We start from the raw sequence: 164,919 nt of genomic DNA, 5'->3' as shown, positions 1-164,919 counted from the left end.
CACCCACCCGACCGAATCACCCAACTCCTCACCACCGCCCACGCCATCGCGGTGATCGCCGACACCCCGCCCGCCACATTCACCGGCGCCTGGCTCCCCCGAACCCTCCTCCACGACGACCCCATCCCCTCCTGCCGCGAAGAACCCCCCATCCCACCCGACCACGGAGATCTCGCCTACGTCGTCTTCACCTCCGGCTCAACCGGCCACCCCAAGGGCGTGATGGTCGGCCACGAAACCCTCTCCCACCTGACGAGATCCTTCCGCGAAGCCCACGGATTCGGCCCCGGCCACCGCATCCTCATGCTCCCGCCCCTGACCTTCGACGCCTCCGCCGGCGACCTCTTCCCCGCCCTCACCTCTGGCGCGGCCCTGGTCCTCCACCCCGAACCCGCCCGAATCGACGCCCACGAACTCATCACCTTCTGCACCCGCCACAACGTCACCGCCGTCGACACCGCCGCCTCCCTCTGGCGCCAATGGACCAACGACCTAACCCACGTCCCCCCAACCTGGCCGGTCAAAATCATGATGATCGGCGGCGAATCCACCCCCACCCAAACCGCCCACAACTGGCACCAAACCACCAATGCCCAAACCACCCTCTACAACCACTACGGCCCCACCGAAGCCACCGTCTGCGCCACCGTCCACACCATCCCCGCGCACCCGTCCGCTTCGGACAGTTCAAACACCGATTCGAAGGGTTCGGACGGCGGAGAAAATGCGGACGTTACGGGCAACTTGGGTGTATCCGGCGGCGTTGGTGGGTTGGTGAATCTTCCGATTGGTCGGGAGTTGCCGCATGTTCGTGCTTATATTCTCGATCGTCATGGCGGGCCTGCTCCCATTGGGGTCTATGGTGAACTTCATTTGGCGGGTAACTGTCTTGCGTTTGGATATATCGGCCAAGCCGGGCAAACTGCTGATCGGTTTGTTCCTGACCCTTATACCGGCACTCCTGGTGCGCGGATGTATCGCACCGGCGATCTGGCGCGCCGTCATGCCGATGGGACCATCGAATTCGCTGGTCGGTATGACCGGCAGTTGAAGATTCGTGGGCACCGCATAGAGCCTGCCGAAATCGAAGCCGTTCTAAGCGCTCACGTCAGCATCACCGATGTTGCGGTTGTGGCCGTTGACAATCGGCTTGTTGCCTACGTGACGGTCAAGCCTGAAGATGGGGAGTTGGCGGGGAATCCTGGGGTTGTGCTGCGGCGGGTTCTGCGGGAGCGGTTGCCGGATTATCTGGTGCCCGATGCGTTTGTGGTTGTGGCGGAGATCCCTCGGAGTAGTCACGGGAAGGTGGAGTTGGGGGCGCTTCCTGAGGTGGGCGGTTTGTATGAGGAGCCGCAAGGGGTTGTCGAAGAAGTGCTGGCGGATATTTGGCTGAAGGTTATCGGGGCAGGGGAGGCGGTGGGGCGGCGCTCTAATTTTTTTGAGGTTGGGGGGAGTTCGTTGTCGGCGGGGCGGGTTCTGGCGGAAGTGGAGGGGCGGCTTGGGGTTCGGGTTCCACTTTCTGTGTTGTTTGAGAGTGGAGATCTGGCGGAGCTTGCTGCTTTTGTGGGGGAGCCGGTGGTGGATGCGGTCGACCTTGCGGGGGAGGCGGTTCTACCGGCGGATATTCGGGTGGTGGAGAAGCCTTGGACGGTTTTGCTTACGGGCGCGACCGGGTTTCTCGGGGCGCAGGTTTTGCGTCGGCTGGTCGCGGGTGGGGCCCGGGTCGTCTGTCTGGTACGGGAGGGGTCGGCCACGCCTGAGGGCGGGGACGTGCTCGTGGGGGATCTTGGGTTGCCGATGTTCGGGCTGGGGGCTGAGCGGTTCGCGGAACTGGCGGCTGAGGTCGATGTTATTTGTCACAACGGCGGGATCATTAATTTTGCCGAAAGCTATGCGGCGCTCAAGGCGGTCAATGTTGGGGGGACCGTTGAGGTGCTTCGGCTGGCCGCTCTCGGTGGCGGTATCCCGGTTCATTATGTTTCGACACTGGGCGTGCATTTGGGGGATGCATATCGTGGGATTCGGGTTACCGAGCTGGACGCGCCCGCTGATCCTTCGGGGTTGGACGGGGGCTATAACCAGAGTAAGTGGGTCGCGGATCGGCTGGTGACGGCGGCGCGAGAGCGCGGGATTCCCGTCTCGGTGCATCGGCCGGCGCGGATCGGGGGCGACAGCCGTACCGGAAAGGGGAATGATGGGGATTTCTTCAGTCGGCTGATCAGCACCTGTGCTCGGGTGAAGATGGTGCCCGATCTTCCGTATTCTGAGGATGTCGCGCCGGTGGATTATGTCGCGGACGGGATCGCTTACCTGCTGGCCCAGCCCGCTGGCGAGGATTATCACTATTTTAATTCCGCGACCATTGGCTATGGGGAGATGGCCGAAGCCATGGGAGCGCGATTGGTGTCGTGGCGAGAGTGGCGGGACGTCGTTGTCGGGCGGTTGGCGGACCTGCCCATCGCGCCGTTCGCGACCGTGCTTTCGGAGGAGACGCCGACGTTTTCGCGGCCGGTGTTCGACTGCTCGCGAACCGAGCGGGTCCTGGCCGAGGCGGGAATTGTCTGCCCACCCGCCGACCGGGGGCTCATTCGTGCCTACCTGGAGGCGATGTGTCTGATCTGATTAGGTTCGCGATCGTCTGGTTCTCATCGCTTTTATCGGGTGTCGGATCGAGCCTCACCGGATTCGTCCTGGGCGTGTGGGTCTACCAGACGACGAATTCGACCACACTCTTCGCGCTCGTGATGCTGTCGGGGTTGATCCCGGCGATCCTGGTCGGCCCGTTCGCGGGCGTGATCGTCGATCGATTCGATCGCCGCCGGGTGCTCATCGTGAGCGACTGCTGCACGGCGGTCAGCACCGGAATCCAAGCCCTACTGCTCTACACCGGCAACCTTCAGGTCTGGCATATCTGCGTCGGATCCATCGTCGGCGCGATCTGCGGAACCGTACACATGACGACTTATCAGGCCATGACGCCGCTGCTCATTCCGGAGCGGCACCTGGCCAGGGCCAACGGATTCATGCAGATCACCGTGGCCGCGCAGATCGCGGCGCCGCTGGCGGCGGGTGCGTTGCTGGGGGCGATCGGGATGGCGGGCGTCCTCGTCCTCGATCTGGTCACGTTCGCGATTGCTGTCGGCACGCTCCTGGTGCTGCGCCTGCCCGCCGCCGTCCTGCGCCCCCCTGGCGGCGGATCCGCCAACGCACCCCTCTCCGATCTCCTGTACGGCTGGCGCTACCTCACCCAACGACGCGACCTGCTGGCCATCGTGCTGGCGTTCACCGGATTCAACTTCACGTTCGCGATCGCGGGCGTGCTGATCCAGCCGCTCATCCTGTCGTTCGGATCCCCGGCCGTCCTCGGCGCGCTCATGTTCGCGGGCGGAGCGGGGGTCTTCATCGGCGGCCTGGTCATGGGTGTGTGGGGCGGCCCGAAACGGCGGATCCGGGGCATGGGCCTGTTCATGCTGCTCGGCAGCGGGTTCCTCGTGCTGCACACGATCCGGCCGTCGCCGCTGCTGGTCGGCGTCGCGGCGGCGTGTTTCCTGTTCACGCTGCCGGTCGTGCACGGGACGGGCAACGCCGTGTTGCAGAGCAAGGTCGAACCCGACGCACTCGGCCGGGTCATGGGCACCGCGCACACCATCGGCGGCGCCGCGACACCGTTCGCGTACCTGCTCGCGGGACCTCTCGCCGAATACGTCATGGAACCCCTGCTCAGCCCCGGAGGGGGATTGTCCGGAAATATCGGGACGTTGATCGGCACGGGTCCCGGCCGGGGGATCGCCTTCCTGATCCTTCTCGACGCCGTCATCCTGGCCGCCGTCGCGATGGCCGTGCTCACCGTGCCACGCCTTCGCCGGGTGGAGACGTTGGCTCCGGCGGTCGCCTGATGCCACTCGATCTTCCTCCGGACGAGGCCGCACGATTTCACACCTCCGGCGAAGCGCCCGCCGCCATGCTCGATCTGATGGGCACGATGGCGACCCAGGCGGTGGTGGCCGGACTTAGGCTCGGCGCTTTTGAGCTTCTGGCCACGAAGCCGCACAAAGCGGAGGAGATAGCCGTTTCCCTCAGCGCCGACCAAGACGGCCTGGAGTTGCTCCTGGCCTTCCTGACCTCATCGGGATACCTGACATGCGACGCCGAAGACCGATATTTCGTCCTTCCAACGACGAAGGCCTGGCTTGGGAATGGATACGGCACCGCGCTCCGGCTCTGGTCCGCGATGGTCGCGGAATTCTGGACGGACCTGGCGAAACCGATCAGCGGTGGGCCGCGGCCGGACTTCTACACGTGGCTCGGCAGCCGTCCGATCGAATTGGGTTTATTCCAGTCGCTCCAGCGCGGCCTGGCCGAGTGGCTGGCCCCGGAAGTCCTCGATCGTGCTGTCCTGCCCGAGGGCGCGCGCATGCTTCTCGACATCGGCGGCGGCCACGGCTGGTACGCCACCGCCTTCTGCGACCGTTATCCCGGCCTGAAGGCAACCGTCGCCGATCTTCCATCGGCCCTCGATGGGATCACGAACACTGACCAAGATCGGCCCGCGGGAATCGCCACGCACCCGATTGACCTGAGGAAACCTGATTTCTCCGGTCTGGACCCCGACGTGATTCTGCTGTTCAACGTGCTCCACGGTTTCCCCCGCGACCAAGCCGAAGCAATCGTGCACGCGGCCGTGCGACGACTTCAGTCCGGCGGAGTCGTACATATCCTGGAAACCACCAGTCAGCCACGCGGCGGAGTCGCGGAAGCGGCGTTCACGGACGGGTTCGCGCTCAATCTGTGGCTCACGCAGGGCGGACGGCTCTACTCGGCGGAAGAATTGTCCGGCTGGTTGGTGAAGGCCGGATGCGCGGAGGTTCGCGGCAGCGAACTGGAACGGTCGGCAAGCCATACTTTGCTCAGCGCGGGCCCTGTTCCGCCTGTTCTGCGGTAGATACCGTGTGATCGTGACCGACTGGCGCGCGATCGCTCATGAACATTATCCGGATTGGGGCGAAGACGACGCCGCCATCGCCGCCGATGAGATCGCCCGGCTGGACGCCCTCGGAGTCCGCCACAGCCCGGCCGCCGACTGGGACCGTGGACCTTACCAGCCCCTTGAGGCCTATGGCATCGAGCTACCCGTGCTCGTACTGGTCGCATCCGACCCGCAGGAACTGCCTCCGGACCGGGAGTGGCTGGCCGCGCAGACCTTTTCCGACGGGATCTCCTGCTTCCACAACACCGACATTCTCACCGTCCTGCGACCTCGGTCGCCGGACGGGCTGGCCCGCTTGGCGGCGGCGTATTACGGGTCCAACATCGCGTACGCGGATCTGGATCAGACGGTCGGCTACCGGGATCGGCTTCGCGAGTTTCTCGGGGCCGAATGCGCGCTCAGCTACCGCTGGTGGAGCGAGGCGCGCTTCTCGGTCGACCTCGACAGCCTCGCCGCGCTCACCGACGAGCAGGTCACCCTCCCCGAGGCCGACCACGTGCAACTGGTCGTCATCGCCGCCAACTCCGAGATCCACGAACCGGACGAGCCCGGCGAAGTCGCCCCCGTGAGCTTCGAATTCGGGCCGTTCGTCACCGTCGCCGAATACCAGCGGCAGGCGGCCGAACGGGAAGAGCCGGAGTTCCGGCCGGCGGCCGAGCTCGGGCTGACCCTCCCCGCGCTGGTCCTCGGGACGTACGGCGACCTCGACGATTCGGTCAGCCCCGACTACACCTGGCACGCCCTCGACCATGATCGCGAGCGTTTCGTCACGGTTCTGGAGCCGTTGCCCGCCGTGGCCGACGGAGTGGCCACGCTCGCGGCCGAGTTCACCGGCCGCGTGCCGGACGCCGACGTGATCCCGTTCGACGTCGTCCTCGCCTATCGTGCCCGCCTGAAGGACCTGCTCGGCGCCGACTGCGTGCAGAGCTTCCGCGAGCTCTCGCCGGGTGTGTGCCCGATCGACATCGATTTCCTGGAGACGCTCACGGGCAAGCCGCTCACCGCGTACACGGATGATCCCGGCTCTTGGGAGATCATGCTCCTGGTCTGATCACGTCCGATGCCAGCGCGCCTCCGCGAAGCAGTACACGGCGAACAGCACGACGCCGCTCGCGACGACGGCGAGCAGCCACGGACCCACCGGGGTCTCGGCCAGCGCCTTGAGCGCGCCGTCGATACCCACCGCTTTTCCGGGATCGTACGTGAGAGCGGCCTGGCAGATGAGGCCTCCGGCCGCCACAGCGATCGCCCCACGGGCGACATATCCGGCCTTGCCGAGCTTCACCACGGTCGCCCGGGCTCGGGGCGCGGTGACGGTCATGTGCCGCATGAATCGTTCGGTCAAACCCTCGCGGATCGAGTACACACCGAGCGCCACCACCCCCAGGCCGAGCAGCACGACGAGCAGCTGACCGGCGGGCAGCTCGAACAGCAGTCGTGTCACGTCCTGGGACTGCTCGTCGGTCGAGCTCGCGTCCTTCCCGGACAGGAGCAGACCCAGCAGCGAGACCACGAGGGCGACGTAGACGACCACCCGACCGGCTGCCTCGACGCGGTCCAGCGACTCGTGTGACCCGAAGATCATTTCGCCGATCTGCCAGAGGGCCAGGCCTGCCAGCCCGAACGCCATGATCCACAGAAGTAACCCGCCCAGCGGTCGGCTCGCCACGAGGTGGATGGCGCCGCTTTTGTCGGCTTCCGCGCTGACCCCGTTGCCGAGGCCGATCTGTAGCGCGACCAGGCCGATAAGCCCGTAGAGCACGCCTCTGGCGGCGAAACCGATCTTCGCCGCCCGCTCGAGGACCGGGTGTTCCGCCACCCTTCTGGCGATCCGCGTGGGGCTCGTGCTGACCATGGCTCCTCCTCGGGCCGAGGCTGTCCCTCCCCACTGCTCCCCCCGATCCATTCCAAACCAAAGGTAAAGTTTGTCAGGTTTTCCTGTGGTTTGAGCATTGATGGGATTAATGTCCGGTTACTCATCCGTGACCAAACCCCCAGGAGATCCCCCATTTCCAGCATCGCGGACAAGCTGCTTGACGCGGCCCGGCAGGAGTTGGGTTACCGCGTTGAGCACGGTCAGAAGAGCAAGTACGGCGCCTGGTACGCGGAAGGCACCTCGGCCGGGTTCGCCAACGCCCCCTGGTGTGACTCCTTCGTCTCGTGGGCGGCCGGCACGGCGGGCGTGAGCAAGTCCGTCGGCAAGTTCGCCCACACCCCCGACCACCAGGCCTGGTTCAAGACCCAGAACGCCTGGGCCACCCAGCCGCAACCCGGCGCCGTCGCCTTCCTCAAGAAGCACGCCCAGGTCGGCATCGTGGAAAAGGCCGCCAGCGGCAAGGTCACCACCATCGAAGCCCTGCACGGCAAGGTCCAGCGCGTCACCCGCCCCGAATCCGAATTCTCCGGGTACGGCGTGCCCAAGCAGGTCCAGACTCCGCTCTTCAAGGGCAGCACCACCGCGTCGTACTTCTGGGACGACGGGTCCGGTATCAACGGCGACACGGGGTCGCCCGCCTCGGGCAAACCCATGCAGAAAGGCCTGGCCGCCAGCCCCAGCTGGCCGATGGGGACCGAAGGCTACGTCATCCACAACGGCCGGAAAGCCGACTTCTTCGTCGGCGATCGAGGGCCCGGCGTTCCATCGGGCAGCGGCGTCATGCTCGACCTGGACGGCAAGACCTTCGCCGAGCTCACCGGAAGCAGTTGGAACAGCTCCAGCCTGACCGTGAGCGGCGGCGAGGGCCACATCAAAATCGACTACGTGATCACCAAATGGGGTTCAGGCCTGGGCAAGAAGGGCGCCCCCGCCCCGTTCTCCAGCGGCGCCTACAACATGCGAGACAGCTCACCCCCCAAACCACCCACCCCCAAGTTCCCAACTCCCAAAGTCTCCGAAGTCACCAAAATCTGCGCATCCACGCCCGCTAAGAGCCCGACTACCACCAAGAAGATCGCTAACACCGAGACAAGCGCCGACACCGGGACAAGCTCCAACGCCATGACAACGGTGGGAATCGCGACCCCCGCGATCCAGAACGCGGCGAACGAATTTCCGACCCACGAACTCCCCATCCCCGGAATCGCCGCCGCACTCATCATCCTCGCTGCCGCGACCGCGGGATTCCGCCACTACACCCGCCCCCGGGGACGACACCGCGGCTGATCAGCCGGGAGCTCCGGCGTCGGCGGTGCCCGCGCGCTTTCACGCCCGTCAGTGACGTCAGTCGATGGCAGGGCGCTGATAGCGAAGCAGGACCACGCCGTTGCGGAAGGCCCGGGTGTCTGTCAGGCGGAGGTTCAGCCGCGCCTCAGGCACCTGGAACAAGGGGGTGCCCTGGCCGAGCACGATCGGGTGGACGTAGAGCCAGTACTCATCGATCAGGTCATGCCGCATGAACTCCGCGGCGAGTTTGGCTCCGCCGATGGCCAGGTCGCCGCCTGGCTGCGCCTTCAGTTCCAGGACCTCCTGGGGAACCACCTCGCGCACTATGGTCGAGTTCCAGTCGGCCCGCTCCAGCGTCCGCGAATACACGATCTTGGGCATCTCCCGCCAGATTCGCGAGAACTCCACCATGGGCGCGCTGGCGGCAGGGTCCTGATCGGCGGTTGGCCAGAACTCGGCCATCAACTCATACGTGACCCGGCCATCGAGAAAGGCGCCCATCGCCCCCAGTTGCTCGTTGAAGAAGCGGTGCAGCTCATCATCGACCAGATGCCAGTCGATCTCATGATTCGGCCCCTCGAAGAACCCATCGAGCGACACCGACATCATAAGAATGATCTTCCTCATCCTGCCTCCCATCACCGCCGTAACGGAGCCTCTTCCCAGCGAAGGCCGGATCAAAGGCCAAGAAAGCCCCCGCACCTGAAGCCCGCCCTTGATCGCACACCCGTGCGAGGATCGAGCGTCAGCTTGCCAGGAGCCACCGACAATTCTGAGACGGCCTTCGGCGGGCCGGCGGGTTTCGGTGCTGTGGTCACACTGTGGGTTCGTTGGGATACCATCCGCAGGTATCGGAGGTCGAGTGATGATTCCGGCTGGGACAGGTCCCCGCACGCCGAGCGCCACCCGTGTACATGACGCCCTGCTCGGGGGCAAGGAGAACTTCGAGGTCGATCGTGCGGTCGCCGAGCGGCTCGCGCAGATCCTGCCGGATATCGGCAGGGTGGCACAAAGCAACCAGGAGTTCGTCGGGCGAGCCCTTCGCCACGTTCATGGCGCGGGGATCCGGCAGTTCCTAGACGTCTCGTCGGGGGCAGGGCTGGCGGCGGTGCGTGCCACCCACGACACGCTTCGCGCGATCGACCCCGGGATCCGGGTGGCATATGTGGACACCGACCCCATGGTTCTCGCCCACGCCCGGCTTCTGGTGGACGAGGCCGGCACCCCGCAACGCGAGACCACCGCCCTGATTCATGCGGACATGCGCCACCCCGAACTCGTGCTGGGCCACCCGGAGGTCCGCACCCTGCTCAACCTCACCCGCCCCGTGGGCCTCCTAGCCGTCGGAATCCTGCACCTATATCCGGACAGCGACGACCCCCACGGCATCGTTCGCGGCTACATGGACAAACTCGCCACCGGCAGCCACCTGGTCGCCACCAACATGCACGCCTCCGGCGAAGCGACCTCGATCGCCCTCCAGCAAGCCTTCCAACTCGCCGTCGGCACAGGCTGGTTCCGCACCCGAAAAGCGATTGAACAATTCTTCGACGGCCTGGACCTGGTCGAACCCGGCGTCGTGCACCTCCCCGGCTGGCGCCCCGACAACCCACACGACCTGGAACCCTGGGAACGCATCGTCCTCGGCGGCGTCGCCCGCAAACGCTGAAGCTCACGAACGATGAACGGAAGCTCCGGCGTCGGCGGGCCATCCGCCCCGATTGCACGCCTGTGTGGCGTCACCGGACGGCGCCGCCAACGCTGCACTCGATGTAGTCCGAGTCTCCTGCGAGGTATTCCGAGACGCACTTCTCGTTGATGACGTTGGACACGCCGGGAAGGGCCATGGCGGCTTCCAAGATAGGGGTCCAGTCGGTGTCCTCTTTCATCTTCAAACGGAACGACTCGGGCATGTCAGCGGGTTCCACGACCTGGGCCGGCGTTCTGTTGGCTTCCTGCTCGACGAATAGCTCATAAGCGGTCTGCTGGTCCCGGAAGGTGATCGACTCGACCTGCGGCATCGCGCGAAGCGCCTGCTCGATGGCATCGATCTGCTGCGGCGTGGCCCCATGGCTACCCGAGCACGAACCACGTCCTCGGCCGTGGCTCGGTCGCCGACCATCATCAGCGCCAGCCGTACCAGCCCGAGCTGGTGCGCGGCGAAGATCGCGGCCACATCCACCGACGCCCGGACGCCAGGCTCCCCGATGGAGAGCAGTTCGACTTCCATATCTCAGAGACGCGCCTGGGCCGCGAATGCTGCTCGCGCCGCTGATTCAGCTCTTGCGGCGGCGGTTGCTCTTCAGGGCGCCGGAGACGCGTTTGAGGATTCTGTCCCAGTCGGAGCCGAAGGGGTTGTCGGAGACCAGGTACGTCCATGTCGCTGTCGGGCGTTTCAGGCCTTGTTCGGACAGGGGCTGGTCGGGGGCGTACGTGTCGAAGCTGCTGGTTGAGCGGCGTTCGATTTCCTGGAGGAGTTTGCGGTAGGCGGGGATGGCTTCGCGGTTGAACTCGTCGATCGGGTTGAGGCGGCCGAGGGCCCGCAGGTGGATGCCCTCGCGGAGGTCGGCGAGGAAGCCGAGATGTTCGGTCCAGCACTGGTCGAGGTGGAACAGGACGATCTGGCGGGCGGCCTCGGCGATCTCGGCTTCCGAGCTGAGGGCGACCAACTCGGCGTACCGGTCGGGGCGGGCTTCGGCCAGGGCCTCCGCGCCCGCCTCACCGTAGAGGATCTTGTCGCGGTGTTCCAGGATCTGGCGGCGTTGCTGTTCGAGGACGCGGGTGTAGCGCCAGGTGTTGCGGTGGATCTCGACGTTCACGCCTTCGGCGACGCGCTGCGCGTGACCGATCAGGTAGGTGGCGTGGGCGTCGCGGATCCGGCGATCCTTGCCGGGGGCGGGCAACGCCTCGTCGGGGGCGTACGCGGTGAGGAGCTGGTCCTCGCCGCTGACGAAGAAGACCGAGGCGCCGGGGTCGCCCTGGCGGCCGGAGCGGCCGCGGAGCTGGTCGTCGAGGCGGCTGCTGGTGTGGCGGCCGGTGCCGATCACGAGCAGGCCGCCGAGGTCGGCGACGCCGTCGGAGCCGAGGCGGATGTCGGTGCCGCGGCCGGCCATCTGGGTGGAGACGGTGATCGCGCCGCGTTCGCCGGCGCGGGCGATGATGGCGGCTTCCTCTGCGTCGTTCTTCGCGTTCAGGACGACGGGGGAGAGGCCGCCCTCGCGGAGGTGCGCGTCGAGTTCCTCGGATTCGGCCACGTCCAGGGTGCCGATCAGGATCGGGCGGCCGGTGGCGTGCTGGGCGACGATCTCCTCGACGAGCGCGATGTCCTTGTCGATCGCGGTCGCGTAGACGCGGTCGGGTTCGTCGACGCGGATACACGGCTTGTTGGGGGGGACGACGGCCACTTTGAGGTCGTAGAACTCGCGGAGGTTGTCGCCGACCGCGACGGCGGTGCCGGTCATTCCGCAAATAGTGGGATAGCGGGTGAGCAGGCCCTGGATGGTGATCGAGTCGAGGATTTCCCCGGTTTCTGAGGGGGAGAGCTTCTCCTTCGCCTCGACGGCGGCCTGCAGTCCGTCGGGCCAGCGCTGGAGTTGCGCGACGCGGCCGCGGGAGGCGTTGATCAGGTGGACCCGGCCGTCCCTGACGATGTAGTCGACGTCGCGGGTGAGCAGGGCGTGGGCGTGCAGGGCCAGATTGACTTCGGTGACCGTGGTCGCGTGGTCGTACAGCGAGATGCCCAGGGCTTTTTCTACCGTGTCGGTGCCTTTGGCGGTGAGGTGGACGGCGCGGCCCTCGTCGTCGATCTCGTAGTGGTAGCCGCGGGACAGTCGCCGTACCAGCGCGGCCATCTCGGGGACGGCGGCGCCGGGGTCGGCGGCGCCGGCCAGCACCAGCGGGACCCGGGCCTCGTCGACGAGGACCGAGTCGGCTTCGTCGACCAGGGCGACTTGCGGCACTGGTTGCACGAGTTCGGCGGGATCTGTACGCATCCGGTCGCGCAGCAGGTCGAAGCCGATCTCGCTGACCGCCGCATACGTGATGTCCTTCGCGTAGGCGGCGCGGCGTTCCTCCGGCGTGGACGTTTCGGAGATCCAGCCGACGGTCAGGCCGAGCGCGGTGTAGAACGGTTCCATCCACTCGGCGTCGCGGCGGGCCAGGTAGTCGTTGACGGAGATCGTGTGCACGCCCTGCCCGCGCAGCGCGTAACCGGCGGCGGCCAGCGCGCCCGCCAGGGTCTTGCCCTCGCCGGTGCCCATCTCCACGACATGCCCGGCGAGCAGGCCGAGCGTGCCGATGAGCTGCACGTCATAGGGGCGCTCGCCGATCGTGCGGTGGGCGACCTCGCGGACGGCAGCACAGAACGTGGCCTCGTCGAGCGCGGCTTCGCGGAGCTCGTCGAAGGACAATTCGCGCATCCGGGGCTCGTGCTCCGCGGCCCCGACGGCGACGCGATGGAAGCGCGCGAGATCAACGCTTCCCGGTTTCTCCAGGAAACGCCTGATCAACTGAGGTAGAGAGGCCACGCCCGCTCCAACGAGCCGCACGAGTAGTCGGTTCCAGTCGTAAAGCCCTGGAAGATCCGATGCTAGCCGCAAGGTGACTCTTGCGCTTTGACTGGTTATCCAGTCAGTCTATTGAGCATGAACGAGATTGCCGCACAGCTGGGCCGGGTGGGCCTGCCGGAGCCGGTGTCCGCGCTGGCGGCGCGGCGCTGGGACACGATCGTGGTCGGGGGCGGACATAACGGGCTGACCTGCGCGGCGTACCTGGCTCGGGCGGGGCAGTCGGTGCTGGTGCTGGAGGCGAGGGAACGCTTGGGCGGGGCCGCCACGCTGGAGCGTCCGTTCCCGGATCAGCGGTTTGTGATCAGTCCGTGCGCCTATGTGATCGGGCTGCTGGATGAGACGGTCATCCGGGAGCTGGATCTGCATCGGCGTGGGCTGGAGGTCTATCTCGCGGATCCGCAGTTGTGGATTCCGTTCGATGACGGCACCGCGTTCGCGCAGTGGATGGATCATGAGCGGACCGAGGCGGGGCTGCGGTCCTTGGGCGTGTCGCCTAAGGACATCGCTGGGTATTTCGCTTATGAAGAGATGTTCGATCAGATGCGGATCAAGCTCAGGAAGGGGCGGCGGGACTCCTGGGCGGGGGAGTCGCCGTCCCGGGACGAGCTGGAGGAGATGCTGGGCGGGGACGCGTACATGATCGATGTGCTGTTCCGGGCCTCCATAGAGGAGGTGCTCAGCGAGTACGTGTCCGACACTCGGCTCAGGGATGCGCTTTACGGGCAGGGCATCATCGGGACGTGGGCGGGGCCGAAGGATCCTGGCACGGCTGCCGTCAAGCTCATGCACTTCATCGGTGAGGTTGAGGGGCATGGTGCGGCCTGGGGATATGTCAAGGGTGGGATGGGGATGGTTAGTTTCGCCATCGCCGATGCCGCTCGGGAGGCGGGGGCTGTGCTCGCGGCTGGGGTGCCGGTGGGGGAGGTGCTGCCGGGCGAAGGGGTACGGCTCGACGATGGGACCTTCATCGCGGCGCGGACGGTGGTCAGCAATGCTGATCCGAAGCGGCTGATGACCATGGTGGGGGATGTTCCCGAGGATTATCGGCGTCGGATTGATGAGTGGGATATCCGTAGCCCTGTCGTGAAATTCAACGCCGCTCTGGATCGGCTGCCGTCGTGGAACGCGGCGCCGGGGGAGACGTTCATGGCGCGGGGGGTGGTTGATGTGATCTCCACGCTGGATGAGGCGCAGGTCGCTTTTGAGCGGTGTGCGGCGGGGGAGCCGGCGGTTGGGTTCGGGGAGATCTACTTCCAGACGTCACATGATCCTTCGCCGGCGCCTGAAGGGAAGCATCTGGTGAGTGTCTTCGGGCAGTACGCGCCGTATGGGATGGACTGGGGGGTGCGTCGGGGGGAGGTGGCGCGGCAGTTCATCGAGTTGATCGGGCGGTATGCCCCTGATTTTGAGGATTGTTTGATCAGTTATGAGGTGTTGGGGGCGCCTGATATCGAGGAGCGGGTGGGGTTGACCGGAGGGCACATCTTCCAGGGGGAGGTGCGGCCGGATCAGATGTGGGAGAACCGGCTTACGCCGCGTACGCCGATTCCGGGGGTTTATCTGTGTGGGGCGGCTACGCATCCTGGGGGGAGTGTGATCGCGTTGAATGGAAAGAACGCGGCGATGGCTGTGATAGCTGACATGAGCTGACAGGTATCTGCGGGATGCTCGGTTCATGACAACGATCGCGTCGCTGATAGCGGTGACCATCGACTGCGCTGAGCCGAAGAGGCTGGCGGAGTTTTACTCGAAGGTCACGGGGTTCGAGGTGCAGTATGCCGAGGAGGCGTATGCGGGGATAGGGGATGGGACGATGAACATCTTCTTCCAGCGTGTACCTGAGCGGAAGGCTCCTAGCTGGCCGGGGCCGGATAAGCAGTTCCATCTGGACTTTCGGGTTCCGGATGTGGATAAGGCTGTGGAGGAGTATCTGGCGTTGGGGGCGACCAAGCCGGAGTTCCAGGCGGGGGCGGGGTGGGTGACGCTCGCGGATCCGGAGGGGCATTTGTTTGATGTGTGCCCGCCGAGGGAGTGATGGGGGTTTCTGGTGGCTTAGGGCCGTAGCGGGTGGGCAGGGCGGACACTCCGGCCGACCGTGATAGCGGGCCTCTCGTTAGCCGCTGACCAGCGGCCATCGCGGGCGCGGTGGTCTCTGGCACGGTCTTACGTCGGCCTACGTGTCCGCCCTGCCCACCCGCGGGGTGCCCCGCCGTACTTCGCAGCGGTCCTTAGGGGCAGAACGTTCGTGGCGTCCACGGGGGTGTTGTACGGGTTGGGTGGGCCGAAGCCGGAGTGAGCGGGCGGAGCCCTGGAGTGGGTAATCGCCTGGGAGGGCGGGCAGTCTTCTCGGAGGCTGGGGGTGAGACACCCTTTGTTCTGTGCGGTGGGCGCTGGCTGGTGATGTGGTCGTGGGTGCGCTGTGTTAGTTACGGCGGACGCGTCGGGTGTCGGCGGATGTCAGGGTGTTGGCGGTTTTGATTCCCCAGTACGTCGGCAGGGGTGATGATGGGGGTTATGGCGTTGCCCACGGCGTTTACGAAGTTGGTCGGGGTGGAGCATCCGATTGCGCTGGCGCCCATGGGTGGGTCGGCGGGTGGTGCGCTGACGGCGGCGGTCTCTCGCGGTGGGGGGCTCGGGTTGCTGGGTGGCGGTAATGGGGATCGAGAGTGGCTGGCCCGCGAGTTGCCCATCGTCGCGGAGGGTACCGCGAAGCCGTGGGGTGTCGGTTTCCTGACCTGGGCGATTGATGTCGGTGCGGTGGAGCGGGTGTTGGAGCACAACCCGCGGGCGGTGATGTTGTCCTTCGGTGACCCGCGCCCGTTCGCTGGGTTTATCCGCGACGCGGGGGTGGCGCTGGTCATCCAGGTCACCGATCTGGAGGAGGCCCGGCAGGCGGTGGATGTGGGCGCCGATGTCATCGTGGCGCAGGGGACGGAAAGTGGTGGGCATGGTGCCCGGCGTGGGCGGTCCACACTGCCGTTCGTGCCGGTCGTGGTGGATCTGGTGGCACCGATTCCGGTGTTGGCGGCCGGTGGGATCGCCGACGGGCGCGGTGTCGCCGCGGCGCTGGCACTTGGCGCGGCCGGGGCACTGGTCGGCACCCGCTTCCAGGCCACGGCCGAGTCTCTCGTCGACCCCTCGACCATCAAGGCGATCATCGAGGGACGTGGGGTGGACACCGAGCGCAATAGCGTGCTGGATATCGCCCGGGGCTCGCGATGGCCGTCGAAATACACCGCCCGCACGCTCGGCCATCCTTACCTTGACCAATGGCGCGGCCGGGAAGCGGAACTGGCCGCTGATCCTCAGGCTAAACGGGCCTATCAGGATGCCGTGGCACGGGGCGATCTGCCGCCGCTGCCGGTCTGGGCCGGCGAAGCCGTTGATCTCATCACCGACCTGCCATCCGCAACCGATCTGGTCGCCACCCTGGCCGCGCAGGCCGAGGACGCCCTGGCGCGAGCAGGAAGGCACTGACCGGAACCATCCGCCAGGAGCGGCCACGGCTGGGACTGAAGGGTGTCATGTGGTGATTTGGGGGTTTTTGGGCAAGGATGGGGTTAGATCGGGTCAGGGGATGGATGTCTGGGGCACCGTACTTTGTCCCTAAGCTAAACGGGTGACCCTCGACTCTTTAAGCTTTGGCCGGTGCCCGTGACCTGGGTGGGGATAACGATCGCGTTGGCCGGGGCGCTTGGATACGCGCTTGGTGCTGCTTTGCAGCAGTATGAGGCGGTTGCCCTGGGGGCCACCTTGCGGCTGATGGGCCGGACGCGGTGGTGGATCGGTGGAGTTATCGGCTTCACGGGGGCGTGTCTGCACGCGGTGGCATTGAGTTTCGCGCCGCTCATCGTGATTCAGCCGATCAGTGTGGCCACCTTGGTGTTCGCGGTGCCGTTGGCCGCTTGGCTGCATGGTCGTCGGCCGCATCGGGCAGAGATCACCGGGTCGGTGGCGGTGGCGGTGGGGTTGCTGGGGTTGATGCTGCTGATTCCTTCACATGATGTGAAGCCGTCGCTGTCCAATGGGGCGGCTATTGGGCTGATCGTGGTGGTCGGGGTGTTCACCGGGGTTTGTTTCACGGTCGCGCGGTTCTTGAGCGGGGCCGGGAAGGCGCTGGCCATGGCGGTTGGGGCGGGGTCGGTTACGGCTACCGTGTCGACGTTCGTGCGGGTTGTGGGGGGTGGGCTGAGTGGGGATATGGCTCGCCTGCTGCACTGGTTCACGGTGGTCATTCCGGTACTGCTGATTTGTGCGGTGGTTTTGCTGCAGAAGTCTTACGCGGTGGGATATTTCGGGATCGCGTACGCGGGAGTGCAGATCGTAGACCCGATCACGTCGATCATGGCTGGGGCGCTTCTGCTGGGAGAGCCGGTTCCCACCGGTGTGGGGCAAGTGATTCCGGCGATTATCGCGAGCGTGTTGCTGGTCGGGGGGACGATCACTCTCAGCCGTCTGACACCTGATCATTCCCATCCGACGCCCGCTCCGGAGCCCGCGCCTGTCGGGTGACGGTAGTTCGATTCACTTTGATCAAGTCCCGCCCGGCCTCGTTTCTCCGCTGTCAATGGGAGAGGATTCCGTTGAGGAATTCTGCGAAAGCGGCCTTCAAATCGCTTAGCGACGGAGTCGTACCCGCTCCTACTACCGCGTCGAAGAGCATGCCTTCCCCGAAGGCGACGACCTGGCGCCCGTGGCGTACGGGATCGGAGGAGCCCGCGGCGGTCAGGAGGGCGATCGCGGGGTCGCGGAAGCGGCGGCCGATTTCGTCGTAGACCTTGCGGAGTTCGGGGCGGCGGGTGGCTTCCAGGGCGAGTTCGTAGCGGGCGATGGCGTGGTTTCTGTCGACGGTGATGGCCTGGTGCACGGATTCGGCCATCACGTCGGCCAGGCCGGCGAGCAGGTCGGGGCCGGGTGGGGCGGCTCGGTGGATCTGGGCGGCGAGTTGGGCTTCCTCCAGTTCGGCGAGGCGGGCCAGGGCCAGCTCCAGGAGTGCCGCGCGCGTGCGGGCCAGGTTGGACGTCGAGCCAGAGGGGAGATCGGCTGATTCGTCGACCGCTCGATGGGTGAGGCCGCGCATGCCGCGTTCGGCCAGGATCGTGATGGCCGTATCCCCGATGAGTGCCGCGCGTGCTGTCGTCATTCCGCTGATACTACATCTGTAGTACGGTGGCACTACAGATGTAGTGGAGGATGCGATGGGGCACGTGGTAGTGGTCGGGGCGGGAATCGGCGGGCTGACGGCGGCGGCCGCCTTTCAGCGGAGGGGTTGGGAGGTGACGGTGCTGGAGCGGGCACCGTCGATCGAGCCGGTGGGGTCCGGGCTCGCGATGGCTCCTAACGCATTGCGCGCGCTGGACACGATCGAAGTCGGCGATCAGGTACGGAAACTCGCCGCGATGCAGGGGCAAGCCGGGATCAGGCGGGCGGACGGCCGCTGGCTCTCCCGAACCAGCGCGGAAGCCGCCAACGCGAGGTACGGCGATCCGACCGTTCTCCTGCTTCGCTCCTCACTGGTCGAGCGCCTGGCGGGACGCCTCACCGAGGGGACGATTCGCCTGAACACCGCGGCCTCCACGATTTCCGGAACTCCCGACCGGCCGGTTGTGGTGACCTCCGGTGGAGAAGAACTGCCGGCCGATCTGGTGGTGGCGGCTGACGGGATTCACTCGGCGACGCGCGCGCAGCTGTTTCCCGAGCATCCCGGGCCGGTCTACGCCGGAGTCACCAGTTGGCGGCTGCTCGCTTCCGGCAGCGGTCTGAGCACGTCCGAATCCTGGGGCGGTCCCGGGCTCGTCTTCGGCGTCATGCCGCTGGTCGACGATCAGGTCTACTGCTACGCCACCGCAGCCGTCCCCGCAGGTCAGAAGGCCGAAGGCGGTGAGCTGGGCGAGCTGACCCGGCTGTTCCAGAGCTGGCACGATCCGATCCCGAAGCTCCTGTCCGAAGCCGATCCCGGCAAGGTGTTAAGGCACGATATTTACTCATTGGAGCAGCCGCTCCCGGCTTTCCACCGAGGCCGGATCGCCCTGCTTGGCGACGCGGCCCACGCGATGACACCCAACCTCGGCCAGGGCGCCTGCCAGGCCATCGAGGACGCGATCGTCCTCGCCCACCTGGCCGACCCGAAGCACCCAGAAAGCCTGGACGCCTATTCGGCTGCCCGGCTCCCTCGTACGACGTCCATCGTCACCCGATCCAGAACAATTTGCCGAATCACCTCATGGCGCAATCCGGTGGCCGTAGCCGCCAGAAACACCATGATCTCCCTACTCGGAAAGCTCGGCCCCACCGCAGCCCTCCGCCAGATGGACCCCATTTTCGGCTGGCAACCACCACGAGATTAGGGCTCGGTGCGCAGGAGCCACTGCGCAGGGGTTGTCTTGTATGTGTCGATGACGGGGTCGGGCGGAGCCCGAAGGAAACAAAGGGGTGGGGGGCGAACTCCGGATTGGTTGCCGCCTCGTTTGGCGGCGACCACGGTGCCGGGCGGAGCCCGAGAGAAATCAAAGGGAGGGTGGGTGGGAGAACCACGGTGATGGCCGGTGCGGAGTCCCGAGGTAGGTCAGAGTGGGAGAACCACGGGGATCAAGCTGCCGCTTCGTTCGAGTGACCGCGGTGTTGGCGGGGGCGGGCGGAGCCCGAGGGAAAACAAAGGGATGGGTGGGTGGGAGAACCCGGTAACGACAGGATCGAGGAGAGGACGGTGAAGAGTTACTGCGACGCTGAGGGGGTTGGGAGGTCCAGGCGGGCTTGGAGGCGGGCTCGGTTGGGGGGCCATTCGTCGTCGAGGATGCTGAAGTAGACCGTGTCTCGCCAGGTTCCGTCGGGGCGCGGGCGGTGGCGGCGGAGCGTGCCCTCATGGGTGCCGCCGATGCGCCGGATCGCGGCCTGCGACCGGACGTTCATATTGTCGGTCTTGAGTTGCACGCGGTTGAAGCCCAGCTTGTCGATCGCATGGTCGATCAGCAGAATCTTGCATTCGGTATTGACGGCGGATCGCCAGTAGGCCTGCCCATACCACGTCCAGCCGATCTCGATACTCCGGTCGAAGCCTGGGCAGTCCAGATACGTGCTCCACCCGATCGCCCGCCCATCGTGGATCACCGCCAACGGCACCGCATGGGGATCATCGATCAAGCTCCCCGCCACAGCCCCCATCTCCGCCTCAGTCCGCGGGGTCGCCGCCGGCATCCAGCGCCACACCTCATCGTCCCCACCCCCCGCCGCGAACAACTCCGGAACGTGATCGAGGGTAAGCGGCTCAAGCCGTACAGAACGGCCTTCGAGAACAACGGGAGAGGGCATCGTGGCAGTCATGCACGCCAGCCTGAACGAGGGAGCGGTCGCCTCCGGATGCCACTATCGGCAGGAAAAGGAGAGACCACTTCATTTCTTCCCCGGTGGCCTGAGCGGGGCGATCCGCTGCCCTTCCGCGGAGTCCGCGATCAGCTGCGCCAGCCGCTTGAGCCGCGTCTCTTCCCTCTTCGCACTGATCACCCAGTGCGCGGCCGACCGCCGATAGTACGGCGCCTGCCCCTGGAACCACTCCCACGCGACCGCTTCCGCCCGAAACGTCTCCTCATACTCGGCGGGCAACTCAGACGCCTGCCCTTGCTCGTACGAGTAAACAACCGACTTTTCCACCGTGCGCTGATCGAACGCCGCCTGCCCTTTAGGGTGGACCAACCCCAGATCCACTAACTCCTGGAACCTCGCGATATTGACCGCGCTCCAGATGCTGCGCGCCTTCCGCGGCGAGAACCTGATCTTGTACGACTGATCGTCCACGCTCTTCCGCACGCCGTCGATCCACCCGAAGCAGAGGGCCTGGTCGACCGACTCCGGCCACGTGATGCTGGGCTTCCCAGTGGACACCTTGTAGTAGCCCACCCACAGCTCGCTGCGCTCCTCATGGTTGGCGACCAACCAATCACGCCAATTCTCGGGGGTCGAAAAGAACATAGGTTCCATACCGCAAGGGTAACGTTCGACAGGCATACCGTCTGGTCGGTATGCTGCCCGAGTGAACGTTCCCGGACTCGATCTCCCGCGTCTCGCCCGTCATCTGGAGCGGATCGGCCTGACCCAAGGGCCGCTCACCGCCGACGTGATCCAGGGCGGCAAGTCCAATCTCACCTATATAGTCCGGGACGATTCCCACACCCTCGTGGTCCGGCGCCCACCGTTGGGGCACGTGCTCGCCACCGCACACGACATGAGCCGGGAATATCGCGTGATGTCCGCCCTCCAGGACACCGCGGTCCCCGTCCCGCGCACCTACCACCTCTGCCAGGATCCGGACGTCATCGGCGCGGATTTCTACGTAATGGAATTCGTGCCAGGCGGCCAGCCACCCCTCACCCCGAAATTGGCCCGCGACCTGACCGACGTCCTCGCCGCGTTGCACTCCATCGACCCGGAAACGGTCGGTCTCGGCGACTTCGGCCGCCCCGAGGGTTTCCTGAACCGGCAGGTCACCCGCTGGAAACGGCAACTCGACGCCTCGCGGAGCAGAGACGTCGCCGGAATCGACGAACTGCACACCCGGCTGACACAAGCCGTGCCGGACTCAGGCCCGCCCGCGATCGTGCACGGCGACTTCAAACTCGGCAACACCCTCATCGAGAACGGTCAGCTCAAAGCCGTGCTCGACTGGGAGATGTCCACGCTCGGAGACCCACTCACCGATCTCGCACTGTTCCTGCTCTACGGTGACTTCGCCATGCTCGACACCGTCCCCCGCACGGATAGCGGCTTCCCTGCGGATACCGGCTTGTCCTCGGATACCGGCTTGGGCGCGGGCACGGGGTTTCCCGCCGACGCTGGTTCCGCCGCCGATGCCGGTTTCTCCATCGACAGCGGCGATCTCGCCGCCCACTACGCCAAAGCATCCGGCCGTGATCTGTCCAGACTCGGGTGGTATATCGGCTTGGCCTGTTTCAAGCTCGCGGTGATCGCCGAGGGCATCCATTTCCGCTTCACCCAGGGTCTCACCGTCGGAGATGGCTTCGCCGAGGTCGGCGCCACGGTCGAACCGCTGGTCGAGCGTGGTCTGAGAGAGGTGAAGTGATGGAATTCGGCTACGACGAGACGACAACGGAACTGGCAGGACGCCTGTCGGCCTTCATGGACGAATGTGTCTACCCAGCCGAAGCCGCGTTCGAGCACCAGGCGGCCGAGAGCGGCTGGAGCGCTCCGCCGCTGCTGGACGACCTCAAGGACGAGGCGCGCCGGCGCGGCCTGTGGAACCTGTTCCTCCCGGGCGACCACGGCGGCGCGGGCCTGAGTAACCTGCAGTATGCGCCACTCGCCGAGATCATGGGCCGATCCCCGGCCATCGCCCCGGCCGCCACCAATTGCGCCGCCCCCGACACCGGCAACATGGAAGTGCTCGCCCAGTTCGGCACGGAATGGCAGCGCAAGGAATACCTGGAACCACTGCTCCGCGGCGAGATCCGCTCCGCCTTCGCGATGACCGAGCCTGACGTCGCATCCTCCGACGCCACCAGCATCGCCACCTCCATCGCCCGCGACGGCGATGAGTATGTGATCAATGGCCGCAAATGGTTCATCACCGGCGCGATGAACCCCAACTGCAAGATCTTCATCGTGATGGGCGTCACCGATCCGGACGCGGCCTCCCACCGTCGGCAGAGCCAGATCCTCGTGCCCAGGGACACCCCCGGCCTGACGGTCAAGCGCGGCATGACCGTCTTCGGCTACAACGACAGCGATCACGGAGGCCACGCCGAGGTGATCTTCGAAGACGTCCGGGTTCCGGCCGACCACCTGATCGGCGAGCAGGGCGGCGGCTTCGCCATCGCTCAGGCGCGCCTCGGGCCTGGCCGGATCCACCACTGCATGCGCCTGATCGGCATGGCCGAACGCGCCGTCGAAATGATGTGCAAGCGTGCCCTGGGCCGCACCACGTTCGGAAAGCCCATCGCCCAGCAGGGCGTGGTCCAGGACTGGATCGCCGAATCCCGGGTGAAGATCGAACAGCTCCGCCTTCTGGTCCTGAAGACCGCCTGGCTGATGGACACCGTCGGCAATCAGGGCGCTCACGCTGAAATCCAGTCCATCAAGATCGCCACACCGATCGCCGTGGAGTGGATCCTCGACAAGGCCATCCAGGTGCACGGCGCGGGTGGCGTCAGCCAGGACTTCCCGCTGGCGGCCCTCTGGGCGGGCGCACGCAGCCTGCGCTTCGCCGACGGACCAGACGAGGTGCACAAACGTTCACTGGCCTACCGCGAACTGAAGAAGCACATGAGCCAGTAATCGCACCGATGCCCGCCCGGTTGATTGCACTGCGAAGGGGAGAACAGGTGGATGCGACAGCGGTACGGGAACGGGTGGCCGCTTTCCTGGCCGAGCACGACCCAGCCACAACCGACTCGACGGAGTTCCTTCGCGCGCGCTTCGACGCCGGTCTGGCCTGGGTGTACTTCCCGGTCGGCCTCGGCGGCCTCGGCGCGCCCCGCGACCTGCAATCGCTGGTGGAACAGCTCCTGCGCGGCACCCCCGACAACCACCCCGGCCGGATCGCGATCGGCCTCGGCATGGCCGCGCCAACCATCCTGACGTACGGCACTGAGCACCAGAAACAACGCTTCCTGCGCCCGCTCTACACGGGGGAGGAAGTCTGGTGCCAGCTGTTCAGCGAACCCGGCGCGGGTTCCGACCTCGCCTCGCTGGCCACTCGCGCGGTCCGGGACGGCGCCGAATGGGTCGTGGACGGCCAGAAGGTCTGGACGTCGGGCGCGCATCTGTCCCGATGGGGCATCCTGGTCGCCCGCACCGACGCCGACGTGCCCAAACATCGCGGCATCACCTATTTCATCTGCGACATGCACGCCCCCGGCGTCGAGGTCCGCCCGCTCCGCCAGATCACCGGCGAAGCCGAATTCAACGAAGTCTTCCTCACCGGTGTGCGGCTCAGCGACGACCTGCGTCTTGGCCCGGTCGGCGACGGCTGGCGTGTCGCCCAGACGACGCTGATGAACGAGCGGGTGGCCATCGGCGGCGGCAACCCGAACAGCCGCCGGACCATGGTCGGCATCCTCGCCGACACCTGGCGAGACCGCCCCGAGTTGCGCACCCACGATCTGCATCAGCGACTGCTCAAACTCTGGGTCGAGGGCGAGATCACGCGCCTGACCGGTGCCCGGCTGAGGGAACAACTAGCGGCGGGGCAGCCCGGACCGGAGGGTTCCGGGATGAAGCTCCTGTTCGCCAAGCTGCACCAGGAAGCTTCCGGTTTCGAGGTGGAACTGCTTCGCGACGAGGGCCTCGAATACGACGACTGGAGCTTCCGCCGCTCTGACGGCGTCGACTTCCTCGGCCGTGGCGCCGGATACCGCTACCTGCGCGCGAAGGGCAACTCGATCGAGGGCGGCACCTCGGAGATCCTCCGCAACATCGTCGCCGAGCGAGTCCTCGGCCTCCCCTCCGAGCCCCGCGTCGACAAGGACGTGCCGTGGAAGGACCTCCCGCGATGACCTTGCTCTACACCGAGATCGAGGAACAGCTGCGGGCCGCGGTCCGAGAGTTGCTCACCGACAAGGCGACCCCGGGCGCGGCCGACGGCGGGGAGCTGTGGAAGGTGCTGGCGAGAGACATCGGCGTGGCCGGGCTGCTGATTCCGGAGGAGTTCGGTGGCGCCGGGGCTTCGGCGCGGGAAGCGGCCGTGGTCCTGGAAGAACTCGGGCGCACCGTGGCTCCGGTTCCCTATCTGACCAGCGCCGTCCTGGCGACCCGCGCACTGCTCGCCGCCGCCGACGCGACCGACACCGCTGACCTGCTGGAACGACTCGCGGCGGGGGAGACCACGGCAACTCTCGCGGTGCCCTTCGCGTCCTCGCCTTATCGACCGCCCCTCGCCGCGCGTGTGGGCAGTACAGAACTCGGGGCCGCTCCAGAGGTGGCCGTCGTGGGTTCCACGATCAGTGGGCGGATTGCCGCTGTCGCGGGTGCGGATATGGCGGACACGCTCCTCGTTCCCGTGGGAGCCGGGCTCGCCGTAGTATCCGCCGACGATCCGGGCGTGACCGTGACGCCGGTGACCTCGCTCGACACCACCCGTCCGATCGCGACCGTGGACCTCTCTTCGGCTTCCGCGCGGTTCATCGCAATCGATCCGAGCGCGCTCCAGGACACGCTCGCCTTCGGCGCTGGATTGCTGGCCTCCGAACAGCTCGGCGTCGCCGAATGGTGCCTGACCAGCACAGTCGGCTACCTGCGGGAACGCACCCAGTTCGCGCGCCCGGTCGGATCTTTCCAGGCACTGAAGCACCGCCTGGCCGACCTCTGGCTGGAGATCGTCGGTGCCCGCGCCGCCGCACGCAACGCCGCCGACCAACTCGCGTCCGGGTGGTCTCACGCCGCCCGGGTGGCGGTGGCCGTGGCACAGGCGCACTGTGGGGCGGTAGCCGTACACGCGGCTGAGGAATGTGTGCAGTTGCACGGCGGAATTGGGATGACATGGGAGCATCCCGCCCATCTCTATCTAAAGCGCGCTAAGACCAGCGAGATTGCTTTAGGCACACCCGGTGACCACCGAGAGGCACTGGCGGACCTGGTTGATTTGCCTGGGCCCGCCTGAGGGGGAGATCCGCACTGCGACCGGCCAGTCGTGAATACGTCCTTGTCACTCGGATTTGGAGTCTGGCCGCAATGACGCGAGCAGGAGGTCGGCGAAGTAGCGGCCGACGTCCTGGCCGGAGAGGGTTCCCTCGGGGTGATACCAGGTGCCCAGATGGTGGACCGAGCCGAAGAAGAAGTCGACCGCCATCTCGGCCGGGATGTCCGCACGGAACGTCCCGTTACTCTGCCCTTCGACGACCAGGTCGCGGAAACGTTCGTGATAGCGGCGGCGTTCGGCTCGGACGAGCTTGCTGGTCGCCGGGGCCAGTTGATGGTTCGACTGGAAGAAGATCTTCGAGTCGTCCAGGTTCTCGACCGTGGTGACCACCACGTCCTGCGCCGCGGCGTGCAGTCGCTCCTCGATCGGGCTGTCACCGTCCGCGAACATGTTCAGGCGCTCCATCTGCATCCGCAGCACCTTGCCGTAGATCTCGTGGAGCAGATCATCCTTGGAGTCGAAATAGTGATACATGGCGCCTTTGGTGACCCCGGCCGCCGCGACGATCTCCTGAACCGACGTGCCCTCGAAACCCCGCTCGGCGAACAGCCGGGTCGCCACGGAGAGCAGTCGCTGCCTGACCGGTTCCTCGGCAGCCGACACCGTACGCGCCATCTGTGACCTCCTTAGCCGTACACCAGCATACCGACTGGTCGGTCAAGAAGGACGGACTTGACGCCGGTAGATCCCCATGTTGGCGCTAAAACCGATCCGAGATAGCGGGAGTGTGTTAATTACATCACCTTGCGAGACTTGGAGCTCCCAATTGGGTACAACTTAGGTAAAGCAGACCTAATTTTCGGGGAGCACAGGGTGGCAAGTGGGTCCATTTATGTCCCGCGCGATGAGAAGTTCACCGGCTCTTCCCCCCAGAACCTCTATCTGACGTTCTGGATGGCCGGCCGCAAGAACCGGCTCCGCGTCCGAGCGGCCATCGCGGCCGCAGGCATCCTGGCCGGCAACCTCATGGCCGTCCGCTTCGGCTGGTCCAACCCCCTCTTCGTCGGCTTGCTCACCGGCGTCGCAGCCGGCGGCACCGACCTCCTGATCGCCTGGCGCGCCCACGAGCGCACCGCCGTCTGGCGCGGCAAACGCCGCGGCGAAGTCCGCACGGGCCGCCTCCTCCGCTTCAGCCTCAGCCGGTACGGCTACCGCGTCATGGACGGCCGCGCCGTCCCCGGCCAGGCCTCCATCGACCACCTGGTCATCGGCCCCGGCGGCCTCTGGCTCATCGACAACGAAGCCTGGGGCCCCGACACGGTCGTGGCCCGCTACGGCGGCCGCCTCTTCTTCGACGAGAAGTACGGAACGACCGTCGCGAAGGGCCTGATCTCCGCCGGAACCGCCCTAGCCCAGCTCCTGACCAAGGAAACCGGCATCGAGCTGTCCATCACCCCGGTGCTGGCCCTCCACGGCGGGCGGATCGAAGGCCGGGGCGGGATCGTCCAAGGCGAGGGACTGACGGTCGCCTACCCACGCAAGATCGCGGGCCTGATCCGTTCCGAGGTCGTCATGGAACTCACCGCGGAACAGGTCGAACTTCTTGCCCGTACGGCGGCCAGGGTGGTGCCCAGAATGCCGGTCACCCGGGTGACCTGACGCGGGCGGGCAGTATCGGTCGGATCGTGCCGTCGCGCGGAGCCGCGCTTGGGGAGGCGGCTCCGAGGATGATGTGTCCTCGCCAAGCGCCCGGACGTGGGAACACGCTCCAGCTCCCGTTCCGCCCGCAGGCCGGGCTGGTCACACCGATGGTGCAGGGGAGCGTGCTCCAGTGGGCCGACCCGCCGGTGCTGCTCTACTCCGGCCCGGCCGCCCCGGACGCCCGCGCGCTGATGACCGTGCGGGCGAGCCACGACGACGGCACCACCTGGCGGGTGGCGCACCCGGTTTCCGGCCTCCCCGCCGCCTACTCCGACCTGGTGCCGGTCGACGAGCGGACGGCGGGGGCTGCTGTTCGAGACGGGGGACTTTCGCCCCTACGAGACCATCACCTTCCGCCACGTTCCCGTGCCCCAGCCGGGCCGGGAGGCGTGATCAGAGGCTGCCGGTCCAGGTTTCGGCGGTGAGGATCTCGACGCCGCGCGCGGGGAAGACCCGGTCCACGAGGAAGTCCACCAGGACGCCCGCGTCCCTGGCGGCCGGGATCACCGACTCCAGCACCGGCAGGACGGCGTCGGCGAAGGCGTAGGCGCCGACGATTCCCGCCTGCATGTCACCGACGATGAGAGCGGTGGCGCTGGGTGCGTTCATACGTTCTCCTCGCTGCGCGTCATCTCACCGTCGCGGGCGGTGGTGCGTTCGATCCGGCGGCCCAGGGTGAGCAGGATGCCCAGCCCGGCGATCATGACGAGGGCGATGGTGAGCAGGGCGTAGGTGAAGTCGCCGGTCGCCGTCTTGATGGCGCCGGTCAGGTAGGGGCCGATGAAGCCGCTCATATTGCTCACCGAGTTGATCAGCGCGATGCCGGAGGCCGCCGCCGCGCCGGTGAGGCTCAGCGCGGGGATCCGCCAGAACTGCGGCATGGCGGTGTAGATGCCGGAGACGCTGACGCACACGGCCACGATGAACAGCAACCCGTCGTGGGTGAACGTGGCGAGCAGCAGGCCCGCCCCGCCGACGGCCATGGGCACGGTGGTGGCGGTCACCGCCGAGGTGCGCGCCGCGACGCGCGACCACGCCAGCATGGCGAGGATCGCGACGGCCGAGGGAATGCCGGCCAGCAGCACGCTGTCGACGGCGGCGTTCTCGCCGAGGCTCTCGGTCAGGCTGGAGATCATGGTGGGCAGGAAGAACGCGATCGGGTAGAGGCCGAACACGATCGCGAAGAAGGAGAACGCCAGGGCCCACACGCGCCCGCTGGTCAGCGCCTCGCGCATGTCCTTCAGCGCGCCGCGCGCCCGCCGCGCCGCGCTCTCCCGGGCGAGGATGCCCTCGATGAGATCCTTCTGCCCGCTCGTCAGCCAGCGCGCGTCGCGGGGCCGGTCGGGCAGCAGCGTGTACACGAGGATCCCGACCAGCACGGTGAGGACGCCCTCGACCAGGAACAGCGAGCGCCACCCGGTGATGCCGAGGATCTGCTGCCCCCAGGAGAGCAGTGCCGCGGCCAGCGGCGCGCCGATGATCGCCGACAGCGGGATCATCAGGAAGAAGGACGACATGGCCCACGCGCGCTGCCGCTGCGGGAACCAGTACGTCAGGTACAGCAGAATGCCCGCGGCCAGCCCCGCCTCGGCGAAGCCGAGCAGGATCCGCGCCGCGTACAACTGCCCGGCGCTCTGCACCGCCGCCGTCGCCGCGGTGATGAGACCCCAGGTGATGAGGATCCGCGTGATCCACTTACGGGCGCCGAACCGGTGCAGCATCATGTTGCTGGGCACCTCCACCAGGATGTACCCGATGAAGAACAGACCGGCCGCCAGCCCGATCTGGGCACTGTCGATGCCCAGATCCTGCGACAGCGGCTCGGCGACGTAGCCGAGGTTGGCCCGGTCGACATAGCTCATCACGTAGGCGATGCCGACCAGCGGGATGATCCGCAGTCCGACTCCGCGCCACATCCGGCGGGTCTCCTCGTCGGAGACGGCGTTGGCCTTGTTCATGGTCATGACCCTTCTCTGGGGGGTGCCGTCGGGGCGGCGCGCAGGGTGGCGGTGGCATCGGCGTCGACGGCGTCGCCGACGATGACCACGCCGTACTCGCATGCGGCGTGGGCGGGGGTCACTTTCTCGTCGAGCACGTCCGCGAGGACGCGGCCCGGATCGCGGGTGAGGGGGTCGCCGTGCCCGCCGCCGCCGGCGGTGACATGCCGGTGGCGGGTGCCCGCAGGCACGGTCAGCACCGTCTTGGCGGGCAGGATCCGCTCGCCGGGGCCGCCGGGATCGAGGATGTTGTACGACGGCGTGCCCCGCCCGCCGTCCGCGAGGCCGTACGGCAGGTGATCGCGCCGGTCGGAGCGGATCTGGATGGTCGTCCCCGAGGTCAGGACGGTCATGTCGCGGAAGGTGGACAGGCCGCCGCGCCATCTCCCCGCCCCTCCGGTATCGGGCAGATAGCCGTAGCCGTCGATGCGCACGTGGCCGGAGCGTTCCAGTTCCTCGATGGGGGTGTTGGCGAGGTTGGCGCCGAGCGGGCTGATGCCGTCCACGCCGTCGCGGTCGGGCCGCGCGCCCCAGGCGCCGCACAGGATGTCCCAGAAGACCTTGGACGTGCCGTCCGGCTCGACGACGCCGATGGCCACCGAGTCGGGCCCGCCGTCGCCCGCCGCTGGGACGCGGCCGGGGAAGACGGGGGCGAGCGCGCCGAGCACCGTGTCGATGATGCGGTAGGCGACCAGCCCTCGCGCGCCCCGGGCGGCGGGACGGCGGGCACTGAGGATCGAGCCCTCCGGGATGATGAAGGAGAAGGGCCGGTAGAAGCCGCTGTTGGCGGGGATCTCCGAGCCCAGCGCGCCCTGGAGGGAGGCGTAGGCCGCCGACCGGGTGAACGACGCGGTGGCGTTGAGCGCCGAGGCGACCTGGGGAGATGATCCGGTGAAGTCCAGCAGCACCTCGTCGCCGGAGACGACGACCCTGACGCGGAACGGTATGCGGGCCGACCCCAGCCCGTCGTCGTCGATGTGGTCCTCGAACGTGTAGGCGCCGTCGGGCGCCTCGGCCAGCGCGGCCCGCAGCAGCGCCTCGGAGTGGTCCAGCAGCTCGCCGCCGGACGCGGCCAGGCCTTCGACGCCGTAACGCCCCGCCAGCGCGCGCAGCCCCGCCGCCCCGGCGTGGCAGGCGGCCATCTGCGCCTCCAGGTCTCCCCGGAACAGTTCCGGCTCCCTGACATTGCGCAGGATGAGCGCGAGGAATGTCTCGTTCATCGTGCCCGCCGCCAGTAGCCGTGACGGCGGGATCTGCACGCCCTCGGCGAAGATGCTGGTGGACTGCACGGCCATGGAACCCGCCGCCCAGCCGCCCACGTCCGCGTGGTTGACGACGGTGACGGAGTAGCCGATGAGGCGCTCGCCGGCGAAGACCGGCGCGACGGCGAACACGTCGGGCAGGTGCATGCCGCCCAGGTCGGGGTCGTTGAGGATGTAGAGGTCGCCGGGCCGTTCGGAGCCGCCGAAGGCGTCCAGGATCGCGGCCATCGCGTCCGGGATGGAGCCGAGGTGCACCGGGCAGGTGTTCGCCTGCGCGACGACCCGGCCGTCCGCGTCGCACAGCGCGGCGGAGAAGTCCATGCTGGAGGCGACGATCTGGGAGTGCGCGGTGCGCAGAATCGTGATCGCCATCTCGTCGGCCAGGCCGGTGATGGCGTTCCTGAACACCTCGAAGGCGGCGGGGTCGCGCACGGTCATCGGGCCTCCTCGGGGATCCAGCGGATGACGATGTTGTTGAGCGCGTCGAGGTGCGCCGTGGCACCCGGCGGGACGAGCGTGGTGGCGTCCATGTCCTCGATCACCAGCGGGCCGGGGCGGGCCCGGGAAGAGAGGTCCGTGCGCCCGATGACGGGGGTGTCCACGGTCTCGGTGAACCGGCAGGCCCGGGTCGCGGGCAGCCGGGGGGCGGTGGCGGGCAGCCTCAGCGCACGCTCGATCGCGACGCCGTCGCGGATGTGCCCGCGCACCCTGACATTGACGATCTCCACCAGGTCGTCGCCGCCCGCGCGGCCGTAGGTCCTGCGGTGCTCCTCGTGGAAGCGGGCTCGAGCCACGGCGCGCGACTCCGTGGTCAGCTCGCCGCCGGGCACTTCCACCCGCAGTTCGAAGCGCTGTCCCCGGTAGCGCATGTCGAGCAGCCGTTCCACGACGACGTCGCCCCGCGGGGCGGCCGTCCGCAGTTCGGCGGTGACGGCGACGGTCAGCCGGTCGAACTCGGCGGTGAGCGCCTCGTCGCCGGCCAGATCCTCGCGGTAGGGCGTGGCCAGCTCGCGGTCGGTGTCGGCCACCAGGAGGCCGAGACTGCTGAACAGGCCGGTGTGCACGGGGACGATGACCGTGCCGATGCCCAGCTCCCTGGCCAGGGTCGCGCCGTACAGCGGGCCGGCGCCACCGAAGGCGACCATGACGGCCTCGCGTGGGTCGCGGCCGCGCTCGCTGGTGACGGCCTTGACGGCCTTGGCCATGCTGGAGACCGCCACCTCGTAGGCGCCCCGCGCCGCCTCCGGCACCTCGACTCCGAGCCGCTCGGCGACGTGGCCGATGACCTTCTCCGCCAGCTCAGGCCGGATGGTGACCCTGCCCCCCGCCAGCGACCGCGGGCTGAGGTAGCCCAGCACCACGTTGGCGTCGGTGAGCGTCGCCCGGTCACCGCCCCTGCCGTAGCAGGCGGGGCCGGGGGAGGAGCCCGCGCTGCGCGGACCGGCGCGCAGCGCGCCCGCGGCGTCGGTGGAGATGATGCTGCCGCCGCCCGCGCCGACCTCGGCGATGTCGATGGAGGGCACCCGGACCGTGTGGCCCGCGCCCTTGCCCAAGCCGCGGGCGATGTTCATGCCGCCGCCCACCTCGTGGTCGGCGGCCACGAACGGCCTGCCGTGCTCGATCAGTGACGCCTTGGCGGTGGTGCCGCCCATGTCGAAGGCGACCACCTTGCCCAGGCCCATGAGTTCGGCGAGTTTCCGCACGGCGATGACGCCGGCGGCCGGACCGGACTCGATGATCCGCACGGGCTGTCCGGCCGCCGAGGCGGCGTCCAGCAGGCCGCCGGAGGACTGCATGATCATCAAGGGGGCGCGGATGCCTCGCTCACGCAGGCCACCGCCCAGGCGGGTGACGTAGTCGCGGACGACGGGGCCCACGTAGGCGTTGACCACGGCGGTGCTGGTGCGCTCGAACTCCCCCATCTCGGGGGAGACGTCGACCGAGGCCGTCACGTAGACGCCCGGCAGCAACTCGCCGAGACGGGCCGCGACCCGGCGCTCCTCGTCGGGGCGCAGGTAGGAGTTGATCAGGCACACCGCGACGGCTTCGATACCGGCCGCGCGCATCTCCCCGGCCAGCGCGGTCATCTCGGCGTCGTCCGCCGGAGGGTCGAGGTGGCCGTCCGCCGTGATGCGCTGGGTGAGCTCGTAGCGGTGGCGGCGCGTGGCCAGCGGCACCGGCTTCTCCCAGGACAGGTCGTACAGCGCCGGGCGGCGCAGCCGTCCCAGCTCCAGGACGTCGCGGAAGCCGCGCGTGGTGACGAGAGCGGTGCGGGCGCCGCGCGCCTCCAGGACCGCGTTGGTGGCCACGGTGGTGGCGTGCCGCATCGCGCGCACCCGCTCCGAGGGGACGGCGGCCTCGGTGAGGGCGGCGGTGGTGCCGTCGACGACGCCGGTGTGGACGCCGGGCGGTGTGGTGAGCAGCTTCACGGGCACGAGTCGGCCGTCGGGGCCCAGTGCGATGACGTCGGTGAACGTGCCGCCGATGTCGGCGCCGACGCGCCAGTCTCCGCTGAGGGGATCGTCCACGGTTCTCCTTGTACGGCAAGGCGGTATCTAATCAATGGAAGGTTGAGATGACGATAGAGACTTATTGAGATATCAGCAATGCTTCATCGGTATCTTTAGAGAGGTCGCAGGAGAGGATCATCGCGGGTAGATTGGTATCTCCAACGGTGAGCAGCGGCTACGGCCGCCCCGAACCCTGACCCCGCGGGGGCCCATGCGACACGAACCCGATCTTCTTCGTCGGCCCGTTGAAGGGGCGAATCTCACCGAGAACGCCTACCTGCGCCTCAAGCGAGAGATTATCGAGCTGGAGCGGCCACCCGGCAGCGCCTTCAGTGAGCAGGAGGTCGCCAAGGCGTGGGGGCTCAGCAAGACCCCCGTGCGCGAGGCCCTGGCCCGCCTGCACCGCGACGGCCTGGTGCGCCCCATGCCGCGCGCCGGCTACGTTGTCTCACCCGTAACGCTCAAAGACGTCGCCGATCTGTGTGACATGCGCTCGCTGCTCCAGTCGGAGGCTGCCGCCCTCACCGCCCGGCGAGGGCTACCCGCCCCGCTGCGGCACAGGCTGGCCGAGCTGTGCGTCGACGACGACCACGGTCAGCTCGGCGGCCCGCACCTGGAAGAGCGGCTGCGGGCCAACTACGAGTTCGAGGCGATCATCGCCGAGGGAAGCGGCAACGACCGCCTGGCCGCCGCCATCGTCGGCGTGCTCGATGAGATCGAGCGTGTCGTGCGGCTGATGCTGCGCCTCGACCCTTCGATGCCGCCGCAGCGCATCGAGGAGCGCAAGGCCGTGGTCGACGCGATCCAGGCGGGTGAACCCGACGCGGCAAGGCGGGCGATGCGCCGCAGAACCGAGTCGGCGCGCAGCGAGATCCTCAATGCCCTCACCTCAAGCCCGGCGGTCACCTCCGCGTCGATCCCGGTGCCCTAGCGGGGAGGCCCGCCACGGAGGTGAGCGCCGCCAGGCGGTTGGCCACCTCTGTCAGGCTTTCGTGGGTGCCGCCGTAGAGCAGGCGGGCGTGCGTCGCCGGGCCGTGGAAGGCGTCTCCGGCTATCGCGGTGAGTCCCCGCTCCAGCAGCAGATCCTCCAGGTCGCGCCCGGCCACGCCGAGCGGGGAGAAGTCGGCCAGCGCGAAGATCCCGGCGTCGGGGCGCACCGCTCGCAACCCCGCGGCATGCACGCCGGACAGCAGGAGGTCGCGCCGCTCCCGCATGGTCGCGAAGGCGGGCTCGATCCAGTCCTGCGGACCGGTGATCACGGCGTGTGCCGCCGCCTGCGGCACGTCGCCGACGTTGATCGCGTCCCACTCCAGCGCGCGGTGCACCCGCTCCAGCAGGTGGGCCGGCGCGTGCGCGTAGCCCACCCGCCAGCTCGTGAAGGCATAGTTCTTGCTCAGGCTGGTGACGGTCACCATGTCCGGGTGACGCTCGCGCAGCAGCATCTGCGGCACGTAGCCGGGGCCGTCGTGCACATAACGCGCATACGACTCGTCGGACAGGGCCAGCAGGCCATGCCTCGCGGCGACGTCGAGAAGCTGCTCGAGGCGGGCACGGGCCGGCACGTACCCCGTCGGGTTGTTGGGGTTGCAGATGAGCAGCGCCCGGGTGGCCGGGGTGACCGCCGCCTCCACCTCGTCAGGATCATGGTCCCAGTCGGCGCTCTCGCGCGACCCCACATACACCGGTCTGGCTCCGGCCATGCGGACCATGCCGTCGAAGAAGTATGTCGGCGCCGGAATCACCACCTCGTCCCCGGGGGAGAGCAGGGCCCGCAGGACCACGCTCATGCCGTGCTGGGCGCCATGGGTGATCAGCAGTTCGGTCTCCGGGTCGGCGCTCAGCCGGTGCTCGGCCGCCAGACGCCCGGCGATGGCCATCCGCAACTCGGCCGAGCCCCTGGTACGCCTGGGGAACACCTGCCCGGCGGCCCTCCGCGCCGCTTCGACCACATGGTCCGGCATGGGCAGCACCGGCACCCCGGCCATCGGCACGGACCCCGCGCCATGGGCGTGCGCGCGGTCCAGCAGGGCGAACGCGGGCAGTCGTTCCAGCACGATGGACTTCCTCTCGGCGGATCGGCGAAGCGTCCCGCCCCCCATCAATCCAGACCTGACATGGTCTGGGCAACCAAAATCTCCTGGAGGACGCAATCTGATTACCCTGAAGGCTATGCGGCACCCAGAAGGTTCCAACCTGACGTTTCTCGACCCGGTCGACGCCCGCATCCTTCTCGCACTCGACTCGGAGCCCCGCCTTCCCGTCGTCGTCCTCGCCGAACGCCTCGGGCTGGCCCGGAAGACCGTCCAGACCCGCCTGTCTCGCATGGAGGAGCGCGCTCTGCTGCGCCCGCACAGTGATCGCGTGGATCCCCGCACCCTCGGGTACCTGATGGAGGCGGCCGTCACCGCGGAGGTGGAGCAGCCGCGTCTGGGCGCGGCCGTGGCCGCGCTGGCGGAGATCCCCGAGGTGGTGGCGGCCGCCGCCATCTCGGGTGAGGGCGATCTGCTGTGCCGGGTCGTCGCCCGCGACCCGGACGATCTCTACCGGGTCACCCAGGAGATCCTCTCCTGCCCCGGCATCCGCAGAACGAGGACCTCACTGTTGATGCGGGACCTGCTGCCCTACCGCGCGCTCGGCCTCCTGCGCCGCCTGGCCGGTGAGACCCCGTCCAGATGACCACGGGACGCCTGGTGAGCGTGGTGATTCATGGGGCAGAAGAGGGCCGCCACGCACGACCCTGCCACCTCGGGATCGAAGACTCTGGCGGCGAGCGTCGCCCCCTCGGCGTCCCGGGGCATCACACTGTCCGCGAAGTCGATGGCGTCCACGGTTCTCCCTTCCGTCATGTGCAGATCAGCGCGGGCGTGAGGTGAGGGTCTCGCGGGTCCAGGAGCCGAGGACCATCAGGGTCTTGGTGCCGGTGACGTTGCCGGTGCGGCGGAGGCTGTCGATGACCTGCTGGAGGTGGCCGATGTCGCGGACGCGGATCTGCATCAGCGCGTCGGGGTCGCCGGCGATGGTGAACACCGCCTGGACCTCGGCGATGTCGGTGGCCGTGCGGACGATCTCGGCCACCGGTGTGGTGCCCGCGTAGCGGAGCTCGACGAACGCCTCGATGCCCCAGCCGAGCCGGGCGTGATCGACCTGGGCGGTGAAGCCGGTGATCACGCCGATGTCGCGGAGCCGGTCTACACGCCGCTTGACGGCGGCCACGGACAGGCCGATGGTGACCGCCATCTCGGAGAAGGTGCGGCGCCCGTCCTCGCGCAGCAGGCGCAGCACGTGGTGGTCGATGTCGTCGAGTTCCGGCACGGTCCCCTCCCCTGATCGCTGCAATAAACACTAGCCATCTCGGCTCCTGGCGCAAACTCCTTGCGTCTCTTCGGCTACTTTTCGGCCGATACTTGTGCACAGTCCCGCGATGTTGCTGTGCTTGAGCTCTCCTGAACGAAGGCTGAGGAGGATCGCGTGGACAACAGCCCCGCTCCGGTCACGCTCGACGACAAGTACACGGCCACCGATGGACGGGTGCTGATCTCCGGGATCCAGGCCCTGGTCCGGCTGACCCTGGAGCAGCGCCGTCTCGACGAGTCGCGCGGCCTCGACACGCGGGTGTTCGTCTCCGGCTACCAGGGATCCCCGCTGGGCGGAGTGGACATGGAGATGGGGCGGGCGGCGAGGTTCCTCGACGAGGCCGGCGTCGTCTTCCGCCCGGGGCTCAACGAGGAGCTGGCGGCCACGGCGGTGGCCGGAACCCAGCTCGTCGGCCAGCTGCCGGGGCGCCGCCACGACGGTGTGACCGGCTTCTGGTACGGCAAGAATCCCGGCTTCGACCGCGCGGCCGACGCCATCCGGCACGGTACGGTGGCCGGGACGGCCGCGCTCGGCGGCGCCGTCGCCTGGATCGGCGACGACCCGGGCAGCAAGTCCTCGACGGTGCCCAGCTCGTGCGAGCCGATGTGCCAGAGCCTGTCCATGCCGCTGCTGGCGCCGGGATCGGTCGCGGAGATCATCGAGTTCGGGCTGCACGCGGTCGCCCTGTCCCGCGAGACCGGCCTGTGGACCGGCCTGAAGATCATCGCCGACATCGCCGACTCCTCGGCCACCGTCGATCTCGGCCCGCTGCGCACCGGGATCCCCGCGCCCCGGCACGCCGCACGCGGTGCCTCACCCATCCTGGTCGGCCCCGCCTCCCTCGACGCCGAGCACGACATGCTGACCCGCAGGCTCGACCTCGCCCGCGCCTACGCCCACGCGCACGGCCTCAACCGGGTCATGATCGACTCGCGCCGCGCCACCCTGGGCATCCTCGCCTCCGGCACCGCCTACGCGGTGGTGCGGCGGGCGCTGGCGGACCTCGGCCTGCACGACGCGGCGATGGACGACCTCGGGTTGCGGCTGATCCGCCTCGCGATGCCGTTCCCGCTGGCGTACGGCGAGCTGGCCGCGATGACCGAGGGCCTGGACAAGGTGCTGGTGGTGGAGGACAAGGTGCCGTTCCTGGAGGGGCACCTGAAGCAGGCGCTCTACGGCGCAGAGCACCGCCCGGCGGTGGTGGGGCGCGAGCTGCTGACCGCGCGCGGCACCCTCGGCGCCGAGGACGTCACCGAGGCGATCGTCACCTGGGCGGGAAGCGACAGGCTGCCCGTGGTCCAGGTCCGCCTGAGCGGCCCGACCCCCGCCCGGCCCCGGCGCCGCGCGCTGCCGATGGTCGCCGCGCGCACGCCGTTCTTCTGCTCGGGGTGCCCGCACAACGCCTCCACCCGCGCCTCGGACGACACGCTGGTCGGGGTCGGCATCGGCTGCCACGCGATGATCGCCCTGGACGGCCACGGCCGTGGCGCCCAGGTCGGCATCACCCAGATGGGCGGCGAGGGCGCCCAGTGGATCGGGTTGTCGCCGTTCACCGACGACCGGCACTTCGTGCAGAACCTCGGCGACGGCACGTTCCACCACTCCGGATCGCTCGCCATCCGCGCCGCCGTCGCCGCCGGTGTGACCATGACCTACAAGCTGCTCTACAACGACGCCGTGGCCATGACCGGCGGCCAGCGCGCCGAAGGCCGTCTCGACGTGCCCGATCTCACGCGAGCCCTCGCCGTCGAGGGCGTGCGTCGCATAGTGATCACCACGCCGGAGCCCGAGGCGTACCACGGGGTACGGCTGGCGCCGATCGCCGGCGTGCGGCATCGCGACGAGCTGCAAGCGGCCGAGCGGGACCTGGCGGCCCTCGACGGGGTCACCGTGCTCATCCATGACGACCGGTGCGCCGCCGAGGAGCGGCGGTTGCGCAAGCGCGGCAAGCTGGCGATCCCGGTCGAGAAGGTCGTGATCAACGAGCGGGTGTGCGAGGGCTGCGGCGACTGCGGGGAGGTCTCGACCTGCCTGTCGGTCCAGCCGGTGGAGACCGAGTTCGGCCGCAAGACCCGCATCCACCAGCCGTCCTGCAACTCCGACCTGAGCTGCCTCAAGGGTGACTGTCCAAGCTTCCTGCTTGTCGAGCCGGGTAAGCGGCATAGGCGGGCCGTTTCGCCGCTGCCGGTCGAGCCTCCCGAGCCGGTCCGCCGCTTCGACGGCGCCGTGCTGATCCGGATGCCCGGCATCGGCGGCACCGGCGTCGTCACGGTCTCCCAGATCGTCCAGATGGCGGCCCATCTGGACGGCCTGCACGCGGCGGGGCTGGAGCAGACCGGGCTGGCGCAGAAGGGCGGCCCCGTCGTCAGCGACGTCCGGATCTCGGCGGAGCCGATCACCGGCTCGGTGCGGGCGTCGGCGGGCGGTGCCGACGTCGTGCTCGGCTTCGACCTGCTCGGCGCCGCCGCCGACGGTAACCTGGCCGTGGCGGCGTCCGAGCGCACGATCGCCGTGATCAACACCGCCATCGTGCCCACGGCCGCCATGGTGACGGGACGCGTCGCCGTACCCGGCTCGCCCGACGACGCGATCACCCGCGTCGAGTCGGTGACCCGCCGGGCCGACAACCTCTACCTCGACGCCCACGGACTCGCCGAGGCGCTGTTCGACGATCACATGCCAGCGAACATGCTGCTCGTCGGCGCGGCGTTCCAGCACGGGTGCGTGCCGGTCTCCGCCGAGTCGATCGAGCGGGCCATCCGCCTCAACGGGGCGGCGGTCGAGAAGACCCTCGCGGCCTTCCGCTGGGGCCGCGCCGCCGTGGCCGACCGCGCCGCCGTCCTCGCCGCCGCCTTTCCCCCGCCCGCCGTCCCGGACGGCGTCGCCCTCGACCGTCTGGACGCCGGCGTGACCGGCCACCTCGAACGGCCGGACGGCGGCGGCGCGACCGGCGACCTTGAGCGGGCGCTGGCCATCCGGATCGCGGATCTCACCGGCTACCAGAACGCGGCCTACGCCCGCCGCTACGCCGAGGACGTGCGGCGGGTGACCGCGCTGGCCACCGAGCGCGCCGGGCGCGAGGCGGGGGAGCGGATCGGGCTCGCCTACGCCAGGGGACTGCACAAGCTCATGGCCTACAAGGACGAGTACGAGGTCGCCCGCCTGCACCTGGACCCCGCCGAGAAGGCCAGGCGGGATCGGGAGTTCGGCGAGGGCGCCGTCGTCTCGGTGATGTTGCACCCGCCGATCCTGCGGGCGATGGGCATGAAGCGCAAGATCAGGCTACGCCGTTCGGCGGGAGTGCTGTTCCGCGGGCTGCGTGCCGCCCGCGTCCTGCGGGGCACGGCCCTGGACGTGTTCGGTCTCGCCGGGGTGCGCCGCGTCGAGCGCGCGCTCATCACCGAGTACCGCGACCTGACGAGCGCGGCCCTGGCCCGGCTCACCCCCGCCACCGCCGACGCGGTCGCCGAGATCGCGGCGCTGCCGGACATGATCCGGGGTTATGAGGACATAAAGCTCGCCCGGGTCGCGGAGTACCGCGACCGCGCCGGCACCGCCCTGCGGAAGCTGGCGGAGCCCGCCGCGCACATCGCCTGACACGGCACGCCAGCCGCGTCGACCGGTGTATCCACCTCGGCAACTGGTGCGACCAGTCCGGTGCCGGTCTCGGCGAGCGTCCGACCGCGGCCCCGGCCTCCGGTATCGACGCCTACGTCCGGATCAAGCCTCCGGGTGAGTCGGACGGCTCCAGCGAGTTCATCGAGAACGACGAGGGCAAGGGCTTCGACCGGATGTGCGACCCCACCTAAACCCGGGTGACCTGACGCAGGCGGGCACCGACTTCATCAGCTCAAACGTTGTTCAGTGGGCGCCTACATCCGTGTCTTCGATGAAGGCCGCCAGTTGGGTGATATTTCGGCATTCGTGCATGGGGATGATGGTGCTGTAGCTGGTGGCGATCGAGTCGCCGGTGTCCCATTGGGGGCGGGGTTCGGGGTTGAGCCAGTAGGCGTGTCTGGCCTGGGAGACCAGGTGCTTGAGGGTGTCCAGGGCGGGGGGTTGGTAGTTGGAGCGGGCGTCGCCAAGGATGAGGAGGGAGGTTTTGGGGCCGATCGCGTCGCCGTACCGGTCGGCGAAGCGGGTGAAGACGTTGCCGTAGTTGGTGCGGCCGAAGCGGGATATGTCGGCTTCCTTGGTCATACGGGTGATCGCATTGAGGACGTCCGCGCCGGGGGCGAAATATTTGGTGATCTCGTCGACGGTGTCCACGAAGGCGAACGCCCGTACCTTCGTGAACTGCTCGCGGAGGGCGAAGGTCAGCAACAGGGTGAACTGGGAGAAGCTGGACACCGAGTCGCTCGCGTCGCAGAGGATGACGAGTTCCGGCTTGTGCGGGCGCTTTGGGCGTAGATGTGTCGTCAGGGGGACGCCACCGGTCGACAGCGAGGCCCGTACGGTACGGCGGAAGTCCAGACGCCCTCGATGGCCTTGTTTGTTCTTGATGGTCAGCCTGCTGGCCAGCCGCCGGGCGAGCGGGTACACCTCGCGACGCAGCTGAGCGAGTTCCGCTTTCGTGACCCGAAGAAAGTCAAGCCGATCGATAGCCGGTTTAACGGCAGATCGAGCGATCCGTTCGATCCCCGAGTCCTCCGCGATCCGCCGCCGCACCTCGGAAGCCACCGCTTCCTCAAATTTCCGAATATTTGACGATATTTCCTGACGTGCCAGCTTCTCCGGGAGCCCGCCACGCTCACTCAGCATCTGATTCAGCATCCGGGCAACCAACGTATCCGGCGAAAGCGCCCGCAACACCGAATACGAGAACCACGACTGCCGCCCCGGCCCAGCCGCAACCCGCCCAAACCGGCCAACCATCTCCCGTACGAACTCCCGAAACGCCGGATCGTCCGGATTCCCCATCAACAACCTCTGCAGAATCCCCCGCAACTCCTCAACCGGCGTATTATCCTCGTATTCCGCACGCTCCGGAGCACTTCCACCAGACATAACCGGCGGAAACCACAGATCAAACAACACATCAAACCCCGGCCGATGCACCGGCCGCTTAATCAACGTCGCCGCGTACGCCTCCCGCAGGCTCTCCCGATCCATCAGATCGATGACCATGAGGGCATTCGCCGCATCCAGCCCTTCAGCCAGCGAAACCGGAACCCCCGCCTCCCGCAACGCCCCGACGAACCCCACATGGCGATCGAGCATCACGACAACCCCAGCTCCTTGACCGCCCGCCCATGATCCGAGTGATGCTTCAACACGACACCGAGCGTCTCCCCGATCGTGTCCTCATCCAGCTCTTCCCGCCCCAACGCCAGTAACGTCTGCCCCCAGTCAATCGTCTCCGCGATGCTCGGCGATTTCTTGAGCTCCAAACTCCGAAGAGTCGCCACAGTTCTGGCGAGCTGTTCCGCGAGATTCCCAGAAAGCCCCGGCACCCGGGTCAGCACGATGTCCCGCTCCCGCTCCGGCGTCGGATACCCCAGATGCAGATACAGGCACCGCCGCTTCAACGCCTCACTCAATTCTCGCGTCGCATTCGACGTGAGCACCACATACGGCTTCCGCACCGCCGCGATCGTCCCAAGCTCCGGAATGGTCACCTGATAATCCGAAAGAATCTCCAGCAGCAGCCCTTCGACCTCGACATCCGCCTTGTCGATCTCATCGATGAGCAACACCGTCAGCGCGTCACTCCGAATCGCCTTCAACAGCGGCCGCTCCAGCAGAAACTCCTCCGAGAAAATGTCCCCCCAAGCGTCATCGTCCGCCTGAATCCGCAACAACTGCTTCTTGTAATTCCACTCATAAAGCGCCCGCGCCTCATCCAGCCCCTCATAACACTGAAGCCGCACCAGCTCCGCCCCCGAAGCCCCCGCCACCGCCTTGGCCAGCTGCGTCTTCCCCACCCCCGCCGGCCCCTCCACCAGCAGCGGCTTCCCCAGCGCCCCCGCCAGGAACACCGACGTCGCGATCCCGTCATCCGCCAGGTAGTCCACCCCCCGCAGCCGCTCCCCAACCTCCGGAACCCCCGCGAACCACGACATCCCAGCTCCCTCACCCGGACCGAATGTTGTTCTACTTTAACCCGTTTCGACCGCCCCACGCAGTGCGGTAATCTTGAAGAGCTCTAGCGCCGCTAGCTCAGTTGGTTAGAGCAGCTGACTCTTAATCAGCGGGTCCGGGGTTCGAGTCCCTGGCGGCGCACCCAGAAGAACCCCAGCTCGCGTGCTGTGAGCTGGGGCTTCTTTGCTTCATGATCGAATTTTCCTAGCCGAATCGTGTTCTTGCGGGCGTTTTGGATCTTCGGTGTGCTCCATGTGTGCTCGGCCGTATCGATGCCGTATCCACAGAGATCGTTGATCTTCACCAATCTGATTACGCTGCGTAATAGTTGGGGCTTCACAGGATGTAGGTGCGTCTCTCAGCCGGAATGTCGACGCCTTCGAATCGCCGTGATAAGCCTGGTCGTCCTGAAGTCGCGGGCGGTCCCACACGAACGCACCGGGTGCCGCGAGGGCTGCCCCGTTCGGTAAAGATTTCGTAACCCGCTCGGCGGGTCTTCAGCCCCGCGACATCTGGGTGTAGCGTCTCCGCCCAATAGGTTAAACGCTTAAACGGCGAGAGCGAGGACGCTTCGTGGCAGGTCAGAACATCTTCTTTCGCCCCCCGCGGGGCTGGGTGGGCGACGTGATCCCGTATTTCCACGAGGGGGCGTTCTGGCTGTTCTACCTGCACGATCGGCGCGACCAGGAGCAACCGGGCACCTCGTGGCACCTGGTGCGAACCACCGACTTCGTCGGCTACGACTACCTCGGCGAGGTGCTCCCCCACGGCGACGCGGAGAGCCAGGACCTGCACGCCTATACCGGCAGCGTGCTCGCTGCCGAAGGCGCCTTCCACCTGTTCTACACCGGCTACAACCCCGCTGTCGTGGACGAGGAAACCGGGCGCCCCCTCCAGGCGGTCATGCACGCCGTCAGCGACGACCTGCTGAATTGGAAGAAGGTTCCCGAGCACACCTTCCACGCCCCCCGGGGCCACTACGAGCGGGAGGACTGGCGAGATCCATTCGTCTACCAGGATGAGGACGGCCGCTACTCGATGCTCCTGGCCGCACGCACGGTGGAGGGCCCGAGCCGCCGGCGCGGAGTGACCGCTCGCTGCGTCTCCGACGATCTTGCCAGCTGGACGTTCACCGAGCCGTTGTGGGCTCCGTCGCGCTACATCACCCATGAGTGCCCGGATCTGCTCCAGATCGGCGAGTGGTGGTACCTCGTGTACTCGGAATTCTCCGAGCGTTACACCACGCGTTATCGCATGAGCCGCGACCCTGGCGGGCCCTGGCTGGTCCCCGAATACGACACCCTCGACGGCCGGGCACTGTATGCGGCCAAGACCGCGAGCGACGGCACGCGCAGGTACGCCTTCGGGTGGATCCCCACCCGTGCCGGCGAATCCGACGCGGGCGCGTGGGAGTGGGGCGGCGACCTTGCCGTGCATGAGCTCGTGCAGCGACCGGACGGGACGCTGGATGTGCGAATGCCCGAGACGATCCGGTCCACCTTCGCCACGCCGGTCCAGACCCACTTCACACCCGTGACCGGGACCTGGGAGCCGGTGGGTGGGCTGCGGACGTCGGCCGCCGGTTCCTACGCGAGCGTGGTCGCCCCGGGCCTGCCCAGCCGCTACCTGGCCAGTGCCACCATCACGTTCGAGCCGGGCACCCGGGAGTGCGGGCTCATTCTGCGCGCGAGCGCCGACGCCGAGGACGGCTACATCATCCGCCTGGAACCGCAGCGGGACCGCCTGGTCTTCGATCGCTGGCCACGCCGTGACCCGGGACCGCTGCAGTGGCAGATCGATGGGGACGTGCCCCATGCCGTCGAGCTCGAACGCCCCTGCGACCTGGCCCCCGAGGTCCCGCACCGGCTTGACGTGATCGTCGACGGGTCCGCCTGCATCGCCTACCTCGACGGCCGCGTCGCGATGAGCGCCCGCATGTACGACCGGACCACCGGCGGCATCGGCCTGTTCGTCGGCGAGGGCGCGGCCGCTTTTACCGACGTCCAGGTCACCACATCCCCCACAGAAAGGAATGCCCCGTGAGATCAGCTCGTACGATGACCGCCGCGATCGCCGCGATCATATTGCTGGCCGCATGCGGCGGCACGCAATCCGGCACCACCGACCCCGGCGCCGTAACCGGCGACATCCGCCCACGCGCGATCACGTGGCTGTTCGCCCGGCCCTCCGACGGCGGGGTCATCACGACCGTCAAGGAGATCGCCGCGGAGTACGCCGCCAAGCACCCAGGCTTCGAGCTCAAGCTCGTCACCACGCCAGACCGGCCGTCCTACCTCCAGCGGCTGGAGACTCTTGCCGCGGCGAAGAAACTGCCAGAGCTCTTCGACACCGACGCCACCCCATTCGCCCAGAAGCTGCGTGAGCAGAACCAGATGGTCGACATCGGCAAACTGCTCAACACTCTCGGCAAGACGAACCTCTACCGGCCACTCGCGCTGGACTACCAGCGCTTCGACGACGGTGGGCTCTACCTGCTGCCTTTCGAGTTCGAGATGGAGTTCTTCTGGTACAACAAGGCGCTGTTCGACAAGGCGGGGGTGAAGCCGCCGGCGAGTCTGGAAGACATGGTCGCGCTCTGCGCGCCACTGCGGGCCAAGGGCATCATCCCCATCGCGGTGGACGGGCAGGACCAGTGGCCGCTGGAACGTTACCTGGCCTATCACCCGTTCCGGCTCGCCGGACCTGACTACATCAAGCAGGTCAAGCGAGGCAAGCAGCCGCTGACCGGTGGACCCGGCCAGAAGGCCGCCCAATGGATCCACGACCTGGGTGCGGCCAAGTGCTTCCCCGACGGCTTCTCCGCGCAGGGCTACACCGACGCCCGCGACCTGTTCACTACCGGCAAGGCGGCGATCTACAACATCGGCACCTGGGAACTGGGCGCCCTCACCGACTCCACCCTCGCTCCCGAGGTTCGCGACAACATCGACTACTTCACGTTGCCGACCACGCAAGGCGCCGTCACCTCCGACAACGAGTACGTGGTCGTCTCCGGCATCGGCATGGCCGTCAACGCCAAGACGTTCGATCCGCTGGTCAAGGACTTCCTGACCTACCTGATCGACGCCTATCCCGCCCGATACGCCGCCAAGCACCGTTTCGCGCCGATGAAGGTGCCTGTCATCCCGCCTCCGGATGCCTCGCCGCTGTTCACCAAGGCCGCGGCGGAGATCGATGCGCTCGGCACGCGCACCGCGATGCCCTGGGACACCCAGCTCGACCCCACCTCCAACACGCGCCTGCAGCAGGAGCTGACGCTGCTCGCCCAGGGCGGGATCACCCCTGACCAATTCATCGCGACCGTGGACGAGGCGATCCGGCGGAACGCCCCGCGCTTCTTCGGCTGATCCGACCCTCCGGGTGGCCCCGGCCGCCCGGAGACAGGAGAGGACAATGTTGCACACGCGCACCCGCACCGCGGTCCTGGTGTTCCTTCTGCCACCGCTGATGCTGTATCTGGTGGCGGTCGTCGCGCCGATCGTGGCGTCCCTGGTGCTCAGCGCCTTCGACTGGGACGGCATCACCTCCATGCGCTTCGCCGGGCTCGGCAACTACGCGCACCTGCTCGCCGGTGATGACATCTTCTGGCGCGCGATGGTGAACTCGCTGGTCTACCTGGCGATCAACCTTCTTTTCCAGCTCGGGTTGGCGCTCTTGCTGGCCAACCTGCTCACCTACCTGCGCCGGGGGCGCGAGCTGGTCAAGACGCTTTACCTGTTGCCGGCCGTGGTGTCCACTGTGGCCATCGCCTTCCTGTTCCAGCGCATCTACTCCGTCGAACCCCGAGGACTGATCAACCAAATGCTGGTATCGGCCGGCCTCGACGGTCTGGCCACCGCCTGGCTGTCGGACGTCGGCACCGCGCTGGCCGCGGTATCGGTTCCCGAGGCGTGGCGGTTCACCGGCCTCTACATGATCATTCTGTACGCCGCGATGCTCGCCATACCACGCGAGATCGAGGAGGCCGCGCGCATGGACGGCGCCTCGGAGTGGCAGATTTTCCGCCGCATCCGCTTTCCCTACATCCGCCCCGTGTGGATCACCACGACGATCATGGCGGCCACCTACAGCCTGCGCGGGTTCGACATTCCCCATCTGCTCACCAACGGAGGGCCTGGACAGGCCACGGAGCTGCTCACCACGTACATGTACAAGACCGCTTTCACCAGCACCAACTTCGGCTATGCCAGCGCGATCGCGGTGTTCATCGTCATCGAGTGCGTCGTAGCCGTGGGGCTGATTCTGCTGTCGCTGCGCCGCCGTGCCGGAGTCGCAGTATGACCGCCCACGCTGCGCCGCTGCACAGGTCGTCCCACCGGCGGAGTCGCCGGACGGCCTTGACCCGCCGCCTGTCCGCGGTTCTGGTCACGCTGATCCTCATCGTCCAGGTCTATCCGCTGCTGTGGATCTTCCTGACCAGCCTTCGTCCGGCGCAGGAGTTCGCCTCCGGCAACCCCTTCGCCCTGCCCGGCGCGATCACCGTGGACAACTACGTCCGGGCGTTCGTCCAGGGCGACCTGGGGCGCAACATCGTCAACAGCCTCGTCGTGACGGTGTCGGCCAACGTCCTGATCGTGCTGCTGGGCATGATGGCCGCCTACGCCATCCAGGTGCTCGGCTTCCGGTTCAGCCGCCTGGTGCTCGCCAGTTTCCTGATCGGCATCATCGTCCCGGTCCAGGTCGCGCTGGTCCCGCTGTTCATCGGCTACTCCACCGCCGGGCTGCTGGACACCTATCCCGCGATCGTGCTGCCTTTGGTCGGGTTCGCGCTGCCCATCTCGGTCTACATGTTCACCAGCTTCTTCTCCTACATCCCGCGGGAGATCTATGAGGCGGCCGGGCTGGATGGATGCGGCCCGTACCGCGCATTCGTGCGCGTCACCATGCCGTTGTCGGTCAACACCATCGTCACCGTGTTCTTCATCAACAGCATCTTCATCTGGAACGACTTCATCTTCGCCAATACCTTCGTCCTGGACGAGAACCTCAAGACCATCCCTCTGGGACTGCAGAACTACATCGGTGCGATGGGGGCGACCGACTGGACGGCGACCTTCGCGGCCGTCTGCGTGACGGTCACCCCGCTGCTGCTGGTCTTCCTGGCGCTGAACAAAGCGATCATCTACGGCCTGGAAAGCGGCGCCACCAAGGGGTGAGCCGCGTTGCGATCACGAGAAAGGGACTGACGATGTTCGACGTGCCTGGTGCCGCCTTCTGCGGCCCGCCGCGCATCGGCCGACTGCGGAGCCGGTCGATCAGCGCGGAGAACCCGGAGGGGGCGCCCGGAGCCGGCGGGCGCGCCGCCTCCCGCCTCGGCCCGGGGCGCAAGGGCCGGGCCTTCATCCCGCTGCGTTCCGGCGAGACTACAGACCTGGCGCGGATAGACGGCCCCGGGGTGATCCGGCACATCTGGCTGACCGTCACCGACCGCACGGAGGCCGGTCCGTTCGTCCTGCGCGACCTGGTCCTGCGCGCGTACTGGGATGGACAGGACACCCCGTCGGTCGAGACGCCGCTCGGGGACTTCTTCTGCAACGGCTTCGCCACCAGGTGCCAGGTGACCTCCCTCCCCATCGTGGTCGCTCCCACCGGGGGAATGAACTGCTACTTCCCCATGCCGTTCCGCTCCTCCGCGCGGATCACGCTGACCAGCGAACATCCGGGGGACATCGAGGCGTTGTTCTACCAGATCGACTACACCACGGGCGATGAGGTGCACGAGGACACCGGCCGCTTCCACGCCCAGTGGCGGCGCTCGCGGGTCACCCAGCCGGGGGTCGACCACGTCATCCTCGACGGCGTCCAGGGGCCCGGGGCCTATGTGGGCACGTACCTGGGGATCGCGGCGCTGGAGCGATACTGGTGGGGCGAGGGCGAGGTCAAGTTCTACCTTGACGGCGACGTCGAGCATCCGACGATCTGCGGCACGGGCACCGAGGACTACGCCGGCGGCGCCTGGGCATTCCAGGATCGGCTGGCCACCGACGGCGACGTTCGTGTGCTGACCTACAGCGCCCCGTTCTTCGGATATCCGCATTACTCCACCGCCGACACCTCCGGGCGCTCACCGTACGCCACGGGCATGACGCCAACCCATGGCCTGTACCGGTGGCACTTGCCGGATCCGGTGTATTTTCAAGATGATCTGCGCGCCACGGTGCAGCAGATCGGGCACGATGGCACCGCGCTGTTCGAGCGCGCCGACGACGTGTCGTCGGTCGCCTACTGGTACCAGACCGGGCCGACCGCGCCGTTTCCGCCTATGCCCGACGGAACCGGGCGACGGCCGCGGTGACGGGCGGCGTCGGGCCCGCGGTGGATCTTGGCGGAGACGAGGACGCCGGTCGGCACGGCGCCCGGACGAGCAGGGGAGGAAGACAGCGATATGCCCCGGCACCCCAGCAACCGGCCGCGGCGGACCACCATGCAGGACGTCGCCGACCTGGCGGGGGTCTCGCTGGCCACGGTGTCGTTCGTGATCAACGCCAAGACCAGCGCGAAGGTCTCTGAGGCCACCCGCGCCCGGGTGTGGTCCGCCGCCCAGGAACTGGGCTACCGCACCAACCGGGCGGCCAAGAACCTGGTGCAGGGGGCCTCCACGTTCATCGGACTGGTCGCCGACGCCATCGCATCCACACCGTTCGCCGGTCAGATCATCCGTGGAGCTCAGGACGCGGCATGGCAGAACCGGCACATCCTGCTGGTCGCCAACACCGAGGCCAACACCGAGGCCGAGCGGGACGCGATCACGATGATGCTCGAACACCAGGTCACGGGCATCATCTACTCCACGTGGTACCACCGGGAGGTGACGCCCCCGGCGGCGCTGCGCGAGGTGCCCTGCGTGCTGGTCAACTGCTACGCCGCGGACGACTCGCTACCGGCGGTCGTGCCCGACGAGGTGCAGGGCGGTCGCACCGCGACCCAGGTGCTGCTCGATCGCGGTCACCGCAGGATCGCCTTCGTCAACAGCACCGAGTCCGCCCCCGCGACTACCGGACGGCTGCGGGGGTACCGGGCGGCGCTGGCGGCCGCGGGGGTGGCCGAGGATCCCGATCTCGTGCTCACCGTACGCCCGGAGCAGGAGGGCGGATACGAGGCCGGTCTGCTCCTGCTCAGTCTGCCAACGCCACCGACCGCGGTGTTCTGCTACAACGACCGGGTCGCGATGGGCATGTACGATGCCCTGCACGAGCGCGGGATGCGCATCCCCGGCGACATCGCGATCGTCGGGTTCGACAATCAGGAGGTCATCGCGGGGCACCTGCGACCTCCGCTGTCGACCATCGCACTGCCGCACTACGAGCTGGGCGCACGCGGCGTGCGCATGCTCCTCGGCGGCGACGGCTCCGCCCCCGCGCCCGGTCGGACAATCCTGGACTGCCCCTACATCCCCCGCCATTCCCTCTGACCTGGAGAGGCAGTACGGCCGCGACGGGGTACGCAAGCAGGCACGTCGTGGATCAGAGCTCATCCTGGCGGGGCGGGTCTGCTCCTGGGCGGGTGCAGGTGATGCCGGCCACGTGGCTTGCCTGTTCCACGATCGCGGCCAAGCGGTCGCGGCCGAGGCTCGGGAGAGCGGCCGGTGTGGCGTGGTCGCCGCTGCGCAGGGCCCACAGGAGGCCTGCGGTGAACGCGTCGCCGGCGCCGACGGTGTCGACGACGGTGATCGGCGGCGCCGGCACCCGCAGTTCATGGTTCGCGCTGACGGCGTACGCGCCGCCAGCGCCGAGTGTGATCACGACCAGGCTGGGTCCGAGCGTGGCCCACTCGCGGGCGATGTGCGCGACCGCTCGGCCGGGATACAGCGTCTGGAGGTCCTCGCTGCTGGCCTTGACGAGGTGCGCGGTGGACAGGAGCCGGGTGGTCTGCTCCCTGGCCTCGTCGAGATCGGTGATGACGCTGGAACGGATGTTGGGATCGAAGCTGACAAGGCTGTCTCCATCGTGGTGGAGGCGGGTCAGGAAGTCGGCCACCGCGGCCGCGCCGGGCGGCCGGTAGCAGGTCAGGGAGCCGGCGTGGACGGCGGTGGTGTCGGGTGGGAGAGTCAGTTCGGGGGCGCTCCACTGCCAGTCCGCGGTGCCGTCCAGGTAGAAGTCGTACGTGGCGACGCCGTCGCCGTCGAGGGACGTCACCGCCAAGGAGGCCGGTTCCGGCTGGTCGAGCGGGCCGGCGAGCGTGACGCCGTTGGTCTCGGCGTGCGCGCGAAGGAGCTGGCCGAATCGTGAGCGGGACATGCGGGCGAGCAACGTGGTGGGCTCGCCCAGGCGGGCGAGTGCGACCGCGACGTTGAGGGGGCTGCCACCGGCGTAGGCGTGGAAGCCGCCGCGATCGTTGGCGGGCAGCAGGTCGACGACCGCCTCGCCCAGCACCGTGACGACGCTTCGGCGGTCGGTGGATGCGTTACCCACGGATGGTTACCGGGAGCGGGGCGTTGACGGTGTCGGCGCCCAGCGTTCCGTGCAGGACCTCGATGACAGCGTGCAGGGCGCCGTCTGCCGCGCGTTCGTGCCGGTAGGTGCCCCAGCCCTGGCCATGCGACCAGAAACAGCAGAACTCCTGTTCGGCGAACTTAGGGTCGAATGTGACGGTGCCTCGACCGAGGTCGGCATTGAACCCCAGCATGCCGGTGATCAGCGCCCAGCTGGCCAGGGAGCGGGTGTAGTGGTGACCGGCCTCGTTCTCGCTCCACGGGTTACGGCGAAAGCCGTCCTGGCGGGAGCGGACGGCGTCGACGAGGGTGACCGCGTCATCGATCATGCCCTCATAAACGAGGCTGGCGGCGACCTGGTATTCCACACCGGTCCAGACTTCGTCGCTGTAGCCGAAAGGAAATCGGGGCCGGCCACCGTCCGGCCAGGAGCAGAGGACGAGGCCGGGTTCGTCGTTGAGGGCATACACGCGCTGGACGGTGCCGACGTCGGCCATGCGGGGTTTGAAGTTGTGGTGGCGGATCGCGGCCAGGGCTTGGCGGACGTGGTCGGCGGGCAGCACGTGGCCCAGTCCGGTGACGTAGGCGAGGAACTGGCCGAGCAGTTGGTCGGAGTGGATGCCGGGGCCGATCTGGTAGCGGTACTGATCGGGGTCGATGAGCTGCTGCTGGTAGAAGGTGCCGTTGAAGCACAGCCGGTCGAGGTTGGCTGAAGAGGCCTCGGCGAGGGTGCCGAACTCCTCGGCCGTCGCGGTGCGGCCGAGCCCCTCGGCCATGTCCTGGCAGGCGCGCAGGGCGGCGACCATGAGGCTGCCCATCATGCCGTTGGGTCCGTAGAACTCGATGTCGTAGGTGTTGTTCTGCTGGCTGTCCGGCACGATGTCGCCGTCGGTGTCCCAGTAGGACAGCGCGTACCGCATCGCCCGCTCAACCGCGGGCCACAGCCGGGTGAGGAACTCGCGGTCGCCGGTGAGCCGCCATTCGCGGCAGACCCGGACGATGGCACCGAGCTGACCGTCGGCAGCGGGCACCATCTCCCAGCGGGGCTCGTCCAGGGTTTGCCGGGATCGGAACGGCAGGGCGCCGTCGTCACCGATCTCCAGGCCGAACTCGATGTCGCGCATGGTCTTTTCGAGCTCGGGGAACAGGAACGCCACGGTCTGGGCGTAGTTCCAGACGTGGTTGACGTTGCCCAGCCCGCAGCCGACGTCATCGCGGATGCCTTCCCAGCCGTAGAAGTTCCCGTCTTCCAGCCAGAAGCAGGTCAGGCTGCGCAGTACGGTGATGTTGGCCGCGGCTGCTTCCAGGAAGGACGCGGGCAGCGACGAGCCGTACAGGGCGCGGGTGAACGCGCGGCTGTCGCGTTCGAGCTCAGGCAGGTTGGCGAGCAGGTCTTCCAGGACGGCCCAGGCGTCGTCGTAGCGGGTGGCATAGTAGTTGCGCACCAGCGGGTACCCTCCGGCGGCGTGCCGGTCGAGGTCCTCGTCCACCTCGACCCAGCCCTTGGCCCGGTTGGGGAAGTGCCAGGTGAGCACGAATTCGAAGGTGGCGGTGGTGCCGGCCGGGATGGTCTTGGCCGCGTCGATGGAGCCGACCTTCTCGCGCAGTTGCAGGTAGCTGAAGTCGAGGTAGTCGTTGAGCGCCGAGCCGGTCGCGGCGACCTCGATCTCCTCGATGGGGTCGATGCGTTTGCCGCTGCTCAGGTCGTTCCAGAAGTCCTGGGCGCTGTCGGTCCATTCCCCCTTGACCCAGGCCGGGCGGAATGTGACGTCGGCCTCGGTGGTGGCCAGTCCCATGGTGCCGAATCGTTCGTGGCCGGCGGGCAGGTCCGTGGTGTAGTAGAGGCCGCGGGCGTGGTCGCCGTCGCGTTGGGTGTTGGTCACCTCTCCGGCCAGTTTGAGGTTGCCGAACACGTCGTGGCCGACGAAGCCGGCGGCGTTGGCGAGCGAGCCGACGACCGAGACGCTCATGTCGGTGGCGGCGAGGTTGGTGACGTGGTAGCGCAGCACGGCGGCGGGGATGCCGGACGCCTCGGCGTCGCCGGGTACGAACGGGGTGAACGCCTCCAGCCGCACGTGCAGCGGGACACCGGGCTCGGTGAGGTCGACGTGCACGAACGGGTATTCCGCCCGCAGGGTGGAGTGGGTGAACCGGGGCAGCCCGGCCAGGTCGCCGTTGAAGTAGCCATGCGACAGGGCGTGCGGGCCGTTGAGCTGGGACTCCAGCACCCGCACGATCCGGGTACCGTCGGTGGTCTCAGCGCGCAGGGCGAAGAACGAGAACGGCAGCCGGTTACCCTTGCCGGGCCAGTTGAAGATCTCCCAGTCGCGCAGTTCACCGCGGGAGCCGACCGACACGTTGCCGGTGCCGATGCCGCCGAGCAGGAACGCCGCCTGCGCGGCCTCGCGCGGGTACGATCGCACGGTTGCGGCCGGTATCTGCCGAGCGGTGGCCCGGGCGGCCGCCTGCGAGGTGTCGATGCCGTGGGGCGTCGTGGTCATGCGGTACGTCTCCTTAATTCTGCTTACCTGTGGTTATGGGCTCAGCGCAGTGGACATACGGCTGCGTCGCCGCTGATCAACACGGTGGTGGCCGACGGGTCGCCGGCCGCGGCTATGCGGTAGGCGCCGTAGCTGTCCGCAGCGAAGATTTCGACGATGTCGGCGTCGAGCAGCACCCGGAGCCCGGCCCGCGCGTCGCCGACGGGCAGCACGTCGGTGGGGAATCCGGGCCGGTCGATGCGCAGCAGGCCGGCATCCCGGTCGCCGTCGGGCTCGAAGGACAGCCGCGCCCGAGTGCGGTCCTCCTCGGCGATCCGGCACCACTCGCCGACGGTCGGTGTGCCCGTCACCTCAGCGGGATGGGCGCCCACCCGGTACTGCCCTTCGCTGCCAGTCAGGAACGGCCCGCGCAGGGCGTCCACGTTAGGGTGCGGCTCCAGGACCAGGGTGCCGTCGGCGCGCAGACGCAGGGTGCTGACCACCGAGTGCGCGCCGGCGCGTACGGTCAGCGCCGCGTTGTCACGGGGTTCCTCCCGCAGCCACGACAGCACGCAGCGGCGACCTTCGTGGTCCAGGAACGCCGTCGTCGCGTAGGCCGACGCACCATGGGTGAGCCGTTGCCAGGTGGCGGGGGCGAACCGGCGGCCGTCGTAGTCGCCGGTCGCGGCCGCGACGTACAGCAGGTCGCCGTGATCCCAGACGGAGACCAGCAGGACCCACCGGTCGCCGAGCGGGAACAGTTGCGGGCATTCCCACAACGCCCCGGTGGGCACCTCGTCGGCCGGGTCGTTGGGCCGGGAGCACAGCACCCCGTCGAAGGCCCACTGGTGCAGGTCCCGCGACCGGTACTGCAGCACGGCAGCCGACCCGTCCGCCAGCGCGGCGGCCATGAGCATGCTCCAGCCGTCGCCGTGGCGGAACACGTTGGGGTCGCGGAAACCGCGTACACCCAGGTCGGCCGGGGGTGCGTCGATGACGGCGGCGGGGTTGGTGGCCCAGGTACCGGTGCGCCGGTCGAAGACCGCGGTGGCGACCTGGCCGATCTCCCAGTTCTCGCCGGCGACCCGGGTGTAGAACAGCAGCGGCGGTTCGGCGTCGTGCACGACGCTGCCGGACCAGCAGCCCACCTCGAAGTCCTGCGGGATCAGGGCCAGGGGCTGATGGGTCCAGCGCAGCAGGTCGGGGGAGGTCGCGTGGCCCCAGTGGCAGTTGGGTCCCCACGTAACACGTCCGGGGATGGCCTGGTAGTAGAGGTGGTACTCGCCGTCGACCCAGGTGACGCCGTACGGATCGTTGATCCAGCCGTCGTCGGCGGTGAAATGGATGGCCGGGCGCGGCCTTGTTCCCGCCGCCGGCCGCGACGATGTCGCCTCGGCGGTCACCTGAACCGCCGCCGGATGTTCGCGGCGTGCGCAGCGTTGGCCGCCGATTCTGCGCGGGAGCGCTCGGCGCGGCGGAGGGTGCGCTGGTCGAGCTTGTCGGCGTACGCCTGAAACCGTGCCGCGTACTCCGCACGCATCCGCGTCACTTCAGCGGCCAGATCTGGTGGTGGCGGGGCCGCCGGTGGTTGTTCGGCGGCGGGAGGCCGAGCCGGCAGCCGGCGTTCCACCGGCAGGATGGTGGCTGGCGGTGAGGGCAGCGTCTGGTACCAGTAGGCGGTGGCCGCCCAGTCGTCGGACAGGTGGTTGGCGTGGCCGTGCTCGATGGACACCTTGATGCGGGAGGTGAATCGCACCGGATCGACGACGTGCTGGCGGTAGGTGACCGAGTATCCGGGGACGTCGGACTCGTGCACGATCGTGCCGTGGTACGGGAAGGCGTTCTTCTGCATCCCCCAGGCGTGGTTGAAATAGTCCTCGGTGCCGGTGCCGTGCATGCTGGGCGGCCAGGTGTCGTCGTCGATGAGGATCATGTCGTCGCCTTCACCCCACCAGGTGCCCTGGCGGTGGTGTACCGACAGGTTGCAGCCGACGTAGTGGCCGGTGCCGGCGGTCTCAAGGATCACGAAGTTGCCGTCGTCGCTCAGGTGCGCCACGTTCGTCTGCGGGCTGTTGGTCTGCAGGTCCGGTCCCCAGCCGGAACACGGGCTGCTGCGCGTCCATCGCGCGTGGAAGTAGACGGTGTCCTCAGGCAGCGGCCGGCGGAACAGCTCGTAGTCGATGTAGAAGTACATGACCAGCGGCAGGTCGTTCTCGTTGACGATCTCAATGAGGGCGCGGGAGTTGAATGGCATCGGCGCCCAGCTGTTCAGGGCCGCGCTGCCGCCGAAGATCAGCGATTCCTCGGGTTTCGCCGAAACGGTGAACAGGGCCGAGGCATAGCTGTTGGGCATGCTGTGGCCGACGCCGAAGAAGTCGCCAAGCGGCACCAGCACCGCCGGGCCGGGCTGGTCGTCCCAGGTGATCTTCAGCAGGACCTTGCGGTAGTAGTCGGGGTCCGGCTGTTCCCAATTGAGCCCGAGCGCGTTGTGGATCTCCAGGACGGGGGCGGTGGTGTCGGTGTCGTACGGGTCGAGCAGGCCTGGCCCGAACTGACGGCGGCAGAACTGGGTGGTCCAGATGTGGGCGATCTGCCCCGGCCCTTCGAGGTCGGCCAGCACGCGGGTTTCGCCAGGACCGATCGTCCAGTTGTCCTGGTTGCGACCGCGTTGATCCCAGCTGGAGACGCGGGCGCTGCGGGCGTCGCGCAGGCTGGTCAGCGATGACAGTGGACCGTTCATGGTCGAGTAGACCTCCGTGAAGGTGAAGATGGGCGTGCCAAGGCGGGCGTGCGGGCACAGTTGTCGGGGTTTGCGGTGGGGTGGAGTCAGCCCTTGACGGCAGAGGAAGTCAGACCGGCGATGATCCAGCGCTGGGCGAACAGGTAGGCGACAAGCGCGGGGATGACGGCCAGCGCGGTGGCGGCCATCATGACATTGAGCTGTCCGGTGCTGAATGGTCCGCGCATGAGCACCAGGGCCAGCGGCAGCGTCGCCGAATCTTGGCTGTTGAGGAACACCGACGGGGCGAAGTACGCGTTCCAGCTGGCCAGGAACGTGACGATGCCCAGAGCGCTCAGGCCGTTACGGACCAGCGGCAGCGCCACCAGCCGGTAGGTGGTCCAGGCGTTGGCACCGTCGACGGTCGCCGCCTCGAACAGCTCTTTGGGGATGACGAGGAAGAACTGGCGCATCATGAACACGCCGAGCGCGCCCGTGATGCCGGGCAGGATGAGACTCCACGGCGTGTCGATCAGGTGCAGGTTACGCATGATGAGAAACAGCGGGATCACCGTCACCTGCACCGGCACCATGAGCGAGGCCAGCAGCAGCACGAACAGGCTGTTGCGACCCGGGAACCTCAGATGGGCGAACGCGTAGCCGGCCATCGGTGCGGTGATGAGCATCCCGAGCGTGGTCAGCGCGGCGATGAGGAAGCTGTTGAACATGTTGCGGAGCAGCGGCAACGGCCCGTTGACCGCCGCGGCGAAGTTCTCCCACCGAAACTCCTGGGGAATCCAGTTCGGCGGCAGGTCGTAGGCGTGCTGAGCGCTCTTGAGCGCTGTCACGATCATGAATAGGAACGGCGCCAGCATGCCGAACGCGCCGACGGTCAGGACGATGACCGAAACCACGACGCTTGGGCGGATCCGTGTCCGGGACGCGCGGGGGCGCGCGATGGTTGTGTTACTCATAGTGGACCCACGAACGGCGGATGCGGAACTGGATGAGCGTGGCGGCGAGGATGATGAGGAACAACGTGATCGCGATGGCCGACGCGTAACCGACCTGGAAGCTGGAGAACGCCTGCTCGGCGAGGTACATGACGACGCTGCGGGTGGAGTCGCCCGGGCCGCCACTGGTCAGGACGATCACCGACTCATAGATCTGGAACGCGCCGATCACCGTGATGGTGACGTTGAAGAAGATCGCCTGAGAGATCATCGGGACAATGATGCGCCGAAACAGCGTGATCACGCCGGCGCCGTCGAGCCGCGCGGCCTCCGTGAGTGCCTTGGGCACGTCTTGCAGGGCCGCCACGTAGATCAGCATGGCGAAGCCGACGTTGCGCCATGTGTCGACGATGACGACGGTCCAGCGGGATGTCGACGTGCTGTTGAGCCAGTTGACCGGGTCACCGCCCACCGTGTCCAGGTAGTAGTTGACCAGACCGGTGTCACGCTGGAACAGGGCCTGCCAGATCAACGAGACGTAGACCAGCGAGACCAGCGACGGGAAGAAGTAGACCGAACGGAAAATCAAGGTCAGCGGCTTGGGCAGGCGTTGGTTGATCAACACTGCCAGCAGCAGCGCGATACCGTTGATCAAGATCACTGCGGCGGCGACATAGATCAGTGTGTTGAGGTACGCCTCCCTCAGCCGGTCGTCGGTGAACAGGCGCTCGAAGTTGGCCAGCCCTCGCCACTGCGGGGGCGAGATCGCGTCGTAGCGAGTGAAGCTGAAGTAGATCACCGCCAGCAGCGGGCCCAGGATGAACACCAGGAACCCGATGACCGACGGGCCGACGAACAGATACCCGTTCAACGCCTCGCGGCGGCGCCGGGACTTGCCCGGATCGCCGGCGGATGCCGCAGAAGCATCCGCCGGCGGCCGAGCGACGGCCGTGTCAGCCATTTTGCGCCACGGTCGACTTGACCTCGTCGTTGGCCTGCTTCAGCGCCGAGCGGACGTCCCCGCCGGCGTACACCGACGTCATGGCCTTCTGGAAGGCGGCATCCATGGCGCCGAAGAACGGCGGCGCCGCCACCGGCTTGGCATGGTCGATCTGGTTGTAGAACAGTTCCGGGTGCGGCTTGTTCTTGGTGAACTCCTCCGACTGCTGCGCGGTCTTGGTCGTCGGGTTCGATGTTCCCCCGACGGCCCATTGCGTCTGCATCTGCTGGCTGGCCAGCTCCTTGAGCAACTCCCAGGACAGATCCTTGTTCTTCGAGCCCGAGTACATGGCGAACCCGGCGGCGCCGAACACGGTCGTGTTCGACTTGTTCGTCGGCATCGGCAGCACGTCGTATTCGAAGCCCTTGTTGGCCGCCAATGTCGCGGCCAGGTTCGCCGGGGCCGCGGTCATGGCCACCTTGCCCGCCTGGAACAGCGACGTCGGGTCACCGCCGGTCGGGTTCGGTGCGACCTTCTCTTTGAACACCAGATCGGCGAGGAACTGGATCGCCTCGACCGTGCCCGGCGCATCCAGCGTCGGGGTCTTGAGATCCGCCGAAGCGGTCGAGGCGTTGTTGGAGTAGATCCACGGCAGGTAGGCGAATGTGTAGGTCGGGATGCTGAAGCCGTACACCTGGTTACCGCCGCTGCCGCTGGTCAGCTTCTTCGCGATGGCCAGGAAGTCCTGCCACGTCCACGTGTCGCTCGGCCGCGCGATCCCCGCCTTCTTGAACAGCGCCGCGTTGTAGTACACCAGCATGGTGTTCCAGTTGTTCGGCAGCAGATAGGTCTGCCCATCCTTGCTGAAGCCATTCAGCAGGGCCGGGCTGACATCGCTCACCAATTCCTGCACTGGGCTGTCCTGCTTGATGAAGTTGTTCAACGACTGGAACAGCGTCTTGTCCAGGCCGTACTCCACCCCCTCGGTCGCCATGTTGATGACGTCCGGGGCGTCACCGGACGCGATCGACGCCTGGATCTTGTTGATGTAGTCGCCCCAGTTGACCACCTGGGTGAAGTTGTTCTTGACCTGGACATTCGGGTACCGCTGGTTGAAACGGGCGATCGCGGCGTCGTAGTACTTCTCGTCGCCCGGATTGCCCCAGTTCGAGATCGTCAAGGTCGCTCGCGTGTTCGAGGCGGGCGCCTTGTAGGTTCCGCTCACCCCCGTTGCCCCCGTGCTGCTGTCACTGCCACAACCGGCGAGCAGCAGGCTGACCGCTACGGCCGCACTCACCGCAGTGAATCTCTTATCGACGAATCTCTTACCGACGTACATCACACACCGCGCTCCTTACACGAAGACGCCAGGGGACCAGCAGCACTCCAGGACGGGAGGGTGCCGCGCAACAGTCACGCCGAGTCAGTGGCCAGTCGCCATTCCCTCGACCGAACGTTGCCAAATGGTTTTGTCTCCGGAAGTAGAACAGGCCCCGAACCAGCGGTCAAGACTTCGCCCGCAATCTCCGATTAACCGGGACGTCATGCGGCGACACCCCTTGACGCCGTACTGGCCAAGGCGGCAAACTTTTTGCCAAAGCGATTTGGCAAACGGCTGTGTCGACCATGCGAAGGAGTTGGGCCGTAGCGTGGCCACACCGAGACCGACCATCCAAGATGTCGCCTTACAGGCCGGCGTGTCCCCTACCACCGTGTCGCACGTGCTCAACCGAGTCTCGAGCGCCCGCGTCAACGAGGCAACCCGCCGTCGTGTCGAAGAGGCCGCCGCCCTGCTCGGCTACACGCCCAACGGGCTGGCCCGAGGCCTGCGTCGCCAGCGTTCGCAGACCCTGGCACTGCTGAGCGACCGCATTGCCACCACTCCGTTCGCCGGCGGCATCATCCTCGGCGCCCAGGAGAAGGCCGCCGAGCTCGGCTTCGTCCTCATGCTGTACAGCACCGGCGAAGACCCCGACGTCGAGGAACGCGAGATCCGCACCCTGCTGCAGCACCAAGTCGACGGCGTGATCTACGCCACGTGGTACCACCGCCGCGTCAGCACGCCTGCCTCCCTGGCCCGCACACCGCTTGTCCTGCTGGACTGCACATCCGACGACGCCGCACTGCCCTCGGTCGTCCCCGACGAGTACAACGCCGGACGCGTGGCCACCCAGGAACTCATCCGGCACGGCCACCGACGCATCGGCTTCGTTACCAACATCGACCAGGTACCGGCAACCCTCGGTCGCCTCCACGGACACCGCGACGCCCTGAACGCCGCGGACATCCCCTTCACCGGCGACTTGGTCGCCGCGGACATCTCCGAAACCAGCGGCGGCTACCGAACCGCCCTGCAACTGCTGACCGGCTCCAACCCGCCCACCGCCATCTTCGCCTACAACGACCGCATGGCCATGGGCGTCTACCGCGCCGCCCGCGAACTGAACCTCGACATCCCCAAAGACCTGTCCGTCATCAGCATCGACAACCAGGAAATCATCGCCGAGGGACTGCATCCCGGCCTCACCACACTCCAGCTCCCGCATTACCAAATGGGTGCCTGGGCAGTGCGGCACCTGGTCGAACGCCTCGAACACCATGACCTGCCCATCCAGCACCTGGAACTGTCATGCCCGATCGTCCACCGGGCCTCAGTAGCAACACCAGCGCGCCAATGACTTGATCGCCCCGTTTCGTAATGGCTTGCTGCGCGAGTAGCGCGCGAAGGCGCTGTTTGGCTGCCGGGCGTCGGCACCCTGACCATGCCCGGCGGCCACCAGGTGCGCACCGTACTCGGCCTCGAAGACCCGGCCGCGCCCGCTACGGCGCGGCCCGGCTTCGACCTGGGCGAGCTGCTCGGCCTGTTCGACGGCATGTTCAACTCCGGGCAGCCCTCACCCGAGCGGATGGCCGAGGAGGTCGCGAACCTGCAGACCCACGTCCTGCCCGTGCTCAGGGAGATCCGGCCCACCTGGTACGAGGAAGCGCAGTGCGACATCCTGGAGTACCCGCGCGGCACGTTCAGCGACGACGGGAAATGCGGGGGGCGCCCGGCCGAGCAGCCGTTCGACGACGTCGCCCGCGCCGACCTCGACCGGATCCTCGACGCCGTCGAGCGGAGCGGAGTCCCCACCAACGAACTGACGGGCGCGAGGTACGCCCCGGACGGCACGGTCGAGTCTGTCGGCTTCCTACGCTCCGGCGGCGGGATCGAGTGGAACTTCGCGTACCTGTACTCCCCCGACGAACGGCCACGCGAGTGGGAGAGCGCCCTGGGTCCCGTCACCATCACCCCGATCGGGGCCACCGGCTGGTGGTTCGAGAAGTCGCCGAACGACTGAACCGCGGCCGAAGGCAACCGGCACCGCCAGCGCGATTGGGATGCACCTGGCGGCGGATCGTCACCCGGTCACCGTGGCGGTGAACGTGGTCGACAGGTAGTTGGGGGCAGTGGCGAGGAACCGGGCGGAGTCGCCGATCGTGGCGCTGGGTCCGGCGGCCACGGTCACGTTCTGGGGGATGTTCCAGTTTGCCGGGGTGAAGGTCAGGGTCGCGCCGGACTGGATGGTCAGGTCGGGGTCGCCGCTGACTCGGCTGGTCGTCACGGTGGTGGCGCTCGTGGGAGCCCCTGACAGGCGGACGGAGACGATGGCGGGGCCGCCGATGGCGACGTTCACCGACGTCGGGGTGACCACGACGAAGGGGTCGGCCGCGATCCCGGTCACGGTGATGTTGACGAGGTTGGACACGTAGGTCATGCCGCTGTTGTCGGTGGCTCTGGCCGACAGGGTGTATCTGCCCGCCGGGACGGCGGACCAGGTGAGGGTGTAGGGCGCGGTGGTGTCGCTGCCGAGCAGCGTCGTGCCCGAGTAGAAGTCGACCCTGGCCGCCCAGCCGGTGGGGGTCGTGCTCGCGGCCAGGCCGATGTTCGCGGGCGCGATGAAGTTCTGGCCGTTGACGGGGGAGGTCAGCCTGACCGAGCGCGGCGCGCTCCCCGTGCAGGGCACGTTGTTGAGCGTGAAGATCGTGGGGGGTGTGTTCGCGCCGGTGTAGGTCCCGTAGAAGCCGATGGTGACGCTCGCCCCGGTGGCCAGGGCCGGTGCGTACGACGGGGCGTTCACGGTCACGTCCGGCCCCGACTGCGTCCAGGTGCCGCCCCAGCCCTGGGTGACCTGCTGGGCGCCGGGCCAGGTGTAGCGCAGGGTCCACGGGTTCACCGGGTCACCCAGGTTGGTGATCGTGATGTTGGCGCCGAAGCCGCCGCCGTTGTCCCACACCGGTGCGTACGACACCGAGCAGACGATGTCCGCATGCGCGGCGATTGGCGTGGCGACCACCCCAATCGCCGCCAGCAGCACGGTGACGGCGGACAGCGCCCATGCGCGTAGGGTCCTCATGACCAAACCTCCGAGCCCAGAGGGGCTCCCAGATTCGGCTTGTTTCACGCGGATGTACAGAACGACCCGTCCGGCCGTGTCGCTGACCTGCCACGAGTTTCCCCTGGCAGGTGAAAGATTCAGCCTTCGACAAGGACGGAGAGCCGATCGACTCCTGACCCGTGCACCGCGCGCTCTTCCGCCGCCATCCGTGCTGTCGCGGCGGCAGAGCGCGGGCTGCCACTCGTTCTCGGTCCGCTTCTACGTCGCCTCGGTCAGGCGGACGAGGGTTTCGGTCCCGTCGTCCCAGCGCCATTGCACGTGACGCCCGCGCAGATGCACACCGCCGATCCACCGGTCGATGCCGTTGAGCGTGACCTGGTCCGCACCGCCGGCCAGAACCCGTGCTCCGGTGTCGGTCAGGCGCAGGCCGCTCCCGCGGTCAACCGGACGGCCCGCCGGGTCCACCTGCAGCAGCGGCACCGGTGCATTCGCCATCCTGTCCATCATCGCGAAGCACCAGTCGTCTCCCAGGTACGGACGCATCTCCCGCGCTCCCGCGCGAACGAACGCCGCCCCGGCATCGGGCGCGCCGTCGGCGACTGCGGCGAGCACCCGCCGTTCGGTCAGCGACAGCCCGTCGCGGGTCGACGGGTACTCGCGGCTGAGACGGTCGAACGCCTCGCCCAGGAACCGCAGCTCACCCGAGCGGGTGGCGGCGATGGCGCCGAGACCGTCCGGCGCCGGCGCGCGGAACGCCGCCCACGCACGGGCGGCGAGCTGGAGCGCGGCGGGGGTCAGCCGCGCGCACGCCTTGGTCGCGGGCAGCTCGCGCAACTGCTCGGCCGTCAGCTCACCAAGCCCGCCGAAGCGGGCGATGCCCGGGTGCTCGCCGATGCAGATCAGGGTGATCCGCGCCGCGGGCACGCCGAGTTCGGCGAGCCGGTCAAGGATCTGGATGATCTGCAACTGGTCGTACAGGTCGGCCTCGAACCAGAGCACGTACTGGCCGTCACGGTTGGCCGCGAGGGTTTGGTCCCGGTCGAGGAACATGCGCGCGCCCTCCGCCCGGTCGTCGACGCCTTCTTGGGCGAGGAAGGTGGCTCTGATCTGGCGGAGTGCCTCCGGTCCCACCGCGGGCACCGGCCCTTCGTGCAGGACGTCCCGCCAGTACAGCACCTGCCGCGCGAGCCCGGTCCCGGGCAGGTCGGTGCAGTCGCCGTTGCTCACGTGCAACGCCGCCGCCATCCACTCTTCGGCGGCCTGGGCAGCCGTGTCCGGCTGTTCGGCGAGCAGCTTGCTGCGGGCGGTCGCATACGACTCGCCGGTCTTGGACATGCGGGCGCGCACGCGTCGCTTGAAGTCGGCTTGCTTGGTCATCGTGATCTCCCGCGGCCCGCACGCGGATCCCCCAGCGATCGATACGGCGGCCGCACGATCGAAGACCAAACCCCGGCCGAGAGGTGAACCTCCCTTTGCCTCCGTGGGAACCCGGCTGGGGCAGGTTGCCGGAGGTTGAGCGTGGACGGGCGCCAACCGACATGTTACCGGCACGCCAATGACGGGACCAGCCCGGACTTGAACCCGGGTCGCTATCGGCTACCTTCGGGCCCATGACCCCCTACACGGTCACCGTGTTCGGTGCGACCGGTAAGACCGGCCGCCATGTCACCCGGCAGGCGGCCGCCGCGGGATGGCGGGTGAGAACAGCCGGAAGAAGCCCTTCCGGACATGGCGAATGGGTTCGCTTCGAGTGGGACGACGAAGACACCTGGACGCCCGCGTCCTCCGGCAGCGACGCCGCTTACTTCGTGATTCCCTACAGTCATCCCGGCGCGCCGGAGAAAGCTCCCCGGCTGCTGGAGACCATCGCCGCAGCGGGAGTCGACACGATCGTCCTGCTTTCCACCCTCGATGCCGAGAACGCTCCCGACACCGACCCGTCGCGCGCGACGGAGCTGGCCCTGGAGAGCCTTCCCGTCACCTCGGCGATCCTGCGCCCCACCTGGTTCATGGACAACTTCACCGCCGGATCCTTCGCCGCGATGACCGACGCGGGCGAGATCAGACTCCCGGCCGGCGACGGGCGTATCCCCTTCGTGGACGCACGCGACGTCGCCGCGGTCGCCGTGGCGGCCCTGCGGCGCGGCGGCCCGTCGGGCGTACTTCCCATCACCGGGCCCGAACAGCTTTCCCATCACGATGTCGCCCGCGTCCTCACCCAGGGCCTGGGCAGACCGGTCCGCTACACCCCCATCGAGCCACATGAGTTCATCGACCTGATGATCTCGAAGGGTTTCTCCCGGGATTACGGCCTCTTCCTGGCCGAGGCGCTGTCCGACGTGGCCAGCGGACGGCTCCGCATCCCCGTCACTGACACGGTCGCCCGGACGACCGGGCGCGCCCCTTACACCATCGAGGAATTCGCCTGCACGCGGTCAACGATGGGGTGACCGAACCCCTTCGCGATGAGCAGGCCGGCGAGGGCGATCTCGAATAGTCCGCCTGGAACGGATAGGGCCAGGCCAACGCCGTACCCGAGGACCTCAAGCGCCGCCCCCGCCGCGAAGATGGCATAACCGGCCATTCCCCACACCGCCATAAATCTGGGGACGAGCCTCGTTCGGAACAGGGCGCGGCAGAACAGTATGCTGCCGAGCCCGAGCCCGAGCATGGCGATCTGATACGAATAAAATTGTGTTTCCTGTGCGACGCGGGCGAGGGATGGGAGATTACCGGCACCTGCATCGACGTACTGCTGTCCGAGCGGTATCAGCAGCAGAAGGCAGAGTATTCCGACGGCCAGCATCACCGCCTCGAATACTCTGGTGATCAGATACGCATAGGCGGAGACCTCGTGGTGGGGTCTTAATACGGGAAGTACCAGCACTCCGATGCTGACGACGGCAGCGGAGTTGATCAGCATCAGCAGTGCTCCTGCCGATATCTGCAGCTGATTGGCGACGAGGTCGGACGGCACGGCCGTACCTACGCCGGAGTCGAGCAGGCCGCTGCCTGCGATGTACGCGACATACCCGAGCAGGATGAGCGCACCTACGATTCGTCCGCTTGTTCGCTGCTGCCCTTGGCGTCCCATGGTCGTCCCCTCCAACCGGCGGGGCGCTCCCGCCGTACTTAGTACGAAACGCTACAGTACTAAGTACGAACGAGCCATCGTCCGGGAGTGGGATGTTGAAACCAGTCAGCGAAGGGCAACGCGTTCCGCTCAGCCGGGAGCGGGTGTTGCGCGGCGCCGTCGCGGTCGCCGACGCGGTGGGGATCGGATCGCTGACGATCCGCTCGCTCGCCCAGGAACTCGGCGTCAAGCCGATGTCGGTCTACCACTACGTCGCCAACAAGGACGAGATCCTCGACGGCATCGTCGATCTCGTCTTCGGCGAGATCGAACCACCGTCGGCCGGCGGTGACTGGCGATCGGAACTGCGTCGCAGCGCGACCTCGGCTCGCCAGGTGTTCAGGCGCCACCCCTGGGCGATCGCGCTCTCGCAGTCGCGAACCAACCCAGGCCCCGCGACGCTGCGACACCACAACGCGGTCATCGGCACCCTGCGCGGGGCGGGCTTCTCGGTGGAGATGACCGCCCACGCCTACGCCCTGCTCGACAGCTACGTGTACGGATTCGCGCTATCGGAGGCTTCGCTGCCCATCAACGGCCCGCAGCCTGTCGCCGAAGTCGCCGAATCGATGAGCCGGCAGGTCTCCGCCGAGGAGTACCCCCACCTCGCCGAGTTCGCGATCGAGCACATCCTCAAGCCCGGTTACGACTTCGGCGACGAGTTCGAGTTCGGGCTCGGCGTGATCCTCGACGCCCTGACAAGATCGATCAGTTGAGGATCGGATGGGTGACCGACTCGGGGTCTGCGGCGATAACCCCGGCGAAGCGTTCGGGAGTCAGGAATTCCTCGGCCGCTGCCACCACCGCCTCCGGGGTCACCGCCGCCAGTTTGCGGGAGAAGTCCAGCAGGAAGAGCGGATCGATCGCCTTGGCCGTCAGGTCCGCGAGCGCTGTGGCGAACGCGGCGCGCGGAGCCAGGCGGGTCGCTGTGGACCCCATCGCGAAGGCCCGGGCGGCTTGGATCTCATCCCCGGTGGGGGGATGCGTGCGCATTCGGCGGAGCTCGTCGGCCACTGCCGCTAAGGCGGGATTGGTGGTCGCGACCGCGGTGTCGGCCTCGATGGCCAGGAATCCGCTGCCGGGGTGGAGGTCGAACATGGAGGTAATACCGTATACGTACCCTTTGTCTTCGCGCAGGTTTCGCGACAGCCGGGAGGAGACGTAACCGCCGAGCACGTTGCAGGCGAGGAAGAGCGCCGGGTAACGATCGTCATCCGGCGTCAGGGCCTGCGCGCGCAAGCGGATACGGGACTGCGGTGCGCCCGGACGTGGCAGCAGCGCGAGCCGTCCGCCCTCGATCGCGGGGAGCGGCGGCAGCGGGGGCACGCTTCGCGCGGCCGGGCGCCATCCGCCCAGCGCCTTCTCCGCGGCGTCCGCCATCTGCTCAGGGTCCGCCGAGGTGAGAAGCACCAGGACGGCTCCGCGAGGATCGAACGTCCGCCTCAGTTCCGTGACGCTCGCCAGTTCGGCTTCCGCCGGCAGCAAGAAGGTCGCCGGATGGTCGCCGAACAGGTGCTGGGCCAGCTCGACCCTGACCGCGATGTCGGGATGAGCCCTGACCATCCTGAACTGGGCGATCAGCTGCCCGCGCGCCACCTCCAGGTCGATGGGCGCGCCTTCCACCACCTGCGCCAGCGCCGCCATGAGCGATTCCAGGTCGGCCATCGAACTGGAGGCGCTGACGGAGATCCTGTGGATGTCGGCCATCGCGCTCAACTCCACGCCGTCGTACGCGTCCTGCAGCTGGGCCAGGGACGCCGCCAGCAGCGTGGACTCGGCGAGATCGAGTCGGGTCGGGCAGGGTGCGGGCAGGTGCAGGCGCACTTCGGCCAAGGGGGTGATGCCATGCCGCAGAGCGAGCAGGCGCAGCCCGTTCGGCAAGGTGCGGTCGGCGATCGGGTTGCTCATGGTTTCTCCTGGGGGACGACTCTGAGAAGCGCGCCCGACTGCGCGCGCAGACTGCGGGCCGCCGCGGTCACATCGGCCGCGGTCACCTCCGCGCATAGGCCGGGCAGCCGCCCGGCCAGGCCCGGATCGCCGAACAGCAGCTCGAAGCGCCCCAGCATGCGCACCCGGTTGGCGGGCTCGTCCATCGACCGGTGATGGGCGTTGATCCAGGTGGTACGGCGCCGCCGCAACTCCTCCTCGGTCGGCTCGAGCGACTCCAGTTCAGCGTCCACGGCGGCCAGCACCTGCTCGGTCGACAGCGCCTTCGGGTGAACCGCGGTGAGGATCCACATGTCGGGATCACGAGCGTCAAGGAAGTCGAACAGCCCGACGCGTGTCGAGAACGTGATGATCTGCCCCGTCTCCCGCCGCAGCCGTTCCCGCAGCCGGGGCCGGTTGCCCCCGGTCAGCACGCCCGCGAGCGCGGACAGCGCGAAGTGGGCACCTGGATCCTCTGCCGCGTTCGGCACCCGGTGGCCGAGGGCGAACCCGGGCAGCGGCGCCATCGGGTCCGTGTATTCGGCCTCCACCTGTTCCGCCGGCTCGGGCTCCCACCAGGAGCCGAGTACGGGGACGGGCCGTGCCGGAATCTTTCCGAATGTGCGCTCGACGACCTCCAGCACCGCGCCGGTGTCGACGTCGCCCGTGATCGTCACCACGGCGTTGGCCGGGCTGTAGTGGCGGTCGAAGAAGTCCAGGCAGTCGTCCAGGGTGACATGCTGAAGGGAGGCGTAGTCGCCGTACCCGTCGTGCGCGTTGGCGAAGTCGCGGAAGAGCACGGGCGACAGCCGGGGCCAGGGGAAGCCGCCATAGGGCTTGCGGATCTTGCCCAGAATCTCTTCCTTGACGACCGAGGTCTGGGCCTTGATGGCCCGTTCGGTGATCTTCGGAGCGCGCATGCGACCGGCCTCCAGCTCGATCACCCGCGCCACGGCCTCGGCGGGCACGACGGTGTAGAAGTCGGTGTAGTCCTGCCGGGTGGAGGCGTTGCAGAAGCCCCCGATGCTCTCCACCTGCTGGAAGTGGTCCTGTTCTTCGCCCTGGAACATCAGGTGCTCGAACAGATGGGCCAGCCCCGACCTGTCCTCGGCCTCCGCGCGAAAGCCGATGCCGTAGTGGACGGCGACACCCGCCACCGGCGCGGAGTGGTCCTCCTCAATGACCACGCGCAGCCCGTTGTTCAAGCTCACCCGCATGATTTCGGCGGTTTTCACCGATAACTCACCTTGCCCAAAGAAGAGGTCGTTAACTGTCCGCTGTCCGCCGCGTCGATCACGTCGGCGAGAACGTTCAGGTAACCCACCAAGATCTCGTGCCACTGCATGTAAGCGGCGAAGTCATGCGTGTGGGTCAGGAATCGTACGGCGGCCACCCTCCCCACCTCAGCCAGGTCGAGCGGGGCAGCGTAACCGTCCAGCAGGCAGCCGATGAGCGCGTCGTAGTCCACGTGACGGAGCGGACCGTGCCCCAGTTTCCGGCCGGCGTCGCGGAACTCCACCAGCTCGCCGACGAGCCAACCCACATCGAACTCTGGCGCGCCCGCGCTGATGTCCTCCCCGATCAGCAGGGCTCCGTCCCGGCCGGGGGTCGCGGGCAGGAGAATGCCGTGGCCGGGAGCGCCGTGCAGCAACACGTGCCGGCTCTGCGGCAGCGGCGCGCACCACGCCTCAGCGGCGGTCATCCGGGCCTGGCCCAGGATTTCGACCGCGCGACGGTGCAGGTCCGCCGCCGCCCCGGGCCCCTGCCCGCCGCGCAGCCAGGCGAGCAACCGCTGCGGGCCCTCCGGGGCAGGCAGGTCGGCCAACGGCAACGGCTTGGCGTGCAGCAGGGCCAGCGTCAGGCCGGTCGCCGTCAGCGTGTCCGCGGCGTCCCGCTCCAGGTCGAACCCGCTCTCCCCGAGGCCGAGGAACGCGGACGCGATCGGGCGCGCCTGCCCGGTCCGGTACGTCACGCCGCCGCCCTCTCGCCGCGATGGCACGGTCAACCCGACCCGGCCCTTCGGCACCTCCAGAACGGTGGCGAGCACGGCGGGATCCGGTGTGCGCATCCGGGTGGTACGGGCGGGCCCGGGACGCCGGGTCCACAAATAGTCCCCGTCGCCGGACTCGACGATCGCGGTGAGCATGTATCCCGTCGCGTAGGACGCTACGACCTTGCTCATCTGACCTCCTTCTCGCGGATATCGCGCAGCTCCTCCAGCCGCTCGACCAGGATCGGGAGCGGAGGAGCCACCGACGCGTTCTGCTCTCGGGTATGGATGCTCAGGCCGGGGATGGGATCGACGAGCACCACGTTGGGCCGGGCCTTGATCGCCGCCCGGCTCTGCTGGTAAGCGTGAGATTGATCGGCCCCCGGCGGCAGGTTCGGCGCGATGCCGATCAGCGCCGTGGTGCACTGGAGCGCCAGCAGCATGGGCGTGTCGGCGAGACCTCCCGCGAACCGGCTCAGGAAGTTGTAGGTAGCCGGGTAGACCAGCACGGTGTCCGGCCAGGAGGCGTAGTCCACGTGCGGGGAGCCCGGCTCCGGGCTGTCCGGCCAGTCGTCGAGCTGCACATCCCTGTTGAGTAGGGCGGTGAGCGAATGCCGGGTCACGAACCGTTCCGCGCTTCTGGTCACCACGACCCGGATGTCCAGGTGCGGGTAGCAGAGCCGCAGCCAGTTCAGCCAGTACGGCATGAAGGTGGCGCCAAGAGACCCGGTGATCAGGATAAGCAGCCGCTCGGCGCGGAACGCCGGGGCGATGAGGTTCTCATTCATCGGCGTCCGCCATCGCGGTGAGGATCTGCTCGGCGTCCGCCGCCGCGGCTTTGAGCCCTTCGGTCAGGCCGACTCCGACGGTGTTGAGAATGATCTCGTCCACGCCCGCATCGCGGTAGTCGCGCAGCCGTCGCACGACCTCCTCCGGTGTGCCGTACACATACACCCCGGCCTCTACCAGGGCTTTGGCGCCGGCGCGCGGGTCGGCCGGGTCGGCGGGCACGCCGGCGCGGCGGAGCATGTCGGTGTAGTGGGGTGTGGTGAGATGCCGTCCAGCCCCGTTGTGCGCGAGTTTGACCGGGTCACGGCTGGGGTGGGCCAGCGCCACGTGCACGACGGTCGCGACGCGGGGCACCGACGCACGGCCCGTCGCGCCTTCGGCCAGGGCGGGAATCAGCGTGTCCCTGACGTAGCCGGGCGGCGTCATCCAGGTGACGGCCACATCCGCGACGCGGCCCGCCGCCCGCGCCATGCGGGGGCGCAGCACGCCCAGGCCCACCTCGACGGGCGCGTGCTTCATCTTGGGCAGCCCGCCGCGGGCCTCGCCGTCATGACCGGAGATCACTCCGTTGAGCATGTCGCGCACCGTCTGGGCGTACCCGGCCGCGGCCGTCGCCGGTTTCCGGTACGGCGTGCCGCGCAGCGACTGCACCAATTCCGGCGTGGCGGCGCCGTACCCGGCGACCACCGGCCGGCCGGTGAGCAGGGCCAGGCTGCGCGCTTGGGCAGCGGCTTCCATCGGATGGCGCAGCGGCATCAGGGTCACGCTCAGCCCGGTCGGCACTTTGATGCCGCGGCCCACCAGGTAGGCGATCATCTGGTGGGACTCGACCGCGAAGGACTGTCCCAGCCAGAGCCGGCCGGCCAGCCCGTTCATGACCAGCTCGCCGAACGGAATCACCTGATCGGGATATGTGGGTTGGATGGGGAACAGCAGTGCGGGTGGCATCGGATTCTCCAAGATCTGACATCGGTGCGATGCCACGGGCCGCCCGAGCCGGCCCGTGGCACCGCGGCACATCAGGACATCAGCAGCCGAGGACGACGGTGAAGCTGATGAAGCTGATGGTGGTAACGGTGGTGAGAGGAGTCGCCTCCGGGGACTCGATCTCGTTGGCCGTCGCGACCTCGGCGAGCGAGGTGTAGGCGTCGGCGCCTTCCATCAGGTGTTCGGCGGACATGTGTTTTCCTTTCGATTTTCTTGGGTGATGAGATTTCCGCGGGTCAGCAGCCCATAGCCGCGGTGGCCGTGACGCTGACGCCGATAGAGAACGAGATGATGAGGGCGGGAGTCGCCTCAGGGCTTTCCATTTCGGCGGCGACCGCGACCTCGGCGAGCGAGGTGTAGTTGTCGGCGCCTTCCATTAGCAGTTCGACAGGCATGTATTCCTTTCGGATCGGGTGATGGGATTTCTCGAGATCAGCAGGCGAGCGATCTTCGCGATGTAGCCGGCTGATCTCCGTTGTCGTCAGCAGCCGGCAATGATCGTGACGCTGACGAAGCTGACGGGGGTGAAGCTGATGAGAGGAGTCACCTGCGGGGACTCGATCTCGGTGGTGGCGGTCGCGACCTCGGCGAGCGAGGTGTAGGCGTCGGCGCCCTCGAACAGGAGTTCAGCGGTCATGGAGTTCCTCGTGTCGAGATCCGGGCTCAGCAGCCGCCCTCGATGGTCAGCGTGCAGAGCGACCAGATCCAGGTCGTGTCGGCCAGCAGCTCAAGGGCGTCGGCGTCGGACGCCGCGATCTCCGTCAGCGAGGTGTAGGCGTCGGCCCCTTCGATCAGGAGGTCGGTGGGCATGAATTCACCTCCTCTTCGCCTGCTTTCGGGTTACGGACCCGTTCGGGACCGGAGATCTCGAACGGGAGCGGCGGCGAGTCGGCGTTCCGGTAAAGAGCGTCGGGCTCGATACCAGCGGCACGCAGCGCCACGGTGACCTCTTCGTCCCGGTCTCCGCCCTGTCTGGCATACGCCAGCAGTCCGGCGGCGATGGCGTGCGAACGGTGCTCGCCGAAACTCAGGCCGCGCATTCCCGGCCGGTCGTCCTGCGGCTCCCAGGCCCAGCCGATCCCGGGGCCGACCTCGGCGACGTAGGCGGACGCATCCCCCCGCAGCCCACCGGCCGCGGCCGCCGCCTCCGCGATGTCCGGTACGGCATGCCAGGCACGTGACCCCAGATAGACCACGATGGAGTCGCGCCGCGGATAGAGATCGCGGGCGGAGAGCACCTTGGCCCGATAGGGAACGCGGAGCCTCTCCAGCCGGGTGAGCACCGCACCCCACAACTCGGGGGCCGCGTCGGCGGTCTCGGCTCCGACGTAGAGCCGCACGTGTGCGCTCGGCCGCATGTCGGCGCCCGCGGAGCCGTTGACCAGCAGGAACCCGGGCGAGACCCTTGGCAGGACAGCCGGCAGGTTGACCCATCGCGCCGGTCCCGCGGGCGTGTCAACCTCGGCGCCCAATTGCGGTTCGGGGATCCGTACGCGTACACCGCTCAGCTGGACGACATCGGAGGCGCCGGGCGCCACCGGCGCCAGGACGGAGGAGAGCGGGTGCGGAACCATGACGCGCAGTTCCCGCTCGAAGGCGGAGTCACGGATCGACTTGGGACGAGGCCCTGCCGCGGGCGCGCGCCCGGCGTGGAACACGTCGTACAGCGCGCCCGCCAGCGCGGATCGCAGCGCTTTGGGGCTGTCGGCGGTGACCTCACGGTCGTCCACCGTGGCGGAGGTGCGGTCGGGGCCGATCTGGACGCGGTCGAGTGACAGTTTCACCGTCAGCCTCCGATGCCCAGCGTGGCCGTGAAATCGGCGGCATTGATCAGGACCTTGCGTCCGACACCCGCCGCCGCGCGCTCCAGCGGTGTCAGCCGCGCGCGCTCGTACCCGGCGGCGAGGAGCCGGTCGAACATGTGCCAGCCGGCGAAGGCCGCCGCCCGGGTCGCCAGGTCCCGGTCGGCACGGGCCGCCGGTCTGGCCTCCAGATAGCCCGACCAGAACGCCTCGATGTTCGGCCGCAGCATCTCGAAGCGGCGTGCGCCGTTGGCCACGACCTCCCGATCGCTGACCGTTTCCTCATGGCCGGCCATACCGAGCACGCCGCGGTAGAGCCATTCGCCGACGAAAGCGCCCACGTCCCGGGCGGCGTCGGCCCGCCTGGCCTCTTCCCAGTCGACCAGGTGGAGCTTGCCGTGGTGGTGCAGGAACTGATCGAGCCGCAGGTCGCCGTGGACCAGGACGGGCGCGCTGTCCTTCTCCCACGCGGAGAGCTTTCTGATCATCTCGACGACCACGGGATCGTTGTGCAGGATCGCCCATGCCTCCAGCTCCGCGCCGCTCGCGACCGCGTACGCCTCCAGCGGGAGCGCGACCAGGGCCTTGAGCGGGGGAAGCGGCGGCTCCGAGGTGTCCTCGGCCACGGCCTGCGGGACCTGGAGGGTGTGGAGCGTTCCCACCTGGAATCCCGCGGAGTGGGCGAGTTCCCAGGTGAAGCCGTCGCCACCGAGGTCGGATCCGCTCTGGGCGTGCTGCAGCAGGGCGAAGGCCACCAGGCCGGACTCCTCATCTGCGCCCAGGAATCGGGGAGCGTTGACGACCGGGTGCGTGTTGAGCAGTTCGCCCATCGCCTTGATCCGGTCCACCCTCGGGCGGACCGTGCTCGGCTCGCCGCCGACCCGCTTGACGAAGACGGGGAATCCCGTACTGGTCACACCGGCCCAGCTGTCGTTGCGGCCGCGGAACGCGGAGATCTCGTCCTGGCGTAAGGCGCCCAGATCGAGCCTGGTGAGGAACTCGGTGACCTCGGGAGCCTGGTCCAGCGGGACCGGGCTGATCTTCACGACGGACATGTGCCCACCCCGAGCGGCGACTCGTGTCGCCAGTATGACCGGCGTCGACAAGGCTGCGCGGGAGCCCCCGCTGCCCCGTGTCTTATGCGCATGATTCCGTCTCCCGTGAGCGAACGACCCGTGGATGCGACCAACTTCGCCGAGTGGCGGCGAAGACCTTTCGCTCCGAGCGTGACTCGTCCGTCTTGGGCATCACTTGTGCGTGACTGGCCGTGCGTTGGCGTGTCACTGGCGTGCTGGCTGCACGCGAGGAAGCCCGATTCAAGCAACCAGAGTTGACTAATCTGAAACTGGTCGGCTGAGGTTGCTCGCCTGGCCTACCTGCGCGACAAGCCGCCTGGGCAGCGGGCCTGTACGGCGATGCCGGTCAGGTCGGCGGAATCGCTCACCGGCTGCGCGACGAGCGTGGCTGTGCGCCCGTCGCACAGGGCTACCTCCACCACAGCCGCCCGGCCCTGCGCGATCAGCCTTACGGCGGCGTCTTCCAGGGCGAGCCGATCGCGGTGGCACAGGTCCCGGGGCATGGAGCCCGGTACGGCGCTTGCGGCTCTGGCCTCCCGCGCCCCGCGAAGCCTCCTCCACAGGGCCCGCTCGCGTTCGGTGCTGAGCTCGAGCAGCCGCTGCTCGACGGCGTCGGCTGATCGCCGGGCTACGGCCATCATCTGCGCGTTCGCCCTCTCGCGCGTGGCGGCGACGCACACGACCCCTTCCACGCGCCCGCTGAGGGGATGGCACACCCGTGCGCCCACGGCGGTGAACCTGCGCAGCGGTTCCCAGGGGTGCTCGTTGCCCGCGACCTGGCATGTTCGCCGTTCCATCAGCGTGGAGCCGGCGGCGTTGGTGCCTATGTTCGACTCGGCGAAGCTGAAGCCGGGAACGGCGAGGATGGCGTTCGATCCGCTGCACATCGACGCGTCGCCCACGACACGGAGGAGCTGTACTCCGGACGCATCGCACAGGAACACGTCCGACGGAGTGTCGGCAACGGTGGTCTGGAGCCGGTCGAGCACGGGCCGGGCCGCGCGTACCAGGGTGTTGTCGTAGTCCACGTCGTCGATCAGGCGCGGTAGGAAGGTGCCGGGGGTGAGCCCGGCGTCCTGACAACGCCGCCATGAGTGCAGGATCGGAGCACGTATTGCCTCTCCCGCGGGATGCCCGCTCAGGATCCGCTCCACGGTCTCGCCTGTGGGCCATCCCTGGTCATCCCAGATATCCGCGAGTGAACTCACTCCTCCGGCCTCTCGTTCTTTCGCATCCAATACGCACCGCACAAACGCCTAATATTTTCAACTACTTTAATCAGCTACTTTAATCCACATCAAATTCTCATTTTATTGATAAATCAACAAAAATTGGGCAAACCGAAAATGTGGGCATGTTGCCTCGGAAAGTGCTGGAACAAGCTGTAACGGGCGACTGACCGTGCCGCGGGGCCCGGACGGCCGGTCCGGCCCCGTGGTTCCTCCCCGTAATCCCCGTTTCGGCGGGCCGCAGGAGCCAAGTCGGCGCCTGGTACGAGCCGCAGCGGGTCCGGCGCGTGATCGTCCACTTGTCTAAGCTGGCTTAGTTAAGCTAGCTTAACTACATGTCGACCAGTGACCCTCCAGAGCTTGCCCGCGATCTACGCCTGGCCGTCGGCCGACTGGCCCGGCGGCTGCGGCGGATGTATGTCGACACCGGCGAGGGACTCAGCTTTCTCGAACTCGCCGTCCTGCACCGCCTCGACGTGTCCGGGCCGACGTCCCCGGGAGCCCTGGCCGGCGACGAAGGGGTCACCGGAGCCGCTGTCGCCGCGACGCTGACCCACCTGGAAGGCCAGCAACTGGTCAGCCGGTCGAGAGCACCCGACGACGGCCGGCGGGTGGTCGTGACCATCACCGCCGCCGGCCAGCGCACGCTGCGCCACCGCGAAGCCGCCAGCCTCGGCCGCATCGAGGAGGTGCTGCGAGACCGGCTCGACGCCGCCGACCTTGCCCAGCTCGCGGCAGCCGTACCCCTGCTAGAGAAGGTAGCGACCGAACTATGATCACCTCTGCGTGGAGTCCGCTCGACCCCGACATCGAGGCCTTCATCGAGGACTACGACCGCCGCAACGCCGAGCAGGGCACCGAGGCCACGGCACTGTTCGCGCCGAACTTCCTCGCCCTGGACCCAGCCCACGCGATCGCCCTCACCCCCGCCATGCTGGCGGCCGCGCTACCGGCCCGGCGTGACATGTTCGCCGCCGCCGGAGTCGGCGCCATCCACCGCGCCGACGCCCGCCAGCTGCGCCTCGACGACCAGCACACCCTGGTGAGCATCGACTGGACCGCCGAACGCGCCGACCGGGACCCCTGCGCCTCGAATCGACTTTCCTGGTACGCCGCGACTCGGGCGCCCTGCGCATCGTCGTCTACCTCAACCACCACGACGTGACAGCTCTCCTCTCCGCCGGTGCATAGCGCCTATATGACAACGGCGAGCGGCGGCGAAATCCGATCGCGCCGGCGTCTCCATCCGGTTACCGTCGAGATCGACTTCGGGAGGTAGCCATGTACTACGACGAGATGTCCTTTTGAGCCGATCAGCAAGCGCCGCCGGGGGTTCCCTCCAGCGAGACGCACGTCAAGCGCGGCGACCGCAGCGTCGGCGTCGACACTGAACTGATCGAGAAACTCGGCGGCAACGACCCGTGCCCCTGCGGCTCCGGGCGGCGGTTTCCGCCGATGTTGCCGGTCCACCGGCCGCTTCGACGACAGCCTCGGCCACTACTACGTCCGCGACCGCTGACGGGGACGGTCACCTCGGCGGCCTGCTCCGGCCGGACGGAGCAGGCCACAGCCCGATGGCGCACCCGCCCAGCATCATTCCGTCACGGTGTGTACATAGGGAGCGGGCGGAGGAGCGGAGTGAGGACCTTCTGGGCGTGTTCCAGGGTGATGAAGTCCTCTGCGGGGATGGGGATGATCTCGGCGATGTCGAGGTGTTCGTAGATGTGTTCGCCGAGCATTCGGGCCCGGTCGTCGAACGGCCAGTACATGGAGATCCAGGACTTCTTGATGTACGTGGCGTCCGGGGAGGACACCTCCACGCCCTGGTCGGCGAGGGCGGCGCCGGTCAGGTACCAGTTGAACTGGCATTCGGTCCAGTAGCCGTAGTCGTTGACCACCTGGGTGACGTCGGTGGCCGCGAGCATCACGCCGTGCTGGGACTCGTAGAAGGCGCTGACCTCCTCGGTGCCGCGCAGGGTGATGCTCAGGCCGTTGATGTTCATGTAGTAGAGGGGGTTCTCGGCCATCATGTCCTCGGCGAAGAGTTCGTCGCCGCGTCCGGTGAGTTCAAGCAGGTAGTGGCGGCGGACGACTTCGGCGATCTGGCGATGCCGGGGGTTGCCGCTCGTGGCGATGAATTCGTCGAGTTCGCGGGGAACGTTGGTGATGTCGAGCTTGGCCATGTGATGCCTCCGTTGGGGGATCTGTTCCGCGCGGGGTGGCGTTACCGGCCCCAGGTCGCCGAAGTCGGCCTGGCCGGGCCGGATTCAGGGTCGTCGATGACGCTGCTCTTGCCCGGCGACGTGCGCGTGGGGGAGATCGTGCGGATGCTGCGCCGCAACGAGCTCATCGCCGCCGACCTGGCCGACTACTGCCATCCGGACGGCCGCCACCGCAACGGCGTGGTCATCGGGTACGGCCACCTCGACGACATGACGCTCCGCCGGGCGATGCGGCTCATCACCCGCACCCTCGACGATCACGGCTTGGCCCGGCGCACCCACCGTTACCGGAGAACCGTCGCTTGAAACCCGATGGCGCCCGGGGGTGGATTCGGCCACGATAGATCGCGAAGGGATGTGACGAGCGGTGACGGACGAACGGCGGCTGGTACAGGTCTCCAAATACCTGTCCAAACACCTGCGGCACCAGCCCGAGCGGATCGGGATCACGCTGGACGCCAACGGCTGGGTGCCGGTGCCGGAGCTGCTGGCGGCGGCCGGGGCGCACGGCTTCCCGATCTCGCGGGACGAACTGGCCGACGCGGTCGCGGGCAACGACAAGCAGCGTTTCGCGATCGAGGGCGACCGGATCCGGGCCAGCCAGGGCCATTCGGTTGAGGTGGACCTCGGCCTGCCCGAGGTCGAGCCGCCCGGGTTCCTGTTCCACGGGACGGTCGCGGCGAGCGTGCCGGGGATCCAGGCGGACGGGCTGCGGCCGATGCGCCGCCGGCACGTGCACCTGTCGCCGGATCGGGAGACCGCCACCCGGGTCGGGGCGCGGCGCGGCCGTCCGGTCATCCTGTCGGTTGATTCCGGGGCGATGCACGCGGCGGGCCATGTCTTCTATCGCAGCGCCAACGGCGTCTGGCTGACCGCGCATGTGCCGCCGCCGTTCATCCGTTTCCCCGGCTGATCAGGTCAGCGTACGCCCCTGGGGCGGAACTGGATGCTGATGCGCGGGCCCATCGCGCGCGCGGACTTGGGCACGGCGTGTTCCCAGGTGCGCTGGCAGCTGCCGCCCATCACCAGGAGGTCGCCGTGGCCGAGGTCGTGGCGGAGGGTGGGGCCGCCTCCGCCGCGCGGGCGGAGCAGCAGGCTGCGGGGGGCGCCGATCGAGATGATGGCGACCATCGTGTCCTCGGTCCTGCCCCGGCCGATGCGGTCGCCGTGCCAGGCGACGCTATCGCGGCCGTCGCGGTAGAGGCACAGGCCCGCAGTGCGGAAGGGCTCGCCTAGCTCGGCCGCGTAGTGGGCGTTGAGCAGGGCTTTCGCCTCGTCGAGCGCCGGGTCGGGGAGGATGTCTTCTTCGCCGTAGAAGCTCATCAGGCGTGGGACGTCGACCATGTGGTCATACATCTGGCGTCGTTCTGCGTGCCAGGGCACGGTGTCGGCCAGGCGGCGGAACAGGGTGTCGGCGCCGGTCATCCAGGCGGGGCGGATGTCGATCCAGGCGCCGTGGGCGAGCGGGGTCCTGCGGACGGTGCCGCCGAGCGGTCCCGGGCCGACCTCGTCGCCCCAGTCGAGCAAGGACCCTTGGAAGAGTGTCTCCATGTCTCGACTGTACAAACAGATGTTCGATTTCGTCATATTAGGGCTGGCTTATATAGAGGCGGGCCGGCATCCCGAACAGGATCGGAACCTCGCGGGCGCGGGCGGTGTAGAACAGCCGGAGGTGCGAAGATGAGACGATTTTTCGTGTTTTTCGGGTCTATGGTGATCGTGGCCGCGATGGCCGTTCCCGCGTACGCGGGCGGATGGGCGGTCACCGAACTGGACCCGCTGCCCGATCGGATCGAGGCCGGCCAGGCCTACACGGTCGGCTACTGGGTGCTCCAGCACGGCACCCACCCCTTCGAGGGCTCAGAGAAACAACTGGGCGAAACCGGCCTGCGCCTGACCGACGAGAAGGGCACCGTCCTCACGTTCACCGGCTCCCGCCTACCCGAACCCGCCCACTACGCGGTAGCCGTCAAGATCCCTCAAGGCACCTGGCGCGTCCAGGGCATCCAGGGCTTCTTCATGGAACACGAGGTCGGCACCCTGACCGTCCCCGGCACCCTGACCCTCGCCCAGCCGGAGTTCCCCGTCACCGGCGGCACGCAGGTAAAGGATTACTGGGGCGAAATCAAACCCCCAGGCTTCCCCTGGAAGGGCGAGGTCACCGGCCAATCCCAGGCGGTGGCAGCCCAGCCGTCCCCACAGGTGACGAATGCGGCGCTTACCCAACCAAAGGAGGAAGCAGCAACAACGCCCGTCTACCTTCTGGCGCTAGTCGCCCTGCTCTCCATCGCGGGCACCCTCGTCGTCCAGCGACTCCGGCCACGCCGACGCCCCCCTCTCGAAGAACCCGACCCCGCCCTCGAAGACATCGTGGTCATCGGCGGAACCAAGCACCCATAACCGCCGACCCACCAGGTTCCTCGCCGTTATCCGGCGCCGTTTACGCAGGCGTCAGTTCTCGCCGCACCGGCGCCAAGAGAGGCCCCGAGGCGGGACCACCACAGGGTCGGGGAGAGGTCTCCGCACCGAGCCATGGGTCGGGGGCCACCCACACGTCCGAGAGGCGTCTCGCCGCACCGTGCCAGGAGGGCCTGGCGGCTGGTTTCGCTGGCACGGTTGTGCCGGTTCTCGTCGTGAGGAGATTCAGTCCTCGAAGGGGAGGAAGACGCGGAAGCGGGTGTCGCCGGGGGTGGAGTCGACGCGGATGTCGCCGTGGTGTTTTTTGACGACTATCCGGTAGGAGATGTCCAGGCCGAGGCCGGTGCCCTCGCCGACGGGCTTGGTGGTGAAGAAGGGTTCGAAGATTCTGGGGCGGATGGTGGGCGGGATGCCGGGGCCGGTGTCGGCGATCTCGACGATCAGGTTCTTGGCCTCGCGGGTGGTCCGGATGGTCAGCGTGCCCGTCTCGCCCATCGCGCTGATGGCGTTGTCGATGAGGTTCGTCCAGACCTGGTTGAGTTCGGCGGCGTAGGCGGGAATCGGCGGGAGGTCGCGGTCGTATTCCTTGACCGTGCGGATGCCCTGCGGGATCTTGGCCTGCAGCATGGTCAGAGTCGCGTTGAGCAGGTCGTGCACGTCGACCGTCTGGTGCGGGGCCCGGTCCAGCTGGGAGTACTGCTTGGCGGCGGCGACCAGGCCGGAGATGCGGGAGACCGCGTCGTCGATCTCGCCCATCAGCAGTTCGGTGTCGATGGTGTAGGTGAGCCAGCGGATCGCCGGTTCCAGGTTCTCCGGGCCGATCGCGCCGGTCACCTGCTCCAGCCACTCGGCGTCGACGCCTCCGGCGACCAGCGTCGGCGCGATGTCCCACCCGGCGGTCACGTCATGATCGTCCAGCCAGTCGGCCAGCGCCTCCTCGGCGTCGGAGGTCGCCAGCGCGGACAGGTGCGGCGCGCTGGCCGCGCGTTTCACGGCGGCTTCCTGGAGTTCGACCAGTTTGTGCAGGCGGGTTCCGTCCAGGCGGCCGTCGGCGATCATCGCGAGCTTGGTGCGCATGCCGGTGACCCGCTCGCGCAGCACCGCGGTGGCCCGCACCGCCGCCGCGGCCGGATTGTTCAGCTCGTGGGTGAGCCCGGCCGACAGCGACCCGAGCGCGATCAGCCGCTCCCGCTCGCCGACGATGGTCTGGCTGGCCCGCATGCCGAAGAACAGCCCCTCCAGCAGGTGCATGGCCATCGGGAACCACTCCCGGGTCCAGCCCCCGAACAGGTCGGCGGGGATCTCCAGCACCGCGACGTCGCTGATCGCGTGCACCGTGTTCATGTAGATCTGGTCGACCTGCTCGCCGAGATAGGCCTGGGTCGCCCCGCCGTACACGCCGCGCTGTTCGGTTCTGGTGACCTCCACCTCATCGCCGTGGATCAGCCGGGTGAGCGTGATCACCCCGCTGAGCAGCACGATGAAACACGTCGCCGGTTCGCCCTCGCGGTAGACCGTCTGCCCGGCCGGATACCGCACCACCCGCCCGTGCTCAGCCAGCAGCCCGAGCTGGTGTTCGTCGAGCTTCTCGAAGAGGAACAGCGTCCGCAGTTCCGCCGGGGTCAGCAACTCGCTCACTGCGCCTCCAGATAGCGGTGGATGAGCGACACGGCCATCGCTCCCTCGCCCACGGCGGAGGCCACCCGCTTGACCGAAGCGGCGCGCACGTCCCCGGCCGCGAAGACCCCCGGCATGCTGCTTTCCAGATGGTACGGATCACGCGGCAACGTCCACCCCGGCGGACGTTTACCCTCGCAGAGCAGGTCCGGCCCGGTCAGCACGAAACCGAGCCGGTCCCGCAGCACCGCGTCGTCCAGCCAGCCCGTCCTGGGCTCGGCCCCGATGAAGATGAACAACCAGGACGTGTCCACGTCCCGAGTCTCCCCGGATCGCGGATCGCGCACGGTCAGCCGCTCCAGATGCTCGTCCCCGTGCGCCTCGGCCACCTCGCTGTGCGGCCAGACCGTGATGTTGCCGATGGCCTCGATCTGCTGGATCAGGTAGCTGGACATGGAATGCCGCAGGTCGGCGCCTCTGATCAGCATGTGCACGCGGGAGGCGTACCGCGCGAAGTGCACCGCCGCCTGGCCAGCGGAGTTGGCCCCGCCGACGATGTAGACGTCCTGCTCGAAGCAGCTCGGGGCCTCGGTCGAGGCGGAACCGTAGAAGACGCCGCGGCCGGTCAGCTCGTCCAGGCCTGGCGCGTCGAGCATGCGGTAGGAGACGCCGGTGGCCAGCACGACCGCGTGGGCGGCGATCGAGGTGCCGTCGCCGAAACGCAGCAGCCGGCTGGTGCCGCCGGACTCCAGGCCGATGGCCTCCCGCGTGGTCAGCAGCTCGGCCCCGAACCGCAGCGCCTGCCGCCTGGCCCGGTCGGTCAGCTGCGCGCCCGAGACGCCGTCGGGGAAACCGAGGTAGTTCTCGATCCTGCTGCTCTGCCCGGCCTGCCCGCCGGTGGCGCGCTGCTCGACCAGGACCGTACGCAATCCCTCGGACGCGCCGTACACGGCCGCGCCCAGACCGGCGGGACCCGCGCCGACCACGACCAGGTCGTAGAACTCCAGCGACGGGGTGGTGGTGAGGCCGACGTGCACCGCCAGATCGGCTTCGTTGGGCGCGGCCAGCGTCTTGCCGTCCGAGGTCAGCACCAGCGGCACGTCGTCGGCGGTGAGCCCGGCCGCGGCCAGCAGCCGCCCGCCCTCCGGCTCGTCGGCCAGCAGCCACCGGTACGGCACCAGGTTCCGCGCCAGGAAGTCCCGCACCGCGAACGACGGCGCCGACCAGCGATGCCCGACCACCCGGACCTCCGAGGCGGGCGGCTCGGGGCTGGCCCGCCAGGCGTCCAGCATCGAGTCCACCACCGGGTAAAGCTTCTCCTCGGGCGGGTTCCACGGCTTGAGCAGGTAGTGGTCGACGTCGACCAGGTTGATGGCGTCGATGGCCGCGTCGGTGTCCGCGTACGCGGTGAGCAGCACGCGCCGGGCCAGCGGGAACAGATCCATGGCCGATTCCAGGAACTGGATCCCGTTCATGTGCGGCATGCGGTAGTCGGCCAGCAGGACCGCCACCTGCTCGCCGCGCAGCTTGATCTCCCGGAGCGCTTCAAGTGCGTTGTCGCCCGAGTCGGCGCGGACCACCCGATAGCGGTCGCCGTACCGGCGGCGCAGGTCCCGGGAGACGGCTCGGGAGACAGCCGGATCGTCATCGACCGTGAGGATCGCGGGGTTCGGCATACCCCCACGGTATAGCCACTCGCTGGAAAGAGGACAGCTCAGGCCGCTCCGGCGAACCAACGGATAAATCATCTTGCCTGGCGTTTGTCCTGGTCATCGACCTGGGCATCCAACCGATCATGGGGAAACTTCGTGGCACTGGTATAGACAGAACTGTCCGTTTTCCGGATGAATGCCTTCCGGGCGTCATCCGCTATCTGATCCTCGACGACCTGCCCGCCGATCAGCTCTCGGGTGAGTTCGACCCGATCGGCACGGTGGACGTGCCGGGGCACGTCGAGATCACGTACGTGGCCGACGGCCCCGCGCGGCTGGCCGAGGTGCCGGACATGGACGGCCTCGACCTGGACAACGTACGCGATGAGGACCTGCGGATCGTGGCCCGCATGGAAGGGTTGCGCGACCTCAGCCTGAGCGGGGACTTCACCGACGACGGCCTGGTCGCGCTGCGGTCGCTGCGCCGCCTGGAGACGCTCAACCTGCGCTCCGACCGGATGACCGGCGACATCGCCTTCCCCGATTCGCCGCTGCTCACGGTCAGGTTGCGCGGGCGGGCCCTCAGCGACCAGGTGTTCTGGCGGGTCGCCGAACTCCCGCTCGCGGTGCTGGCCGTGACCGGGGACGGGATCACCGGGTCCGGCCTGGGGGCGCTGGTGACGCCGCCGGACCTGGGCTACCTGCGGCTCGGCGGGCTGCGGCTCGATCCGGGCCAGCTGCGGCGGCTGGGCCGCACCCGCAGCCTGCGGGTGCTGTCGCTGGCCGGCGCCGTGGACGCGGACGCCGTGCTCAGCCTCGCCCCGCCGCTGTGCGAGATCGACCTGGACCGGGTGCCGAGGGCCGCGTGCGCCCGCTTCCTGTTCGCCGGTCTCGCCGTCAACGGCCTGTACGCCGCCCCGGAACACGCCGACGCGTACGCCAGGATGCTGGCCGACTACGACCCAGGCCCGCTCACCGCGCCGCAGCGCCCCCTGATCACCCAGCCCCACGAGCTGCACGCGCTGCTCGGCGGCCCGGCGCCGGTGCTGGTCGACTTCAGCGCCCCCGACTCGCTGGCCTGCGAGCGCCTGCGGCCGGTAATCGACCGGATCCTCGCCGAATACCGAGGCGAGCTGGCCGGGGCCGCCATCGACATCGAGCAGTCGCCGAGCGCGGCCCAGTATTTCGGGGTCGAGTCGGTGCCGACCGTGCTGCTCCTGAACGGGGGTCAGGAGCTGCTGCGGCTGACCGGGTCGCCGTCTCCCACCGACGTCATCCAGCGGGTCACGGCAGTGCTGCAGAAGGAATCGGTGAGCGTATGACTTGCCCGGCATAGAAACAGAATGGAATTCTGTTGCCATGCGAACCACCGTGCACGGGATCGACATCGAGTACGAGGTCTTCGGGACCGGCCGCCCGCTGCTGCTCATCATGGGTCTGGGCATGCAGATGGTGGCCTGGGACGAGGAGTTCATCGAGCTGCTGGTGGCCGAGGGGCACCAGGTCGCGCGATTCGACAACCGGGACATCGGGCTGTCCACCCATGTCGACGGGCCGGCCGATCTGATGGCGGCGCTGGGCGGGGACGCGTCGGCGGTGCCGTACACGCTGGAGGACATGGCCGCGGACACGGCCGGGCTGATGGACACGCTGGGGTGGGCGAGCGCGCACGTGGTCGGCGTCTCGATGGGCGGGATGATCGCGCAGACGCTGGCCATCACCGCGCCGGAGCGGGTGCGCAGCCTCACCTCGATCATGTCCACGCCCGCCACCGCGCTCGCGCCCGCCACCGACGCGGCCATGGCCGCGCTGCTGGGCCCGCCCGCCAGGAACCGGGACGAGGCGATCCAGCGCGCGCTCGAGGTGTTCCAGGTGATCGGCTCGCCCGGATATCCGAGCGAGCCGGACCGGATCGCGCGCGTCGCGGGCGTCAGCTACGACCGCTGTTACGACCCGAAGGGTTCGACCCGGCAGCTCATCGCGATCACGTGCGCGCCGGACCGGACCGAGGGGCTGCGCGAGCTGAACGTGCCCGCGCTGGTCATCCACGGGGACGAGGATCCGCTGATCACCCCGCCGGGGGGCGTGGCCACCGCCGACGCCATCCCCGGCGCCAAACTCCTCACCTATCCGGGCATGGGTCACGATCTGCCCCGGCCGCTCTGGCCGGAGATCGTGGCCGCGATCACCGAGCTGACCGGGCGGGTCGGTTAGATGTCGAGCTTGTCCTCGATGGCACGCAGGCTGTGCCGGGCCATGGCCAGATTGGCCCTGGCCCGGTCCAGGGCCAGATAGAGGAACAGGCCCTTGCCGCCGTGAGCCACGGGCGCGCGATCACTGGAGGGCCTCCAGCGCGTCACGCAGCCTGATGAGCAGATTCACGTCCGTCGGGTCTCCCGTGGTCTGCGGCGTGATCGTGTGCGACTGCGCGCCCAGCCCTGGGCGCAGCCCCGACCGGTCGGTGCGGCGCGGCAGTTCGGGTTTCGGTTCGGGTTTCGTGGCGGGCTCGGGCCGTACGAGGAGATCCGCGGCGGCGAGTTCGCGGACGGCCACCAGCGTCGCGTACGCGGACAGGCCGATCTTCTTGGCCAGCTCGGCGGGGGTGCTCTCGCCGTCGGCGGCCAGCAGGATCTCCCACTGGGCCGACGACACCACCACATGTTTGGAGCCGATCCGCCGCACCGGCCGCACCGGCTTGCCGTCCAGCTCGGCCGATGGCCAGGCCCGGTCCAATCTGGCCCTCCTCCGGCGGCACTCCAGCAGCAGCGCCGGCACGTCGAAGTACCAGTACGTGCCCAGCCAGTGCCGGTCCCCGTCCTTGAACCTGAGCTTCGGCCCGGCCATGCCGAACAGGAAGAACGACGCGTCCAGGGTCGCTCCGAGCACGCAGAGCTGAAGCTCTCCTCGGGTCAGCACGCCACGCCTGACCAGCATGTCGCCGCCGTCCCCGGCCGCGGCCTGCCGGGTGGTCCTGACCCCGTTGGCGCTGATCCGCCCGGACGTGGTCAGCAACTCCTCCACGCTCGGCGTGCCCTGGCACTCCACCAGGCAGACCCGTCCCTCGTGCAGGTAGATCGTCCCGGCCCGCCCCGCCCGCAGAGCGCCCGTCGCGCCGTCGCCGGCCAGGCTGGTCAGCGTCGCCTCGATGCTGTCGCCCATGCGTCACGAGGCGATCAGCTGGCGCGAGATGCTCTGCAGCCGATGTCGTGCCAGGCCCAGATTGGCCCGGTTCAGATCAAGTTGCACGCAGATCAGCAACGGCCCGTCGACGGGCGTGTCCATCGGCCTGATCAGCTGGTACCCCTGATCGGTGGTGATGATCACGTCGTCGATCCGGACCGTTCCAGTGGGGGAGGAGAGGGCCAGGCCGGTCTGGATGGCGCGAAAGGCCTCGCTCAGCCCGCTCGCCGAGCGTTCCGGGTCGGACCTGCCCCGGGTGGCGACGGCGGTCTCGCTCGCGTGGTCCACGAGGATCGCGCCGAGCGCCCCGGGAATGGACATCGCCTCGACGAGACAGTCCTCAATTGTGATCACCCGTGACTCTCCTCCCGCCTGACAACCCGGCCAAGAGTAGAGAAATCCCGGAATATCAACTACATGGATCTATGGGACGCCTGATACCAGGCGGAAGGATTGATAATCATGAGTAAGGATTGCTCCCCCGGATAGAAGGAAAAGCATATTCGGAGGGGATTTGTGAGGATTGCTCATCTCAATGCGGGCGCCTGGGAGAATAGGACTATGCATCGGATACTGGTCAGCGCGTGCCTGCTCGGCAGCCGCGTACGCTTCGACGGCAAGGCCAAGACCAGCGAAGATGCCCTGCTCGCAGCTTGGCGCACGGAGGGCAGGCTGGTCTCGTTCTGCCCGGAGGTGGCCGGCGGCCTGCCGGTGCCCCGCCCGCCCGCCGAAATCGAACGCGGCGCGGGCGGCGACGCCGTCCTCGCAGGCACGGCCCACGTCCGGCGCGCCGACGGCACGGACGTGACCGACGAGTTCGTGGCCGGAGCCCACGCGGCGCTCGCCGCGGCCCATCGTCATGGCGTACGACTCGCCATCCTCAAAGAGGGAAGCCCCTCGTGCGGCCCGCTGAAGATCTATGACGGCACCTTCGCCGGACACGCGACCACGGGACAGGGTGTCACCGCCGCGCTGCTGACCGCCAACGGCATCCGGGTTTTCGGCGAAGACGACATCGCCGCCGCGGCAACCTATCTGGCCACTCTGGAAACCAATTAGTACAGGGTCTCCTCCAGGTCCGTGATGATGGCTTTTTCGTCGGGTTTGTGGACTAGGACGGTTTTTACGTAGGAGGCGACCGCCGCGGGGAGGCCGACGTCCTTGCCGGCGGCTTCGGACATGTACCAGCGGTGGTCGAGGACCTCGTGGAAGAGCTGGGCTTGTTCGAGTTTGCGGCGGAGAGGGGCGGGGACGGCGCTGACGACCGGGTGGAAGACCTCGGCGAGCCAGCGGTGGGCGACGATGGCCTCGTCCTCGTGGCGGAGGTCGTTGGCGGCGCGGAAGGAGTCGAGGTCGTTGAGGAGGCGGCGGGCCTGGTTCTCTTCGACGTCGAGGCCGGTGAGGCGGAGCAGGCGGCGCTGGTGGTGGCCGGCGTCGACGACCTTGGGGCGGACGATGAGGCGGCCGGTGCCGGCTTTGCGGCGGACCATCATCTCGGCGACGTCGAAGCCGAGGGAGTTGAGGCGGCGGATGCGCTGCTCGACGATGTGCCAGTCGACCTCCTCGATGATCTCGTCGGAGTTGAGCTCGCCCCAGAGGCGGTGGTAACGCTCGACGATCTGCTCGGCGAACAGGAGCGGGTCGATGGAGGGGTGGAGCAGGCCGCCGGCCTCCAGGTCGAGGAGCTCGCCGTAGATGTTGATGTGGGCGACGTCGATGTCGTGGTGGCGCTGGCCCTCGCTGATCATCGGGTGGAGTTCGCCGGTTTCGGCGTCGACGAGGTAGGCGGCGAAGGCGCCCGCGTCGCGGCGGAACAGGGTGTTGGAGAGGGAGCAGTCGCCCCAGTAGAAACCGGTCAGATGGAGCCGTACCAGCAGGACGGTGAGGGCGTCGAGCAGGCGGGTCAGGGTTTCCGGGCGGAGGGTGCCGGACAGGACGGCGCGGTAGGGCAGGGAGAACTGGAGGTGGCGGGTGATCAGCGCGGAGTCGAGGGGCTGGCCGTCGGCGTCGGTGCGGCCGGTGACGACGGCGACGGGTTCGACGGCGGGGGCGTCCAGGCGGGCCAGGTCCCACAGGAGCTTGTATTCGCGTTTGGCGTAGCGCTCGCTGATCTCCTTGATCGCGTAGACGCGGCCGGCCAGGCGGGCGAAGCGGACCACGTGCCGGGAGATGCCCCGGGGGAGGGCCACCAGGTGGTGTTCGGGCCAGTCCTCCAGCGGAATGTCCCAGGGGAGCCGGATCAGGTCGGGGTCGCTGGGGGCGCCGGTCATCTGCAGGGGCACCGAATTGCTCCTATTTAGGGCCGCGCTTACGGGAACAGTGTGACGGATGTCCGTGCGGGCGGGGAAATGTAGGGTCACGGCATGACGCTGCTGGATGAGTTCGTTGACTGGTACCTCGATCAGCATCCGGTCCGGGCGGATCTGCTCGGGGCGGATGGGTACGACCGGACCCTTGGGGACTTTACCGAAGAGGGGTTCGCCCGGCGGGAGCGCGCGGCGGAGCTCTGGCTGGAACGGCTGGAAGGGGTGGTTCCGGCCGATCTGGACGATCGCATCGATCACGAGCTGGCGCTGTCGTACCTGCGGGGGACGGTCGCGAGCGCGCGCTGGCCGGACTGGCGGCGCGATCCCGCGCCCTACCTGGGGACCGTGTTCGGGTCGCTGTACACGCCGTTCCAGCAGCGGCTGCGGCCGGAGGCGGAGCTGGTGAAGGCGGCGCTGTCCCGGCTGGCCGAGGTGCCGGACGTGCTCGCCGCCTGCCGGGCCAACCTCGATCCGGATCTCGCCGCCGAACTGCTCGTCACGCGGGGTCTGGACCAGGCTCGTACGGCCCGGCGTTTCCTCACCGAAACGATCCCCGGCGTGGTCGAGGATCCCACGCTCCGGGCGCGCCTGGCGGAGGCGGCGGAACCCGCGGCCGCCGCGTTCGACGAGCTGGCCGACTTCCTGGCGGGGTTCAAGGCGGGCGGCAGCTGGCGGATGGGCGAAGAGCTCTACTCGACGCTGCTGCGCGAGCGCGAGCTGCTCGGGTACGGCTCCGCCGAGCTGCACGAGAAGGGCAAGGCCGAGTGGGCCGCGCTGGATCTGCGGATGGGCGAGGTCGCGCGCCGGTTGGGCGCGGATGACTGGCGTGCCGCGATGGAGTCCCTGATGGACGACCATCCGCCGACTCTGGAGGCGATGCGGGAGGAGTACGAGGCCGAGACCATGCGGGCGCGCGACTTCGTCCGTGATCACGAGCTGGTGACCTTCCCGGACGGGGAGGAGTGTTTCGTGCTGCCCTCGCCGGAGTTCCAGCGCCCGATCCTGGCCGTGGCCAGCTACCTGGCGCCGCCGCCGCTGACGCCGTCCCGCACGGGGGTGTTCTTCGTGCCGTACACGCCGGACGGCTTCTCCGCCGAGCAGGTACGGCAACGCCTGCGCACCAACTCGCGCGCGCAGATCCCGTCGATCGCCGTGCATGAGACCTATCCGGGGCATCACTGGCATCTGGCCTGGATGGCGGGGAATCCCCGGCGGGTACGGAAGGTCTTCCGGACGCCGTATTTCGCGGAGGGGTGGGCGCTGTATGTGGAACGCATGATGCACGAGCAGGGGTATTTCACGACGCCGCAGACCGAGTTGGCGCATCTGGACTGCCGGATCTTCCGGGCGGCGCGGATCGTGGTGGACACCGCGTTGCACTGTGGCGAGATGACCGTCGAAGAGGCCGAAACGTTCATGTCAACGAAGGCGTCACTGTCGTCGGGGACGGCCAAGGGTGAGGTCAACCGCTACTGCGCGTGGCCGACGCAGGCGCCGTCCTACCTGACGGGCGCGATCGAGATCGAGAACATCCGGGCGGACTTCGGCGGCGATCTGCGGACATTTCATGATGTGCTCGCCGGGAGCGGAGGGCTGCCGCTCGGATTGGCGAGGATGGCGGCGCTGGGTTCCTGAGGGCATCCGGGTTACGCGCCGTTATCCGGCGCCGTTTACGCAGGTGATGCTTCTCGCCGCACCGGCGCCAAAGAGGGGCTGCGGCGTCGGTGGGGATTGCTAGTTCCTGCGAGGGAATGTTGGTGGGTTCAGGGCGCGGTTGATCACGTCCGTTAGTTGGTCGTCGGTCAGGATGGTGGGTTTGCCGATGGTCAACGAGCGGACGTAGAGCTCGCAGAGCCATTCGAGGAGGCGGGTGGAGTCGAAGGCGTCGGTGAGGGTGGTGCCGATGGTCATGCCGCCGTGGTTGGCCATGAGGGCGGCTTTCCGGCCTTCTAGGGCGGCGCGGACGTTTTCGGCTAGTTCGGGGGTGCCGTAGGTGGCGTAGGGGGCTACCCGGATGGGGCCGCCGAGGAGCAGGGCGTTGTAGTGGATGGGCGGGAGTTCGGTCAGGGTGCTGGCGACGACCGTGGTGAACATGGCGTGGGTGTGGACGATCGCGGTCGTCCCGGTGGCGGCGTAGACCGCCAGGTGCATGGGGGTTTCCGAGGACGGCTGGAGGTCGCCCTCGACGAGGTGGCCGTCCAGGGAGACGATGGGGCAGTCGCCGGGCTGGAGCGCGTCCAGGGCCACGCCGGAGGGGGTCACCGCGACGAGGTCTCCGGAACGGGCGCTCAGGTTGCCCGAGGTCCCGATGACGAGGCCGAGTTCGACGGCGCGGCGGCCGTACCTGCACAGATCTCGTCGTAACTCCAACATGCCGGTCAATCTAGGCAATTGTCCGATATAACACCAGCCGGTCTATACCAGTTACCGTTATGGTGGACTCAACACACCTCCAAGACGGCAAACCATCCTCCGGTCATCCTACGTTTATAAGTAGGCATAACCAGGCAAAACGGCGGAAAGGAGTGCGTGGACTGTGCGGATTCATCGCAGTCGGGTTACGGGTTGGTCTAGACCGATCCCGAAGTCTTGACGCCTTCGCGAGCTAGCCGTACGTTCCTCAAACGTTTAGGAAACTTTCCTAATTGATCCCCGCCAGGAGAGTTGCATGACCAACACGCCCCGCGAGATCACGCGCCGCCAGATGTTGCGTCGCGTCGGCCTCACTGCCCTCGTGGCCGGCCCCGCCGCCGGTCTGCTGAGCTCGTGCGCCACCTCCGGTGGCTCGGAGGCGGCCCCCACGACCGCCGCGTCCACCGCCGCCGCCGTGTCCGCCAGCAACCCGTTCGGGGTCAAGGCCGACGCTCCGCTTGAGGTCGTGATCTTCAAGGGTGGGTACAGCGACGAGTACGCCACCCAGTCGCACGAGCCGTTGTACAAGAAGGCGTTCCCGAACGCCACGATCAAGCACCAGGGCATCCAGACCATCGGTCAGACCCTGACCCCGCGCTTCGCCTCCGGCGACGTGCCCGACGTGGTGAACAACTCCGGCACCGACGCCCTGGACGGCGGCGCCCTGATCGGCGCCGGCCAGCTGCTGGACCTGACGCCGCTGTTCGAGGCCCCCTCGGTCGACGACCCGGCCAAGAAGGTCAAGGACATCATCGTCCCCGGCACCATCGAATCCGGCCTCGGCGGCGACCCCGCCAAGCCGTACACGCTGAACTACGTCTACACCGCCTACGGCCTCTGGTACGACTCGGCGCTGTTCGCGAAAGAGGGCTGGACCCCGCCGAAGACGTTCGAGGAGTTCAAGACCTTCGCCGAGGCGGCCAAGGCCAAGGACATCGTGCCGTTCGCGTACGCGGGCAAGAACGCCTCGTACTACGCGTACTGGATGATCCTCATCTCGGCCGCCAAGATCGGTGGCAACGAGATCCTGCTCAACATCGACAACCTGGTCGACGGAGCCTGGAACAACGACGCGATCAAGCAGTCCGCGGCGGCGTGGGCCGAAATCGGCAAATACATGGACAAGTCCTACGAGGGACTGATCCATACCGAGGTGCAGACCCAGCAGAACCAGGGCAAGATCGCGCTTTACCCGTCGGGTTCGTGGCTGGAGGCCGAGCAGGCCAAGGACACCCCGGCCGAGTTCAAGTACGCGGTCGCCCCGACGCCCAGCGTCACCGCGGCCGACAAGATGCCGTACGAGGCGGTCCGCGCCGCCGCGGCCGAGGGCTTCGTCGTCCCGGCCAAGGGCAAGAACGCGCAGGGCGGCCTGGAGTACCTGCGCCAGATGCTGTCCAAGCAGGGCGCCAAGGACTTCACCGAGCGCACCAAGAGCCTCACCGTGGTCATCGGCGCCACCGAGGGCCTGACCCTCTCGCCGGGCCTGCAGAGCGTCGCCGACATGCAGACCGCGGCCGGCCAGAACGTGGTCACCTTCTCCACGTTCGAAGGCTGGTACAAGGAGCTGGAGACCGAGCTACGCAAGCAGACCAACGCGCTGATGTTCGGGCGCATCTCGGCCGAGGAGTTCGCGACCAAGATGCAGGAGGCCGCGGACAAGACCAAGAACGACTCCTCGATCACCAAGCAGACCCGGAACGTGTGATCCGATGCGGCATGGCAAGCTGACGCCCTCGGCGCTGCGCAGGTACGGCTTTATCTTCTCGTTCCTCATCGCGCCGCTGGTGCTCTACATCGTCTTCTTCGTCAGCCCGAACCTGCAGGCCATCCAGCTGGCGTTCACGAACTCGCGGGGAATCTCGCCGACGTTCGAGTATGTCGGGTTCGAGAACTTCACGAAGCTCTTCGACGACGAGGTGTTCTGGGCGGCGGTCCGGCACCACGGGGTCATCCTGCTTGCCATGCCGCTCGTGTCCCTGATCATCGCCCTGTTCTTCTCCTTCCTCCTGAACCTGGGCGGCGGGCAGCGGAACGGGCGCATGGCGGGGGTCTGGGGCTCGGGCTTCTACAAGGTCGTCTTCTTCTTCCCGCAGGTGCTGGCGGTCGCCATCGTGGGCGTGCTGTTCCAGGCGATCCTGCGGCCGGACAAGGACGGCATCCTCAACAGCGCGCTCGGCCTGATCGGGATCGACCCGGTGGGCTGGCTGATCGACCCGAACCTGGCGCTGTGGACCATCATCGGGGTGGCGGTCTGGCAGGCGGTCGGCTTCTACGTGGTGCTGTTCTCGGCGGGCATGGCCTCGGTGCCGAAGGAGATCTTCGAGGCCGCCGCGCTGGACGGCGCGGGCCGGTTCATCCTGTTCTTCCGGGTCACCATCCCGCTGATCTGGAACACCGTGCAGGTCGGCTGGGTCTATCTGGGCATCGCCGCGTTCGACTGCTTCGCCCTGGTCCAGGTGCTCTCGGTGGACCGCGGTGGGCCGGACAACGCCACGACGGTGCTGCCGCTGGAGATCTGGCGGCAGGCCTTCACGTACTACAAGTTCGGCTATTCGTCCGCGATGGGCGTCGCCCTGGTCTTCCTGGTGCTGACGTTCGCGGCGCTCACCCTCCGGGTGACCCGGCGCGAGAGGATCGAGTACTAGATCATGGCCACTCGCACCGTGACCAGAAGCTCCGGGACCAGAAACCCGGGGACCAGGCGCCTCGGGACCAGACGCCAGGGCCCCGGCGTCTTCGGGGGGCTGTCGCACCTCGCGCTGTTCATCTGGACGATCCTCACGGTCGCCCCGATCGTCTACACCTTCCTCAGCTCGTTCAAGACCAACACCGAGCTGTTCGGCGGGAAGTCGCTGGCGCTGCCGGCCAACTTCCACTGGGACGCCTGGGGCCGGGCCTGGGAGAAGTCCAACATCGGCCAATACATGATCAACACCGTGATCGTGGTGGCCATCTCCACGTTTTTCACCATGCTGCTGGGCTCGATGGCGGCGTACGTCCTGGCCCGCTACCGGTTCGCCGGCAACCGCCTGATCTACCTGCTGTTCGTGTCAGGCCTGTCCATCCCCCCGTTCCTGGCGCTCTCCTCGCTGTACAAGGTGGTCCAGAACCTGGGGCTGCTCGGCACCCACGTCGGCGTCGTGCTGGTGTACGTGGCGTTCTCGCTGCCGTTCACGGTCTTCTTCCTGGCGGCCTTCTTCAAGGCGCTCCCGGACACGGTCGCCGAGGCCGCCGTGATGGACGGCGCCTCGCACACCCGCACGTTCTTCCAGATCATGATGCCGATGGCCAAGCCCGGCCTGATCAGCATCACGATCTTCAACGTGATCGGCCAGTGGAACCAGTACCTGCTCCCCATCGTGCTGCTCCCCGGCGACAAGCAGGACCTCTGGCTGATCACCCAGGGCATCGCCAACATCTCCACCAGCGCGGGCTACGAAGCCGACTGGGCCGCCCTGTTCGCGGCGCTGAGCATGGCCATCATCCCCATCCTGATCGTGTACGTCATCTTCCAGCGCCAGATCCAGTCCGGTCTCACCGCGGGCGTGGGCAAGTAGCAGTGGGCAAGTAGCTCAGCTCAGCAGCACCCCGGCCAGGGCCGCCCGGGAGGAGACGCCCAGCTTGCGGTAGACGCGGGCCAGGTGGTCGTCCACCGTGCGGCTGCTGAGCAGCAGCTTGGTCGCGATCTCCTTGCTGGTCATGCCGGTCATCGCCAGCTCGGCGATCTGGCGCTCCCGCCGGGTCAGCAGCTCGCCCCGGCGCGGCGCCCGGGCGGCCAGGCGGCGCTGCTCCCGCTCGGCCTCCTCCACCAGCACGGTGGCCCCGATGTCCAGCGCGATGTTCTTGGCGGTGGCCAGCGCGTGGTGGGCGTCGGTGCGGGCGCCCGCCGTCATCAGCAGGGTGCGCGCTACATGCGGGCGCATGTTGACGTCGCTGAACAGGCCGATCGCCTGCTCGGCGAGGGCTTCCGCGGTGCGCTGGTCGCCTTCGGCCAGGCGGACGCAGGCCTGGGCGCGCAGCGCGAAGGCCCGCTGCGCGGGCAGCGTGAGGGCGTCGGCGGCGGCCATGGCCGCGCTTGCGGCGGCGCTGGCCCAGGCGATCTCGTCGCAGCCGAGCGCGGCCTGGGTGAGCGACTCCAGCCACATCGGCCGGTAACCGGGCTGGCACTGCGGCATGCCGACCCCGCCGCCGATGCCCAGCAGCATCCAGCGGGCCCGGTCGGGTTCCCCCGCGACCAGCAGGACCTGGGCGGACAGGCACACGGTGGTGGCCGACCACCAGCCGTCGACCCCGGCCACCGACTCCCCGGCCCGGGTGGCCAGGTGCACGGCCCGGCCCAGGTCCACGAAGGAGAGGGCCTCGGCGTGGATGGCCTGGACCAGCGCGAGCAGGGTGGGGCTGCCGGACTGGTGGGCGACGTCCTCGGCCTCCTGGCCGAACGTGATGGCCTCGGTCAGGCGGCCGGTGCGGCCGCAGATCTGGGCGGCGGCGGTGAGCACGTCGGCCAGGATGCCGCTGCGGCCGAGCGGCCGGGCCAGCGCGAGCGCGCGGCGGGCGTGCCGTTCCGCGTCGGCGTGCAGCTCCATGAAGAGCTCGGCCCAGGCCAGCCGGCTCAGGCAGGTGAGCTCGCGCATGACCTCGGCGTCGCTGAGGCCGTCGGCCAGCGCCCGGGCTTCGGCGATCGCCTCGCCGGAGGCCTGCGGATTGCCCTCGTAGGCGGCGGTGAAGGCCAGCAGGGAGTGCGCCGCCGCCTCCTCCTCGGGGGCGTCCGCGGCGGCGATCGCCTCGGCCACCTCCGACAGCGCGCCGGCGACGTCGCCCATCTGCAGCCGCAGGGTGGCGAGCTCGCGGTGCAGCCAGGCGCCCTTGCCGCCCTGCCCGACCTCGGCGGCCAGCAGCGAGGCCGACTCCTGGTAGCGGCCGAGCAGCCGTTCCACCACCGCGCAGGCGGCCACCACCTCGCCGCGGGTGCCCACCGGCAGGTGCGGCAGCAGCTCGTGCATGGCGGCCCTGGCCGCCTCCAGCTGCCCGTCGAAGGTGTACGCCCGGGCCAGCAGCACGCGCAGCTCCACAGACGCGGGATCGGTGAGGTCCCCGACCAGGGGCAGGGCGGCCGTCAGCCAGTCGATGGCCGCGGCTGGGGCGACCATGATGGCCTCCCTGGCGGCCTCCATCAGCGTCTTCAGGTCGCCGGGGTCGTGCCTGCTGGCCGTACGGGAGACGTGGTGCGCCACCTCGCGGACCGGCGCGCGGAGCAGGGTGAGCTCGCGGGCGGCCACCCGGTGGGCGCTCATCCGCCAGGCGGGGTCGGCCTTCTCGTAGATCAGGCGGCGGAGCAGGGGATGCCGGAAGCGGAACCTGCCGTTGCCGTCCGGGCGGATCAGGTCGCGCGCGGCCAGCCGGCCGAGGGCCTCGGTGTGCGGGGAGTCCAGCACCATGGCGACGTCGTCGGGGGTGAACTCGTCGCCGAGGACCGCGGCCGACTGGGCCACCAGCAGCTCGGTGGCCGACAGCAGGGCGATCTCGCCGAGCAGCAGGCCGGTGAGGTCGTGGCGGTGGCCGGAGCCGCGGTCCTCCTGGCCGGCCAGGGCCTCCAGGTAGAGGGGATTGCCGCCGCTCTCGGCGTAGAGGGCGCGGAGCCCGGGGCGGTTGCCGATCAGGGCCTCCGCGTCGGCCAGGGCCAGCGGCGGGACCTCGATCCGGGTGTGCGGCACGGCGGCGGGCCCGGCTTCGGCCAGCGCGGCCGGGAGCCGTACGCCGCCCTGCCGGTCGCGGTAGGCGCAGACCAGCAGCACCCGCTCGGAGGGGAGCGGGCGGCGCAGCAGGTAGGCGAGCAGCTCGATCGAGCCGGGGTCGGCCCAGTGCAGGTCGTCCAGGATCAGCACGGCGGGGGCGGCCGCCGCGAGCTGGGCCCGCACCTCCCGGGCGAGCACCAGCCGGTCACCGGTCGGGAACGGATCGAACGCCTCCTCGAAGGCGCGGTAGGGCATCTCCCGCTCGTACTCGGTGGCCCGGCCGCGGCGCACGGTCAGGCCGCGCTTCTCCGCGCGCCGGGCGAACTCGGTGAGCAGCCGGGTCTTGCCGATCCCAGGCTCCCCGACCACCTCGGCAAGACCGCCACGCTCAGCCGCCTCAGCGAGCGCTATCAACTCCGCGACACGTCCGACGAACACGGGACCCATTGACCTCCTCCGCGGCCTGGAGGCCGAGGATTCCCACTCTCGCGGGTGAGTTTTCCTGTTTCACGGACGATCGCCGGGATCGGGTTTGCCTCACTCGGTCTTACATGGTCTCCACAGGCATCACATCCCGCCGGCCCGGCGGTAGACCCTTTCGGACGCAGGCCACTATACGCGCTTCGCGATTTAGCTGTCCCGGCTTTGCTGGCTTCTCGGTAAAGTCCCGTAATACTACGGATGCTAGGAGTTCGGGGACCTGACACCGTGATGTCACCGATCCCGCCTTCTGGGAGATCAGATGAACGAATTTCCCTTCCCCTTCTTCGGGGCAGGCGAAGCCAAGTACTACATGTGGGCCGAGGTCCACGTGCGTTTCGAGCGAGAACCCTCGAGTTACCAGCGCACGGCCATCGAATCGAGCTGTCCTGGACCGCTCCAGGACACGATCGACTGGTCCGAGGGGCGCCAGCTGGTCGTCGCGAGTGGGTTGTTTCTGCACGGTGCGCTGGCCAGGGCCTACCCGGCCAGGTCCGGCGATGAGGATTACCTGGGGGATGACGGCTGGTTCTACGCGGCCGTCTCACGTGTGGAACGGTTCAATTCGGCGATCGAGTCCTGGCTCGGTTACGCCAACGATCACTGTCCGGTCATGATGGCCTACCGGGGCGAGGACAGCGACAGCGGCGGCACCGAGTTCTCCCGGTGGCACGAGTGGAGTGTCACCCAGCTACCCCGGCTGATGCCGGAGCTGGAGCCGATCCTGGCCGAGTCGATCGCGACCCGGCAGCAGACCCACGCCACCCACATGGTGCGCGGGGTCATGTCCATGGCCCGCCGGTCCCGGGCGAAGACCGCGCCCGCGCCGGGGAGTGGCGCTCCGATGTTCTGAGCCGGGGATGGTTAGGCTCGGGCCATGGAAAATGAGCCCGAGCCGCCCTCCTGGACGAGGGACGGCAACACGCTGCGCCGCACGGTCACCGCCCCCGACTTCCCGACCGCGATCGGCATCGTGACCGCCGTGGCGGTGGAGGCGGAACGCATGAACCACCATCCGGACATCGACATCCGGTGGCGTACGGTCCATTTCGCGCTCACCACGCACGACACCGGCGGGCTCACCGACCGGGACTACCAGCTGGCCGGGCACATCGACCGGATCGTGGCCGAACAGGGCGGTTCTTGTTAATCAGAAACCCGTCCCATAGCCAGCCGCATAGCCGCCGACCAGGCGACCCACCGCTGCGGCCGTCCAGATCACGACTTTCTAATTAATAGCCGAAGACGTCCGGGGGCGGCACGGGGGCGACCACCGGTTCGCCGTCCCTGATCGGCGCGGCTCCGGCGATGAAGTTGGTCAGGTCCTCGCCGTGCACGCAGCGGGCCTGGGTGAGGCCGCCCGCCGCACTGCGCACCAGCCGGTCCACCGGCAGCTCGCGGGCCGACCCGACCAGGATCAGGTTGCCGAACCTGCGCCCGCGCAGCACGCCCGGCTCGGCCAGCAGCAGCACGTGCCGGAACGCGCGGCGCAGCGTGGCCACCAGCCGCCGCGCGAACATCAGGCCCTTGCCGTCGGCGGCGTTGACCAGCAGCGTGCCGCCCGGCCGCAGGATCCGCGCGATGTCGGCCAGATACTCGGCCGTGGCCAGCTCCACCGGCATGATCGCGCCGGTGAACGCGTCCAGCACGACCAGGTCGGCGAACGCGTCCTCGATCCCGGTCGCGCCCCGCCGCCCGTCGGTGATCCGCACCTTCAGGCGCGGTACGGACCTGAGCCCGAGCTGGTCGCGAACCAGCTGAACAAGCCCTTCATCCGGTTCGATCACGATCTGCCGGGACCCCGGCCGGGTGGCCGCCACATACCGGGGCAGCGTGAACGCCCCGCCGCCCACGTGCACGACATCCAGCGGCCCACCTGGCAGGATGTCGATGACCGTACCCATGAGCTGCACATACTCGAAGTCCAGATAGGTGGGATCGGCCAGATCCACATAGGACTGCGGCACCCCGCCGCTGCAGAGGACCCACCCGTACGGCCGGTCGAGGTCGCGCAGGAGTTCCACCTCGCCGTAACTCACCGGATACCGTCCCGGCAGGGGCTCCTTCACAACCTTCGCCATTCTGTCTCCTATGCGTGATATATCCAGGAGTGCACTCTCCAACGTCCAGGAGAAACCGTATGCGCAGGCGGCCGCTGCTCGTCCTGATCTCGGTGGCACTCGCCATATTCCTCTCCGGCGTGACCGGCCTGATCCTGAGCGGCCGGAACGAACCCGGTGCCACCGATACCGTAGCCACGCCCACGGCCCAGGCCAGCGTCCCCGCCGATGACCCGCGGGTGGACGAGGAGGGGGACACCCCGGAAGAGGTCGGCACCGCCTACCTGCAAGCCTGGGCCAAGGGCGACCTGAACGCCATGGCGGAACTGCTGGTCGACGTGCCCCCGGAGTTCGCCACCCTGCACCGCGAGTTCCGCACCGCCGTCGGCGCCGACTCGATCGTGCTCTCGTCCGGCAGCGTCAATCCGACCGGCCCGAACAGCGTGGAACTTCCCTTCACCGGCAAGTGGCAGTTGAAGGGGGATGAGGAGATCACCTACCCCTCGGTGCTCCGGCTGCTGAAGTCCGGTCCTTCCTGGAAGGTGGACTGGCTGCCCGACGTCATCCACCCCGACCTCCAGTTCGGCGGCCACGTGGTGCGCAGCCCGATCCCCGGCCAGGCGCCCCGGCTGGCGACCCGGGAGGGCGAGCCGCTGCCGCTGGACAGCGGGGCGGAGCCGTACGTGGCGGATCTGATGGTGGGGGCGCACCCAGGGGAGGCGGGGTGGCTCGCGGAGATCCAGAACCCCGGGGAACCGGCCATCGAGCTGCTCCGCGAGGAGGGCGACGGGCCCGCGCCCCGGGTCACCACCACGATCGACCGCTACATCCAGATGTCGGCCGCGCGGGCGCTGGACGGCGTGGCCAATCCGGCCGCCCTGGTCGCCATCCGGCCGTCCACGGGCGAGGTGCTCGCGGTCGCCGACCGGCTCGGCGGGAAGGGCGCCTTCCAGCAGAAGTTCCCGCCCGGCTCCACCTTCAAGATTGTCACCGCGGCGGCGGTGCTCGGCGCCGGACTGACCACCGACACCCAGGTGGCCTGCCCGGCCCGCTACCAGATCCCGAACGGCCGGTTGATTCTCAACTACCAGAGCAGGGACCACGGCACGCTCTCCCTCCGGCAGGCGTTCGCGCAGTCCTGCAACACCACGTTCGCCCAGCTCGCGGTGGAGCGCCTGACCGCCGACACGCTGGTCGCCGAGGCGGGCAGGTTCGGCTTCGGCGGCGACCTGGCCACCGGCGCGGGCGGCACCTGCGGGTCGCTCACGCCGCCGGGGAACGACGACGCGATGGCGGAGGACTCCTTCGGGCAGGGCACGGTGGAGGCCAGCCCGCTGTGCATGGCGGCGATGGCGGCGGCCGTGCAGAACGGGACCTGGCGCTCGCCGCACCTGCTGCCCGCGGCCCAGCTCCCGCAGCCGATGCCGCGCGAGCTGCCCGCCGACGTGGTGGCCGCGCTGCGCGTGATGATGGCGGCCGTGGTCACCGAGGGCACCGCGATGAACGGCGGGCTGCCCGCCGGGGTGGCCGGGAAGACCGGCACCGCCGAGGTCGGGCAGGGCCGGCCCGACCACGCGTGGTTCGTGGGCTACCAGGACGATCTGGCGTTCGCCGTCTTCGTCGAGAACGGCGGCACGGGCGCGGGCGCCGCGGTCCCGGTCGCGGCACGCTTCCTCAACGCGCTGTAGTTTGTCATGATTGACCCCAATTTGGGCGATATGAGGGCTTGGCGACAGCCTCCTGGTGGACACGTACTAGGGATGGAGGTGGCGTCATGGCCAATAGGAATACCGACATCCACTCCGGGGCCAAGGGCACGGAGATGGCGCCAGAACGATGGTGGACGCTGGCCGTACGCGGCGTACTGGCGATCATCTTCGGTCTCATCGCGCTGATCTGGCCCGCGATAACCCTGAAGGCCCTGGTCATCGTCTTCGGCGTGTACGCGCTGATCAACGGAGCGACCACGATCCTGGGCGCGTTCCGGGACCGGCCCAGCGGGGAACGCGGCTGGCTGATCCTCTCCGGCCTGGTCAGCCTGGCCGCGGGCATCGCGGTCCTGGTCTGGCCGCGCATCACCGCGCTGGCCCTGATCTGGCTGATCGGGGCCTGGTTCCTCATCACCGGCATCGTCGAGATCGTGGGCGCGGTGATGCGGCGCAAGGAGGTCGAGGGCGACTGGAGCATGCTCCTGAACGGCGTGCTCGCGGCGCTCTTCGGCCTGATCCTGATGCTCTGGCCGGGCGCGGGCGCGATCGCGCTGGTGGCGCTGATCGCGATCTTCGCCATCGTGCTGGGCGCCGCGATGCTGGTGCTGGCGTTCCGGGCGCGGAACGTGACGCACCATCCCGGACATCGCGCGCATCCCATGGCGGCGTGAAGAACATCCGGGAATGGACCTCTATAGGAGGAAGCTATTCACATTTCCAGCCGTGTGTGAGGCAATCATGTTGTCCGTACGACTCGATGAGGAGGCGACATGGATGACGTGCACGCGCGGCTGGGGCGGTACCTGCTGGTCGACGGGTATCGGCTGGTTCTCGATCTGGAGCGGAGCAAGGGCTCCTGGCTGGTCGATGCCCGCGACGGCAGGAAATATCTGGACTTCTACACGTCGTTCGCCTCCGCGCCGCTGGGGATGAACCCGTTCGACGACGAGCCGGAGTTCCTGGCCCGGCTGGGCCGGGTGGCCGCCAACAAACCCGCCAACTCCGACCTCTACACCGAGGAGCTGGCCGGGTTCGTGGAGACGTTCATCCGGGTGCTGGGCGATCCTGAGCTGCCGCACCTGTTCTTCGTGGAAGGCGGCGCGCTCGCCGTGGAGAACGCCGTGAAGTGCGCCTTCGACTGGAAGAGCCGCTGGAACGAGGGGCACGGCCGCCATCCCGGGCTCGGCACCCAGGTGCTGCATCTGAGTCACGCCTTCCATGGCCGCAGCGGCTACACCCTCTCGCTGACCAACACCGAACCCGTGAAGACCGACCGGTTCCCCAAGTTCGGCTGGCCCCGCGTCGATGTCCCCGCGATCCACTTCGGGAATGTCGAGCGGGCCGAGGAGCGCGCGCTGGACCAGGCGGCCGAGGCGTTCCGGCGGCATCCCCACGACATCGCCTGCTTCATCGCCGAGCCGATCCAGGGCGAGGGCGGCGACAACCACATGCGGCCCGGGTTCCTCCAGGCCATGCAGGAGCTGTGCCACCGGCACGAGGCGCTGTTCGTGCTGGACGAGGTGCAGACGGGGGGCGGGCTGACCGGGACGCCCTGGGCGTACCAGCAGCTGGGTCTGGCCCCGGACATCGTGGCGTTCGCCAAGAAGACGCAGGTCGGCGGGATCATGGCCGGGCGGCGGGTGGACCTGGTGCCGGACAACGTGTTCCAGGTGAGCGGGCGGATCAACTCCACCTGGGGCGGCAACCTGGTGGACATGGTGCGATCCCGGCGGCTGCTGGAGATCATCGAGCGGGACGGCCTGATCCCGCGCGCCACGATCCTGGGCGAGAAGCTGCTCGGCGCGCTGCGCGGCCTGGAGGACGAGGGCCTGCTCGAGCACGCCCGGGGCCGGGGGCTGATGTGCGCCTTCGATGTGCCCGGCGATCGCGGCGAGCTGATCAGGAGACTGCGCGAGAACGAGGGCGTCCTGATGTTGCCGTGTGGCGAACGCTCGGTCCGGCTCCGTCCGGCGCTCAACGTCGCCGCGGAGGACCTGGACTTCGGCCTCAGCCGCCTGGCCGCCGCGCTGCGGCCCTGATGCGCCTACTCCGCGGTGTTCGCGGCACGCCAGAGGTCGATGGCGGTGACCCGGGAGTCCACGCCGAGCTTGGAGTAGATCCGGTTGACGTGGTTCTTCACGGTCTTCTCACTGAGGAACAGCCGCTGGGCGATCTCGCCGTTGGAGTGTCCGGTGGCGATGAGGTCCATGACCTCGGTTTCGCGCTTGCTGAGGCTCGTTCCGGTCCGGTCATCGACTCTCATCCGGCCTCCGTGGGCAGAGTCAAGGCGCCGAGGCCCCCGCGCGTCCGGCGTAGCGGTTGTGGCTAGCGGTTGAGTGCGAGCATAACCCGCGATACGGACCTTTGGGGCGATGTCGGCCGACTACTCGCGCGCAATTGCCCGGTTGGCGGTTCCGCAGGCGGGAAAGCGGAAGGCCGGTCCATAGGGACCGGCCTCTCTCGCTGGGGTGAGTGATGGGACTTGAACCCACGACATCCAGGACCACAACCTGGCGCTCTGCCAGCTGAGCTACACCCACCATGTCCGCCGCTTGATCGCTGCGTACAAGGATGAGTGTAGCGGTTTCAGATGCCAACTACGAACTTGTAATCGCCTCGGCCACGTCGCGCGCCGTGGCCGAGTCGGGACCGGGCTGCGGCACGAAGACCGCGGCCCGGTAGTACCGCAGTTCCCGGATGCTCTCGGTGATGTCGGCCAGGGCCCGGTGCCCGCCCTGCTTCTCGGGCGAGGCGAAGTAGACCCGCGGATACCAGCGCCGGGCCAGCTCCTTGATGGAGGAGACGTCGATCATCCGGTAGTGCAGGAAGGCGTCCACGATCGGCATGTCGCGAGCCAGGAACGAGCGGTCGGTCGCGATCGAGTTGCCGCACAGCGGCGCCTTCTTCGGCTCGGCCACGTGCCCGCGGATGTACTCCAGCACGATCGACTCGGCCTCGGCCAGCGTCACCCCCTCGGCCAGCGCCTCCAGCAGCCCGGAGGCGGTGTGCATCGAGCGCACGACCTCCGACATCTGCTCCAGCGCCTCCGGCGGCGGCTTGATCACGACATCCACCCCGGCGTCCACCTGGTTCAGCTCGCCGTCGGTGACCACGCAGGCCACCTCGACGAGCGCGTCCCGGCCGAGGTCGAGCCCGGTCATCTCACAGTCGATCCAGACCAGCAGGTCGTTCATGACCTAAGAGTAGTGCGCGTGGTCAGCCCGCTTGGAGCGAGTCCAGCACCTGGTCAAGTACGGACACGTTGAGATTGTCGGGAATCGAGGCGTAAAACAGCGAAGGCCGCTGCCCCGGACCCTGATCCACCAGCACGAACGCGCCCGGTTCGGTCTTCCACTTCCAGTCGTTGGCCTTGGATTGCTCGGTGAAATCCATCACGTACGAGACGATCCAAGCATCCTTCCCACTCACCTTGATCGCCTCATTCTTGACGATCTTCCGCTCGTGCGCCGGACGGTAAAAAATCGGTTCGTACGCGACGAGCAGCGCACTGGTCACATTCCGCAGATCCTGCGGCCCGCTGTACGGGAACACCTCGGGCAACCGCGCGGCGTAGATCGAGCCCACCCAGTGGCTGCCCTCGTTGCCGTCGAAGTTCTCCTGCGAGATCGCCTGGTAGCCGCTGGTGAACACCGGCATCGAGGGATTGCTCGGGGAGTTGATGCTGTCCGCCTTCGGCACTGTCCACGGATCGCCGGGGAACAGGTAGGACAACCCGGCCACCGGGTCCTGGATCCGGTCCCCGCTCGGCTGCGGCAGCTCGGTGAGCGGCTGCTGGCTGGGCGGCGGCGAGGGCTCCTCGCTCGGCGGGTCCTGGGGCTGGGTCTCCGGCGGCAGCGCCGGCTCGCTCGTGCTGGGCTGCGCGACGGGCGTCTCCGCCCCCCGGTTCACGAACACGAAGATCGCGCCGCCGATCAGGGCGAGCGCCACCACGATCGCGATCCCGCCCAGAATCCACGGCGCCGGCGAGCTCTGCTTCGGCGGCGGCCCGCCGAACTGCGGCTGCGGCAGCATGGAGGTCGGGTTCGGCTGCCCCCACTGCGGCTGCCCGCCAGGGCCGGGACCCCACTGCTGCGGCGGCTGCGGGCCGCTCGGCTGGGTCCAGGGCGTCGACGGTGTCGTGGGTGCCGGGGGCGTCGACGGTCCGGGGAGCGGCTGCACCGCCGTGGGCGCCGCCGCCGCGGGATCGGCTGGAGCCGTCGCCGCGGCCTGCTGCTCAAGCGGATGGGTGGCATCGGTCCACTGCGAACCGTCCCACCAACGAAGCTGGGGGGAGCCGTAAGGGTCGGGGTACCAACCGGCCGGGGTCGTCGTCATGCCCGAAAGCCTAGTGAAGTCAGCATTTGTACGAGAAGCTCGCTCTGTCCTGAATGGGTTTCCCGGTAGCGGTGTGATCCAGGATCCGCAGAGTCGCGGTGCCCTTGAGGGTACCCGGCCCTGTCACCTTCCAGAGCAACGGCAATTCCACCGATTTCGTGCCAGACTCCACCCGCTGGGTTTGCCGGGTTTTGCGCCCGTCGCTCTGCTCCCACACGTAGGAGAAGGTCCCCGCGCCGCCGTTGGTGCTGACCAACGCGACGATCTTGGCGGTGGAGTCGCAGCCCTGGACCTTCTTCGGAGCCCGCACGTCCACCTTGGCCACCTCCAGGACCAGCCCGGGAGCCTGCCGGATCCACAGGATCACCGCGGCGACCAGGATGGCCAGCAGGATGCTGCCCGCCCACGCGGTGCGCCGCCGGGACGGGCGCTTGGCCGCGACCGGGCCCGCGTGACCGCGCAGGTCGGGAGTGTGCTGGGTGGACTGCCCCTGCCGCCAGATCTGCGCGGCCGACGTCTCGACCGGAACCCCGGGACCGAACCGCAGGCCCTGCCCGCCCGAGGGACCGGGCTGGGGACCGGGCTGGGTCGGGTCCTGGCCGCGGAACACGGCGGGGTCGAGCAGCGTGCGCATCTCGCCCGTCTCCGGCACGGCGGCCGGGGGCGGCGAGGTCGGCACGCTGGCGGAGGACCACACGTGCAGCGTCTGGACCAGCCGCTCGCGGGTGGTGAACCCGGCCGGCAGCACGTCCCGCCCGCCCAGCAGGGTGTCCCTGGCCGCGCCCAGACCCCGGGTGGCGGCCATCGCGGCCGCCCGGTCCAGCAGCTGCGCGGACTGGCCGGCGGCCCAGCTGGCGGCCAGACCCCTGGCCAGGCCCGACCAGGCGGCCACGTCCCGCTCCACCGAGGTGGGCTCGCTGCGCAGCGCTTCCAGCAGCCCGCGCTCGGCCAGCAGGGCCGTGCCGTCCTCGCCGATCACGATCGTGCCCGGGTGCAGCGCGCCATGGGTGAGACCGGCGGCGTGCACGGTGAGCAGGGCCTGGGCCGACTCCACCAGGATGGTGGCGGCGCTGCCCGAGTCGGGCGTGCGCCCGCCGTCCACCAGCAGCTCGGCCACCGTGGGCATGGCCCGGCGCCCGCTGATCAGCCAGACGTCGCCGCGCGCGGTCACCAGGTCGGCCACCGGCAGCAGGCCGGTGTGCCCGCCCTGCTGCAGCCGCCGGTCCGCGCTGACCGCCGCCACCAGCCGGTCCCGCGCCGCGGGATCGGCCAGCAGGCGCTGCTCGAAACGCAGCAGGCCGGACGGAGTGCCGTCCGGCGCCACTGCGTCATGCCAGGTGCCGACCTCGCTGATCCGGACCCGCCCGGTCAGCCGGTGCCCGGCGACGCTCCCCCCGTCGTGCATTTACCGCCGCCTCCGATGCCTTCCCACGAATCGCCTCACGGCAAGTGTGGCGGGTATCAGGCCCGTCGTCATCAGGCCGACGGCGAAGACCCCGGCCGCGGTCGTGGCCAGCGGGCTCTCGCTGGGCTCGGCATCCGGGCTGGCGAGCCCGATGGTCGGCTCCTCCCGCGGCGTGGTCGGCGGCTCGGTGCTGGGCGCCGGCGTGGTCGGCGGCGGTGTGGTTGGCGGGGGAGTGGACGGCGGGGGTGTCCGCGTCGGCGTCGGCGTCCGCGTCGGGGTGGGGTTCGGCGGGTTGCCGGGGATCGTCGCCGTCGGGTCGGGCGCCTCCGGGGTCGGCGTCTTCGACGGCTTCTTAGTCGGCTTGGGCGTCGGCTTCTTGGTCGGCTTGGGCGTCGGGGTCGGCTGGGGTTGCGGAGCCTGGGTGGTGGGCGCGGTGGTCGGCGGGGCGGGGTCGGTGGGGTCCTCCGCCGGCGCCGTCGACTCCTCCGGGACCACCGGCTCCTCGGTGTCCTCGACCTCCTCCACCGGGACCTCGCTTTCCTTGACGTCGGCGCCCCCCGCCGAGGCGGTCGGCGAGACCGTGGTCTCCCCGGCCTGCAGGGTGGTGCCGCTGAGCGACCCGACCACCACCGCGGTGCCCCCGGCGATGACGGCCATGCCGACCACGGTAATGCCGATCTTTATGATCGCCTTGCTGAACAGGCCGCCGCCCAGCTTGCTCTCGCCCAGCGCGGTGTTGACCTCGGGGGCCTCCTCGGTGAGCGGGAAGAACGGCAGCAGCAGCCCGGCCAGCGCGGCCAGGCGGCGCCGCCCGCGCTCCTCCCAGTTGTCGCCGTACGCGTCGGCGGCGACGCCCTCCAGCTCGCGCAGGAACGACTCGGCCGAGGGCGGGCGGTCCGCGGGGTGCTTGGCCATGCCGCGCTCGATCAGGCCCTGCAGCTGGGGCGGGACCTCCTCGATCGGGGGCGCGGCGGCCTGGTGCTGGCGGGCCAGCGCGGCCAGGTTGGTGGCGCGGAACGGCCGGGTGCCGGTGAGGCACTCGAAGAACACCACGGTGGCCGCGTAGACGTCGGTGGCCGGGCCCGCCGACGCGCCGGACCACTGCTCCGGCGCCATGTACGCCGGGGTGCCGGACACGTTGGTGCCCTCTCCGGCCCGGGCGGCGATGCCGAAGTCGACCAGCTTGCTCTGGCCGTCGGCCTCCACCATCACGTTCTCGGGCTTGAAGTCCCGGTGCACGATGCCCATCTCGTGGGCGATCCCCAGGCCGATCACCGCACCCTTGAGCACGACCAGCGCCGCCTCGGGACCGGTCGGGCCCTCGGAGCGGAGCATCGCGCGCAGCGAGACGCCGTCCACGAGCTCCATCACGATGGCGGCGCCCTGGGGGTGCTCGACGTACTCGTAGAACCTGGCGGCGTGCGGGTTGCGCTCCATCAGTGCGAGCAGGCGGGCCTCATGCCGGAAGCGGGCCACGAAGCTCAGGTCGGAACGCAGCTCCTCGGACAGGTATTTGATCGCCACCAGCGTGCCGTCGGCATCGTGTCTGGCGAGAACCACCTGCCCCGCGCCGCCGGTCCCCAGCTCGCGCATCTCGGTGTAGCCGGGAACGCGCCAGGCGGCCGGTCTGCCGTACATAACGGTCTCCTTACAATCCCCGGGCCCCCCGCCACGACGAACACGTATCCTAGTGATCCACAAGAAGGTGCAGCGAATAGTCACGACATAGTCGTGGATGGTGTCAGAAAGAGACCATTGTGGCGTACGTGACGAAATGTCATTCGATGATCGCGCAATTGGCGACTTTTTGGTCTCGGGTGGGCGAGCGGCCGAAGGCCGGGTCGGTCACCGCGGCCAGGCTGTAGTAGGTGTCGCAGAGCATGCCGAAGTCGAAGTTCACCGTGACCGAGTAGCTGGTCTCGCCCGACAGCGTGAAGGTCTGCGTGTTCACCGGGTTGGCGCCACCCTCGCCGCGCGCGTAGGTGGTGGTCAGCTTGACCGGGCCAGGGCCGTCCGTGGTCACCCGGACCGTGCTCGTGATGTTCCCGTTGCCGTCCCGCTGCCCGCCCAGGCTCACCGTGAGGCCGATGACCTTGGCCGCGTCGCAGTCCGCCTTGACCTCCTTCTGCACGCTGCCGGAAGGTCCGTCCGGATCGGTGCTCGCGGTGAAGCCCACCGCGCCCGTGCAGACCGCCTTCGGGAAGGTGTAGGTGAAGGTCCTGGTGTAGGTGCGCTGGCCGGACAGGCGCAGCGCCTGCAGGGTGGAGGACTGGCTCGCGCCGGTGAAATCGCCGTTCAGCTCGATCCGGCCGGTGCCGTCGGTCGCCACCTTGACGGTCGCGGTGACGGTCTTGCCGCTCTTGTCGATCGCGACCGACCGCACGGCCAGGTCGGTCACCTGGGTCGGGCAGGCGGCGACCTTGGCGGTGGCGGTCACGGCGCCGGTGGCGGCGGCCGGGCTGGTGGTGGCCACGATGCCCCAGGTGCCGGCGCAGGGCCGGGTGCCCAGGTCGCGGCTGACCGCCTTGGTGTATTTCTTCGCCCCGCTCAGCGCCATCGACTGGGAGCCGACGACCTTGCCGTTCACGGTGAACTTCACGGTCAGCGTGGTCTTGGCGACGCCGTCGGTGACCACCGAGACCGTGCCCTTGGCCAGCGGCGCCGACGCCGAGGAGGCCAGCGAGAGACCGCCCACGTTCACTCCGAGCACCTTGGCCGGCGCGTCCAACGCGCGCGTGGGGGTGGGCGTCGGATCGGGTTCGGGCGTCGGTTCCTGGGTGGGCTCTTCGGTCGGCTCTTCCGTGGGTTCCTCGGTCGGTTCCTCGGTGGGTTCGTCCGTCGGCTCCGCGGTGAACTCCGCGGTCGGGGACGGCAGCTCCTCCGCCACCACCGGGGTCACGTCCTTGATCGGCTCGTCGCTGGAGCCCAGGATGTACGCGGTGATCCCGCTGCCCGCCACGACCAGGGCCGCGGCGCCGATGACGACCTTGCCCAGCAGGCTGCGCCCGAACGCGCCGAGCGAGGACTTGAACAGCGTGGTGCCGACCTGCGGCACGCTCCCGCCGCCGCCCATCGGGAACAGGGCCGCGGCCAGGCCGGCCAGCGCGGCCAGCTTGCGGCGGCCGGTGGCCTCCCAGTCGGGCCCGTACGCGGCGACGGCCACCGCCTCCAGTTCGGCCACGAACATGGCCGCGGTGGCGGGCCGCAGGCGCGGGTCCTTCGCCATGCCCCGCTCGATCAGGCCGCGCACCGGCACCGGCACGTCCCCGGCCGGGATCGGCGCGGTCTGGTGCATGTGCATCAGCACCACATGCTCGGTCGCCTGGTACGGCCGCCGCCCGGTCAGGCACTCGTAGAACACGGCCGTGGCGGCGTACACGTCGGTGGCGGGGGAGGCCGGATGCCCGGCCCACTGCTCCGGCGCCATGTACGCCGGGGTCCCGGCGGGGGTGCCGGCGTCGCCCGCCTTGACCGCGATGCCGAAGTCGACCAGCTTGCTGGTGCCGTCCGCCGGGACGACCACGTTCTCCGGCTTGTAGTCGCGGTGCACGACGCCACGCTGGTGGGCGGCGGCCAGGCCGAGGAGCGAGCCCTTGAGCACGGCCAGCGCCGCCTCGGCCCCGGTGCCGCCTTCGGCCCGCAACAGCGCGCGCAGTGGCGCGCCGTCGATCAGCTCCATCACGATGGCCGCGCCCTCGGGTGTCTGTACGTATTCGTACAGTTTCACCACGTGCGGGTCGTCGACCTCGACGAGCAGGCGGGCCTCGTCGCGGAAACCGTCGAGGAAGCCCGGCTGCCCACGCAAGTCCTCGGAGAGGTACTTGATGGCCACATGGGCGCCGGACGCCTCGTGCACCGCGAGCACGACTCGGCCTCCGCCGCCGACTCCGAGAGTGCGCACCTCGGCATAGCCGGGTACGCGCCAGTCGCCGGGGGGAACCATGGAGGCCTCCTGTGGTGGTGCATGAAGTAGACGCCCTGCCGAACCGATCGGTTGACCGGATTGTTCGGAATTGACGTGTGACGCCGCGTGAGCGGATCAACGTTAGGGCGACAAAAGGAGACCTCTCGGACTATGTCCGTTTTTGTACGAAGAATGGACCACTCTGAACAGGACCACTTGGCGCGTCGAAGAGAACGCCAAAGAGAACGGTCGAGCCGTCGGCGGTAGCCGTACCCCTAGATCACGCGTTCCAGGAGGCGGAGCTCCTCGCGTGGGCGGGGCACTTCAAGGGCAGGGGTGCCCAGGATGCGCCGTACGTCGATCGCGCCCGGATCGCCCTCGCGGGCCCCCGGCACCTGGGAGTGGCCGAAATGCCCTCCTCGCGCCCACAGGCGGCCATCGCCTCCGCCTGCGAGGGAGTGCGGGAACGGCAGGGGTGGACCGGCCGGCCAGCGGCGGGGCACCTCCCAGGAGTCGAGCCAGGCCAGGATCTCGTCCAGCCCGTCGAGCTTGCTGTCGGTGAAGGGTTCCTGTACCGAGCCGAGCACCCTGATCTGGATGCACGCCCGGCCATGCCGGTTCAGGTCGCCGCCCAGGCCGCAGGCCGCCCGGGAGGGCGGGAGCTGCTGGACGATCTGCCCGAGCACCGGGTTCCACACCAGGTGCGCGGGGCGGTTCAGCTGGACGAGCCGCTGAGCGACGGATTTGGCCGAGATCCCTTGTGGGTCGGTCGGCCAGATGAACCAGACCACCCGAGGCGCGCCGCCGTTCATGGGGCCGGCGTCCTGGGGAGCGGGAATTCGACTGGCAACGGGTAGCCATGCCTGGGCCACTGTGCCCCCTCATGTCCTTGGTCGCCTGTTTTCTCCCCTTGTGATCTCTGCGCGAAACTTATGATCTCTGGACGGGTTCGGGGGGTTACGTGGGCTCGCTCGCGGCGGGCACGGTCGGGGTCGGAGACGCGGACACCGTCGGCGACGGGCTCGGCGCGCGCGGGGTCGTCGTCTGCTGGGGCACGCCGTCCGGCGGCGTCTGGGCATTCTCGCCGCGCCACCACACCTTGCACACCGGATTGCCGCCCACGGACCGGAACGCGACCGTCGCGCTCCCCGCCTCGCCCGGTTCGCTCACCGTGAGCGTCACCCTGCCGGTCGCGCCCGCCTTCAGCCGGCCCTTCCTGGCGGAGATCGTGGCCCCGCCGGAGACGGTGGCCGTCCAGGACAGGGCGGCGTTGCGCGCGGTCAGCCAGATCACGTCGCCGGTGGTGTCGCCGATGTCGCCGGGGCAGCTAAGGCCCAGCGCGGGGGAGGTGGGCCGGGCCGTACGGCTCTTGGTGGGCGTCGGCGTCGGCCTGGGCTGGGCGATCGGGGTCGGCTGGACCGCGGGGGCCGAGCCCGGCGCGGCGGTGGAGCTCTCCGGCGGATCCTCCGACGGGATCTCGGCCGGGGTCTCCTCAGGATCTTGGATCGATCCATCGGAAGGCAGGTCCAGCTGCGGCTGCGTGCTGGGCGGCGGCATCGCCTCGATCCTGATGCTGCCGGCCGCGTCCTGGCCGCTGACCCAGGCCAGCGACCCGGCCGCCGCCACCACGCAGGCCAGCGTGGCCACGATCGGCGTGACCTTGCGCCGTCCCCGCGCCCTGCGCCGGTCAGGCGCGGCCCGGCGGCCCCGCTTCTGCCGGAACTCGGCGGTCACCGGGAAACCCTCCCGGTCGAACCGGTCGGCCCGCTCGGTGATCAGCACCCGGGTCTGGTCCCGGTCCGGGTTGACGCAGGTGTCCACCACCCGGCGGCGCAGCGACAGCGGCGGATACATGATCGGCACCAGGTCCAGCAGCCGCCCGGCCGCCACGTGTTTCCTGCGGCCCTCCGCGCAGACCTCGCAGCCCGCGATGTGCCGGGTCAGCTTCTGCCGCAGCAGCGCGCTGAGCGGCCCGTCCCAGGAGTCGAGCAGGGCCGACACCTGCGGGCAGTGCGCCCGGCCCACCCGGGCCAGGATCACGGCGGCGGCCGCGTTCTCCAGATGGTCGACGCCCCGGGTCAGCCGCTGGGCGGCCTGCCGCGCGGTGAGCCCGAGCACCGCGCTCACCTCGGCCGGAGCAAGACCGTGCCGGAGCGTCAGTTCGAGCACCTCGCGCTCCTGGCGGCTCAGCTCGCCCAGCGCCTCGTGCACGGCCAGGTTCAGCTCCGGGTCCTCGGCGTCCTCCACCGCGGGGGCCGCTCCCGTGGCCGTACGGCCGGAGGAGCGGGCGGCGCACTGGAAGCGGGTCAGCGCGTACAGCCAGGCGCGCAGCCGGATCGGCTCCTTCAGGCGGTGCACCGAGCTCTGCGCGGTGACCATGGCGTCGTGCACGGCGTCCGCGGCGGCGTCCAGGTCGCGCAGGCAGGTGTAGGCGTAGTCGGTCAGCCGGTCTGCGTACGCGTCGTAGAGACTGGCGGGTGCGTGCGCGTCGGCCTGGCGCAGCGCCTCCAGTAAACGGTGATCGTCGGCGCGGCCGACGTTCGGCCATCCGGGCAACGGTGTCCTCCCCGAGATCGGGACCAGTAACGGAATCGGCGTGCTCTGCCAGGCCCCTCGCGATAAAGACGCTCGTTTCCGGACGGGCGTTTACGGCGCACTGATCCATGCCAAAGTGGCATGAGCTGGGAAAACAGGGACGCCGGGCCCCTGGTGGGACCCGGCGTGCCGGTGGTGCTGGTGGGACCGCGCTACTGCACCGCGCTGGGGCAGTTGGGGGTGCAGAGACGGCGGGCGATGCCCTTGAGGAAGATGTTGCGGATCTCCAGCACGGTCTGCGGGAAGTAGGCGGTGCCCCCGGTGGTGCGGGCGATCCGAGTCATCTGGGTGCGGTTCCCGTCGGCCTCGGTGTTGAACGAGATGATCAGGATGCTGACCGGTTTCTGCGGGTCGAAGGCCTTCTTCAGCCGCTGCAGGATCCCGGCGTTGGAGATCCCCCCGGACGGGTCGTCGTTGCCGACGCCGTCGGTGAAGAGCAGGATCGTGTTGATCTTGTCGGCCTGGTATTCCTCGGTCATCTTCTGGTAGGCGGCCCACAGCGTGTCGTTCAGGCCGGTGTTGCCGGTCGGGATCGCCTTGAGCTCCGCCAGGTTCTTGGCGACCAGCTCGCGCCGGGTGATCCCGTTCAGCTGCTGGGCCAGCGGGCCGATCGGGATCGTCTCCTTCCAGTCCACCTTCTGGCCGTTCAGGTTGTCGGAGAAGACCCAGGTGCCGATCTCGGTCTTGTCCGGGAACAGCTTGAGGCCCTCGATGCCGACATCGGAGATGGCCTTCATCCGGGTCACGCCGGTGTTGTCGGCGGGCAGCGCCATCGTGCCGGAGATGTCGACGAGGGAGAGCAGCCGGGTGCCGAGGCTGACCCGCTTCCAGGACTGGGCCAGCGTGGTGACGGTCTTGGCGTCCGGGAGCGGCAGGGCGGTGGGGGCCTTCGGGTTCAGGCCCTGGGCCGCGGTGAGCGCGCTGCCGATGCCGTCGGGGGTGCGGAAGCCGTACTCCTGGATGGTCTTCTTGGACGCCACGGAACCCAGCTCGGTGACGAACTCCTTGGCGGCCTTCGTGGCCGCTGCGTCGTTCTTGATCGTGCTGACGATCGGGTAGTCCAGGTTGACCGTGCCCTCGGCCGGGTAGAGCGCCACCGCCGCCGCGTCGTTCTTGGCGTTGAACGCCCACACCGACTGCTCGCTGGTGACACCGATGGGCACCCGGTTGGCGGCCTTGGCCAGGGTGGCGAACAGGCTGTCGGGGGAGGTCACCTTCGACTCCGACAGCTGCCGGAGCACGCCCACCAGCAGCTCGTCGGTGTTGGCGCCGCCGCTGGCCTTGAGCACTCCGGCGGCGGCGGCCAGCGCGCCGAGCCCGGCCGCGTTCAGTCCCGGGTCGAGCACCAGCACCCGGACCTTCTTGGCCAGGCCGTCGGGGTTGGCGGCGTTGGCGGCGTTCACCATGCCGGTCCAGCTCGGGGTGAAGGCGGAGGCCAGCTGCTCGGCGGCGGCCTTGGGCGCGGTCAGCACCACGGGCGACTGGGCCACGTTGCCGAGCACCTCTGGCGCGCTCTCCTTGGGCAGCCCGGCCAGCCAGAGGCTGGAATCGGGGATCCACAGGTCGGGCTGGGGCGCGTCGCCGACCCCGGAGAAGGCCGCCGCCACGCCCGCCGAGTCGGATCCGGACACGGCGACCGCCATGCACTTGCCGTCCACCGTCTTGCCGGACTTGCCGAACCGCTCAGCGATCTTCGCCACCGCCGGTTCGACGTCCTTGGACGTCACGACCTTCAGCGCCACCTTGTCCACGCCGCAGCCGGGGCCCTCCTTGTTGACCACCACGTACGCGGCCACGCCGAGCAGCACCGCGAGCGCGACCGCGCCGGCCAGCGGCACCAGCACTTTGCCCGCGCCACCGCGCCGCCGCGGCGGGGGCTCCGGGTAGGGGTTGTAGCCGCCTTCGAGTTCATCGGTGCGATGGCGTCCGCCCACGGTGGCCTCTTTGGTGTCGATTGACTCCCGACGGTACGCGCCAGCGTTACGCCATATAGGGAGATTCTCCGTAATGCTTACGGAACGATAGCGGCAAGCCCAAGAACGGCAAAACCGCGCTTCTAGTGCAATGATTACTTTCCGTATATATAGAGATTTGGTCTGTATCGGTGGACGCGATACATCTTGACATGGTCAAGACGCGATGTATCGTGATGGGCAACGGTCATGAAATTTCGGGTTTTGGTGCAGGGGTTGCTGTGCAGGGGACGCCGGGGGAGCCGCGAGACGTGGTGGTCAGGCGCCGTCCGGGTGACCTGTTACTGATCCAGTTCGCGCCGCCCGGGGTCACCCCCGCCGTACGGCACAGCCTGCGCGGCCTGGCGAATCTACGCGAAATCGTGATGAAGGAACGGCTCTGCCGCGCCTGGACCGACCCCGGCGGCGCCCAGTGCGTGATCCGCGAACTCCGCGCGGCCGGTCTCGATCTCGCGGTGGTGACCCTTCAGTGGCAGCAGGAGTGGCCGCGCCACGCCTTGCGCCCCTCGTGCACGGCCGCCGCCGCCAGTATCAGCGCCACCGCCGGATCCACCCACCACCAGCCGATCGTGTTCAGTGCCAGCCCCAGCAGCACCCCCGCCGCGGTCACCGCGCAGAGCAGGTTCTGGGTGCCCTCGCCCTCCGTGGCCGCCGAGCCGAGCCTGGCCCCGACCCGCCGCTTGGCCACCCCCAGCAAGGGCATGCTCACCAAGCTGATCGTGGTGACCACGATGCCCAGCGCGCTCGGCGTGGCCCGGTAACCCTGGCTCAGATCGTGCGCCACGTGCAGCACGAGATAGGGCGCCAGCAGCCAGAAGCTCACCGCCACCGCCCGGGACGCGGTCTGCTCCGCGTTCAGCGAGTGCAGCCGGGCGCCGGTGAACCGCCAGATCACGATGAGGCTGGCCAGCGCCTCGACCAGCGCGGAGAGCCCCCAGCCGACCAGCGCCACCGAATGCGCCCGGGTGCCCGACCACAGCCCGAGCAGGCTCTCGGCGCCGAGCCAGCCGAGGGTCGCCACGGACAACAGGCGAGCCCGGCGCGCGTCCCTCAGCCAGCCGGCTTCCTGCACGGCCGGATGTACGTGCGTTCGCTGGTCAGGCACCTTGACCTCCGATCGTCGCCCATCCGGCCACATGCAGCGGAGAGTACTGTATCGGCCACCATGGGTAATCGGCGACTGGCGGCTTAAAGGAGCGGCAACGGTACGCTGGCTTGATGGTCATCGAGGTGGACTCCGCCGCCGACCCGCGGATCGCGGACTACACCCGCCTGCGCGACACCGACCTGCGCAAGGCGCTGGAACCCGAACAAGGCCTGTTCCTGGCCGAGGGCGAGAAGGTCATCCGCCGCGCCCTGGCCACCGGACACCCGCTCCGCTCGCTGCTGACGACCCGCAAGTGGCTGCCCTCCTTCGCCGACCTGCCCGCCGACGCCCCCGTCTACGTGGTCTCCGACGCGGTGATGGAGAACATCACCGGCTTCCAGGTCCACCGGGGCGCCCTCGCGTCCATGTGCCGCCTGCCGCTCCCGGCCGTCCAGGACCTGCTGGCCGGACCCGCGCGCCGCGTCCTGGTCCTGGAGGACCTGGTCGACCACGGCAACGTCGGCGCGATCTTCCGGTGCGCCGCCGCCCTCGGCGTGGACGCGGTCGTGCTCTCGCCGCGCTGCGCCGACCCGCTCTACCGCCGCGCGGTCAAGGTCTCCATGGGCGCCGTCTTCGCCATCCCGTACGCCCGGATGGCCGACTGGTACGGCGGCCTCGCCGACCTGCGCCGCGCGGGCTTCCAGACCCTCGCCCTCACCCCCGACCAGAACGCCCCCGCGATCGACAAGATCCCCCTCGCCGACCGGGTCGCCCTGCTGCTGGGCTCCGAGGGCGACGGCCTGTCCTCGCACTGGCTGGCGGAGGTCGACCATGCCGTCTCCATCCCGATGAGCCCGAACGCGATGGCCCTGGGCGTCGACTCCCTCAACGTGGTAGCCGCCGCCGCTATCGCTTGCCACGCGCTGTTGCGCTATTAATGAGAAAGTCGTGATCTGGACGGCCGCTACGGTGAGTGGCCTGTTCGGCGGCTATGCGGCTGTCTATGGGACGGGTTTCTCATTAATTCCGGCCGACCGCCCAGTCGATCATTCTGCGGGCGCTGGCGTAACGCCGGGCCTCGGTGGCCTCGCCGAGCACGACGCCCATGTAGGTGTGGCCGAACTTGGTGGCCACGAAGCTGAGGCAGTAGCCCGCCGCGCTGGTGTAGCCGGTCTTCAGGCCGATCACGCCGTGGCCCAGCAGCTCGTTGGTGTTGTGCCAGGTGTGGCGGCCGAACTTGCGCGCCTTGGTCCTGGCGATGGTGGCGATCACCGGGTCCCGCATCGCCACGCGGGCCAGCGCGACCTGGTCCCGCCCGGTCGAGTACGCCCCGGACGCGGGCAGCCCGTCCGGATTGACGTAGTGGGTGTTCCGCAGATCCAACCGGCGCGCGGCGGCGTTCATCTTGGCCACGAACTTGCGCGTGCCGGGGCCGTACCGTTCGGCCAGGGCGTGCGAGGCGTCCGCGCCCGAGTTGAGGAGCAGGGCGTACAGCAGGGCGCGCACGGTGAGGCGCTCGCCCGCGCGCAGCCCGCCCGTGGTGGCGCCCCGGGAGGCGGCGTAGCTCACGTCGGCGCTGGTGATCCTGATCACGTCATCCAGCGAGGACTCCCGGCGGACCACGTAGGCGGTCATGACCTTGGTGAGGCTGGCCACCGGAACCCGGCGGGTCTCCCGCTTGGCGTAGTGGATCGTTCCCGTGGTGGTGTCCACCAGGTACGCGACACGCGCCGAGACTCCAGGCGCGGGTGCCGCGACAGCCGTACCGGGAAAGGCGAGGATCAGAATCAGTGCGAAGAGTGCCCCGAGGCGCATGTGGTCATGATCGCATGCCGGCCGGTCGGGGTAAGGCTGCGAAACAGCCGGTTCGTCTCGGGGGGGGATTACATGGCAGGACGTTTCATCATCAGCAAGGACAAGGTCGGCGTTTTCCGGTTCAAGCTGGTCGCGGGCAACGGCCAGACGCTCGCGGTCAGCGAGGGCTACGCCAGCAAGGCGGCGTGCGTGAACGGGGTCGAGGCCGTGCGGCGGCACGCGGTGGACGCCAAGATCGACGACTCGGCGCTGGAGCCGCTCCGGCTCTAGACCTCGGCGGGTTCGTTCTCCCGCGCCGCCGGGGCGTTCGCGCGCCGGCGGCGCCGCCACACCAGCAGCACGACGACGGCGATCAGCGCGGCCAGCGTCAGACCCCCGTAGAGGGGAGAGGTCGCGGCCAGTTTCAGCCACGCCCACACCCCGGCGTACAGGCCGAACGCGGTCACCGGCACCCAGGTCACGCAGCCGACGGCGCTGGCCACCAGATACCAGCGGTAGTTGACCTGCAGCGCGCCCGCCACCCAGGGCAGCGTGTGGCGCAGCCCGCCGGGCACCCAGAAACACCCGAAAACCGAGAGCGCGCCCCACCGCCGGACCAGGTTCTCCACCTTCGCGATGCGCTCTTTGCCGATCTTGCGCCCGACCCGCGTCTCGGGCAGCTTCGCGCCGAGCTTCTTGCCGCCCCAGTAGTAGAACTGGAACGCGCCGAACAGGGCGATCCCGCCCACCAGCACCAGCAGCCAGTACGGAATGCTGTCGACGATCTCGAAGAGGCTATCCATGGTGCGACCTCCCCGGAACGCGTCAATACCTAAGGACAGGCTTACCTAATCAATGCCGGTTCCGCAACTGCAAGCGGACGGCAAGCCCCGATCAACCATCCGCGCGTACATCTAAGTGTGAGCGTAGCTGGAGGGAAGATCATGAATACACATGGCGAGATCATGCCGGTTCTGGCCGGGGGCACCGGCACGGCCGTCAGATTGTTCCTGGCCACGCTCGCGGCCATCGGCGCGTACGTGGGCGTGGGAATCGCCCACGTCACGCCAGAACGGTCGATCACGCTGTCGGCGCGCACGGTCCCCGCCGAGGTCGCCGCCGCTCCCGCCGTCGGCATCGTCTCGGTCGCCGCGCTCGACGCCGGCACCGGCTGCGACCGCTCCTACCGGGTGCAGAGCGTGGTCCCGCCCGCCCCCGGCGGCGTCAGCTACGGCTGGACGCTCCAGCGCTGGAGCGCCGGCGAGCGCGCCTGGCAGAGCTACCTGGTCACCTCGGGCGGCTTCGCCGGGGAGGCCAGGACCGTGCGCTGGGACCCGCGCGTGGTGGCCAACCCCGGCTGGTACCGGGCCGTGCTCGCCGTCGAAGGCGACACCTACCGCAGCGAGAAGTTCGAGGTCAGCTGCTGAGCGCCCGCTCCGCCTCGGTCACCCACCGGGGCACGCCCACCCGCCGAGCCACCGCCAGCGACTTGTGGTAGTGCTCGGTCGCCTCAGGTAAGCCCAGCTTGACGGCCAGATCCCCGAGCGTCCTGGCCACCGGCCACAGCGCCACCACCCCGGTGCCCGCCCCCGCGATCCGGTCGTTGAACGGCTTCAACGCCGCGTACGCCTCCCGCATCCGGTCGGCGTCGTCGAGCAGCAGCCCGGCCAGCGCCCGCCAGATCATCGCCAGCTCGTAGAGGAAGTCACCCCGGACGGGTTCCCGGGTGGCGGCGATCACCTGCGCGTCCCGCAGATGCCCGGCCGAGGCCAGCGTCACCGCGTACGCGTCCAGGGTCCACTTGGCGCCCCGCTGGTGCGCCTCCTCCAGCGCGTCCACCATGTCGGCCGCCTGCCCCTGCACCAGGTGCAGGCAGAAGGTGGCGATCAGCGGCAGGTCCTGGCGGCCTTCCAGCATCCCGGCCCGGGCGGTCAGCCGGGCCGCGTTCCGGTAGGCGCGCTCGGCGCCCGGATAGTCTCCGGAGATCATGAGGCGCTGGCCCGCGTACCAGGCCCCGACGGCGGCCGGCGCGGACAGGTCGTACTGCTGGCCGAGCCGTTCGGCCCTGGCCAGCTGCCGGTCCGCCTCGGCGAAGTCACCGCGGGCCGCCGCGCACTCCAGCAGCACCAGGTGGGCCAGCGTCTGCACCGCGATCTGCCCCGACTCCGCGCCGACCCGCAGCAGCTCCCTGCCGATGTCCTCGCGCTCGTCGACCTGCGCCATCGTGTACGACTGCCGCAGCCGCCCGCTCAGCGCCATCGCCAGCAGCTCGGGATCGCCGCTCGCCCTGGCCAGCTCCTCGGCCTCCAGCGACGCCTGCCCGCCCCGGGGGGTGGCCGAGCCCTCCAGCTCCAGCGCGAGCGTGGCCAGCAGGCTGGCGCGCAGCGACTGCTCGCCCTCGCCCGCCGGGAGCTCCAGCAGCGCCTTCTCGGTGACGTCGACGATCTCCCAGGCGGTCCTGGTGAAGTCGCGGGCGATGCCCTTGTGCGGCACCGCGAGCGCGGCGGCCACCCGGGCCGTCATCTCCAGGTCGCCCAGCGGCAGCGCCACGTCCATCGCGTCCCGCCGGTGCGCCCGGGCGGCGGCCATGTCGCCGCAGAGCGCCAGCGCCCGGATCAGCCGCAGCTGCAGCTCCAGCCGCTCCTTACCGGGGCTGCCGCCGGCCCGGTCGAAGGCCGCGATCGAGCGTTCCCACTGGGACGCCGCCTCCCGGTGCGCGAACCGGGAGGAGGCCTGCTCGGCGGCCAGGCCCGCGTACCTGACGGCTTTGGCCGCGGTCTCGGCGGTGCCGGCCAGGTCGTAGTGGTGGGCCAGGGCGGCCACGTCGCCGGGGTTGCGCTTCTCGATGACCGAGGCCACCGCGGCGTGCAGCCGGGAGCGGCGCAGCCGGGACGCGTCGGAGTAGAGGGTGTCGCGGACCAGGCCGTGGTCGAACCGCAGCCGCCCCGGGCCTGGTTCGGTGACCAGACCGGCCAGCAGCGCGGCCTCGACCGCGTCCACCACCAGGTCCTCGTCGCCGGAGATGTCCACCAGCACGTCCACGTCCACGTCCCGGCCGATGACGGCGGCCTGCAGCAGGATCTGCTGGGCCTTCTCCGGCAGCCGGGCGATCCGCCGCCGCAGCACGTCGCGCACCCCGGACGGCACCTCGGAGATGTCCTGCTCGGCCGCCAGCAGCCGCACCGTCTCGATGACGAAGAACGGGTTGCCACCGGTCCGCTCCACGATGGCGGCGACCACCTCGTCCTCCACGTCGCCCGCGCTGGTGGCGCGCACCAGCGCGGCCGTGTCCTCGGGGGACAGGCCGTCCAGCTCCACCCGGACCGGGCCGAGCCGGGCCAGCGCGGCCAGCACGTCCTGCTGCGGGTCGTTGAGCTCGTTGTCCCGGCAGGTCACCACCAGCAGCACCCGGCTGGCGGCGAGCAGGCTGGGCAGCGCGCGCAGCAGGGCCAGCGTCTGGTCGTCGGCCCAGTGCAGGTCTTCCAGGGTGATCAGCAGCGGGGCCTCGCGGGCCACGCCGGACAGGAAGCCGCCGACCGCGCGGTGCAGCCGGAACCCGCCGGAGGCCTCGTCGTCGCCGGTGTCGGGGGCGTGGTCGTCCAGCAGGGGGGCGAGCAGCGCGCCGTACTCACCCGCGCCGCGGCGGGCGATCAGCGTGCGGAGCACCTCCACCCAGGCCCAGCCGGGCGGGGTGGCCGGGCTGTCGGGGCAGGCGCCGCCGGCCGCGATCCAGCCGTGGCTCTCCAGCTGGCCGGTGAGCTGGCGCAGCAGCATGGTCTTGCCGGCGCCCGCGTCGCCGCCGATGACGGCGATGGTGAGCCGTCCCGACTTGGCCCGGGGCGCGGCGGCGGCCAGCGTGGTGAGCTCGGCGTCCCGGCCGACGAACGGCTCGGGCTCCAGCGGCGGCACCGAGCCGACCTCGACCGGGCGGGGCGGCCAGCTGGCCGTGCTCTCCAGGCGGCGCGGCGCGGCCGTCAGCTCCAGGCCCGAGTCCTGGGCCAGGATGTCGGACTCCATCTTGCGCAGCGCCGGGCCTGGGTCGATGCCCAGCTCGTCGGCGAGGATGTTGCGCGCCTTGCGCAGCGCGGCCAGCGCGTCACCCTGCCGCCCGCATCGGTACAGGCCCAGCGCGAGCAGCCGCCAGCCCTCCTCGCGGAGCGGGTTCTCGGTGGTCAGCGCCTCCAGGTCGGGCACGGTCTCGGCGTGCAGCCCGAGCCGCAGCCCCGCGTCGGCGTGCCGCTCCCGCGCCACCAGGCGCAGCTCGTTGAGGCGGGTCACCTCGGCCTCGGCCCACGACTGGTCGGCGAAGTCGGAGTACGGCGTGCCCTGCCACAGGCCGAGCGCGGACTCCAGCCGGGCCCTGGCCGTCTGCGGGTTCTCGTCCAGGCGTTCCCCGGCGGCCCGCACGGTGGCCTCGAACCGGAGCGCGTCCACCTGCTCGGGGGCGGCCCGCAGCGCGTAGCCGGAGGCGACCGTGACCAGCAGCCGGTTGGGGCCGCCGCGCGGCCGGTTGGGCTCCAGCACCCGGCGCAGCCGCGAGATGTACACCTGCAGGCCCGACTGCGCGCCCTTGGCGGCGTCGTCCGCCCACAGGTCGAAGATCAGCGTGTCCACCGGCACGACCTGCCCGCGGGCGACCAGAAGCCGCGCCAGCACGGCCCGCTGCCGCAGGCCGCCGAGGTCGAGCTCACTCTCGCTCTCGTTGTCGGCGCCGTACGCTTCGACCGGTCCCAGGACCCGGAAGACCACCTTGCTCATGTCAGCCGCCACGCTATGCGCGCCGCCAAACTGTGCACAAGCTCCTAGACATGGCCGACATCCTCACTATCTCCAACCGTGATCGGGTCATTGTCCCGCAAGATCACATCGTTGGGGCGCGCTCCGCCTCAGTCGGCAGGCTGTTACCCCGCTTACGGAGTATCGCCCAGCCGCCGAGCGCCAGACCCCCCCACGGGATCTCGATTGTGTACGTCCAGAACCCGAACAGCAGCGCCGCCGCCGTGGCACCCCCCGCCGGCTGGCCGAAAGTGATCAGCAGCGCGGCCACCCCGCCCTCCATGATCCCGGCACCCGACGGTGTGATCAACGCCGTGGTCAGCACCCGGCTGAGCGCGAAGACCGCGATCGATTGGGCCAGCCCGGGATAGGAGCCCGTGGCCTGGAGGCAGAGCACCATGATCAGCCATTGGCAGCCGAGGAACAACACCATTCCGGCCGAAAGCCCCGCCCACCGAGTGTGGACCACCCCGGCGGTGTCGGCCCTGAGCCGGTTCAACGCTTCGGAAGCGGCGTGCTCCGCCGGGCGCAAGCGGTGCGGGAGCAGCTTGATCATCGTGTCCAGGGCCCGGCCGAGAACCGTGGCCGCCCGATCCCAGTACAGCGCCGCCGCGACAACCGTGACCAGCGCCAGGATCGAGACGCCGCCGACCCAGCCCGCGCGGGACACGGCGGGACTCATCGCCTGCCCCGAGGCGACCAGGGCGAGGATCCCGACCGCCGGCAGGATGAACCGGAACAGCGTGTTCCAGATGCCGCTCACCAGCGTCAGCACCACCACCGAGCGGACCGGGAAGCCCCAGCCCTTGGTCATCGCGAAGGTGAGCGCCACCCCCGCCGCGCCGCCGAACGGCAGCAGGTTGCTGACCGCGCTGCCCGCCGCGTTCAGGGTCAGCCCCTGGGCATGGCTGAGGCCGGGCAGCGAACTGGTCAGCACGTGGCTGTAGGCGATCAGGCTGGCCAGCCAGACGGCCGCCATCAGCAGCACCGTGCCCCAGTCGAGCCGCCCGAACAGGGCGCCGATCTCGGTCCACGACACGTGCTTTCCGGTCAGCCCGCCGACGATGCGCGGCAGGAACACGATCAAGGTCACGGCCAGGCCGAGCGAGGCGGCCGACAGGGCCACCCGCAGCCACTTGTTCACGTTCCCCCTCAGCTCGGCTGGTCGAACGGATGTCTCAGCCGGGTTCCCGGCGGGAGGCCGCGCCGCACGTACCACTCGGTGCCGAACACGTAGCGGAAGATCGGGGCGGGGATTCTCAGCATCGCCCCCAGCGTACGGTCCCCGTCGCCGCCGGTGGCCTGGGTCGCGTGCGCGGACATCGCGGCCCGCTTGGCCTTGGCGTGTTCGCGCACGTTGATGCGGTGGGTGATGTCGGAACCCGCGGAATACGCGCTCTCGAAGGCACGCACGTCGAGCTTGGGGTAGAAGCGGGCGGCCAGCCGGATGCCCTTCAGCAGCGGGTCGCGGTTGACCGTGGCCTCCAGCAGGATGGGCGTCCCGGCGATCTCGGCCGCCCGGGCGCCGACCCGGTGCACCATGACGTGGTCGGGGTGGCCGTAACCCCCGGCCGGGTCGTAGATGGTGAGCAGTTCGGCCGTCTCCTCCTTGAGGATGGCGGCCAGCCGCTGGGCGGCCTCCTCCAGGTCGGCGTCGATGAACGCGTTGTCCGGCCGGTCCTCGGCCATCCCGCCGTCGGCGCCGAGCCCGCTGTCGCCGTACCCGAGCCGCACCACCCTGGCGCAGCCCAGCCGGGCGGCCGACGCGTACAGCTCGTTCATCCGGGCCGCGCCGAGCTCGTCCCCGTGCGGCATATCGGCCAGCCCGCGCTCCCCCGCCGTGGCCACCACCAGCACCACCCGGTGCCCTTCGGCGGCCAGCATCGCCATCGTCCCGGCCGTCAGCAGCGCCTCGTCGTCGGGGTGAGCGTGAAAGAACACGGCGGTCTGCACGCATCCAATGATCCCATGTCCCCCAACTCCCTTTGATGTGTCAGTCTGGCTCGGTGCGGATCCTTCATGTGAGCGACTGTTACCTTCCCCGGCTGGGCGGGATCGAGGTGCAGGTGGCGGACCTGATCAGGAGCCAGCGCGAGGCCGGCCACGAGGTGGTGGTGGCCACCGCGACGCCGGGGGAGCCGCTGCCGGGCGTGCGCAGGCTGGTCGCGCGGATGCCGTTCGACCTGCCGGTCCACCCGCGCGGGACCGGGCATCTGATCCGGCTGATGACGGCCTCCCGGCCGGACGTGGTGCACGTGCACACCGGTGCGGTCTCGCCGTTCGCCTGGATGGGCGTGCGGGCCGCGCACCGGGCCGGGCTGCCGACCGTGGTCACCGTGCACAGCATGTGGGATCCGGTCACCCAGGGCCTCTACCGGGCGCTGCGGGCGCTGGGGGACTGGCACCGCTGGGGTCTGGTGGCGACCGCCGTGAGCGAGGCCGCCGCCCGGCCGATCCGGTCGGTCGCGGGCCCCCGGGTGCCGGTGCACGTCGTCTCCAACGGTCTGGATCTCTCCGGCTGGGGTCCGTCAGGTCCGGTGCCGTCCGGCGATCCCGTGCACATCGTCGCGGTGGGGCGGCTGGCGCCGCGCAAGCAGCCGGTCCGGCTGCTGAAGCTGCTGGCGGCCACCCGGGCGCGGGTGCCCGCCGAGGTGGCGATGCGCGCCACCATCGTCGGCGACGGCCCGGCCCGCGGCTCGATGGAACGTTACCTGCGGGCGCACGGCATGGACTGGGTGCACATGCCGGGCCGCTACACCCGCGACCAGATCCGCGACCTGCTGGCCGTGGCCGACGTGTTCGTGGCGCCCGCGCCGCGCGAGTCGTTCGGGCTGGCCGCGCTGGAGGCCCGGGCGGCCGGGGTGCCGGTGGTGGCCCGGGCCCAGAGCGGGGTCGCCGATTTCGTCAGGCCGGGCAAGGAGGGGCTGCTCGGCAGAAGTTTCGATGAGCTGGTCGGCTCGGTGGCCAGGCTGGCCAGGGATCCGCAGCTGCGCACCTCGATCGCGGAGCACAACCGGGAGACCGCGCCGGTGCGCTGCTCGTGGCCGGCCGTGCTGGAGGGATTCGACCGGTGCTACGCGCTGGCTCGGGGCGGCAAGTCGTGATTTAACAGGGAGTTCAGGCGCTTAGAACGGAAGTATCCGTCCGGACGGGGTGCGCAGGTCGATGGGGACGGGACGGCGTGGAGGCCGAGGCCGCTGAACGATCTGGACCCTTTTCACAGAGGCGCTCCTCTCATCGTTTGGTCTCAGCTTTCCCATAATTGCGCCAAGATCACGCCAGGCGGGTCACTTCGACCTTCACTACTTGTCTTCCCGCAGGTGGTCCTTGGTAAATACCTTTCAAAGGGGGTACGTCAGCGTAATCTCTCCCGCGCGCTACCACCACGTGTGATTCGCCCACTTTTGACTGATTTGTTGGATCAAGCGCGACCCAGTCCCCGGCCCAGTACTCCACCCACGCGTGGCTCTGCCCGAGCACCGGCTCGCCGATGGCCGCGTTCCGGTGCGGGTGCAGGTAGCCGGAGACGTACCTGGCGGGCAGTCCGGCCTCGCGCAGCAGTGCCACGGTGACGTGGGCCATGTCCTGGCAGACGCCTTCGCGCAGGTCCCAGGCCTCCTGCGCGCTGGTCAGCACCCCGGTGGAGCCTTCGACATAGGCCACCCGCTCGTGCACCGCCCAGGCGATCGCCTCGGCCGCCTCGTGCGGGTCGCGGCCGGGCACCTGCGCCAGCCCGACGCCGGGGGTGATCGTGGTCCGCTCGGTGGGGCGCAGGTACTCGGCGACCGGCCCGTCCACCGCCCGCAGCGCCGCCCAGCTCAGCGGCTTGCCCAGCGGGCGCGGCCCCGCCGTCTCCACCCGGCTCACCGCCTCGATGGTCAGCGCCCGGTGCCCGTTCGGCACGTCGAAGACGCTCACCTGGGTGCCCCAGTAATCGCGGTAGGTCCAGACCGGCGTAGCCGGGCGGATGGTCAGCCGCTGGTCCAGGGTGGTCTGGCCGCGGTCGTCCAGCGGCGTCATCCTGACCTCGTTGTAGGAGGACTGCGCCTCGCCCTCGTACTCCAGCAGGGTCAGGTGCCTGATCCTCACACGCCAGCCGTCTGCCATGTCGCGCCTCCCCACGCCACGTGCTGGAAGAACCGGTCGGTGATCGCCTCGGACGCGATCACGCAGACCGCCTGGAGGGCGGTGAGCAGCTCGGGCAGCTGGTCGTCCAGGTCGGCCACGTCGGCGTACTCCAGGGTCATCCGGACCCGGCCGATGGCGGCGCGGGCGGTGTCGGACATGCCGGCCCGATCGTGGTCGGGGGTCAGCTCGGCCAGGCACTGTTCCGCGGTGGCCAGCGCGTGCATGACCGAGCGCGGGAACAGCCGGTCCAGCAGCAGGAACTCCAGCACCCGGCGGGCGTCGCCGCGATGGGTCCGGGTGAACGACTCGTCCGCGCCGCAGGCTTCCAGCAGCAGCCGTACGTTCCCGGTGTGGCCGGGCTCGTGGTGCACGGTCAGCAGCCGGGCGAGCATGTCCACCCGTTCCAGGCTGCGGCCCAGCACGATGAAGCGCCAGCCGTCGTCGCGGCTCATGGTGGCGTCGGCCAGGCCGAAGAAGAGCGCGGCTCGTTCGCGTACGTAGCGGAGGTAGCCGTGCGGGCCGAGGCGTTCCGCGCCGGCCTGGCGGAGCGGCAGCTGGTTCCAGGTGACGTTGAGGCACTCCCACACCTCGCTGGAGACGATCTCCCGGACCCCGCGGGCGTTCTCCCTGGCGGCGCGCACGCAGCCGGCGATCGAGCCGGGGGTGTCGGAGTCGTAGGCCAGGCGCTGGACCATGGTCTCGGTGGTCGGGGACTCGGCGCCCTGGTGGCCGAGGGTGGCGAAGACGGTGGCCCAGTCCTCCTGGCCGACCAGGGCGCGGTGCAGGGAGACGTCCAGCAGGCGGGCGATGTCGTCGGAGCGCTCGACGTACCTGCCGATCCAGTAGAGGGTCTCGGCGATCCGGCTGAGCAGCTCGCGGGTCATTGCTGGCCGTCCCAGGCGGCGTTCCTGGTGGGCTCCCAGTGCACCTGGGCGGGGGTGGGTTCCGGTGGGGCCGGGCGGGGGCCGGGCTCCGACAGCACCCAGGTGTCCTTGGAGCCGCCGCCCTGGCTGGAGTTGACCACCAGTTCTCCTTCCGGGAGCGCCACCCGGGTGAGGCCCCCGGGCAGCAGCCAGACGTCGTCGCCGTCGTTGACCGCGAACGGGCGCAGGTCGATGTGGCGCGGCCGGGGCAGGTCGCCGATGAGCGCGGGCGAGGTGGAGAGCGCCACCGGGCGCTGCGCGATCCAGCCGCGCGGGTCGGCGCGCACCGCCTCGGCCAGCGCGGCCAGGGTCTGCTCGTCGGCCCGCGGCCCGATCACGATGCCCTTGCCGCCCGCGCCGTCCACCGGCTTGAGCACCAGGGTGTCCAGGTGCTCCAGCGCCCATTCGAGGGTGTCGGCGTCGGCCAGCCGGTGTGACTCGACGTTGCCGATCAGCGGCTGCTCGCCGAGGTAGTACTTCATCAGGTCCGGCACGTAGGTGTAGAGCAGCTTGTCGTCGGCGACCCCGTTGCCGACCGCGTTGGCGATCGTGACCGTGCCCGCCCTGGCCGCGTTGAGCAGGCCGGGGCAGCCGAGCGTGGAGTCGGCCCGGAAGTGCAGCGGGTCCAGGAAGTCGTCGTCCACCCGCCGGTAGATGACGTGCACCGGGCGCTTGCCGTGCGTGGTGATCATGTACGCGCGATTGTTCTCGCAGACCAGATCCCGGCCCTCGACCAGTTCGACGCCCATCAGCCGGGCCAGCAGCGCGTGCTCGAAGTAGGCGGCGTTGTAGACGCCGGGGGTGAGCACCACCACGGTCGGGTCGGTCACGCTGCCGGGGGCGGCCTTGCGCAGGGCCGCCAGCAGGCGCGGCGGGTAGTCGTCCACCGGCCGCACCCGCTGCTCGGCTCCGACGCCGTCCCGTCCAGGCCCCGCGAACAGGGCGGGCAGCGTCCGCATCATGGCCAGCCGGTTCTCCAGCACGTAGCTCACTCCCGAGGGAGTGCGGACGTTGTCCTCCAGCACCCGGAAGTCGCCCGCCTCATCCCGGATGATGTCGATTCCGGCGATGTGCACCCGCACCCCGTTGGCCGGGCGGATGCCGTCGGCCACGCGGTGGAAGTGCGGGGAGGACTGGAGCAGCCGCCAGGGCACGATGCCGTCGTGGAAGACCTGGCGGCCGCCGTACACGTCGGCGAGGAAGGCCTCCAGGGTGCGCACCCGCTGCCGGACCGCGCGGGCGATCAGGTCCCACTCGGCCGCGTCGATGACGCGGGGGATCAGGTCGAGCGGGAACGGGCGCTCTTCGCCCGCGTAGTCGAAGGTGACCCCTCGATCGGTGAAGACGCGGGCTAATTGGTCGGCCCGGAATCGCAGCTCGTCGGCTCCGAGCGGTTGCAGGGCCGCGAACAGCCCCTGGTAGGGCGTCCGGGGCACGCCCGGACGCTCGAACATCTCGTCCCATGCATCGGCCAGGGCATATGAGTCGAATATGTCCGCCATGACCGGAGGGTAGGAAACGGATGTTTCGCGCAAACTCCGGGATTGTTTCGGGCATTGGTCGTTCCGCCACGGAGATTGCGGCACATCCTCACGGGAGGCGCAAGCTCACCCGCTCGTACGCCGACAACGTGAGCTCCCAGAACCGATCCACCTGGATGGACGTCCCCACCTGCGCGTTGGCCACGCGGTCGCCCAGCGCGAAGTCGATCACCGTCATCCCCGAGGTGAACCGGCCGGCCGTCTCCACCTCGACCCAGGCGGGCTCGAACTCGATCAGGGTCGGGTCGGCCAGGTAGGCGAGCGCGCACGCGTCGTGGATGGCCGGCCCTTCGCTGGCGGTGACCATGCCGTAGAAGGTCGCGCACGGGACCAGCAGGTCCTCGCCGAGGCGGCCGAGCGCGCGCATGCGCTTCACCACGGCCTCGGTGGCCTGTGCGGTGGTGCTCACGTCCAGGCCGATCTGGGTGACCGTCCACCCGGCCCGGAACACGATCGCGGCCGCCTCCGGGTCGGCGGCGATGTTGAACTCGGCGGCCGGGGTGCGGTTCCCCCGGGTGTACGTCCCGCCCAGGATGGCGAACTCGCGCACCCAGTCGACCACCCGCGGCTCCTTGAGCACGGCCAGCGCGATGTTGGTGAGCGGCCCGATGGCGACCAGGGTGATCTCGCCCGGATGGGCGCGCAGCGTCTCGATGATGTAGTCGCTGGCGTGCCCGGGCGCCACCGGCAGCGTGGCCTCGGGCAGCACCGCGCCGCCCAGCCCGCCGGTGCCGTGCACGTGCGCCGCCTCGATCGCGCTGCGCAGCGACGTGGAGGACAAGATGGCCCCGGCCGCGCCCGGCGTCACCGGCACCTCGGGAAAGCCCAGGAACTCCCGCAGCCGGAGCGCGTTGTCGGTGGTGCGCTCCAGCGAGACGTTCCCGCCGACGGTGGTGATACCCACGATCTCCAGCGCGGGGCTGCCGTGCGCCAGCGCGATCGCCAGCGCGTCGTCAATCCCCGGATCACAATCGATAACGATCTTTTTTGGTGCCACGGATTGGAGCTTAGTAGTCAGACCCGCAGCCGGTGATTCACCCGGCGATCGATGAGAGCGCCGTCGATCAAGGCGGTGTCGATCTGCCGATGCATGGCGTGCGCCCGCTCCACCTTGCCCTGCGCCGCGCTCGCGTCGGCGAGATTTCTGACCACGTGCAGCACCGCCCCCGCGACCTCCCGCAGCCGGGTTTCTCTGGCCCAGTTCCCGGCCAGTGGATCAAGCCCCAGGATTGCCAGCATCGCGCGCACCTCGCCGCATTTTTCGGCGGCCAGTTTCGGGTCGCCGGAATCGAGGGCGGCGTTTCCCTCGTTCACCGCCGCGTGCACCCGCGACAGCGCCTGCGGCACGTTTAGGTCGTTCCCCATGGCCTCGCTGAACTGGGCCGGAAGCCGGTCGGCGGGGCGCTCGGCGACCCGGTCCACGAACCGCTCGACCCGCCGGTAGGCGGTGGCCGCCTCCTCCACCGCGGCCACCGAGAACTCCATCGGCGAACGGTAGTGCGCGGCCGCCAGGTAATAGCGGAGTTCGACCGGCCTGATTCGCCGGAGCAACGTGTGCACGGCCATCGGATTCTTCACGACTTTGCGAATCTTCTCGCCCCGGTGGGTGACCGGTCCGTTGTGAATCCAGAAACGCGCGAACTCATCTCCGGCGGCCCGGGACTGGGCGATCTCGTTTTCGTGGTGCGGGAAAATCAGATTGGCGCCGCCGCCGTGGATGTCGAATTCGTGGCCGAGATACTTGCGGGCCATCGCGGAACATTCGAGATGCCATCCGGGGCGGCCTTCTCCCCACGGCGCGGTCCAGATAGGCTCGCCGGGGCGGGCTCTCTTCCATAATGCGAAATCGCGTGGATCGCGTTTTCCGTGGCTGTTCTCCTCGGTGCCGCGCATTTGGTCGTGGCGTTGCCCGGAGAGCGCGCCGTACGCCGGAAAGGAACTCACCGAGAAATACACGTCGCCGTCCGCCTCGTACGCGTTCCCGGCGCCGAGCAACTGCTCGACGAGCTCGATCATCTCCGGGATGTGCCCGGTGGCCCGGGGCTCCACGCTGGGCGGAAGGCAGCCCAGAGCTTCGTACGTGCTGCGGAACGAGCGGTACACCGGATCGGTGATCCGCCACCAGTGCACGCCCTCGCTGAGCGACCTACTGATGATCTTGTCCTCGATGTCGGTGACATTCCTGCAGAATATGACCTCATATTCCAGGTGCCTCAGCCAGCGGTGCAGAATATCGAAATTCACCTGCGACCTGATCTGGCCGACATGCGGCGGGACGACCACGGTGGGACCGCACAGATAAAGCGAGACCTTTCCCGGAATTCGGGGGGAGAAATCGCGGACCGAGCGACTGAAAGTATCGTAAAGGCGGAGACCCACCTACCCGAGGGTAAGCGACCATTCCCGTCGCTGTCGATAGGATTCGACGAGGTGAGGGCCGCACATCACGAATGCCTGATTGTGAGACACGTCAAACGGCAATTAATAGGCCGGAACCACCCCGGGGGTCCCGCTTCCATGGTAGACATCCTGCCGTTCTTCCGCTAACACCGCAGCTACCGCGGCTAACGCTCTGCTAACACCCCAAGGTACGGCCCGCGTCCCGGTGTGGGTGGAATGGGGGCACGCGGGTCGCATGGATCGCGTGGCGCGAGCCGTACCGGCTCTGGGTGGCGAGCTAGCGGCGGGATGAGCTAGCAGCGGGATAGCTAGCGGCGGATGACGTGGAGCACGCTCGCGATGCGCTCGGCGGCGGTGACGACGTCGGAGGCGTGGCCGATGCGGCCCGCCCAGGACAGCCAGTACCACCACTCGCCGTCGTTGGCGTTGGACGCGAGCACGTCCTCGGCCACCGTGGGGGCCATCGGGTTGACCACCCGCAACCGCGGGTAGAGGCCGGCCGGCGCCGTCAGGCGCACCTGGAACGAGTGCGCCTCCAACTGGGCGGCCAGCCGCTCAAGGTGGTCCATCGCCTCGCTGCGATCTGCCTTCATGGCCATCGTGGTCTCCCGGGGATGTTGGGACCTTTCACCGGAAAGGGTGAACCCGGGATGACCTACCGGCAATCCGACCCATTCGACGTATACGTGCAATAACCAGGGAACTCTGCGGTATTCCGTGGAACAGACACGGTTCTGGGGGCACGAACGCATAACGGTACTGGCGGTTGGGTGCGTGCCGGTTAACCTGTGGGAAATATCCGTAATAGCCGAACAGGGTGGTTCCCGGGCAGACTGGGGTACGGCCCGACCCCCAACCGTTCAACCCTGACGCCCCGTATCCAGTAGTGGAAGGGCAGGCACCATGGCCCGAGGAGAACACTCTCCAGCGTGCGCGCGCCGCTGGCGCGAGCAGGCGGAAGCCCGGCAGTGGACACTGTGGCAGACGGTCCAGGCGATCCACGGCTGCTGCGGCGTCAGCATGCTGAAGGCCCATCGCCTCGGGCGCGGCTGGTCGGCCCGCCAGGCGATCGAGGAGCTGGAGTTCCTCTGCGAGCAGCAGGCGCTCGGCCTGCCCCGGGCCAGCATCGACCTGCTGAACGCCTGGGAGAACAACCGGGCCCGCCCCCGGCCGCAGACCATCGACCTGCTGGCCCGGCTGTACAAGGCCAACGCGGTCCGGCTCGGCTTGGCCGCCGACTACTGCGACGACCCGGGCGGCGGCGGCCAGAAGGTGGTCGTGGTCGCCAACGGCTCCAGCGACGACGGCGTGCACGTGGAGGACCTCGCCGACGACGACACCGACCGGCGCGCCCTGTTCCACCAGGCGATGCTCGCGGGCACCCCGAACGGACGTTTCTTCGCCGAGGTGGAGGGCACCCGCCACGATGTGGATCGGTCCCTCGCCACCGGCAGCGTCACCGAGGACCAGCTCGACCGCCTGGACGAGCAGGTGCTCCGCTACCGCCGGGAGTACATGACCACCCCGCCGATGCCGATGCTCTGCCGGGTGATGCTGGAACTCGCCGACGTGCGCAAGCTGGCCGGGGCCCGGCAGCTGGCCAGCGTGCAGCGCCGCCTGCTCACCGCCACCACCATGCTGTCCCTGCTGACCGCCGACGCGCTGATGAAACTCGGCGACACCCGCCAGGCCCACGCCTGGTACGGCACCGCCCGCACCGCCTCCGACGACATCGGCGACCTGCGCCTGCGCGCCCTCGTCCGGGCCAACCAGACGATGCTGCCCTACTACTACGGCGACCTCACCGAGACCGTCCGGCTGGCGCGCGAGGCCAGGATGCTGGCCGGTTCCGCGCCCAGCTCCCCGGCCGCGCTGGCCGCCGCCGCCGAGGCGCGCGCGCTGGCCCGGATGGGCGACCGCAAGGCGGCCAGGATCGCGCTGGCCGAGGCCGAGCAGATCTTCGCCCGGATGCGCGGCATGAGCCAGGACGACCTGGCCTTCGTCTTCACCGAGAAGCGCATGACCTTCTACCGCACCGGCACCCTGCTGGAGCTCGGCGACGAATCCCAGGTGCAGCACCTGGAATCGCTCGGCGGCGACATCCAGACCGGCTTCCAGACCATCGACCCCGCCCTGATCCTGCTCGACCAGGCCACCCACCTGGCCCGGCACGGCGACCACGACGAGGCCTGCCGGCTGGCCGCCCAGGCGCTCGGCCAGGTCCCGGCCGAGCACCGCACCTCGATCGTCGTCACCCGGGCCAGGGCGCTGCTGGCCGACGCCGACCCCCGGCTGCCGTCGGTCCGGCACCTCAACCAAGTCCTGTCGGAGTCCTCCCTCCGGCTAGCCATATGAACCACACCATCGCGCATCCCTTCACCGGGAAACCCCTGGCCGAAGAGGCCTTCGGAGTGCTGCGCGCGGTCTGCGGGCAGATCGGCGTCGAGGCCGAGGGCGCCCGGCTGATGCGGCTGCGCAGCAACGCGGTGTTCAAGCTCAGAAGCGAGATGGTGGTCCGGATCGCGACCGCCCCCGACGCGCTCACCCGCCTCCCGGTGGTGCTCGCCGTCGCCCGCTGGCTCGCCGACCGGGGCTTCCCCACGGTGCGCCCGGTGGACGAGATCCCCGGCCAGCCCATCGTGTACGGCGGGCGCGCCGTCACCTTCTGGCGCTACGTCCGCTCCAACGGCCGCCCGACCACCCTGGAACTCGGCCGGGTCCTGCGCAACCTGCACCGCGAACCGGTCCCGCCGATCAACCTGCGCCGCCTCACCGATCCGCTCGCGGAGGTGCGGCACGCGGTCGAGCACCGGTCCGAAGTCCTCACGCCCTACCAGCGGGCCTGGCTCGGCGACCGGATCTCCAGCCTCACCGACCGCTGGCAGAGCCTGGAGTCGGGCCCTCCGGTCCTCCTGCACGGGGACGCCTGGATCGACAACCTGCTGCGCTGCCGGGACGGCCAGGCGGTGCTCTGCGACTGGGACGGCGTCGCGGTCGGGCCCCGCGAGTGGGACCTGGTGCACACCTACCACGGGCAGCGCCGGTTCGGCCTGACCCCGGGGGAGGTGGACGCGTTCGCCCACGCGTACGGCTCGGACCTGCGGGAGTGGCCGGACTTCGGCACCCTGATGGAGATCAGGGACATGTACGCGGTGGGCATCCACATCAGGAACGCGACCGGCGACCCGTTCTCCCGGCAGGAGTTGCCCCGGCGACTTGACTCCTTGACTCGGGGTGACGGCGAGGCGCGGTGGTACATGGCGGCCCCGGCCCTCAGCTGACAGGGGGTCTGAGCTGCGGGGAGGGGCCCTGTTTGGACATCCGGCCGAGGGCGGGTAGGCTGCTCGTGTTGCAGTGGTGTTTGTAAAAAAGCGCCTCGGGACCTTCCCGATGGAATGTTCCGACAGCGGGCGTGCTTGCTTCTCCAGCGTATTGCGCGGATGCAGGGTAGGGTCCGCTAAGCAGCCCCGTGTCCCCGACCTGGTGGCACGGTGAGGCTCCCGTAAAAGGAGAAGCAGTTGTCTGAAGGCACGGTCAAGTGGTTCAACGCCGAAAAGGGCTTTGGGTTTATCGCTCCGGACGACGGTACCCCTGACGTGTTCGTGCACTACTCGGCGATCACGTCGAGTGGTTACCGCAGCCTCGACGAGAACCAGCGCGTCAGCTTCCAGACCGTTCAGGGCCAGAAGGGCCCCCAGGCCGAGAACGTAACGCCGCTCTAAGCCTGTTCGAGACAGCAACCCGCATCACATCTGTGGTGCGGGTTGTTGTTTTCCGGGTAGGTGCCGCGGTCATGCGGCTGAGCCAGACCTCTGAACTGTGGTGGAAGAACGCGATCGTCTACTGCCTGGACATCGAGACCTACGCGGACGGCGACGGCGACGGGATCGGTGACTTCCAGGGGGCGATCCAGCGCATCGATCATCTGGACCGGCTCGGCGTCACGTGCGTCTGGCTGATGCTGTTCTTTCCCACCCCTGACCAGGACGATGGGTACGACATCGTCGACTTCTACAGCGTCGATCCCCGGCTGGGCACGCTGGGGGATTTCGTGGAGTTCGTGCGGGTGGCCCGGGATCGGGGCATTCGAGTTATCGCCGACCTGGTCGTCAATCACACCTCCGACCGGCATCCCTGGTTCCAGGACGCGCGCTCCAGCCGGGACTCCCGGCATCGGGACTGGTACATCTGGTCGGATCGGCCGGAACCCGACGATCCGAAGGGCGTGGTCTTTCCCGATCAGGAGGACAGCCTGTGGGAGCTGGACGAGGGAAGCGGGCAGTACTACTTCCATCGTTTCTACAAATTTCAGCCAGACCTAAACACCGCCAACCCGGACGTTCGCAATGAAATCGCAAAAATCCTCGGATTCTGGATGGAACTCGGACTTTCCGGGTTCCGGGTGGATGCGGTGCCGTTCGTGGTGGAGCGGGTGGTGGACAGTGACACGCTCCCCGACCCGCATGACTACTTCGCCGAGTTACGGGCGTTCATGAACCGCCGGGACGGCGGGGCGATCCTCCTCGGCGAGGTCAACCTCCCCTATGCCGAGTTATTGACCCATTTTGGCAATACGCTGCTGGGCAACGAGATCACCGTGTGCTTCGACTTCATCGGCATGCAGCGCATGTACCTGGCCCTGGCCCGCCAGGACGCCCGGCCCCTGGCCGCTTCGCTGCGGGACCGGCCGAAGCCGCCCAGGGACAGCCAGTGGGCGATTTTTGTCAGAAACCACGACGAACTCACCCTGGACAAGCTCACCAAATCGGAGCGCGAGGAGATCTTTGAGGTCTTCGCCCCCGACCAGGACATGAGGATCTTCGACCGGGGGATCCGGCGGCGGCTGCCCACGATGCTGGACGGCGACCAGCGGCGCGTCCGGCTCGCCTACAGCCTGCTGTTCTCGCTGCCCGGCACCCCCGTGCTCTTCTACGGCGAGGAGATCGGCATGGGCGAGAACCTCGCCATCGAGGGCCGATCCTCGGTGCGCACCCCCATGCAGTGGACCCCGAACCTGCACGGCGGCTACTCCACCGCAGAACCCGCGATCCCGATCACTTCCGGCGCGTACGGCCCGGAGCGGGTCAACGTCAGCGCCCAGCGGCGCGACCCCGGCTCGCTGCTGATCTGGATCACCCGGCTGATCGGGCAGTACCGGGAGTGCCCCGAACTCGCCTGGGGCGACTACGCCGTGCTCGACGCGGGGGACACCGCCGTGCTGGCCCATCGGGCCGACATCGACGGCGGAACCGTCGTGGCGGTGCACAACTTCGCCGACCGGAAGATCGACGTCGAGCTCACCCTGGACGGGCTGGACTCCGGCAAGGTGCTCACCGATCTGCTGCTGGACGGGACGATCGAGATCTCCGACAAGGGCTTGGCCAGATTCGACCTGGAACCCTATGGTTGCCGCTGGTTCCGTGCCTCGACTCCGGAAACGGCGCCCGCGGATTCGACGTCACCCTGACGGGTCCCTTAGGCGCTGACCTGGGCCGATAGGTGCCCACCCCACCCCAACCCCGATGCATACCGAACTATCGGCCTAGGGCGGGATAAGGGGGCTATCAGGGGTTGGTCGGGCCGATCTCCGATGGGGGTGAAGGACGCTTCCCAGGACAGTCGATGTCATGGGAATGGTGTTCGGATTCTTGATCACTTCGGTTGGCGTGGCCGCCATGGCGGTCCTGCATGTGGTGTCCGGATTGAACCCGTTGCGGGACATGATCAGCGAATACGCCTGGGCGGCGCACGGCTGGCTGCTGCCGGTCGCGCTGACCGCGCTGGCCGTCGGTTCGGCGGTGCTGGCGATCGGGCTGGCGCGGCTGGACCGCAGGGCGGCGCTGCTGGTCGGGGTGTGGTCCGGATGCCTGCTGATGGTGGGCGCGTTTCCGACTGACCGGCCAGGGTTGTCGTTGTCGCTGGCCGGGGGGGTGCACCGGTATGCGGCGCTGGTCGCGTTCATCGCCATGCCCGCAGCGGGACTGCTGATCGCCAGGCGGACCGGGTCACGGGTGATCCGGGTGCTCAGCTACGTGGCGATCGGCTCGCTGGTGATGGTGGTCGTGCCGTACGCGATCAGGATGCTCGGGCTTGACCCCGGCCTGGTGCCCGGCGGGCTGACCCAGCGGGTGACCGTCCTGTCGGAGGTCGCCGCGCTGCTGGTGGCCGCCGGGCACGCGTACCGGCTGGAAACGCTAGATGAGACCCAGCGCCTGCACCGCATCGCGCTCGTCCAGCAGCTCGCGGACCGACAGGTCGATGCGCTCGCGGGAGAAGGCGTCGATGGCCAGGCCCTGGACGATCTCCCAGTGGCCGCCGGTGGAGGTCACCGGGAAGGAGGAGATGAGGCCTTCGGGCACGCCGTACGAGCCGTCGGAGACGACGGCGGCGGAGGTCCAGTCGCCGGGGGCCGTGCCGTGCACCCAGGTGTGCACGTGGTCGATCGCGGCGTTGGCGGCCGAGGCCGCGCTGGACGCGCCGCGCGCCTCGATGATGGCGGCGCCGCGCTTGGCGACCGTGGGGATGAACGTGTCCCGCAGCCACTCCCCGTCCACCTGCTCGGCGGCGATCTTGCCGCCCACCTCGGCGTGGTAGAGGTCGGGGTACATGGTGGGGGAGTGGTTGCCCCAGATGGTCAGCTTCCTGATCTCGGTCACCGGGACCTGGAGCTTGGCGGCCAGTTGGGAGAGCGCCCGGTTGTGGTCGAGCCGGGTCATCGCGGTGAACCGGTCGGCCGGGACGTCCGGCGCGTGGCTGCGGGCGATCAGCGCGTTGGTGTTGGCCGGGTTGCCCACCACGAGCACCCGGACGTCGTCCGCGGCGTGGTCGTTGATGGCCTTGCCCTGCGGGCCGAAGATGCCGCCGTTGGCCGACAGCAGGTCGCCGCGCTCCATCCCGGCCGTCCGCGGCCGGGCGCCCACCAGGAGCGCCACGTTCGCGCCGTCGAAGGCGACGTTCGGGTCGTCGGTGATCTCGATGCCCTGCAGCAGCGGGAACGCGCAGTCGTCGAGCTCCATCGCGGTGCCCTCGGCCGCCTTGAGCGCCGGAGTGATCTCCAGCAGGCTCAGTGAGACAGGGGTTTCGGCCCCCAGCAGTTGCCCCGAAGCGATGCGGAAGAGCAGGGCGTAACCGATCTGCCCGGCCGCGCCGGTGACGGTCACTTTGACGGTCATGACGATCCCCTTTGGCGAAAAGTATGTCCTCCGGAGCCTACTCGCATGCTTGTCTGAGGTGGTTCAGGAGGTCGGTGTCGGCGGGGACGAGCGGGAGGCGCACGGGGCCTGCGGGGAGGCCGCGGTCGTTGAGCAGGGCTTTGACGGCGACGGTGCCCGGGGCCTTGGTGGTGATCGCGGAGACGATCGGGGTGAGGTGGCGGTGGAGGCGGGTGGCGCTTCTGGTGTCGCCCTGGTCGTGTGCGTGGAGCATGGCCTTGGTGGTCGTTCCGGCGACGTGGCCGATGGTGCTGATGACGCCGGTGGCGCCGATGGCGTACAGGGGGAGGTTGAGCTCGTCGGCGCCGGAGTAGTAGCGCAGGCCGGTGGCGGCCAGGACCTCGGCCGACTTGAGCAGGTCGTAGGCGGCGTCCTTGACGCCGGTGACGCGGGGGTGCTCGGCCAGGCGGAGCAGCGTGTCGGTGGTGAGGGCGGTGCCGGTTCTGGCGGGGATGTCGTAGAGGGTCACGGGGAGGGCGGTGGCGTCCGCGATCGTGGTGATGTGGTGGCGGATGCCTTCCTGGGTGGGACGGCTGTAGTAGGGCGTCACCACCAGCAGGCCCTCGGCGCCCGCCTTCTCGGCGGTTCTGGCCAGCTCGACGGCGTGGCGGGTGTCGAAGCTGCCCGCCCCCGCGATGATCGTCGCCCGGTCGCCGACCGCTTCGGCGACCGCGCGGATCAGGGTCTCCTTCTCCTCGTCCGTGGTCGTCGGCGCCTCGCCGGTGGTGCCGTTGAGCACCAGGCCGTCACAGGCCTGGTTCTCGATCAGGTACGTCGCGAGTGTTTGGGCGCCTTCGGCGTCGAGCGAACCGTCAGTGTGGAAGGGCGTCACCATCGCCACGAGCATCGTCATACGACGACTCTGGGAGAACCGGATGGTGTAGGTCCAGTTAGATCTGGTTCGCTGAGAGTTAAGCGATGCTTCCTGGTTTGTGGGCAGGGCCGTGGGGGGCGTGGCAGTGCGAGTCCGGGTCGCCGATCCGCAGGAGTTCGGGGGTGGCGTGGTCGACCTGGAGGGTGGTGTGCTCGATGCCGTACGTGTCGTGCAGGAGGTGCTCGGTGGCCAGGCGGATGGCGTGGCAGTCGGCGGACGGGTCGACCAGGACGTGCGCCGACAGCGCGGCGTAACCGGAGGTGACCTCCCAGACGTGCAGGTCGTGCACCTCGACCACCGAACCGAGCGCCGCCATCCGGCCGCCGATCTCGTTCGGGTTCATTCCCGCCGGGGCGGCCTCCATGAAGACGCGGCCGGAGTCGCGTACCAGACCCCAGCCGGCTTTCAGCATCAGCGCGGCCACCACCAGGGCGGCCAGCGCGTCCGCCTGGGACCAGCCCGTGAGCAGGATGACGACGCCGGCGATCGTGGTGGCGATGAACGCGTACAGGTCGTTGAGGACGTGCTGGAAGGCGCCCTCGATGTTCAGGCTGGTCCGGTTGGCGCGGCTGATCAGCCAGGTCGCGGCCAGGTTGACGACGATCCCGGCCAGGCCGACGATGACTACGAGCCCGCCCTCGACCTCGGGCGGGGTGACCAGGCGGCGGATGCCCTCGTAGGTGAAGTAGGCCGCGAGCAGCAGGAGCGTGATGCCGTTGGCCTGGGCGCTGATGATCTCGGCGCGTCTCAGGCCGTAGGTGAAGCCGCCCTGCGGGGGCCGGGCGGCGATCCGCATCGCGATCAGGGCCACCACGATGGCCGCCGCGTCGGTGAGCATGTGGCCGGCGTCGGAGATCAACGCCAGCGAGTGAGCGATGAGGCCGGCGATCACCTCGCCGACCATGAACGCGACGATCAGGAGCAGGGCCCCGGTCAGGTACCGTCCGTCTGCTTCCCTGGTGAGAGCGTGCCCATGACCGTGCCCGTGTGCGTCACCGCTCATGTGACGAATATACGAAACCTATGAGTAGTCGGAATGGTTGGTCTTGGACCCTCCCGACCTGGTCAGGCGCATGACGCCCATGGCGACGAGCGCGAGCACGCCGACGATCAGAACCCACTTGAGCATGCTGAACACGAAGCCGATCAGCCAGCCGATGACGAAGAAGCCCACCACGACCAGCGCGGCGATCATAAGAATGCGTCCCATGCCTTCACGGTACGACGCATACGCCCAAGAAGCGCGTCCTGGACCCCAACCTCAGGGTTAAGTCAGGGTGCGCTGTCCGGGTCGGGCTTGGGGTTTGACTCTGACATTGTGTGAGGGTCTAGACCTGGGGGCGTTATGTTCAGTATCGGAGATTTCGCCAGAATCGGCCGCGTGTCGATACGCATGTTGCGGCACTACGACACGGTGGGGTTGCTACGACCCGCTTGGGTCGATCCCGCCACCGGCTACCGCTACTACCAGGCCGCCCAGCTGTCGCGGCTCAACCGGCTGATCGCGCTCAAGGACCTCGGGTTCACGTTGCAGCAGGTCGCGGGTGTGCTCGATGACAAGCTCAGCGTGGAAGAGCTGCACGGCATGCTGCGGCTGCGGCAGGCCGAGCTGGAAGCCCAGGTGGTCCGGGATCGGACCCGGCTGGCCGGTGTCCTGGCGAGGATCCGAACGATCGAAAGGGAGGGCGTCATGCCCGCCGACATCGTCGTCAAGAGCGTCCCCGCCATCCGCGTCGCCGAACTCTCCGGAGTGGCGGAAAGCTACGAATCCGAACACATCGGCCCCGTGATCCAGCCCCTCTATCCCGAGCTGATAAGCCGCCTGGAGAACGCCGGAATCACCCTCACCGGCCCTGGAATCGCCTACTACGAACTGGTCCCCGACGGAGTCCGCGTCCACGCCAGCTTCCCGGTCAACGCAGACCCCAACGACACCCACGATTTCACCATCGTCGACCTCCCAGCCATCGACAAGGTCGCCACCCTCCTCCACCACGGCCCCATGGACGACGTCGACTCCTCCGTCCAGCAACTGGCTCGCTGGATCGAAGAGAACGGCTACCGCAGCGTCGGCTTCACCCGCGAGGTCTACCTGGAGTACGGCATGGGCGACCCCTCCACCTGGGTAACCGAACTCCAGGAAGCCATCATCCCGGCCTGAAAGCTGATTGCGGGTGATCTCCCACCCATCCCTTCGATTCCCCTCGGGCTCCGCCCGACCCCGTCATCGCCGGGCTCCCCACACGAAACGGACAACCCACGGCACCGGGGTTTTCCCACCCGCCCAGCCCTTTGCTTTACCCCGGGCTCCGCCCGGCCCCGCCAGCGCCGTGATTGCCAGTACGGAATGGGGACAGACAACTGGCCGGCGAAAACACCCACCCACCGCATCTGTCCTTCCCCGCGGCAACCACGGCGACAGCCGACCAGGCAGAGCCCAGGGACGGACAACGAACGGGCGAAACTCCACCCCACCGTGACTGTCGTTCCATACGGCAACCACGGCGATGGCGGGGCCGGGCGGAGCCCGGAGAGGAACAAAGGGTGGGTGGGAGAACCCCGGTGCCGTGGGTTGTCCGTTTCGTGTGGGGACCACGGCGCTGGCGGGGCCGGGCGGAGCCCGGGGTTAAGCAAAAGGGCTGGGTGGGTGGGAGAACCTCGGTAAACGATCCGTCGAGGCGATCCCGCGGTGCACCATTTGCGCCAGTGTGGGGACGCTGGCGCACGTGGTGTCTGTCGCTGGGGATCAGTCGTTGGCGTGCAGGGCGGCGTTTAGTTCGATGCCGGTGCCCTTGTGAGGGACGGCTTCGACGGTGCCGGTGGTGGAGTTGCGGCGGAGGAGGATGCCGGGCTGGCCGGAGAGGGTGCGGGCCTTGGTGATGGTGCCGTCGGGGAGGGTGACCTTGGTGCCGGCGGTGACGTACAGGCCGGCTTCTACCACGCAGTCGTCGCCCAGGGAGATGCCGACGCCGGCGTTGGCGCCGACCAGGCAGCGTTCGCCGATGGTGATGGTTTCCTTGCCGCCGCCGGAGAGGGTGCCCATGATCGAGGCGCCGCCGCCGATGTCGGAGCCGTTGCCGACGACGACGCCGGCCGAGACGCGGCCTTCGACCATGGAGGCGCCGAGGGTGCCGGCGTTGAAGTTGACGAAGCCCTCGTGCATGACCGTGGTGCCGGAGGCGAGGTGGGCGCCGAGGCGGACGCGGTCGGCGTCGGCGACGCGGACGCCGGTGGGCAGGACGTAGTCGACCATGCGCGGGAATTTGTCGACGCCGTAGACGGTGACGAGGCCGTGTGGGCGCAGGCGGAGCCGTACCGACTCGAAGTTCTCGACCGCGCAGGGGCCGTGGTTGGTCCAGACGACGTTGGCGAGCAGGCCGAAGAGGCCGTCCAGGTTGAGGCCGTGGGGGCGGATCAGACGGGTGGACAGCAGGTGCAGGCGGAGGTACGCGTCGTGGGCGTCGGCGGGGGGCTCGGCGAGCTTGCCGATCCCGGTGCGTACGGCTACGACGTCCACGCCACGATCGGCGTCGGGGCCGATGAGCGTGGCCAGCTCGCCCGCCTCGTCGGGGGAGAGGCGCTGGGTGCCGATGGAGGGCGGCTCGCCCAGGGTGGGCGCGGGGAACCAGGTGTCCAGAACCGTGCCGTTGGCGGCGATCGTCGCCAGGCCTATGCCGTGCGCACCGGTGGTGCCGGGATCAATAGCTGTCACGGCGTCCAAAATACCGGGCGTGCCCGTTACCCGGGTGAGGGGAGGAATCGGGCGCGCCTGCTATTTGAGCGAATAGGGCGTGCCCGATTCCCGAGTCATGGCGAGGGTGGGATCGTCGGGGTGACCTTTGTCCAGGCGATGTGTGCTTCGGCGGCGTTGCCGCCGGGGGTGCCGGCCACCCAGTGCGTCAGGCCGGGTTTCTCGCCGCTGTCCTGGATGATCCAGGTGACGCCGGTGTCCTCCTCGTCGCGGAAGAGGCGGGCCAGTCCGGCGCTGTCCGTAATCACCTTCCACGTCGCTTCGGCCAAGGGCGCGGAGTGCACGCGTTCCCAGGTCGTCGAGCCCTTGCGCATCGTCCAGACGCCGCCGCGCTGGATGGTCAGCATCAGGCGTCTGGCTCCGTTGCAGACCTTCGTGCCCAGGCTGACGCCTTGGCCGGTACGGGGATCCAGGGCGCTGTCGTCGACGACGCGGCCGTGGAACTCCACCGTGAAGTCGCAGAGGGCGATCAGCGGCGTGGTGGCCTTGACCGGGGTGGCGGTGGCGCTGCGCAGGTGGAGGCCGGTTTCGTCCTGGAGGGCTCCGGGGTCGAGGGTCCAGCGGCCGGGGGCCAGATCGAGGGGGAGGTCGTGGTCGAGGTCGAGAATCGCGACCTTGATGTTGATCTGGTTGTGTTCCCAGACGATGGCGAACTTGCCGGGGGCGAATTCGTCGCCGCTGGGGTAGACGTCCCAGCCTCTGGCCGCGCCCTTGGTCAGGCGAGGGCCGTCGGCGAAGAGCCTGCCTGGTTGCCAGGGTTCGCCTGGTTCGCGGACCTTGTAGTGGAGGACTTCGCGGTGGCGGTCGGGCTTGCTCTGAGCCGAACCGGCGAAAGGTCCGGCGAGCGTGTTGTATATCGCCAGATGTCGCCCATCGGCGGCCCTCGCGTAGAAGGTTTTCACGTAGTAGTTGGGCAGATCGGGGTCGAGGGTCATGGGCGCCCAGGTGAGGCCGCCGTCGGTGCTGGTGGTGATGGCCGAGTAGGCGGTGTGGGTGCGGTAGTACTCGTCGCGCTTCTCCGGCGACGCAGTCCGTACCAGCGCGCGGGTGACCATGAGCAGAGTGTCACCATCCGCGATGATCTGGGGTTCCTCCACGCCGATCCCCTGCGGGGTCTCCGCGAGCGCGCCGGATGTCCAGGTGCGCAGGTCCGACGATCGCAATACGCCCGCTTGCGACACCCGGGTCCCCTGCCGCCAGTACGGAATGAGCCACACGCCCTGGTGTTTCAGCGGCTTGCCCGCCACGACCACGCCCCGGTTATTACCAGGAACATCCACAGTTATCGGGAAATCTGACCATGTAGCACCACGGTCGGTGCTCCGTTTCATGGCCAATCGAGTGGGGAAGCCGTCCACGTCGATGCCGTCCCGGTCCTCCGCGATCGTGATCCGGCCGAGCAAGGCGTAGAGCACGCCGTCATCGTTGAGGAACACGCAATAGTGGAAACGATGGGTGGCCGTCGCCGGAGCGAGCGTGCCCTTCGTCCAGGTGCGTCCCCCGTCGTTCGACCGGGCGTACCGAATCGAACCCTGATCGGTCGCGGCGGGATCACGATCGTCTCGCAGGCCCGCCCGCCACGCCACCACCCAGCGGTCCGCGTCCAGCGTGACGATGTCCGGCACCCGGTTGCCCTCGTGCCGGAGTTCACCGGAACCATCCCGCTCGGCCGTCGAGTCCACAATGACCGGTTCGCTCACGTTCATGAGAACTCACCGAACCGCCACTCCGGCGTCCCCGCAAGGAACTCCAGGTGAACTTAAAGGCCGTACTCCTCCAGCAGGCGCAGCCAGATCTCGCTGACCGTGGGGAACGTCGGGACGGCGTGCCAAAGATCGTCCAAGGTCACCTCGGCGGTGACGGCGATCGTCGCGGCATGCAGCAGCTCCGCCGCCCCGGGCCCCACGAACGTGACCCCCAGCAGCACCCGCCGATCCTCGTCCACCACGGCTTTGGCCCGGCCCTTGTACCCATCTCCCAGCAGGTACGCCCCTTCCACCGCACCCAGGTCGTACTCCACACTCCGGACGTTGAAGCCCTCCCGGCGCGCCCGCTCCTCGGTACGCCCGACCGCGCACACATTCGGATCGGTGAAGATGACCTGCGGAGCGCCGATCACGTCAGAACGGTCCCGCATCGACGGCAAATCCTCCTTGCCGCCGGTGGCCCGAGCCACGATCACATCCCCGCACAGCCGCGCCTGATATTTCCCCATATGGGTAAGGATGTTCCGCCCGTTCACATCCCCGACCGCATACAGCCAGCCATCCTCGACCGCCGTCGCCCGCATGCTGTCATCGACTGCCACCGGCCCTTCCTGCGCCAGCCCGATCGACCCGAGCCCCACATCGAAACTGGCCAGATTCCGCCCGGCGGCCACCAGGATCTCATCGGCGACGACCCGCGACCCGTCCGACAGATCGACCGTCACCTCACCCCCCGGAACCGGCCGCGACACCTTCTGGATCGTCGTGTTGAACCGCACGTCGATCCCGTACTCGCGCAGGGAATCGGTGACCATCTCGCTCGCGAACGGCTCGACCCGTCCCAGCAGCCGGTCACCCCGGACCACCAGCGTCGTCTCCTTCGCCCCCAGGGCGTGCAGCGCCTGTGACATCTCGCACGCCACCACGCCGCCGCCCAGCACGACCAACCGCTCCGGCACGTCCTTGACGCCGGTCGCCTCCCGGTTCGTCCACGGCTGGGCGTCCGCCAGCCCCGGCACCGGCGGGATCGCCGCCGTGCTCCCCGTCGCCAGCACGACCGCGTGCCGCGCGGTGATCAGCCGCTTCCCGCCGTCCCCGTCGGTGACCTCGACCTGGCGCGGCCCCGCCAGCCGCCCCTTGCCCCGGAACGGCGTGCCGTTGACCGACTCGATCCAGCGGATCTGGCCGGAATCGTCGTACCCCGACACGGTCTCGTCCCGCCGGGCGAGCACCGCCGCCACATCGATCGGCCCGAGCTTCAGGCCCGGCATCCGGCCCGTCTCCGCGACCAGCTCCATCGGGCGCAGCAGCGCCTTGCTCGGAACGCAGGCCCAGTAAGCGCACTCACCCCCCGCCAGTTCCTGCTCCACGATGGCGGCCGTGAGCCCGCCGCGCGTCACCCGGCCCACCACGTTCTCACCGGCCGGCCCGGCGCCGATCACGATCACGTCGAAGACGTCAGACATAGCTCCTCCAGATGCTCGCTTCCGACCGTACATGCTGGGTGATCGACTCCCCGCTAGATCCGATCTAGCGGTGTCTCTCGCGCCAGCAGGGTGACAGAGAGGGTCACCCATGATTCAACGAGAAACCGCCCCGGCCATCGAGACCTCCGGCCTGGTGAAAGTATTCGGCACCACCCGCGCTGTCGACGGCCTCGACCTCACCGTCCCCGCCGGCTCGGTCTACGGCGTGCTCGGCCCCAACGGCGCGGGCAAGACCACGGCCGTCAGAATGCTCGCCACCCTGCTCCGCCCCGACGCCGGCGAAGCCCGCGTCTTCGGCCTCGATGTGGTACGGCAAGCCGACGCCGTCCGCGGCCTGGTCAGCCTGACCGGGCAGTACGCCTCCGTCGACGAGGACATGACGGGCACCGAGAACCTCATCCTGCTCGCCCGCCTCCTCGGCTACCGCAAACCCCCCGCCCGCGCCCGCGCCGCCCAGCTCCTGGACGCCTTCGGCCTCACCGACGCCGCCGACCGCCAGGTCAAGAACTACTCCGGCGGCATGCGCCGCAGACTCGACATCGCCGCCAGCATCCTCAACACCCCCCGCCTGCTCTTCCTCGACGAACCCACCACCGGCCTCGACCCCCGCAGCCGCAACCAGGTCTGGGACATCATCCGCGCCGTCGTCGCCCAGGGCACCACCGTCCTGCTCACCACCCAATACCTGGACGAAGCCGACCACCTGGCCGCCCGGATCGCCGTCATCGACCACGGCCACGTCATCGCGGAAGGCACCCCGGGCGAACTCAAATCCTCCATCGGCGCAGGAACCGTCCACCTCCGCCTCCGAGACCCTGGCCAGCGCCAGGACGCCGAACGTGTGCTGGCTCGGGTCCTGAACGTTCCCGTGCATTTGGACGCCGATCCTGTCGCGCTCACGGCGCGCGTCATCGGTGACGGGACTGATCGGGAGCTCGACATGGGGGCCGCGGAACAGGCGTCCCGGGCCCTGTCCGAGCTCGCCGCGGCGGGCATCGTGGTGGATGACTTCTCCCTGGGCCAGCCCAGCCTGGACGAGGTGTTCCTCGCTCTCACTGATCGCTCTACCCCTGCGGATGCGGCCGCGTGATGGCTGGACGACAGCGCGGGGATGTGACTGAACGCCAGCAGGCCCGGCTGCAACCTCGGGCGGGAAGTGCGCGCATCGAGTGTCAGCGAGCAGGTGGCATCGAGCGCCTGCCGATGGATGTCATCGAGCACGAGCGCGTACGCGGGTCAGAGCTCCTGCGAGCAGATATAGCGGAGCGGCGGCGGGCGAATGCCGTCGAGCGCCTGCGAGTCGGCGTGGCTGAGCGCCCGCGGGTGAGTGTCGTTGAGCGCGAGCGTGTGGGTGGGGCTGAGCGCCTGCGAGCGGATGCGATCGAGCGGCAGCGAGTAGTTGGGGCTGAGCGCCAGCGACCCGAAGGGCGGGTGGGTGGGAGAACCCCCCGAACGAATTTCTATAAGGAGAGCGCGGTATGAGTACCACTACGGAGAATCTCGCTCCTGCTGTTCCCTATGTGCCGGCCGCCGAGACCATTGGGGCGGTCATGGCGCCGGGGGAGCGGCCGCCCCGGCCGAGTGCGTTGTCGGCGTCGATCACGTTCGGCTGGCGGGCGATGCTGAAGATCAAGCATGTGCCTGAGCAGCTGTTCGACGTGACCGCGTTCCCGATCATGATGACGCTGATGTTCACGTATCTGTTCGGCGGCGCGCTGGCGGGGTCCACGGGGGCGTACCTGCAGTATCTGCTGCCGGGCATCATGGTGATGAGCGTGGTGATGACCACCATGTACACCGGCGTCGCGGTCAACACCGACATCGCGAAGGGCGTCTTCGACCGGTTCAGGACGTTGCCCATCTGGCGTCCCGCCGCCCTGGTCGGAAACCTGCTCGGCGACCTCCTCCGCTACGTCCTGGCCTCCACGACGATCATCATCGTCGGCCTGATCATGGGCTTCCGCCCTTCCGGCGGCGTCCTCGGCGTGCTCGCCGGAGTTGCCCTCCTGGTCGTCTTCTCGTTCGCCTTCTCCTGGATCTGGACGATGTTCGGCCTGTTCCTGCGCAGCGAGAAGTCCGTCATGGGCGTGAGCATGCTGTTCCAGTTCCCGCTCACCTTCCTCAGCAACGTCTTCGTCGAGCCCACCACGATGCCCGGCTGGCTCCAGGCATTCGTCGACGTCAACCCCATCACCCACCTGGTCACAGCCGTACGCGCCCTGATGGCGGGCACCTGGGACACCGGCGAGATCACCTGGGTCCTGATCTCCTGCGTGGTCATGACCGCCATCTTCGGCACTCTCACCATGCGCCTTTACAACCGCAAATAGCCCAAAGGTGTCCATGATCTCGAAGAGCCAAGGTGTCCGTGATCATGATGATCGCGGACACCAAGGCCCGTTCTCATGAAGCCGGCGTCACAGCCGCCAGTCGATCTCACGTTCAGGCTGGTAGCGGCACGTGGAGCCGGTGGAGACCGCCGAGCGGAGATGGGCGGCCAGGTCAGGATGGCGGTCGTCTAGTTTGCGTAAGGTGTCGCGGATGCGGGCGGTTACCGTTTTGCGGGCTCGTTCGGCCTCGTCGCCCAGGCGGCGATCCCGGCCTGCCAGCCCCGCGGCGGCCCGCAGTTCGGCCAGGAGGGCTTGACGCTCCTGATCGAAGGCGATGGCACGCCGGTCGTCGCCCAGTTCGGCGGCCCGGTCGATCTCGTCGTCCAGCTGGGTGAGCCGTCGCCGGAACTGGGCTTTGGCCTCCTCGTCGAGGACGGCGTCACCGCCGAAACGCCGGGCGGCCACCACGACCTCTCCGCCCTCGGGATCCAGCAGGCGCACAGCCGGAATGTCACCGCCCGGACTGCCAAGCAGATAGTGCAGATCACGCAACCCTTTGGCATCAGGCATATGAATGGTCAGCCCGCCGAAGCCCAGCGACCAGACCCCGCTCTCCATCCGGAACACTCCATTCGGCTTCGGCGCCGAAGCCGCCGCAGCGTCCGCGTCGGCTTCGCGGCGCATCCGCCGGACCCGCTCGACCACGTGCCGCATGCCGATGGACACGGCCTCCCGCTCCACCTCATCGATGAGTTCCTTCGCCACGGCCACATCCGCGCCGTCACCCCGGTCCACCAGCGTCGCCGCCAGCTGCATGCGCGCCTCGATCGACCACGGCCGCGCCTTCAACCGATCGGCGGACCGATAAGCGGCGGTGAACTCCTCGATCGCGTCCGCGAACCGCCCCTGGGCGGCGTCGATCCTGGCCAGCCACAGATCGATGGGCCCACTGATGTCGCATCCGTACAGCGAAACCAGCCACTGCCCCCGGTAGGGCGCGAGCTCCGCCCGCGTCCACGCGCACAACCGCGCATCGCCCGAGGCCACTGCGGCGTGCGCCAGAAATCGCAACCCGAGCGCCATGACATTCCGCGGATACGGATCCACACCCGGGACGATCTCCGGCACCAAGCCCAGCGCCGCGGACACGTCCCCCTGATTCAGGGCCGTGATCCCCTCCAGCAGCTCGGGATACGGATGCCCGTGCTCCACGAGCTTCGCGTGCACCTCGCCCAGCTCGTCGAAACGACCCTGCAGCAGCAGAAAGGCCCAGCGCAAATGATTGACCATGAACGGGAAGAAGGAATCGCCCTCCTCCCCGGCCGCGTCGATGGCCTGCTCAAGGAAGGTCTCCGCCTCCTCGAACCGGCCCATCAGCGTGGTGATGATGCTCTGGTCGACGAACGCCGCGAACGTCAACCGGGGCATGCCGTCCCGTTCGGCGAACGTGGTCGAGGTGTCGTACTGCTCCAGATAGCTGGGATCGCCCTGCTCCAACAGCGACACCCACCGCAACGACGCGGCGAAATGTTCCCCGTCGTGGTCGCCCCTGCGGCGTGCCGTCTCGATCAGCTCGCCGGTGATCGCCGTCCGCTCCGCCGCGGTCCCCAGCCGCCAGATGGCGTCAAACCGCGAGCTCAGACTGAACGCCAGCGCCTCATCGTCCTGGTCGCGGCGAGCCAGCTCCGCCATATGCGCGGTAAGTTCCTCCGCCATCGAGTCCAGCGAAGCCTGACCCGGGGGCCGGGGCTCGGCCGCTCCCAGCATTCGGGCATGCGCCTCCCGGACGAGATCGGTGGTCATCTGCGGGTTCCGGCCGGTTCGCAACCCGGGCGCTTCAGACCGATACATGCTGAGCGCGACCCGCGTCAGAAGATCCGGCGCGTCCACCTCCCTGGCCAGCTCCACGGCGATGCGGAAAACCCGTCTGGCCTCTTCGGGCTCCCCGGAATGATCGAGCGCCTCGCCGAGATCAAGAGCGATCATCGCCCGGCTGCGGGGATCCAGCGCCGCCGACACGTCGAACGCCCGGCGCAGATGCCCCATGCCCTCCTCGGAGGCCAGCCGCCTTCCGGCATCCCGCTCGGCCGCCCGCAACGACTGCACCACCCGCGCCGGATCCAGCTCATCCCCGGCCAGGTAGGCGTGATGCGCCTGATCCGCCGGAAATATCCACTCGGTCAACGCGGCCGACTCATCAAGGGCATGGATCACCGCGGCATGCCGCCGCCGCGCCTGCGGACCTTCGATCGTCGCGTACAACGTCTCCCTGACCAGGTCGTGCGCGAACGAGAACCGCCCGTCCTCCCCCGCCACGACCAGCCGGGCGTTCACCGCCTGGTTCAGCAGCGAGCCCACCCGTCCGGGCGGCGTGCCCGACGTGGCCGCCAGCACCTCCCGATGGAACTCGCGCCCCAGCACGGACGCCGCGGTCAGCAACTCGACCAGCGGCGGCGGCAGCAACGACAGCCGCCGCTGCAGCGCATCCCTGACCCCCGGCGCGATCGCGCTCACCGATCCGCTGCTCCGCCACAGCCGAGCCGTCTGCTCGACGAAGAACGGATTGCCGCCGGTCCTGCGGTGGACCTCGTCCACCAGCTCCGGCTCCGGTTCCCGCCCGGCGGTCCGGGCCATCAGCGTGCCCACCTCGTCGCGGGCAAGCCCGGTCAACGTCACCGTCGTCGCTTTGGCCACCAACGGCATGATCAGCGTCTCCAGCGGATGCCCGCCCGACTCGACCTCCACATCCCGGTACGTCCCGACCAGCAGCAGCCGTTCGAACCAGGTGTGCTGGGCCGCGAACTCCAGCATGCGCAGCGACGCCGTGTCAGCCCAGTGCAGATCGTCGAGCACGACTACGATTGGCCGCCGCTGCGACACCGAAACCAGGGCAACGGTCACCGCGTCGTACAACTGGAAAGCCTCGGCCGACCCCGGCGCGGGCTGCTCGCCCAGCAGCACGGTCAGATTGCCTCCGGCCGCGGCCGCGGCCGCCTCCCACTCCTGCGGCGTCGCGCTCCGCCGTAGCCCCCGCACGACCTGCACCCAGGGCCAGAACCCGGGCGCGCCCTCCGAATGCCAGCACGACCCGCTGAGCACCAGCGCCCCCAGCCGCCTGGCCTCCTCCACCACCCCCGTGACCAGCGTCGTCTTCCCGATCCCCGCCTCACCCGTGACCAGCACCAGGCCGCCGTGACTGTCCGCGGCTCGCCCGATCTCGGCCCGCAGCACACCGGCCGGGTGATCGCGCCCGATAAGCACAGCAGTCATGCCGTCCAGCCACCTCAGGGTCCGAGAACGCGTACCTGAGAAACGGTATCGAGCGCGTGTGACAAAACCAGGGGCTCGGCCAGGGTCGCCGCGACTACCCGCCGGACCGGAAAGCCCGGCACGTCCGGGGCGATCAGCTCGCCAACCGGACGCGCCGGGCCATACCCGTCAGACGGGGGTGATGTTGTAGGTCGAGCCCTCCTTCGTCGAGAACTCGATCGTGTTGCCGCTGTCGTACGAGACCTGCTTGGTGCCCATCCGGATGATGCGCACCTTCTGGCCCCAGGGGTTCACCAGTTTGACGTCGCCGCCGGCCTCGCTGGTGATGTCCACATAGGTCACCCTGCCGGCACTGATCTCGCTGGAGATGACCAGGCCGCCCTTCTCCCGGAGCTTGACGAACGAGCCGTCCTTGCCCGCCGGCCAGACCGGGAAGACCTTCACGATGCCGTCGAAACTCTGCACCAGCATGTTGTTGACGGCCTCGATGGTGCCGGCCTTCTCCAGGCCGTGGTTGCCGTCCGTGATGCGCAGGTTGCTCGCCATCCGGTTGTTGATCTGCGTCTTGAGCCGGTCGATCAGGGTCTGCGCGGGGTAGCCCACGCGGGCGGCCTGCAGGAAGATCTTGGGGAAGCTGTTCTCCTGGCCCCACGAGTTCATCGCGTCGATCGTGTCGATGGCGATCTGCCGGTCCGCTTCGGGCGAGGTGATGCCCATCTGCTCACCCGGGTGGATGAACTCCAGGTTGATGGTGTTGTCGCCGGGACGGATGTCCCGCCCGTCGCTCACCGTGCCGGGGTCGGCCAGCGCGAACACGGTCTTGCCGTTGTGCACGATCGTCGGCGCCGGCGGCAGGTGCTTGAGGATCTGCTTCCAGACCGGGCGCTTCTCCTTGTCGGCCTTGAGCAGCTCGCTGACCTCGATCGTCTTGGTCAGCAGGAGCTTGAGCATGCCGACGTCCGGGCTGGAGTTCTTCGCCCAGATGCCCTCATGCGGCCCTGAATAGAGGTTGTACTGCTTCGCGGCCTTGTCCCATTCCAGGTAGTGCTCGAAGAACTCGGCCACTTCCTTCATGACGGGGTAGGCCGTGGCGGCCAGGAACTCGCGATCCCGCGTGTAGTCCCAGTACGCGATGTGCTGCGTCACCGTGAAAAGCCCGTTGACGACCTGCTGGTGGTAGTTGTTGTCGCTGGTGGCGCCGAACGGCGAGATGCCGACCGGGAACAGCACGCCGCCGGGCACGCCGCCGCTCGGGAAACGCGGGGCGATGTAGTCCGGCTTGACCCTGACCAGGTCCTCCTTCGCCCGCCGCCTGGCCTCGGGCAGGAAGTCCGCCACCAGGTCGTAGTACGGCAACGCCAGGTCGGCCCGGTTGCTGGAGTACACGCCGTAGTAGTTGGCCTGCCAGTTGTAGTTGAGGTGCATGTCGCCACCCCACTGCGGGAAGTCCGAGGTGGCCCAGATGCCGTACAGGCCGGATGCCGTCTTCCCCTCACGCAGCGAGGAACCCAGCAGGTAGAGCTGCCCGTAGTAGAACTTCTCCAGCACGTCGTCGTCGAGATCGACATACGACTTCAGCCAGTACTGCTTCCACCAGTCGAGATGCGCGTCGTAGAGCGCGTCGACGCTGGCGCCGGTCTGCGCGCCGGCCAGCGCCAGCGCGGCCGGGGCCGGGTCGGCCGGGTTCTGGCCGCCGCCCGCGACACCGGTGACGATGTTCACGGTCTCACCTGCGGGCAGGTCGAACACGATCTGACCGGCCGGGCCGTTCGCGGTCGGGGAGCCCACCACCTGGCCGTCGATGACGCGGGTGGCGAGCGAGGCGCGGGTGGTCCAGCGCGGCGCCGCCGGAGTGGTACGGGTGGCCCACACGCTGTCGCCGGAGACCCCGGAGGTGCTGGTCAGGCCGCCGCGCGCGTCGACGGAACCGGTCGAAGTTTGCGCCTGCAACCGCACGGTGTGGCTGCCGAGCGAGCGGATCTGGGTGACCACGATGTTGTCGTCGGCGCCGGTCCACGTCTTCATCGAGACCGGCTGGCCGCCGATGGTCATCGAGGTTTCGACGTCGCCCTTGAGGATGTTCTGTTCCTCGAGGAAGGGGTCGGTGGGCTGGGTCGGGCCCTCGGTGTCGTACAGCTCGAACTGGCCGATCCTGGCGCGCGGGTTGTTGATCGAGTCCGGGGTGGTGGCCTGGGTCGGCTCGGTGAGGTGCAGTCGCAGGTACCGCGCGGTGACCGGGGTGAACGTCCGGTCGGTGGTCGGGAGGTTGTTGCCGGTGACGGTGTCGACCGTGGTGTAGTTCTGGCCGTCGGCGCTGACCGAGAGCGTCCAGTCCTTGCTGGTGTTGGCGCTCTCGTTCGGGCGGGCGGCCGCGTCGTGCTTGAGGATGTAACGCTTGAAGGTCTTGGCCGAGCCGAGGTCCAGGTTGAGGGTCTGCGGCTTGCCGACGTTCGACACCCAGCCCTCGTAGCCCGCGCCCCAGTTGCCGTTGACCGCCCGGCTGGGCGGGAAGGAGGGGTGCGACGAGGAGGCCGTGGCCGTCGCCCCGATCGCCAGGTTGGCGGAGTTCTCCGCGTCGGCCGCGGGCGTGATCGTCACCGATCCGAGGGCGATCAGGGATGGCGACTGGGTGCCGATCCAGAAGTCGCCCTTGGAGATGTAGAACGTCTTGTAGCCGACGCCGCCGCCGGAGGTGACGCCGATGTCGCCGTTTCCGAGCAGCGCGGTGTCCGGCATGGTGCGCGTGATCGAGTTCGCGTATGCCGGGGTCGTCCAGCGGCCCTTGATCGCGCCGACGAGTTGCTGGACCTGCGCCCACTGCTGGTCGGCGGTGGGGGTCGCCGCCCTGGCCGGGGCGGCGGTCAGGAGCGAGCCGGTGAGTGCCGTCGCGAGAGCGGCGGCTAACACAATGCGTCGCGGTCTTTTCATGGTGGTGCCTTTCAGTACCTTTCGGTGACCGGGGGTGGAGCTCGGCGTGTTGGGAAACGGGGCCGGGCAGCAGGTATCCGCCCACGTCGGAAGCGGGCCGCTGGGCTCGAAGGTGGGTGGACGGCGGTCGCCCTGGCTGGATGTTCCGGGTTGTCCGTAATGGCCTTGGGATAACGTTATCCCGAAGGCTAGAGTGTTACCGCGAGGTTTCAAAGAGCGAGCTTGGCAACAGAATTGGTCACGACGGGATCGGCTCGTTGGGGCGGGCTCTCGTTGATCAGCGGGTGCCGGATGCGAGAACGCCCGCCCACGATCTCTTCGGGCGGCCTCACCCTGCTACGCCATGCGGCGACCTACGTTCTGCGGGAATTGGCCCATGACGTTACCGGGCGGACTGTAACGTGCCACCACGAAGTAGGACGTGGATGGAAATATGCTGCCTGCGGGACATTGAGCAACAGCAATCGCGAGCCGGGTAGTGCCCTTCCATACCACTTGAGTGAAATTACCTGTTGCTCCAGAGAAGCCCGGATCGTTGTAGTTGTAGCTGGATGCCTCGGACATCCAGGATTTGAAGGCGTCTGTGAGCGCGGCGGTGGCGCTGGTGGCGCCGTACGTCGCAAACAGGCTCTCGCCATAGCGGCCTGCGGTTCGTGGATGCTGGAACCGGCATCCCCGCGCCCACTGGTCGGCGGCCGGATACAGCGCATCGCTCCATGTCAGTGGCCTGGCGCCATACTTGGCCCGATTGCTGTTCGCGCTGGCGAGGGTTTGGTCCTTCAGCCCCGGAGGCGGCTCCACCGAGGCCTGAGCGACAGCCGGCATGAGACCGACGGCGAGAAGAGCTGCGGTCACAACGAAGCACATTCGTGTTATAGCTAGATGTTGTAGTTCAACTACTAATAGTAATCAAGGATTAGGGGTGAGTCCCGTGATCAAGGAAACCCCCAGGTATAGGGCGCGCAGAGGGATTCGAACCACTCGATCGTCTGATTAGAAGTGGATCACCGACACAGGGTCCAGCTGCTCGATCTACTGGCGCGCCGTCGCCAGCGTCGCGGTCCGCGTCACCGTGTTCGTCACGGTCCTGGTGTGCGTGCGCACGACGGTCATACGGATGACCTCGCTGGCTCAGCGGACTCGGTCGTAGACGAGGGCCAAAGTGCCGTGGTCGCCCGCGGCCTGGCTGACGAGCGCCCACTGCCCTGCGGGCAGGCCGTCGTCGAAGAGGCGCGGCCCGCCGCCGAGGAAGATCGGAAAGATCGTGATCGCCAGCCGGTCGACCTTGTCGGCCGCCAGTAGCGCCTTGATGACACTCGCGCTGGAGAGCACGAGAATGTCGCCGCCCTCGGTCGCCTTGAGGTCCGCGACCACCTCGGCGGTCGGCTTGTCGACGATCGTCGTCCGCTCCCACGGCGCCTCGCCGAGGGTGGAGGAGAGGACCACCTTGGCGGTGTCGACGAGCCATTTCGCGAAGCCCTCGTCGCGCGGGTCAGCGCCCTCCATGCCGATGACGGTGGGCCAGAACCCGAGGAACCCCTCGGCGTTGACCCGCCCGAGCAGGGCCGTCGTCGCCGGCTCCCAGAGGCTGGTCAGGTGGTCGCGGGCGACGTCGGTGACGGCGTACGGCATCACCCAGCCCATGTCCTGAGGGTCGTCCGGCCTGGCGTAGTGGCCGTCGAGGGAGAGGCTCATGTTGGTGACGACTCTGCGGCCGGTCTGCTCTGTCACTTCGTGCTCCTTGTGTCGGTGTCGTCGGTGCTGTAGGAATCCGCGGCGAGGGTCGCCGCGAGCTTGTCGAGGCTCTGGCCGAAGCCGATCTCGATGCCTGCGATGAAGTCCGCGGAGTCGACTGTGCTGTCGGTGATCCGGTAGCGGACGTCGAGGTCCGTGCCGGTGTCGGTGGGCCGGAGGCCGAGGTCGACGTGGGCGGTGAAGGCGAGGCCGCCGCCGGGAAGCAGCGGCGAGAGCCGGTAGGCGAGGCGCTCACCGGGGCGTACGTCGTCGACGACTCCCTCCGCACGCCCGACGACCAGGTCGGAGCCGTCGGCGTCCTCGGCATCGCGGTACTCCTGGACGATCCGCCCACCCGGCCGGGCCTCGAATACGAGCTCGGAGACGCGGAGGTCGTCGGGCGTCCACCAGCGGGCGAGCAGGGAGGTCTCGGTCAGGTGGCGCCAGACCACCTCGGGGCGCCCCGTCAGCGACCGGAGGAACCTGAACGATCGGCCGTCGGCCCACCCCGACTCCTCCGCGGCGAGCCGCTCTGCGTGGAGGCTGAGCCCGTAACGGTCATAGGTCTCGCGTAGGCCACCGACCTGGTCCGCGGTGTCGGCGAGCCGGTTGAGCGCAGCCGCCAGGTCCCGCAGGGGAGCGGGCCGGAGCGCGTAGATGCGGCGCTGGCCGGTGCGCTGGGAGGTGACAACACCGGCACGCTCAAGGGCTTGCAGGTGCTTGGTCGTCTGCGGCTGGCGCGCCTCGGCGAGCTGGGCGAGAACGCCGACCGAGCGGGGCCGCTCGGCCAACAGACTCACAAGCCGCCAGCGGGCCGAGTCGCCCAGTGCGGTAAGGAGTGCGTCCATGGACAGAAGCATTCTCTTCAGAGAATATTCGTGTCAAGGAATATCAGTCCGATAGCGTCGGGATCGGCCAGGCCGGATTCTCGGGAAGTCGTACCGCCGCTCAGTATGGCTCCGGGCCCAGACAAGTCCCGGTCTCGTGCACCTGGTCCGGCGGCGGGGAGTCGATGAGCACATCGCTGCCCCAGTCGGTGAAGTCGATCTCGGTCACGGCGGTCTCTGGCTGGTCGTCCTGGGCCATGGGATCGGTTGAGGTGAGGCGCACCCGACGGGGAAGCCGGTCCGGTCCGACCCACAACTGCCAGGAGACCTGTATCGAGCCGTACCGCTTGCGTAATTGGGCGACGAGCGCGGGGTCGTCGTATGGAGCTGCGACGCCGAACTCCACCTGCGAGCTGCTCCCGGCGTGCACGACGGTGGCGACTCCGTCGATGGCCTCCCCGGGAGAGGAAGCCGGGGCCGCCAGCTTTCGCAGCACCTCGGGTGAGACGAGGTCGCGTACGCCGAGCGAGCCGATGGCGCGCAACAGCTGCTCGCACTCGGTGTTGCGGCTGTGAAGCCAGGACTTGCCCGCGGGAACGTCCTGCCGATCAGCCCGGTACCTGTAGGTGCCGGAGCCTGCGATCGAGATCGCCCGGGTCGTCATGGAGGACAGGTCAGTCGGGAAAACGCTCTTCAGCTCATCGGGGACATTGGTCTGGTAGTAGGTCGCGGTCAGGTCGGAGGCGGTCGCGCCGAGAACTCCAGTGGTACGGCTCTCGCTGTATTCGCCGATGTCGACCGGCACGATGAAGTCGTCCTCCGCTGGAGGGGTGAACACGTTCTCGCCGTAGTCCAGGCGGACGAGCCTGGCGACCTTCACACCGGTCGAGTCCTTCATCCGCTGAGTCACCGCCTCGGCGGGCGTTCGCGCCGTGACCGCATCGCCTCCGCAGCCGACCGTCAGGGCGAGCATCAGGACGATCGCTGCGATCCTCGGTAAAGCCACCCGGTGATCATAAGGGCCGCCTGGCGAGACTTCCGACGAGGCATCTCCCTGAACACTTGCGCGGCAGCGCTTCCCTCCTCCGTAGTCCGTGGGATAGATGGATCTAACCCGCCGTGGCCACCTCGTGTAGGCGGGCCTCGGCGGCGCGGAACCGGTCGCCCTCGATGGCGAGGCCGGGGTCGACCAGCGTCTGGAAGAGCAGGCCGTTGAAGAGGGCCAGTGCGAGCCCGGCGGCGTCGATGCCGGCCGAGTCGGTGCCGGTGCTGAGCACCGCGGCCACGGAGTGGCGCGTCCGGCGGAAGCCGGTGGCCAGGGTCTCCCGGACGCGCTCGTCGTGCGGGGCCCGGGCCAGCGCGGCAAGGAACGTGCGGGCGAGCCCGGCGTGGCGGCGCCGGGTGGTGGCCACGATCTCCATGGCGCGGAAGTAGTCGTGCGCGCCGGCCAGCGCGGCGGCGATCTCCGCCAACCAGCGGTCGAGCCCGGCCACGACTGCCTCGGTGACGAGGTCGTCCTTGGAGCCGAAGTGGTAGGTGATCGAGGCGAGGTTGGCGCCGGACTCGTCGGCGATGGCGCGGGCGGTGACCCGCTCGGGGGGGAGGCGCTCCAGGCATCGCAGGGTGCCGTCGATCAGCTGGGTCCGGTTGCTGCGCTGCGGGCTCATGGAGTAAATTGTACAAACGTTTAGATTGAGGTGGGTGTGTATGACGATCGCCGTGTCGCTGGTGCTCGCGGCGCTGCTGCTCGTCACCGCGATCCGCAAACTCACCCACGCCCCGGGCGTGGTCGAGACCTACCGCCGGGTGGGCGTGCCCGAGGAGCGGCTGAACCTGCTGGCGCTGATCCTGATCGCCGGCGCGGCCGGCCTCGTGGTGGGCTTGTGGTGGCAACCGCTGGGCGTGGCCGCCGCCGGCGGGCTGGTCGCCTACTTCGTGCTGGCCGTGGTGGCGCACGTGCGCCCCACGACCTCAAGCCGCTGCCGACGCCCTTGGTCTTTCTGGCACTGTCGGCCGCGGCGCTGGCCCTACACCTCACATGAGCCGACGGCGTCGACCACCCGGCCAGCGCCGACTGCCGGTCGCGCCGCGCCCGCGGAGTACCTGTCAGTTGCGGAGTTGGTGAGTGATGGACGGGTCGGTAATGGCGGTGTCGGCGGCCAGCAGGAACGCCTTCGACAAGATGATCGACAGCATGCCGCCGTTCTCCTCGAAAGGCAGGAAGAGTTGGTCGCCACTGCCACGAGGGACGATGCACAGGTAGGCGTCATTGGGCTCCATGAGAATGTTGCCCGAACCGAGGTGGATCTTGTAGGTCCGCAGGTCACCGCGGACGCGCAGGAAGCGACCGGTCAGGGTGCAGCGGTCAGTGATGGCCAGGCGAGGCAGCAGCCGGGTGAGGGCATCCCGGCGGACCTGGGCGGTTTCCGGCAAGTCGCCGAATCCGTAGGACTGCCAGTATTCGCCGCTGCCCTCGGGGTCCAGCCCGGTGGAAGTGACGCCGACGGCCAGGTCGGCGTCGCGCAACGCCTCCGACAGGGTCAGTGGATCGATCAGAGCCAGTGGGATCGTGGACCCGCGCTCGTCGGTGAAGCGGAGATCCCCGCTGACGCAGATGGAGACGGTGCCGACGTTGTCCCGCTCGGCGGACCCCTCGTCCAGGTGGAAATCCCAGTGCACGGTGCGTCCGCCGGGTAGGCCCTTGGTGGCTTCGGCCTGGTCAGAGCCGTACTCCCAGCCCCAGTGACACGCCTGTCCAGCCGCGTTCCGTCAACAGGGCTTTTGCTTGGCCGTACCGGAGTAGATGCCCCGTGAAACGGTGGGAGCGGTCGCGGGTCTGCTCCTCGGCAGGGGTGAGCAGGTAGACCTCGCGTGGCCGTCGGCCTGCTCACCGCCGATTACGCGCGACCGGACGGGCTACGCCAGGTCGGCCGGGCGCCGAAGGTCTACCGGCCGAGCGCCGCGAGCGTCCAGGTGAGCATTCCGCAGCGAGAGCACGGCCTGCTCGCGGACATTCTCCTGGATGCCGTGCGCCTGCAGGAGCCGGGGGAGACCGGGCGGGCGGCCGCCCTCCGCGTGGCCACCGAGCGAGGGCGGGTGGCGGGCGAAGCGGAACGTGCCGAGGTGAAGCTGGGCCGCCTTGGCACCGAACGGGCCCTGACCTGCGCGGGGCTGGTGCTGGAACGCCACGGTTTCGAGCCGGCGCGGGCCGCGCCGACCCTGGTCCGGCTGCGGAACTGCCCGTTCCACCCGATGGCGGCCAAGGACCCCGACCTGGTTTGCGGGATCAATCACGCTTTCCTCACCGGCCTGGGCGCCGAGACCGTCAACGCCATCCTGGCGCCGCGGCCGGGCGCCTGCTGCGTCGAGCTCAGCGGGAGACCGTGAGGCCGGTCAGTCGCCTTGCCCGATGGATAGCTCCAGCGTCCAGGCCGGGATTGCGGCGCAGGCTTCGCCGGTGTCGCGGGGCAGGCGTAGCGCCGCGTGCTGGACCTCGGTGGGTGGAACGTACCGGTCCGTCAGACCGCGGAGCGCTCGGCGACCGGGCGGCGGCGCCGGTTCACGTGCGAGATGGCCGGTGGGGTGTAGGACACGTCGTTGGGGCCGGCGTCGGTACCGGGCGGAGCGATTTCGTCGATCCGGTCGAGGATCTCGTCGTCCAGGGTGACGTCTGCGCCGGCGAGCAGGTCGTCGAGCTGTTGCATGGTGCGCGGCCCAATGATCGCCGAGGTGACGCCTGGGTGGGCGATCGCGAACGCCATCGCGAGGTGGGTCATCGGCAGGCCGGCCTTCTCGGCGAGCGGGATGAGCTGTTCGACGACGTCGAGTTTGCGCTGGTCGGTGAAGTGCTGCGGCATGCCGCCGGACCGGTGGGTGTCCGTCTGCTGCCCCTTGCGGTAGCGGCCGGTGAGCAGGCCCTGGCCCAGCGGGCTCCAGACCAGGGTGCCCATCCCGTAGCGCTGACAGATCGGCAGCACCTCTCGTTCGATGCTCCGGTTGACGATTGAGTACGGCGGCTGCTCGGTCCGGAAACGCTCCAGACCGCGCCGCTCGGCGACCCACTGCGCCTCGACGATCTCCGAGGCGGGGAAGGTCGACGCACCGATCGCCCGCACCTTGCCGCTGCGGACCAGATCGGACAGGGCTGACAGAGTCTCCTCCACGTCGACCGCCGGGTCGGGGCGGTGGATCTGGTAGAGGTCGAGATGGTCGGTCTGCAGGCGGCGCAGGGAGTTTTCGACGGCGGTCATGATCCAGCGCCGTGAGTTACCCCGGTGGTTCGGATCGCCGCCCATCGGATAGTGCACCTTGCTGGCCAGCACGACGTCGTCGCGGCGGCCCTTGAGTGCCTTGCCGACGATCACCTCGGATTCGCCAGCGGAGTACACGTCGGCGGTGTCGACGAAGTTGATCCCTGCGTCCAGGGCCCTGTGGATGATCCGGATCGAGTCGTCGTGGTCGGGGTTGCCCATGGCCCCGAACATCATGGTGCCCAGGCAGTACGGACTGACCTCGATTCCGGTCCGGCCCAGCGTGCGGTGCTTCATGATTCCCCCCTTGGAATCGTTCGGTGAGTGATCGGCATGGTGACGCTGAGCCCTGCGTTGGGGTGCGGCGTCGCCGATCACTGAGGACTATTCGGACGCCGGCCGCGTCCGCAACCGCTCGTCGTCGAACACGATCTCGACCAGCGGGCTATGCGCGAGCCACTCGTCGAGGCTCTGACGCCGGCCGACCCGCGCCGCGATCTCAGGCCGGTTCTGCAGGTCGAGAACCGCGTTGATCACTCGCCGCCGTGTCAGTTCGTCCACCGGCACCGCGGTCGCGGGCAGGTCGGCCCTGACCCCGTGCTTGAGATGCACGACGAACCGCGGATTGACCCGCAAGTTCGCGTACCAGCTGCGGGGCATGGGCATGCCGGTCAGATACCAGCGACCGTCCACGCGGTGGAACCAGATCTCGATACGACGCGGCAGGCCGCTACGTGCGCCCAGGGTCGTGATGTCGATCGTGCGCTCGGCCGCGGAGGAGTCCGGCCCGATGGCGAGGGCGCGGGCGATGGCTACGTTCAGAGTCACAGTTCGGTCTGCCGCTCGTCGCCGAGGGGCATGTCGCCGTTCAATACCGGCCTCCCACTTGGTGGTGATTGTCCCCGGACTCCATGGCTTGTTCCGGTACATCCATGCAAGCAACGCGGCGAGCGCCGGGCCTTCACGATCCTTTCGCGTGGTTGCACAATCCTCTTCGCTCAGGTGGGAGTCACGGCAGCGCCGCCGCAGCGGGACCGGCTCCACCCCGCAGGCGCACCGCATCGACGCTGGGCGGAGCACCGAACTGGCGCCGGTACTCCCGGCTGAACTGGGACGGGTTGTCGTACCCGACGCGCTGACCGACGCCGGTGACGTCGTTCGGACGGTTCGCCAGCAGCAACCTCGCCGCCTGCAGCCGGATCTGCTTCTGGAACTGGATCGGGCTCATCGCCGTCACCACCTGGAAGTTCCGGTGGAAAGCGGAGACACTCATCCCCGAAAGCCGGGCCAGCTCCTCGACCCGGAACGGCTGAGTGTAGTTCTCCCGGATCCACCGCACAGCACGTTCAATGTGGCTCAAGCTGCTATCCGCGAGGCCGAGCTGACGGACGGCGTCACCCTGTTCGACGGTCATCAACCGCCAGAGGATCTCCCGCTTGACCAGCGGGACGAGCGCCTTCCGGTCCCCTGGCCGGTCGAGCAGGCGCAGCAGCCGTACGACAGCGTCGAGTAACTCGTCCGGGGCGTCACTGACCGCGATGCCCGGCGGTGCGGTGCCGGTGGACCGAGGCAGCTCCCCCGATCCAGTCTGCAGCAGCAACTCCGCGATGACGGCAGGTTCCAAGGTCATTCCGAAACCGAGCGAGGGACGGGCGGTGTCGACGAAATGCCCCGTCACCGGGAGGTCGACCGAAGCGACGAGGTACTGGCCGACGCCGTACTCGTAGACGCGGTCTCCCAGCGCCAGACGCTTGCTGCCCTGAGCGATGACCGCCAGCACCGTGCCGGACATCGAGGACTCCGGCGAAACGGCGTGGTCGACCCGGCAGACCCGGACGCCGTCGATGGCAGTGGCCAAGCTGGGACGCGCATGCCGTTCCAGCAGGTCACGAAGCTCGTCCAGAGACATGTCACTATTGCTAGCACGCGAGCCGTCGGACCGCCCGCTTGGCCCCCAGCGGAGCCGGAGGCGCTGGCCGTGGCGGCTGTCATTTGGCGGCCCTGTGGTAGCCGACAAGCACCTGACCGATACGGAGGAGGGCTACGCCCCGTTCGCAAGCGTCCGAAGACACCGGCGGAATCATTCCGCGTATATTCCGCCACCACTGGCGTTCGGGTGCCTCCGGTGGCACACCATGGCACAGCCCAGTAGGCGAAGAGCAAGCGTAACCCCAGGTCAGAGGGAAGACCGGCCTGATCGTGGATGCGCACCCAGGGGTTCGAGCCCCCGACCGTCGGATTAGAAGTCCGATGCTCTATCCGGCTGAGCTATCGGCGCTTCCGCCCTTCTCCTGACCGCTGCCCTCCCTGTGCCGTCCGTCACTCCTCTGGCCCGCTCGATACGCGCTGTGGGCCTCAGGTTCGACGCGATCCCTCGGCGGCTGATCGCATGTACCGCAGCGTCGTCTTACCGAGCAGGTTGTCATTGCCGCAGGTCTCCGCGGGCGCCCGCGGAGGCGGTCGTTGGGGGTGGAACCCGTACGGGCAAGGACGAATGCCCTACATGACCTACCCGCAGTATCAGGCATACAAGAAGGCCGCTGCCCGGCGGCTCGCGCGAACCGGAGGCCATGCCAAGGGCACCCTCGCCTACAAGGTCCACAATGCCGTCTACAAGGCCACCCAGGCTGCGAAGAAGGCCGCGAACGCGAAAGCAGCAAAGAAGGCACAAAAAGCAGCGGAGAAAGCAGTCAACAAGGCGCGGAAAGGTAACCATTCACACCTCCTGATCTTGGTGTCGCCGGTTTGATCGTCTCGCCGGAGTCCGGCATGATCGCTGTTCGTGATCGAGGAATCCGCGTCTTCGAGCGCGCCCTCGATGGAGGAGTTCGCGCG

At 68.7% G+C, this 164,919-nt stretch carries 148 protein-coding genes, 3 tRNA genes and 3 pseudogenes; 63 read left to right on the top strand and 91 right to left on the bottom strand.

Translation table 11 applies throughout. From position 1 onward, the window contains the following. From ABGB08_RS19900 to ABGB08_RS19885, 4 genes are all read left to right on the top strand, one after another. The coding region (locus ABGB08_RS19900; RefSeq protein WP_347592337.1) for an SDR family oxidoreductase at positions 1 to 2,622 on the top strand (2,622 nt) is incomplete at its 5' end. Further along, complete coding sequence (locus tag ABGB08_RS19895) at positions 2,610 to 3,896, top strand: MFS transporter (protein WP_347592335.1); 1,287 nt, start codon at positions 2,610 to 2,612, stop codon at positions 3,894 to 3,896. The genes ABGB08_RS19900 and ABGB08_RS19895, both read left to right, overlap by 13 nt. Beyond that, the gene (locus ABGB08_RS19890) at positions 3,896 to 4,942 is read left to right on the top strand and encodes a class I SAM-dependent methyltransferase (RefSeq protein WP_347592333.1); all 1,047 of its coding nucleotides are present in this window, start codon (positions 3,896 to 3,898) and stop codon (positions 4,940 to 4,942) included. The genes ABGB08_RS19895 and ABGB08_RS19890 overlap by 1 nt, the downstream gene beginning before the upstream one ends. A 13-nt stretch (positions 4,943 to 4,955) precedes the next feature. Continuing rightward, entirely contained in the window at positions 4,956 to 6,038 is a 1,083-nt protein-coding gene (locus ABGB08_RS19885; RefSeq protein WP_347592331.1) for a hypothetical protein, read from the top strand. Here the strand turns inward: ABGB08_RS19885 and ABGB08_RS19880 are convergent, their stop codons facing one another. Further along, a complete protein-coding gene (locus tag ABGB08_RS19880; RefSeq protein ID WP_347592329.1) occupies positions 6,039 to 6,842 on the bottom strand; it encodes a DUF1206 domain-containing protein in 804 nt (267 codons plus the stop codon). 558 nt (positions 6,843 to 7,400) lie between these two features. Here ABGB08_RS19880 and ABGB08_RS19875 point away from each other — a divergent pair. Continuing rightward, positions 7,401 to 7,802: pseudogene (locus ABGB08_RS19875) on the top strand (hypothetical protein); the annotation flags it as partial. A 405-nt stretch (positions 7,803 to 8,207) separates the two neighbouring features. On the opposite strand, the gene ABGB08_RS19870 reads toward ABGB08_RS19875, so the two are convergent. Beyond that, positions 8,208 to 8,777 carry a dihydrofolate reductase family protein gene (locus tag ABGB08_RS19870; protein WP_347592327.1) on the bottom strand — a complete coding sequence of 190 codons (570 nt, stop codon included), beginning with the start codon at positions 8,775 to 8,777 and terminating at the stop codon, positions 8,208 to 8,210. A 238-nt stretch (positions 8,778 to 9,015) separates the two neighbouring features. Between ABGB08_RS19870 and ABGB08_RS19865 the strand changes: the two genes are divergently transcribed. Then, on the top strand, positions 9,016 to 9,819 hold the full coding sequence (locus tag ABGB08_RS19865; protein ID WP_347592343.1) for an SAM-dependent methyltransferase: 804 nt from the start codon (positions 9,016 to 9,018) through the stop codon (positions 9,817 to 9,819). Between the two features lie 70 nt (positions 9,820 to 9,889). Here ABGB08_RS19865 and ABGB08_RS19860 read toward each other — a convergent pair whose 3' ends face one another. Continuing rightward, complete coding sequence (locus tag ABGB08_RS19860) at positions 9,890 to 10,387, bottom strand: permease-like cell division protein FtsX (RefSeq protein ID WP_347592341.1); 498 nt, start codon at positions 10,385 to 10,387, stop codon at positions 9,890 to 9,892. A 39-nt stretch (positions 10,388 to 10,426) separates the two neighbouring features. Further along, a complete protein-coding gene (gene secA2 / locus ABGB08_RS19855; RefSeq protein WP_347592325.1) occupies positions 10,427 to 12,676 on the bottom strand; it encodes an accessory Sec system translocase SecA2 in 2,250 nt (749 codons plus the stop codon). A gap of 117 nt (positions 12,677 to 12,793) precedes the next feature. Here secA2 and ABGB08_RS19850 point away from each other — a divergent pair, with 117 nt between their 5' ends. From ABGB08_RS19850 to ABGB08_RS19835, 4 genes are all read left to right on the top strand, one after another. Beyond that, positions 12,794 to 14,368 (top strand): NAD(P)/FAD-dependent oxidoreductase, encoded by a 1,575-nt coding sequence (locus ABGB08_RS19850; RefSeq protein WP_347592323.1) that lies wholly within the window; start codon positions 12,794 to 12,796, stop codon positions 14,366 to 14,368. A 25-nt stretch (positions 14,369 to 14,393) separates the two neighbouring features. Continuing rightward, positions 14,394 to 14,753, top strand: coding sequence for a VOC family protein (locus ABGB08_RS19845; RefSeq protein ID WP_347592321.1), 360 nt, complete (start codon positions 14,394 to 14,396; stop codon positions 14,751 to 14,753). A 479-nt stretch (positions 14,754 to 15,232) separates the two neighbouring features. Next, on the top strand, positions 15,233 to 16,195 hold the full coding sequence (locus ABGB08_RS19840; RefSeq protein ID WP_347592319.1) for a nitronate monooxygenase: 963 nt from the start codon (positions 15,233 to 15,235) through the stop codon (positions 16,193 to 16,195). A 171-nt stretch (positions 16,196 to 16,366) separates the two neighbouring features. Beyond that, the gene (locus ABGB08_RS19835; RefSeq protein WP_347592317.1) at positions 16,367 to 17,230 is read left to right on the top strand and encodes a DMT family transporter; all 864 of its coding nucleotides are present in this window, start codon (positions 16,367 to 16,369) and stop codon (positions 17,228 to 17,230) included. A gap of 52 nt (positions 17,231 to 17,282) precedes the next feature. Here ABGB08_RS19835 and ABGB08_RS19830 read toward each other — a convergent pair whose 3' ends face one another. Then, the gene (locus ABGB08_RS19830; protein ID WP_347592315.1) at positions 17,283 to 17,861 is read right to left on the bottom strand and encodes a TetR/AcrR family transcriptional regulator; all 579 of its coding nucleotides are present in this window, start codon (positions 17,859 to 17,861) and stop codon (positions 17,283 to 17,285) included. A 55-nt stretch (positions 17,862 to 17,916) separates the two neighbouring features. On the opposite strand from ABGB08_RS19830, the gene ABGB08_RS19825 reads away from it, so the two are divergent. Further along, positions 17,917 to 19,065 carry an FAD-dependent oxidoreductase gene (locus ABGB08_RS19825; protein WP_347592313.1) on the top strand — a complete coding sequence of 383 codons (1,149 nt, stop codon included), beginning with the start codon at positions 17,917 to 17,919 and terminating at the stop codon, positions 19,063 to 19,065. Between the two features lie 367 nt (positions 19,066 to 19,432). Here ABGB08_RS19825 and ABGB08_RS19820 read toward each other — a convergent pair whose 3' ends face one another. Next, on the bottom strand, positions 19,433 to 20,038 hold the full coding sequence (locus tag ABGB08_RS19820; protein WP_347592311.1) for a GNAT family protein: 606 nt from the start codon (positions 20,036 to 20,038) through the stop codon (positions 19,433 to 19,435). Between the two features lie 69 nt (positions 20,039 to 20,107). Further along, positions 20,108 to 20,647, bottom strand: coding sequence for a YdeI/OmpD-associated family protein (locus tag ABGB08_RS19815; RefSeq protein WP_347592309.1), 540 nt, complete (start codon positions 20,645 to 20,647; stop codon positions 20,108 to 20,110). Positions 20,648 to 20,744: 97 nt separating this feature from the next. Here ABGB08_RS19815 and ABGB08_RS19810 point away from each other — a divergent pair, with 97 nt between their 5' ends. The 4 genes from ABGB08_RS19810 to ABGB08_RS19795 are packed head-to-tail and all read left to right on the top strand — an operon-like array spanning position 20,745 to position 25,325. Continuing rightward, positions 20,745 to 21,791, top strand: a complete 1,047-nt coding sequence (locus ABGB08_RS19810; protein ID WP_347592307.1) for a phosphotransferase family protein — start codon at positions 20,745 to 20,747, stop codon at positions 21,789 to 21,791. After that, positions 21,791 to 23,002 (top strand): acyl-CoA dehydrogenase family protein, encoded by a 1,212-nt coding sequence (locus ABGB08_RS19805; protein WP_347592305.1) that lies wholly within the window; start codon positions 21,791 to 21,793, stop codon positions 23,000 to 23,002. The genes ABGB08_RS19810 and ABGB08_RS19805 overlap by 1 nt, the downstream gene beginning before the upstream one ends. 47 nt (positions 23,003 to 23,049) lie before the next feature. Beyond that, complete coding sequence (locus ABGB08_RS19800; RefSeq protein WP_347592303.1) at positions 23,050 to 24,222, top strand: acyl-CoA dehydrogenase family protein; 1,173 nt, start codon at positions 23,050 to 23,052, stop codon at positions 24,220 to 24,222. Beyond that, a complete protein-coding gene (locus ABGB08_RS19795; protein WP_347592301.1) occupies positions 24,219 to 25,325 on the top strand; it encodes an acyl-CoA dehydrogenase family protein in 1,107 nt (368 codons plus the stop codon). The genes ABGB08_RS19800 and ABGB08_RS19795 overlap by 4 nt, the downstream gene beginning before the upstream one ends. A 45-nt stretch (positions 25,326 to 25,370) precedes the next feature. Here ABGB08_RS19795 and ABGB08_RS19790 read toward each other — a convergent pair whose 3' ends face one another. After that, positions 25,371 to 25,979, bottom strand: coding sequence for a TetR/AcrR family transcriptional regulator (locus ABGB08_RS19790; RefSeq protein WP_347592299.1), 609 nt, complete (start codon positions 25,977 to 25,979; stop codon positions 25,371 to 25,373). A 198-nt stretch (positions 25,980 to 26,177) separates the two neighbouring features. On the opposite strand from ABGB08_RS19790, the gene ABGB08_RS19785 reads away from it, so the two are divergent. Both ABGB08_RS19785 and ABGB08_RS19780 read left to right on the top strand, forming a co-directional pair. Then, on the top strand, positions 26,178 to 26,963 hold the full coding sequence (locus ABGB08_RS19785; RefSeq protein ID WP_347592297.1) for a nuclease-related domain-containing protein: 786 nt from the start codon (positions 26,178 to 26,180) through the stop codon (positions 26,961 to 26,963). 68 nt (positions 26,964 to 27,031) lie between these two features. Continuing rightward, a complete protein-coding gene (locus tag ABGB08_RS19780; RefSeq protein WP_347592295.1) occupies positions 27,032 to 27,430 on the top strand; it encodes a sialidase family protein in 399 nt (132 codons plus the stop codon). Here the strand turns inward: ABGB08_RS19780 and ABGB08_RS19775 are convergent. Genes ABGB08_RS19775 through ABGB08_RS19760 form a run of 4 tightly spaced genes read right to left on the bottom strand, consistent with a single transcriptional unit; the run spans position 27,399 to position 32,792 of the window. Then, positions 27,399 to 27,614, bottom strand: coding sequence for a hypothetical protein (locus ABGB08_RS19775; protein WP_347592293.1), 216 nt, complete (start codon positions 27,612 to 27,614; stop codon positions 27,399 to 27,401). The two genes, ABGB08_RS19780 and ABGB08_RS19775, sit on opposite strands and share 32 nt — an antisense overlap. Next, on the bottom strand, positions 27,611 to 28,969 hold the full coding sequence (locus ABGB08_RS19770; RefSeq protein WP_347592291.1) for an MFS transporter: 1,359 nt from the start codon (positions 28,967 to 28,969) through the stop codon (positions 27,611 to 27,613). Before ABGB08_RS19770 ends, ABGB08_RS19775 begins: the two co-directional genes overlap by 4 nt. Continuing rightward, positions 28,966 to 30,702 carry a hydantoinase B/oxoprolinase family protein gene (locus tag ABGB08_RS19765; protein WP_347592289.1) on the bottom strand — a complete coding sequence of 579 codons (1,737 nt, stop codon included), beginning with the start codon at positions 30,700 to 30,702 and terminating at the stop codon, positions 28,966 to 28,968. Before ABGB08_RS19765 ends, ABGB08_RS19770 begins: the two co-directional genes overlap by 4 nt. Continuing rightward, positions 30,699 to 32,792 carry a hydantoinase/oxoprolinase family protein gene (locus ABGB08_RS19760; RefSeq protein WP_347592287.1) on the bottom strand — a complete coding sequence of 698 codons (2,094 nt, stop codon included), beginning with the start codon at positions 32,790 to 32,792 and terminating at the stop codon, positions 30,699 to 30,701. Before ABGB08_RS19760 ends, ABGB08_RS19765 begins: the two co-directional genes overlap by 4 nt. Before the next feature lie 193 nt (positions 32,793 to 32,985). On the opposite strand from ABGB08_RS19760, the gene ABGB08_RS19755 reads away from it, so the two are divergent. Further along, entirely contained in the window at positions 32,986 to 33,705 is a 720-nt protein-coding gene (locus ABGB08_RS19755; RefSeq protein WP_347592286.1) for a GntR family transcriptional regulator, read from the top strand. On the opposite strand, the gene ABGB08_RS19750 is transcribed toward ABGB08_RS19755, so the two are convergent. Further along, positions 33,677 to 34,828: a pyridoxal phosphate-dependent aminotransferase gene (locus ABGB08_RS19750; RefSeq protein WP_347592284.1), complete on the bottom strand. Its 1,152-nt coding sequence runs from the start codon at positions 34,826 to 34,828 to the stop codon at positions 33,677 to 33,679. The genes ABGB08_RS19755 and ABGB08_RS19750 overlap by 29 nt on opposite strands. A 115-nt stretch (positions 34,829 to 34,943) precedes the next feature. Here ABGB08_RS19750 and ABGB08_RS19745 point away from each other — a divergent pair, with 115 nt between their 5' ends. Then, positions 34,944 to 35,450 (top strand): Lrp/AsnC family transcriptional regulator, encoded by a 507-nt coding sequence (locus ABGB08_RS19745; protein ID WP_347592282.1) that lies wholly within the window; start codon positions 34,944 to 34,946, stop codon positions 35,448 to 35,450. Positions 35,451 to 35,627: 177 nt separating this feature from the next. On the opposite strand, the gene ABGB08_RS19740 is transcribed toward ABGB08_RS19745, so the two are convergent. After that, positions 35,628 to 36,086, bottom strand: a complete 459-nt coding sequence (locus tag ABGB08_RS19740) for an Lrp/AsnC family transcriptional regulator (protein WP_347592280.1) — start codon at positions 36,084 to 36,086, stop codon at positions 35,628 to 35,630. Positions 36,087 to 36,242: 156 nt separating this feature from the next. Between ABGB08_RS19740 and ABGB08_RS19735 the strand changes: the two genes are divergently transcribed. Then, positions 36,243 to 39,725 carry an indolepyruvate ferredoxin oxidoreductase family protein gene (locus tag ABGB08_RS19735; protein WP_347592279.1) on the top strand — a complete coding sequence of 1,161 codons (3,483 nt, stop codon included), beginning with the start codon at positions 36,243 to 36,245 and terminating at the stop codon, positions 39,723 to 39,725. 11 nt (positions 39,726 to 39,736) lie between these two features. After that, positions 39,737 to 39,934 (top strand): annotated as a pseudogene (locus tag ABGB08_RS19730) (glycoside hydrolase family 6 protein); the annotation flags it as partial. 55 nt (positions 39,935 to 39,989) lie between these two features. Here ABGB08_RS19730 and ABGB08_RS19725 read toward each other — a convergent pair. Beyond that, the gene (locus ABGB08_RS19725) at positions 39,990 to 41,348 is read right to left on the bottom strand and encodes a VWA domain-containing protein (RefSeq protein ID WP_347592339.1); all 1,359 of its coding nucleotides are present in this window, start codon (positions 41,346 to 41,348) and stop codon (positions 39,990 to 39,992) included. After that, positions 41,348 to 42,190: a MoxR family ATPase gene (locus ABGB08_RS19720; protein WP_347592277.1), complete on the bottom strand. Its 843-nt coding sequence runs from the start codon at positions 42,188 to 42,190 to the stop codon at positions 41,348 to 41,350. The genes ABGB08_RS19725 and ABGB08_RS19720 overlap by 1 nt, the downstream gene beginning before the upstream one ends. Before the next feature lie 86 nt (positions 42,191 to 42,276). Here ABGB08_RS19720 and ABGB08_RS19715 point away from each other — a divergent pair. Next, positions 42,277 to 42,350: transfer RNA gene (locus ABGB08_RS19715), tRNA-Lys, on the top strand. On the opposite strand, the gene ABGB08_RS19710 is transcribed toward ABGB08_RS19715, so the two are convergent. Then, entirely contained in the window at positions 42,316 to 42,513 is a 198-nt protein-coding gene (locus tag ABGB08_RS19710; RefSeq protein WP_347592275.1) for a hypothetical protein, read from the bottom strand. The genes ABGB08_RS19715 and ABGB08_RS19710 overlap by 35 nt on opposite strands. Before the next feature lie 269 nt (positions 42,514 to 42,782). On the opposite strand from ABGB08_RS19710, the gene ABGB08_RS19705 reads away from it, so the two are divergent. The 6 genes from ABGB08_RS19705 to ABGB08_RS19680 all read left to right on the top strand — a co-directional run bounded on the left by ABGB08_RS19705 (position 42,783) and on the right by ABGB08_RS19680 (position 49,641). Beyond that, positions 42,783 to 44,252, top strand: a complete 1,470-nt coding sequence (locus tag ABGB08_RS19705; protein ID WP_347592273.1) for a glycoside hydrolase family 32 protein — start codon at positions 42,783 to 42,785, stop codon at positions 44,250 to 44,252. Beyond that, the gene (locus tag ABGB08_RS19700) at positions 44,249 to 45,577 is read left to right on the top strand and encodes an extracellular solute-binding protein (RefSeq protein WP_347592271.1); all 1,329 of its coding nucleotides are present in this window, start codon (positions 44,249 to 44,251) and stop codon (positions 45,575 to 45,577) included. Before ABGB08_RS19705 ends, ABGB08_RS19700 begins: the two co-directional genes overlap by 4 nt. A 46-nt stretch (positions 45,578 to 45,623) precedes the next feature. After that, complete coding sequence (locus ABGB08_RS19695) at positions 45,624 to 46,511, top strand: sugar ABC transporter permease (RefSeq protein ID WP_347592269.1); 888 nt, start codon at positions 45,624 to 45,626, stop codon at positions 46,509 to 46,511. After that, the gene (locus tag ABGB08_RS19690) at positions 46,508 to 47,386 is read left to right on the top strand and encodes a carbohydrate ABC transporter permease (protein ID WP_347592267.1); all 879 of its coding nucleotides are present in this window, start codon (positions 46,508 to 46,510) and stop codon (positions 47,384 to 47,386) included. The genes ABGB08_RS19695 and ABGB08_RS19690 overlap by 4 nt, the downstream gene beginning before the upstream one ends. 32 nt (positions 47,387 to 47,418) lie before the next feature. Continuing rightward, the gene (locus ABGB08_RS19685; RefSeq protein WP_347592265.1) at positions 47,419 to 48,525 is read left to right on the top strand and encodes a glycoside hydrolase family 172 protein; all 1,107 of its coding nucleotides are present in this window, start codon (positions 47,419 to 47,421) and stop codon (positions 48,523 to 48,525) included. A gap of 90 nt (positions 48,526 to 48,615) precedes the next feature. Then, positions 48,616 to 49,641 (top strand): LacI family DNA-binding transcriptional regulator, encoded by a 1,026-nt coding sequence (locus tag ABGB08_RS19680; RefSeq protein WP_347592263.1) that lies wholly within the window; start codon positions 48,616 to 48,618, stop codon positions 49,639 to 49,641. A gap of 52 nt (positions 49,642 to 49,693) precedes the next feature. Here ABGB08_RS19680 and ABGB08_RS19675 read toward each other — a convergent pair whose 3' ends face one another. The 7 genes from ABGB08_RS19675 to ABGB08_RS19645 form a co-directional block, all read right to left on the bottom strand. Continuing rightward, positions 49,694 to 50,641, bottom strand: a complete 948-nt coding sequence (locus tag ABGB08_RS19675) for a carbohydrate kinase (protein WP_347592261.1) — start codon at positions 50,639 to 50,641, stop codon at positions 49,694 to 49,696. Then, complete coding sequence (locus ABGB08_RS19670; protein WP_347592259.1) at positions 50,634 to 53,162, bottom strand: GH116 family glycosyl-hydrolase; 2,529 nt, start codon at positions 53,160 to 53,162, stop codon at positions 50,634 to 50,636. The genes ABGB08_RS19675 and ABGB08_RS19670 overlap by 8 nt, the downstream gene beginning before the upstream one ends. A gap of 41 nt (positions 53,163 to 53,203) precedes the next feature. Next, positions 53,204 to 54,544 carry a glycoside hydrolase family 32 protein gene (locus tag ABGB08_RS19665; protein WP_347592257.1) on the bottom strand — a complete coding sequence of 447 codons (1,341 nt, stop codon included), beginning with the start codon at positions 54,542 to 54,544 and terminating at the stop codon, positions 53,204 to 53,206. Then, positions 54,541 to 55,881 carry a glycoside hydrolase family 172 protein gene (locus ABGB08_RS19660; protein WP_347592255.1) on the bottom strand — a complete coding sequence of 447 codons (1,341 nt, stop codon included), beginning with the start codon at positions 55,879 to 55,881 and terminating at the stop codon, positions 54,541 to 54,543. Before ABGB08_RS19660 ends, ABGB08_RS19665 begins: the two co-directional genes overlap by 4 nt. Before the next feature lie 86 nt (positions 55,882 to 55,967). Further along, a complete protein-coding gene (locus ABGB08_RS19655; protein WP_347592253.1) occupies positions 55,968 to 56,834 on the bottom strand; it encodes a carbohydrate ABC transporter permease in 867 nt (288 codons plus the stop codon). After that, positions 56,827 to 57,774, bottom strand: a complete 948-nt coding sequence (locus ABGB08_RS19650) for a sugar ABC transporter permease (protein ID WP_347592252.1) — start codon at positions 57,772 to 57,774, stop codon at positions 56,827 to 56,829. The genes ABGB08_RS19655 and ABGB08_RS19650 overlap by 8 nt, the downstream gene beginning before the upstream one ends. Further along, complete coding sequence (locus ABGB08_RS19645; protein WP_347592250.1) at positions 57,767 to 59,050, bottom strand: sugar ABC transporter substrate-binding protein; 1,284 nt, start codon at positions 59,048 to 59,050, stop codon at positions 57,767 to 57,769. Before ABGB08_RS19645 ends, ABGB08_RS19650 begins: the two co-directional genes overlap by 8 nt. 166 nt (positions 59,051 to 59,216) lie before the next feature. Between ABGB08_RS19645 and ABGB08_RS19640 the strand changes: the two genes are divergently transcribed. Together ABGB08_RS19640 and ABGB08_RS19635 are read left to right on the top strand one after the other, a co-directional pair. Continuing rightward, entirely contained in the window at positions 59,217 to 60,431 is a 1,215-nt protein-coding gene (locus ABGB08_RS19640) for a LacI family DNA-binding transcriptional regulator (RefSeq protein ID WP_347592248.1), read from the top strand. A gap of 84 nt (positions 60,432 to 60,515) precedes the next feature. Further along, entirely contained in the window at positions 60,516 to 61,094 is a 579-nt protein-coding gene (locus ABGB08_RS19635) for a hypothetical protein (RefSeq protein WP_347592246.1), read from the top strand. 60 nt (positions 61,095 to 61,154) lie between these two features. Here ABGB08_RS19635 and ABGB08_RS19630 read toward each other — a convergent pair whose 3' ends face one another. Beyond that, positions 61,155 to 62,150 carry a cellulose binding domain-containing protein gene (locus ABGB08_RS19630; protein ID WP_347592244.1) on the bottom strand — a complete coding sequence of 332 codons (996 nt, stop codon included), beginning with the start codon at positions 62,148 to 62,150 and terminating at the stop codon, positions 61,155 to 61,157. Positions 62,151 to 62,390: 240 nt separating this feature from the next. Then, positions 62,391 to 63,509, bottom strand: a complete 1,119-nt coding sequence (locus tag ABGB08_RS19625; RefSeq protein ID WP_347592243.1) for a hypothetical protein — start codon at positions 63,507 to 63,509, stop codon at positions 62,391 to 62,393. Positions 63,510 to 63,742: 233 nt separating this feature from the next. Between ABGB08_RS19625 and ABGB08_RS19620 the strand changes: the two genes are divergently transcribed. Beyond that, entirely contained in the window at positions 63,743 to 64,582 is an 840-nt protein-coding gene (locus ABGB08_RS19620; protein WP_347592241.1) for an NAD(P)H-binding protein, read from the top strand. Here ABGB08_RS19620 and ABGB08_RS19615 read toward each other — a convergent pair. Next, positions 64,537 to 65,226 carry a DUF4386 domain-containing protein gene (locus tag ABGB08_RS19615; protein ID WP_347592239.1) on the bottom strand — a complete coding sequence of 230 codons (690 nt, stop codon included), beginning with the start codon at positions 65,224 to 65,226 and terminating at the stop codon, positions 64,537 to 64,539. The two genes, ABGB08_RS19620 and ABGB08_RS19615, sit on opposite strands and share 46 nt — an antisense overlap. A gap of 92 nt (positions 65,227 to 65,318) precedes the next feature. Here ABGB08_RS19615 and ABGB08_RS19610 point away from each other — a divergent pair, with 92 nt between their 5' ends. Continuing rightward, complete coding sequence (locus tag ABGB08_RS19610) at positions 65,319 to 65,981, top strand: TetR/AcrR family transcriptional regulator (protein WP_347592237.1); 663 nt, start codon at positions 65,319 to 65,321, stop codon at positions 65,979 to 65,981. On the opposite strand, the gene ABGB08_RS19605 is transcribed toward ABGB08_RS19610, so the two are convergent. From ABGB08_RS19605 to ABGB08_RS19550, 12 genes are all read right to left on the bottom strand, one after another. Then, positions 65,974 to 67,173, bottom strand: coding sequence for an insulinase family protein (locus ABGB08_RS19605; RefSeq protein ID WP_347592235.1), 1,200 nt, complete (start codon positions 67,171 to 67,173; stop codon positions 65,974 to 65,976). The genes ABGB08_RS19610 and ABGB08_RS19605 overlap by 8 nt on opposite strands. Then, positions 67,170 to 68,426: a pitrilysin family protein gene (locus ABGB08_RS19600; protein WP_347592233.1), complete on the bottom strand. Its 1,257-nt coding sequence runs from the start codon at positions 68,424 to 68,426 to the stop codon at positions 67,170 to 67,172. The genes ABGB08_RS19605 and ABGB08_RS19600 overlap by 4 nt, the downstream gene beginning before the upstream one ends. Further along, complete coding sequence (locus ABGB08_RS19595; protein WP_347592231.1) at positions 68,423 to 69,373, bottom strand: hypothetical protein; 951 nt, start codon at positions 69,371 to 69,373, stop codon at positions 68,423 to 68,425. Before ABGB08_RS19595 ends, ABGB08_RS19600 begins: the two co-directional genes overlap by 4 nt. After that, positions 69,370 to 69,969 (bottom strand): flavoprotein, encoded by a 600-nt coding sequence (locus ABGB08_RS19590; RefSeq protein WP_347592229.1) that lies wholly within the window; start codon positions 69,967 to 69,969, stop codon positions 69,370 to 69,372. The genes ABGB08_RS19595 and ABGB08_RS19590 overlap by 4 nt, the downstream gene beginning before the upstream one ends. Continuing rightward, the gene (locus tag ABGB08_RS19585; protein ID WP_347592227.1) at positions 69,962 to 70,918 is read right to left on the bottom strand and encodes an LLM class flavin-dependent oxidoreductase; all 957 of its coding nucleotides are present in this window, start codon (positions 70,916 to 70,918) and stop codon (positions 69,962 to 69,964) included. The genes ABGB08_RS19590 and ABGB08_RS19585 overlap by 8 nt, the downstream gene beginning before the upstream one ends. 79 nt (positions 70,919 to 70,997) lie before the next feature. Then, on the bottom strand, positions 70,998 to 71,150 hold the full coding sequence (locus tag ABGB08_RS19580) for an LxmA leader domain family RiPP (RefSeq protein ID WP_155358790.1): 153 nt from the start codon (positions 71,148 to 71,150) through the stop codon (positions 70,998 to 71,000). Positions 71,151 to 71,193: 43 nt separating this feature from the next. Continuing rightward, complete coding sequence (locus tag ABGB08_RS19575) at positions 71,194 to 71,352, bottom strand: LxmA leader domain family RiPP (RefSeq protein WP_347592225.1); 159 nt, start codon at positions 71,350 to 71,352, stop codon at positions 71,194 to 71,196. A gap of 86 nt (positions 71,353 to 71,438) precedes the next feature. After that, positions 71,439 to 71,594 (bottom strand): hypothetical protein, encoded by a 156-nt coding sequence (locus ABGB08_RS19570; protein WP_347592223.1) that lies wholly within the window; start codon positions 71,592 to 71,594, stop codon positions 71,439 to 71,441. A 26-nt stretch (positions 71,595 to 71,620) separates the two neighbouring features. Next, complete coding sequence (locus ABGB08_RS19565) at positions 71,621 to 71,767, bottom strand: hypothetical protein (RefSeq protein WP_347592221.1); 147 nt, start codon at positions 71,765 to 71,767, stop codon at positions 71,621 to 71,623. Continuing rightward, complete coding sequence (locus ABGB08_RS19560; protein WP_347592219.1) at positions 71,749 to 72,741, bottom strand: T3SS effector HopA1 family protein; 993 nt, start codon at positions 72,739 to 72,741, stop codon at positions 71,749 to 71,751. Before ABGB08_RS19560 ends, ABGB08_RS19565 begins: the two co-directional genes overlap by 19 nt. Positions 72,742 to 72,743: 2 nt before the next feature. Then, positions 72,744 to 73,814, bottom strand: a complete 1,071-nt coding sequence (lxmK, locus tag ABGB08_RS19555; protein WP_347592217.1) for a class V lanthionine synthetase subunit LxmK — start codon at positions 73,812 to 73,814, stop codon at positions 72,744 to 72,746. A 317-nt stretch (positions 73,815 to 74,131) separates the two neighbouring features. Then, positions 74,132 to 74,989, bottom strand: a complete 858-nt coding sequence (locus ABGB08_RS19550) for a hypothetical protein (protein WP_347592215.1) — start codon at positions 74,987 to 74,989, stop codon at positions 74,132 to 74,134. A 410-nt stretch (positions 74,990 to 75,399) separates the two neighbouring features. Here ABGB08_RS19550 and ABGB08_RS19545 point away from each other — a divergent pair, with 410 nt between their 5' ends. Next, a complete protein-coding gene (locus ABGB08_RS19545; protein WP_347592213.1) occupies positions 75,400 to 75,840 on the top strand; it encodes a MarR family transcriptional regulator in 441 nt (146 codons plus the stop codon). Further along, on the top strand, positions 75,837 to 76,229 hold the full coding sequence (locus ABGB08_RS19540; RefSeq protein ID WP_347592211.1) for a hypothetical protein: 393 nt from the start codon (positions 75,837 to 75,839) through the stop codon (positions 76,227 to 76,229). The genes ABGB08_RS19545 and ABGB08_RS19540 overlap by 4 nt, the downstream gene beginning before the upstream one ends. A 436-nt stretch (positions 76,230 to 76,665) precedes the next feature. Here the strand turns inward: ABGB08_RS19540 and ABGB08_RS19535 are convergent, their stop codons facing one another. Next, entirely contained in the window at positions 76,666 to 77,247 is a 582-nt protein-coding gene (locus tag ABGB08_RS19535) for a hypothetical protein (RefSeq protein WP_347592209.1), read from the bottom strand. Between ABGB08_RS19535 and ABGB08_RS19530 the strand changes: the two genes are divergently transcribed. After that, positions 77,248 to 77,592: a hypothetical protein gene (locus ABGB08_RS19530; protein ID WP_347592207.1), complete on the top strand. Its 345-nt coding sequence runs from the start codon at positions 77,248 to 77,250 to the stop codon at positions 77,590 to 77,592. A 61-nt stretch (positions 77,593 to 77,653) separates the two neighbouring features. Continuing rightward, positions 77,654 to 78,199: an RNA 2'-phosphotransferase gene (locus tag ABGB08_RS19525; RefSeq protein ID WP_347592205.1), complete on the top strand. Its 546-nt coding sequence runs from the start codon at positions 77,654 to 77,656 to the stop codon at positions 78,197 to 78,199. Between the two features lie 5 nt (positions 78,200 to 78,204). Here the strand turns inward: ABGB08_RS19525 and ABGB08_RS19520 are convergent, their stop codons facing one another. Further along, entirely contained in the window at positions 78,205 to 78,837 is a 633-nt protein-coding gene (locus tag ABGB08_RS19520) for an alpha-ketoglutarate-dependent dioxygenase AlkB (protein WP_347592203.1), read from the bottom strand. Positions 78,838 to 78,966: 129 nt separating this feature from the next. Here ABGB08_RS19520 and ABGB08_RS19515 point away from each other — a divergent pair, with 129 nt between their 5' ends. Further along, the gene (locus tag ABGB08_RS19515; protein WP_347592201.1) at positions 78,967 to 79,686 is read left to right on the top strand and encodes a hypothetical protein; all 720 of its coding nucleotides are present in this window, start codon (positions 78,967 to 78,969) and stop codon (positions 79,684 to 79,686) included. 243 nt (positions 79,687 to 79,929) lie between these two features. Here ABGB08_RS19515 and ABGB08_RS19510 read toward each other — a convergent pair whose 3' ends face one another. Further along, complete coding sequence (locus ABGB08_RS19510) at positions 79,930 to 81,342, bottom strand: ATP-binding protein (protein ID WP_347592199.1); 1,413 nt, start codon at positions 81,340 to 81,342, stop codon at positions 79,930 to 79,932. Beyond that, positions 81,339 to 82,997, bottom strand: a complete 1,659-nt coding sequence (locus ABGB08_RS19505) for an FAD-dependent oxidoreductase (RefSeq protein ID WP_347592197.1) — start codon at positions 82,995 to 82,997, stop codon at positions 81,339 to 81,341. Before ABGB08_RS19505 ends, ABGB08_RS19510 begins: the two co-directional genes overlap by 4 nt. 119 nt (positions 82,998 to 83,116) lie before the next feature. On the opposite strand from ABGB08_RS19505, the gene ABGB08_RS19500 reads away from it, so the two are divergent. Next, on the top strand, positions 83,117 to 84,295 hold the full coding sequence (locus ABGB08_RS19500) for a thioredoxin domain-containing protein (RefSeq protein ID WP_347592195.1): 1,179 nt from the start codon (positions 83,117 to 83,119) through the stop codon (positions 84,293 to 84,295). A 37-nt stretch (positions 84,296 to 84,332) separates the two neighbouring features. Beyond that, positions 84,333 to 85,187, top strand: coding sequence for an alpha/beta hydrolase (locus ABGB08_RS19495; protein ID WP_347592193.1), 855 nt, complete (start codon positions 84,333 to 84,335; stop codon positions 85,185 to 85,187). Between the two features lie 120 nt (positions 85,188 to 85,307). Here ABGB08_RS19495 and ABGB08_RS19490 read toward each other — a convergent pair whose 3' ends face one another. Together ABGB08_RS19490 and ABGB08_RS19485 are read right to left on the bottom strand one after the other, a co-directional pair. After that, a complete protein-coding gene (locus ABGB08_RS19490; RefSeq protein WP_347592191.1) occupies positions 85,308 to 86,132 on the bottom strand; it encodes a helix-turn-helix domain-containing protein in 825 nt (274 codons plus the stop codon). 3 nt (positions 86,133 to 86,135) lie between these two features. Beyond that, complete coding sequence (locus ABGB08_RS19485) at positions 86,136 to 86,507, bottom strand: roadblock/LC7 domain-containing protein (RefSeq protein WP_347592189.1); 372 nt, start codon at positions 86,505 to 86,507, stop codon at positions 86,136 to 86,138. Positions 86,508 to 86,714: 207 nt separating this feature from the next. On the opposite strand from ABGB08_RS19485, the gene ABGB08_RS19480 reads away from it, so the two are divergent. Further along, a complete protein-coding gene (locus tag ABGB08_RS19480; protein ID WP_347592187.1) occupies positions 86,715 to 87,212 on the top strand; it encodes a DUF523 domain-containing protein in 498 nt (165 codons plus the stop codon). On the opposite strand, the gene ABGB08_RS19475 is transcribed toward ABGB08_RS19480, so the two are convergent. Further along, positions 87,209 to 88,435 carry a DUF4032 domain-containing protein gene (locus tag ABGB08_RS19475; RefSeq protein ID WP_347592185.1) on the bottom strand — a complete coding sequence of 409 codons (1,227 nt, stop codon included), beginning with the start codon at positions 88,433 to 88,435 and terminating at the stop codon, positions 87,209 to 87,211. The genes ABGB08_RS19480 and ABGB08_RS19475 overlap by 4 nt on opposite strands. A gap of 81 nt (positions 88,436 to 88,516) precedes the next feature. Between ABGB08_RS19475 and ABGB08_RS19470 the strand changes: the two genes are divergently transcribed. After that, positions 88,517 to 90,094 carry a DUF885 domain-containing protein gene (locus ABGB08_RS19470; protein WP_347592183.1) on the top strand — a complete coding sequence of 526 codons (1,578 nt, stop codon included), beginning with the start codon at positions 88,517 to 88,519 and terminating at the stop codon, positions 90,092 to 90,094. 99 nt (positions 90,095 to 90,193) lie between these two features. On the opposite strand, the gene ABGB08_RS19465 is transcribed toward ABGB08_RS19470, so the two are convergent. Continuing rightward, on the bottom strand, positions 90,194 to 90,832 hold the full coding sequence (locus tag ABGB08_RS19465; protein WP_347592181.1) for a class II aldolase/adducin family protein: 639 nt from the start codon (positions 90,830 to 90,832) through the stop codon (positions 90,194 to 90,196). A gap of 295 nt (positions 90,833 to 91,127) precedes the next feature. On the opposite strand from ABGB08_RS19465, the gene ngcE reads away from it, so the two are divergent. Genes ngcE through ABGB08_RS19450 form a run of 3 tightly spaced genes read left to right on the top strand, consistent with a single transcriptional unit; the run spans position 91,128 to position 94,428 of the window. After that, positions 91,128 to 92,576, top strand: coding sequence for an N-acetylglucosamine/diacetylchitobiose ABC transporter substrate-binding protein (ngcE, locus tag ABGB08_RS19460; protein WP_347592179.1), 1,449 nt, complete (start codon positions 91,128 to 91,130; stop codon positions 92,574 to 92,576). A 4-nt stretch (positions 92,577 to 92,580) separates the two neighbouring features. Beyond that, on the top strand, positions 92,581 to 93,516 hold the full coding sequence (locus ABGB08_RS19455) for a sugar ABC transporter permease (protein ID WP_347592177.1): 936 nt from the start codon (positions 92,581 to 92,583) through the stop codon (positions 93,514 to 93,516). A gap of 3 nt (positions 93,517 to 93,519) precedes the next feature. Then, positions 93,520 to 94,428 carry a carbohydrate ABC transporter permease gene (locus ABGB08_RS19450; RefSeq protein WP_155358769.1) on the top strand — a complete coding sequence of 303 codons (909 nt, stop codon included), beginning with the start codon at positions 93,520 to 93,522 and terminating at the stop codon, positions 94,426 to 94,428. Between the two features lie 15 nt (positions 94,429 to 94,443). Here the strand turns inward: ABGB08_RS19450 and ABGB08_RS19445 are convergent, their stop codons facing one another. Further along, a complete protein-coding gene (locus ABGB08_RS19445; RefSeq protein ID WP_347592175.1) occupies positions 94,444 to 97,053 on the bottom strand; it encodes a LuxR C-terminal-related transcriptional regulator in 2,610 nt (869 codons plus the stop codon). A 295-nt stretch (positions 97,054 to 97,348) separates the two neighbouring features. Here ABGB08_RS19445 and ABGB08_RS19440 point away from each other — a divergent pair, with 295 nt between their 5' ends. Continuing rightward, positions 97,349 to 97,939: a hypothetical protein gene (locus ABGB08_RS19440; protein WP_347592173.1), complete on the top strand. Its 591-nt coding sequence runs from the start codon at positions 97,349 to 97,351 to the stop codon at positions 97,937 to 97,939. Positions 97,940 to 97,963: 24 nt separating this feature from the next. Then, positions 97,964 to 98,236: a 4a-hydroxytetrahydrobiopterin dehydratase gene (locus tag ABGB08_RS19435; protein ID WP_155358767.1), complete on the top strand. Its 273-nt coding sequence runs from the start codon at positions 97,964 to 97,966 to the stop codon at positions 98,234 to 98,236. A gap of 82 nt (positions 98,237 to 98,318) precedes the next feature. Here ABGB08_RS19435 and ABGB08_RS19430 read toward each other — a convergent pair whose 3' ends face one another. After that, positions 98,319 to 99,167, bottom strand: coding sequence for a fused MFS/spermidine synthase (locus ABGB08_RS19430; RefSeq protein ID WP_347592171.1), 849 nt, complete (start codon positions 99,165 to 99,167; stop codon positions 98,319 to 98,321). Between the two features lie 59 nt (positions 99,168 to 99,226). On the opposite strand from ABGB08_RS19430, the gene ABGB08_RS19425 reads away from it, so the two are divergent. The 3 genes from ABGB08_RS19425 to lat all read left to right on the top strand — a co-directional run bounded on the left by ABGB08_RS19425 (position 99,227) and on the right by lat (position 102,894). After that, a complete protein-coding gene (locus ABGB08_RS19425; RefSeq protein WP_347592169.1) occupies positions 99,227 to 100,834 on the top strand; it encodes a penicillin-binding transpeptidase domain-containing protein in 1,608 nt (535 codons plus the stop codon). Positions 100,835 to 100,920: 86 nt separating this feature from the next. Continuing rightward, positions 100,921 to 101,526 carry an HdeD family acid-resistance protein gene (locus tag ABGB08_RS19420; protein WP_347592167.1) on the top strand — a complete coding sequence of 202 codons (606 nt, stop codon included), beginning with the start codon at positions 100,921 to 100,923 and terminating at the stop codon, positions 101,524 to 101,526. 99 nt (positions 101,527 to 101,625) lie between these two features. Continuing rightward, complete coding sequence (gene lat, locus ABGB08_RS19415; protein ID WP_347592165.1) at positions 101,626 to 102,894, top strand: L-lysine 6-transaminase; 1,269 nt, start codon at positions 101,626 to 101,628, stop codon at positions 102,892 to 102,894. A gap of 5 nt (positions 102,895 to 102,899) precedes the next feature. Here lat and ABGB08_RS19410 read toward each other — a convergent pair whose 3' ends face one another. The 11 genes from ABGB08_RS19410 to ABGB08_RS19360 form a co-directional block, all read right to left on the bottom strand. Further along, the gene (locus tag ABGB08_RS19410; protein WP_155345686.1) at positions 102,900 to 103,118 is read right to left on the bottom strand and encodes a response regulator transcription factor; all 219 of its coding nucleotides are present in this window, start codon (positions 103,116 to 103,118) and stop codon (positions 102,900 to 102,902) included. 201 nt (positions 103,119 to 103,319) lie between these two features. Beyond that, a tRNA-His gene (locus tag ABGB08_RS19405) sits at positions 103,320 to 103,395 on the bottom strand. 57 nt (positions 103,396 to 103,452) lie between these two features. Further along, complete coding sequence (gene orn / locus ABGB08_RS19400; RefSeq protein WP_155345685.1) at positions 103,453 to 104,049, bottom strand: oligoribonuclease; 597 nt, start codon at positions 104,047 to 104,049, stop codon at positions 103,453 to 103,455. A gap of 22 nt (positions 104,050 to 104,071) precedes the next feature. Continuing rightward, on the bottom strand, positions 104,072 to 105,190 hold the full coding sequence (locus ABGB08_RS19395) for a DUF2510 domain-containing protein (protein WP_347592162.1): 1,119 nt from the start codon (positions 105,188 to 105,190) through the stop codon (positions 104,072 to 104,074). A 19-nt stretch (positions 105,191 to 105,209) separates the two neighbouring features. Further along, the gene (locus ABGB08_RS19390; RefSeq protein WP_347592160.1) at positions 105,210 to 106,595 is read right to left on the bottom strand and encodes a hypothetical protein; all 1,386 of its coding nucleotides are present in this window, start codon (positions 106,593 to 106,595) and stop codon (positions 105,210 to 105,212) included. Beyond that, entirely contained in the window at positions 106,596 to 108,233 is a 1,638-nt protein-coding gene (locus ABGB08_RS19385; RefSeq protein WP_347592158.1) for a serine/threonine-protein kinase, read from the bottom strand. A gap of 139 nt (positions 108,234 to 108,372) precedes the next feature. Beyond that, complete coding sequence (locus tag ABGB08_RS19380; RefSeq protein ID WP_347592156.1) at positions 108,373 to 110,538, bottom strand: serine/threonine-protein kinase; 2,166 nt, start codon at positions 110,536 to 110,538, stop codon at positions 108,373 to 108,375. A 236-nt stretch (positions 110,539 to 110,774) separates the two neighbouring features. Beyond that, complete coding sequence (locus ABGB08_RS19375) at positions 110,775 to 111,311, bottom strand: hypothetical protein (protein ID WP_155358759.1); 537 nt, start codon at positions 111,309 to 111,311, stop codon at positions 110,775 to 110,777. 145 nt (positions 111,312 to 111,456) lie between these two features. Continuing rightward, positions 111,457 to 113,055, bottom strand: coding sequence for a sigma-70 family RNA polymerase sigma factor (locus tag ABGB08_RS19370; protein WP_347592154.1), 1,599 nt, complete (start codon positions 113,053 to 113,055; stop codon positions 111,457 to 111,459). A gap of 191 nt (positions 113,056 to 113,246) precedes the next feature. After that, complete coding sequence (locus tag ABGB08_RS19365; RefSeq protein ID WP_347592152.1) at positions 113,247 to 115,028, bottom strand: substrate-binding domain-containing protein; 1,782 nt, start codon at positions 115,026 to 115,028, stop codon at positions 113,247 to 113,249. Between the two features lie 505 nt (positions 115,029 to 115,533). Next, positions 115,534 to 116,172 (bottom strand): cation transporter, encoded by a 639-nt coding sequence (locus ABGB08_RS19360; protein ID WP_347592150.1) that lies wholly within the window; start codon positions 116,170 to 116,172, stop codon positions 115,534 to 115,536. A gap of 113 nt (positions 116,173 to 116,285) precedes the next feature. Between ABGB08_RS19360 and ABGB08_RS19355 the strand changes: the two genes are divergently transcribed. After that, complete coding sequence (locus ABGB08_RS19355; RefSeq protein WP_347592148.1) at positions 116,286 to 117,092, top strand: RNA methyltransferase; 807 nt, start codon at positions 116,286 to 116,288, stop codon at positions 117,090 to 117,092. A gap of 82 nt (positions 117,093 to 117,174) precedes the next feature. Here ABGB08_RS19355 and ABGB08_RS19350 read toward each other — a convergent pair whose 3' ends face one another. Then, on the bottom strand, positions 117,175 to 117,969 hold the full coding sequence (locus ABGB08_RS19350) for a D-alanyl-D-alanine carboxypeptidase family protein (RefSeq protein ID WP_347592146.1): 795 nt from the start codon (positions 117,967 to 117,969) through the stop codon (positions 117,175 to 117,177). Positions 117,970 to 118,041: 72 nt separating this feature from the next. Between ABGB08_RS19350 and ABGB08_RS19345 the strand changes: the two genes are divergently transcribed. Continuing rightward, positions 118,042 to 118,239, top strand: coding sequence for a DUF1508 domain-containing protein (locus tag ABGB08_RS19345; protein ID WP_347592144.1), 198 nt, complete (start codon positions 118,042 to 118,044; stop codon positions 118,237 to 118,239). Here ABGB08_RS19345 and ABGB08_RS19340 read toward each other — a convergent pair. Then, positions 118,236 to 118,751 (bottom strand): VTT domain-containing protein, encoded by a 516-nt coding sequence (locus tag ABGB08_RS19340; protein WP_347592142.1) that lies wholly within the window; start codon positions 118,749 to 118,751, stop codon positions 118,236 to 118,238. The two genes, ABGB08_RS19345 and ABGB08_RS19340, sit on opposite strands and share 4 nt — an antisense overlap. Positions 118,752 to 118,892: 141 nt before the next feature. On the opposite strand from ABGB08_RS19340, the gene ABGB08_RS19335 reads away from it, so the two are divergent. Continuing rightward, positions 118,893 to 119,375, top strand: coding sequence for a hypothetical protein (locus ABGB08_RS19335; protein WP_347592140.1), 483 nt, complete (start codon positions 118,893 to 118,895; stop codon positions 119,373 to 119,375). Here ABGB08_RS19335 and ABGB08_RS19330 read toward each other — a convergent pair. From ABGB08_RS19330 to ABGB08_RS19320, 3 genes are all read right to left on the bottom strand, one after another. After that, complete coding sequence (locus ABGB08_RS19330) at positions 119,365 to 122,706, bottom strand: BTAD domain-containing putative transcriptional regulator (protein WP_347592138.1); 3,342 nt, start codon at positions 122,704 to 122,706, stop codon at positions 119,365 to 119,367. The two genes, ABGB08_RS19335 and ABGB08_RS19330, sit on opposite strands and share 11 nt — an antisense overlap. 103 nt (positions 122,707 to 122,809) lie before the next feature. Next, positions 122,810 to 123,868: a lysylphosphatidylglycerol synthase transmembrane domain-containing protein gene (locus ABGB08_RS19325; RefSeq protein WP_347592136.1), complete on the bottom strand. Its 1,059-nt coding sequence runs from the start codon at positions 123,866 to 123,868 to the stop codon at positions 122,810 to 122,812. 8 nt (positions 123,869 to 123,876) lie between these two features. Next, positions 123,877 to 124,677: a PIG-L family deacetylase gene (locus ABGB08_RS19320; protein WP_347592134.1), complete on the bottom strand. Its 801-nt coding sequence runs from the start codon at positions 124,675 to 124,677 to the stop codon at positions 123,877 to 123,879. 53 nt (positions 124,678 to 124,730) lie between these two features. Here ABGB08_RS19320 and ABGB08_RS19315 point away from each other — a divergent pair, with 53 nt between their 5' ends. Next, on the top strand, positions 124,731 to 125,828 hold the full coding sequence (locus ABGB08_RS19315) for a glycosyltransferase family 4 protein (RefSeq protein WP_347592132.1): 1,098 nt from the start codon (positions 124,731 to 124,733) through the stop codon (positions 125,826 to 125,828). A 169-nt stretch (positions 125,829 to 125,997) separates the two neighbouring features. On the opposite strand, the gene ABGB08_RS19310 is transcribed toward ABGB08_RS19315, so the two are convergent. The 6 genes from ABGB08_RS19310 to ABGB08_RS19285 form a co-directional block, all read right to left on the bottom strand. Next, on the bottom strand, positions 125,998 to 126,813 hold the full coding sequence (locus tag ABGB08_RS19310) for a transglutaminase family protein (RefSeq protein ID WP_347592130.1): 816 nt from the start codon (positions 126,811 to 126,813) through the stop codon (positions 125,998 to 126,000). Further along, positions 126,810 to 127,736, bottom strand: coding sequence for an alpha-E domain-containing protein (locus tag ABGB08_RS19305; RefSeq protein ID WP_347592128.1), 927 nt, complete (start codon positions 127,734 to 127,736; stop codon positions 126,810 to 126,812). The genes ABGB08_RS19310 and ABGB08_RS19305 overlap by 4 nt, the downstream gene beginning before the upstream one ends. Continuing rightward, positions 127,733 to 129,277 carry a circularly permuted type 2 ATP-grasp protein gene (locus ABGB08_RS19300; protein ID WP_347592126.1) on the bottom strand — a complete coding sequence of 515 codons (1,545 nt, stop codon included), beginning with the start codon at positions 129,275 to 129,277 and terminating at the stop codon, positions 127,733 to 127,735. Before ABGB08_RS19300 ends, ABGB08_RS19305 begins: the two co-directional genes overlap by 4 nt. Before the next feature lie 88 nt (positions 129,278 to 129,365). Next, the gene (locus ABGB08_RS19295) at positions 129,366 to 130,313 is read right to left on the bottom strand and encodes a nucleoside hydrolase (protein ID WP_347592124.1); all 948 of its coding nucleotides are present in this window, start codon (positions 130,311 to 130,313) and stop codon (positions 129,366 to 129,368) included. A 17-nt stretch (positions 130,314 to 130,330) separates the two neighbouring features. Then, positions 130,331 to 131,695, bottom strand: a complete 1,365-nt coding sequence (gene cysS, locus ABGB08_RS19290; protein WP_347592122.1) for a cysteine--tRNA ligase — start codon at positions 131,693 to 131,695, stop codon at positions 130,331 to 130,333. Between the two features lie 329 nt (positions 131,696 to 132,024). Further along, positions 132,025 to 132,315 (bottom strand): hypothetical protein, encoded by a 291-nt coding sequence (locus ABGB08_RS19285; protein WP_239162152.1) that lies wholly within the window; start codon positions 132,313 to 132,315, stop codon positions 132,025 to 132,027. 304 nt (positions 132,316 to 132,619) lie between these two features. On the opposite strand from ABGB08_RS19285, the gene ABGB08_RS19280 reads away from it, so the two are divergent. The 4 genes from ABGB08_RS19280 (at position 132,620) to ABGB08_RS19265 (ending at position 137,183) form a co-directional block, all read left to right on the top strand. Then, positions 132,620 to 134,071 carry a helix-turn-helix transcriptional regulator gene (locus tag ABGB08_RS19280; protein ID WP_347592120.1) on the top strand — a complete coding sequence of 484 codons (1,452 nt, stop codon included), beginning with the start codon at positions 132,620 to 132,622 and terminating at the stop codon, positions 134,069 to 134,071. Beyond that, on the top strand, positions 134,068 to 134,997 hold the full coding sequence (locus ABGB08_RS19275) for an aminoglycoside phosphotransferase family protein (protein ID WP_347592118.1): 930 nt from the start codon (positions 134,068 to 134,070) through the stop codon (positions 134,995 to 134,997). The genes ABGB08_RS19280 and ABGB08_RS19275 overlap by 4 nt, the downstream gene beginning before the upstream one ends. A 237-nt stretch (positions 134,998 to 135,234) precedes the next feature. Next, the gene (locus tag ABGB08_RS19270; RefSeq protein ID WP_155336120.1) at positions 135,235 to 135,438 is read left to right on the top strand and encodes a cold-shock protein; all 204 of its coding nucleotides are present in this window, start codon (positions 135,235 to 135,237) and stop codon (positions 135,436 to 135,438) included. A 71-nt stretch (positions 135,439 to 135,509) separates the two neighbouring features. Continuing rightward, entirely contained in the window at positions 135,510 to 137,183 is a 1,674-nt protein-coding gene (locus ABGB08_RS19265; RefSeq protein ID WP_347592115.1) for an alpha-amylase family protein, read from the top strand. A 561-nt stretch (positions 137,184 to 137,744) separates the two neighbouring features. Here ABGB08_RS19265 and ABGB08_RS19260 read toward each other — a convergent pair. The 5 genes from ABGB08_RS19260 to ABGB08_RS19240 are packed head-to-tail and all read right to left on the bottom strand — an operon-like array spanning position 137,745 to position 141,011. Further along, entirely contained in the window at positions 137,745 to 137,939 is a 195-nt protein-coding gene (locus ABGB08_RS19260) for a hypothetical protein (protein WP_347592113.1), read from the bottom strand. Beyond that, positions 137,911 to 138,888 carry a malate dehydrogenase gene (locus ABGB08_RS19255; RefSeq protein WP_347592111.1) on the bottom strand — a complete coding sequence of 326 codons (978 nt, stop codon included), beginning with the start codon at positions 138,886 to 138,888 and terminating at the stop codon, positions 137,911 to 137,913. Before ABGB08_RS19255 ends, ABGB08_RS19260 begins: the two co-directional genes overlap by 29 nt. Before the next feature lie 37 nt (positions 138,889 to 138,925). After that, the gene (gene dapA, locus ABGB08_RS19250) at positions 138,926 to 139,780 is read right to left on the bottom strand and encodes a 4-hydroxy-tetrahydrodipicolinate synthase (RefSeq protein ID WP_347592109.1); all 855 of its coding nucleotides are present in this window, start codon (positions 139,778 to 139,780) and stop codon (positions 138,926 to 138,928) included. A 58-nt stretch (positions 139,781 to 139,838) separates the two neighbouring features. After that, a complete protein-coding gene (locus ABGB08_RS19245) occupies positions 139,839 to 140,804 on the bottom strand; it encodes a cation diffusion facilitator family transporter (protein ID WP_347592107.1) in 966 nt (321 codons plus the stop codon). A gap of 18 nt (positions 140,805 to 140,822) precedes the next feature. Beyond that, the gene (locus tag ABGB08_RS19240) at positions 140,823 to 141,011 is read right to left on the bottom strand and encodes a hypothetical protein (RefSeq protein ID WP_347592105.1); all 189 of its coding nucleotides are present in this window, start codon (positions 141,009 to 141,011) and stop codon (positions 140,823 to 140,825) included. A 135-nt stretch (positions 141,012 to 141,146) separates the two neighbouring features. Here ABGB08_RS19240 and ABGB08_RS19235 point away from each other — a divergent pair, with 135 nt between their 5' ends. Beyond that, entirely contained in the window at positions 141,147 to 141,962 is an 816-nt protein-coding gene (locus ABGB08_RS19235; protein ID WP_347592103.1) for a MerR family transcriptional regulator, read from the top strand. Positions 141,963 to 142,547: 585 nt separating this feature from the next. Here the strand turns inward: ABGB08_RS19235 and dapD are convergent. The 3 genes from dapD to ABGB08_RS19220 all read right to left on the bottom strand — a co-directional run bounded on the left by dapD (position 142,548) and on the right by ABGB08_RS19220 (position 146,724). Then, on the bottom strand, positions 142,548 to 143,513 hold the full coding sequence (dapD, locus tag ABGB08_RS19230; protein ID WP_347592101.1) for a 2,3,4,5-tetrahydropyridine-2,6-dicarboxylate N-succinyltransferase: 966 nt from the start codon (positions 143,511 to 143,513) through the stop codon (positions 142,548 to 142,550). Positions 143,514 to 143,608: 95 nt separating this feature from the next. After that, positions 143,609 to 145,258, bottom strand: a complete 1,650-nt coding sequence (locus tag ABGB08_RS19225) for a sialidase family protein (protein ID WP_347592099.1) — start codon at positions 145,256 to 145,258, stop codon at positions 143,609 to 143,611. A gap of 53 nt (positions 145,259 to 145,311) precedes the next feature. Next, complete coding sequence (locus tag ABGB08_RS19220) at positions 145,312 to 146,724, bottom strand: NAD(P)/FAD-dependent oxidoreductase (protein ID WP_347592097.1); 1,413 nt, start codon at positions 146,722 to 146,724, stop codon at positions 145,312 to 145,314. Between the two features lie 109 nt (positions 146,725 to 146,833). On the opposite strand from ABGB08_RS19220, the gene ABGB08_RS19215 reads away from it, so the two are divergent. Beyond that, on the top strand, positions 146,834 to 147,835 hold the full coding sequence (locus tag ABGB08_RS19215; protein WP_347592095.1) for an ATP-binding cassette domain-containing protein: 1,002 nt from the start codon (positions 146,834 to 146,836) through the stop codon (positions 147,833 to 147,835). A 388-nt stretch (positions 147,836 to 148,223) separates the two neighbouring features. After that, positions 148,224 to 149,075, top strand: coding sequence for an ABC transporter permease (locus tag ABGB08_RS19210; RefSeq protein ID WP_347592093.1), 852 nt, complete (start codon positions 148,224 to 148,226; stop codon positions 149,073 to 149,075). Between the two features lie 87 nt (positions 149,076 to 149,162). On the opposite strand, the gene ABGB08_RS19205 is transcribed toward ABGB08_RS19210, so the two are convergent. From ABGB08_RS19205 to ABGB08_RS19175, 7 genes are all read right to left on the bottom strand, one after another. Beyond that, positions 149,163 to 152,345: an AAA family ATPase gene (locus ABGB08_RS19205; protein WP_347592091.1), complete on the bottom strand. Its 3,183-nt coding sequence runs from the start codon at positions 152,343 to 152,345 to the stop codon at positions 149,163 to 149,165. 168 nt (positions 152,346 to 152,513) lie between these two features. Next, a complete protein-coding gene (locus tag ABGB08_RS19200) occupies positions 152,514 to 155,273 on the bottom strand; it encodes a discoidin domain-containing protein (protein WP_347592089.1) in 2,760 nt (919 codons plus the stop codon). 336 nt (positions 155,274 to 155,609) lie between these two features. Then, on the bottom strand, positions 155,610 to 156,128 hold the full coding sequence (locus ABGB08_RS19195; RefSeq protein ID WP_347592087.1) for a CAP family protein: 519 nt from the start codon (positions 156,126 to 156,128) through the stop codon (positions 155,610 to 155,612). A 276-nt stretch (positions 156,129 to 156,404) separates the two neighbouring features. After that, positions 156,405 to 157,004, bottom strand: a complete 600-nt coding sequence (locus ABGB08_RS19190; RefSeq protein ID WP_347592085.1) for a dihydrofolate reductase family protein — start codon at positions 157,002 to 157,004, stop codon at positions 156,405 to 156,407. Next, positions 157,001 to 157,855 carry a metalloregulator ArsR/SmtB family transcription factor gene (locus ABGB08_RS19185; protein WP_347592083.1) on the bottom strand — a complete coding sequence of 285 codons (855 nt, stop codon included), beginning with the start codon at positions 157,853 to 157,855 and terminating at the stop codon, positions 157,001 to 157,003. The genes ABGB08_RS19190 and ABGB08_RS19185 overlap by 4 nt, the downstream gene beginning before the upstream one ends. Before the next feature lie 100 nt (positions 157,856 to 157,955). Further along, on the bottom strand, positions 157,956 to 158,840 hold the full coding sequence (locus tag ABGB08_RS19180; protein WP_347592081.1) for a hypothetical protein: 885 nt from the start codon (positions 158,838 to 158,840) through the stop codon (positions 157,956 to 157,958). A gap of 103 nt (positions 158,841 to 158,943) precedes the next feature. Next, positions 158,944 to 159,501 carry a TetR/AcrR family transcriptional regulator gene (locus ABGB08_RS19175; protein WP_347592079.1) on the bottom strand — a complete coding sequence of 186 codons (558 nt, stop codon included), beginning with the start codon at positions 159,499 to 159,501 and terminating at the stop codon, positions 158,944 to 158,946. A 40-nt stretch (positions 159,502 to 159,541) separates the two neighbouring features. Here ABGB08_RS19175 and ABGB08_RS19170 point away from each other — a divergent pair. Beyond that, positions 159,542 to 159,805, top strand: a pseudogene (locus ABGB08_RS19170) (DoxX family protein); the annotation flags it as partial. A gap of 135 nt (positions 159,806 to 159,940) precedes the next feature. On the opposite strand, the gene ABGB08_RS19165 reads toward ABGB08_RS19170, so the two are convergent. Further along, entirely contained in the window at positions 159,941 to 160,513 is a 573-nt protein-coding gene (locus tag ABGB08_RS19165) for a hypothetical protein (RefSeq protein ID WP_347592345.1), read from the bottom strand. A 192-nt stretch (positions 160,514 to 160,705) separates the two neighbouring features. Between ABGB08_RS19165 and ABGB08_RS19160 the strand changes: the two genes are divergently transcribed. After that, on the top strand, positions 160,706 to 161,221 hold the full coding sequence (locus ABGB08_RS19160) for a hypothetical protein (protein ID WP_347592077.1): 516 nt from the start codon (positions 160,706 to 160,708) through the stop codon (positions 161,219 to 161,221). A 131-nt stretch (positions 161,222 to 161,352) separates the two neighbouring features. Here the strand turns inward: ABGB08_RS19160 and ABGB08_RS19155 are convergent, their stop codons facing one another. From ABGB08_RS19155 to ABGB08_RS19140, 4 genes are all read right to left on the bottom strand, one after another. Then, on the bottom strand, positions 161,353 to 162,381 hold the full coding sequence (locus ABGB08_RS19155; protein WP_347592075.1) for an aldo/keto reductase: 1,029 nt from the start codon (positions 162,379 to 162,381) through the stop codon (positions 161,353 to 161,355). Between the two features lie 87 nt (positions 162,382 to 162,468). Beyond that, complete coding sequence (locus ABGB08_RS19150; RefSeq protein WP_347592073.1) at positions 162,469 to 162,912, bottom strand: nitroreductase/quinone reductase family protein; 444 nt, start codon at positions 162,910 to 162,912, stop codon at positions 162,469 to 162,471. A 181-nt stretch (positions 162,913 to 163,093) separates the two neighbouring features. Continuing rightward, positions 163,094 to 163,993, bottom strand: coding sequence for an AraC family transcriptional regulator (locus ABGB08_RS19145; protein WP_347592072.1), 900 nt, complete (start codon positions 163,991 to 163,993; stop codon positions 163,094 to 163,096). Between the two features lie 297 nt (positions 163,994 to 164,290). After that, a tRNA-Arg gene (locus tag ABGB08_RS19140) sits at positions 164,291 to 164,362 on the bottom strand. A gap of 225 nt (positions 164,363 to 164,587) precedes the next feature. On the opposite strand from ABGB08_RS19140, the gene ABGB08_RS19135 reads away from it, so the two are divergent. Then, entirely contained in the window at positions 164,588 to 164,833 is a 246-nt protein-coding gene (locus ABGB08_RS19135; RefSeq protein WP_347592071.1) for a hypothetical protein, read from the top strand. The last annotated feature ends 86 nt before the right edge of the window (positions 164,834 to 164,919 follow it).

Origin of the sequence: Acrocarpospora sp. B8E8, from assembly GCF_039871605.1 — a bacterium.
Lineage (GTDB): Bacteria > Actinomycetota > Actinomycetes > Streptosporangiales > Streptosporangiaceae > Acrocarpospora > Acrocarpospora macrocephala.
Note: the sequence above shows the minus strand (reverse complement) of the source record. Positions and strands in the feature narration are given on the sequence as shown.

Coding starts and splice junctions, on each gene's coding strand:
- ABGB08_RS19670 (WP_347592259.1), bottom strand. CDS start 53,162: ATGACCACGACGCCCCACGGCATCGACACCTCGCAGGCGGCCGCCCGG.
- ABGB08_RS19385 (WP_347592158.1), bottom strand. CDS start 108,233: ATGTACGGCAGACCGGCCGCCTGGCGCGTTCCCGGCTACACCGAGATG.
- ABGB08_RS19805 (WP_347592305.1), top strand. CDS start 21,791: ATGGAATTCGGCTACGACGAGACGACAACGGAACTGGCAGGACGCCTG.
- ABGB08_RS19220 (WP_347592097.1), bottom strand. CDS start 146,724: ATGTCTGACGTCTTCGACGTGATCGTGATCGGCGCCGGGCCGGCCGGT.
- ABGB08_RS19505 (WP_347592197.1), bottom strand. CDS start 82,997: ATGCCGAACCCCGCGATCCTCACGGTCGATGACGATCCGGCTGTCTCC.
- ABGB08_RS19620 (WP_347592241.1), top strand. CDS start 63,743: ATGACCCCCTACACGGTCACCGTGTTCGGTGCGACCGGTAAGACCGGC.
- ABGB08_RS19745 (WP_347592282.1), top strand. CDS start 34,944: ATGCGGCACCCAGAAGGTTCCAACCTGACGTTTCTCGACCCGGTCGAC.
- ABGB08_RS19565 (WP_347592221.1), bottom strand. CDS start 71,767: ATGCCCACCGACCTCCTGATCGAAGGGGCCGACGCCTACACCTCGCTG.
- ABGB08_RS19685 (WP_347592265.1), top strand. CDS start 47,419: ATGTTCGACGTGCCTGGTGCCGCCTTCTGCGGCCCGCCGCGCATCGGC.
- ABGB08_RS19625 (WP_347592243.1), bottom strand. CDS start 63,509: ATGACCAAGCAAGCCGACTTCAAGCGACGCGTGCGCGCCCGCATGTCC.
- ABGB08_RS19225 (WP_347592099.1), bottom strand. CDS start 145,258: ATGAACGTGAGCGAACCGGTCATTGTGGACTCGACGGCCGAGCGGGAT.
- ABGB08_RS19535 (WP_347592209.1), bottom strand. CDS start 77,247: ATGGCCAAGCTCGACATCACCAACGTTCCCCGCGAACTCGACGAATTC.
- ABGB08_RS19655 (WP_347592253.1), bottom strand. CDS start 56,834: ATGAGTAACACAACCATCGCGCGCCCCCGCGCGTCCCGGACACGGATC.
- ABGB08_RS19725 (WP_347592339.1), bottom strand. CDS start 41,348: ATGCTCGATCGCCATGTGGGGTTCGTCGGGGCGTTGCGGGAGGCGGGG.
- ABGB08_RS19825 (WP_347592313.1), top strand. CDS start 17,917: ATGGGGCACGTGGTAGTGGTCGGGGCGGGAATCGGCGGGCTGACGGCG.
- ABGB08_RS19720 (WP_347592277.1), bottom strand. CDS start 42,190: ATGTCGTGGTTCGCGGGGGTTCCGGAGGTTGGGGAGCGGCTGCGGGGG.
- ABGB08_RS19305 (WP_347592128.1), bottom strand. CDS start 127,736: ATGACCCGCGAGCTGCTCAGCCGGATCGCCGAGACCCTCTACTGGATC.
- ABGB08_RS19260 (WP_347592113.1), bottom strand. CDS start 137,939: ATGCGGTGCAGGCGCTGGGTCTCATCTAGCGTTTCCAGCCGGTACGCG.
- ABGB08_RS19575 (WP_347592225.1), bottom strand. CDS start 71,352: ATGCCTGTCGAACTGCTAATGGAAGGCGCCGACAACTACACCTCGCTC.
- ABGB08_RS19680 (WP_347592263.1), top strand. CDS start 48,616: ATGCCCCGGCACCCCAGCAACCGGCCGCGGCGGACCACCATGCAGGAC.
- ABGB08_RS19640 (WP_347592248.1), top strand. CDS start 59,217: ATGGTTTTGTCTCCGGAAGTAGAACAGGCCCCGAACCAGCGGTCAAGA.
- ABGB08_RS19890 (WP_347592333.1), top strand. CDS start 3,896: ATGCCACTCGATCTTCCTCCGGACGAGGCCGCACGATTTCACACCTCC.
- ABGB08_RS19850 (WP_347592323.1), top strand. CDS start 12,794: ATGAACGAGATTGCCGCACAGCTGGGCCGGGTGGGCCTGCCGGAGCCG.
- orn (WP_155345685.1), bottom strand. CDS start 104,049: ATGAACGACCTGCTGGTCTGGATCGACTGTGAGATGACCGGGCTCGAC.
- ABGB08_RS19205 (WP_347592091.1), bottom strand. CDS start 152,345: ATGACTGCTGTGCTTATCGGGCGCGATCACCCGGCCGGTGTGCTGCGG.
- ABGB08_RS19175 (WP_347592079.1), bottom strand. CDS start 159,501: ATGAGCCCGCAGCGCAGCAACCGGACCCAGCTGATCGACGGCACCCTG.
- ABGB08_RS19755 (WP_347592286.1), top strand. CDS start 32,986: ATGCGACACGAACCCGATCTTCTTCGTCGGCCCGTTGAAGGGGCGAAT.
- ABGB08_RS19635 (WP_347592246.1), top strand. CDS start 60,516: ATGCCCGGCGGCCACCAGGTGCGCACCGTACTCGGCCTCGAAGACCCG.
- ABGB08_RS19200 (WP_347592089.1), bottom strand. CDS start 155,273: ATGAAAAGACCGCGACGCATTGTGTTAGCCGCCGCTCTCGCGACGGCA.
- ABGB08_RS19280 (WP_347592120.1), top strand. CDS start 132,620: ATGGCCCGAGGAGAACACTCTCCAGCGTGCGCGCGCCGCTGGCGCGAG.
- ABGB08_RS19660 (WP_347592255.1), bottom strand. CDS start 55,881: ATGAACGGTCCACTGTCATCGCTGACCAGCCTGCGCGACGCCCGCAGC.
- ABGB08_RS19355 (WP_347592148.1), top strand. CDS start 116,286: ATGGTCATCGAGGTGGACTCCGCCGCCGACCCGCGGATCGCGGACTAC.
- ABGB08_RS19595 (WP_347592231.1), bottom strand. CDS start 69,373: ATGAGCAAGGTCGTAGCGTCCTACGCGACGGGATACATGCTCACCGCG.
- ABGB08_RS19605 (WP_347592235.1), bottom strand. CDS start 67,173: ATGAGCAACCCGATCGCCGACCGCACCTTGCCGAACGGGCTGCGCCTG.
- ABGB08_RS19240 (WP_347592105.1), bottom strand. CDS start 141,011: ATGGGACGCATTCTTATGATCGCCGCGCTGGTCGTGGTGGGCTTCTTC.
- ABGB08_RS19425 (WP_347592169.1), top strand. CDS start 99,227: ATGCGCAGGCGGCCGCTGCTCGTCCTGATCTCGGTGGCACTCGCCATA.
- ABGB08_RS19480 (WP_347592187.1), top strand. CDS start 86,715: ATGCATCGGATACTGGTCAGCGCGTGCCTGCTCGGCAGCCGCGTACGC.
- ABGB08_RS19435 (WP_155358767.1), top strand. CDS start 97,964: ATGGAAAATGAGCCCGAGCCGCCCTCCTGGACGAGGGACGGCAACACG.
- ABGB08_RS19830 (WP_347592315.1), bottom strand. CDS start 17,861: ATGACGACAGCACGCGCGGCACTCATCGGGGATACGGCCATCACGATC.
- ngcE (WP_347592179.1), top strand. CDS start 91,128: ATGACCAACACGCCCCGCGAGATCACGCGCCGCCAGATGTTGCGTCGC.
- ABGB08_RS19450 (WP_155358769.1), top strand. CDS start 93,520: ATGGCCACTCGCACCGTGACCAGAAGCTCCGGGACCAGAAACCCGGGG.
- ABGB08_RS19775 (WP_347592293.1), bottom strand. CDS start 27,614: ATGAACGCACCCAGCGCCACCGCTCTCATCGTCGGTGACATGCAGGCG.
- ABGB08_RS19845 (WP_347592321.1), top strand. CDS start 14,394: ATGACAACGATCGCGTCGCTGATAGCGGTGACCATCGACTGCGCTGAG.
- lat (WP_347592165.1), top strand. CDS start 101,626: ATGGATGACGTGCACGCGCGGCTGGGGCGGTACCTGCTGGTCGACGGG.
- ABGB08_RS19215 (WP_347592095.1), top strand. CDS start 146,834: ATGATTCAACGAGAAACCGCCCCGGCCATCGAGACCTCCGGCCTGGTG.
- ABGB08_RS19870 (WP_347592327.1), bottom strand. CDS start 8,777: ATGAGGAAGATCATTCTTATGATGTCGGTGTCGCTCGATGGGTTCTTC.
- ABGB08_RS19275 (WP_347592118.1), top strand. CDS start 134,068: ATGAACCACACCATCGCGCATCCCTTCACCGGGAAACCCCTGGCCGAA.
- ABGB08_RS19500 (WP_347592195.1), top strand. CDS start 83,117: ATGGGGAAACTTCGTGGCACTGGTATAGACAGAACTGTCCGTTTTCCG.
- ABGB08_RS19245 (WP_347592107.1), bottom strand. CDS start 140,804: ATGAGCGGTGACGCACACGGGCACGGTCATGGGCACGCTCTCACCAGG.
- ABGB08_RS19520 (WP_347592203.1), bottom strand. CDS start 78,837: ATGGAGACACTCTTCCAAGGGTCCTTGCTCGACTGGGGCGACGAGGTC.
- ABGB08_RS19590 (WP_347592229.1), bottom strand. CDS start 69,969: ATGAATGAGAACCTCATCGCCCCGGCGTTCCGCGCCGAGCGGCTGCTT.
- ABGB08_RS19615 (WP_347592239.1), bottom strand. CDS start 65,226: ATGGGACGCCAAGGGCAGCAGCGAACAAGCGGACGAATCGTAGGTGCG.
- ABGB08_RS19865 (WP_347592343.1), top strand. CDS start 9,016: ATGATTCCGGCTGGGACAGGTCCCCGCACGCCGAGCGCCACCCGTGTA.
- ABGB08_RS19445 (WP_347592175.1), bottom strand. CDS start 97,053: ATGGGTCCCGTGTTCGTCGGACGTGTCGCGGAGTTGATAGCGCTCGCT.
- ABGB08_RS19585 (WP_347592227.1), bottom strand. CDS start 70,918: ATGCCACCCGCACTGCTGTTCCCCATCCAACCCACATATCCCGATCAG.
- ABGB08_RS19255 (WP_347592111.1), bottom strand. CDS start 138,888: ATGACCGTCAAAGTGACCGTCACCGGCGCGGCCGGGCAGATCGGTTAC.
- ABGB08_RS19790 (WP_347592299.1), bottom strand. CDS start 25,979: ATGGCGCGTACGGTGTCGGCTGCCGAGGAACCGGTCAGGCAGCGACTG.
- ABGB08_RS19335 (WP_347592140.1), top strand. CDS start 118,893: ATGAATACACATGGCGAGATCATGCCGGTTCTGGCCGGGGGCACCGGC.
- ABGB08_RS19375 (WP_155358759.1), bottom strand. CDS start 111,311: ATGAACGGCGGCGCGCCTCGGGTGGTCTGGTTCATCTGGCCGACCGAC.
- ABGB08_RS19610 (WP_347592237.1), top strand. CDS start 65,319: ATGTTGAAACCAGTCAGCGAAGGGCAACGCGTTCCGCTCAGCCGGGAG.
- ABGB08_RS19495 (WP_347592193.1), top strand. CDS start 84,333: ATGCGAACCACCGTGCACGGGATCGACATCGAGTACGAGGTCTTCGGG.
- ABGB08_RS19420 (WP_347592167.1), top strand. CDS start 100,921: ATGGCCAATAGGAATACCGACATCCACTCCGGGGCCAAGGGCACGGAG.
- lxmK (WP_347592217.1), bottom strand. CDS start 73,814: ATGTCCGTCGTGAAGATCAGCCCGGTCCCGCTGGACCAGGCTCCCGAG.
- ABGB08_RS19410 (WP_155345686.1), bottom strand. CDS start 103,118: ATGAGAGTCGATGACCGGACCGGAACGAGCCTCAGCAAGCGCGAAACC.
- ABGB08_RS19265 (WP_347592115.1), top strand. CDS start 135,510: ATGCGGCTGAGCCAGACCTCTGAACTGTGGTGGAAGAACGCGATCGTC.
- ABGB08_RS19820 (WP_347592311.1), bottom strand. CDS start 20,038: ATGACTGCCACGATGCCCTCTCCCGTTGTTCTCGAAGGCCGTTCTGTA.
- ABGB08_RS19330 (WP_347592138.1), bottom strand. CDS start 122,706: ATGAGCAAGGTGGTCTTCCGGGTCCTGGGACCGGTCGAAGCGTACGGC.
- ABGB08_RS19690 (WP_347592267.1), top strand. CDS start 46,508: ATGACCGCCCACGCTGCGCCGCTGCACAGGTCGTCCCACCGGCGGAGT.
- ABGB08_RS19880 (WP_347592329.1), bottom strand. CDS start 6,842: ATGGTCAGCACGAGCCCCACGCGGATCGCCAGAAGGGTGGCGGAACAC.
- ABGB08_RS19235 (WP_347592103.1), top strand. CDS start 141,147: ATGTTCAGTATCGGAGATTTCGCCAGAATCGGCCGCGTGTCGATACGC.
- ABGB08_RS19470 (WP_347592183.1), top strand. CDS start 88,517: ATGACGCTGCTGGATGAGTTCGTTGACTGGTACCTCGATCAGCATCCG.
- ABGB08_RS19580 (WP_155358790.1), bottom strand. CDS start 71,150: ATGTCCGCCGAACACCTGATGGAAGGCGCCGACGCCTACACCTCGCTC.
- ABGB08_RS19695 (WP_347592269.1), top strand. CDS start 45,624: ATGTTGCACACGCGCACCCGCACCGCGGTCCTGGTGTTCCTTCTGCCA.
- ABGB08_RS19770 (WP_347592291.1), bottom strand. CDS start 28,969: ATGACCATGAACAAGGCCAACGCCGTCTCCGACGAGGAGACCCGCCGG.
- ABGB08_RS19455 (WP_347592177.1), top strand. CDS start 92,581: ATGCGGCATGGCAAGCTGACGCCCTCGGCGCTGCGCAGGTACGGCTTT.
- ABGB08_RS19795 (WP_347592301.1), top strand. CDS start 24,219: ATGACCTTGCTCTACACCGAGATCGAGGAACAGCTGCGGGCCGCGGTC.
- ABGB08_RS19440 (WP_347592173.1), top strand. CDS start 97,349: ATGAACGAATTTCCCTTCCCCTTCTTCGGGGCAGGCGAAGCCAAGTAC.
- ABGB08_RS19155 (WP_347592075.1), bottom strand. CDS start 162,381: ATGAAGCACCGCACGCTGGGCCGGACCGGAATCGAGGTCAGTCCGTAC.
- ABGB08_RS19390 (WP_347592160.1), bottom strand. CDS start 106,595: ATGCACGACGGGGGGAGCGTCGCCGGGCACCGGCTGACCGGGCGGGTC.
- ABGB08_RS19840 (WP_347592319.1), top strand. CDS start 15,233: ATGGCGTTGCCCACGGCGTTTACGAAGTTGGTCGGGGTGGAGCATCCG.
- ABGB08_RS19780 (WP_347592295.1), top strand. CDS start 27,032: ATGATGTGTCCTCGCCAAGCGCCCGGACGTGGGAACACGCTCCAGCTC.
- dapA (WP_347592109.1), bottom strand. CDS start 139,780: ATGACGATGCTCGTGGCGATGGTGACGCCCTTCCACACTGACGGTTCG.
- ABGB08_RS19630 (WP_347592244.1), bottom strand. CDS start 62,150: ATGAGGACCCTACGCGCATGGGCGCTGTCCGCCGTCACCGTGCTGCTG.
- ABGB08_RS19145 (WP_347592072.1), bottom strand. CDS start 163,993: ATGTCTCTGGACGAGCTTCGTGACCTGCTGGAACGGCATGCGCGTCCC.
- ABGB08_RS19430 (WP_347592171.1), bottom strand. CDS start 99,167: ATGGCGAAGGTTGTGAAGGAGCCCCTGCCGGGACGGTATCCGGTGAGT.
- ABGB08_RS19765 (WP_347592289.1), bottom strand. CDS start 30,702: ATGACCGTGCGCGACCCCGCCGCCTTCGAGGTGTTCAGGAACGCCATC.
- ABGB08_RS19540 (WP_347592211.1), top strand. CDS start 75,837: ATGATCACCTCTGCGTGGAGTCCGCTCGACCCCGACATCGAGGCCTTC.
- ABGB08_RS19380 (WP_347592156.1), bottom strand. CDS start 110,538: ATGGTTCCCCCCGGCGACTGGCGCGTACCCGGCTATGCCGAGGTGCGC.
- ABGB08_RS19340 (WP_347592142.1), bottom strand. CDS start 118,751: ATGGATAGCCTCTTCGAGATCGTCGACAGCATTCCGTACTGGCTGCTG.
- ABGB08_RS19300 (WP_347592126.1), bottom strand. CDS start 129,277: ATGGCGGACATATTCGACTCATATGCCCTGGCCGATGCATGGGACGAG.
- ABGB08_RS19395 (WP_347592162.1), bottom strand. CDS start 105,190: ATGACGACGACCCCGGCCGGTTGGTACCCCGACCCTTACGGCTCCCCC.
- ABGB08_RS19345 (WP_347592144.1), top strand. CDS start 118,042: ATGGCAGGACGTTTCATCATCAGCAAGGACAAGGTCGGCGTTTTCCGG.
- ABGB08_RS19210 (WP_347592093.1), top strand. CDS start 148,224: ATGAGTACCACTACGGAGAATCTCGCTCCTGCTGTTCCCTATGTGCCG.
- ABGB08_RS19465 (WP_347592181.1), bottom strand. CDS start 90,832: ATGTTGGAGTTACGACGAGATCTGTGCAGGTACGGCCGCCGCGCCGTC.
- ABGB08_RS19515 (WP_347592201.1), top strand. CDS start 78,967: ATGAGACGATTTTTCGTGTTTTTCGGGTCTATGGTGATCGTGGCCGCG.
- ABGB08_RS19650 (WP_347592252.1), bottom strand. CDS start 57,774: ATGGCTGACACGGCCGTCGCTCGGCCGCCGGCGGATGCTTCTGCGGCA.
- ABGB08_RS19570 (WP_347592223.1), bottom strand. CDS start 71,594: ATGACCGCTGAACTCCTGTTCGAGGGCGCCGACGCCTACACCTCGCTC.
- ABGB08_RS19490 (WP_347592191.1), bottom strand. CDS start 86,132: ATGGGCGACAGCATCGAGGCGACGCTGACCAGCCTGGCCGGCGACGGC.
- ABGB08_RS19135 (WP_347592071.1), top strand. CDS start 164,588: ATGACCTACCCGCAGTATCAGGCATACAAGAAGGCCGCTGCCCGGCGG.
- ABGB08_RS19350 (WP_347592146.1), bottom strand. CDS start 117,969: ATGCGCCTCGGGGCACTCTTCGCACTGATTCTGATCCTCGCCTTTCCC.
- ABGB08_RS19285 (WP_239162152.1), bottom strand. CDS start 132,315: ATGGCCATGAAGGCAGATCGCAGCGAGGCGATGGACCACCTTGAGCGG.
- ABGB08_RS19185 (WP_347592083.1), bottom strand. CDS start 157,855: ATGGACGCACTCCTTACCGCACTGGGCGACTCGGCCCGCTGGCGGCTT.
- ABGB08_RS19545 (WP_347592213.1), top strand. CDS start 75,400: ATGTCGACCAGTGACCCTCCAGAGCTTGCCCGCGATCTACGCCTGGCC.